Source organism: Mucilaginibacter sp. 3215 (assembly GCF_050433785.1).
Classification (GTDB): Bacteria; Bacteroidota; Bacteroidia; order Sphingobacteriales; family Sphingobacteriaceae; genus Mucilaginibacter.
Window position 1 is genome coordinate 114,780 of sequence record NZ_JBNPWO010000003.1, and the last position, 230,686, is coordinate 345,465.

Annotated in this window: 182 protein-coding genes and 4 tRNA genes (2 of these 186 only partly in view); 81 read left to right on the forward strand and 105 right to left on the reverse strand. The window is 42.7% G+C overall.

The genetic code is table 11. From position 1 onward, the window contains the following. The 6 genes from ABIC84_RS07030 to ABIC84_RS07055 all read right to left on the reverse strand — a co-directional run. A protein-coding gene (locus tag ABIC84_RS07030; protein WP_429263121.1) for a gliding motility-associated C-terminal domain-containing protein crosses the window boundary here: on the reverse strand, positions 1–2,792 show its 5' portion. 1,516 nt of this gene lie to the left of the window's left edge; only the first 2,792 of its 4,308 coding nucleotides appear in the window; its start codon is at positions 2,790–2,792; its stop codon lies beyond the left edge, outside the window. A 295-nt stretch (positions 2,793–3,087) separates the two neighbouring features. Continuing rightward, positions 3,088–3,378 carry an RNA recognition motif domain-containing protein gene (locus tag ABIC84_RS07035; RefSeq protein WP_090523751.1) on the reverse strand — a complete coding sequence of 97 codons (291 nt, stop codon included), beginning with the start codon at positions 3,376–3,378 and terminating at the stop codon, positions 3,088–3,090. A 145-nt stretch (positions 3,379–3,523) separates the two neighbouring features. Next, positions 3,524–4,120, reverse strand: a complete 597-nt coding sequence (locus tag ABIC84_RS07040) for a hypothetical protein (protein ID WP_091163239.1) — start codon at positions 4,118–4,120, stop codon at positions 3,524–3,526. A 275-nt stretch (positions 4,121–4,395) separates the two neighbouring features. After that, on the reverse strand, positions 4,396–5,640 hold the full coding sequence (locus ABIC84_RS07045; RefSeq protein ID WP_426580718.1) for a hypothetical protein: 1,245 nt from the start codon (positions 5,638–5,640) through the stop codon (positions 4,396–4,398). An 84-nt stretch (positions 5,641–5,724) separates the two neighbouring features. Then, a complete protein-coding gene (locus tag ABIC84_RS07050) occupies positions 5,725–6,189 on the reverse strand; it encodes an RES family NAD+ phosphorylase (RefSeq protein WP_426580720.1) in 465 nt (154 codons plus the stop codon). A gap of 93 nt (positions 6,190–6,282) precedes the next feature. Further along, on the reverse strand, positions 6,283–6,786 hold the full coding sequence (locus tag ABIC84_RS07055; protein WP_426580722.1) for an antitoxin Xre/MbcA/ParS toxin-binding domain-containing protein: 504 nt from the start codon (positions 6,784–6,786) through the stop codon (positions 6,283–6,285). A gap of 174 nt (positions 6,787–6,960) precedes the next feature. Between ABIC84_RS07055 and ABIC84_RS07060 the strand changes: the two genes are divergently transcribed. Then, positions 6,961–7,428, forward strand: coding sequence for a terminase small subunit (locus ABIC84_RS07060; RefSeq protein ID WP_429263122.1), 468 nt, complete (start codon positions 6,961–6,963; stop codon positions 7,426–7,428). Between the two features lie 48 nt (positions 7,429–7,476). Then, complete coding sequence (locus ABIC84_RS07065) at positions 7,477–7,821, forward strand: hypothetical protein (RefSeq protein WP_429263123.1); 345 nt, start codon at positions 7,477–7,479, stop codon at positions 7,819–7,821. 69 nt (positions 7,822–7,890) lie between these two features. On the opposite strand, the gene ABIC84_RS07070 is transcribed toward ABIC84_RS07065, so the two are convergent. Next, positions 7,891–7,974, reverse strand: a tRNA-Leu gene (locus ABIC84_RS07070). A gap of 62 nt (positions 7,975–8,036) precedes the next feature. Further along, positions 8,037–8,120 (reverse strand) — tRNA-Leu (locus tag ABIC84_RS07075). A 140-nt stretch (positions 8,121–8,260) separates the two neighbouring features. Between ABIC84_RS07075 and ABIC84_RS07080 the strand changes: the two genes are divergently transcribed. From ABIC84_RS07080 to ABIC84_RS07095, 4 genes are all read left to right on the forward strand, one after another. Continuing rightward, a complete protein-coding gene (locus tag ABIC84_RS07080; protein WP_426580759.1) occupies positions 8,261–9,283 on the forward strand; it encodes a WD40/YVTN/BNR-like repeat-containing protein in 1,023 nt (340 codons plus the stop codon). A gap of 133 nt (positions 9,284–9,416) precedes the next feature. Then, a tRNA-Lys gene (locus ABIC84_RS07085) sits at positions 9,417–9,489 on the forward strand. An 86-nt stretch (positions 9,490–9,575) separates the two neighbouring features. Continuing rightward, positions 9,576–9,648, forward strand: a tRNA-Lys gene (locus tag ABIC84_RS07090). Positions 9,649–9,805: 157 nt separating this feature from the next. Beyond that, the gene (locus ABIC84_RS07095; protein WP_426580761.1) at positions 9,806–10,834 is read left to right on the forward strand and encodes a LacI family DNA-binding transcriptional regulator; all 1,029 of its coding nucleotides are present in this window, start codon (positions 9,806–9,808) and stop codon (positions 10,832–10,834) included. Here the strand turns inward: ABIC84_RS07095 and ABIC84_RS07100 are convergent, their stop codons facing one another. From ABIC84_RS07100 to ABIC84_RS07140, 9 genes are all read right to left on the reverse strand, one after another. After that, the gene (locus ABIC84_RS07100; protein WP_429263124.1) at positions 10,835–13,129 is read right to left on the reverse strand and encodes a GH92 family glycosyl hydrolase; all 2,295 of its coding nucleotides are present in this window, start codon (positions 13,127–13,129) and stop codon (positions 10,835–10,837) included. Positions 13,130–13,239: 110 nt separating this feature from the next. Next, entirely contained in the window at positions 13,240–16,485 is a 3,246-nt protein-coding gene (locus ABIC84_RS07105) for a GH92 family glycosyl hydrolase (protein ID WP_429263125.1), read from the reverse strand. Between the two features lie 120 nt (positions 16,486–16,605). Next, the gene (locus ABIC84_RS07110) at positions 16,606–17,733 is read right to left on the reverse strand and encodes an acyltransferase family protein (RefSeq protein ID WP_429263126.1); all 1,128 of its coding nucleotides are present in this window, start codon (positions 17,731–17,733) and stop codon (positions 16,606–16,608) included. Positions 17,734–17,746: 13 nt separating this feature from the next. Next, the gene (locus tag ABIC84_RS07115; RefSeq protein ID WP_429263127.1) at positions 17,747–20,704 is read right to left on the reverse strand and encodes a beta-galactosidase; all 2,958 of its coding nucleotides are present in this window, start codon (positions 20,702–20,704) and stop codon (positions 17,747–17,749) included. Between the two features lie 143 nt (positions 20,705–20,847). Next, entirely contained in the window at positions 20,848–23,046 is a 2,199-nt protein-coding gene (locus ABIC84_RS07120) for an alpha-N-acetylglucosaminidase (RefSeq protein WP_429263128.1), read from the reverse strand. Between the two features lie 74 nt (positions 23,047–23,120). Beyond that, the gene (locus ABIC84_RS07125) at positions 23,121–24,599 is read right to left on the reverse strand and encodes a RagB/SusD family nutrient uptake outer membrane protein (RefSeq protein WP_426580772.1); all 1,479 of its coding nucleotides are present in this window, start codon (positions 24,597–24,599) and stop codon (positions 23,121–23,123) included. A 4-nt stretch (positions 24,600–24,603) separates the two neighbouring features. After that, positions 24,604–27,972, reverse strand: a complete 3,369-nt coding sequence (locus ABIC84_RS07130) for a TonB-dependent receptor (RefSeq protein WP_429263129.1) — start codon at positions 27,970–27,972, stop codon at positions 24,604–24,606. A 194-nt stretch (positions 27,973–28,166) separates the two neighbouring features. Continuing rightward, a complete protein-coding gene (locus ABIC84_RS07135) occupies positions 28,167–29,234 on the reverse strand; it encodes a FecR family protein (RefSeq protein WP_426580776.1) in 1,068 nt (355 codons plus the stop codon). A gap of 84 nt (positions 29,235–29,318) precedes the next feature. Continuing rightward, on the reverse strand, positions 29,319–29,858 hold the full coding sequence (locus tag ABIC84_RS07140; RefSeq protein WP_429263130.1) for an RNA polymerase sigma-70 factor: 540 nt from the start codon (positions 29,856–29,858) through the stop codon (positions 29,319–29,321). Between the two features lie 393 nt (positions 29,859–30,251). Here ABIC84_RS07140 and ABIC84_RS07145 point away from each other — a divergent pair, with 393 nt between their 5' ends. The 5 genes from ABIC84_RS07145 to ABIC84_RS07165 all read left to right on the forward strand — a co-directional run bounded on the left by ABIC84_RS07145 (position 30,252) and on the right by ABIC84_RS07165 (position 34,358). Continuing rightward, a complete protein-coding gene (locus ABIC84_RS07145; protein ID WP_429263131.1) occupies positions 30,252–31,274 on the forward strand; it encodes a sensor histidine kinase in 1,023 nt (340 codons plus the stop codon). Continuing rightward, a complete protein-coding gene (locus tag ABIC84_RS07150; protein ID WP_373614708.1) occupies positions 31,255–32,016 on the forward strand; it encodes a LytR/AlgR family response regulator transcription factor in 762 nt (253 codons plus the stop codon). The genes ABIC84_RS07145 and ABIC84_RS07150 overlap by 20 nt, the downstream gene beginning before the upstream one ends. Positions 32,017–32,194: 178 nt before the next feature. After that, positions 32,195–32,995, forward strand: a complete 801-nt coding sequence (locus tag ABIC84_RS07155; RefSeq protein ID WP_426580784.1) for a DUF1223 domain-containing protein — start codon at positions 32,195–32,197, stop codon at positions 32,993–32,995. A 232-nt stretch (positions 32,996–33,227) separates the two neighbouring features. Beyond that, positions 33,228–33,650 carry a hypothetical protein gene (locus ABIC84_RS07160; protein WP_426580788.1) on the forward strand — a complete coding sequence of 141 codons (423 nt, stop codon included), beginning with the start codon at positions 33,228–33,230 and terminating at the stop codon, positions 33,648–33,650. Between the two features lie 27 nt (positions 33,651–33,677). Beyond that, positions 33,678–34,358: a metal-dependent hydrolase gene (locus ABIC84_RS07165; RefSeq protein WP_426580790.1), complete on the forward strand. Its 681-nt coding sequence runs from the start codon at positions 33,678–33,680 to the stop codon at positions 34,356–34,358. A 97-nt stretch (positions 34,359–34,455) separates the two neighbouring features. Here the strand turns inward: ABIC84_RS07165 and ABIC84_RS07170 are convergent, their stop codons facing one another. Beyond that, positions 34,456–34,932: an organic hydroperoxide resistance protein gene (locus ABIC84_RS07170; protein ID WP_090523523.1), complete on the reverse strand. Its 477-nt coding sequence runs from the start codon at positions 34,930–34,932 to the stop codon at positions 34,456–34,458. Between the two features lie 279 nt (positions 34,933–35,211). Here ABIC84_RS07170 and ABIC84_RS07175 point away from each other — a divergent pair, with 279 nt between their 5' ends. From ABIC84_RS07175 to ABIC84_RS07200, 6 genes are all read left to right on the forward strand, one after another. Further along, positions 35,212–35,760 (forward strand): hypothetical protein, encoded by a 549-nt coding sequence (locus tag ABIC84_RS07175; RefSeq protein ID WP_429263132.1) that lies wholly within the window; start codon positions 35,212–35,214, stop codon positions 35,758–35,760. A 181-nt stretch (positions 35,761–35,941) separates the two neighbouring features. Beyond that, on the forward strand, positions 35,942–36,508 hold the full coding sequence (locus tag ABIC84_RS07180) for a carboxymuconolactone decarboxylase family protein (RefSeq protein WP_426580794.1): 567 nt from the start codon (positions 35,942–35,944) through the stop codon (positions 36,506–36,508). A gap of 28 nt (positions 36,509–36,536) precedes the next feature. Continuing rightward, a complete protein-coding gene (locus ABIC84_RS07185; RefSeq protein WP_429263133.1) occupies positions 36,537–39,305 on the forward strand; it encodes a TonB-dependent receptor in 2,769 nt (922 codons plus the stop codon). A 6-nt stretch (positions 39,306–39,311) separates the two neighbouring features. Further along, positions 39,312–40,586 carry an MFS transporter gene (locus ABIC84_RS07190; RefSeq protein ID WP_429263134.1) on the forward strand — a complete coding sequence of 425 codons (1,275 nt, stop codon included), beginning with the start codon at positions 39,312–39,314 and terminating at the stop codon, positions 40,584–40,586. 77 nt (positions 40,587–40,663) lie between these two features. After that, the gene (locus ABIC84_RS07195) at positions 40,664–41,209 is read left to right on the forward strand and encodes a carboxymuconolactone decarboxylase family protein (RefSeq protein WP_429263135.1); all 546 of its coding nucleotides are present in this window, start codon (positions 40,664–40,666) and stop codon (positions 41,207–41,209) included. 15 nt (positions 41,210–41,224) lie between these two features. After that, positions 41,225–41,779: a carboxymuconolactone decarboxylase family protein gene (locus ABIC84_RS07200; protein WP_429263136.1), complete on the forward strand. Its 555-nt coding sequence runs from the start codon at positions 41,225–41,227 to the stop codon at positions 41,777–41,779. A 487-nt stretch (positions 41,780–42,266) separates the two neighbouring features. On the opposite strand, the gene ABIC84_RS07205 is transcribed toward ABIC84_RS07200, so the two are convergent. Next, on the reverse strand, positions 42,267–48,743 hold the full coding sequence (locus ABIC84_RS07205; protein ID WP_429263137.1) for an alpha-2-macroglobulin family protein: 6,477 nt from the start codon (positions 48,741–48,743) through the stop codon (positions 42,267–42,269). Between the two features lie 213 nt (positions 48,744–48,956). Between ABIC84_RS07205 and ABIC84_RS07210 the strand changes: the two genes are divergently transcribed. Then, the gene (locus ABIC84_RS07210) at positions 48,957–50,297 is read left to right on the forward strand and encodes a polysaccharide deacetylase family protein (protein WP_429263138.1); all 1,341 of its coding nucleotides are present in this window, start codon (positions 48,957–48,959) and stop codon (positions 50,295–50,297) included. Positions 50,298–50,538: 241 nt separating this feature from the next. On the opposite strand, the gene hmpA is transcribed toward ABIC84_RS07210, so the two are convergent. The 7 genes from hmpA to ABIC84_RS07245 all read right to left on the reverse strand — a co-directional run bounded on the left by hmpA (position 50,539) and on the right by ABIC84_RS07245 (position 56,202). After that, positions 50,539–51,753 (reverse strand): NO-inducible flavohemoprotein, encoded by a 1,215-nt coding sequence (gene hmpA / locus ABIC84_RS07215; protein ID WP_429263139.1) that lies wholly within the window; start codon positions 51,751–51,753, stop codon positions 50,539–50,541. 41 nt (positions 51,754–51,794) lie between these two features. Further along, complete coding sequence (locus tag ABIC84_RS07220; protein WP_426580809.1) at positions 51,795–52,181, reverse strand: group III truncated hemoglobin; 387 nt, start codon at positions 52,179–52,181, stop codon at positions 51,795–51,797. 475 nt (positions 52,182–52,656) lie between these two features. Further along, the gene (locus ABIC84_RS07225) at positions 52,657–53,094 is read right to left on the reverse strand and encodes an RrF2 family transcriptional regulator (protein ID WP_091163129.1); all 438 of its coding nucleotides are present in this window, start codon (positions 53,092–53,094) and stop codon (positions 52,657–52,659) included. Between the two features lie 86 nt (positions 53,095–53,180). Next, entirely contained in the window at positions 53,181–54,299 is a 1,119-nt protein-coding gene (locus ABIC84_RS07230) for a PAS domain-containing sensor histidine kinase (RefSeq protein WP_426580812.1), read from the reverse strand. A gap of 22 nt (positions 54,300–54,321) precedes the next feature. Continuing rightward, entirely contained in the window at positions 54,322–54,654 is a 333-nt protein-coding gene (locus ABIC84_RS07235; RefSeq protein WP_429263140.1) for a hypothetical protein, read from the reverse strand. Between the two features lie 11 nt (positions 54,655–54,665). After that, positions 54,666–55,073, reverse strand: a complete 408-nt coding sequence (locus tag ABIC84_RS07240; protein WP_426580816.1) for a hypothetical protein — start codon at positions 55,071–55,073, stop codon at positions 54,666–54,668. 163 nt (positions 55,074–55,236) lie between these two features. Next, positions 55,237–56,202: a sensor histidine kinase gene (locus tag ABIC84_RS07245; protein WP_429263141.1), complete on the reverse strand. Its 966-nt coding sequence runs from the start codon at positions 56,200–56,202 to the stop codon at positions 55,237–55,239. Between the two features lie 561 nt (positions 56,203–56,763). On the opposite strand from ABIC84_RS07245, the gene ABIC84_RS07250 reads away from it, so the two are divergent. After that, positions 56,764–57,633: an AraC family transcriptional regulator gene (locus ABIC84_RS07250; protein ID WP_429263142.1), complete on the forward strand. Its 870-nt coding sequence runs from the start codon at positions 56,764–56,766 to the stop codon at positions 57,631–57,633. Between the two features lie 36 nt (positions 57,634–57,669). Here the strand turns inward: ABIC84_RS07250 and ABIC84_RS07255 are convergent, their stop codons facing one another. Next, positions 57,670–58,110 carry a DoxX family protein gene (locus ABIC84_RS07255; protein WP_426580822.1) on the reverse strand — a complete coding sequence of 147 codons (441 nt, stop codon included), beginning with the start codon at positions 58,108–58,110 and terminating at the stop codon, positions 57,670–57,672. A gap of 167 nt (positions 58,111–58,277) precedes the next feature. Here ABIC84_RS07255 and ABIC84_RS07260 point away from each other — a divergent pair, with 167 nt between their 5' ends. Continuing rightward, positions 58,278–58,868, forward strand: coding sequence for an HD domain-containing protein (locus ABIC84_RS07260; protein WP_429263143.1), 591 nt, complete (start codon positions 58,278–58,280; stop codon positions 58,866–58,868). On the opposite strand, the gene ABIC84_RS07265 is transcribed toward ABIC84_RS07260, so the two are convergent. From ABIC84_RS07265 to ABIC84_RS07285, 5 genes are all read right to left on the reverse strand, one after another. Beyond that, positions 58,865–59,446 carry a Crp/Fnr family transcriptional regulator gene (locus tag ABIC84_RS07265; RefSeq protein ID WP_429263144.1) on the reverse strand — a complete coding sequence of 194 codons (582 nt, stop codon included), beginning with the start codon at positions 59,444–59,446 and terminating at the stop codon, positions 58,865–58,867. The two genes, ABIC84_RS07260 and ABIC84_RS07265, sit on opposite strands and share 4 nt — an antisense overlap. Before the next feature lie 67 nt (positions 59,447–59,513). Then, a complete protein-coding gene (locus ABIC84_RS07270; protein WP_429263145.1) occupies positions 59,514–60,371 on the reverse strand; it encodes an SDR family oxidoreductase in 858 nt (285 codons plus the stop codon). Between the two features lie 230 nt (positions 60,372–60,601). After that, on the reverse strand, positions 60,602–61,651 hold the full coding sequence (locus tag ABIC84_RS07275) for a glycoside hydrolase family 43 protein (RefSeq protein ID WP_429263146.1): 1,050 nt from the start codon (positions 61,649–61,651) through the stop codon (positions 60,602–60,604). Positions 61,652–61,759: 108 nt separating this feature from the next. Continuing rightward, positions 61,760–62,794 (reverse strand): LacI family DNA-binding transcriptional regulator, encoded by a 1,035-nt coding sequence (locus ABIC84_RS07280; protein ID WP_429263147.1) that lies wholly within the window; start codon positions 62,792–62,794, stop codon positions 61,760–61,762. A gap of 186 nt (positions 62,795–62,980) precedes the next feature. Beyond that, on the reverse strand, positions 62,981–64,078 hold the full coding sequence (locus tag ABIC84_RS07285; protein WP_429263148.1) for a hypothetical protein: 1,098 nt from the start codon (positions 64,076–64,078) through the stop codon (positions 62,981–62,983). Between the two features lie 271 nt (positions 64,079–64,349). Here ABIC84_RS07285 and ABIC84_RS07290 point away from each other — a divergent pair, with 271 nt between their 5' ends. From ABIC84_RS07290 to ABIC84_RS07320, 7 genes are all read left to right on the forward strand, one after another. Then, positions 64,350–67,442, forward strand: coding sequence for a tetratricopeptide repeat protein (locus ABIC84_RS07290; RefSeq protein WP_426580834.1), 3,093 nt, complete (start codon positions 64,350–64,352; stop codon positions 67,440–67,442). A gap of 27 nt (positions 67,443–67,469) precedes the next feature. After that, entirely contained in the window at positions 67,470–69,341 is a 1,872-nt protein-coding gene (locus ABIC84_RS07295; RefSeq protein WP_426580836.1) for a hypothetical protein, read from the forward strand. A 40-nt stretch (positions 69,342–69,381) separates the two neighbouring features. Then, positions 69,382–70,449 (forward strand): SPOR domain-containing protein, encoded by a 1,068-nt coding sequence (locus tag ABIC84_RS07300; protein WP_426580838.1) that lies wholly within the window; start codon positions 69,382–69,384, stop codon positions 70,447–70,449. Continuing rightward, on the forward strand, positions 70,446–71,159 hold the full coding sequence (locus ABIC84_RS07305) for a MotA/TolQ/ExbB proton channel family protein (protein ID WP_090523416.1): 714 nt from the start codon (positions 70,446–70,448) through the stop codon (positions 71,157–71,159). Before ABIC84_RS07300 ends, ABIC84_RS07305 begins: the two co-directional genes overlap by 4 nt. Next, complete coding sequence (locus ABIC84_RS07310; RefSeq protein ID WP_090523411.1) at positions 71,156–71,557, forward strand: ExbD/TolR family protein; 402 nt, start codon at positions 71,156–71,158, stop codon at positions 71,555–71,557. Before ABIC84_RS07305 ends, ABIC84_RS07310 begins: the two co-directional genes overlap by 4 nt. A 250-nt stretch (positions 71,558–71,807) precedes the next feature. Continuing rightward, positions 71,808–72,626 (forward strand): energy transducer TonB, encoded by an 819-nt coding sequence (locus ABIC84_RS07315; RefSeq protein WP_090523406.1) that lies wholly within the window; start codon positions 71,808–71,810, stop codon positions 72,624–72,626. A 133-nt stretch (positions 72,627–72,759) separates the two neighbouring features. Further along, positions 72,760–74,112 (forward strand): bifunctional folylpolyglutamate synthase/dihydrofolate synthase, encoded by a 1,353-nt coding sequence (locus ABIC84_RS07320; RefSeq protein WP_429263149.1) that lies wholly within the window; start codon positions 72,760–72,762, stop codon positions 74,110–74,112. Positions 74,113–74,245: 133 nt separating this feature from the next. On the opposite strand, the gene ABIC84_RS07325 is transcribed toward ABIC84_RS07320, so the two are convergent. After that, positions 74,246–74,737, reverse strand: a complete 492-nt coding sequence (locus ABIC84_RS07325; protein ID WP_429263150.1) for a lipocalin-like domain-containing protein — start codon at positions 74,735–74,737, stop codon at positions 74,246–74,248. A gap of 106 nt (positions 74,738–74,843) precedes the next feature. Here ABIC84_RS07325 and ABIC84_RS07330 point away from each other — a divergent pair, with 106 nt between their 5' ends. The 3 genes from ABIC84_RS07330 (at position 74,844) to ABIC84_RS07340 (ending at position 77,358) form a co-directional block, all read left to right on the forward strand. Continuing rightward, positions 74,844–75,191, forward strand: a complete 348-nt coding sequence (locus ABIC84_RS07330) for a winged helix-turn-helix transcriptional regulator (protein ID WP_429263151.1) — start codon at positions 74,844–74,846, stop codon at positions 75,189–75,191. 80 nt (positions 75,192–75,271) lie between these two features. Continuing rightward, complete coding sequence (mgrA, locus tag ABIC84_RS07335; RefSeq protein WP_429263152.1) at positions 75,272–76,264, forward strand: L-glyceraldehyde 3-phosphate reductase; 993 nt, start codon at positions 75,272–75,274, stop codon at positions 76,262–76,264. Positions 76,265–76,386: 122 nt separating this feature from the next. After that, positions 76,387–77,358 (forward strand): Gfo/Idh/MocA family protein, encoded by a 972-nt coding sequence (locus ABIC84_RS07340; protein ID WP_429263153.1) that lies wholly within the window; start codon positions 76,387–76,389, stop codon positions 77,356–77,358. An 87-nt stretch (positions 77,359–77,445) separates the two neighbouring features. On the opposite strand, the gene ABIC84_RS07345 is transcribed toward ABIC84_RS07340, so the two are convergent. Next, positions 77,446–77,622 (reverse strand): DUF6496 domain-containing protein, encoded by a 177-nt coding sequence (locus ABIC84_RS07345; protein WP_167516215.1) that lies wholly within the window; start codon positions 77,620–77,622, stop codon positions 77,446–77,448. Between the two features lie 326 nt (positions 77,623–77,948). Between ABIC84_RS07345 and ABIC84_RS07350 the strand changes: the two genes are divergently transcribed. The 4 genes from ABIC84_RS07350 (at position 77,949) to ABIC84_RS07365 (ending at position 82,208) form a co-directional block, all read left to right on the forward strand. Then, on the forward strand, positions 77,949–79,043 hold the full coding sequence (locus ABIC84_RS07350; RefSeq protein WP_426580852.1) for an AI-2E family transporter: 1,095 nt from the start codon (positions 77,949–77,951) through the stop codon (positions 79,041–79,043). Positions 79,044–79,392: 349 nt separating this feature from the next. Beyond that, on the forward strand, positions 79,393–80,355 hold the full coding sequence (locus ABIC84_RS07355) for an MBL fold metallo-hydrolase (protein WP_429263154.1): 963 nt from the start codon (positions 79,393–79,395) through the stop codon (positions 80,353–80,355). Positions 80,356–80,373: 18 nt separating this feature from the next. Next, positions 80,374–81,258, forward strand: a complete 885-nt coding sequence (locus ABIC84_RS07360; protein WP_426580856.1) for an alpha/beta hydrolase — start codon at positions 80,374–80,376, stop codon at positions 81,256–81,258. Positions 81,259–81,320: 62 nt separating this feature from the next. Next, a complete protein-coding gene (locus ABIC84_RS07365; RefSeq protein ID WP_429263155.1) occupies positions 81,321–82,208 on the forward strand; it encodes an alpha/beta hydrolase in 888 nt (295 codons plus the stop codon). 303 nt (positions 82,209–82,511) lie between these two features. Here ABIC84_RS07365 and ABIC84_RS07370 read toward each other — a convergent pair whose 3' ends face one another. Together ABIC84_RS07370 and ABIC84_RS07375 are read right to left on the reverse strand one after the other, a co-directional pair. Next, complete coding sequence (locus ABIC84_RS07370; RefSeq protein WP_429263156.1) at positions 82,512–83,045, reverse strand: hypothetical protein; 534 nt, start codon at positions 83,043–83,045, stop codon at positions 82,512–82,514. A 97-nt stretch (positions 83,046–83,142) separates the two neighbouring features. Further along, positions 83,143–83,679, reverse strand: a complete 537-nt coding sequence (locus tag ABIC84_RS07375) for a GNAT family N-acetyltransferase (RefSeq protein WP_429263157.1) — start codon at positions 83,677–83,679, stop codon at positions 83,143–83,145. Positions 83,680–83,883: 204 nt separating this feature from the next. On the opposite strand from ABIC84_RS07375, the gene ABIC84_RS07380 reads away from it, so the two are divergent. Further along, on the forward strand, positions 83,884–84,954 hold the full coding sequence (locus tag ABIC84_RS07380; RefSeq protein ID WP_429263158.1) for an NADH:flavin oxidoreductase/NADH oxidase: 1,071 nt from the start codon (positions 83,884–83,886) through the stop codon (positions 84,952–84,954). A gap of 114 nt (positions 84,955–85,068) precedes the next feature. Next, a complete protein-coding gene (locus ABIC84_RS07385; RefSeq protein WP_354481211.1) occupies positions 85,069–85,488 on the forward strand; it encodes an OsmC family peroxiredoxin in 420 nt (139 codons plus the stop codon). A gap of 151 nt (positions 85,489–85,639) precedes the next feature. Here the strand turns inward: ABIC84_RS07385 and ABIC84_RS07390 are convergent, their stop codons facing one another. From ABIC84_RS07390 to ABIC84_RS07400, 3 genes are all read right to left on the reverse strand, one after another. Beyond that, positions 85,640–86,005, reverse strand: a complete 366-nt coding sequence (locus ABIC84_RS07390) for a hypothetical protein (protein ID WP_426580865.1) — start codon at positions 86,003–86,005, stop codon at positions 85,640–85,642. 205 nt (positions 86,006–86,210) lie between these two features. Continuing rightward, on the reverse strand, positions 86,211–87,797 hold the full coding sequence (locus tag ABIC84_RS07395) for an AGE family epimerase/isomerase (RefSeq protein ID WP_429263159.1): 1,587 nt from the start codon (positions 87,795–87,797) through the stop codon (positions 86,211–86,213). Between the two features lie 4 nt (positions 87,798–87,801). Then, the gene (locus tag ABIC84_RS07400; protein ID WP_429263160.1) at positions 87,802–90,300 is read right to left on the reverse strand and encodes a glycoside hydrolase family 9 protein; all 2,499 of its coding nucleotides are present in this window, start codon (positions 90,298–90,300) and stop codon (positions 87,802–87,804) included. 315 nt (positions 90,301–90,615) lie between these two features. Here ABIC84_RS07400 and ABIC84_RS07405 point away from each other — a divergent pair, with 315 nt between their 5' ends. Continuing rightward, positions 90,616–91,776, forward strand: coding sequence for a hypothetical protein (locus ABIC84_RS07405; RefSeq protein WP_429263161.1), 1,161 nt, complete (start codon positions 90,616–90,618; stop codon positions 91,774–91,776). A 101-nt stretch (positions 91,777–91,877) separates the two neighbouring features. Here ABIC84_RS07405 and ABIC84_RS07410 read toward each other — a convergent pair whose 3' ends face one another. After that, a complete protein-coding gene (locus ABIC84_RS07410; protein ID WP_426580873.1) occupies positions 91,878–92,426 on the reverse strand; it encodes an inclusion body family protein in 549 nt (182 codons plus the stop codon). Between the two features lie 411 nt (positions 92,427–92,837). Here ABIC84_RS07410 and ABIC84_RS07415 point away from each other — a divergent pair, with 411 nt between their 5' ends. The 5 genes from ABIC84_RS07415 to ABIC84_RS07435 all read left to right on the forward strand — a co-directional run bounded on the left by ABIC84_RS07415 (position 92,838) and on the right by ABIC84_RS07435 (position 96,505). After that, positions 92,838–93,386 (forward strand): hypothetical protein, encoded by a 549-nt coding sequence (locus ABIC84_RS07415; RefSeq protein WP_426580875.1) that lies wholly within the window; start codon positions 92,838–92,840, stop codon positions 93,384–93,386. A 23-nt stretch (positions 93,387–93,409) separates the two neighbouring features. Next, positions 93,410–94,075, forward strand: a complete 666-nt coding sequence (locus ABIC84_RS07420; RefSeq protein WP_426580877.1) for a hypothetical protein — start codon at positions 93,410–93,412, stop codon at positions 94,073–94,075. Further along, on the forward strand, positions 94,059–94,865 hold the full coding sequence (locus ABIC84_RS07425) for a sensor histidine kinase (protein WP_091163090.1): 807 nt from the start codon (positions 94,059–94,061) through the stop codon (positions 94,863–94,865). Before ABIC84_RS07420 ends, ABIC84_RS07425 begins: the two co-directional genes overlap by 17 nt. Before the next feature lie 26 nt (positions 94,866–94,891). Further along, the gene (locus ABIC84_RS07430) at positions 94,892–95,539 is read left to right on the forward strand and encodes a response regulator transcription factor (protein WP_090523305.1); all 648 of its coding nucleotides are present in this window, start codon (positions 94,892–94,894) and stop codon (positions 95,537–95,539) included. A gap of 270 nt (positions 95,540–95,809) precedes the next feature. Further along, entirely contained in the window at positions 95,810–96,505 is a 696-nt protein-coding gene (locus ABIC84_RS07435) for a Crp/Fnr family transcriptional regulator (protein ID WP_091163089.1), read from the forward strand. 285 nt (positions 96,506–96,790) lie between these two features. Here ABIC84_RS07435 and ABIC84_RS07440 read toward each other — a convergent pair whose 3' ends face one another. The 6 genes from ABIC84_RS07440 to ABIC84_RS07465 form a co-directional block, all read right to left on the reverse strand. Then, entirely contained in the window at positions 96,791–97,732 is a 942-nt protein-coding gene (locus ABIC84_RS07440) for a helix-turn-helix domain-containing protein (RefSeq protein WP_429263162.1), read from the reverse strand. Positions 97,733–97,979: 247 nt separating this feature from the next. Further along, entirely contained in the window at positions 97,980–99,509 is a 1,530-nt protein-coding gene (locus tag ABIC84_RS07445; protein ID WP_426580883.1) for a RagB/SusD family nutrient uptake outer membrane protein, read from the reverse strand. A 24-nt stretch (positions 99,510–99,533) separates the two neighbouring features. Then, entirely contained in the window at positions 99,534–102,806 is a 3,273-nt protein-coding gene (locus tag ABIC84_RS07450; protein WP_429263163.1) for a SusC/RagA family TonB-linked outer membrane protein, read from the reverse strand. A 378-nt stretch (positions 102,807–103,184) separates the two neighbouring features. Next, a complete protein-coding gene (locus ABIC84_RS07455; protein WP_429263164.1) occupies positions 103,185–103,403 on the reverse strand; it encodes a hypothetical protein in 219 nt (72 codons plus the stop codon). 42 nt (positions 103,404–103,445) lie between these two features. Beyond that, entirely contained in the window at positions 103,446–104,063 is a 618-nt protein-coding gene (locus ABIC84_RS07460) for a hypothetical protein (protein WP_429263165.1), read from the reverse strand. A 64-nt stretch (positions 104,064–104,127) separates the two neighbouring features. After that, on the reverse strand, positions 104,128–105,369 hold the full coding sequence (locus tag ABIC84_RS07465; protein WP_091163084.1) for a YdcF family protein: 1,242 nt from the start codon (positions 105,367–105,369) through the stop codon (positions 104,128–104,130). Between the two features lie 186 nt (positions 105,370–105,555). On the opposite strand from ABIC84_RS07465, the gene ABIC84_RS07470 reads away from it, so the two are divergent. Both ABIC84_RS07470 and ABIC84_RS07475 read left to right on the forward strand, forming a co-directional pair. Beyond that, positions 105,556–106,743: a PAS domain-containing sensor histidine kinase gene (locus ABIC84_RS07470; RefSeq protein ID WP_091163083.1), complete on the forward strand. Its 1,188-nt coding sequence runs from the start codon at positions 105,556–105,558 to the stop codon at positions 106,741–106,743. After that, a complete protein-coding gene (locus ABIC84_RS07475; RefSeq protein WP_429263166.1) occupies positions 106,740–107,783 on the forward strand; it encodes a response regulator in 1,044 nt (347 codons plus the stop codon). Before ABIC84_RS07470 ends, ABIC84_RS07475 begins: the two co-directional genes overlap by 4 nt. An 80-nt stretch (positions 107,784–107,863) precedes the next feature. On the opposite strand, the gene ABIC84_RS07480 is transcribed toward ABIC84_RS07475, so the two are convergent. From ABIC84_RS07480 to ABIC84_RS07490, 3 genes are all read right to left on the reverse strand, one after another. After that, on the reverse strand, positions 107,864–108,259 hold the full coding sequence (locus ABIC84_RS07480) for a hypothetical protein (protein ID WP_429263167.1): 396 nt from the start codon (positions 108,257–108,259) through the stop codon (positions 107,864–107,866). Between the two features lie 101 nt (positions 108,260–108,360). Beyond that, entirely contained in the window at positions 108,361–109,767 is a 1,407-nt protein-coding gene (dacB, locus tag ABIC84_RS07485; protein ID WP_429263168.1) for a D-alanyl-D-alanine carboxypeptidase/D-alanyl-D-alanine endopeptidase, read from the reverse strand. Further along, positions 109,745–111,181: an APC family permease gene (locus ABIC84_RS07490; protein WP_426580899.1), complete on the reverse strand. Its 1,437-nt coding sequence runs from the start codon at positions 111,179–111,181 to the stop codon at positions 109,745–109,747. The genes dacB and ABIC84_RS07490 overlap by 23 nt, the downstream gene beginning before the upstream one ends. Positions 111,182–111,336: 155 nt before the next feature. On the opposite strand from ABIC84_RS07490, the gene ABIC84_RS07495 reads away from it, so the two are divergent. Then, positions 111,337–113,580: a sodium-translocating pyrophosphatase gene (locus ABIC84_RS07495; protein WP_429263169.1), complete on the forward strand. Its 2,244-nt coding sequence runs from the start codon at positions 111,337–111,339 to the stop codon at positions 113,578–113,580. A 124-nt stretch (positions 113,581–113,704) separates the two neighbouring features. On the opposite strand, the gene ABIC84_RS07500 is transcribed toward ABIC84_RS07495, so the two are convergent. Both ABIC84_RS07500 and ABIC84_RS07505 read right to left on the reverse strand, forming a co-directional pair. Beyond that, positions 113,705–113,905, reverse strand: a complete 201-nt coding sequence (locus ABIC84_RS07500) for a helix-turn-helix domain-containing protein (protein ID WP_426580903.1) — start codon at positions 113,903–113,905, stop codon at positions 113,705–113,707. Positions 113,906–113,908: 3 nt separating this feature from the next. Beyond that, a complete protein-coding gene (locus ABIC84_RS07505; RefSeq protein WP_426580905.1) occupies positions 113,909–114,556 on the reverse strand; it encodes a DUF2975 domain-containing protein in 648 nt (215 codons plus the stop codon). Between the two features lie 228 nt (positions 114,557–114,784). Here ABIC84_RS07505 and ABIC84_RS07510 point away from each other — a divergent pair, with 228 nt between their 5' ends. Continuing rightward, a complete protein-coding gene (locus tag ABIC84_RS07510) occupies positions 114,785–115,645 on the forward strand; it encodes a sigma-70 family RNA polymerase sigma factor (protein WP_090466905.1) in 861 nt (286 codons plus the stop codon). Between the two features lie 134 nt (positions 115,646–115,779). Here ABIC84_RS07510 and ABIC84_RS07515 read toward each other — a convergent pair whose 3' ends face one another. From ABIC84_RS07515 to tyrS, 3 genes are all read right to left on the reverse strand, one after another. Next, positions 115,780–116,232: an RES family NAD+ phosphorylase gene (locus ABIC84_RS07515; RefSeq protein WP_426580909.1), complete on the reverse strand. Its 453-nt coding sequence runs from the start codon at positions 116,230–116,232 to the stop codon at positions 115,780–115,782. Continuing rightward, positions 116,232–116,726, reverse strand: coding sequence for a type II RES/Xre toxin-antitoxin system antitoxin (gene parS / locus ABIC84_RS07520; RefSeq protein WP_090532043.1), 495 nt, complete (start codon positions 116,724–116,726; stop codon positions 116,232–116,234). The genes ABIC84_RS07515 and parS overlap by 1 nt, the downstream gene beginning before the upstream one ends. 190 nt (positions 116,727–116,916) lie before the next feature. After that, the gene (gene tyrS / locus ABIC84_RS07525) at positions 116,917–118,200 is read right to left on the reverse strand and encodes a tyrosine--tRNA ligase (protein WP_426580911.1); all 1,284 of its coding nucleotides are present in this window, start codon (positions 118,198–118,200) and stop codon (positions 116,917–116,919) included. 241 nt (positions 118,201–118,441) lie between these two features. Here tyrS and ABIC84_RS07530 point away from each other — a divergent pair, with 241 nt between their 5' ends. The 7 genes from ABIC84_RS07530 (at position 118,442) to ABIC84_RS07560 (ending at position 125,650) form a co-directional block, all read left to right on the forward strand. Next, complete coding sequence (locus ABIC84_RS07530; protein WP_426580913.1) at positions 118,442–119,113, forward strand: ACP phosphodiesterase; 672 nt, start codon at positions 118,442–118,444, stop codon at positions 119,111–119,113. A gap of 202 nt (positions 119,114–119,315) precedes the next feature. Continuing rightward, positions 119,316–121,283 carry a 30S ribosomal protein S1 gene (gene rpsA, locus ABIC84_RS07535; protein WP_129569382.1) on the forward strand — a complete coding sequence of 656 codons (1,968 nt, stop codon included), beginning with the start codon at positions 119,316–119,318 and terminating at the stop codon, positions 121,281–121,283. 161 nt (positions 121,284–121,444) lie between these two features. Beyond that, the gene (locus ABIC84_RS07540) at positions 121,445–121,870 is read left to right on the forward strand and encodes an ACT domain-containing protein (RefSeq protein ID WP_429263170.1); all 426 of its coding nucleotides are present in this window, start codon (positions 121,445–121,447) and stop codon (positions 121,868–121,870) included. Positions 121,871–121,959: 89 nt separating this feature from the next. Continuing rightward, on the forward strand, positions 121,960–122,508 hold the full coding sequence (gene pyrR, locus ABIC84_RS07545) for a bifunctional pyr operon transcriptional regulator/uracil phosphoribosyltransferase PyrR (protein WP_429263171.1): 549 nt from the start codon (positions 121,960–121,962) through the stop codon (positions 122,506–122,508). A gap of 147 nt (positions 122,509–122,655) precedes the next feature. Next, positions 122,656–123,588, forward strand: coding sequence for an aspartate carbamoyltransferase catalytic subunit (locus ABIC84_RS07550; protein ID WP_091163068.1), 933 nt, complete (start codon positions 122,656–122,658; stop codon positions 123,586–123,588). 16 nt (positions 123,589–123,604) lie between these two features. Continuing rightward, positions 123,605–124,144, forward strand: a complete 540-nt coding sequence (locus ABIC84_RS07555) for a hypothetical protein (RefSeq protein ID WP_429263172.1) — start codon at positions 123,605–123,607, stop codon at positions 124,142–124,144. A 75-nt stretch (positions 124,145–124,219) separates the two neighbouring features. Beyond that, positions 124,220–125,650 (forward strand): serine hydrolase domain-containing protein, encoded by a 1,431-nt coding sequence (locus ABIC84_RS07560; protein ID WP_429263173.1) that lies wholly within the window; start codon positions 124,220–124,222, stop codon positions 125,648–125,650. A 193-nt stretch (positions 125,651–125,843) separates the two neighbouring features. On the opposite strand, the gene ABIC84_RS07565 is transcribed toward ABIC84_RS07560, so the two are convergent. Genes ABIC84_RS07565 through ABIC84_RS07575 form a run of 3 tightly spaced genes read right to left on the reverse strand, consistent with a single transcriptional unit; the run spans position 125,844 to position 131,631 of the window. Next, positions 125,844–126,971 carry an efflux RND transporter periplasmic adaptor subunit gene (locus ABIC84_RS07565; RefSeq protein WP_429263174.1) on the reverse strand — a complete coding sequence of 376 codons (1,128 nt, stop codon included), beginning with the start codon at positions 126,969–126,971 and terminating at the stop codon, positions 125,844–125,846. After that, complete coding sequence (locus tag ABIC84_RS07570) at positions 126,964–130,209, reverse strand: efflux RND transporter permease subunit (protein ID WP_429263175.1); 3,246 nt, start codon at positions 130,207–130,209, stop codon at positions 126,964–126,966. Before ABIC84_RS07570 ends, ABIC84_RS07565 begins: the two co-directional genes overlap by 8 nt. A gap of 18 nt (positions 130,210–130,227) precedes the next feature. Then, positions 130,228–131,631, reverse strand: coding sequence for a TolC family protein (locus ABIC84_RS07575; protein ID WP_429263176.1), 1,404 nt, complete (start codon positions 131,629–131,631; stop codon positions 130,228–130,230). A gap of 89 nt (positions 131,632–131,720) precedes the next feature. Between ABIC84_RS07575 and ABIC84_RS07580 the strand changes: the two genes are divergently transcribed. Together ABIC84_RS07580 and ABIC84_RS07585 are read left to right on the forward strand one after the other, a co-directional pair. Further along, the gene (locus tag ABIC84_RS07580; protein ID WP_429263177.1) at positions 131,721–132,671 is read left to right on the forward strand and encodes a LysR family transcriptional regulator; all 951 of its coding nucleotides are present in this window, start codon (positions 131,721–131,723) and stop codon (positions 132,669–132,671) included. Then, on the forward strand, positions 132,625–133,875 hold the full coding sequence (locus ABIC84_RS07585; protein ID WP_429263178.1) for a glycosyl hydrolase family 8: 1,251 nt from the start codon (positions 132,625–132,627) through the stop codon (positions 133,873–133,875). The genes ABIC84_RS07580 and ABIC84_RS07585 overlap by 47 nt, the downstream gene beginning before the upstream one ends. Before the next feature lie 28 nt (positions 133,876–133,903). On the opposite strand, the gene ABIC84_RS07590 is transcribed toward ABIC84_RS07585, so the two are convergent. The 9 genes from ABIC84_RS07590 to bglX form a co-directional block, all read right to left on the reverse strand. Continuing rightward, positions 133,904–135,223, reverse strand: a complete 1,320-nt coding sequence (locus tag ABIC84_RS07590) for a flavin monoamine oxidase family protein (RefSeq protein ID WP_426589730.1) — start codon at positions 135,221–135,223, stop codon at positions 133,904–133,906. Between the two features lie 210 nt (positions 135,224–135,433). Beyond that, positions 135,434–138,223 (reverse strand): glycoside hydrolase family 2 protein, encoded by a 2,790-nt coding sequence (locus ABIC84_RS07595; protein ID WP_429263179.1) that lies wholly within the window; start codon positions 138,221–138,223, stop codon positions 135,434–135,436. A gap of 169 nt (positions 138,224–138,392) precedes the next feature. After that, entirely contained in the window at positions 138,393–139,946 is a 1,554-nt protein-coding gene (locus ABIC84_RS07600) for an FG-GAP repeat domain-containing protein (RefSeq protein WP_429263180.1), read from the reverse strand. Positions 139,947–139,962: 16 nt separating this feature from the next. After that, positions 139,963–141,528, reverse strand: coding sequence for an FG-GAP repeat domain-containing protein (locus ABIC84_RS07605; protein ID WP_429263181.1), 1,566 nt, complete (start codon positions 141,526–141,528; stop codon positions 139,963–139,965). 15 nt (positions 141,529–141,543) lie between these two features. Continuing rightward, positions 141,544–142,866, reverse strand: coding sequence for a vanadium-dependent haloperoxidase (locus ABIC84_RS07610; protein WP_429263182.1), 1,323 nt, complete (start codon positions 142,864–142,866; stop codon positions 141,544–141,546). A 10-nt stretch (positions 142,867–142,876) separates the two neighbouring features. Continuing rightward, positions 142,877–146,491 (reverse strand): VCBS repeat-containing protein, encoded by a 3,615-nt coding sequence (locus ABIC84_RS07615; RefSeq protein ID WP_429263183.1) that lies wholly within the window; start codon positions 146,489–146,491, stop codon positions 142,877–142,879. A gap of 77 nt (positions 146,492–146,568) precedes the next feature. Continuing rightward, positions 146,569–148,338: a RagB/SusD family nutrient uptake outer membrane protein gene (locus ABIC84_RS07620; protein ID WP_426580941.1), complete on the reverse strand. Its 1,770-nt coding sequence runs from the start codon at positions 148,336–148,338 to the stop codon at positions 146,569–146,571. 27 nt (positions 148,339–148,365) lie between these two features. Next, complete coding sequence (locus ABIC84_RS07625) at positions 148,366–151,617, reverse strand: SusC/RagA family TonB-linked outer membrane protein (RefSeq protein ID WP_426580943.1); 3,252 nt, start codon at positions 151,615–151,617, stop codon at positions 148,366–148,368. Positions 151,618–152,551: 934 nt separating this feature from the next. Beyond that, the gene (gene bglX, locus ABIC84_RS07630) at positions 152,552–154,858 is read right to left on the reverse strand and encodes a beta-glucosidase BglX (protein ID WP_426580945.1); all 2,307 of its coding nucleotides are present in this window, start codon (positions 154,856–154,858) and stop codon (positions 152,552–152,554) included. Between the two features lie 189 nt (positions 154,859–155,047). Between bglX and ABIC84_RS07635 the strand changes: the two genes are divergently transcribed. Next, positions 155,048–155,809 carry an NUDIX hydrolase gene (locus ABIC84_RS07635; protein WP_426580947.1) on the forward strand — a complete coding sequence of 254 codons (762 nt, stop codon included), beginning with the start codon at positions 155,048–155,050 and terminating at the stop codon, positions 155,807–155,809. A 22-nt stretch (positions 155,810–155,831) separates the two neighbouring features. Here the strand turns inward: ABIC84_RS07635 and ABIC84_RS07640 are convergent, their stop codons facing one another. The 11 genes from ABIC84_RS07640 to ABIC84_RS07690 form a co-directional block, all read right to left on the reverse strand. Then, the gene (locus ABIC84_RS07640; RefSeq protein WP_429263184.1) at positions 155,832–157,553 is read right to left on the reverse strand and encodes an ATP-binding protein; all 1,722 of its coding nucleotides are present in this window, start codon (positions 157,551–157,553) and stop codon (positions 155,832–155,834) included. Positions 157,554–157,555: 2 nt separating this feature from the next. After that, positions 157,556–158,686, reverse strand: coding sequence for a sensor protein KdpD (locus tag ABIC84_RS07645; protein WP_429263185.1), 1,131 nt, complete (start codon positions 158,684–158,686; stop codon positions 157,556–157,558). 125 nt (positions 158,687–158,811) lie between these two features. Continuing rightward, entirely contained in the window at positions 158,812–159,858 is a 1,047-nt protein-coding gene (locus ABIC84_RS07650) for a porin (protein ID WP_429263186.1), read from the reverse strand. 128 nt (positions 159,859–159,986) lie between these two features. Further along, positions 159,987–160,553 (reverse strand): K(+)-transporting ATPase subunit C, encoded by a 567-nt coding sequence (locus tag ABIC84_RS07655; RefSeq protein WP_429263187.1) that lies wholly within the window; start codon positions 160,551–160,553, stop codon positions 159,987–159,989. 107 nt (positions 160,554–160,660) lie between these two features. Next, positions 160,661–162,691 carry a potassium-transporting ATPase subunit KdpB gene (gene kdpB, locus ABIC84_RS07660; RefSeq protein WP_429263188.1) on the reverse strand — a complete coding sequence of 677 codons (2,031 nt, stop codon included), beginning with the start codon at positions 162,689–162,691 and terminating at the stop codon, positions 160,661–160,663. A 2-nt stretch (positions 162,692–162,693) separates the two neighbouring features. Next, entirely contained in the window at positions 162,694–164,409 is a 1,716-nt protein-coding gene (gene kdpA, locus ABIC84_RS07665) for a potassium-transporting ATPase subunit KdpA (RefSeq protein ID WP_429263189.1), read from the reverse strand. A gap of 9 nt (positions 164,410–164,418) precedes the next feature. Beyond that, complete coding sequence (gene kdpF, locus ABIC84_RS07670) at positions 164,419–164,496, reverse strand: K(+)-transporting ATPase subunit F (RefSeq protein WP_083879072.1); 78 nt, start codon at positions 164,494–164,496, stop codon at positions 164,419–164,421. Positions 164,497–165,188: 692 nt separating this feature from the next. Further along, positions 165,189–166,535: a sigma-54-dependent transcriptional regulator gene (locus ABIC84_RS07675; RefSeq protein ID WP_429263190.1), complete on the reverse strand. Its 1,347-nt coding sequence runs from the start codon at positions 166,533–166,535 to the stop codon at positions 165,189–165,191. Positions 166,536–166,653: 118 nt separating this feature from the next. Beyond that, the gene (locus ABIC84_RS07680) at positions 166,654–166,854 is read right to left on the reverse strand and encodes a YqaE/Pmp3 family membrane protein (RefSeq protein ID WP_090531506.1); all 201 of its coding nucleotides are present in this window, start codon (positions 166,852–166,854) and stop codon (positions 166,654–166,656) included. A 50-nt stretch (positions 166,855–166,904) separates the two neighbouring features. After that, a complete protein-coding gene (locus ABIC84_RS07685) occupies positions 166,905–167,456 on the reverse strand; it encodes an acyl-CoA thioesterase (RefSeq protein ID WP_090532037.1) in 552 nt (183 codons plus the stop codon). Between the two features lie 223 nt (positions 167,457–167,679). Then, positions 167,680–170,097, reverse strand: a complete 2,418-nt coding sequence (locus ABIC84_RS07690) for an ABC transporter permease (RefSeq protein ID WP_429263191.1) — start codon at positions 170,095–170,097, stop codon at positions 167,680–167,682. Between the two features lie 285 nt (positions 170,098–170,382). On the opposite strand from ABIC84_RS07690, the gene ABIC84_RS07695 reads away from it, so the two are divergent. Next, positions 170,383–172,047, forward strand: a complete 1,665-nt coding sequence (locus ABIC84_RS07695) for a M1 family metallopeptidase (RefSeq protein WP_429263192.1) — start codon at positions 170,383–170,385, stop codon at positions 172,045–172,047. A gap of 128 nt (positions 172,048–172,175) precedes the next feature. Here the strand turns inward: ABIC84_RS07695 and ABIC84_RS07700 are convergent, their stop codons facing one another. From ABIC84_RS07700 to ABIC84_RS07740, 9 genes are all read right to left on the reverse strand, one after another. After that, positions 172,176–172,367, reverse strand: coding sequence for a hypothetical protein (locus tag ABIC84_RS07700; RefSeq protein ID WP_429263193.1), 192 nt, complete (start codon positions 172,365–172,367; stop codon positions 172,176–172,178). Between the two features lie 99 nt (positions 172,368–172,466). Beyond that, positions 172,467–174,716: a 1,4-alpha-glucan branching protein GlgB gene (glgB, locus tag ABIC84_RS07705; RefSeq protein WP_429263194.1), complete on the reverse strand. Its 2,250-nt coding sequence runs from the start codon at positions 174,714–174,716 to the stop codon at positions 172,467–172,469. Positions 174,717–175,117: 401 nt separating this feature from the next. Beyond that, positions 175,118–177,592, reverse strand: a complete 2,475-nt coding sequence (locus ABIC84_RS07710) for a TIM-barrel domain-containing protein (protein WP_429263195.1) — start codon at positions 177,590–177,592, stop codon at positions 175,118–175,120. A 110-nt stretch (positions 177,593–177,702) separates the two neighbouring features. After that, entirely contained in the window at positions 177,703–179,073 is a 1,371-nt protein-coding gene (locus tag ABIC84_RS07715) for an MFS transporter (protein ID WP_429263196.1), read from the reverse strand. A gap of 146 nt (positions 179,074–179,219) precedes the next feature. After that, on the reverse strand, positions 179,220–181,034 hold the full coding sequence (locus ABIC84_RS07720; protein ID WP_429263197.1) for an alpha-amylase family glycosyl hydrolase: 1,815 nt from the start codon (positions 181,032–181,034) through the stop codon (positions 179,220–179,222). Further along, positions 181,034–183,343 (reverse strand): glycoside hydrolase family 65 protein, encoded by a 2,310-nt coding sequence (locus ABIC84_RS07725; RefSeq protein WP_429263198.1) that lies wholly within the window; start codon positions 183,341–183,343, stop codon positions 181,034–181,036. Before ABIC84_RS07725 ends, ABIC84_RS07720 begins: the two co-directional genes overlap by 1 nt. Positions 183,344–183,471: 128 nt before the next feature. Then, the gene (gene pgmB, locus ABIC84_RS07730; protein WP_429263199.1) at positions 183,472–184,122 is read right to left on the reverse strand and encodes a beta-phosphoglucomutase; all 651 of its coding nucleotides are present in this window, start codon (positions 184,120–184,122) and stop codon (positions 183,472–183,474) included. A 44-nt stretch (positions 184,123–184,166) separates the two neighbouring features. Next, complete coding sequence (locus tag ABIC84_RS07735) at positions 184,167–186,029, reverse strand: glycoside hydrolase family 13 protein (protein WP_426580976.1); 1,863 nt, start codon at positions 186,027–186,029, stop codon at positions 184,167–184,169. 122 nt (positions 186,030–186,151) lie between these two features. After that, a complete protein-coding gene (locus ABIC84_RS07740; RefSeq protein ID WP_426580978.1) occupies positions 186,152–186,595 on the reverse strand; it encodes a hypothetical protein in 444 nt (147 codons plus the stop codon). A 231-nt stretch (positions 186,596–186,826) separates the two neighbouring features. Here ABIC84_RS07740 and ABIC84_RS07745 point away from each other — a divergent pair, with 231 nt between their 5' ends. After that, positions 186,827–187,186 (forward strand): hypothetical protein, encoded by a 360-nt coding sequence (locus ABIC84_RS07745; protein ID WP_429263200.1) that lies wholly within the window; start codon positions 186,827–186,829, stop codon positions 187,184–187,186. A 130-nt stretch (positions 187,187–187,316) separates the two neighbouring features. Next, the gene (locus ABIC84_RS07750; RefSeq protein WP_429263201.1) at positions 187,317–187,847 is read left to right on the forward strand and encodes a ferritin; all 531 of its coding nucleotides are present in this window, start codon (positions 187,317–187,319) and stop codon (positions 187,845–187,847) included. 230 nt (positions 187,848–188,077) lie between these two features. Here the strand turns inward: ABIC84_RS07750 and ABIC84_RS07755 are convergent, their stop codons facing one another. The 3 genes from ABIC84_RS07755 to ABIC84_RS07765 form a co-directional block, all read right to left on the reverse strand. Further along, a complete protein-coding gene (locus tag ABIC84_RS07755) occupies positions 188,078–188,923 on the reverse strand; it encodes an SDR family NAD(P)-dependent oxidoreductase (protein WP_429263202.1) in 846 nt (281 codons plus the stop codon). A gap of 85 nt (positions 188,924–189,008) precedes the next feature. Further along, positions 189,009–189,953: a helix-turn-helix domain-containing protein gene (locus ABIC84_RS07760; RefSeq protein ID WP_429263203.1), complete on the reverse strand. Its 945-nt coding sequence runs from the start codon at positions 189,951–189,953 to the stop codon at positions 189,009–189,011. 103 nt (positions 189,954–190,056) lie between these two features. Then, complete coding sequence (locus ABIC84_RS07765) at positions 190,057–190,317, reverse strand: (2Fe-2S) ferredoxin domain-containing protein (RefSeq protein WP_091163031.1); 261 nt, start codon at positions 190,315–190,317, stop codon at positions 190,057–190,059. A gap of 250 nt (positions 190,318–190,567) precedes the next feature. Here ABIC84_RS07765 and ABIC84_RS07770 point away from each other — a divergent pair, with 250 nt between their 5' ends. The 3 genes from ABIC84_RS07770 to ABIC84_RS07780 all read left to right on the forward strand — a co-directional run bounded on the left by ABIC84_RS07770 (position 190,568) and on the right by ABIC84_RS07780 (position 194,129). Next, positions 190,568–190,918 (forward strand): VOC family protein, encoded by a 351-nt coding sequence (locus ABIC84_RS07770; RefSeq protein ID WP_429263204.1) that lies wholly within the window; start codon positions 190,568–190,570, stop codon positions 190,916–190,918. 163 nt (positions 190,919–191,081) lie between these two features. Continuing rightward, positions 191,082–191,660 (forward strand): thermonuclease family protein, encoded by a 579-nt coding sequence (locus ABIC84_RS07775; protein WP_429263205.1) that lies wholly within the window; start codon positions 191,082–191,084, stop codon positions 191,658–191,660. 33 nt (positions 191,661–191,693) lie between these two features. Beyond that, a complete protein-coding gene (locus tag ABIC84_RS07780) occupies positions 191,694–194,129 on the forward strand; it encodes a penicillin acylase family protein (RefSeq protein ID WP_429263206.1) in 2,436 nt (811 codons plus the stop codon). Here the strand turns inward: ABIC84_RS07780 and ABIC84_RS07785 are convergent. Continuing rightward, the gene (locus ABIC84_RS07785) at positions 194,115–194,318 is read right to left on the reverse strand and encodes a hypothetical protein (protein ID WP_429263207.1); all 204 of its coding nucleotides are present in this window, start codon (positions 194,316–194,318) and stop codon (positions 194,115–194,117) included. The two genes, ABIC84_RS07780 and ABIC84_RS07785, sit on opposite strands and share 15 nt — an antisense overlap. Before the next feature lie 16 nt (positions 194,319–194,334). Between ABIC84_RS07785 and ABIC84_RS07790 the strand changes: the two genes are divergently transcribed. Beyond that, positions 194,335–194,475 (forward strand): hypothetical protein, encoded by a 141-nt coding sequence (locus ABIC84_RS07790; RefSeq protein WP_167516217.1) that lies wholly within the window; start codon positions 194,335–194,337, stop codon positions 194,473–194,475. 52 nt (positions 194,476–194,527) lie between these two features. On the opposite strand, the gene ABIC84_RS07795 is transcribed toward ABIC84_RS07790, so the two are convergent. Together ABIC84_RS07795 and ABIC84_RS07800 are read right to left on the reverse strand one after the other, a co-directional pair. Then, entirely contained in the window at positions 194,528–195,205 is a 678-nt protein-coding gene (locus ABIC84_RS07795) for a lipid-binding SYLF domain-containing protein (protein WP_429263208.1), read from the reverse strand. A gap of 93 nt (positions 195,206–195,298) precedes the next feature. Then, entirely contained in the window at positions 195,299–195,778 is a 480-nt protein-coding gene (locus ABIC84_RS07800; RefSeq protein ID WP_429263209.1) for a DUF1203 domain-containing protein, read from the reverse strand. 231 nt (positions 195,779–196,009) lie between these two features. On the opposite strand from ABIC84_RS07800, the gene ABIC84_RS07805 reads away from it, so the two are divergent. Further along, positions 196,010–196,996 carry an acyl transferase gene (locus tag ABIC84_RS07805; protein WP_429263210.1) on the forward strand — a complete coding sequence of 329 codons (987 nt, stop codon included), beginning with the start codon at positions 196,010–196,012 and terminating at the stop codon, positions 196,994–196,996. Positions 196,997–197,118: 122 nt separating this feature from the next. Further along, positions 197,119–197,832, forward strand: a complete 714-nt coding sequence (locus ABIC84_RS07810; RefSeq protein ID WP_429263211.1) for a PH domain-containing protein — start codon at positions 197,119–197,121, stop codon at positions 197,830–197,832. 122 nt (positions 197,833–197,954) lie between these two features. Here ABIC84_RS07810 and sucC read toward each other — a convergent pair whose 3' ends face one another. Next, the gene (gene sucC / locus ABIC84_RS07815; protein ID WP_090532025.1) at positions 197,955–199,148 is read right to left on the reverse strand and encodes an ADP-forming succinate--CoA ligase subunit beta; all 1,194 of its coding nucleotides are present in this window, start codon (positions 199,146–199,148) and stop codon (positions 197,955–197,957) included. A gap of 388 nt (positions 199,149–199,536) precedes the next feature. Between sucC and ABIC84_RS07820 the strand changes: the two genes are divergently transcribed. The 4 genes from ABIC84_RS07820 to ABIC84_RS07835 are packed head-to-tail and all read left to right on the forward strand — an operon-like array spanning position 199,537 to position 202,689. After that, entirely contained in the window at positions 199,537–200,196 is a 660-nt protein-coding gene (locus tag ABIC84_RS07820) for an ABC transporter ATP-binding protein (protein ID WP_426580999.1), read from the forward strand. A gap of 4 nt (positions 200,197–200,200) precedes the next feature. Next, positions 200,201–200,500, forward strand: coding sequence for a hypothetical protein (locus tag ABIC84_RS07825; RefSeq protein ID WP_429263212.1), 300 nt, complete (start codon positions 200,201–200,203; stop codon positions 200,498–200,500). Beyond that, positions 200,500–201,108, forward strand: coding sequence for an HAD family hydrolase (locus tag ABIC84_RS07830; protein ID WP_429263213.1), 609 nt, complete (start codon positions 200,500–200,502; stop codon positions 201,106–201,108). The genes ABIC84_RS07825 and ABIC84_RS07830 overlap by 1 nt, the downstream gene beginning before the upstream one ends. Positions 201,109–201,162: 54 nt before the next feature. Continuing rightward, entirely contained in the window at positions 201,163–202,689 is a 1,527-nt protein-coding gene (locus ABIC84_RS07835; RefSeq protein ID WP_429263214.1) for a S41 family peptidase, read from the forward strand. Positions 202,690–202,762: 73 nt separating this feature from the next. Here the strand turns inward: ABIC84_RS07835 and smc are convergent, their stop codons facing one another. From smc to ABIC84_RS07875, 8 genes are all read right to left on the reverse strand, one after another. Next, on the reverse strand, positions 202,763–206,305 hold the full coding sequence (smc, locus tag ABIC84_RS07840; RefSeq protein ID WP_429263215.1) for a chromosome segregation protein SMC: 3,543 nt from the start codon (positions 206,303–206,305) through the stop codon (positions 202,763–202,765). 304 nt (positions 206,306–206,609) lie between these two features. Beyond that, positions 206,610–207,395 carry a PhzF family phenazine biosynthesis protein gene (locus ABIC84_RS07845; protein ID WP_426581009.1) on the reverse strand — a complete coding sequence of 262 codons (786 nt, stop codon included), beginning with the start codon at positions 207,393–207,395 and terminating at the stop codon, positions 206,610–206,612. 241 nt (positions 207,396–207,636) lie between these two features. Next, the gene (locus tag ABIC84_RS07850) at positions 207,637–209,064 is read right to left on the reverse strand and encodes a hypothetical protein (protein ID WP_429263216.1); all 1,428 of its coding nucleotides are present in this window, start codon (positions 209,062–209,064) and stop codon (positions 207,637–207,639) included. Next, a complete protein-coding gene (locus tag ABIC84_RS07855; RefSeq protein ID WP_426581013.1) occupies positions 209,064–210,038 on the reverse strand; it encodes an aspartyl protease family protein in 975 nt (324 codons plus the stop codon). Before ABIC84_RS07855 ends, ABIC84_RS07850 begins: the two co-directional genes overlap by 1 nt. Positions 210,039–210,098: 60 nt before the next feature. Next, positions 210,099–210,764, reverse strand: a complete 666-nt coding sequence (locus tag ABIC84_RS07860) for an ATP-binding cassette domain-containing protein (protein ID WP_426581015.1) — start codon at positions 210,762–210,764, stop codon at positions 210,099–210,101. Continuing rightward, positions 210,746–211,069: a hypothetical protein gene (locus ABIC84_RS07865; RefSeq protein ID WP_426581017.1), complete on the reverse strand. Its 324-nt coding sequence runs from the start codon at positions 211,067–211,069 to the stop codon at positions 210,746–210,748. Before ABIC84_RS07865 ends, ABIC84_RS07860 begins: the two co-directional genes overlap by 19 nt. Positions 211,070–211,357: 288 nt before the next feature. Continuing rightward, on the reverse strand, positions 211,358–212,209 hold the full coding sequence (locus tag ABIC84_RS07870; RefSeq protein ID WP_429263217.1) for a methylated-DNA--[protein]-cysteine S-methyltransferase: 852 nt from the start codon (positions 212,207–212,209) through the stop codon (positions 211,358–211,360). Between the two features lie 99 nt (positions 212,210–212,308). Further along, positions 212,309–212,662 (reverse strand): DUF488 domain-containing protein, encoded by a 354-nt coding sequence (locus ABIC84_RS07875; RefSeq protein WP_429263218.1) that lies wholly within the window; start codon positions 212,660–212,662, stop codon positions 212,309–212,311. A 113-nt stretch (positions 212,663–212,775) separates the two neighbouring features. On the opposite strand from ABIC84_RS07875, the gene ABIC84_RS07880 reads away from it, so the two are divergent. Beyond that, positions 212,776–213,495, forward strand: a complete 720-nt coding sequence (locus ABIC84_RS07880) for a 2OG-Fe(II) oxygenase (protein WP_429263219.1) — start codon at positions 212,776–212,778, stop codon at positions 213,493–213,495. 23 nt (positions 213,496–213,518) lie between these two features. Further along, entirely contained in the window at positions 213,519–214,130 is a 612-nt protein-coding gene (locus tag ABIC84_RS07885) for a hypothetical protein (RefSeq protein ID WP_429263220.1), read from the forward strand. A 19-nt stretch (positions 214,131–214,149) separates the two neighbouring features. On the opposite strand, the gene ABIC84_RS07890 is transcribed toward ABIC84_RS07885, so the two are convergent. Beyond that, entirely contained in the window at positions 214,150–214,815 is a 666-nt protein-coding gene (locus ABIC84_RS07890; protein WP_429263221.1) for a Type 1 glutamine amidotransferase-like domain-containing protein, read from the reverse strand. A 79-nt stretch (positions 214,816–214,894) separates the two neighbouring features. Further along, positions 214,895–215,620 (reverse strand): GNAT family N-acetyltransferase, encoded by a 726-nt coding sequence (locus ABIC84_RS07895; protein WP_429263222.1) that lies wholly within the window; start codon positions 215,618–215,620, stop codon positions 214,895–214,897. A 561-nt stretch (positions 215,621–216,181) separates the two neighbouring features. On the opposite strand from ABIC84_RS07895, the gene ABIC84_RS07900 reads away from it, so the two are divergent. The 10 genes from ABIC84_RS07900 to ABIC84_RS07945 all read left to right on the forward strand — a co-directional run bounded on the left by ABIC84_RS07900 (position 216,182) and on the right by ABIC84_RS07945 (position 226,373). Further along, complete coding sequence (locus tag ABIC84_RS07900; protein ID WP_429263223.1) at positions 216,182–217,375, forward strand: sensor histidine kinase; 1,194 nt, start codon at positions 216,182–216,184, stop codon at positions 217,373–217,375. A gap of 11 nt (positions 217,376–217,386) precedes the next feature. Beyond that, positions 217,387–218,082, forward strand: coding sequence for a LytR/AlgR family response regulator transcription factor (locus ABIC84_RS07905; RefSeq protein WP_176623087.1), 696 nt, complete (start codon positions 217,387–217,389; stop codon positions 218,080–218,082). 102 nt (positions 218,083–218,184) lie between these two features. Beyond that, entirely contained in the window at positions 218,185–218,562 is a 378-nt protein-coding gene (locus tag ABIC84_RS07910; protein ID WP_090531434.1) for a response regulator, read from the forward strand. 72 nt (positions 218,563–218,634) lie between these two features. After that, a complete protein-coding gene (locus ABIC84_RS07915) occupies positions 218,635–218,877 on the forward strand; it encodes a PqqD family protein (RefSeq protein ID WP_429263224.1) in 243 nt (80 codons plus the stop codon). A gap of 2 nt (positions 218,878–218,879) precedes the next feature. Further along, positions 218,880–219,935, forward strand: a complete 1,056-nt coding sequence (locus ABIC84_RS07920; protein ID WP_090531429.1) for an ATP-grasp domain-containing protein — start codon at positions 218,880–218,882, stop codon at positions 219,933–219,935. A gap of 9 nt (positions 219,936–219,944) precedes the next feature. After that, the gene (locus ABIC84_RS07925; RefSeq protein ID WP_429263225.1) at positions 219,945–221,300 is read left to right on the forward strand and encodes a hypothetical protein; all 1,356 of its coding nucleotides are present in this window, start codon (positions 219,945–219,947) and stop codon (positions 221,298–221,300) included. After that, entirely contained in the window at positions 221,297–223,453 is a 2,157-nt protein-coding gene (locus ABIC84_RS07930; protein WP_429263226.1) for an urea transporter, read from the forward strand. Before ABIC84_RS07925 ends, ABIC84_RS07930 begins: the two co-directional genes overlap by 4 nt. Then, positions 223,435–224,613: a tetratricopeptide repeat protein gene (locus tag ABIC84_RS07935; protein WP_090531423.1), complete on the forward strand. Its 1,179-nt coding sequence runs from the start codon at positions 223,435–223,437 to the stop codon at positions 224,611–224,613. The genes ABIC84_RS07930 and ABIC84_RS07935 overlap by 19 nt, the downstream gene beginning before the upstream one ends. Next, the gene (locus ABIC84_RS07940; protein WP_090531421.1) at positions 224,601–225,221 is read left to right on the forward strand and encodes a tetratricopeptide repeat protein; all 621 of its coding nucleotides are present in this window, start codon (positions 224,601–224,603) and stop codon (positions 225,219–225,221) included. Before ABIC84_RS07935 ends, ABIC84_RS07940 begins: the two co-directional genes overlap by 13 nt. A 246-nt stretch (positions 225,222–225,467) precedes the next feature. Then, complete coding sequence (locus ABIC84_RS07945; protein WP_429263227.1) at positions 225,468–226,373, forward strand: PepSY-like domain-containing protein; 906 nt, start codon at positions 225,468–225,470, stop codon at positions 226,371–226,373. Positions 226,374–226,467: 94 nt separating this feature from the next. On the opposite strand, the gene ABIC84_RS07950 is transcribed toward ABIC84_RS07945, so the two are convergent. Beyond that, on the reverse strand, positions 226,468–230,004 hold the full coding sequence (locus tag ABIC84_RS07950; protein WP_429263228.1) for a family 43 glycosylhydrolase: 3,537 nt from the start codon (positions 230,002–230,004) through the stop codon (positions 226,468–226,470). 60 nt (positions 230,005–230,064) lie between these two features. Next, a protein-coding gene (locus ABIC84_RS07955; protein ID WP_426581051.1) for a prolyl oligopeptidase family serine peptidase crosses the window boundary here: on the reverse strand, positions 230,065–230,686 show its 3' portion. 1,676 nt of this gene lie beyond the right edge of the window; 622 of the gene's 2,298 nt are visible here — the last part of the coding sequence; the start codon falls outside the window, past its right edge; the stop codon is at positions 230,065–230,067.

The following is a 230,686-nucleotide window of genomic DNA, read 5'->3' on the forward strand; positions in this document are numbered from 1 at the left end:
TTGGTATTAGCCACAAAAGTTACAGGCTGGCCCGAGCAACCTATGTTGAGCTGTTCCACTGTTACTGTTGGTGTTACTAATGGCTTATATATAGGCGATACCGGAGTTGAAATCGCACTCAAAGGACCGCAATCGCTTGTATTAATCAGCGTAACAGTCACCTTATCGGCAGCCGTTATGGTGGTGGGCGCAGGAAACGTTTTATTGTTATTATGCTGATCGACATTATTAATCTCCCAGCGGTAAACAGAATTAGCGATCTCAGTCCCATGGGTATTTGCCACAAATGTGACCGACCGCCCCTGACAAGCTAAATCTGGCTGTTCTACCGTCACTATTGGGAATGTTAATGGTATATACATGGGCGATGCCGAGGCCGAAGTAACAGATGGCGTGCTTGTACAATCGGTGGTATTGGTGAGCGTAACCGTTATTATATCACTACTGCTAATTTCAGAACTTATAAAATTCACGCTGTTGGCACCCTGAGGACTTCCGTTTACATACCACTGATAATTGGCATGATCACCACCGTTTGTTGATAAGGCCACAAGTATCACCTGTTCGCCGGGACAACTTAAAATCTGTTGATTAATGCTTACCTCCGGCGTTATCTGTGGTTTATATTGAGGAGTCAACGAATTTGACTTTTCCGTTGCTTTAAAAGTACAATCACTGGTATTGGTTAAACTAAAGGTTACAATATCAGATTTGTTTATTGTAGCCGGTGTAAAGCTAAGGCTATTTTCGTCCTGTGCATTTCCATTTACATACCATTGATAAATGGGATTAACACCAGCATCGGTTGGTGTTGCCACAAAAGTAACCGGTTCGCCTGAGCAAACTAAAGCTTGCTGGCTGATATGCACCGCAGGTACTACTTGCCTATATCGCGGAAATAATTTATTGGAGCGCGAATCGGCAATTGTGGCACAGTTATCGGTATTAGTTAATATAAATGTTATTGCATCAGTACTTGTAACTGATGAGGTTGTAAACGTAGTACTATTTACACCCTGATCAACATCATTTACAAACCACCGGTAAATTGGGTTGCCCCCTTGATTTATTGGTGTAGCAACAAATGTTACCGGCTGGCCAGCGCACCCTAAATTCTGTTGAGCAATACTAACAGCCGGTGTAACCGATTCATTTACTACGCCTGTTGCAACTGCAACAGCATCATTAGCGCCAAGCGAATGTATATACAAATTACCCGTCCACACTCCTACTACCGCTTCAGCCGACAAACGTATATAAACCTCAACACCGGCCGTACCCAACGTTGCCTGGTTAACTGTAAAGCTATTGGTATAGCCTCCTGTTGGCGATAACGAAATCTCAAACCCTGCAGCAGGAGCACTTACGCTAATATTGTTAATAAGATTTGTACCAGACAAGGTAAATTTCTGATAACTTGTTGAGGCAGCCCCAAAACAGGTACTCATTGTTCCAGTTACGCGGCCCACTACAATTGCAGGCGCAGCAACCGTGTTTACGCTAATGTTTATCACAAAACTTGCGCTACCGCCAGCATTGAATGCGGTAACTTTATAATCGGTAGCCGGCCAGGTTACCGTAGGAGTTCCGGTTATTACCCCGGTTTTAGGATCAAAAACAAGACCGGGAGGCAAAGGTTTATCAATAATATAACCTGTTGCTATAACCCGCTTTATAGAATTTTTGCCATATTCAGCTACATATAAATTGCCATCCGGTCCTATTGCGATACCGCTTGGGCTGCTAAAATGCACATCGGCACCAACCCCACTTTCGGCTCCTACCGGACCACCTCCAGCTATAGTTTTAACGTCGCCATTAGGTAAAATTCGTCTTATAGTCCCCGTTCCACTATCAGTTACATATAAATTACCCGAGGCATCAATAGTTATCCCCACAGGAGATTGAAAACTGGCCGCTGTCCCATTTCCGTCGTTCGTTCCAAAAACTCCACTGCCCGCAATTGTTGTAACCCGCCCATTAGGAGTAATCTTACGAATCACAAAGCCGCCTTGATCAGCGACATAAACATTCCCGTTTTTATCAACTGTGAGCCCGGCTGGCCTATTAAACTGAGCGGCAGGCCCAATCCCATCTAAAGTACCTGCAGCAGGCTGGCCGGCAAGGGTATATACATAACCCGACGGAGATATTTTACGAATCGCATTATTACCATCAGACACATACAGATTATCATCCCTGTCAATAGCAATACCGTTGGGATTGATAATATTTGCCACATTACCCGGACCATCAGCAGTGCCGCTTTGATTAATTCCTGCAAATACAGTAATTGAGCCCGAAGGCATAATTTTTAATATGTTATGGTTACTGTAATTTGCTACAAATAAATTCCCGCTTTTATCCTTAACTATCCCTCGGGGATTGTTAAGCTTAGGCACATTAAAAGGCGGACCAGGCAAGGCATCCGTACCAATTGATGAAACCTGCCTCAAGGCAGTTATCATGCGGATTCCTCCTCCGCTTTCAGCAATATACATATTGCCGCTGGCATCTATGCTAATACCGTACGGCAATTTAAATTGCGCAGTAGCTGCATCACCATTAACGTTCCCTAATTGGCCTGTTCCAGCTATAACCTTCGTTTCGCCATAAATAGTAGCAGGCACGGGGCCGCGTGAATTAGAAGGAAATAACTCAGGTATTGTTGTACCTACACCATAAACGTTGGGTGTAACATAAGTAAGGTCAGGTGGCTCCTGGCTAAAAGCTGTAAAAGCCGTAAACCATAGCACAGTCGCTGCTATTACCGATTTAAAAAAAGAACCCACCGTAGTTATTTTAAATCTACAATAAGCTCAGGAATTCCCGGGTGCGGACAATGTAAAAAGTAACCATAATTAGCCATAAAACCGCGGTTAAGGTTATTATATGATAATTTATTAAAATTCAGAGGCTTACCAATCACTAATAAACATACTAAATTATTCTTTTTCCCGCAACTCTTGTTCATTCAATTATTTAACACCATTTTAATTATATGATTCAGCGTTGCAGATAAAAACAAAAAAGCCGGACTAAGCCGGCTAATATTTTTGAAATGAAGAATAAATGTTTTAGTGGGTATTAATTACGCCTGAAGCCACCTTTTTGGCCACCGCCGTTAAAGCCAGGACCTTTATCTTCGGCTACGTTAACCGTGATTCTGCGGCCATAATAACTTGCTCCATTCATGCAACGTATCGCTTCTTTCGCTTCATCCTCGTTAACCATCTCCACAAAACCAAAACCCTTACTCTCTTTTGTTTCGCGATCTTTAATGATCCTGAGCGATTTAACCGGCCCAAAATCACCAAAAACAGCTGTTAATTCGGCCTCATCTACTTCTAAAGGAAGACCTGCAATAAATACTTTCATCAATGTTTTTAAAATTTGCGTAAAGGTACAAAAAAAGAGCCGGATTCCTGCCTCGCCCGGCACTAATGATCATCAGGTAATGGCTTTTTTACCTTCATATTACTGAATAAAATTTCCAAACCAATGTTAAAAACAAAACCGGATTTTATTTGAGCTGTAGCTCGAAGCTTCCCTCAACACGGTAAAAAGGAGAGTCAGACTTATCGTCTTTAGCTAAAAAGGTAAAGAAAGTACCTTTAGCAATCATATTTTCGTGATTATACTGGTCCATATCAATCTTGCCAAAATCCTGTTGCCCGGCATATTTGGTAAGGGTATATTGAAGTAAAGGTTTTTTTTCATCAACCTTAAATAAAAACTGGCTTCCTGCTACGTCGCTGCTGGTTTTCACCGAAGCTAATCCTAACGAGCTGATACCAAAACTCATGTTATGCGCTTTATTGATTGCTGTGATGCCAAAGTATTTGTTATCGCCATTATGCACGTTTATGAATGCAATTGAATCCTGGCTGGCATCAAAAGTGTAAGTTGAATCTTCGATGGTAACTTTTAAAGTACCTTTACCTGCAAGAAAATTACCCGGAGTATTGATAATGTTTACTGATGATACGCTGTCCTTACTGCCTGATGTTTTAACCGCGCTGATATCTTTCACTTCCTCGTCTTTTTGGCAGGAAGTTAAGGCCACCGAAATGGATAAACTTAGTAAAACAAACCATTTAGTAAAACTGGTACGTATCATAGGCTTATTGGCGAATAAACATAGCAATAAATAATTACAAATTTCATTAAATATGGTTAAACGAATTAATTTTTTAACTTTTTTTAACCTTTATATAAATATACGTCAATAGTCATGCTAAAGTTGCCGGTTTATGCGCGGTAATGAACTTTTAATAAAAATGCAAAAACAAACAGAGAACAGGCCGTTTTTGGGGATTTCCAACGCCGTAAAATTATAAAAATTAAAATTCAAGCCACCAACAATACACTGTCAATCAAAAGAATACACTTCAACTAAAACACTTCGCCCACATTAATAAACAAGCCTTTTGACCCTTCGCGCCCAAAACCATAATCAATGGCTATGTTGGTTTTGGATACCTTATTCAGTTTAACTCTTAAACCAGCCCCAAAACCGGGCTGCACAGTTTGCAAAGCCGTACCCGGTGCTGCCGAAAACGACTCGCCGTTTACAAAAGCTACCCCTCCAAGTAAACCATTCCGGGTTATTTTAAACCGGTATTCGCTTTCAAGATAAACCATTTGCGCCCCTCTAAACCTACCCTGTATGTATCCGCGCCCGGTAGTAAAGCCCGGGTCATGCCCTGTAGCGGGCAGATCGAGGTATGCCGGCCGGCCATTAATTACCAGCCAATTGTATGACCAAAAGGCCAGCACGTTATCCGAGCTTTCCGGAAATCTGAAGTATTTGCGCACGTCAACAATTAAAGAGCGCCAGGCAGTTGTACTGCCTAAAAAAGTATAATTATCCCGGTACTGTAACGAGGTGTAAAATCCGCGCGATGCATTGATCGAGTTATCGCGACTGTCATAGAGCCCGCTAAACGTTATCCCGGTTGATATAGCGCGGCTAACAGGGCCGTACCTTTCATAGTCGGACGTTTTTCCGTTTAACTGCCCTTTCTCGTACATATTCCACCTGTCATCAAAAATATACCCCAAACCGGCATAAAAATTTCCGGTTATATTGCGCAAAACAGTTTCATGGAAACGAAAAAAACTGTAAACCAGGGGATTTTCATTATCCCTGTCAGAATTACTGCCTAAGCCAAAACTACTTTGCGGATATTTGTAAAACCTGAAATCGCCTATAAAATCATATTTGTTATTTTTCGACCATATGTTTGATTGGATGGGGACGATCACCTGCTTATTTTGAGTGTAGGCAGGGTTTACTGTTATGGTGGAGATCCGGGTATCGGGTGCTAACCTGAAAATCACATTGCCTGATATAGTACCCGCCAACCCTGTTTGTAAAGTGTAACCTATAGCCGGAATAATTGATATTACGGGTTTTGAAGTTACAGAATCAACTTTGCCGGGCTTTTTGCTTTCACCAAAAATGGATCCTATAACGTCAAATATATCTTTTTCAAAAGTAGTGTCGGGATGGGTAACCAGTACTGTATCTTTATATTTAGTGTGCCCTATCGGGATGTATCTTTTATCCTGGGCGTGTACTCTGATACTTATGAGCAAGCCTGCAAAAATTAAAACGCTTGTTTTATTAATACCCATTATAATTATTCGATGCAGGAAAAGTAAAAGGTTTATCCGTGCAATTATAAAATAATTATTTAAGTTATTTGTTTGTACAAGATTTTATTGCGCTTTAAGCCGCGGATCAAAGGTGAACTTGTTTATGCTGCTAATAGTTATTTTGTTATAATCGGGATGGGCCGGATTAAGCAGGTAATTATATTCCAGATCAATAATTGCCGATGGTACTTTTAATACGGCCGTTTCCATTTTACGAAGCCAGGTATCGCCAAGTAATTGAGTAACCGGGTAGTTAATTACCTTGTGCCAGTTGGCATTAAGTTTTTGGAGTTTGTTTACAGTGATCTCAAAAACAGGCAGATTATCCGGTATCTGAAATATAATAACTGAAAAATCACCGGCATATAAAGCAGTGCCAGGCGAATGCGCCAGTTTTTCAAGGCACGAAAGAGCCAGCGAACCGCCTGTATAGATCATATATTGTCCCAATGAATTCCATCGGCCGTCAATTCCTGAGCCTTTGCGGTCATGGGCATATTTGGTTTGACTTATCCGGTAAACGTTCAAAAGATAGATGGAAAGATTAATAACCTATTTAGTGATCATAAATTTGCGAAAAAAATGCAATCATTCACTAAATCATTAATTCAATAATTATTTTTAGGCAAGCACACCGTAATCAATACGGATAAGCTGGCTTATTACAATACTAATGCCTGTTATGGTATCAAGTAAATCAAAAGGGATAGCATCAATGCCCGGATTATAATGTTTTAGCCAGCCTTTAAACTCGTCAAGGGTGCCAAAGGTATCCAGGCCTTTATCAAAAAGCTCAAACAGTTGAATGATGTGCTCACTCAGCCCCTGGTTTAACTCATGTGTGCTTTGCAAATGCTTACGCAAAGTAGGCTCGGTTATATGCAGCCATTTGGCAATATCACTTTGAGTAGCACCGGTTACCTTTAATAAATCAGTGATGGAATTTGAACGCAACCCTTGTTTTATAGCCCCAAGCTTGGCCAAAGGCGATTTAAAATAGGTTTCATAAGGCATCAGCAGATCATTAAAAACCTGTATAGGCGCATCGGTAAATACATAGGGGCGGGATGCAGCCTGCCCTTGCCTGCCTTCAATAGCTGTATTACGTTTAATTGCTTTGCTCATATACAAATGTAAATATTTTCTATTAAAAAAGAAAATATTTACATCTTATTCATTTCACCCTATGCTCATCTGCTATATCTGCTTCAAATAAAAAATTACCAATAAAATTAGTAATTGTAAAAAATATTTCCGACATTTGATTATTCTTTTATGCCAATCGGCATTTAAAACATAATGAAACCCAATATATCTTCCTTTAATAACGCCGCCCAGGTTGAGCGGCTTATTGACAAATATTTCGCCTATATAAAGGGGAAATATCATATTGAACAAAAACCGGTAAAAAACAGTAAAGACAATGCAGAAACTATTGAACAAAAGGTTTGGGACCGTGAACCCGAACCCGCAACGCTATCAGGGCTGGCCCTTGCCCTTGGCTTTAGCAGCCGGCAGGAGTTTTATACTTATGTACAGCACGGCCCGTTTTCACAGGCAGTTAAACAAGGCATTTTACGCGTAGAAGCTTGTTATGAAGCCCATCTGCACCAAAACGCAACCGGGGCAATGTTCGCGCTAAAAAACATGGGGTGGAACGAAAAACATGATCCATCACCAAATACGGAAGCAGGAAAACCTTTAAAAGTGGAGATCTTTAACTCCGGCCCGCCCCCTGCCGGTAGCGAAAAAGAGGTAAAACTATAAGCTGGTACCCGTTGCAAGTTCAGGTATCAGATTTAAAAATCAGCAACAATGACCGATGAAGAAATAATCACCGACATTCCATTTAAAGAACCGGAAGGTTTTCACTGTTCTGTCCTGTTCAAACAAAATTATCTCTCAACCGCGCATGTGGTAATTAACCAGGGAGGTACCAGCAGCGGTAAAACATTTGCCATTGAGCAGGCGCTGTTTTGCCTTGCCTGCGAAAATCCCAAACAGGTGATCACCATAGTTGGACAGGATATCCCTAACCTTAAAGCAGGCGCCCTGCGTGATGCGCTAAATATATATAGCTCTTCGCCGGTATTACAGGCAAAAATTAAAAGCTATAATAAAAGCGACCGGATCTTCGAATTTTTTAACAGTAGTAGTTAATGTATTACAGCAGGAAGTCCGTGGATTAAAAGAGGGAAAGAAATCTTAAAAACAATTGTTTAAGAGGTGTGCCCAGAACGAGATTCGAACTCGTACATCCTTACGAATGCCACCCCCTCAAGATGGTGCGTCTACCAATTTCGCCACCTGGGCTTTTAAAAAATGTGAGAATCTTTCAACTCTCACATTCTAATTTTTCTCACTTAAAAAAGGCGTGCCCGAAGAGAGACTCGAACTCTCAAGAGACAATTCTCAACGGCTTCTGAGACCGCAACGTTTACCAATTTCGCCATCCGGGCTTATCGTTTCATTAACAAGCGTGCAAATATAATCGTTTCCGGCAAATTGCAACTTAATAAATTAAAAAATCAATATTATGTTGTTTAACGGCCTTTGAAAATCTAACTTAGGTTTCATAAAACACTTTATATCAAATATAATGAAGCTAAACCGCATTTTTACTTTAGGAACCTTACTTTGTTCTTTGTGGTTCAGTTCTGTCCTGAAAGCACAAACTATTACCGTTTTACAACAGGATAAGCCAACAAGTATCCGTGGTTTATCAGTAGTTAATGATAATACGGCGTGGATAAGCGGCAGTAAAGGATACATCGCCAAAACTAACAACGGCGGCAAAACCTGGAGCTGGCAACAAATAAAGGGATATGAAAAATACGACTTTCGGGATATCGAAGCATTCAATGATCAGGAAGCCGTGATCATGAGTTCGGGCACGCCATCCCTCATCTTAAAAACGGTCGATGGCGGCCAAACCTGGCAGGAAAAATATCGAAAAACAGATACCACCTATTTTTTAGACGCCATGGATTTTGCCGATAACCTTCATGGTTACATCTTAGGCGACCCGATCAACGGTAAATTCTTATTACTGGAAACCAAAGACGGCGGTGAAACCTGGAATGAGTCAAAAAATGCCCCGGATGCACTGCCCGGAGAGGCATCATTTGCCGCAAGCGGCACATGTCTGAGAGTATCAGGCAAAGAGGCAATATACATCGTTTCAGGAGGCAGCAACGCCAGGCTTATTTCCTTGCAGCCTTATAATAACCAATGGCAGTATTCAAACCTTCCTCTTACACATGGAAAAAGCAGTGAAGGCGCTTTTTCAATATCGATCGGGCAAAATGCCGGTATCATTGTTGGGGGTGATTATGCCAGTGATAAAAAAACAGATTCAGTGGCGACTATCCGGGCGGTTCACCCTGTCCTCACATTTACACCACCACAAACAGGGCCGGCAGGTTTTCAATCAAGTGTTGAGCACATAAAATCCGGGATATTTCTTTCCACAGGCACACCCGGGAGTAATATTACTACTGACGGAGGCAAAACATGGAAACAAATAGACAGCACAAGCTTTAACGTTTGCCGTAAGGCAAAACATGGCAAGCTTGTATTATTAGCCGGAAATGGCGGTAAAATAGCCGTTCTAAAATTGTAGTTTACTGGTTTTTAACAGCTTAAAAAAAGCTTAACATTAATTTAAAAAATAGCTTGCAGGGAATAATTAAGAACCCTATATTTGCACCACTTTAAACGGAAACGGTTAACCGAACCAAGAAGTTGAAAAGTATGATTCCGTAGCTCAGCCGGTAGAGCATAACACTTTTAATGTTGGGGTCCTGGGTTCGAGTCCCAGCGGGATCACAAAGCCTTTGAAAAGAGGCTTTTTTATTTAAAAACAAAAGCTGCCTTTAAACAGCCCTGCTTTAGTAAGCGAAAATTTAAAGAATGATTCCGTAGCTCAGCCGGTAGAGCATAACACTTTTAATGTTGGGGTCCTGGGTTCGAGTCCCAGCGGGATCACGAAAGGCGCAAGAAATTGTGCCTTTTCTCATTTAAATCGTACCCAAGATTGTTTTAGCATATAGACGCCGTTCCTCCGTTCAGGTTGAGTTGCGCCGAACTACTGAACATCTTTTTCGTTATATTGCTCCACAATTAAACACAACCAATACTAAAAATGAGCGGCGGTAACAAGAATGATAAGGTGAATATGAAAACGCTTGCGAAAGAGCTTAACCTTTCAACCGCAACCATATCCAAAGCGCTGCGCGATAGCTATGATATAAGTCCTGAAACCAAACTGAGGGTAATGGAAGCTGCCAGGCGTTTAAATTACGTACCTAACGCTTATGCCAGTAGTCTCCGCAAACAAAGCAGTAATACAATAGCCATCATCATACCCGAAATTGCCGACAGCTTTTTTAGCCAGGCCATTAACGGCATTGAAAGTATTGTCGCCCCAAAAAAATATCATGCGCTCATCTACCTTACTCATGATAGCTATGAACGGGAAGCATCCATGTTTAACGACCTGGCCAGCGGACGCGTTGATGGCCTCATTATGTCGGTAGCCAGCAGCACCCAGGATACCGGACATATTAAAACATTACAGGAAACGGGCATTCCCATAGTTTTTTTTGACAGGGTATGCGAGGATATTACTGCAGATAAAATAGTAACCGACGACTATAATAGCGCCTACAATGCCGCCAGCCATCTGCTGCAAGCGGGATGTAAAAACATCTCACTGGTTACCATCAGCGGATATCCTTCTATTTTAACCGCCCGGGAACAAGGATATCGCAATGCTTTAGTTGATAATGGGTTTGCAGCCAAAGATACAGGAATAGTTACCTGCTCCAATAAATATACAGACGAAAATGTAAATATGATCAAAGCGCATTTGGCAACCGTTAAACCCGATGGTATCATAGCTACGGTTGAACAGCTGGCTACCGCGACTTATTTGGCTTGCGATGAACTGAAACTACAAATCCCACGCGATGTAAAAGTTGTTTGTTTTACCAATCAAATTACCGCAGCCATACTTAACCCTTCGCTTACTACTATTTTACAACCTGCGTATGATATGGGCAAGCAAGCGGCCGAAATACTTTTCGGCCGCTTGTCAGGGCGGATTATTGAACCTAAGCAAGAATTAGTGATGCCTTCACAACTGATTGTGAGGGCATCTACTGCATCTTAATTAATCTTTTTGAGGGATATTGGTCATGGTAAAGGCCAGGGTACCTCCATGACTGATTTGCTCGTGCGATATCATATGGTCTTTTATAGGTACTCCGTTAAATGTAACCAACTTTACATATTTGTTTTGAGCCGATAGACCTGTGGCTTTGATCACCAGTTTATTTCCGTTTTGCAGGTTCATTGCTATGTAAGGGAATTGCGGCGCACCGATACTGTACATGCCCGATGCAGGCGTTACCGGGTAAAAACCCATCGTGCTAAAGATATACCATGCTGATGTTTGACCGCAATCATCATTACCATTTATGCCTATTGGCGCATTTCTGAAATTTTGCCATGACGTATGCTGCCTTACCAGTTCCTGCGCTTTCCATGGCATACCGCAATAGTTAAACAGGTAGATGTAATGGTGTCCAGGTTCATTATCGGCACGGTAATGTCCATCGTTAAAATTGTGGATTAATTTATCAGCAAAAGCTTTTTCGCCGCCCATGAGAGCTATCATTCCGGGTACATCCTGCATAGCGCCAAAAGTATACGTCCACTTGGTGCCTTCGGTAAAGCCACTATCCGGCTGGGTCGACCAACTGCCATCGGCGTTACGTGGAGCCATAAAGCCGGTTGAGCTATTGTATACGTTTTTATAGTTTTTGCTCCAACCCATCAACTGGTTATAATCGCTTGTTTTACCTAAAGCCTTTGCTAATTGGGCAACACAGTAATCATCAATACCATACTCAATGGTACGGGATACCGACTCTTTAGTTTTATCAACAGGGATATACCCTAATGTATGGTAATTGGTTAGCCCTCCCCTTGCCTCAAAGCTGGTCCACAGGTCACGGTCGCCCCATTTTTTTTGAACATCTCCATCGGGGGCGGTAAATGCGTCTTTGTGTAAGGCCTCATAAGCTAAAGCGGCATTATAGCCTCTGAAACCTTTGATGTAGGCATCAGCAATTACAGCATCGGCATGGGTACCTATCATGATATTGGTATAGGTTGGATTAGGCCACATCGGCATCCAGCCACCCTCCTGGTACATTTGCAGCAGCGATTTCACCATATCATTTACGCGCTCGGGCTGGGTAAGGATCAACAAAGGATGTAAAGCCCTGAAGGTATCCCATAATGAATAATCGTTGTAAGAAACGCCGGTATGAATTTTATCATCAAAAGCACTGTAATACCTGCCATATTCCGAAAATTCTCTTGGGAAAAGTAGTGTGTGGAACATTGCCGTATAAAAAATAGTCTTTTGTCCGTCGGTGATATCGGTTACCTGTACTTTTTTCAATTGTTGCTGCCAGTTATCACGGGTACTTTTAACCACTTTCTCAAAATCCCAATCGGGAATTTCACGCTTAAGGTTGTGGCGTGCCTGATCAATGCTGATAAACGAAGTAGCTACAATAACTTTTACCGCCGTATTACCAGTTGCTTTGAACGACACATAAGCGCCCATGCGGGTACCAAATTGCTCTTTACTTTTCTTTTTAACAGTTTGGTTATCCCATGTACCATAGCTGCGGATAGGCTTATCAAACTTGATAATAAAATAACCTTTAAAGTTTTTTAGCTGCGGACCAAGCTGTGCCGATTGTCTGTCGGGGTTGTAGCCGGTTATCTCATTATTTACCGTATCAATATGTACATAGCCTCTTAGCTCCTTCATGCGCACCTTGAAATCATTCGCCCAATCGGTAAGTGCAGGATTTAGGTTGATGCCCTGAATGATGAGATGTGCCTGATCTGCTTTCGGAAATGTAAAGCGGAACATGCCGCAGGTATTAGCACCGGCTATTTCGGCTTTGATGCCTGCGTTGGCGCCGACCTTTAGTTTTACCGAATAGTAATAGGGCCTGGCTACCTCATCTTTATGGTCAAACATCAGCTTACGCTCTTCAGGCAGTACACGAAGGTTACCAATTTGAGGCATTACAGATACATAGCCATAATCACCCATCCAAACAGTTGGCTGGTGCGAGGCCATCAGGCCTATTACGGAGTTATCCTCATAGGTATAACTCATTTTGCTCATTTTATTCTCACCAGTTTGGGCAACAAAATTGGTCATGGCAAACGGCACATTTACACATGGCATAGTACCGCCACCGTCCAAACCTTTGCCAAAACCGGTTGATGCGGTACCAATGAGCGGGTTAACGTAGTCAACCTCGTCCTTTTTAGCTTTATTTGCTTTTTGCTGTGCGTTTACTGCGGTGGTAACCAACGAAAGCAATAGCAACGAATAGATATTCCGTTTTAATTTCGGGCAAATGTTTAAGATCATTTCAGATAGATTTTTTAGGCTTGTTTAAACAGGCCTGGCAAATCTCTTATTTTTCAGATCATATCGGCGAAAAGCGGAAATTTTTTTCTGAAGTTTTTACCGATATCGGGCTATTGTTTTTCCGTCGATACAATAGTTTTAATGTCATCAGCAGATAATGCTGCCTTAAATACCTTTACCTTATTAATATAACCATGAAAGATCCGCTCTGAAGGAAACTCCTCGTTCCGGCCCAACGTCCAATTGTTATTTACCGACAGATCCGTGCTTGCCTCCAATACGGAAGTTCCCGCCAAAACACCATCGATATAAACATACAACGTTTTGCCATTGCATATGCCCGCAATGTGATGCCAGTGCTGTTGCCAGTTGGCAGGGAGGTTTACAGTACAGTCGCCCCTGCCCCACCCGCCGGCAAAGAAGGTGAGGGTTCTGTTATCGGTCATTTGCAACACGTGATTATCGCCTTTGGTAATGATATCAACCAAGCCTTTCTCGTTACCCATCGGGTACACCCATCCCATCATGGTAATGGATTCATCCATATTGTCCAAAGCCGGTGAGTTTGGGACTTCCACATAAGTGCTGTCGCCAAACAACAGCCGGTCTTTATTATTTGCTATTGAACCTGAAATAATCTTCCCGTTGTTATGAAATCCCGAACTATCAGTTACCGCTTTGCCAGGAACGATCGACCTGAAATCAAGCAATAAGGACTCTATACCGCTTTGATAAACTTTATAAATGGTTTTAGCAATATCGACCCTCACGTACTTAAACCCTTTTTGAGTGGCTGTTATATTATGGCTGATAATTTTAGCCTCACCCGCATTTAGTTTGATGTTATCATTAAAAGCAACCGAATCATTTTGGATTACCGGTATGATAAAGGTTTGATTAAGTCCACCGGTATTTTTTATGATGTATCTGATTTGCTGATCTTCCTTTAATCTGATCATCGGCTTTACCTCCAGCCCGGATATTTCGAACGGGCGCTTCTGAGGCTTTCCCGGCAATTTCACCTCAACTATAAACGGAATTGTGTTATCAAGTTTCAGTATTGATTTCCCTACGGGATAAAGGCGAAACACAATAGAGTCCTGAAGGATTTGTCCCGGTTCCACCAAACAATTCCTATAAGCGTAGGGCTTTCCGTTAACCAACAATTTTACTGTTTTGATGCCCTTGCTTCCCGTATTTTTAAGCTTGAAGTTTATTACAAGCGGTTCATCCGGAACTATGCTTTTTTTATTGATCGAATAATTCACTATGCTAAAAGCAGTGTTTTTTTGTGTGGTTGAAAGTTCAATCGGATCTTTATTCGCGGGCCAGCTACCGGGCTCTTTAACCATATTAAAAGTCATCGCGCCCCCGTTCATCAATACCGAATGCGGCAGGATCAACTGCTGCCATGCCTTACCATTTACCTGCAGCGATTGTACATAATTATTTTTTAATGCTGAATTATTACTGCTGATGACAAACTTTTTGCCATTTGACAGATAAAGGGTTGCAGATTTAAACAATGGCGCACCGATGGAATAAAGCGGCCTGCCCGGGCACACAGGATAAATTCCCAATGAGTTGAAAACATACCAGCTGGATGTTGAACCGAGGTCATCATTACCGGGCAAACCGCCGGGAGTAGCACTGAACCTGTTTAGCATAATATCCCTTACCCACTTTTGTGTTAACCGTGGCTTGCCCGCCTGGTTAAACAGATAAGGTAGGTGAAAAACAGTTTCGTTATCAAAGAGGATAACATTATTACGAAGAGCTGAATCCAAATGGGCGGCAAACTGCTCATTGCCGCCGGTCATGTTAATAAGGTCTTTACCATTTTGGGGCACAAAGTAGGAATACACCCATTTGTCGCCTTCTTTATATCCTGATGTACCGGGCTGCAGTTTAAACTCATCACCATTACGCGGAAGCATAAAGAGGTCATCTTTATTTAAAAGATTACGGTAGTTAAAACCTCTGTTTGATAGTAACTGATAAGTCGGCTTATCATTCATCACCTTATCCGCGAATTGCGACAGCGCCCAGTCATCATACGCATACTCAACCGTGCGGGTAACTGACTCGGGCCGGGTAAAGGGTACATAGTCCGTTTTGTGATAAACTTCTATGTCTGACTGAACAAATGGTCCATCAACCAAATCTTTCTTCATCGCCTTATAAGCAAGATCTTTATCAAACTCCACAATCCCTTTCAAATAGGAATCAACAATAATTGGAACAGCATGGTTGCCCGTCATACTTTCGGTAGGCAGGTGACCGCTTTGCTTGTATACATCCAACATAGACAAGATCACATCCTGTTGCTTTTGCGGATATAGCAAAGTGAGCAAAGGATGTAACGACCGGAATGTATCCCAGGGAGAAAAAGCCTCGTACTGGTTTTGCCCTGTTTTTTGATATATTTTACCATCCCTGCCACGATAATTGCCATCAGCATCATTGGCAACCCATGGCAACAGCAGCGAATGATAGAGAGCAGTATAAAACACGGTTTTATTTTGTTCGTTGTTGTCATTTAAATCTACAACGGACAATAGTTTAGCCCATTCACGGCCCGTTTTCGCACATACTTCATCAAAATTTAAATTCCCTGCTTCCTGATCAATATTATGCTGTGCGCTATTACTGCTTACCGATGATTTACTTAACTTTAAAGTGATCACCTTAACGCCTGTTTTAGCTTTTGGGAAGGAGAAAAGCCAGCCTCCCTTAACCTCCTTTTTATCTGTATATCCTTCGCTAAAATTTATAACTACATTGAAGTTTGAAGCATGGATTATTTTATCAGATATAGCTCGGATCTCACCACCGTCACCGACAAAAATTTGCGGATCAGCATCCCCATCGAAAGTAAAACGGAACATACCTGTTCTTGCGGTAGTTGTAGCTTCTGTCGTGATCTGCTGATCATTAAAATAAACTCTATAATAGCCTGGTCGGGCGGTCTCCTTTTTGTGCGAAAACCGCAGACTTGATTTACCGGCCTCAAAATTGGCACCACCTTTCAACGGCATTATGTAAAGGCGCCCCGACGACCCTTCCGGAAAACCACTCATATGCCCCAGACAACTGAAGTAATAAATTGAACTATCAGTATAATTATATCCCCGGGCACCTACAACCCGTGTTTCCGGACTTAATTGCATTGATCCTGACGGAGCAACCGCTCCGGGATAACAGCCGCCATTGTTCCCCCATTTGGTAAGCACATTACTTACAGTAGTGCCAATGAACGGGTCAACATAATGAAGATGGTTTATTTGCTGGGCGTATAGGTTGCTGCCCAATAATAAACTTATCAGAAATGATATAGCGCGAACAAGTTTATTCAAAGCCACTGTATTGTATTTTGTCAAGCTGAAGGCAGAAGGCCTAAAGCTCAAAGCCAATAAATTATTTTATAGAACTTATAAAAAGCTTTCAGCTTTAGGCCTTCTGCTTTCAGCTCCCGCCTATATTTTAATATAGATTTTCTTTTTATCAAGCATGTACGCCACCAGCCAGCAAAGCATCATGTAACAAAGTGCAAATACCAGCGTACCAAAAGCGCCCGGGAATAGCTTTTGATAAAACACCTGGTTGATCCAGTCATAAAAGCTTAGCTGTGGTTTTACCCAAATGGTTTGAAACACCGTAAGCAGCAACTCCGATAGCAAGTATATGGCTAATGAGTTACGTCCGAAGATGAGGAAAAAGCTGGTGCCGCTCTTCATTTTTTTTATTTCAATTGCAAATACCATAAAACCTAAAAGCAGAAGATCGATACCAATGGTAAGCAGCGTGAACGAGCTCGTCCACAGTTTTTTGGCGATGGGAAAAAACTGCGCCCAGAATAAGGAAACAGCGATTAGCAAAACACCGCACATAAATAAACGGGCAACCGACTCGTAGTTTTTACCCTTACGCTGTATAAATGCTCCGGCCAGGTACCCGCCAATTACATTCACAATGGCAGTCATGGTGCTGAGTAAACCTTCCGGGTCAAAAGCTATGGGGCCACCTTTATCATGATATAAATGATCATTGCCCATCAACACGATATCCAATCGGGTGCCAGCGTTGCCAAGCATAGTATACTCTTTGCCCGGTTCGCCGCAAAAGATCAGGAATGCCCAGTAGCCCAATAAAAGCACAGCAGAGATGATGATGGCCATTTTTTGTGAACAATAGTGGACGATCAGCGCGCCAAAAAAGTAACACAAAGCAATCCGTTGTAACACCCCCATAATACGGGTATGACTTAGCGGATTAAATACCCAAACACCCGCTTCCCGATGAAAAAACGGAAACCAATACATGAGGTATCCCAACAAGAAAATGATGACAGTACGCTTAAAGATCTTACCTATAAAAGCGGCATCAGTTTCAAATTTCTTTTTGGAGAAACTAAGCGCATTACCTACTGCGAAAAGGAAAGAAGGAAAAACCAGGTCAGTAGGTGTAAAACCAATCCAGGGTGCATGATCAAGCGGCGACCATACGTTTGCCCCCGAACCGGGGGCATTAACGATGATCATGAAGCAAATGGTCATACCACGGAAAACATCGAGCGCGGTAAATCTTTCGGTTGTTGCAGCCATTTTTGCAATTATATTAATTAACGGGTATTGAAATTTCTTTGATTAACCGGCCTGCAGCTTCTTCGGCCACAATACGGGTTTTATTGATACTATTGCCGTCTTCGTCATAAACCACCACCTGGTTTACACCCGGTTTAAGCCAGCATTCGGGGATATAAAGGCTTTTCATATCCAGTTTTTCAGGGTACCTGCCTAAGTTGTGACCATTAACCCAAACGGAGCCATGTCCTAATCCATCGGGATCAAAACGCCAGATGAATGTACTTCCTGCTGATGATGGCAGACTGAAAATGGTGCGATAAAAGGCTGGTGCATTTTTTACTTGCTTAACTGCTTCAAGCTTCGTCCAGCCCTGAACAGCTTGCGCATCACCCGGACCACCTTTTAATTGCCAGTTGATCACCGCTGTGGCATCACCTATGGCATTGATTTTTACAGATTGATCAATGCCCCCTTCATTTGAGTAATTTTCAATAAAAAGGGTAAGATCAACCGGGTGTTTTAAGATTTCTGCATCAGTAATGTTCACTTCAAATGGCTGGTTCCAGCCGTCATGATGGGCTACTTGTTTACCGTTAATAAATACGGTGGCGTTTTCGTCAACGCTTTTAAACAGCACTGCTAATTTTGAAGTCCCCGCAGGCTGCTGCGGAATAGTTGTGTGAAACCAGGCATAACCCTCTTTCAGGTTAAAAACATCATTGCCTATTTTATATTTTTTGTATATCAATGTATCAAATGCCGATGGTCCTTGCTTTACATCGTCTTTTTTGTTGGCTTTGGCAAAATACCAGTCACCAAGCTCAGAAATGAACGGTCCGCCCTTTTTGATCAAGGCCTTACCAAAAAGCCCCTTGCTATCCACCTCATCTATCGGCCCAAGGTAAGCAGCCAGCTTATCGCGGCCATCGTGTGCAGCAAAAACAGTCAAAATATGCTTTCCTTTCGTAAGGTTAAGCGTTAATTCATTATCGTTCAGCCTCCATCTTGCGGCAGGTTTGCCATCAATAAATGCCTGTCCCCGGCCGCCGCCTTTCACCTGCAGGGTATATTTTCCGTTGGATGGTATATTGGTAGTAGTCCTATACCAGGCATCCGCAGTAACATCAGCATCTGCACCCATCGGCTGTGGATCTTTTGATTTGAGCCAGCTGCTTGTGTTTACATTTGTTGCCGCGTTAACTGCTGCATTTTTATACTGCCAGTTAGCTAAGCTGATAGTTGACTGTTGATCGCCTTTCTGCGCACCGATGCTGAATGGTATTATTTTACTATCAGTATATAATGTAGCTTTCTGAACTGCATTTTGCGTTAAAGATGATTCTGCTGTTAATTTTAACTGGCCATTTTTAACCGATGCCTCGCCAACATAGTTTAATCCGGTGATAATATAGTTTTCACCCTCGCTTTCAGTAACCCACGTTTTATCGGTTAAGGCCCGGTTCATGGCCAACACCCTTATCGTTTGCAGGCCTGACTTAAAAGTATATTCAACGGGCTTTTCGGCAGTAGCAGACATTTGGTCATCAATCAGTACATTATCGTTCTCAACTTTCACTGAAGCTGATACTGACGAAGCTTTCACTTTGGTATTAAAACGAAGCAACACTGGCTCACCGGCTTCAGCATCAACAATAATCGTTGTGGTATTAGCCTGCTTAACAATAGCAAATACGCGGGTAAACGCCCAATCAAGCGTAACCTCATCGTTAAGCTTATAATTGTGTACCAACGGATAAATCTCTTTGGGATGCAGGCTGATCTTTTTTCCCGCAAAGAGGTTCTCGTTACCCTTGATATTTAATGATGAACTTACCTTAGATGTACCCGGATTATCCAGGAATATCAGATCTCCTGCCGGGCTTGTACGGGCAGATATTTTAACCGTTGTGTCAACGGCAATGCCTTTGTATATTTCCGAAGCGTTTGTACTGTTCTCCAGTACATCCGGGAAACTACGACCAAACCAGGCTGCTCGTTTAAAGGTGTAATAAATAGGCCGCAAATCACCTGCCTGGCCTATTGCTGTTCCGTAATCATATGAAGCGGCATCCTCATCATTATTGGTGTAGCCAAAGTTTGAACCACCGTGCGCCATATAGTAGTTATAGCCATTACCGCCATGGGCGATGATTTTCCAGGTGCGCCTGTCGTAAAGCTCAGCATCTCCCGGCTTCGCTCCATATTGTGAATACCAAACAGCCCAGAATTCGGTAGAGAACCATGGGTTTGGCCGCTTATCGTCATCCAGTTTTACATCACCGGCCGGATCGCTGGCGTGATGTAATCCACTGAAGAAATAGGGTACCTGCATACCCATATCCAAAGCTTTTGCCTGCAGGTGTTTAAAGTAACCATCAGGCATTATTGTTCCCCAGCCGTTGGGGTGCTCATTCTCCAACTGAACCAAAATCACAGCACCACCTTTATTGATTTGCCTTTGGAACACCACAGGCAAAAGATGATCAAAAAAGCGGTCGACATATTGTTCAAAGGGTTTGTTATCCTCGCGTACCCTCAGGCCTTTTTTAAATTTAAGCCATATCGGATATCCGCCGTTATCCCACTCGGCGCAATAATATGGCCCAACACGTACAATAGCATATAAGCCCAACTGTTTTACTATATCCAGGAATTTCCCAAGGTCACGGTCGCCAGTGAAATTGAATTTACCTTCCTGCACTTCGTGAAAGTTCCAGATAGTATAGATCTCGATACAATTAAAACCGGACCGTTTGATCCTCAATAACCTGTCGTACCAAAGCTCATGCGGGATGCGGGCGTATTCTAAACCGGCTGATACGATGAATGTACGTTTACCCTGGATAACAAAACCTTTGCTGTCAAAATCAATATAAGGCTTTGCAACAGCTGTGGCTGGAAAAATATGATCATTTGAGCCCTGACTGTATGCTGCGGTAAAAGCCGTTATCTGTAAGATGAATGTTAGTATATAGTAGCGGACCTTCATGTGTATATTGTAATCCTGTATCCTTAATATTTAGCGGTCATTGCGAGGTACGAAGCAATCCCCAATTGGCAGAGCCCCCCTGTATAGTTTGGGGTTGCTTCGTCCATCGCAATGACGATTTTCATTATTCCGATTTATTGAGCTTATCGCGTTCCCAAAATAACTGCATTATACTTCGCAAACAATTGCTTTGATTTTTCAATAGCATCACCTTTAGGCGCATCAGTGTAAGCATTATCATGCTTGTTTACCCATTGCCATTCCCAATCTTTTACTTGTTTATCAAAAGCTTCGGCATTAAAGTCGGTTTTGGTTGATAATGATTTATCTAACTGGTTAAAGTACATTGCCCAGCGTGGTTTGTAATAGCCTTTGATTAAACCAGCCCATTGACGGTTTGAGTATTCGCGCAATCCGCTTTCTTTATCGCCCCAAAGGGTAACCAGGTCGCGGGCATTAAACTCGTACAGGTTTTTCTCTTTGTCCGTAACACCATTAGCCCTTGCTTCGTTGATCCACTTGCCTAACAGGAAATCTTTACGGATGCTTAGTAAAGCATCCATATCATCCATCAATTCCAAAAACTGGCTGCTATATAATTTAAATTGTTGTTGATCTTTATTTTGATAGGCCTGCGCCATTTTTTGCTGCAACGGACTTGCATAGTTAACCAGAACCTGCCGGGTAACATCAACCAGGTCATACTGAAAACCATCACTTTGTTTTAGGCTGTCGGCAGCATTTATGAGTAGCGTCCAGGCTTTAACCAATTGCATAGGGTCATAATCCAGTTTGGTTAATACCCTATCAATATATTTTTTCATTGTCGGCCTTGCCACAATGATCGATTCTGGTCCGCCTTCAGTTAAGCCCCCCGAATACACCGAATTTAACAGGATCTGCCATGCTTCATCTGCCTGATTATTTAGCTGTCCGTAACGACGCTGTGCATAATTCATCACCCATTTATCGGCATCAATCGGGGTATCACGCCAAACATTCTCCAGCATCAGGGCAAACAGTGCAGGATTTTGCTCGATACCTTCAGGCGTAACACCAATACCGCGCATATTTTTTGATTCGGGATCATGCAGAGCTATGGCAGGATCGGCGGCTACGTGGCGCATACGACCAAACAGGCTGATATTACCGCCAAAGTTTTGCAACATACTCCAGATCCACGGTTTGCCGTAATAAGCTTCGGTACGGTTCCAAACCGGGTGGGCATCGCTGTACAAATCAAGCACGATCATCTGTTCGTTTGGCACAGCGTTAAGCAGCGCTTTAATCTGTTGTGGCTGCCAGAATTTGTTATTATAGTGAAACATCCAACCCTGCATTACCCAAATAGCTTTGGGATCGGCAGCAGCCATAGAGTTGAATACTTTCTTACTCATACCATCCAGGTACGTTGAATCGTTTGTTGGCGGCACATTTTCATTAAAAGTATCGGCCGAGTACAGGTGGTCGGTACCAAACTCTTTAGTTTGTGCTTCTATATATTTTTTGCCGATGCTTTCAAACATCGGGTCGTCGGGATCAAGTATAAAAACATCGGGAAACCCGGCATCCCAGTTGGTTCTTTTAACCTTAGCACCGGGGAATTTATCTTTAAATGATGGCGGCACATGGCCGGTAAATGACGACAATACAGGCGTCATCCCAAATGAGCGCTCGCGCTCTAAAATCTTTTTTTGTAATGCTTTATGCGAGTCTATCCAATGCTGCGGCAGCGGACCGCCCCAGGCATCAATGTTACCCATCCAAAACCATGAAAAATAAGCGGGACCACTAAAAAACTCGTCCAGTTGCTTATCGGTAAAGCCCATGTCTTTATAAACGGTTTGCCAGACGGCTTCTTCGCCTGTTATGGCCAGAGGCATGTTAATACCATTCAGGGCCATCAAGTCAATTTCTCTTTGCCAGCGTTCCCAGCCCCACCAGGCCATGGTGTAGTTAAACGTACAGTAGTTTAAATAGTAGCGATATTGATAAGGCGTTGTTTTGTGGATAAGACCTTTAACCACAGGCAAAGTGGCTGGCAAGTTAAGGTTGGTGCCATTCCAACCAATATCGCAAAAACAATAATTTTTGAGATAGTAGTTTAATGCCGACGCTACCGACAGGCCGTTATTACCCCTGAGCACAATTTTACCGTTACGGCTTTCCAGCTCAAATACATCTTTACCGTTCTGTTGCGGGATAGACTCAACAGTAAACAAATTACTCTTGCCGGGGATCACCCTTTCAACAAAATCATAGGAGGCTTTTTGATCAACCTGGGCACCGGCTTTAAGGCCGAATAAAATAATAGCAGCTAAAACAAGTAAACACTTTCTCATCAACAGATAATTAAACGCTGGAAATAAATACCGGCAACAGGAGGCTCTCCCCTATTGCCGGTATAAGGATATAATTATTTAAAATTAGGGTTCTGTACTAACACACCTTTACTCTTATCAATCTCAACCTGGGGGATTGGGAAGTAATAGTTTTTAGGGCGTACAAAGGTTACCGTTTTGTTTTGATCAAGTGGAGCTTTGGAAACAGCAAGGTTATAAATAGCAGCTATATCCACAATTTTAACTTTGTCCCAGCGCATCAGGTCCTGATGGCGTTGATCTTCACCCGCCAGTTCAACTCGACGCTCATGGATCAGCTCTTTCATGCCAGCTCCTGAAACAGGTTTTAACAGTGGAGAAGCCCTATGCCTGATCTGGTTGATCAAAGCGTCACCAGCTCCGGCGCCTTGTGTACGGATCAAGGCTTCGGCAACTAATAAATAAATATCTGCAGAACGCATTAGCGGCACAGCATAACTGTGGTCAACTCCACCACCATCAGCCTCAGTATTGAATACAGCGTACTTTTTAAATGCATAACCAGTAGCAGAAAGATCGGCGGTAAACGTTGTCAAGCCCTTGCCATCACCCAGATCAACCTTGTCGCCAACGCTTAATAAAGTAGCCTGTTTACGTGGATCCCCTGCCTCAAACTCATTGGCAAGTCCCTGTAATGGCTGACTAAAGCCATAACCGTTCCATGATCTTGGAATGTAATAAACTGTAAAGTCATTTTGTACAACGGTTTGTACAGCCTGGATCGAAAAAAGCAACTCGGTGCTGGTTTCGTTAGCACGGGTAAAATTATCGGCGTAGTTAGCAGCCAACGCGTAATGTGAATTGGAAATCACTTTTTGACCGGTTGCAATTGCCTCAGGAAGTTTTTCCCAATACATGTAAAGCTTGGTTAATAAGCCCAATGCAGTTCCTTTGCTTACACGGCCGCGGTCGGCAGAGCCATAGCTTTCAGGCAAAAGATCCACCGCTTTCAACAAGTCCGACTCGATCTGTTTTCGTACTTCTTCAATTGGCGATTTTGGAACATTAAAAGTTTGTTTTGAGTAATCATCTTCGGTAATGATAGGTACATCGCCATGAATGATCATTAAACGCCAGTAGCCAAAGGCACGTAAAAAATAAGCTTCGCCCATACTCCGATTTTTAATATCGGCAGATATTGCGGTGATCTTTGGGATGTTAATGATGCAATTGGTTGCCCGGTTGATGGTTTCATACCTCCATTTCCATGGATATCTGATGGCTGCATTTGAAGCATCATAAGTTAAGTTCTCAATGCCCTCATCCTCGCTATGATCACCTGAACGCCAGTAATCGTCAGATGGAACATCAAATGTAGCCTCCGCGTGGCCAACATAATCCTCTTCTTCCAAAAGGCTATAAATACCGGAAACCGCATTTACAGCATCAACTTCGTTCCTGAAATAATTATCTGAGGTATAAACCCCTTGTTGTTTAAGGTCAAGTGCTTTTTTACAGGCGCTGTTGAGTAACGCCAGCCCTATAACCATATATATTGTAATTTTCGATTTCATGATTTTAAAGTTTAGCAGTTATACCGAATGTAATTGTACGTACCGTAGGGTACTGGGCCACATCAACCCCACGCTGCAGGTTGCCATTAGTATAACCAAGCTCAGGGGTGTATCCTTTATAATTGGTTATAAAAAATATGTTTTGACCTGATGCATATAACCTTACGCTTTTCAGTGTCGCTTTTTTAGCCCAGCTTGCAGGTAAAGTATAACCTAAAGTGGCATTTTTGAGGGCAAAGTAATTCCCGCTTTCGACAAACAGGTCGGATGTGCGATAATTGTCGTTAGCACGATCTAATGACATACGCGGGATCGAGTTGCTTGTGCCCGGCCCTGTCCAGCGGTTCATGTCTTCGGCATAAAGATTAAACGGATAGGTTGGATCAATACCTTGCATCCTATCGGCATTATAAAGGCTTACACCAAATACGTCGGTAAAGTTTGCTGCAAAGTCAAAACCTTTGTATGAAAGACTGCCTTGCAAACCAACTGTAGCATTAGGATTTGGATTGCCCAAATTGGTGCGGTCATTACCATCAATCTGGCCATCGCCATTTAAATCCAGAAAACGCACATCGCCGGGTTTGATATTAGCCTTGCGCGAATCATTTTTAAGCGCCGGATCGTTATCAATTTCTGCCTGGGTTTGGTAAAGGCCATTTGTTTTCCATCCGTAAAAAGAAGCTATCGGCTGACCCTGATATGTTCTTGAGATTTCCTGGCTTGAACGCCCGTAAACTGTCGAACCAATGAAAGTACCTTCTCCATTAAGTTTAGTTACCTTATTTTTGATAAACGAAGCATTGGCACCGAATGAATATTTTAGTTTATCGCCGCCTTGATAGTTAATTTCAACTTCGACACCTTTGTTATTCATTGTACCGATGTTTTGATTTGGAATAGCTACCGAACCCGCTGAACCTACTACCGGCGGTGATATCAGCATATCTTTAGTATTCTTATTGAAATACGTAAGTGTGGTATTTAACTGGTTATTCAGGAAACCAGCATCAAGGGTAATGTTGGTCATAGCAGTACGCTCCCAAGTAATATCCGGATTTGCAATACTTGTAACAGCTGCACCACTTACTCCCGTGCCGCCAAAGGCATAACCACCATTTTCATAAGTACTGCCAATTTTGATCAAGCTTAGATACTGAAAAGGCAGTACATTTTGATTACCCAACTCACCATAACCACCCGTCAATTTCAAGTTATTAATCCAGGTGATATTTTTCATGAATTTTTCACTGGTAATTCTCCAGCCCAAGGAGAATGCAGGAAAGTACCCCCACTGTTTGCCGGGCGCAAATTTGGAAGAACCGTCTGCACGAAAAGTAACGGTTGCCAGGTACCTGCTGTCAAAATCATAAAATAATCTTGCAAAGCCCGACTGTAGTGAAGATGGTTGAGGCAAGATATTTGAATTGAATTGGCCATTGCCCTGGTTAAGCACCCGCTGATCGGGATCGGTATCGTCATAACCAACCCTTTGAGCGTTAAAACCGTAATCTTTAAAGTTTTGATAAGAATAACCACCTGTAAAAGTTACGTGACTTTTGCCAAACACCTTATCATACGTAAGAAAAGATTCAAGCAACTGTGACGATACTTCCTCTTCAGATTGAGTTAAGGTAGAATTTGGATTTGGCCTTGTTTGATTATTATCTGCGATACTAAAATTATAATTGCGGATAAATGTACCGTCAAAGGCATAGTTAACCTTCAATTTCAGCTCCTTTAAAAAGGTAATTTCAGCAAACGCGTTGGCCAAGGCCCTGTACTTTTTAGTGTACCTGTCGGCCATTTGGATAGTAGCATAGGGACTGTTGATATCACCCAACTGATTAGCAAAAGCCTTTGATGTACCGTAAGTACCATCAGGATTTACCAGCGGTATAGCCGGGTTAAAACGTAGAGCCGAAAATATCAAACCCGTTTGCGAATTATTGTTATCAAAGCCATTGTTATTACCATAGGTCAGTTGAACGTTCTCTCCCAGTTTTAACCATGAAGTTATCTTATGCTCGGAATTGATACGTGTACTGTATCGTTTGAAGTTGGTTTTATCAATAATACCATCCTCGTTATAAATAGAGCTTGAAAAGTAATAATTAGAGGCATCGTTACCTCCTTGTATACTAACATCTCCATTGGTTACATGTCCTGTACCCATAATAGCCCGTTGCCAATCTGTTCTTTGAGTAGCATAATAATTATCATCCCATGGAGCATCAATTGCTACGCCGTCATTTGTATAACGTTCCCTTTTTAATTTAAATAAATCTGGAGCCGTTAGCAGATTAAGATATTTAGTTGTGTTGGAAAACCCGCTATAAAAGTTAACAGTGGTTGCCAGCTTTTGATTATAAGTACCTCTTTTCGTAGTTACTAAAACCACACCATTCGCAGCACGTGTACCGTAAATAGCGCTTGAAGAGGCATCTTTCAAAATGTCGACGCTGGCAATATCGTTGGGGTTAATGTCACTTAACGCGTCAGGGTTACTGGTAGGTACACCGTCAATTACAATTAACGGATTGGCATCATTCACTGTACCTGTTCCACGGATCCTGATGCTCGGCGCAGCGCCAGGTGAACCATCGTTACGAACAATACTTACACCACTTGCACGGCCATCTAAAGCCTGGGCCGCTGTACTAACAGGCAAGTTTTGAATATCCGATCCTTTAACGCTTGCTACTGCACCCGTAACATCAACCTTTTTGCTGGTACCATAACCAACAACCACAACTTCGGTCAAGGCAGATGGCAGGGCAACGAGGGTAATATTTAAAGTTTGGCTTCCGGTTATGGTAATTACTTTTTTTTCATACCCGATATAAGATATTTCCAACACACCATTTACCGGTGCATCAATACTGAAATTACCATTTGCATCGGTAGTAGTGCCCTGATTAGTCCCTTGCAGCCGGATATTTACGCCTACAAGCGGCTCGCCTTTGGCATCAACAACTTTTCCTTTTACAACGGCCAAACTTTTGGCATCCTCCGGGTTGGCGATGATCACCACATGATCATCATTCATTTTGTAGGAAAGCTTGTCATCAATAATAACGGCAAGCAATTCATCAATTGTCGCGTCTTTTACATCCAGGTCAACTTTGCCCAGCTTTTTAATACTGGCATAGTTGTAAAAGAAACGGTAATCGCTTTGTTTTTGAATTTTAGTAAGGATACTGCTTACTTCAGCCTGCTTTAGGTTAAGCGTGAATTTCTGCTGTGAATATACTTTTGCAGAAACTTGCACACAGGTAACCATGACCAATAAAAATACTGCTTTCATCAGCAAAATAACTTTGAGACATACGGGCGCGCCACGAAGCGGAAACACCCTTCTTGTTTTTTTCATTACATTTGTTTTGAAAATAAATGGATGGAGTAAGTGCTGTGTTACAATAGCTTACTCCGTTAATAAAATCCTATTTGTTTGCGGGGAGGAGTGGCAGCTCTTCCCTTGTTTGTTTGAGGATGTTTCAGGAATCTGACAGGTAAGTTTTCAATATCATAAGCTGTTGGTTAAGTGGTTAGTTAGTTTATTTTGTTTTATTTATCTTTCTTTGACAGGTACACCGTTTGTCCATCAACCCTAAAATTGAACGGCGTGGTCAGTTCAATAATGCCTAAAGCTTCCTTCAACGTTTCTTTATCAAGTAAACCGCTTATCTGCTCGGTACGGAGTGCCCGATCTTCAAACACAACCTGCACGTTGTATTTGCGTTCAATTTGAGCAGCCACATCTTCAAACATCTCGTTGGTGAACAGGATGCGGTTATCAACCCAGGCTGTTTCTTTCACTTCATCCGGCTTAACATCAGGCAGTTCGGTTACCTGGTATTCAATTTTTCCCTCTTTGGGTTTTACACTTTTTGGTTCCCGGTTATTAATAACAATCAGCTTTTCGTTAGGCAACAGGATAATCTTTTTTTCGGGATTGTTCTTTAATTCAACCTGTACCTTACCTTTTAGCAATGTTGTTTCTACAGTTTTATCGTTATTGTAGGCTTTTACATTAAAAACGGTTCCCAATACCTTTACAACCAATTTGGCAGTATGTACCAGAAAAGGTTTCTTAGCATTCTTTTTTACTTCAAAAAAACCTTCGCCGGTAAGGCTAACATCCCTTGTGTTTTTTTCAAAAGCCTCGGGGTACGAAAAAGTACTGCCTGCATTTAGCGTAACCTGTGTCCCATCGGGCAATTTGAGCTTTTCGGTTTTACCATAAGGCACATGAATTTCATGTAATATATTTTCGGCGGTTAAAGTATCCTGCTGTGCCGCTCTGTTATAAAATAAAACTCCCGTAGTAACAAGCACCAGTACCGCTGCAGCAACCCATTGCCACCTGAACATTGGTTTTATCTTAGTATCATTCGCCGAATTTTCGTTCAAGTTTTTAATTCGGTTCCAGATTTCCTCCAGGTTTCCGTTAATCTCTTCCGGTTTTGTTTCTGTTGCTTCAGTGCCGTTTCCTTTTAAAGCATTGGTAACATTGTACGTTTTTTTATAGTCGGGAAATTGTTCAAGAAACATGTCGAGTTCGGTCAATTCTTCAGCACTGGCAGTTTTGCCCATGCTTTTGGCCATTAACTCAATAAACCTGGATTTGCTCATAGTAATTGGTATTCTGCGTTAAGGACACGGCAGGTTCCGGTTTTTCCTAAAAGAAATTAAAATATTTTTTTGAAGGGGATCAACCTATTTATTCCCAAGCGCCTCATCCAGTTTCTTCAAGGCGATGGCCAGTTGCGCAAAAACCGTTTTGTTAGAGAGACCAAGGATATCGGCTACTTCATTGCAGGAGAGATCATCCTCCTTAACCATTTTAAAAATGAGCTTACAACGAGGCGGTAAACTGTTAACAGCGTTTAAAACTCCGGCCTGCAGCTCTTTGCTGATGAGCAATTGCGCGGGATCAACCGATAAATGAAAATAATAGGTTTCGGCTAATTGGGCGTCGCGATTTCTTTTTGAGGTGTTACTTCGGATATGGTTAAGACAGGCATTTTTTATCGCCACATAAATATATACTTTGGGATTCGCGATCTTGTTAAGTTTGTGGCGGCCTGTCCAGATATTTACAAAAAGGTCATTGATGATCTCCTCGCAAGCTTCCTTGTCGCCCAAAAACGACCAGGCGAACTGATTAAGATTATTGATCAGCAGCTTATACAATTCATTAAAGGCAGATTCATCATTGTTGTAATGAATAGAATCTATAAGTTCTTTAATCTCCAATGTTTAGCGGCTTGCTTTTAACGGGAACAGTTAACTGAAATAATGTACAATTTTAAGTAAAAAATCTTGATCCAAACTATTTTAGGTTGATTTAAGAAGCCCCGATCTGCTCATCGCCTAAAACCGATTGCCTGCAATTATATTGTCGTACTATTCGCGGTTTAAAATGTCTAATTCAGGCGATAAGATGTCCGCTTGTACCATAAACCCATATTTCCATATTGAAACCTGTTATATTTTAGCAGCAAACGGAAATAATTGGGGTGTTTGGTCAAAACAGATTAAAGTTTAACGGTGGTTTTAGTAACACAACAGCTGATTTGGCTTACAGGCCATAATTAACTTTATATTTGTCCGGCAACCATCCATATTTCCGTAAACATATTGCAATAAATGAAAGATACACCGTTTAAAATCTCTCCCGGAATTATATGGAGCAGCTCAATCTTCCTTGGCCTGCTGGCTTCTGTGCCCCAAATAGCCGAACGCCATTTTAAACCTGCCGAAGCTGCAGTAAACTCGGCAGTTACTGCATTGTTTTCGCTGTTTGTATGGTACTATAATATATATACACTACCAAAGCAATCGGGCAATAAACAACTGAATAAAAGCATCTCGTATTCCCGGCTCCTTACCACACTGGTAATAGGTATGGGGGTAATGCTGGCCTTAGCCTACATACAGCAACTGATATTATCGCACCTGAATTTTGGTCCGGTGATGCTGATGATAGAAGTGAGAGGTATTCTCATTAACCTGGTGTTTTATATGCTTATAAACCTGCTGTACCAGAACTATCAAAACCAGCAGGTTAACGTTGAACTGGAACGTATTAAGGCCGATAATCTTGGCGCGCAGTATGAACTGCTTAAACAGCAGATCAATCCGCATTTCCTGTTTAACAGTCTCAATACCCTGAAGGCGATGGTTGAGACAAATGACCAACACTCGGTTGATTTCATCCTGAAACTCTCCAATTTTTATCGTTTTACGCTTGAAAGCCGCAAGTTAGACCTTGTTCATTTATCGGACGAACTGGAAATTGTAGACGCTTACAACTTTTTACTGAAAGCCAGGTTCGAAGATGGTTTTATTTTCAACAACACTATCAACGAACAATACCGCGGCACATTGATCCCCCCGTTCACCCTTCAGTTGTTAATAGAAAACTGCATTAAGCATAATGTGGTATCGCTCGATCATCCGCTGCATATTAAATTGTATGTTGAGGGCGATAACATAGTTATGGAAAACGAGATAAAGCCCAAGCGCTTTGAAGAACCGTCGACAGGTGTGGGACTTAAAAACATTAACCTACGTTATAACCATCTCCTTGATAAACAAATAGAGATTATAGCGGAAGATAAAATATTTAAAGTTAAACTACCATTGATCTATGAACATTATCATCATTGAAGACGAACTAAAGGCCGCACGCTCGCTTGAAACGATCATATTAGAATTAAGGCCACACTCAAAAATTGTTACCAAACTACAGAGCGTTGAAAGCTCAGTTACCTATCTTTCAGAAAACAGGCAGCCCGACCTTATTTTTATGGATATCCAACTGTCGGATGGGTTGTGTTTTGAGATCTTTAAATCGGTAAAGGTGTCCTGCCCTATTATTTTCTGTACCGCGTTTGATGAATATTCGTTAGAGGCATTTAAGGCCAACAGCGTTGATTATGTACTCAAGCCTTTCTCAAAAACAGATATTGCCGATGCCTTTAAAAAGGTAGACGAGTTGCGGAATTTCTTTCAGCAGGGTTCATCTCCTGATATCAGCAGCTTGCTATCGCAGGTTACGCCTCCTGCCGGTAAAAAAAGCTTCCTGGTATTTAAAAATAATAAGTATATCACCATAGCGTCCAATAATATAGCCTTCTTCTACATCCGCAATGAACTTTCGACCATTATGACTTTTGATCAGCAGGAATATGTGGTTAACCAGTCGCTTGATCAGATCAGCGGTCAGCTCTCGCAGGAGCAGTTCTTCAGGCTCAACAGGCAATACATAGTTAACTTCAGTGCGATAAAGGAGGTGGAGCATTATTTTATGCGTAAGCTGTTTGTGAAACTAACAATTCCAACTCCCGAGAAATTACTCATCAATAAAGAAAAAGCGCCGGTATTTTTAAGCTGGCTCGAAAACAGGTAATTCTAAGTTGGAAGTCTTGAGTTCTAAGTCTCAAGTAAAAAGACTTCCGACTTTAGGTTTAAGACTTTCGACTTAACAAATGCCCAACTGAACTATAGATATGTCTGGTTGGGCTTTTTTGTGCTGTTTCTGCGGCCATTCAGGGTATAATTTTGAAGTAAATAAAAAATCGAGAGATATGAAAACCTTAAAAATTTTTAGCTTTTGTGTTGGTGCCGTGGCACTGGCACTTGCTACCGCAGCTTACGCTAATCGTAAAATAAATGCCCCTAAAACTGAAAACAACGTTACTCCTGGTAAAGGTTTTGCTTTGGTAGAATTGTTTACCTCGGAGGGATGCTCAAGCTGCCCTCCTGCCGATGAATTGCTGGCGAGGATCCAAAAAGAGTCACAGGAAAAGCCTGTTTACATATTAGCTTACCACGTTGATTATTGGAATAACCTCGGCTGGAAAGATGTATTCAGCAATGCCATGTTTTCAAAACGCCAAAAAGAATATAGCTACCATTTAAATGCCCAGGTTTATACACCTCAAGTTATAGTTAATGGTAAAACCGAGATGGTTGGCTCGGATGAGCCGGCACTTCGTGAAGCGATTTCGAATGCACTAACAACCGCACAAACCGCTCAGATTTCCTTAAAAGCACAACAAACCGGCGATAAGCTTGCTGTAAATTACGAACTATCGGGCAATACTGATAACCAACAATTGCTGATAGCCATTGTACAAAAAACAGCCATCAGCAAAGTTGCCCGCGGCGAAAACGAAGGCAGAACCTTATTGCACACCCAAATAGTGCGCGACTTAAAAACAGTTGCCCTAAGCGAGGTAAAAACAGGCCAAACCATTATTAGCGTTCCTAAAGAATTTAACCAGCAAGAATGGGAAGTAGTGGGCTTTATACAAAATAAAGATAGCGGTGAGGTTTTAACTGCAACAAAAGCTGTTTTAACCAGCGAAGCCGTAGCCAAAATATAACAACCATAAATTCAAAAATCATGAGCAAGTTGAAACAAGGCCGGTTATTAATGGGATTCTTATCACTGTTCTCTTTATCATTCCTGACAAGGGCACCGTTTGAACGTAACCCGCAGGATTGTGAATTGATCTGCGTTACGGGAAAGAGAAAAAAACCGGCAGAAAATAATTAAATCTAACATAAAAAGGATCGGCCCTTCGCAGGGCCGATCCTTTTTTAAAAAATACCATCATGAAAACATTACTGTTAATTGCCGTAGCAACATTTTTAAGCATTGGGGTTTATGCCCAGGCAAACGAACTAAATTGTACCGAGCAGGCATTTACTTTTAAAATAAACCTGCCGGCGGGTGGACGCAACTATTCATCTGAAATAGGCCGCTTTGACGCTTCGCAATTATCACCGGAGTTCAGGTTGCCGGGTGCTAATACCAGTAAACAAAATCAAGCGGATAGCATTCTGCCTGCCGGCTTTAACAAAAAACCTGATCCATACACAGCTTATTCTTCGGCCGATAATATCCTGCTTAAAAAGATGACATTTCTATATCCTAAAATAAACGCTGTAACAGGTAAATTTACCTACACAGCCTACGATCATTTTAAGCTATTGCCAATGCCTGTCTTAAACGTTTTAACTCCGCTCTTAAACTAATCATCATTAACATAAAAAAGCAAACCAATGAAACTGAACTATTACGGTCACTCATGCTTCTCGGTGGTTGCCGGAGGTAAACACATTTTATTTGATCCCTTTATTACAGGTAACGAATTGGCAAAAGAAATCAACATTGATGAAATTAAAGCTGATTACATTTTTGTATCGCACGGGCATTACGATCATATTTTGGATGTAGAAACTATAGCCAACCGTACAGGCGCTATGGTTGTGGGTATTTATGAGGTGTATGATTACTTCAGCAAAAAGGGCGTTAAAAATGTACATCCTTTAAACCCGGGTGGTAAAGTGACCTTTGATTTCGGCACAGCAAAATCATTCATCGCCCAACATTCGGCCAGCTTTCCGGATGGCAGCTATGCAGGCGTGGCCTGCGGTTATGCTTTAAAGACTGATGATGGCAATCTGTATTACAGCGGCGATACCGGTCTCACCTTAGATATGGAACTGGTGGCCAAATGGGTTGATCTCGATTTCGCGGTTTTCCCTATCGGGGACATGTTAACAATGGGTATTGAAGATGCCATTGAAGCGGCAAAGCTTGTTAAGGCCAATAAGGTTTTGGGGGTTCACTATGATACTTTTGGCTTTATTAAAATAGATAAGGACAAAGCTTTTAAACAATTTGAACAGGCAGGGATAAAATTGTTTTTACCAGCCATTGGCGAAAGTATAGAGATTTAAATCTGTGATTTTCCATACATAAAAAGGCCTGCTCTCTTTAACAGGAGCAGGCCTTTTTATGACTTTTAAAGCACCCCCTTCAGGGGGCGGAGGGGGTTTATACTAAATTGATCTCAACATTGATATTACCGTAAGTCAATTTTGAATAAGGACATGTTTGGTGTGCTTCTTCAATCAATGCTTTGGCTACTTCAACATCCAAACCTGGCAAACTTACATTTAAACGGGCTTGAAGGAAATAAGCGCCGGTAGTGATACCCAAATCCACTTCTGCATCAATAGCCAATTCGGCAGGGAGTGCAATCCTTTTTTTAGCGGCAGCAATACCGATGGCGCCTTCAAAACATGCTGACCAGCCTGCTGCAAATAATTGCTCGGGGTTTGTGCCTGGTTTAGGGGTTCCGGGAGTTGAATGTTTGATATCCAACTGGCCATCGGTACTAACAGATGAACCACCGTCACGACCGCCAACTGTACGAACTTTACCGGTATATAATACTTTGTCGATTTTATTAGCTGAGATAGCGTTGATAACCTTGATCTTACTGATACCTGATTCTTGAATAGTTTCCATTGTGTTATTTTATTTATTAATTTTTGTTTTTTGTATGCTCAAAGATACCCTGATATCGCCCGGTGCCCTATCGCTAACTATGTGAACCGGACAAGCCACGTCGTGAACAAGACATTCTTTAAGCCGAAAGTTCAACCAGTACAAGAGCTATTGAAACTTTTAATCACAACCGGTAAAGAATAAGAAAACCAGCTACACATTACGCGTAATTATTCTAAATAAATTTGGATACTACATTTATAAACAGCAATTTTAAGCAACTCATTGTTCGTAAACCAATTGAAGAAGTTTATTGCCCTAACGCTGCTCAGTTTTCACCTGCTTAATATAGGGGGGCAACTGGCATTGCATCAGTTCATGGTTTACAAAAGCAATAAATACTTTGCCGAACAAACTGCCAAAGGCTTTTATAATGTGAAAGACCTTACCGAGGTAGTAATCCCGGTAAACATGCCTAGCATAACCGACTGGAAAAACTACGAAAATATTCATGGGCAGATCCGGTTTGGCAACAACAGCTACAATTATCAAAAAATGCGCGTAACCAGTCGCGCAATTTATTTGATGTGCATCCCAAACTACGAAACCACCCGGCTGGCCGATAAGAACATCATTAACGCAAAGGATGTAAAAGAAAACCCTGTACCGCAAAAAGAACATGTGCCTTTCGGTAAAATAATAATGCAGGACAACCTCAATTTCGCTTTTGTGCATTTTGAATTTAGTTGCCCGATAAAATACACTCAACAAACCGTTGTTCACCCCGTTCAACAGTTAATTCCTGCTCACCAGGACATTCCAGAGCAACCACCAAAGGTCGTTTGCTAATCTTCTCCGTGTTTTAATTCATTTTCGGGGGGTAGCGATTGCTACCCTGCTGTGTTATTTATTTCTGTCGATAGCTAAATTCGTAGCTCAAACGCTATGACAACAATTATATATCGATAGCATCAATAACCTCCGGACAGGTACGCCCCCCTCACTAAATTCAGCATTCAACCCATTATTTATGCCTTACATTACACTTGAAAGCCATTTGCCGGGCATTACCGGCCTGCTGGAGTATGCCAAAGAAGCGGCACAACCTATCCGTAACCTTACACAGTTTTTATTGCGCGGGCCATCAACCTTGTCTGAAGCCGATCGTGAGCTGATCGCCACTGTGGTATCACACAACAACCAATGCACCTTTTGCACTACCGCTCACACCGCCGCGGCCGACCTACTTGCAGGTGAAGCCGAAACAGCGCAAAAAGTAAAGGAAAACATTGAAACTGCCCCGGTTACCGAAAAAATGAAAGCTTTGCTTACCATTGCAAAGCTAACTGCCCAAAATGGCCGGAATGTAACTACCCAAGCCATCGATCGTGCCAAAGCTGCCGGAGCTACCGATATCGAGATCCATGATACCGTGCTCATAGCTGCCCTGTTTTGCTATTACAACCGCTATGTTGACGGATTGGCCACCGCCTTACCTGCTGATGCCGGCTATTACAACATACTGGCCGAGCGATTAGTAAACCATGGCTATACTCGCCTGCCACAAGGCTATGATCATTTAAAAAAACAACCCTAATCCTCATTTGAAGTAAAACCCAATCACAATGAAAAAACTTTTATTCATCATATTACTGCTCAGCTCAATAAACCTGTTTGCACAGGAAATTAAAATAACGGGCAACATTACCGATGCAGCTACAGGCAAACCTGTATCCGGCGCAAGTATCTCTGTTAAAGGAAAACTTACAGGCACTACTACTGATTCAAAGGGTAACTATACTTTAAATGCCAATAAATTGAAGCTGCCCTTTACTATCATTATATCGGCAGTAGGCTTTGAAGTGCAGGAAAGTCAGGTAACATCTGCCAATAACAATATCAGCGTCAAGCTAATACAAAAGGCAATTGTGCTTAATGAGGTGGTATCATCGGCTACCCGTATCAACCAAAGCATTTTACAATCGCCGGTAAGTATCGAAAAAATGAGCCTTAAGGCTATTAAGGAAAACCCTTCATTCACATTTTACGATGGATTACAGAGCCTGAAAGGCCTCGAAGCCGTTACCAGCAGTTTAACCTACAAACAGATCAACACACGCGGCTTTAACAGCACAGGTAACAGCCGTTTTTTACAACTGGTTGATGGTGTGGATAATCAAACCCCTGGTTTAAACTTTTCGGTAGGTAACCTTTTTGGCGCTTCGGATATCGACATTGAAAGTGTGGAAGTTATCCCCGGCGCGGCTTCGGCATTATATGGCCCGGTTGCTTTTAACGGCTTACTTTCGCTTAAAACCAAAGACCCATTCAAATACCAGGGCTTAACCGTGCAGGTAAAAACAGGCCTTAATCACTTCGGCGAATCGGTTGTTAAACCACAGGGCTTGTATGATTTTGCAGCCCGCTATGCCAAAGCTTTCAACGATAAATTCGCGTTTAAAATCAACGCCTCATACCTTACCGGGCGCGACTGGTATGCCGATAACTATACCGACGTAAGCGCATCAACTCCTGCCGCCCAGCGTGGACCCAACAACCCAGGCCGCGACGCGCTTAACATTTATGGCGATGAGGTTACCAAAACCTTACCCGGCATTGGCCTGGTTTCAAGAACAGGTTATGAAGAAAAAGACCTGATGAACTACAACGTTTACAGCCTTAAACTTAACGGCGCATTACAATACCGTTTCAGCAATAATCTGGAGGCAATCTACCAATACAACTACGGCCGCGGCACTGCAAGCTATACAGGCAGCAGCCGTTTCGACCTGAATAACTTTGTTTTGCAAACGCACAGGATTGAATTAAAAGGCAGCAACTTCTTCGTTCGCGGCTACTCGGTTGAAGAAAACTCGCACGATTCATACAATACCCGCTCCCTAGCCCAATTCATCAACCGCGATTGGGTAAAAGACCTTAATGGCAACACCGTAACACCTGATAAAGCCGATGATACCTGGTTTACCCGCTATGCCGCAGCATTTAACGGTTCGGTAAGTGGCGTTACACCAAACAGCAATTCCGCTGCAAGGACTTTCGCTGACCAGGGTCGCTTTTTACCGGGTACAACAGAATTTAACAATGCTAAGAATGCATCAATTCATAATTATGGATTAAGCGGTGCGGGCGTTTTCAGTAACAGTAAATTTTACCATGCCGAAGGCCAGTATGATTTTACCAGGGCCATAAAAGTGTTTGAGCTTTTGGCAGGCGGCAGTTTCCGCGATTACAGGATGTTTACCAATGGCAGTTTGTTTGATGACAAGGTAAATCGTGTAACCATTAAAGAGTACGGTTCGTTTTTACAGGCTGCTAAAAAGCTGTTTGATGATAATCTGAAACTGACAGCCTCTATCCGTTACGATAAAAACGAAAACTTTAAAGGCAGCTTCACCCCTCGCTTTTCGGCAGTTTATACGGTTGATAAAACCTCAAACTTCAGGGCATCATATCAAACCGGTTTCAGGAACCCAACCCCGGTTGATCAGTTTATCCACCTTAACGTAGGCCCTATCACTATTTTGGGTGGTGCGCCTAATAACAGCAAGGGCTTAAACGTTTATGAAAACTCGTTCACTTCATCATCGGTAAGCGCCTTTGGTGCAGCGTTCGGCAAAGCGGTACAAAGCGGTACGCCATTCCCACAGGCTATCGAACAAAACAAAGGACTGCTCCAAAAAGCAAGCGTAGCCTACATTAAACCAGAGCAGCAAAAAGCATTTGAAGTGGGCTATAAAGGCTTGATGATGGATAAATTACTGATTGACGTAAACTACTATTACAGCAGCTACACCAACTTTATCCTGAATACTGTGGTTATCCAGCCGAGCAACCCAATTCTTGGTTCTGATGGCCAGGTTACTACCGCTTCAGCAACTGATATTCCTAACGGTAAGGTTCACGCCTTCCAGTTGTATACCAACGCACCGGATAAAGTATCGGCCCAGGGAGCAAGCGCCGGTTTAACATACCTGCTTAACGGAGGTTACGCTTTGGGTGGTAACGCAACTTTATCAGTATTTAACCTTCGCAACGCTAATCCTAACAATATTGCGGCTTTCAATACACCAAAATGGAGCACCAATGCAACATTTGGCAACAGCAACGTAATCAATGATTTCGGTTTTAACGCGGCATGGCACTGGCAAACTGCTTACGACTGGTATGGTACATTCAACGGCACCCGTCCGGGCCGTGTAGATGCCTATTCAGTTGTTGACCTGCAGTTCAGCAAAAAACTGCCAAAATTTAAATCAACCGTTAAACTGGGAGGCAGCAATATCTTCAACAACCGCATTTACCAATCGTATGGTTCGCCGGCAATTGGCGCCATTTATTATGTTTCAATAGTATTTGATGACCTTTTAAAATAGAACAACATGAGCACTTTAGCAATTGAAGAACAGCAGCTTGCAAAACCTCAAACAAACCTCAGTGCCGCCTATAGGGTGGTGCTGTTTGTGATCTGTTTTTTTAGTACTGCCCTGGGCGGTTCGGTTTCCACGCTGATGTCGGTTTACCTGCCTGTTGTGGTAAAGGATCTACAGGGTGCCGTTCCGGCCAATGAAATCAACGCCATCAGCGGGTATATCAATGCCATTTTTATATTCGGCTGGGCCTTTGGTGGTTTTACCTGGGGGGTAATCAGCGATAAAATGGGCCGCAAAAAAGCCCTGTTGCTGGCTATTGGCAGTTATGGCATATTCACTATTTTGACCGGGATGATGCCAACCTGGTGGGGCGTGCTGTGTTGCCGCTTCTTGAGCGGTTTTGGCGTTGGCGGCGTTTTGGTAACATCCATAACGCTGGTGAGCGAAGTCTGGCCGGCCAAAAGCAAAGCAGTGATCATAGGCTTTCTTTCCATAGCTTTCCCGGTAGGTATTTTCTCTGCAGGACTAATCAACTTTATTGTATCGTCATGGCGGTCGGGCTTTTTTGTCGGGGCGATCCCTCTTGCACTGGCATTGATAGGCGCTCTGGTTTTGAATGAATCTGAAAATTGGCTCAACTACCGTAACGATATCGCCAACCGCGAAAATCCCTTGAATAAACTGCTCTCTAAAAGCCATCGCCGCGAGCTTATTGTAGGCTCCTTAACCTTTGGCACTATGCTGATAGGTTTATGGGCCATATTTTCATGGCTGCCTACCTGGGTGCAAAGCCTGATTACCGACCATGATGCCGCAAAAGAACGCGGCCTGAGCATGATGTGTATGGGTATGGGTGGGTTAACCGGTGGTTTCTTTTCAGGATGGCTTGTTAATTTACTATCTATAAGGCGCTCCATGGTGATCTGTTTCGCGGTTTGCGCAGGTATGTCATTTATCCTGTTTAAAACCAATACCACGTTCAGTGCAGCAGTTTACATCGAGATCATCATACTGGCGCTATTTTTCGGGGCGAGCCAGGGCGTATTATCAGCCTATATTCCACAATTATTTTCAACCGGCATCAAAGCAACTGCAACTGGCTTTTGCTTCAACATCGGGCGAATATTTACAGCTACTGCGGTTTTATTTGTAGGGGTACTGGTATCAACCCTGGGTGGCTACGGTAACGCTTTATTCATCTTTTCACTGGTATTTATAATTGGCTTACTGGTAGTATTATTTGTACGGGAGAAAGCCGAAGGCGAGGAAAAAGCAAAAAGCTGAAGGCTTAAAGCCGAAAGCTTAGAAGAAAATTAAAAAAATCACTAATTCAATAACTCACTAATTCACTAATTAAAAATATGGCACACATCAATGTACCCGAAGGCGTTCCGGGCATCCGTTCGCTGGTAATGTTCAGGCCCGAAACCGGTCAGTATTTGTATGAACTGGCCGAAGTGTTATTACGCGGAGAATCAACGCTGACTCCGGCCGACCGTGAGCTGATAGCCACTTATGTATCATACCGCAATAATTGCACGTTTTGCTACAGCAGTCATGCCGCTGCCGCCCGTTGCCTTTATGAAGATGACGCCCTTATTGTTGACGAAGTGCTGCGCGATATGACCGAAGCCCCCATCAGCAACAAACTAAAAGCTTTGCTGAATATTGCCGGTAAAGTGCAGATATTAGGAAAAGAAGTAAAACAGGAAGACGTTGACGCCGCACACGCAGAAGGAGCTACCGACCGTGAGATCCACGACGCGGTATTGATAGCAGCTGCGTTCAGTATGTTTAACCGCTATGTTGACGGGCTTGCCAGCCTTACCCCTACCGATCCAGAAGCTTACGTCGAAATGGGAAAACGTATGGCTAAAGGTTACGTATTACCACAACCACAGCATTAATTTAACCTGACAGATATGGCACATATAGAATTAAATAACGATCTGCCCGGCATTCGTGGGTTGATGTTTTATAGTCCGGAAACAGAGGCCCCGTTGAATGCCCTTGCCGAACAACTGCTTCGCGATGACAACAATTCCCTATCGCGCGGAGAACGGGAACTGATAGCAACCTATGTATCCTACCTTAACGATTGTTTCTTTTGCCAGAATGTACACGGCGCCGCAGCCGGGCATTACCTTGGCTGCACTATTGATGAGATAGATGCTATCAAAGCTAATTTTTCTACAGCTGATCTTTCGCCCAAGATCAAAGCGCTGTTGGCTATTGCCGGCAGTGTACAAAAAGGTGGAAAACATGTAACAACTGAACAAATTGAAGCCGCCCGTACGGAAGGTGCGGATGATAAAGAGATCCACGATACGGTATTGATTGCGGCTGCATTTTGTATGTTCAACCGCTATGTTGATGGATTGGGAACCTGGGCACCGCAAGACCGTCAGATCTATATCGACCGGGCACCTGAACGTGCCGAAGTTGGTTATATATCAAGCATTTTTAAAAAAGCTTAATACCTACTGCTTTATCACGCCCACAACCCGGAGTTTTTAACTTCGGGCTGTTTTTTTGTTATTAAACGCTGCTCTATCCTCTGACTTAGAATACATTATGAGGGTGTATCAACAATCAGAATCAGCCTCATTTTTTACTTATTCAGTTAATAAGCGATATATAGTTTAGCTTGTATTTACTAACAAAGGGGGTTAACAGGGTTAACAGAATTCAGGGTTAATACTTATATATATTTAACAATCAGACAATTAATCGTTTTTTATACAAAAAGTGTTACCCCCCTTTTGTATAAATATTATCGGCTAATTTTCAATTCATCCAACTGTTTTTTTCGCGTATCCCTTGTCATCGACCGCAGGAAGAAATTATACACTCTGCTAAGCGGACTTTGCAAAACCGCTCAGCAGAGCGTACAAGGTTTCTCTTTTGCCCCTGTACTCATTCCCCCCAAGCTCTATCGAAATGACAAAAAGCTTAAAAAAATCTCTATTTAAATACCACCCTGCTCCCCTCACTATGCGCATTAAACTCCGGCGCATACATGCATTGAATACTGGTAATACCGGTTGAAAAATTGCCAGGCTGTGCTACCCGCAATTCATATTCAAATACATAGCTGCCTTTGTTTAAATAACTAATGAAAAAGTTGGTTGCTACATCTTTAGATACCTGATAATAGGATAAACGATCCTGGTATTTATATTCCGATAAAGCCGTTACAGGCTCCGTACCTGCCGGGCGAAGATCTTTAAGCTGCACATATTCATAATCACGACCGGCTTTTAAATACACCACCACTTTGAGCAAATCTCCGGTTTTAGGCTGATGAGTTGCATCAACCGCCTGCAATACGGGGCCTGCATCTGTTTGTTTTTTGATGAAGTACTTACGCTCCAAGTGGATATCCGTTTGCGACGGGGTAATCTTATCCATCTGCTCCAGGTACTGCCAGTACATAGCACCATAGCTGATGGATTTTTCGTTATTTTTGATCTCCACCTTGCCCAATGTAGGTTTTACCTGCTCATCTACCCAACTGGTTTTGATGTAGCCAGTACCCGCATCAGCTTTAACATCCGGTTTTAATTCGGCAAGCGGTTTATTATCCAGCTTAATTTCGGATGTGGTACCGCCCTGCAGCCAGTCTTCCTGTTTTAATAGCAGAGCATATACGGCAGCAGCGGTTGCTTTGGTAGTTTTCCAGTTATTGGTTTGTTTGTTGCGCATCAGCCAGATCTTCATTTCCTCAACCGCTTTTGCGTTATTACCAGCTTCAGTGAACAACTCTATCATTAAACTTTGCGTTTCAATTGGCGACTGGTACCAGTAATACCCGACCATGTTTTTTCCCCAGTACATACCCATTTCGTCCGAAGTTTGTGCCGTTTCCATCAACGATTTAATGATGGCCTTTGTAACCAATGGTTTACCGTTACGCAGCATGGTAAGGGCTATCATCCCCTGCTCATAAATGCTTCGCGTTACCCATTGATCTTCGGCTCGTTTCAGATAATTATTGAAGATAGATTTTAACGCCGGTTCCATTTGCTTATCAGTGTAGTAACTCCGCACGTACCACGCATGGGCTTCATCGTAACCAATCTCTCTTTTTTGATAGTCTTTTTGTTTCTTCTCTTCTTTATCCTGTTTTATCATCCCGGCATCCATATACCCAAGCGCTTTGCCGGCAATCTCTTTTAATATTTTATTATCAGCTGTGGCTATCTTCAGGTGATAAAGCTGTCCTATCCCCTCCAAAACATGGCGGGTGATATAATTATCAGCATAAGTACCACCAAACCACGGGAAAGCTCCGCTTGGCAGTTGCTTTTGCTTCAGCTTATCCAAATTGGCTTTCATTTCATAGCTCATTTTATTCAGATCAAAAAGCTGGGCTATCCTTTTCTTGTGTTCCGATTCGCTGAGGGCATCTTGTAACCACGGGGTTTCTTCAAGCAAAGTTGTTTTCAGCTCCTGGTTCTTTTCCAGGTTGGAGAGCAGTTCTTTACTGTCGCCACTTTTCCACTGATCAAATACCTGCTTGATCAGCGGCATTTTACTGATCAAATCTGTCGACAAGCTATTGGCATAATAACGGCTAAACAATTGTTCCGAACACTCATACGGAAACTCCATCATGTAAGGAATGGCCTGGACTGCATTCCAGGCCGGATTTTGACTGTATTCCAGCGTGAGGATTTTACTTTTTAACGTAGTGCTGCTATTGTTAATTAGCTTATCAAAATTGAATGTTTTAGTTTGCCCGACCCTTACCATCATCGGCAAACTTTCGGTAACCAACATACGGTTTGGCAATACCGGGATAGTATTTTCTTCACCGTCGGTGTATTTACCCGCGTCAGCTGTTAAACGATAAGTAAGTGCATCAAGCCCGGGCGGGATTACCAGTTTAAAAGAAATTGATTTAGTTGCCGAAGCGCCGATCTCAAACTTTTGTTGTGCATCATCTTTATTTGTTAATAGTTCTACAGGTTGCATATTAATGCCATTGAAGAGACGTAACTCCACTTGTCCCTTTAATGGTTCTCCTTCGAGATTAGCTAACCGAGCGGAAACGACCACCGTATCACCTTCACGTAAAAAGCGGGGCATATTGGCGGTTATGCTCAATTGCTTTTGTGTAACCACTTCTGCCTCGGTATAGCCAAGCTGTAGCTGTTTATCATGTGCAAAAGCTCTGAACCTCCATTTGGTGAGTGCCTCGGGCATGGTGAACTCAATCAATACCTCTCCTTTTTCATCTGTACGGAGTTGCGGGTAAAAGAAAGCTGTTTCATTAAAGTTTTTGCGGGTGTTGATTGGTTTCGGTGTAAAACGGAGTTCATCATAATTCATAGCGACCGATTTATATTGAACCTCTTGCAATGATACGTTATGGGAATAATTCGTAAAAGATTTGGAGCTATATCCCACTTGTACTCCGCTCGCCGTGCCCCGCAACATTACAGGGATTGAACCCGTAGCTTTCAACTTGTCGGTGTTCCCTACTGACTCATCACTCACGGCGTCATCAACAAGCGCTGAATCCATTGAATTAACATCAGGGCGGGCAACACCGAAATAATCCTTTCCGCTAACCCTTATTCTTTTTCCCTTTTCAAAACTCATCCGTATATAACCGTTTACCGGGTGACTAATGTACTGCGTAGTCAAATATTTCCCGCTAAATATCAGTGTTGCGTTTCGTGGCACCTTAATTTTGTAAAAGCCCAATGAATTGGATGTGGTACTAATATCGGTGCCTCTTATCGTAACCTTAATGCCGGGCACTGGCATATTAAATTCGTTAATAACTCTACCGCTCACTATTGTACCATCTTTTATAAGTGCGGAATTTTTAAGATACCAAGCCTCAATCTGGTTGTCCTTAGCAGAGCCATTTTTGTAGTTTGACACTGATGCGATGTAATCGGCATAGCCATAATTTTGACCGCCCCAATAATTATAACCGAACCAGTTTAGCGTTTCATAGTTAAAGTTTAATATCCCAGCATCACGATAAAAAGCTTCATTAACGGATGAAGTATAAACAGCCCTTAAAAATTCACTGTAGGTTTGCCAGTTGAAATAATTTGGGTTATAGCCATAGGTTGGTAATGGCTGATCCCAGGATTGAAGCATTGCAATATCGTCGAGCGATGCATCATACATACCAGCAAGCAATTCGGACTGTTCTTGCTCTTTACCCCGCGCTGATACCTGTATTTTCCACTGCTCCTTTTCGCCGGGTTGAAGTTTATTTCTAAAAGTAAGAAAACGGATATTTAGGGCCGATGCAGGATCCTTTATTTTGATTGGTTTATAATAGCTGTAGAGCCTGTTATCATTCAACATTAAAAACTGTACAGCGAAATTGTTTTTAGAGGTTGCAGGTATTGCTATTTTTAAGCTTTGCTGATAATCGCCTTTAATGGTCATCCACTCTGACGATACCATTTTAGGTCCTTCATATTTTTCGACCAGAATGTGACTTTCCCTGCTTGTACCTATCCAAAACTCGACGGTTTCTCCGTGGGTATTTACTTCATCATTAATGGTAGTTAGCCAACTGTCCATATCGAGCGCTTTGCCCGGTTCATTATGAACCTTTATATAATAGGTTTGCGATGTGGTATCACCGTCACTATTCCGGGCATCTATAACCAGTTTATAAATACCTGTAGGTTGCTGTTTCAATGCCGACAGATCGAGCTGACTGTTTGAGGTATCGCTTATTTTGATATGATTATCAACAACTGTTTTATTTATTTGCCAAGTGTCACGATCATCGTCGTTTTTATAAGAATAGGCCGGAAAAATTTTTCTAAACTCTTCGGCGCTTATCAAAAATTGATCAGGAGCCCGCCATAACCGCTTTTTAAAAACACCATGCGGTTGCATCAACGAATACACTTTTACATCCAACACGCCGCGTTGCGGTTGGCTATTTATATTATTGAATTTTAGCGGTATTGTAGCTTTATCTTTTGTTGAAAGCTCGTCGGGTACCCTCAATTCCAGGTCAAGTGCGTTGTCACTTACTTTAACCACGGTATTTGCCGATTGCGTTTCGCCACTGCCATCTGTTGCATCGGCAGTTATATTGTAAGCATATATATCCGGCAGTTTAGCTCCCTCTGTTGAAGCTTTAAAGGTAAAATCAAATTCGCCCTTACTATTTGCCTTAATTGTATCAAATTTTACTTCGACAGCCTTCTCGTTATAATAATTGTAATTGTTTTTCCTTGTTCTGATATAATAGATCCTGCGGTCCGGAATCCTTACAATATGATAAACTATCTTAGCTCCGGAAAGGATATAGCCTGAAAACGCAGTAACCTTCCCCTTAATGTGAACCGAGTCGTTAAAATGGTAGGTTTCCGTAACCGACGGGAATGTTATCTGGAATGTAGGTCGCTTATATTCTTCAACACGCAACAATGCAGCGCCACCATTTGCGGTAATGAACATTGCACCGCCAACAATTTGCTGCGGTACAACAAACGAACCTGCAACTGTACCATATTCGTTAGTTTTTAGTTTAAGGCTATCCCGCCTTTGATTATTGCCATCATATAAATTAACAAGAATTTGTGCGTTGGGCACAATTCTGCTTTTGTTATCCAATGTACTTATCTGCAGCCCTTTAAAATAAACTGTTTGTCCCGGCCTATAGATTTGCCTGTCGGTAAACAGCATCATACGCTCAATGGGTGTATCTTTCGGCTGTGAGGTTTCAACATAGCCACCTATATAATCGCTTCGGCCCACAAATTTATCCTTGGCAGTTGATAGATCAACGCTGTAATAGATTAGGCCACGTGTAAAAGTAAATGAGCCACCGGCATCAGTTGTACCATTCGTAACAGGGATTTTTTTTACTTTACCCTCACTATAAGTATTATATACCTCAACCTTCACGCCCTTTAATGGCCTTCCGCTATCACGGTCAAGTACCCGAATCTCTTTCGAACCATCTGGTCTTAACCTTGTTACATATGCTAAACCGCTTACCCTGAAGCGGGCAAGTCCGGTTAAATCAAATTTCTTTGATGAAGTATCAGAAACCATGATCATATAATTGCCGGGGTGTAGCGGAGCTATTTTAAATTCCAGCCGGTGACTTTTGTAATCATGTGGGTCGGGTAACGCAAGGTTAACATCTTCAATTGGTTTCAGTTTACTCACAAAATCATAAACTTCTTTAGTGATCACTAACTCCTGCCCCAGGTCCTGCTTAGCATCTTTTTTAAGCTGATCTATCTGCGCATCGGTTATGCTGTATATAGAAAATTTTGTCTGCTTAAGATTGGTATATTGTAAACTTGCCAGCAAAGGCTTACCAGGTGCATAAACATCTTCCATTTCAGCTATTAAGGACTGTCGTTCTATCTCTTTAATATAAGAAGCTGCGTTTTTGCCACTAATGCTATTAGGAAACGTGCCTTTAGCTTTTTCATAGTAACCGTGTGCAATTACAAGGCTGTCAAGCTGCTGATAGTAAAAACCGGCAAGTACCAAGGCCTCGGCGCTTATAGGCTTGGCAGCAAAATCGGCTGCTATTTGTTTTAGGCCCGATAGGTATAACGAATCTGCATTAATCAAGGTAGATTTATTGTGCAAAAATTTAAGCCGCTGCAATTCAAGATCGGCAATGGCTTCGATATTATTTTCGTGCAGATGAAATGCTGTAATCTGCTGCAACAACTTAATTCCCTGATACCAGGACGAAGCGGTGTCGACACTATTGATGTTCAACTTAACAAATGAACCGGCATCTCCAAAAAAAGCAGGATCATCCACAGAGAACGCCATTTTGGGTTTGATGATTTCCGGTTCGTCAGCCAAAAAGAATTCAAAAGCCCGCTGTACCAGTAAGTCATAAAGTGTGGGCCGCAAATAACGGATGCTTTTATCGCCCTTTAAAACACCATCAAGAGTGCCGATTGGCGTGGCCTGTAACTGTTTTGTATCTGCAAGCGATAGCCGGTATTGTTTTGCTGTTTCTGAAATGATGGTTTGCAGGTCCCACTTGGTGTAATAGTCGCCGGGCGTTTCAAGGCGGCTCCGCTGGCTGTAATTGTAACGATTGTCCTTGTAATAATTCCAATACATTTCGGCCAGCATTGATTGCAGTACCGGCTTTACGGGGAACTTCGCCTTATCAATATCAGCTTTTAAGCGGGCAATAATAGGCACCAGTGCTTCTTCTTCCATGTATGATTGAAAAGTCATCCGGTAAATTACCGCGTGTACCTGCTGCGGCGCATTACTTTCATCGTGGGCCAGCTTGTCGAGTTTATCAACCTCCTTCAATGCTGATTTAGGCAAGCCTACTGCGGCCAATGAATCGATCCGGAAATTGAGCACGTCATATTTAGTTTGTGCCGATATCGGGTTAACCGAAATAATTAAGCTTAGGATAAGCAAGCAGGCAAGGGTTTTGGCAAGTTGTGGTAACATGCTGGATAATGGTTTTGGTTGATGTTTAAACGACGTACCAAGATATAAAATATCCATAGGTTAAAATTTAACGTTTTTTAACGGTTGATCAATCACTCTACCTTTAAGATGCAATTACAAATCTTTTTCCATAAATAGTTTTCAGACCTCATATCCAGCCGATTGAAACAGCAATATTACTTTGTAAATTAATTTAAAAAGTTAATTTTAGTTATGCTTACCACCAATCATAAACCAATTAAAACCCTGCTGCTCACAGCATTTATTGCCTTGCAAGGCTTGCAAAGCAACGCCCAAACCAAACCGGGCACAACCGAAATAACCAAATGGCAATACGGCAAAACCGGGGCTGTTTCCCTTACTTACGATGACGGCTCGATGAACCAGTTCAGAAAAGCCCTGCCTGTGATGGAACGCCTGAAAATGCCGGCAACGTTTTTCATCATTACGGGATCTATACCGGGATCCAAATACCATGGCAAGTTTATTGGCCGACCGGTAAAGGAGATCATTAAAGAATCGGCAACAGTACCTACCAACGATCAGAACTTTTTTGAGCGGTGCTCTGCTGCCGGATATTTGGGATATATGGGTACCATCGCCTCGCATACGCAGGCCGGAAGCTTGTATGATAGCGGCAAAAAAGAAAAAGCTTTTAAGGTACTTGATGATATCTATGCCAAAGCCCGCAATGGCGAGTTGAAACCGGGTTACGAACCTAATGACGAGTTTAAACAATCCATCGGTTCAACCTGGGATGATTTCCGGAAGGATGCCGCCAAAGGTTACGAGTTTGCCAGTCATTCTATAACCCACCCCAGTATGCCCGGACTTGATGAGCCAAACCTGCTTTGGGAACTGGAAAAGAGTAAAGCCGATATCCTGGCCCAGCTTGGCTCTAAACATACCTTTTCGGCCGAGTGCCCCTACGGGTTTGAAAACGACCGGGTGATGAGCTACGCGCTTAAAATTTACCCGGCACTGCGTAATCGCATGCCCGAACCATGGTTAAAGGAAATTGATCGCGCCAGCAAACAAACGCCCGGTTCAACAGATAAAGATTATATTCAATGGCAACGCGGCGCTACCACCAAAACACCACTGCCTATGATGAAACTTTGGGTTGATACCACGCTTAACCATACCAATACCTGGCTGGTGCTGGTTTTCCATGGGATTGATGGTATGGGTTACGAAGCCCTTCCCAGCACCCTGCTCGACGAGTATTTTCAATACATCAAAAGTAAAAACAATAAGCTTTGGATAGCCTCTTTTGGCGATGTAACCCGTTATATACGCGAGCGTGAACATGGCAAAGCCGATGCTTCAATTGTACGGAACACTATCCAAATTAAGGTAACTCACAACCTTGATAGCAAAATGTATTATTTGCCTGTAACTCTCAAAACCTATGTATCATCCAACTGGACAAGCGTAATGGTTACCCAGGGCAAAAAAAGCAAAAAGATCAATACTGCTATAGATGACCAAGGCACTTACGTGTTATACCAGGCTCAGCCAAATGAAGCGGTAGTAACGTTAAAGAAAGGATAATGATATTGGATAGTTAGTTCGTGCTGAAATAGTCAATGTATAAGACAATTTTATTTCAGCACGAATAACCACAACATTTAGAGGCTGTTAAAAAAACAATAGTTTTTGAATGTAGAGAGGCATAATATGCGTCTCCCGCTTGCAATTTACGATGCCTGATAAGCTTTTGAAATTGCTTGTCCTCCTCGAGACGCAATTATGCGTCTCTACAAAATATTTCCTTTTATTTTTAAACAGTGTTTTAATTCAGCTGTAAAGTTTGCGGCCCAAACTCTTCAAAATGGATCAACTGTTTATCGATCCCTTTTTTAACCAGTTCGCGGTAATGCAGTTCAATAAAGCCCGCCGGGCCGCAAATGTAATATTCAGTATTTGGCTCAAATATCTCATCACCCAGTTGGTTCAGGTCAACCCAACCTTCGTAAAAATTATCAGGTGTTCCTTCCTCAATCTCGTTATAAAAAATGTGCTTTTTAACGTCTTCATTTTTACCTTCCCAATGTTCAATAACTTCTTTAAAGGCATGCACATTTTTATCACGGCAGCCGTGAACCCATGTTTTTGGTCGTTTACTGCCGCTTTTAATCAAGCTTTCCATCATGCTCATTAATGGTGTTTGGCCAACGCCGCCGCTAATGAAAACTATTGGGTGGTCACCATCACCATTTAGTACAAAGCCACCTGCCGGTGCCGATACCTCGATGATATCACCTTCATTAACAAAATTATGCAGGCGATTGCTGATCATGCCATCGGCAAGCAATTCAGTTCCGGCTTCGCGTTTTACTGAGATACGGTAATATTCGCCGTTAGGTGCACTTGAGATGCTGTACTGACGGGGCTGCAAAAGGTTAAGCTCAGGCAAAAACAAACGAACGCTTAAAAACTGCCCGGGCGTAAAATCAGGTACCGCACCACCGTTCGCGGGATAAAGGTAAAAGGAAATGATCTCTGCCGATTCTTTTACTTTCTGTTTTACCACAAAGGGTCGCCAGCCGGTCCAGCCACCTTTTTTTGCCACTTGTTTACTATAAAGGTTTTGCTCATGGCCAGTCATAATAGCGGCCAGCTGATTGTAAGCGACGGTCCAGGCTTCCAGCAGTTCGGGTGTAGCGGCATCGCCTAATACTTCGCTAATTGACGTAATCAGGTGACCGCCAACAATAGCATAATGCTCAGGCCTAATATCAAGACTTGTATGTTTTTGACCAATGCCATCAAGTACGGGCATTAACACGCCCGGATTTTCTATATGCTCGGCATAAGCCAGTACAGCCATGGCAAGGGCCGTTTGTTGTTTACTGTTTTGCTGGTTACCCATGTTAAACACATTTTTTAGCTCGGGGTTATGAGTAAACATCCGGTTGTAAAAATGAGTTGTTAACAGTACTCCATGCTCCTTCAATACAGGCACCGTGGCCTTAATCAACTCTTTTTGTTCTTTAGTGATCATCATTTTAACAGTATTATTTATAATTAATTATGCGGCTGCAGGGATTACACAATAGTCCTGCCCGTCCTACCTTTCATATTAGCCAGCTTACTCTGAAACATTACCGCCATCAAGCCTGCCCTGTTCTTGGCATCATCAGCCATTGGCCCGGCAAAGTGCGTATCAACCGTTTGGGTAAACAGCTCCAGCCAACGGTTGAAATGCTCATCATTAATAGGCAACGGCGCATGTTTGGCAAAGGGATTGCCTCTGAAACCAGCAACGCCAAACAATGCAGCATTCCAGAAAGCGTACATTTTATCAAGGTGCGGCTGCCAGTCGTCTTTTATAACTTCGGCAAAAACAGGCCCCAATAAACCATCGAGGCGCACCCTGGTGTAAAATTCATCAACCAGTATTTTAATTGATGTTAGGTCTTCTATATCGTTCATTACTTTATTTTATTACCGGTATGTATCCTGCTATTCAGGAACAGGATAGTCCGGCTGTCTTAACATAAATAACAATCATGTTGAACTTGTTTCAAAAACACACTTGCTAAACAATCATGCCAGGTTAACCACCTGCTTAATTTTAAAAGCCGTCCGATCTTCAAATCGTTACAGCAAAAAATTCAAAATCGACATCCCAATCCAAATTACCCGGACGTTATCTCCGGCCGGGCTATCCGCTCATACTGCACAGGGCATTAACCACCTGGCCGGTATCCTCCCATCCCCTAACGCGATCGCCTTAGCCTGCCCACTTTTTGCAGGTGTGTCTTGAGCTCACTCACATACTAAATTCGACTCTTATATAATATATTAATACCTTTTTATCCTTTAATTAACTACTTCAACATCCTCTTTTATTTAATTCATTAAAATTGGAATGCTTTGACCGCGCCTTGCTCTTCGTGTGGGCGATTTATTTTTTCAGTACTACAATTCCCAGGTTCAGATCTTCATTGAACTGGCTTATGGTAATAGATTCAAGCATGTTTTGCAGACGGTTCCTCACGTCCAAAAAATCATGATGCAAGGGGCAGGGATTTTTTGACGAACATTCCTTTAACCCTAAACCACAATCCCTGAATATGCCGCCGCCATCAACCGCTTCTATCACGTCGGATAACGGGCGGGCCAGGCTTTGTGCATCAAGATAAAAACCTCCGTTGGGCCCTTTTACCGATTGAATGATACCTCTTCTACTTAAATCCTGAAGTATTTTAGCCAGGAAATGCTCGGGCGAATCAATGTTTACGGCTATTTCCTTTATGCCAACCCTACTACCGTCGGCGGTGCGCTGGGCTATAAAAAATACCGCCCTTACCGCATACTCGCATGTTTTTGAAAATATTCCCATTGCTTTATATAGCAAAAGTAATTATTTAAATCAACAATAAAAGATATAAATATCTTTTATTGTTTCGTTTACTTAAACCTGACAGTCTATGCCATTAGTTTTATTGCTTCCGGACCGACGGTGTTAAATTTATTTTGCTGGTTAAGCGGCAAGCTAAAAGAAAATACAGCACCTCCATCCTTTCCGTTTTCGGCTTTTACTGTACCGCCATGTTTTTGGATAATGCTTTTCACAATATATAAACCCAGTCCTTTGCTGTTTTTTTGCCGCACTGATTTTTGATTGCACTGGTAAAACTTCTGGAACAGCGCCTGGCTGTTTTCCTCATTAATCCCTACGCCCTCGTCATGCACCGATACTTCAACATCATTTTCGGTACAGTCTATATTAATGTTAATGTGTGAGCATGGCGGCGAAAATTTGGCAGCGTTAGTTAAATAATTGATCAGCACCTGGATGATCTTGTATTTATCTCCCCTAACCAAAATGCTATCGGCAGTGGGATATTTACAAAAGCGGTGGCCGGGATAAAGGATCCTCATTTCACCAAGTACTGTATCAACAAGGTCGTTAATATCAAACAGGCTGTAATTGAGCTGTGCTGATCTGTCCTCGCCGGTTGATGGTGATAAATATTCATCAATCAGTTTGGTCATCCCGTTAATATGCTGATCAACCATGTTCAGCAACCTCACCGGTTGTTTATTGATGCTGAGTGCAAGATGGTTAATTAAAAACTGGGTATTGAGCTTTATAATAGTTAACGGCGCACGCAGTTCATGATTTACAATAGCCATGCTCAGGCAGTCCTCGTTAACTTTCTGGGTAACATCTTCAATGGTACCAATCATTTGTTCGGCAGTGCCCCATCTGCGTGAGTATAAAACACCGGTAAGCCGGATCCATTTTTCGGTACCGGATGGGGTTACAATTTGCACCTGTTTTTCAAATTTGGTACCATTAAAGGAAGCAACCTTAAACTCATGAATAAGCCCGCTCAACTGCCCGGGTTTAACCAGCCCAAAAAGTGCTTCGATATTTTCATCATACCCCTTTGATAGCTCAAGCATCTTGCGCATCCGCGGGCAAAAGGATACCTTATTTGAGCTGAGCTGAATTTTCCAATTACCTATGTATGCCACTCCGATGGTGTGTTCAGGCATTAGCCCCGCCCGGCTTTCTATATTTCTGATTTCCCTGTTCATTTGGATATGTTTTTCTTAAATTTTATTTTGTTACTGATAGATTTAACCTGATCACATTATTAAATTTTGACCATAAGCGTAATGACATCCCTTTAATATATGCCCTGTAATCACTCATCAATATGCCCTTTATGTCGTGGTTCATTAACCGGATGGCATACACCAAACTACAATCATTATTTTTTCCCGATGATTTGCAGTGATAGGTTTCCAGGATATCAAAATCATCGGGCGAGATCAGCTCGTTGTATTGTAAGCACCTGATATATTCATTCTCAATTACAAAATCGTGATTAAAGCCCCGCTCCTGCAGATCAATAATGAGGTTAATCAATTGTTCATCATAGTGATGCATATTGTCATTCATTAAATAGGTGATGCCATCAATTCATTTTCAATAGTGTTTGCATTGGCCTTATAAAGCCATAAACGGCCTTGCAAAGCCATGTAAAAAAGCAGGAGCAATGCCTGTATTGCAATAAGCGGCACAGGTACGCTTATTGCCAAGCCGGTGACGCTGCCCGATAGCTGTAAAAACATATCGGCCGATATAAAACCTATGCTTATTTGCTTAAGCATAGGTTTGTCCGGCATAAGCATAATAACCAGCAAAGCAAATTTCAATGAACATATACTGTAAAGCACGATTATGAAAAACCTGGCGGGCACCAGCGGTTCCATCAAACCTGTGCTAAGCTTAATAAATAAACCTGCTGCTATAAACATCAACACACTTGTGAAGAAGGCTACCGCCAAACAAACAAACTTTTTCATAGCGTAAGGGCTTTACACATTTATCGTACAATTAATTAATGCTTAATTATTAACTGTTATTTAACAATGTAAAGTTCGGGCCGGAGATACCCGAAATCAATGTACTAATTATGGTTTCAGTAGTACAAATTACATATGGCCCATGATAAATGGGCCTTTAATACTATATAGGATAATATTCATTTTCGATATTCCCGAAATTCTTTTCGGCACGGAAAACCAGCGTTATTGCCACGCCTTCGTTATTTTCCATTTTAAAATTCCCGCCAAGTTGTTTGCTTAGGGCCTTCATCATTTCCATACCTAATGACGAAGCGTCTTTAATATCAAAACCCTGCGGCAGGCCGATGCCATTATCGGCAATACTCAACATGATATTATTATCATCAAGTGTACCAAGCGAGATGTTTATATAGCCACGCCTGTATGGAAAAGCATACTTAATAGCATTGGTAATAGCTTCATTGAGCATAAGGCCAACAGGTACGGCCTGGGCAACGTCTATTTTAACACGTTCAATTTGCTGTTCAAACCTGATTCCCCGTTCATGAGCGTCATAACAATCGGCAAGATAATTAACCAGTTCGCTGATGTAAACAGCAATATCAATAAAGGCCAGGTTTGAGCTGCTGTATAATTTCTGATGGATGAGAGCTATAGCCTGTACCCGATTCTGGCTTTCACGGATGGCGGCAAGCGCTGCGTTATTTTTTAAAAATGCCGATTGGGTGTTAAGCAGGCTCATAACTATTTGCAGGTTATTTTTTACCCGGTGATGCACCTCTTTCAACAGCCAGTCCTTTTCATCAAGCAGGCGGTTTTTATCCGCGGTTAAATGCTGCAGCATTTGATTTTGCTCGCTGATCTCCTTCTCCTTTAGCTGCAACCGTTTACCGTTTATTTGCTTTTGCCAATAACCAACATAAGCACCCCCCAAAACGAAAAGCAACGCCACAATGCCGACAATTATAAGATCCCATCTAATAAAAAACGAACTACTTTTTGCCCACAATACACCCTGAGAGATATGATCGTAACACTGCGCCGGCGAATTTGTGGATATCAAAAGCAAAAAGCCTGCTAATGTCAGCTTGCAATAAAACCGGGATAAGCTTATATTGATATTCACTTGGTATTATTTTTATTACTGGCCTAAACCAAAAATCCTGTTCACAATGCATGCCTACACAAAAATAAACATGTCGTCAAATTCAACTTATAAAAATAATATGCTGGCCATACCTTATCAATGTATTAAATATGGATTTTGATGTATAAGTTATGTATTGTATTACCACCTTATAACAAAAGCAAATATTAATCTATATGATTAATAATCAAATACTAAGCATCAAACTCTCCAGTTTCAAGCTCTTTTATTCGTGAATGTAGGATGACTGAGGCAGAACCAAAATATCGGTATCTCTTCTCCCTGAATAGTAGATGTTTTTTCAATAGCTACATTTAGCTCAAACATATCGGCGCGGCCCTTTTGCCGGTGATAGTACACGGCTTAGGCGGTTAAGGATATATAAGGACGATATTTCGCTTTCCAATCAGGAATATAATGATATTTCGTTAAGAAGCGGCATTCAAAAAAATAACAAGTAGCTGATTATCAATAAAATAAAAACAACGGCACGAAATTGGAGTAGCGGTACATGTACTATAAGCTTTAAACTAAGTAACCATGAAACAAGCCAACGATTTTGCAGCGCTAAACTTTGACAAAGCATCCTGCTGCTTTCCTTTTAGGATCCATACCATTGAGTGGATCAAAGAAAACGGCATCGACCTTCCTAACGATTATTTTATGCTGATTTGGATAACAGCCGGCAACGGTTACTACAGGCTTAATTTGCAAAAAGAAGCTGTTACCACCAATCAGTTACTATTGATTAAGCCTGGCCAGCTGCATAATCTTAAATTTAGCAGCAGTTTACAGGGGTATGTCATATCGTTCACCGATTCGTTTTTAGATATAGAAGATTATGGCAGGGAGCCTGTATACAGCCCCATTTATCAAATGTTTAACCAAACGCAGATCCTCACCATAAGCAGTGAACTGGCCAAGGACATGATTGATATCAGCGAAATAATGCTTAAAGAATACAGCAGGCATAACCTTTACCGATCCGAGATATTGAAGCGCTATTTCAAGATTTTCCTAATTTATCTTTCACGCCAGCTGGATTCGGAGCAGGTGCCAAAACAGTCGCGAAATAATGCCATCCTGCAAAACTTCATGACCTTGCTTGATAAAAACTTCAGAGAGAATAAAATGGTTGCCGACTATGCCAGCAGGTTAGCGGTGACCCCCAACTACCTCAACGAGGTTGTAAAAAAGCTAACAGGCCAGCCGGCCGGTCATCACATCAGGCAAAGGGTTGCCGCCGAGGCAAAACGGCAGGCCATACATCCTGATAGCTGCATGAAAAAAATTGCATATGACCTGGGCTTTTGTGACCTGGCCCATTTCAGTAAATTTTTTAAAAACACTACCGGTATCAGCTTCTCTGATTTTAAGAAAAAGGGCACAATATTACAACCTGTTTTTTAACAGCATATCACAAGCTTATTTTTTTAAAGTTTCGAATTACATTTCGTCGTATTTGAAATCAATACTCCAGCGGTAGGTAGATATACCTGCCAGCATTAAGCTGGCTGCGCTATCGGCCCAAACCGAATAGCTGAAGGGAGCCTTAACCCCTAAAAACAAAGTCATGCACAGGGCAAATGTAAATGTAAGGGCAAAACTTGCATATGCAGCTGCCCTGATCTTAAGACCCACAATAAACATAATAGCTATACAAACCTCACAAACTGTTGCTAAAAAGCCCATTACCCCGGCCATTGAGCGGCTCAGAAAAGGCATTAGCGTGTTGGTATAAACTACAAAATTATCCCAACTGCCCCAGCTTACAGAACGTTGCCCTGCTGGTCCCAGGAAACCTAAACGATCTGCCACGGGTAGCAGGAAGCCTATCCCTAATGCAAAGCGGAAATAAAGCTGTGCTATTTGAAGTGTGTTTTTCATCTATCAACATTTATGCATCTAAAATACAGGTTTAAAATCCCGCTTAAAAACGCAAAATCCATGTTTACACAAATAAGATAAAAGTGTCATCTTTTTGTTCAGAGTTTGGCGGGTTAATATTTATCCAGAATTCCTACAGAATATGAGGGTAGTATCGCAACTATCTTATGCCTGCAATAAGTATAGTAAAAAGGGCTGCTGCCTATGTCACGTCGCTGATGGAAGAAAACCTACCATCAACCATGTACTTTCATAACCTTAAACATACATTGGGCGTTGTTAAGGCAGCAACAGAAATTGCAGCACACTGCAAATTAAAAAAGCAGGAACTAACCATTTTAACAATAGCTGCCTGGTTTCATGATACAGGCTACCTCTATCATTATAACGGCCATGAAGACACCAGCATGATCATTGCCGGTACTTTTTTAATGCAGTACCACTATAATAATGATTTTATACAACAGGTATGGGATTGTATTGAAGCTACAAAAGTACCGCAATCGCCCCAAAACCTTATCCAGCAAATTATTTGCGATGCCGATATGCACCACCTGGCATCTGTAAACTACCTGGATTTTGCCCATGATTTAAAACAGGAATGGGAAGTACATTTAGATAAGCAGTATAGCGACAAAGAATGGCATACCCTTAATTTAAGCCTGTTACAACAGCACCAATATTTTACAGAATACGGTAAAACGGTATTGCAAGCCATGAAAAAGAAAAACATTGAACTGATGAAGTTTCAGGGTTAATGTTTCTTTACAGTTTCTTTTCGTACACGGCTTAAGGTTTCGGGTGTTATGCCTAAGTAAGATGCAATCATCGCTTGTGGCACCCTTAGCGACAGATCGGGATATTTCTGCACAAAATCAAGATATTTTTGCTCGGCAGTAAAAGCAATGGCCGAGTGAATGCGGTTTTGACTGGTGATGAAACTTTTGTTCAGAATGGCATTAACCATATCGTTAAAAGCCGGTATATCACGGCAAAGCCTGTCGAAGTTTGTTTTGGTAATCAGTATCAGTTCTGTATCCTCAATAGCATCAATATTATTTTTAGAAGGCTCGCTGGTAAGCAGGCTGGCCCGGTCGCCGGTCCACCAGTTTTCTTTGGCAAAGCTCACAATGTTTTCGCGGCCATTTTCATCAACGCTGTAAAATCGAACCAAGCCTTTGGTTATAAAAGCGTTATACTTCCAAACATCGCCTTCCTGCAATAAATACTGCTTTTTACGGAGTTTTTTAAAAATACAAACTGCTTCAATTTTAGCATAGTCAGCTTCGGTGAGTGTTGCTTTCTGGCCAATGTACTCTTTAAATTGCTCAAACATATAAAAGCAAATATCTCCTTTATCCGGGGATATTTGCTTTTGTTCGGGTCATATTTTTATAATTAGGTTATGCGGTGTATTTGCTTAACCATTTTGTTTTGATAGCGGCGCGGGCATCAATAAATTCCTGGTCGGTACCCTGCGCTACGGCATCAAGTGGATAACGCAACGGGCGGGTACCCCTTTCCATTTCAACCAGCCTCAAGATACCATCGGCAATAGTTTGCGGGTCCATATTAAACTCAGCCATTTTGCTAAAAAGCGCGGTGCCCATAGCATTAAATTGCTGTGCTGAGGCCTCGCCGTATTCGGCCACAACTTCCGGTTTATCGGCATGGATACCTGTTTTGCTGCCATTGTTCATTTCGGTTGGATATACGCCCGGCTGAATACTAACGCTTTCGATGTTGAACTGCGCAAGCTCATCCTTTAAACCTTCGGTAATGCTTTCTACCCCAAATTTTGATGCAAGATAAGGAATCATGAACGGCAGGGTATGACCACTTGCACCCGATGTAATGTTGATGATAAGGCCATTTTTAGCTTTACGCATCCCCGGCAAAACCGCAAAGATGGTGCGCAGAGTTCCATAAAAATTCACTTCAAACATCTGCCTGATCTGATCGAGTGAGTAAGCTTCCAGTACGCCAAAGCCTGAAACTGCGGCATTGTTCACCAACACATCAATATGGCCGTATTTGGTTAATGTATATTCAAAAGCTGCTTTAACTGAATTATCATCAGTAATATCCACCTCAACTACTTCAACATTTGGCAATGCTGAAAGCTCTTTGGCTACAGTTTCATTTTTGCCATTTATTCCGCGCATACCTGCTATTACGGTATGGCCTGCATTTGCAAGGGTTATAGTGGTTAATTTACCAAATCCTGTACTTGTTCCGGTTATAAAAATTGTTTTTGACATTTTGTATCGTTCTTTTGTTGATACAAATCTACCGCGATGCTATAACCTGTACATTGACATTTGATAAGAAGGAAATTGACATTTGTCAAGAAAATTGTGTGCTTATAACAAGAACGTCATTGCGAGGTACGAAGCAATCGCGAACTATACAGAACGACTCCGCCTATCGGGGATTGCTTCGTTCCTCGCAATGACGATTTTTTTTAACTGTGTCTTAAAGCAGTCTCCCTTTACTTAGTTCCAGACGGCACAGCCAAAGGCTGTCCATCTTTCATTGGCATACCAAAATTTGGCGAACCATCCTTATTCCAGGTAAATTTTTGCGCGCGAGGCGAACGTTTATTACCGCAGCCTTCGTTTGGGTTTGAGTTGGCATGGTACAGGATCCAGTCTTCCCTTCCATCTGGCGATTTAAAGAATGAGTTATGACCGGGCGCGTAAACGCTGTTTTCCGGCGATTGCTTAAATACCGGCTCCTCTGTTTTGATCCATGAGGCAGGGTTCAACAGATCACTATTTTTAGAAGCGGTAAGCATGCCCAATGCATAAAAGTCAGTCCAGCAGCCACTGGCCGAATAGATCAGGAATAACTTATCCTTATGTTTCAAAATTTCCGGTCCTTCATTCACACTTACATGTGCCGGGTTCCCAGCATCATGCAGATCGCCACTGGTTTCCCACTGATAAGCCGGGCTCGATATTTTCACGCGTTCGCTGCCGATGGTCAGGGCGTCTTTCATTTTAGCAATATAAATATTCTGCTGCCCATTATGGTCTCCCTCCCAGCCCGACCAGATCATATACCAACTACCGTTATTTTCAAATACCGAAGCATCAATAGCCCATTTATCGGTGCTATCGGCTATTTTTCCTTTAAACTCCCAGGTACCTTCCGTTGGATCGACCGAGCTATTTTCCAGTACATATATGCGGTGGTTATTGTTATCGCCATTATCCGCGGCAAAATATACATACCATTTGCCTTTTATAAAATGCAGTTCGGGCGCCCATAGGTCTTTAGAATAAGCTGTACCAGGCGGCGGCGCCCAAACAGCTTTCTTAGGTGCAGTACTCAGCTTAGTAATATCTTTTGTTTTCCAGATAACAATATTGCCCCCTGTTGAATTGGTATAATAGTAAAACCCATCTTTACAGATCACCCAGGGATCGGCGCCTGAAGGCAGCAACGGGTTGGTAAAAGTTTTATCGCCGGTATTTTGTGCAATTGCCGCGCTGTAAAATAAAAGCAGCAGCAAACAGGCAGTAAACATTTTTTTCATAGGGCTGAAAGGTTTTAGCGCGGTTTATAAAGCGATAAAAATCTGTAAAAGTTTTCACAAAAGCAACAAATGTTAAGCATACATTTATTGCTAAATCGGCGTTTAATATTACGCTTTTACCGGTTGAGAGGAGCTGCGGATAAAAACCCGGGTAGGCAATACGGTAGTTTCAAACTCTGTAACAGGCCGCTTGCTCTCGATAATGCTGATCAGCATTTCGGTTGCCTTTTTTCCCATTTCAAAACCGGGCTGATAAACAGCACTTAGCGGCGGGTTTAAAACTTCGGCCAGTTGGGTATTGGTGAAGCCGAGCAAAGCGATATCAGCAGGGATCCGGAAGCCTAATTTATGAAGAAGGGACAAGGTAGTAGTCGTGATCCTGTCGGAGGCTGTAAAGATGGCATCGGGTTTACTTTCAGAAAACAATTCACTTAGCGCGTTTTCGATCTCGGCAAGGTCTTTACCACCATGCGGGCAGTACTTGATCAGTTTTTCATCAGGTATTATACCATGTTGTTCAAGTGCGTCTTTGTATCCCCTCAAGCGTTCGGCTGTGATAGATACATTTACCGAACTGGTGATATGCGCTATTTTGCGATATCCCGCATCAATTAACTGGGTTGTAGCATCGTAGGCGCCGGCAAAATTATCGGCTACTACTTTATGCGTCTCAATTTCATCGCTTACCCTATCAAAGAAAACTATCGGTAATCCTTTTTTATGAAGCTCTTTAAGATGATCAATATTGTTGGTTTCGGTTGAGAGGGAGATCAGCAAACCATCAATGGAGCGAAAAGTCAGGTGACGTACATTTTGCATTTCAAGCTCATACGATTCATGGGTTTGTGTAATAAACACATTATATCCCTTACTGTGTGCTACTGATTCGATGCCATTGATCACCTGCGAAAAAAACTGGTTCTCAATAGTTGAAACCACAATGCCAATAGATTTGCTGTTACCCCGTTTAAGGCTTTGAGCGTTAAGATTGGGCTGATAGTTAAGCCTTTTAGCACACTCCAGTACAAGCGCCTTGGTTTTTTCGCCAATTTCATGGCTGTCTTTAAGCGCCTTGGAAACCGCTGACGGTGAGATCCCTAACTCTTTAGCAATATCCTTTATGGTAATTCCGCCAAAATTCATTTCGCCCCCTTGCTTATGATCCTAAAATTAACAATCCAATTATATAAAGGAGAGTAAACATAAGAAAAATAAGTCCTGCACAGCATAAGGATGTATTATGCCATGTAACATTATGCTGACATCCACGAATTTAAATTCATATATATGCTATTATCCCCCGGGCTCGGGCGTGTTGAGTCTCTTGTCTTAATCTCTTAAAAATCCATCTATTTTCATATTCCATTCCTGTTGGTAGTATTGGTTTGTACCGTGACTGGTTTCGTTATCATACTGATCTTGTAGCTGGTTCATTTCACGGTACGAGTCAAGGTATTGTACATTAATATAGCCATCATAGTTATCAACCGGGAGTTTCATAGTCATAAGGGCCTTCTTAAAATGCCGGGCTACTATCGCTACAATATCAAAATGCCGCTGCTCATGATTTAGAGCATAGCCTGTACGTCCTTCCGGTTTTACCCAGGCGGCACTTTTAGGCAAAAACACGCGCATGCTTATCTTCACTACCACTATCGACTTCACTACTTCTACCTGTTCTGTGTAACCAAAACTTGGCTGCACCTCGGCAACATATTTTTCGCCCCGGGCTTTATCCTGAAAGTCATTCCAGGTTAAAGGCCGTTTAGCCGAGTAGTAGATGGTATCGCCTTCCGGCTGTTCCGAATAATCGGTAAAGATTAATTTTACTCCCTTAGCCAGTTTGATATTAGTGCCCGCTTCACGATTCATCCATCTGTTAAAATACACCAGTCCTGCTTCAAGGGCCCGGCTTATCAGCACCCCGGTATCGTACTGTTGCCCCGCGCCGCGATAGTATGTTGTAGCTGCCGGGTAATCGATCAAATGCACATTGTCCTCAGCTTTTTTCAATTCAAACCATAATTGTATCTCCAGCCGGCCTTCTATCCTGCCATCGGCCATTGCCGTTTCAGTAAGCTTTAACTTCTTAATGCGGATGACCACCGGGCGTAACATCTTATTAACAGGGATAGCATAATCAGCAAATTGTTTAACAGCTGTTGCTGTGCCTCCCTGTAAATCAACTTCATGTTTTACTGCCGGCAAATTACCTGTGGCTGATAATAACCAGGCGACGGCACTCCGGTCGGGCCGTTCATCAGTAACATTTGCGATATAAAATTCGTTCGGTTTATCATTTAACTGCCTGTTTGTTAAAACAATTTCGGCATTTGTTTTTTGTGCTTTTGAATTTAACGGACAAAACACCAACATGTACAAAATAACCGGCAACCACACCCCCCCTCTGTTAAGAACGCTATTCATAATGGGTAAAAATAATGGATGGGGCACGCCGCCCCCAGGGTATTATAATGCTCAAAATACAAATAAATTGCACTGTTTAACGTGTAATTATTATTTTTGATTATTCATAGCCGGCACCACGGCAGTACTCAACAATTTTAAAGTTTTCCACATGGATATTATCTTAAGTATTACCTTCGTTAAAAGAAGTGTTATCCACAATTGTTAATTTCTAATGTGAAAAGCCTCTTTTTGGTTTAGCTATTTTCGCACTATCGTTAGTATGCGCTTTATGATCAAAACAAGATACATCACCCTGCTCATTCCCGTATTTTTAGTTACAACAGCACGAGCCCAGCAAAATCCTTCCACTCAAATTTACCGCACTTATCACGCGGCTATTGATTTGATGGACAAAGGAAAATTTGCTTCGGCGGCCGAACAATTTCGCCTGGTTGAAGCTTACAAAATTAAAACAAGCACCCAGCCACAGTTTGAAACTGAGCTATCGCTCACTAAAGAAAACTGCCAGTATTATGAAGCATTCTGCGCCCTTAACCTGGGCAATGATGATGCCGAAAGCATGTTTCTCCGTTTTATAAAAGAACACCCTGAAAATCCGCTTACCAAACAGGCTTTTTTCCAGATTGGTAAATCGTATTTTAAACAAGGTAAATATGAAGACGCTATCCGCTGGTTTAACAAGGTTGAGGCAGGCGAGCTTAACGGCCATGACAATACCGAGTATAAATTCCGTAAGGGGTATGCCTATTTTGAGTTAAAAGACTACAAAAATGCCCAATTGCTTTTTGGCGAGGTTAAAAACAAACGCACCGAGTTTACCGAAGATGCTACTTATTATTTTGCCTACATCGCTTACCTGAACAAGGATTATCATCTTGCCCTGGTAAATTTTGAAAAGCTTAAAAATTCTAAGAAATACGAAAACAGCTATCCTTACTATATCTCGGCAGTTTACTTTTTAGATAAGCGTTATGACGATGTGCTCAACTACGCCGTTCCTATTGTAAACAGCACACATCAGCAAAACGAAACTGAAATGCTGCGCATCATCGCTGCATCATACTTTGCCAAGGCTGATTATGACAACGCGGTTAAGTACTATGGCCGTTTTGAAGACCGGGATCAGGGCCGTACCCAAAACACGCAGGACAGCTACCAGATGGGTTATACCTATTATAAGGTAGGCAACTATGCCAAAGCTGCCAGCGAACTGGAAAAATTGGTTGAACAGCACGATGTTTACAGCCAAAGCGGTAACTATACCCTGGGCGATGTGTTCCTGAAAATGAACAATAAACAGAGTGCCCGTAACGCTTTCCTCAATGCCTCCAAGCTTGATTATGATAAGCAATTACAAGAGGATGCCCTTTATGAGTACGCCAAACTATCATACGAGCTCGACTTTAACCTGCAGGCTTTAGGTGCCACAAGGTTATACCTGGCTACATACCCACGTTCAAAACGTATTGACGAGGTTAAGGTATTATTGGGTGAAGAATTACTAAACTCACGCAGCTATAAAGAAGCTGTGGAGATCCTGGAGCCCATCCCTAATAAAAGCCAGAGTGCACGTTTAGCTTATCAAAAAGTTACTTACTACCGGGGATTGGAATTTTATAACGAGCGTGCATTTGAGAATGCGATTGGTATCTTCCTGCGTTCGCTGAAAGATCCGGTTGATAGCAAAACTGAAGCCTTAACTACTTACTGGATGGCAGAGGCCATGTTCGAGGTTCGTAAATACGGCGAATCGGTAGAGAATTTCGAGAAATTCCTGAGCATGCCCGAGGCTAAGGAAACTGATGTAGCCAATTATGCCAACTATGCTTTGGCTTACGCGGCCTTTGGCGACGAGCAGTACAAAAAAGCAGCCAATTACTTCGAGAAGTTTTTACAAGGCGATGTAAAAGACGCCAACACCCAGAATGATGCCATCACCCGCCTTGCCGATAGCTATTTTGTGATGAAGAGTTACGGCAGTGCGATGACCTACTATAACCGCATCATAGCCATGCACAATCAGGGCGAAGATTATGCGTTGTTTCAACGTGGTATGATCCAGGGTTTACAGGGTTCATTGGATACCAAGATCAGTACATTGAATGATGTACTGAACAAATTCCCTAACTCTGATTATGCAGATGACGCTTCATTCGAGATAGCTTATACCTACTTCCTGAAAACAGACGGTGATAAAGCCAAAGCCGATCTGCAGGCCATGATCCAGAAATATCCGCGCAGCAGCTATGTGCCACGCGCACTGGTTACTATCGGTTTGATTGATTACAACGCGGGCAACGATGACCTTGCTATTGAATCATTCAAAAAAGTAGTACAGGATTACTCGTCAACCGATGAGGCCAAACAATCTTTAAAACAGATCGAAAAGATCTACACTGATAAAGGTGACGCCCAAACATTTATTAACTATGCAGGCACCACCCCTATCGGTAATTATACCACCTCCGATCAGGAAAGCATCATGATCACCGCAGCCAACAACCTTTACCTTAAAGGCGACTGGCAGGGTACTGTGAGCGCGGTGAACGCTTATTTTGATAAGTTCCCGGGCAAACAGATTTACGAAAAACAGGCACGCTTTATCCGCGCGCAAGGCTTAGCAGCCTTGGGCCGCACAGACGAAGCCGTGGTTGATTATAACGTGATCCTGAACGACTGGACCAGCGCCTACAGTGAAAAAGCGTTGATCAGCATGGCTAAATTATACATGCAGCAAAAGAAATATAACGAAGCGGTGGTGTTCCTGAAACGTTTGGAAACCAATTCAGAATATAAAGCTGATTATACCTTCGCCATTACTAACCTGATGTACTGCTATTCGGAAATGCAAATGACCGATGATGCCATCAAATACGCCGAGCTGGTTAAAACAAATGATAAAACATCGCAGGAGGACAAGTTTAAAACCGGTTTATACGAAGGCAAGGCTTATCTTTCAACCGGCGATACTACCCTGGCTGTTAAACAGTTCACCTATACTGCAACAAACACCAAAACCGTTGCCGCGGCAGAAGCCCGTTATAACCTCGCACTTATTGAGTATGAAAAAGGACGATACAAAACAGCGCAAAAAATGTGTTTTGATTTAGCCAAGGAAATGCCAAACTACGATTACTGGGTGGCCAAAACATACATTTTGTTATCAGATACCTATGTGGGCTTAAAAGATACCTTCCAGGCCAAAGCAACCCTGCAAAGTATCATTGATAACTATAAAGCCGATGACGACATATTACCTACTGCTAAAGAGAAGCTGGATAAACTGAGCGGCCGCAAAACCAAAGCCCCTGCCACAGGCACCAAAGAAACTGCCCAGCCCGATACAACTAACAAACAGTAACAAAGAGTAATATAAAAAAGACAAGCAATGAACTCAAGATACACATATACGCTGCTTACCTTAATAATAGCATTATACTTTGTTCCTGCCCAGGCACAAACAAAGAAATCTACCAAAAAAGCAACAGTAAAAACTGCAACTAAAAAGCCTGCCGCCAAACCGGCACCAAAAAAGGCCGCGCCCAAACCTGTAACTAAAAAAGCTACCGACAGCAAAAGCTTGGGCGATGCCGCTGCAAAAACAGCGCAGGATACTACTAAGAAGGGCGGCGGCAATAATCCCAACAACGCTGCCAATGGTGGTAGCTTATCAGAAGAAATTGTAGTGACCACTGCTTATAAACCAGTACTGGCCGATGCAGTAAAGATCCGTCGTAACCCCGATTTAGAAGATAAAGTGCCCTTTAAAGCACCTCTAACCTATGCGCCGCTTGATAAACGCCAGGAGCAAAACTCCGAGATCAGGCAGCTTGACCCAATGAAAAGGCCGGCAGAACAGGATTCTGTTTTAACCAACAACTTTGCTAAAGTTGGTTTCGGCAACCTGAAAACCATTTATGGCGAAGGCTATTTTGCCAACGGTCGGGATGAGGCTTTACAATTTGGCGGTTTCATAAAACATTTGTCGCAATCTGGCTCACTGCAAAAACAAACCCAAAGCCGCGATGACGTTGGTGTTTTCGGTAAAAGTATCATTGGCGATAACAATATCTCAGGCCGCATCAACTACAATCGTTTAGGTACCTATTTTTACGGTTACAACCAGGATGCTCCCGACATCAATTTTGTGCCGACAAAACAGCACTTCAATACAATAAGCGGCGAGGTTGAACTGGCAAAGAATTACAAAGACGTTGAAAACGACTTTACCTATGCTGTAAAGTTAAAAGGATACGCATTTAGCAATGCTTACCAGGCACGTGAAAACAATGTAGTTATTTCAGGCTTTCTAAATCAAACTGTTAAGCAGTTTTATGCAGGCTTAAGCGCTTCGTTAGACCTGGCCAGTCAAAAAGACAGTCTATACAGTCTTGGTAATAACATTGCAAGGGTTAACCCCTACATCAAATTTCAGGGTACTAACTACAAGATAGACGCGGGAATTAACATTGTGAAAGAGTTTGGCGACTTTGGCAAGTTTTACATTTTCCCGGCAGCAAAGCTTGAGGTACAGGTGGTACCTAAATATGTACGGCTGTTTGTGGAAGCCAAAGGTGATGTTAACCGCTCTTCACTGCACGATTTTGCCATGATCAATCCATTCCTTGGCCAAAACATCAACATCAAAAACTCGGTTGATCAGCTGGATATCAGTGCTGGTTTAAAAGGCACGCTTGCTCCGGGCTTAAGCTTCAAAGCTGCCGTGTACCGCAACAGCATTAAAAACATGCCTTTAATGGTGAGTAACTTCAACGCCGAGGGCAACAAATTCGCTGTTATTTATGATGATGGCAAAACACGCGTAAACGGTTTTAACGGCGAGCTGGATTTTAAAGCAACAGACGATTTTAACATTTTCGGTCGCGTTGAAATAAAAGACTATCAAATGGCTAAAGAAAGTGAGCCATGGAATTTGCCCAAATTTTTGTTAACTGCTGGTACAGCTATACATATCGACAGCAAATTGACTGTTACAGGCTCATTACTTATCCGCGGCTCAACAACCGACAGGTTATTGGTATTGGCACCAACATCTACCCCGGGAAGCCCGGTTTACAACCAGATTAAACAGCCTATTAAGGGCTTTGGCGATCTGAGCGGCAGCGTAGAATACAGGATAAACAGCAAGTTTTCGGTATTTGCGCAGGCTAATAATATCCTGAGCAGTTCGTATCAAAATTGGTTATACTACCCTAACTACGGATTTAATATCTTTGGCGGCGTAGGGTACTCGTTTTAAGCCCTGTTTGATGTTTTAAAATTAACCGTATTTTTACCGGATGGATATAGCCAATTATTTAAGCGAACTACTCGGTCGGTACACCGAAATAAGTGTACCTGGCTTGGGCTGCTTTTCGCGCCTGCGTGTAAATGGCTATTATGATGATGTACAGGCAACTTTTTATCCGCCCGGTTATGAACTGCATTTTGACCAGGAGATTAAAGACGATGAGATCCTGACACGCCATATCGCCGAAAAGAAAAAAATCTCGCTGGCATCATCCAAATATTTCACCGAAAAATACATTAACAGCCTTAAGCAGGAACTGGCGCTGCATGAAGTACCTTTTGCCCAATTAGGCTGGTTTTACATGCAGGAAGGCAAAATCGCTTTCAGGCCGCAGGAACAGCCGCCGGGCAGCGATCCTTTGTTTTTTGGCCTTACTCCGGTAACCATTAACAAGGTTAATTATGTGCCCCCTACACCACCGCCGCCGCCCTTGCCTACGGCCATCCCTTTACAGCAAACCTATACACCTCCGCCGACAGCCGCAGTCGTTGTTGAGCAGCCTGAGTATATTGATGATGAACCCGAAGTTAAGCGTGGTATCAGTATTTGGGTTATAATAGTAATTGCAGTGGTTGTACTTGCCGCAGCAGCTTTTGGCGTATATAAATATAACCCCGCACTATTACATCTTAACAATGGCAGCCCTGAAGAACAACCAAAGGTTGAAAAGCCCAAAGCTGCTCCCGTAATTAAGCCGGATAGTATCCAAAAGGATTCCGCTCCAACTGTTGCTGATACGACAAAGACAATTTCTAAACCTGTTGAAGCGTTAAATAAACCGACAGCTAAAACAGATACCGTAGCACAGCCTGAGTTTGCGATATTTTTAGGATCGTTTAAAACCCTAACCAAAAGCAATGAGGCCGTTAAAGATTATAAAAGCAAGGGAATTGACGCCCGCCTGCTGAAAGGACCAGGAACCGGTCCGCGGATCAAGATCATAATTGGAGGGTTTTCCTCATCTGGGGAAGCAGAAGCCGTGAGAAAAAAACTCATATCACAAGGAAAAATAACTAAAGACACATACTCAAAACAAATTACTGATTCCACGAAATGACTTTATTATTAATTCAGCAAATTACAGATACCGCCAAACACCTGGCAGATACCGCAAACCACGCCGTAACAACCGCAGCACTGCCAACTGAAGAACTTCGCTTTGGCGACCTGTTGATCAAGGGTGGCTGGGTAATGATCCCGATAGGTATTTTAGCTGTACTGGGGCTGGTAATATTTTTTGAACGTTACTTTACTATCCGTAAAGCATCTCGTGATGAATCAAACCTGATGGTACAGGTACGTTCAAGTATCCACTCGGGCAATTTGGAATCGGCCATTGCTATTTGCCGTAACAATAACACGCCGCTTGGGCGCATGCTGCAAAAAGGTTTATTGCGCATTGGTCGCCCTATAAAAGATATCGAAGGGGCTATTGAAAACGTTGGTAAACTGGAAGTATCCAAACTGGAAAAAAATATTGGAATTTTAGGTATCGTAGCCGGTATAGCGCCGATGTTTGGTTTCCTGGGTACCATTGCCGGTGTAATCAAAATCTTTTATGATATCTCCAAAACCGATAACATCAGCATGGGTGTAATCTCTGGCGGTTTATATGTAAAAATGGTAACATCAGCCGCAGGTTTGTTTGTAGGTATCGTAGCTTATGTGTGCTACCACATTTTAAATATGATGGTTGATAAGGTGATCCTGAAGCTGGAAACCGATGCCATTGAATTTATTGACCTGTTAGAGGAGCCGAGCAAATGAATTTAAGAAAACGACACAGGGGCGCATCGGCAGAGGTACATACATCGGCAATGAACGATATTATGTTTTTCCTGCTGCTGTTTTTCCTTATAGCCTCAACAGTTACCAACCCTAACGTTATTAAGCTGGTGTTGCCTAAATCATCAACAGGGCAGTCGGTATCTAAAAAAACCATAACCGTTTCAGTAACCAAAGACCTGAAGTACTACGTAGATAAAAAAGAGATCCCGGTGGATGCTTTGCAAACTACGCTGGCGGGTTACAAAACCCTGGCTACCGAACTTACCATAGTTTTATATGTTGATAAAACTGTAGCTATACAGGATGTGGTACAAGTGATGGACGTGGCACAAAAGTTGAACATTAAACTGGTTTTGGCGACAGAACCTAAGGGATAACAGTGGCAGTTGCAGTTTAAAGTTTATAGTAGATTATTGCAGTAAGTTACTGTAATCGTTTAAACAAACTGCCACTCTTTTTAAAAGTAGCAGTTTTAAGTAGCAGTTGCAGTTTCAAGGAAGCAGTTTATCTGCTTGATTTTTTTAACTTTTGCAGCTGGTATTGCTACTGCAAAGTGCCACTGCTACTAAAAACTGCCACTGCAACTAAGAAAATACTGCTAATTAAAAAATTGCACTAATTATAAAAATGGAGTACAGGGAAGAAAATAACTATCCGAAAGCATTTATAGCAACAGGCATTATTATGGCTGTGCTGATAGCGGCATGTTATTTTATTGTATTCAAAAATCCGCCAGTTGAAGAGAACGGAACAGGCGGCATATTGGTAAACTACGGTACGGTTGATGAAGGTATGGGCGATGATTACATGAGCACCGAAGAACCTTCTGTTGCCGAAAAAGCCAATCACACCAAACCGGACAAGGTTACCGAAAGTAAACCCACCGAAGAAAAACCAACGCCCGAAAGCAGCGAAAAAACGGTAGTTACCCAAAATAACGAGGATGCCCCAGAAGTGGCCGCGCCTACTAAAAAACCAAGTCAAAATGTTGCCCCTACTCCACCGGTAAAAACACCGCCGGCAAAACCTACCGTTAACCAAAATGCTTTGTACAAAGGCAAAGCATCAACCGGTACCGGTGAAGGCGATGGCACAGGCAAAACTCCGGGCAATCAGGGTAAAACCACAGGCACAACGCTCACCAATAACTATAACGGAACAGGATCCGGCAATGGCGGTAGCCTGAATATGGCACAGCGTAACTTTGTGAGCCGACCCTCTGTAAGTGACGACAACCGTCAAAGCGGTAAAATTGTAGTTGATATCCGGGTTGACAAAGATGGCAACGTTACGTATGCCCGTGCCGGTGCCCGTGGTACCACCATATCAGATGCCGGCTTGCTTCAAAAATGCGAAGATGCTGTAAAAAACTCCAAACTTAACCCGCTTGATAATGCCCCCGATCAGCAACAGGGTACCGTTGTTTTTGTGTTTAAGGTAAATTGATTTCTTAGTCCATTGTCGATGGATGATAGACCATAGCATTTATCTGTTAACTTACGGTAAATTGGATCGACCATGATTATGCACTATGACGCATAAACCATAAGTTTGCGGTAAAATCCATTGACCATCAACTATGGACTATGGACCATGGACTATGGACTATAATCAAACCCTCCAATACCTCTACACCCAGCTCCCTATGTTTACACGGGACGGGGCTTCCGCATTTAAGAAAGACCTTACCAATACGCTCGAGCTTTGCAGGCGGTTGGATAATCCTCACCATAAATTTAGAAGTGTGCACATAGGCGGCACTAATGGCAAAGGATCAACATCGCACATGCTGGCGGCCATTTTACAAACAGCGGGTTACAAAACAGGGCTTTATACTTCACCCCATCTCAAAGATTTTCGCGAGCGGATCCGCATTAACGGACAAATGATCAGCGAGCAAACCGTAATTGACTTTGTTGAAGCTCATAGGGCCGATTTTGATGAAATAGCCCCCTCCTTTTTTGAGATGACCGTTGCACTTGCCTTTGATGTTTTCGCCAAAGAAAAGGTGGATATCGCCGTTATCGAGGTGGGTTTGGGCGGTCGGCTGGATTCAACCAATGTGATCACCCCATTGCTCTCGGTAATTACAAATATAGGCTGGGATCACATGAACATGCTTGGCAATACCCTGCAACTGATAGCCGGCGAAAAGGCAGGCATCATCAAACCGGGCATCCCGGTAATCATTGGTGAACAACAACCGGAGGTATCAAACGTGTTTATCGATAAAGCTGCGCAAACTAACAGCAACATTCGGTTTGCATCAGGAGAGTGGACGATTTCAAGTCCGGAAGCCGGGAAGTCCGAAAGTCGGAAAGAAAACGAAGGGCTACTTAAAATTAGCGCAAAACGAAACCCATTGGGCCATACCTCTTCCGGACTTTCGGACTTTCGGACTTTCGGACTCGACCTAACAGGTAGCTATCAGCTTAAAAATGTAAAAACCGTTTTATCCGCCGTTGATGAATTACGCGAGCAAGGCTTTGCAATTACCGATGAGCATCTCGAAACAGCCTTAAAGCAAGTCAAAAATCTCACCGGCTTACATGGCCGCTGGGAAACCTTAAGCCATAACCCGCTTACTATTTGCGATACCGGGCATAACCCCGATGGCATTGAGGAAGTGATGAAAAATATTGCATCTGTTAAATACAATCACCTGCATATGGTTATCGGGATGGTAAATGATAAAGACACCGGCAAAGTGTTATCGCTGCTGCCCAAAGATGCTACTTATTATTTCTGCAAACCAGACATTCCACGAGGCCTGGACGCTGAAATCATGAAAGCACAGGCTGGGGCTCATGGTTTAATTGGTGAAGCCTACCTTTCTGTAAAAGAGGCATTGCTATCAGCACAAAAAAATTCAGCTAATGATGATCTTGTTTTTGTGGGCGGCAGCACTTTTGTGGTGGCTGAGGTTGTCTGAATCAGCATTTACAGAATTTTAGGATTTTCGAAATTTTGATGTAGAAATAGGCGAGGTTTCCTGTTACTTCAAACCCTTTAAATCTAGGCTTGAAGTAAAACATCCTGTTAATTCTTAATCCTGTAAATTCTGATTAAGACAGTTTCTTCCAAACCACCTCTCCCATTACCGCTCCTCCGGTAGTTGGCGCAGGTACAGTGTACTTAAAAATATCGCCCGAAATTGTAAAGGGGCGTTTTTGCTGTGTGCCCTCCCAGTTTGGGAACGATGCATGTTCGATATTGAAAATGATATTATTCCCTTCAACTTTATAGGTACCGTAATGAGCATTACATCCTTTTATCGCGGCTCTGTTCTCATCATCGGTACCCTTAGCTTTATCTCCCGATGCAAACTTTAGCCGGTTTTCGCTATAGATCTGTAAAGCGTAATGCCCCATAGCATCAATTACAAGGATCCCCTTCGGCGAATCACCGTAAAGATGGGTTCGGCTGCCGTCGGCAGCAATATTATCAACTGTTACCAATTCATAGGTTCCGGTCAAATTATAAACAGAGGGTTTGTTCTGTGCCGATGCCGTACATATGGTAACCAGCATCAGGATCAAAAGCGATTTATATTTCATGAAGCAAAGTTATATTTGCTATATTCCATTAGCAATAAGGCACAAAAAAGTAGCCTGATTACTAAAAAGTTACCATGCTGTAAATCAGTTATATTATTTTTAATTGATGGATAAAAAATCAAAACACGAAGCCCCAAAATGCGGTATCGACTACGCTTTTCAGCGAATAGGCGGCAAATATAAAGGTCGCATACTGTGGCGTTTACGCAATGGTACCATGCGTTATGGCGAGTTACGGCGCTCTGTAACAGGCGTAACCTCTAAAATGCTTACCCAGGCCCTGCGTGAGCTGGAAGATGATCGCCTCATCCTTCGGCAGGTGCATGTTGAAGTACCTCCAAGGGTTGAATATACTCTTACCGATACAGGCCGGGAATTACTTCCTTTTTTACAATTACTACGCGATTGGGCCAAACATCAGATGCAGGTTAATGATATAGTAGCCATGCCATAATTTAATTTCAGTAAAGTCAAAAATACCTTTATTAATCTGCCTAAAGTTCTATTTTTACGGCCCGATCCTTACCTAAAAATATGACATATATAGCATCTGCCGATAGGTATCAAACAATGCAATATCGCCGCTGTGGTAACAGTGGCATCAAGCTTCCGGCTATTTCATTAGGCCTTTGGCATAATTTCGGTCATGTTGACGTTGCCGATAATTACCGCAAAATATTACATCTCGCTTTCGACAGCGGCATTACCCATTTTGACCTGGCCAACAATTATGGCCCGCCTCCCGGCTCGGCCGAAGAGAATTTTGGAAAGATCCTGAAGGAAGATTTCCGCGATTACCGCGACGAACTTATTATATCAAGTAAAGCCGGTTACACTATGTGGCCGGGCCCATATGGTGACTGGGGCTCGAAGAAATACCTGGTAGCCAGTCTTGATCAAAGCCTTAAACGCATGGGGCTTGATTACGTGGATATTTTTTACCACCATCGCCCCGATCCAAACACGCCGCTTGAGGAAAGCATGGCTGCGTTGGACCTCATTGTTCGCCAGGGAAAAGCTTTGTATGTTGGTGTTTCCAACTATCCGGCAGAGCTGGCCTCGAAAGCTATCAAAATACTCAAAGAGCTTGGCACACCGTGCCTTATTCATCAGCCCAAATATTCCATGTTTGAACGTTGGGTTGAAGGCGGTCTGCTGAATGTTTTAGGTAACGAAGGCGTAGGCTGTATCCCCTTTTCACCACTGGCGCAAGGTTTATTGACGGATAAATACCTTCATGGCGTCCCCGAAGATTCAAGGGCTGCTCGACCAACCGGTTTCCTTCAAAAAAGTCACATCACCGACGAACGCCTGAACCAGATCAGGGATTTAAACAGTTTGGCAATACAACGGGGACAGTCGCTGGCCCAAATGGCACTGGCCTGGATCCTGAAAGATGAGCGCGTAACATCTGTATTGATAGGCGCAAGCAGGCCCGAACAATTATCCGATTCATTAAAAGCTTTGGATAACCTGCGGTTTTCGGCAGAGGAGTTAGCAAGGATAGAAGAAATTTTGGCCCCCTAACCCCCTAAAGGGGGAACTATGGTGGAGCGCCAATTTCTATTCTTTTCGACAAGTAATTTTAATATCTTTCCTTAAATAAAAATTAAAGTCTCCCCTTTAGGGGAGATTTAGAAGGGCTAACAATGATAAACTGGGGTATTATAGGCTGCGGCAACGTAACTGAAAAAAAGAGCGGGCCTGCATTTAAAAAAGTGGTGGGAAGTAACCTTGCGGCAGTTATGCGCCGCGATGCAGAAAAAGCGGCCGATTATGCTGCACGCCATAGTGTAGGCAAATGGTACAGCGATGCCAGTGAATTACTGAACGACCAGGAACTAAACGCGATCTACATAGCCACCCCTCCCGCATCCCATCTTGATTATGCACTTACCGCATTAAAAAAAGGGTTAAACGTTTATGTCGAGAAACCGGTAACGCGCAATTCGGCCGAAGCAAGGGCTATGGCGGAGGCAGTAAATGAAAGCAATTCAAAACTTACAGTTGCCCATTATCGCCGGGCTTTACCTATGTTTTTAAAGGTTAAAGAATTGATTGATAACCAGCTGATTGGCGAAATCCGTACTGTACAGATCAGGATGTGGCAAAGCCGCAAACCAACTTTGATTGCCGATGTGGAAACCAACTGGCGTGTACAGCCCGAATTATCAGGCGGCGGCTACTTCCATGATCTTGCCCCGCATCAGCTCGATTTGATGCTGTATTATTTCGGCGAGCCTGAAATGTATCATGGTTTTTCGCTCAATCAATCAAACTCAACACCTGCCGACGATCATGTTTGCGGGCAGATCCTATTTAAAAATAAAGTAGTAGTTAACGGTTCCTGGTGTTTTAATGTAGCCGAAAGTGAAACCACCGATACCTGTGAGATCATCGGCACAAAAGGAAAAATCACCTTCCCGTTTTTTGGCAATTACATCAATTGGAAAACTGATAGTGAAGAAGACACCATAACTTTCACTCATCCCGAACATATCCAGCAGCCTTTCATAACCAAAATAGTAGCTTACTTTAATGGCGAAGGGCCCAACCCCTGCCCCATTGAAGAAGCTGTGACGCTGATGGATATCATAGACGCGTTTACATTAAAAAAATAAAAGAATCAGGCCAAAACCTGTCGAAGTATGGTGTTTAAATTCATCAGACTTCGACAGGTGCCGAAATTTTTTTCCGGTTATAATATATTAACTTTTCTTCTTCGGCACTTTGGCTCCCTCTTTCCTGGCTTCGGACAGTCCTATAGCTACCGCCTGCTTTTTACTGGTTACTTTTTTGCCGCTGCCGCTTTTCAGCTTGCCTTCCTTCATTTCGTGCATGGTTTTCTCAACCTTCTCTCCGGCTTTTTCTGAATACTTTGCCATAATGTTACTTTTTAAGTAAATAATAATATTACAATGCAAAATATTTGCCAAAACATAAAATCAGTAGTAGTTTTTTAATAGTAGCAGCGACAATTTTAGTAGCAGTTACTGAGCAGCAGTGCAGCATATGGTAGCAGTTTTAACGACTGTAATAGCAAGTACACCAAACCGCTCCTGCTGCTACTTAAAACGCAACTGCTACTCAATCCGGCATGATTTAAACGTTTATTAATTTTCACCCGATCTGTTCCCGATTATTACTTATCTTCAAACTTCTGAAGTAATTACGCGTTAAGCCATCATAAATACCCCTACATTTGCCCCATATGCCAACAAAAAAACTCATCGCTCCATTTTATGAACGCCTTGCTTTAGTACTTATTGGTTTTATGGCCCTTGGCTACCTGATTATTATGGGTAAAGATCTGCTTGATCCCATGATCTTTGGTTTTATATTTGCCATACTGTTGCTTCCCGTTTGTAATTTCCTTGAAAATAAACTCAGGTTGCCCCGCAGCATGGCGTCGCTGGTTTCTATATTATTGTTGGTTGGGGTTGTCGGAGGGATCCTCTACCTGGTAGGGTCACAGATCTCAAACATGGCTAACGACTGGCCGATGCTTCAAAAGCAAGTAAAACAATCAATACAGGACTTGCAGCAATGGGTTCAACATGCTTTTCATGTTAACACTGCCAAGCAAATGGCCTATGTTGATGACACCGCCAAAAAACTCATGGAGTCGGGCACTGATGTACTGGGCACTACTTTCGGGGCCATCTCATCGCTTATGCTGTTTTATGTGTTCATCATGATCTTCACCTTTTTTATACTGTTATACAGGCGTTTACTCATCCGTTTTATGGTATGGGTTTTTAGAGATGAAAACGAGCACGTGGTAATGGATATTGTTGAAAATATTCAAAGTATTTTGAGGCAATATATATTGGGGCTACTGTTAGAAATGGTGATTGTTGCCGGTGTAGCCATTACTGTTTTTTGGATGATAGGTATAAAATATGCCGCTTTGCTGGGTATTATAGTTGGTCTTTTCAATATTATTCCATACCTCGGGATCTTCACTGCCTTGCTTTTAAGTACTGTTATAACTTTTGCTACAGGCAGTATCAGCAACACTGTAGCGGTGGCTGTTAGTGTTATAGGCATTCACGCAGTTGATGCCAATTTTTTGCTGCCCACTATAGTTGGTTCAAAGGTTAGGCTCAATGCCCTCATCTCTTTTATAGGCATTATTTTAGGCGAAATGATCTGGGGCCTTTCGGGCATGTTCCTTTCTATTCCTGTTATTGCCATATTCAAGATCATATTTGACCGCATTGAAACACTTAAACCGTGGGGGTATTTGTTAGGTGGCGATTATGAATATAAAAAACCTGCTGCGAAGGCCATGAAAACAGAATAAATTCTCAAAAAAAGGCAAACCTAAACCTGTAAACTTTCGTTTAAATATACTGAACTTTAATTTTGCAGAAACTATTGCTCCCCCCTAACAATGGAAATTGTAAGAGATACACCACGTGCTATTTACAGGTGTAAAAAATGTAATGAGCCTTTAAAAACCAGGCGTAGGCGTAGCCTTGCATTAAAAATCACCCTGTTTTGGCTTCCTGTTCGCAAATTTTTTTGTGAACGATGCCTTAAAACCCGTTATGTAATGTAACTGTTCATAAAAACAGGCGGCATTTTACTTTAATTATTTATGCATATCCTTAATTTAGTAGCGTAGCATACTAAAGCTAAATCTGCCTAAAATGAACCTCAAGTATAAATTACTGCCATTTTTATATATTTTCCTTTTCCCTGTAATTTTGGCTGCTCAAACTCCAAAGGTTTCGACTTTCAGGCTGGTACCCTTAGGTGTACTGGGGGGTATTGATGAAAGCAACCTATCGGCCTATATGCTTGCACCCAAAGGCAGCAACAACTATATCTGCCTTGATGCAGGCACAATACATTACGGCATTGAAAAAGCTGTAACGTGTAAAAGCTTTAAGGTGCCCGCCAATACTGTGCTCAGGCAATATATTAAAGGCTATTTTATATCCCATTCACATCTTGACCATATCGCCGGGCTCATCATTAACTCACCCGAGGACAGCACCAAAAGCATCTATGCACTTAATGATTGCATTGAAACCATAAAAACGCACTATTTTACCTGGAAAAGCTGGGCCAATTTTGCTGACCAGGGCGAAACACCAGCACTGAAAAAATATCACTATAAAGTACTGGAACCCGGTACCGAAACAGCTATCGAAAATACTGACTTTAAGGTCCGGGCTTTCCCGCTCAGTCATTCCAATTTAACCAGTACTGCTTTTTTGGTGAATAGCAATAACAATTATTTGCTTTATTTAGGTGATACCGGCCCCGATGAGATAGAAAAAAGCAGCAACATGCAAAACCTGTGGCAGGCCGCTGCTCCGCTGGTAAAAAGTAAAAAATTAAAGGCTATTTTAATAGAGGTATCTTTCCCTAATGAGCAGCCAGATAAAACATTGTTCGGTCACCTTACGCCAAAATGGTTAATGGCCGAGATGGATAAACTGGCTTCGTTTACCGGCACAGATGCTATAAAAGGCTTAAACATTGTAATAACTCATTTAAAGCCGCCAATGACCAGCATCAGCAAAATCAAAACTCAGTTAAAAGCTGCCAATAAATTACAGCTAAACCTGATATATCCGCAACAGGGGAAGGCCCTTAATTTTTAAACCTGAAACATCCATACCATGAAAATACTTAAACCTGTTTTTTTATTCCTGTTGCTGGTAAACGGCTTCAATTCATTTGCGCAACAAGGCAAGGTACTTGAAGAGCAAAGCCTCAAAAGCAAAATTTTAAAGCGCAATGTAAATTATGCGGTTTATCTACCTCCGGATTATGAAACGGCTAACCGCACCTACCCTGTAGTTTACCTCCTGCACGGCTATACCGACAACCATACCGGCTGGCTGCAATTTGGCGAGGTTAATCGCTATGCGGATAAAGCTATTAGCGATGGCACTATCCCGCCCATGATCATTGTAATGCCAAATGCCGATTCGAGCTGGTACATCAACTCTTATGACGGTAAGGAAAAATATGAAGACTTTTTCATCAAAGAGTTTATGCCTTATATTGAAAAGGCATTGCGCATCAAGGCCGAAAAAAAATACCGGGGCATTGCAGGCCTTTCAATGGGCGGTTACGGAACGCTGATCTATACACTTAAACACCCCGATCTGTTTGCAGCCGGTGCAGCCTTAAGCGCCGCTGTATTTCCCGACGATCAGCTTGTAAGCACTCCTGATGATACTTATGAAAAAATATTTGCGCAGCTTTATGGCCGGGGTTTAAAGGGAAGAGACAGGGTTAACAATGCATGGCAAAGTAATTCGGTTTTAAACCTGGTGCAAACCAAAACTACCGATGAGCTAAAATCTGTAAGGTACTGGATAGATTGCGGCGACGACGACTTTCTGAGCAAAGGCAACTGCCTGCTGCATATCGCCCTTACCGAAAAAAATGTACCGCATGAATTTCGTATGCGCGATGGTGCCCACACCTGGACCTACTGGCGCACAGGGATCACCAACGCACTGCAATTTATTGGTGATAGTTTCAGGCAAAAGTAGCAGATGCGCTTATTTCAAATATGCGGATGTGCAAATGACGATTTAATTGAATGAATTAGAATATGAGTACTATAAAAAGGGGTTTGCTGGTTTGTTTATTGCTGATTTCGGCAAATGTATTTGCGCAAACTACCGGCAAGGTGATTGAAGAGCAATATATAAAAAGCGATATTTTAAATCATAATGTAAAATACGCAGTATACCTCCCTGCCGACTATGAAACATCAAACCGCACCTACCCTGTAGTATACCTGCTGCATGGTTATGGGGATGACCATACCGGCTGGCTGCAATTTGGTGAAGTTAACCGCTATGCCGATAAAGCTATTGCCGATGGTACCATTCCACCGATGATCATTGTAATGCCTGATGGGGGCACAAGCTTCTTTATCAATGCATACAAGTACAAACTAAACTATGAGGACTTCTTTTTCAAGGAGTTTATACCATCTATCGAAAAAGAATACCGTATAAAAGGTACTAAACAATACCGCGGCGTGGCGGGCTTATCCATGGGAGGCTTTGGTACACTGATATACAGCCTTAAACATCCCGATATGTTCTCGGCAGCAGCGGCTTTGAGTGCTGCGGTACGTAATGATGATGACTTTATGGCGATACCCGACGAGCGCTGGAAGGATGTATATAGCAAGGTATTCGGCCCGGATCTTAAAGGAAAAGAACGCCTTAATGCTACCTGGCAGGCTAACTCCATACTGGGATTGGTACAAAGCAAAACAACCGATGATCTGAAAAATGTGCGCTACTGGATAGATTGCGGTGATGATGACGCACTAAGCAAAGGGAACAGCCTGCTGCATATAGCCCTTACAGAAAAGAAAGTGCCACACGAATTCCGCATCCGCGACGGAGCCCACAACTGGACCTACTGGCGCACCGGCATCACCGATGCATTAGCATTTATTGGTGATAGCTTTAGGCAAAAGTAGGACGTAGGAATATAATAAAATAGCTATTAAATCCTGAGGCTTCTGAAGATTGTTTCGGCCCCCCACAGGTCAGTCAACGCTTTGATCAGCACGCCCGGAGGCATAACGAGTGCGGTGTTGAAGCAAGTTACCCATGGCAACTTAAAAAATGGGTGTCATAATGAGCCCGTCGAAGTATGGCGGGCAAGCCTCTGCACACGAGTCTTCGACAGGCTCAGACTGACAGGCCCTCTTTTGTCGTTTCACCTTCAGAGGCCCCTGGATTTAATCACTCAGCATTACTCTGGATGGAGTAATTTGGCGCTAATCACTCAAAATATCTTCACATTTCTCTTTCAAAACCTTCAAACGGTTATTCAGTTCGGTCAACCCGGCATCATTACCAATGTTCTTATAAAGCGTTTTTATCAGGGCTAAAGTATTGTCGTCAGCATCGCAGGCCTGTGCCTTCTCCAATTGAGGCAGGGCTTTTTTGACAGCCTTAATGTATTCGGCATCTGTAGATGGTGTATTCAAAGGCTTATCCGCATCGGGGATATTTTTGAGATACAAGTATCCCAAAGCCCGGTGGGCCACATAATAATCAGGTTCGGCAGCAACTACGCGCTCATATAAGGGTATCGCATTTACACTTTGATTGTCATCTTCATAAAGCCTGGCCAGTGAATTGAAAAAATTGATCTTAACTTTGGCTGATAGTCTGGCCGTATCCCGCATAATTTGCCGGGATAATTCCATTGCCTTATCCTGTTCACCCTGCAAACGCGCCAAATTAAAGTCGAGGTATTTGTTGTAGGTATCTTCAGCAGTTTGGGCCTGTGTTAAGGTAACAGCCATTAATAAGATTATTACCGTCAGTATTTTCCTGGGCATGATTGCGGGCTTGGTTCTGAGCTATAACGCTGAAAGGGAGTGTTTAATATGAAAACCAAAACTATAAAACCTTAAACATTTTAACCAAAGGCAATACCACCCCATCAGGCATCGGCTGACCTATATTTTCCATGGCTTTGTATCCCATAGCTTCGTAAAGCGGCACACCAGGCAACGTAGCTCCTAATTGCAGGCTCTTAAAGCCGTTGTTTTGTGCAGCAGTTTCGCAAACCTTTATGATATAACTACCTATACCCCTCCGGGCATAGTCCGGATGAACAAAGAAAGCCCTGATCCTGGCAGCATCATGATTGGGATCAAGCAATGGGTCTTCAATTTCTTTATGCTGATCGCCACCGTAAAGTGTATTGCGTTTGCTCCAGCCGCCACAGCCTACGGTAACGCCGTTTATTTCGGCTACATAATAAGTACCATCGGTAACCAATTGGGTATCCACTCCAAAAATGTACTTAATAGCACTTTCAATTTGCTGCTGATTATAATAATTAGTGCTTAATCCACGAACAGAAAGAGCGATTAGCCCCTGCAATTCGGGGATATCATTAAAAGTTGCTAAGCGGGTTGTAATGGCAGACATGGTGGTAAATGTAACGTTTTAGTAAATAGCACAACCTGCACTATTAAAGAATGACCTTATTCTGAAAATTGAATAATTCTGTAATTCTGATTCGGACAATTCCGCCTGGCACAAAACGCTTCTTTCCTCTCACTGCAATATCATTTTACAAAAACAGTACATACACACTGCTTGTTAGTACGCATATTTGCAAAAACAAAAAACATGTCTACACTATTCTCTCCCCTTAAAATAAAAAACATCGAACTAAAAAACCGCATCGTAGTATCGCCTATGTGCGAGTATTCAAGCCAGGATGGTTTTGCCAACGACTGGCACCTGGTACACCTTGGTAGCTTTGCTACAGGCGGTGCGGGATTAATCATTACCGAAGCCGCCGCAGTATCACCCGAAGGCCGCATTACCTTTGCCGACCTGGGTTTGTATAAAGACGAACATGTTGAAAAACTAAAACAGATTACTGATTTTATAAAGGCTCAGGGCGCTGTTCCGGGTACCCAGCTGGCGCATGCAGGACGTAAGTCAAGTCACCAGGAACCATGGAACGGCGGTAAACAGGTCCCTGCCGATCAGCCAAACGGTTGGCAAAGTGTTTCGGCAAGTGCCATTTCTTTTTTTGAAAATGAAGAACCACCCATAGCTTTAGATAAAGCGGGCATTGAAAAAGTAAAAGCCGATTTCAAAGCCGCTGCTAAACGGGCTGTTGATGCCGGCTTTCAAGTGATAGAATTGCATGGTGCACACGGATACCTGATCAATCAATTTCTTTCACCGTTCAGTAACCAACGTACAGACGAATATGGCGGAAGCTTTGAAAACCGCATTCGTTTACTCCTCGAAATAATTGAAAGTGTTAAGGAAGTTTGGCCTGAAGAGAACCTACTGTTTGTACGGATTTCGGCAACCGAATGGGTAGAAGGCGGCTGGACGGCCGGAGATTCCGTTGCATTAGCCAATATTTTAAAAGGAAAAGGTGTTGATTTGATTGACTGTTCAACAGGCGGAAACATACCAAATGTTAAAATCCCGTTAACACCAGGTTATCAAGTTGAATTTGCCGAAAAAGTTAAAAAAGAAAGCGGTATACTTACAGGTACGGTAGGTTTGATCACCAAATCGGAACAGGCTAACGAAATTATAGAAAACGAACGTGCCGATCTTGTGTTTTTTGCAAGGGAAATGCTTCGTGATCCACATTTTGCCCTGCGCGCTGCACATGAGCTTGGCCACGAAATAAAGTGGCCTGTTCAGTATGAACGCGCTAAATGGCATTGATTGGTTAATGGCTAATAGTTCATGGTTCATAGCAGTACCTGAAACTATTTCCTAAACTAATCCAACCATCAACAATGAACCATAAACTATGAATTAATATAAAAACCACACGCTATGAAACGTACAGCAAACGCCCATTGGAACGGTACATTACAGGCAGGCCAGGGAGAGATCACTACCCAAAGCACTGTATTAAACAAAACCCAGTATTCATTTAAAACCCGCTTTGCCGATGGCATCGGCACTAACCCCGAAGAGTTATTAGCTGCTGCTCATGCAGGCTGCTTTACTATGGCTGTTGGCGCTGCTTTAACCCAGGCAGGCTTTACTCCTAATGATTTAACTACCGATGCAATTCTTGACCTTGATATGCAAGCCTTAGAGGTTACAGGCATCCATTTAGAAATAAAAGGATCAGCAATTGATGGTGTTTCTGAACAGCAATTCAAAGAAATTGCCGAAGGCGCCAAAGCTAACTGCATTATTTCAAAAGCGCTGAGCGTACCAATTACTTTGAGTGTTACTTACGCTTAATTACATTTTACAAAATACAAAAGGGGGATTGTGCTGTGCACAATCCCCCTTTTGTTGACTCATCCCTTATCCACTCCTTTTTAAAACAACAAAGCCGCCGGCAAACCGGCGACTTTTCAGCACATATTAAATCAGGGGTCAATAAGCTATATTACAGCATAAATACAAGCAACATGGTAATATGGACCAGAACGCTGAACGCGAAAAAACCAAGCAGTGTACGGATACCGGAGCCGCCCATACCGGCTATGATGTTGGCAAAGAATAACACAAGAGTTACTACCAGTACTACTATCGGAGCATTGTAATAATACAGCAGGAAAGCAGGTACAGGTAAAAAGAGCACACCTTGTGAAACAAGTGAAAACATGAACCAAACTGTTTTATTAGGTGCCTGGCTATCGGCAAAGGCCATTAACTTATTCCAGGTATTGTTGCCGGCTTTAGTATTGGCGGTGTTAACGGTATTGGTATTTGCAGTGGCCCATTCAGGAGCATTTATTTTTAAAGTTGCCATGATTGTTATCTTTTAATGATACAAAGATGGCTGATACAGCTTACCTGTAACATGACCATGGTGTGTTAAAAAGATGATCGTGGTCACTTTCAAAAGCTGAAGGCTGAAAGCAAAAAGCGAAAGTGCATCCTAATAAAAACCGGATCAAGACATTTGAACATCAACCAACTCACAATAACATTGCCATAAGCCATTGATTACTAAATTAAAAAGCTTTATTCAAAGCAGACTGATTACCCGCCAAATCAACCGCTCTCACTGTTAACTTGCCTTTACCCCCCAAACTCCTGTCCACCACAAAATAATTTAACGGCGTAAAACCTATCCGTTTGCCATTATTGTAAATATTATAGCCCAGCACCCGCTTATTATCCTTAGATACCCGCCATTTTATAGTACCGGTAGCTTTAACCAGTTTTACCTGCTTTGGTGCGGTGGGTGGTATTTTATCCGAGTCAAGTTGCATCACGCAGTTCATCAGCGCGCGGAAAGTGTGATAAGTTCCCTTCCAGATCTGGCCTTTGAGAGCGGTTTTGTATTGGGGTTGTTTATCTATACCCCCCTGGTACCAGTCGCCGTGTTCATGGTCAATGAGGTAGGTTTGCGTATATTGCCACAGGGTTTTAAACTTTTCAAAGTACTGGTGCTTATCCTGCGGATACCTGGCGGCCATAATGAGCAGCGTGTTGAGTCCTTCGGCCTGCGCCCACCAGTTCTTGGTATCCTCAGTAATGGTAAGTCCGGGCTTATCTTTAAAGTAATAGCCCTCATCGTAAAAACCGCCCACTTTATTATCCCAGCCATTATCCAACGCATCATCAACCATTTTTTTGCCCACCTGCAAGGTTTTGACATCCCCTTCAATACTTAAAGCAAGTGAAGCTTCGAGCATCAGATAAGCCGTTTCTACATTGTGCCCGTACGAAATATGATCAAGGCTATGATGCTGCTTATAAACGGCAAGGGTAGAATCGTGGTAAGATACCGGTGTCAAATCGGGTTGAAAAAACAGGATAAGATTTCCCTTATCATTAGTGATCTTATCACGCACCAGCATTAACATTTCTTTCAGGCGGGTTTTAAGCAATTCATCCGGCCACACGCTGTATAATTCAGTAAACGCCTCCAGCAGATGGATGGATGAGTTTTGATCTTTATAACCCGTTTCGGCAGTAGATTTTATGGTTGCATCCCTCACAATTGGTGTTCCATCACGCTGCATATGCTGATAGTATCCCTTATAAACCGGATCGTGAGCGTGTTTTTCCAACCACCAAAAACATTGCTTAGCCAAATTTAATGCGCTGGTATCGCCCGAGGCCTGGTAATATGCTGCAAGCGCGTAAATTGCAAAAGAATTACCATAAGCTTCTTTAGGAGCAAAACCACCCTGTTTGGGTTTGCCTTGTCTATCCGTAAAAATGTAAAAACCCCCGTATTGCTTATCCCACAATTTATCCCGCAAAAACTCATAGCCATGGCGGGCCCCCTCTATATAATATTTTTTTGCGGGGAAAAGCTCAGCAGCTTTGCTGTTGCTCCAAACGTGGCGCGCCTGGGTCACTATCATTTTATCCTGGTTACCTGTTGGCTTGAAATCATAGGTGAAAGCACTTAAAAAGCCACCATCGGCAGTATCAATAGCGGCCGGGTACCAGGGCTTAAGCAGTTCATCAACCATGGATATTTGCATTTCATGGGCTATCTTTTGCTTTTCGCTCTGATTATTTTGGGCAAATACAATCGACACGGCGCTGGTTAAAGCCGATAGCAAATTGATCTTCAATTTCATAAGCTTACTTTTTATTTAAAACATGATCGGCCGCTAAAACTAAAAACAGGTAGTCGGTTGTGCCACCGCCCAAAACGTATTCGCCCTGTTGCCATAGGTAAGGCCAGTTAAGCAGTTCGGGAAAATCAGGCCGGATAAGCGCCGTGCCCGAGGTAATACCACCGGGAATATATGAGCGGTCGGCCCTGTTAAAGCCGTACGCAGTTGTCATTGATTTTGAACCTACACCCGATACAAACGAAGCTGTATTAGAACCCGGATGGCAGCCCAGCACAAAATCAATAGCATGCAGCATATAGGTATCACTAAAAACAGACGGAAAACCGGAGTATAAAAAGTATTGTTTATAACCAAAATTCTGGATCCCCCATCCCGCTCCCCAAATATTGGGTTCGTACGGAACTCCATAAGGGGTTTTAGTTCCCTGCTGCTGAATTTGAGCATATAGTTTTTTTACTGCTTCGGTTATTTTATCATGATAATTTGCATCATTGATCAACCCCATGGTGCGGCCAACCAGCCAGCCGGTGTTATCAATACTATTGACTATCGCATCGGTATTGTTTACCAGGTAATTGGTATAGGTTTTATCTTTTGTGGCGATGAGTAATTCTACCGCCAAAGCAACGCGATGGCGCAAAGTATGGTCAGGTGTGTTTTTCCAAACTTCCTGTGCTATTTGCAGGCATTGCGTAGCAAGCGTATCATTATAGCCCTTCATTACACGGCTTGCAGCAGCCAAGGCGGCGGCTGTTTCTAACGAACGGCCAGGGTTTTCCTCGGTAAACACCCAGCGGTCATCAGCCGCCGCGGGCGTTTTCAATACAGGGTTAGTATTTGAAGCATTGGTTACAAAAGGTTTGTTATCGGTGATATTGGCGGCATCACCCAAAATGGTGTACTGCCTGATGGTTGGCTCAATAACTCCACGGTAAAAACGCCCCAAGGCCTGGTAGCCTCCCGTAATGGCTAATAAACCGTGCTCAATCTGTTGCAGCATATCCGGTTTGCCATCGGGCTGATGAATTTCAACGACGTGGTTCTTTTGGTCGATAGTTGTGTTATCATATTTTACGTCGAAAGCCTCATAAGCTAATGTAAGCCCATGTACCGTTTCTGCCTGCGACTCAACCCGCAGGTCAAAATCACCGGCATCGTGCCATGCACCGCGGTCGAGAAATGGTACGTTATCGCCCGGTTTATATTTATTGAGTGTACTATGCCCCTGAATATAGCCGTCGAAATGGTTGGAATCAACCGGCGCCATTCGGGCATCATCCATATGGCATAAGCCGTGCCATACGCGGTATTTTTCGTTAACCCGCATATGGCACATCTGTATAGGCAGGAAATATGAAAGCGTTGGCTGCCATACATCGTTTCTAAATACATCAGTACTGATCTGGAATGGCTCCGTTTGATAATTGCCATATTTCACCAAGTACATACCCGGTGTGGTGATCTTTGTAAAATCAAATTGCAGGTAATGATACCTTAAAAAATCTCCCCAAATGGTGGGTGTGGCTTTCAAAGCGGTTATTAGTCCGCCGTTTTCATTTATCCTCATCAGCGAAACCGGCAATACTCTTTTATCATTTTTATCCAGTTCAATTACCGCAATTTTTTGCTGCGCGGGATGATACCCTACCTGCGATACCTGAACTACCGGTTGCGATTGCCAGCCCTCTACAGCATTTGGGGTTACCAGCCATTCTACAGCATCTTTTGACGCGCCTTTAGCCACTAACGAACGTACCACAAACCAGCCATTGTTATGCTTGGCCCGGCCATCTAACAATTGCAGGCTGCCGCCCGAAAGGTTTTCGATAGTCATGCGCTGCAAATCGGTTTCGGGCGTAATAGTGAGCTTTCTGCCTTCGGCCATGGGCATAACCTGGGTTTCACCTTCTTTGTCGATATAAGTTTGTCCGTCGGCCTGTTGAGGGAATATGCCAAATTGCTTATCCATGTAATAAGATTTGCCAAACAAAATCCCCGGGAATAACTCCAGGTTAAAACCTACTTTACCTATCCAATTATCGGGCAATGGCTTATCCAAATCAACAATGATCCTAAACGCCTTTCCCGCAGGGATCACCCGAATATTATAAGCAAAATTCAGATCCGGATAGATAATAGGGTTGAAACCGTGGCGATTCATATCCGGATTGGGGAACTCCATGCGTACGCTTACTTCGCCGGTAGCTTTATTAACCACACGCTTACCTACTTTGGGTATAGGCGACCATTGACCCGGCGTGGGTTCCAGCCTGATATCACCATTGGTAGCTACACGCTGTCCGTTTTGAATAATGCCTACCCCTCCCTGATGCCCTTCGGGGTAAAAATCATAGGCAAGCATTACGTTTATGCCCTTATATTCAAGATATTCCTGCGCGTTAAGCTTCATTAAGCCAGCAGCAGGCTTAACCTGTGCATACAAAAAACTGGGCAGTAAACAACAGGCAGCAATAATCGCGGTGAAGGTAAATTTAGATCTCATCAGGATAATGGATTAACCGGTAATATGCAACAAGATATTTGCACGGCTAAAAATACCTCTGTGACAAGGGCTCAGTATAATGATATATTAACCTTTTGTTGCCGATTTTATACAATAACGGGTATTTTACATTAAAAATCACTATTAATAAAAAACCAGCCAATAACACCGCAAACAACTTATTACCAATTAATTAAAAATAAAAATACCTGATATTAGGTATTCAATTTGTTCAGTAATTAATTTAAATTTGATTACCAGTAATACCTGTGTGCCGAAAAAGGGATCAAAGAGTAGGCAACAATTATTAAACCGATGGCCTTCCTTTTATGCTTAGCTGTAATAGCTTCACTGCTGTTACTGAACCCCTGTTTAAAAAAACAAGTATTTAAACTATTTACAGCTGTTTTTTTTATTCTTATTTTCTCTGAAGCAGTTCACGCTCAGCCTGCCAACATTGATAGTGTAAAAAATAACGGGGTTAAAAAAGATTCAGTAACTAAAGCCCTTCTTCCCGATTCTATATTAAATATTTACAACCTAAGCGGAAGAAAAGATTCGGCCAGGTTAAATGAGATCATCGCTATCAGACTCAAAACTACACTCCCAATCGATTCGTTCAAAACCCTGTATGTTGACGATATCAAAGTAGGAGAAACTGCTTTTTGGAGTAATAACGATTACGAAAAGATCGTGTATTTCAAAATAGACGAGTCGGTACAGAACCTGGCCGTGCAGTTTTTAGCCAGCAAATCCATCGATAAAGCCCGCATTCCGGTATATTTTTCGGTGGGGTATTCGGGTGGTTACATAACCAAAGGATTAATAAAAACACAACTTGAGGTTAAACAGAAAATAAACCGGGTTTGGGTATGGATAATGGCCGTTATTATGGCCGGCTTCCTGGCTATGGGCTTAAAAAACAATATTTTAAAAGATGACAGCAACTTATACTACAGTCTGAGCCGCACGCAACTTCTTTATTGGACGGTCATTTTCTCGGTCACTTACCTCTATATATGTAATGAAACGGGGGCACTTCCTGACATCCCGGGTTCACTGCTGGCTATCCTGGGCATTAGCGCTGCAACTATGGCTACGGGCAAGGTTATCGAAAATGACCAAAAAACCAAAACGGAGATTGATCCCAAAGCACATAGTGAAGGCTTTTTTCATGATATCCTATCTGACAGGACCAGCATCAATATTCAGCGCCTTCAAAACGTGCTGTTCAATATCCTGTTCGGGCTAATTTTTATACAAAAAACCGTATCATCAAACCTGCTTCCCGATTTCGATAACAATATATTGCTGATGATGGGTATAAGCGCAGGCACCTATGCCGGGTTAAAGGCTACCGAACCAACCAAAGATCAGCCAACAGAGCAACATGATTCAACTACCGTTGGAAATGAAAAACCAACCGACCAACCCGAGGGAGATGACAGTAAAGGAGGTAGTGGTAAAACCAAATAAAAAAGCTTTAAAGCCGTTTAATGCAAATCAGGCACAAGTCCGGTATCATATGATGATTAACCGGGCTTGTGCCTGTTCTTTTAATTCGGGTTTAAGCTGGGTTAGCTTTGCACGGTAACGGTTGGGTCCCAGTAATAGTAACCAAATAATACCGGATTATCAACGCCCCGCTGGCGTACGTAAAGTGCAAACTGCACGTTATATTGCTCGGTACCTTTGCCAATTACAGTAGCCTGGTTAAACCAAAAATTTTGAGTAGAAAAGCCAACCGGAATAGCGGTACTATTAGTTGGCAAAATGCCTGTGCGCGTATATACATTGAAAGTTTCACCATCAAATACTACATCCTGCGCATACCATGCTAACTTGTAAATAACTACAGCCGAATCAAAGTTACCGTACTCTGATACTGCATACCAGCGTATAACATCACCTACATCAGCTTTGATGTTAAGGTCGGCGCCGCCAGATCCGGTCATGGTATTACCGCGGGTAGCAACCATATACATATAGTTATGCGGCAAACCTGTTGGATTGTTAGGATCCTGACTTGGGTTTGGATAATCGGTAGTAATTGCATCGGTATCGATAACTACCTGGATGTTGATGATCTCCTGCGAGGTGGAGACAAATTCACTGTTAATTGCCATGACTAAAAGGGTTATTAGGATAAATAAATGTCCCTACTCTTTAAAGGATTTTCGGGTTAGCTCCTTTGATCAGAGCGAGCAGAACCGAAGCGCTTCTTAACCGGTTTTTCTTATTCGCTTATCACAATACAAACCTCCGCTTATTTAAACAGGCTTATTAGAGAAAAAATACCGAATAAAAAAAATAAGTATTTATACGTATACAAACCATAAAAACACCCTTTCACACTATTTCACACCTACTAACTTTGCGACATAGGAAAATCAGCAGAAAACAAAGCGAACAATAAATAATTAGTGAGAAATTTTTTCACAGTAGTATAAATAATTTCTCACTTATATAATTTATTATTATCAACATAAAATATAAATAATACAACTATATTACCTGCATATTAAACCTATTATATCATGAAAAAACGACCTTTTAACTTATTCAGACCGATCGCTGCAGCGATTACTATTTGCTTGTTTTTTGCCATGACTTCATGCAGGCAGGCTACCAAATTTGCCCAGGTAAAGTACACCGCTACACAGATTAATCACTGGCTCGACTCGACCAAAACTGACAATTTTGTTTTTCAGTTTTACAGCCCTCAGATTGATGACGTTAAAAAGCCATATCAGCTTGTATCATATATTCTGGATACAGCCGGAGGATATCTTAACCCCATGCATCCCGATACACTGGCTATTACAAAAGACACACTGGTTAACTTAACCGGCCCGGTGGTTTTAGGCAATACATATCTCACCAAAAAAGCTATTATGGCGATTATCTCAACCGATAGCGGAAAAAAACGTGATTATGACTTCCTGGTTTTCACCCCTAAGATCATAGCTTCCAACCAGCACCTTGTATACGCCATCAGCCTTATAAAAAACGGTGTACCTATTGATTACCGCGACTCAGACACCGGGGATGTTGATTCAAATCCATCACCTCCGGCAAAAATGTAATAGCGTTACAAAACTGCTGCAAAGTGGAACAGCTAATAAAAGGTATATCTGACTGGTCGGAGGTTTGGGCGTTGCTCATTCCCCTGGCCATTCTTTGTTTGAAGAAAAAACAACCTGCTTTTAACAAACCTGTTGTTATATATTTATGGACGGCGCTGGCAATTAATGTAACTATTGATGCCATATGGAAGCTTAAAACAATTTTACCGCACCCATACAACACCAATAATTATCTGTATAATATACATTCCATAATCAGGGTGTTATTATTCAGCTCTTTTTTTATAAAGTTAAACCAGCAGTTTTTGTCCAAAACAAAAAGGATAGCGCCGTATATTTTTTTAGGGTTTGTACTTATCAATTTCATCTTTTATCAAAACTTTTTTGATTACGGACAATTGAGCAGCAGATTACTATCGTTTGAGGCGGTAATTATGATGTTTTATTGTATGCAGTATTACCTGTTTAAAATAACCGACGATGAAGAACCCAGTAAGAAACAGCCCGACTTTTGGATAGTAACCGGCCTGGGTATTTACTACACTGTAAACTTTTTCATTTTTTTGCTGTACAATGAACTCACGCTGCGTCTGCACAACTTTGCCATAAGCCTGTGGAACATCCACAATTTCACCTATACCATTTTATGTGTATTTATAGCGAAAGGGTTATATGAAACAAACGAATGATGATATCAGGCTCCTGCTCTTTATGGGCATTGCGGTTATGCTTTCCTTATTCGCAAGTATATTGCTCATTTTTATATTTTTTCAGCGTAAGAAATACCAGTATCAGCAAAAAATACAAAGGCTGCATCAAACCCAGCAAAACCAGTTGATAGAGGCAGCTGTGCGCAGTGAAGAAACTGAACGTCATCGTATTGCCGAAGAGCTGCATGATGAAGTGGGCGCCATTTTATCGGCATCAAAGCTGCATTTGCAAGGGGTAAAGATCAACGTTATTGATAAAAACAATGAGCCGAGGTATGAAAAAGGACAGGAGCTGCTTGACATGGCCATTAAACAGGTGCGTGGTATTTCGCACAATTTGCACTCCAGTATTCTGAAAGAGTTCGGGCTAAATGAAGCAATCAGGCATTTTGTTGAGAAAATAACAAATAACGACCTCATATTTATTACCACCGATCTTGATGATTCATATACAACCCAGGCTAATGAAAATGATATTAGCATATACCGCATGGTGCAGGAGTTAATGAACAATATACTTAAACATGCCAGACCTAAAAAAATACATATCACATCAACTTATAACCACGATGCTTTAAACATTAGTATTTTTCATAATGGGAAGGGGCTCAGCCATGCACAATATGAAGAACTGAAGTTTAATAAACAGGGCCTTGGCCTCAAAGCTATCCAAACCCGCATCATTTTGCTGAAAGGCGAGGTATCATTCAATCACAAGCCCGAGGGATACTACATTAATATCAGCATCCCCCGAACAATTACTATTTAACCATTATAACAATCAAAAATAAGGCGATGAAACCTATTAAAATTGCCATAGCCGATGATTATACCATATACAGGGACGGCCTCAAAATTGGACTTACCCAGGATGAGAACCTGGAAGTAATGCTTGAGGCCGGCGATGGTGAAGACCTGATAAAAGGCATTGAAACCAATATGCCCGATGTAATTATCATGGACCTTAAAATGCCTGTTATGGATGGCATGGAAGCTACCAAACACATTAAAAAGAAGTATCCTGATATGAAAATTTTAGTGGTGACGATGTACGATGACGAAAAGTTCGTAATTCATTTAATGGAGATTGGCGCCAACGGGTATCTGCTAAAGAACGCAGAAGCTGAAGAAATCAGGAAAGCGATATATTCGGTACACGAAACAGGCTATTACTTTAACAATATAGTAAGCAACGCACTTTTAAAGAAATTGGTGATAAAAGGTAATATCAAACCATCCTTTAAAGAAGGCGTTGAACTCACCGAACGGGAACAGGATGTACTGAAATTAATTTGTGCCGAAAAAACTGCCAATGAAATGGGCAAACAACTATTCCTTAGTCCGCGCTCGGTTGAAGGGATCAGGCAGCGCCTGATAGATAAGGTGGGCGTACGCAATACCGCAGGGCTGGTAATGTTTGCTGTAAAGAATGGGATAATATGAGGCTTTTTTAAAATTAGCCATCGCATTTTGCACATCCTCTTAAAACAAGATTCCGTTTATTAATAAACACACAAAATAAACGCTTAAAACAAACCTTAAAAAGCATAATTAATCTTTTCGCTTAACAAAAAACATGATTTATCATTGTTAAAATCATATAAGCCAATAATTATAGAAAAATTCATCAATTAAAATTCATTGTTTTGATAAAAAATACAATTTTCATTGATATTTTTACAACAAAACGTTGACTGATTGATCAAGATTTGAATGAAAAGAAATATCCAGTGCGATAATCAAACCTGTCTTTTATGTAAGGGCTGTATAAAAGAGTGGCTGCCTGCAATTGCAGCCAACAAAAAAAACTTTAATGTAAAAAAAGGACAGGTTATTTTCAGTGAAGGCGACCCGGTGAAAGGAATTTACTTTGTTTATGAAGGCAATGTAAAAGTTCATAAAAAATGGGGGCCGGATAAAGAACTTATTATTCGCTTTGCCAATAAGGGTGCCATTTTTGGTCACCGTGTGTTGGGTAAACATGCCACCCACTACCCTATTTCGGCAACAGCGTTGGAAGCAGGTATTATATGCTACATTGATATGGAGTTTTTTGAAGCTACTTTAAAAGTAAACCCTCAGTTTACCTACCAGCTAATGTTATTTTTTGCCGACGAACTGCAGGAGGCTGAACGCAAAATGCGTAATCTCGCGCATATGCCGGTAAAGGGCCGCGTTGCCCAGGCACTCATAAGCCTCAAAAATCAGTTTGGTACAAACCCGGAAGGCCATATTGATGTAGAACTTACCCGGCAGGACCTGGCTTCATACGCCGGCGCCACTTACGAAACCGTTTTCAGGGTAGTTAACGAGTTGTTACAGGAAAAACTGATTAGCACAAATGGCAAAAAGATCAGTATTATCAATCATGATAAACTTTTTCTTTTAACTCAGGATGACGAGTTGTAAATGGGATAATTACTTCGAAATATTATTATCCTTTTGCCTTAAATGGGTTTATTATTTTTAGCTTTTTTGGGATAAAAATCATGAGGCGTAAAGCAGAATATTGGTGTCGATTGCGATATTATTCATAATCATTAGCTTCACCCCTGTCAAACCTATACCCATTATTCAAGGTAAATTCATTTAATCTGTCGCTCAAATGATCAACGATTTTTTATATAGGCTCAGTTTCTCTTTAAATTAACGACAATCATTTTTAACATTTAGATAATTATCGGCAGCCAGCCCTCACCCAACCAAATTCCGTACTTCAACCGGCGATAACGATGTTTGCTTTTTAAAGAAGTTTGAAAAATGCGACAACTGCCCGAAGCCCAGGCTATAGGCTATTTCCGATATATTCCAGTCGGTTTGTTTGAGCAGGATGCGGGCCTCCTGGATGAGCCGGCCGGCTATATGCTCAGTTGTAGTTTTGCCGGTACTCTCTTTTAATACTTTATTAAGATGATTGCTATGAACAGCAAGTCTGTCGGCATAGTCTTTAGCTGTACGCAGACGGATTCTTTGATCGGGTGACGCTATTGGAAACTGCCTCTCCAGCAATTCAATAAATAGGGATGATACCCTTGCAGATGCATTATGACTGTTATTATAATTGGTAAAGGGCTGCAATTTTTGGCCATAATGAATTAGCTCCAGTACATAGTTCCTGATCAGGTCATACTTGTACAGGTAATCGGATGCTATTTCATGCTGCATCTTTTTAAAAATGAGGGTGATCTCATCGGCCTGTTCATCGGTAAGCATAAACACCGGGCACCCTCCGGGACTAAAGATCGGTAAAGCATCTAATACCACACCGCTTTTAGATTGTACCAAAAACTCATCAGTAAAAATGCAGAAATATCCGGATTGATCCATACTCTGTGGTTTCCAGCTATAAGGAATTTTGGGTGTGCCAAACACTAATGCATTCTTTTCAATATTAATAACCTTATCTGCATACTCAGCAATATTCCTGCCCCTCACCAGGTTAATTTTATAATATAGCCTGCGATTGTAAGGTACATGGGTAGGATCCTTCTTTATTTTAGCAATGATGTCGGTAAGGTTGAATACATTAAAATGCCCTATCTGGTTATTGATATCAGCCGGAAGCAGGTCGCCCACCGTGCTATTGGTACGCCCGGCAGCATCTTTGTAAAAATCTTCTACTGTTACTGTTTTCATCTTTTGCTTTAATGAGCTAAACAAACTTAATGATAACTACATCAATATTTGCTTCTGGTAAATCAGTTCTTACAAAACTCAAACAAAAGTTTGCAGTAGATCAACACTTTATATTTTCCGGAGGCAAAACAAACTTAATACATAATAGAAATGTTATTTGAATTTGATAAATACCCATTAACAGATGATAAAAGAAGCCGCCTCATAATTGACTTACGAGGCGGCTTCCTTCTATATAACACCAGTATTAATAACCCGGGTTTTGGTACATCTTAACAGGGTCAAGTTTGTACTCATCAAACGGAATCGGGTAATAACGATCTTTAGCGGTAAAGTTTGCCAATGAAGCCAAACCAAAATCAGTTTGTTTTTTTGCTTTGAAGTAAGCTACCAGATCTGCATCGTTAAAGGTACGCAACAAATCGTACCAGCGGTGATGCTCAAAAGCAAGCTCAACACGGCGCTCATGCAAAATAGCCAGCTTTAATGTTGGGTATTTGGTGGCATAATCACTGTTAGTCATTGATACCGCATAAGTTGGCATACCTGCACGTGTGCGTACCTGGTCAAGGAAGCCGATAGCAGCAGCCTGGTCGCCAAGGTAGTTATTAACTTCGGCCAGGGAAAGGATCACATCAGCATAGCGCATCAGGATCCAGTCGTTACCGCCGTAGCCATTTACGCCGGCGCTGGTGCTCACATCCCTGAATTTAGTAACAAACCAGTCTTTCACAATAGGATCATTGGCATATTTAACAGAGAAAGTCATGCGGGGATCGTTGGTTTCATACTCATTAATCAAATCATGAGTAACATTATAACCAGCACCTGATGATTTTTTTTGCGAGTTGATAGTCTCACCCTTTGCCTGGAAATTAGCCGCAATTGAAGAGCTATAATTAACATCACCCTGAATATTTACTATCTGGAAGATTAACTCCGGACATGTTGTTTTTTTTGCGACATCAAAAACATCAGTATAAGGGATGCTGTTTAGCGTGCCAAAAGTACGCATATTATAAGCATTCATTAGATATGTTTTGGCATTGGTAAGGTTAGTTGTACGGTTAGCCTGATCCTGGGTAGTTGCCATAGTAAGGTACACCTGACCCAACAGGAAATTAGCAGCCGCTTTTGAGGTTCTGCCGGTAGAAGCTTGCAGGTTAGGTAGCGGGCTGTTATTGATAACATCTGTCAGATCGGCCACTATCTGTTGATAAACAACGGCTTGCTTTTCGCGGAAAGTAGCTGTAGGCAATTCAGCATAAGATAATTGCTTAGTAACCAACGGTACATCCCCCCAAAGGCGCACCAATTCAAAATAAGTAAATGCACGTAAAAATTTGGCTTCGGCAATGTATTGCAACTTTACACTATTATCCGGAAACGGCACAGCATCAATATGCGACAACACCACGTTAGCGCGGGTAACAGTACCATAAAGCGATACCCAATGACTTTTAAGATAGGTATTGCTTGGCAGTATCGAAAAATTACCAAACTGAAAAGGTTCGCCTGCGTTTGACTGGTTATCCTGAGTACCGGTGTCATCCGAACGCTGATCTGTCCACAAATCACTGCTTTCGCCTACGTTATTGCCACTGCGTAACGATTGATAAATACCGTTTACAGCCAGTAACACATCATTAGGGGTTTTATAGCTGGCATCAACCGTTATAGCGTTGGGGTCACTCTCATTTAAAAAGTCTTTTTTACAAGACGGGCTTATCGCCACTGCAACTGCAAGGCAGGCAATGGCTACAAATTTTTTATTCATCTCAATATCTCTTTAAAAAATTCATTAAAAAGTAACATTAACACCTAAGTTATAAGATCTAACCAGCGGGTAAGTACCATAATCGATACCCGGGGCCAGATTGGCAGGCTGAGTATTGTTTGAAGCAGCGCCTGAATAGTTATAATCCACATCGGGGTTATAACCTTTATACTTGGTGATGGTAAATGCGTTCACAACGCTGGCAAAAACGCGTGCTTTGCTCAGGCCTAAAGTTTGCTGCAGGAAGGCAGGCAAGGTATAACCTAAAGTAAGGTTGGTACAACGCAGATATGAGCCGCTTTGCAGGTAAAAAGTTGATAAACGGGTACTGTTACTTTGCGTACCGGCACGTGAAGCACGGTAAAATGAACCGTCCCCTGGTTCAGCTTCGTTACGATAACGTTGTGCAACATTAGCATACTGGTTACCGGAACCTTCCCCATTGTACAAATAATAATCCTGCCCGTCAAGTATCTTATTACCATAAGAACCGTTGAATGAAGCACCGAAGTCAAAACGTTTGTAAGTGCTGTTAAGGGCGAAGCCGTAAGTAAATTTAGCATATGGTGAACCGATAATGGTTTTATCAGCATCATTCACAACACCGTCTTTATTGGTATCAACAAACCAAAGGTCGCCAATTTTGGCAGGGTTGGTTTGAGAAGCTGATGGAGCAGTTTTACCATAGTTAGAAGCGTTGATTATACCACCAACCTGGAAACCGTAGAACATACCGATAGGCTGGCCCTGGGTAGTTATACTGGTAAGGTATGAACGCTCGGCACCGTTGATGATGAGGGTATTTTGAGCAGGCAGTTTAACTACTTTGTTGCGGTTTAATGAAATATTACCGCTCGCGCCAAATGTAAAATCCTTTGTATTAATTATCTTACCATCTAACTGCAAGTCAAAACCGGTATTACGGATCCTTGAGTCGTGCAGATTAGTTAAGATAGTAGTACTGCCGGATATTGCCGAAATTGGCTGATTGTACAAAAGGTTATATGAATAACTTAAGTAATAGTTGGCGATAACCTGTAAACGGCCGTTAAATAAACCAATATCGGCACCAAAGTTATATTGTGAGGTTGTTTCCCAGCTTAGCTTAGGATCCTTTAAACCGCCGGCGTATGTAGCAGTAGCAATACCACCGTTTAACACTGCACCAACCGGGCTGGCCAGGGTTTGTGCGATAGCGTAGTTAGGGATATTGAAGTTACCACTTTTACCCCAGCTTGCACGAATCTTAACTGTTGACTGTTCGCCAAGGAAATTGTGATAGAAAGACTCGTCAGAAAGGTTCCAGCCTGTGGCCACAGAAGGGAAATAACCGTATTTATTTGCCGGTCCGAAACGAGAAGAACCATCGGCACGAAACGATGCGGTTAAGAAATATTTACCCGCATAGTTGTAGTTTGCACGACCAAGATATGACAATAACGTATAAGTACTTTTAGAAGCCGAGTTTAAACTAAAGAAGGCTGCATCGGCACCTTTACCTGAAAGTTCTGGTACATAATCACTCTGAAAACCGTTTGCTTTTACACTGATGTAATCGCTGGTTGTTTTTTGCGCAGTGTAACCGGCTAACGCATCAAAGTGGTGTTTACCAAATTGTTTGGTATAATTCAACGTAAACTCAGCCAGCCTGTCAACGTTAACAAGGTTTGATGCCTGTGCATTGGCCGCCAGTATTGACTGCTGAGATCCCGGAGGGAACGCACCACTGCTTATCGTGGTTGGGTAGTAGTAATCGTATTTTTCGGTATAGGTTTGTGTACCAAGGTTAGTTTTAAAATTAAAACCAGGCAAAATATTATAAGTAACGTTTGCATTATAAGTACTACGGTAACCCTTTCTATTAATTTTAATACGCTCGGCAAGTGCTACAGGATTTTCGATGCTCTGATAGCCGTATTGTGATGAACCGGCAGCTTCAACGTTTGTTTGTAAAGTACCATCAGCATTATAAGCAGGCAGGTAAGGCATATAAATCAAGGCGCCAAGGATTGGGCTATGATCAAAGCGGCCTTCTTGTGTTTCCTGGTTGGTGTTTTGAGTATAAGCTATGTTTGCACCAATATGAATACGTTTACTTACATCACCATCAATATTTGTACGAAAGTTAACACGTTGCTGACCTGTTGATTGAATAATACCTGGCTGGTTTTGATACGCACCGCTTACATAATAACGAATACCATTCGATGCTCCTGAAAAAGACAAGGTATGTTTCTGGAAAAACGTGTTGCGGTAAAGCTCGTCCTGCCAATCAGTATGTACTGTCTGTTTAATAGGGGTTTGCGAAGCAAAATCATATAAGCCATTCGGAATACTTACACTACCTGAATTACCAACGTTAGTAACGCGGATTGCGTTGTTATCAGAGTACATGGCATCGTTCCACGTATGGCCTGAGTTTACCCAAAGGTCATGATAAGCATTGTTACGGCCGTCGATAACCAGCAGGGCTGCCTGATCAGCATTAAGTAGCTTCACTTTATGGGCAAGCTGATCAACGCCTGTTTGCACGTCATACTCAAAACGGCCTTTACCTTCTTTACCTTTTTTGGTAGTGACCAATACCACACCGCCCGATGCGCGTGAACCGTAGATTGCAGCAGATGCAGCATCTTTCAAAATGTCGATGCTTTCGATATCATCGGGGTTAATGAAGATATCATTACCGGCCGGGTAACCATCAATTACATATAGGGGATCAGAACTGGCGTTAAATGAGCCAACGCCCCTTACCCTGATTTTAGTGCTTGTATATGGTGCACCGCTGGTTTGAGACACTTGTACACCTGATACCTTACCAGCAAGGGCCTGCCCCAATGAAGGAGCAGAAAGATTAAGATCACTGGCTTTAACGCTGGCAATAGAGCCGGTAACATCACTTTTACGAATAGACTGGTAACCAATGGCTACCACTTCGTTAAGCATGTTTGATTTTGGTTTCATCTTAACGTTAATGGTTGATGAACCTCCAACAGTTATTTCCTGCTGCTCATAACCAATAAAATTAAAAACCAGCACGGCGCCTTCATCGGTCGAAATGGTATATTTACCGTTTGTGTTAGTTGCGGTACCCTTATCAGTCCCTTTGATCCGAACTGATACACCGGGTAACGGAAGATTAGTTTCGTCGGTAACAATACCCGTGATTTGGGTTGCGTTATATACTATATTTTTTACCGAAGCATTTGAGATAAAAGGTTTTAGCAAAACCAGTAAAAACAATACAGGAATTAAAAAAAACCTGCTCAAAAGATTTGGGTTAATCTTTTTATTCATATTTTTAAAATTGATTGTTGAAAGAAATGACTTAAAGCCTTGGACCGCTTTTGAGTTATTTGACAATTATCCCGGACCGGGTGAGTGTTAGCGCATTCACCGGTTCTTAGTTTTATCGCCGGGCCCGATGTTAAGTTGAAGTTATGTTACATAGGCGATATTTTTAAAGACATGAGCCAAAGATTAATAATTTAATAATTATTATTGCGTTATCATTAAATAATATTAATATAAAGTTATTAATATTGTAATAATGACAGCAAAGCTAAACCTGTTATCTTAACCAAAGGATACCTTAGTGTTAAATTTACATTAAACAAAAAATAGAAAAATACTTGCCTATTTGCAGAATTTTTTGCTTTAGCCCGTTTTTTAACACTACCATGAAGTAGTGGTAAAATTCACGTTATTTTTCCGTGATGAGGTTACGGCTATCCCTTTCTCACCACCACCGAGCAGGGAAAAACCTTCCAACTCATCGCCTCTGTCAATACCATCAACCTGGCTTAGCACCACCTGTTTACCGGCCTCTATTGATTTTTTAAGATCAACATAAGTAAACCGCCATTGCCTGCCCTCAAGCTTATTCTGGATCAATACTAAAACGCCTTTATCAGCCTTCCAAAACAGATTTTGTACCTAGGGTGTACACGTAAATTTTTTGTAAAGCACACCAGGTTCCTTCGTGCTTTTGGCTTTGGCCAGCTTTTCAGGGTCGTATAAACGCACTTCGTTGCCGTGATCACCATAATCTGCAGTGGCTACATACCACTTATTATTATACTTTACATATTCCGGACGGGTGCCCTGGATACAGGCATCATCCTCAATGGTATTAATTAAGTTACCATCAAGCGTACCGGTTTTAAGCAAGCCTTTCCAGTTTACATTATAAATAACCGCTCTCCACTGGCTACCCGCCGCATTCAATCGGATAGAGTTGCCTATAAAGGTTGGGCCTCTATCATTGTTATAGGCTATGCCGGTAGGGTGGTTAATAATATCCTGCCCGTTTTGGGTTAGCTTATATTCCTTATGCAGATATACCAGGCTATCATTTTCCAACTTAAACTCCCGGATCATTCCAACTTCCCTGTCGCCATATAAAAATATGCGACCATTTTGGTATGAAATGCCCTGGCAGGCGCCCAACGAGTCGATAGTTATGGCCCGGTTAAGCTTATGATCAATGGTACCGGTGGTGATGCTGCCGATACCTAAAACAGCAGCTACCATAGTTAAAGTAAGTTTTTGCATTAGTTTAATAAAATATTACATGAATGATCAGACCACAGCTTTAAGCTTTGCGCTTTCGGCTTTCTTAACGAGGGTCAAGGGGTTCGTCAGGATCAATTTGTTTGGCTTCTTCTACCGGGTAATATTCAACTTCGGTTTCGGAGTTACGCTTGGCCAGTTTATATGGCACATAGTTCAGTTCCTTTTGGCAGCGGGCATCCATATTCATTATAAAATCGGTTTGTGATTTATCGGTTACCACAATTCCGGGCTTATCGGCAGGGATACCATATTTATAAAGCAGTCTCGCGCTGTTACGCATATTTGTTGTGGTATGACGTGCATGAGGTTCAATGATGATCGCATTTTCAGGAATGTGAAGGGTTTTTACTAAATAAACTTTCATTTCCTCGGCTTCATTATACTTTGTTTTATATGGATGCACATTGCCGCCCGATACAATGATAAACGGCGCTTTGCCTGCCTTATATTCCTGTACCGCCAGTCTGCAGCGCAGCATCCCCTCACCGCTCAATGGCGATGTTAAATTATCCGGACCAGCGCCGGGTACAAGAATATTTGAATAAGGATAATCGGCCCATTTAATGGTTTTGATACGGGTTACGGCAGCCTTATTGCTACCTAACTCCATAGGCTCGTAATTGGCTGGATCCTGCCTTTCGTTGATCTGCAGATAAAGCAGGGCTGCCTGCGTAGCGGGTTCAAAAAACAGCTTTGTTCCTTTAATATCACCCAACAATGTAGCGGAAGCATCATACATCAGGGTATAATATGCCCTCGCTTTAACATTATAGCTAATAGAATCTATTTGCGGATAGTTAGGCTTTTTGCCTTCAGCATAAATGCCAATAGTGTAATTAATACTACCTGCGTCCTGCTCCCATGCTTTTATAAGCAATTGCTCCGGCGATAGTTTTTTATACAAACTATAAAGGCCCGATGGGATCAGTTTCGATTTAACCATCCTGTCAAACGCGTTACCTGTTTTATATAGTGCTGCAAGCCGGTCGCTTACGGTTTTGATGTCCTCATCAGTTAGTTTTACCGCAGTTACTAAGCACGCCGCGTCTTTACAATCAGTAAGAGAAGTGCTAAGGGCGCTTAGCTTTTTCTGAGTGAGCTGTGCCAGTTCAGGATCGTTTTTAAGTAAATTGCTTACTTCGGCATCCTGCTCAAATAAAGTCAGCAGGCCGTAGTTTTTAATCTTTACATAATCTGTCGGGGCATTTTTAACAGGGGCCTGGGTTTGTGCAAAGGCGCTTAAACCACCTAATCCAAGCATAGTTAGTAGCAGGAGTTTTTTCATTGAGCTGTTTTTTAACAAGGCGCAAATAACGCCTAAGCAGATAAACTCAAAGTTAACTACCGGTAACTTTCCTCTTACAAAAAAGGCCTAATTTTAATTTTAATTAAGATATACCATCTTTAGGTGTAAAAAATCCATATCAAATTTGATATTTGCAAAAGCAGATAAATATCTCAAACCTCATCTATGGAAAATGCTGCCTTATTAAAAGCGATTATTGAAAATGCTATCGATGGCATTATTACTATCGATGAACGGGGGATTGTCGAATCTATTAACCCATCGGCCTGCAAGTTATTTCAATATGAACCTCATGAAGTTATCGGAAAAAATGTATCGATGCTGATGCCCCAGCCTTACAGGCAGGAGCATGATCATTACATCAATCGATATCAAACTACCGGTAAACCACATATCATTGGTATAGGTCGTGAAGTAACAGGCTTGCGTAAAGACGGCACCCAATTCCCGTTCAGACTTGGGGTTAGTGACGTAAATTTTTCGGGACGTAAAATATATGCCGGCTTTATACACGACCTTAGCCGTGAGAAGGAAGCTGAAGATAAGCTGAAGGAATACACATCACACCTGGAGGAGGTGGTAGAGGAACGCACCCTCTCCTTGAAACAATTTGTTGTTGAACTGCAAAAAACCAAGGAGGAAGTAAGCCAGTCTCTCGAGAAAGAGAAAGAACTGGGGCAATTGAAAAGCCGTTTTGTATCCATGGCATCGCATGAGTTTCGTACGCCGCTAAGCGCTGTTCAATTATCAGCCTCGCTCATTGATAAATATGCCGAGCCTTTGCACAGCCTGCAGATCAGCAAGCATGTTAATAAAATCAAAAACGCCGTTGGCAACCTCACTACCATTCTGAATGATTTTCTCTCGCTCGAAAAACTGGAAGCCGGGCGTATTGAACCATCATACACCAGGTTTGACCTGGTTAAGCTGGCCGAAGAGCTAACTGAAGAAATGCAGATTATGGCCAAGCAAAACCAAAATATCCTTTATCAGCATACAGGTACAGATAGTATGGTTTACCTCGATATTAATCTGCTCAAAAACTGCATCATCAACCTCATCACAAACGCCATCAAATATTCGGGCGAGGACAGTTTTATTGAATTTAGTACCGAAATAAATGCTTCCGGCTGTTCCATTACTGTAAAAGATAATGGCATAGGCATTCCCGAAAGCGACCAGAAGCATTTATTTGAGGCATTTTTCAGAGCGCACAATACAGGCAATATCGCGGGTACCGGTTTAGGCCTTAATATTGTGGCCCGGTACACTGCCCTTATGAACGGCAGGGTTGATTTTCAAAGTAACGTAAACGAGGGTACTTCATTCACCATTTCATTTCCCGCATCATGAACCAAAAAATCCTTATCATCGAAGATAACAACGATATCCGCGAAAACGTGGTAGAAATACTGGGGCTGGCCGGTTACACGGTATTTGAAGCCGATAATGGTAAAACCGGTATTGAACTGGCCGTTAACAACCTGCCCGATGTAATACTTTGCGATATCATGATGCCCGAACTTGATGGTTATGGCGTTTTATTTATGCTGAATAAAAATCCCGAAACTGCCGCCATACCTTTTATATTTTTAACCGCAAAGGCCGAACGTATTGACCAACGTAAAGGTATGGAAATGGGTGCCGATGATTACTTAACCAAGCCTTTTGATGATATTGAACTGCTGAACGCCATTGAAAGCAGGCTCAGGAAAAAAACTGCCCAGCAAAGCTTTTATAGTCAATCGCTCGAAAACCTAAATTCAATTGTATCGAAGAACAGCGGTCTCGCTGAACTTAAACGTATTATTGGCGAACGCAAGGTACGCCTGTTTAAAAAAGACCAGGTAATTTATTATGATGGTGATAAGGGAAATGGCTTGTACCTGATATTGAAAGGCAGGGTTAAAACCGTTAAACTGGCAAACGATGGCCGTGAGTTGATGACCGCCATCCACTCTGCCGAGGAATACCTTGGCGTAAATGCTCTACTTTCGAACGAGGCTTATATCGACACAGCGACCGCCATGGAGGACAGCCATCTGTGCCTGATTCCTAAAGATCAATTAGACAACTTGCTCAATTTATACCCTGATATTGCGCGCGAGTTTATCAAAATGCTTTCTAATCATATCCGCGACCGGGAAGAACAATTATTGCAGCTTGCGTATAACTCAGTACGGAAAAGGATGGCAGATACCCTGATGCGCCTGCATAAACAGCGGGAAGAGGGCTTCAAAATTTCGCGCGAAGACCTTGCTGCCATGGCCGGGGTGGCAACCGAAACGGTGAGCCGTACCCTTACCGATTTTAAAGATGAAAACCTAATCGATAAAAAAGGAAGCCAGATCACCGTGCTTTCGCCAGAACGGCTGGCTAAAATGAAAAACTGACCGCTGTCATTTTTAGATGATCCTGCTCATTCTCTGACCAATGGCTTGATTACAACAAACCATTTGCACCCCTGTGCAACCTATTTTTGTATCAACACCAACAGCTCCTGTGGCGTTTCATAAGTTGTACCTTTATAGCTGAGGGCTTTAGCGCCAACGCATACGGTATCAACGGCTTTAGTAGTGTGTGTAATATAGATCTTCCCGCGCACGTCTGGTTCCGTACCGTCACTCACCATCCTCATACCGGTTAGCAATTGCATTACACTATCAATGCCGGTTTTTTTGTTAAAGCTTTTTTCTTTCCCTTCGGGGAAGTAATAATCAAACTTATCGCAGGTGATCCTAAACTGCGTTTCGCGGCCAAGCTCGGTGAACTTAAATTTGATGGATTGCACGTCATCATTTGAGCCGGTTTTGCTTTTGCAGGCCGCAAATGACAGCGCTGCAAGGAAAAAAAGTTTATAACTTTTCATTATCGGTTAGATATTACGGTTCCAATAAAGTTAAGGTGTTTACCAATAGAAATAAAAGTTGATATAAAAATCTATAAAAACATCCTCTACGGGGCAGGGACTTACTTCAATTCATCCAACACCCTGAACATTTTTTCCTTTATACCACGGCTCGATCCGCTAAAGTTATTAACCATAATAGAAAAACAAAGCTCTCGGCCGTTTTTTGTTTGATAACCGGCATAGCACAACACATTGTTGATGCTACCGCTTTTCATTTTCATATCATTATAAACCGGCAGACTTGTATAAAAATCAGCAAACCAGCTTTCCTTCTTTGCCGATTGCAGGATGCGGGCCAGCGTTAACGTAGTTACCCTGTCACCGGGCGAAAGGCCGCTGCCGTCGTAAATATTCATGCTGCGCGTATCTATCCCTTTGGCCGCCCAAAACTTTTGTACCTCATCCACACCATTTGCCGTTGTAGGCTTGCGTTCCTGTTTCCAGGCTATTGTTTTGAGTAACTGCTCAGCGTAAAGGTTAATACTTTTCTGGTTGAGCCAGTAAACTATTTTGCTTAAAGTTGGTGATGATATAGTTGCCAGATTTTTAGCAATTATGGGCAATGGCAGGTTTTTAGCGCTCAAAGTAGTGGCTGATTCCGGCTCATTACCGATAATGATACCTAAACTCCTCAGCGTATCATTGAGCCGCAACGCAGCATCATAAGCAGCATCGGGTAAGGCCGCCGAAATACTTTTCTTATCCTGATCAATGGCATAAGTACCGCGCAGATATATTACTTTACTGCCAACCGGTAAAAAAGCATAAGCATTATCGCCTGATCCGGCAGAACCATTTGTCAACTCGCTTTTAAATGCAAGGTATGGCATCAGCGGAACAGTACGCGATATGCCAACTTGGCTACCAACCGCACCCGTACGCAGCTTTATATCAAATTGATTTTCGCGCCAGCAAAGACCCGATGTACCGGCTCCGTAATAGTTACCGATGTCCTGCCAGATCCAGCCTTCGGGGATGGATTGTGTACCGAAGATGCTGTCATCGCCAATGATGCGGCCGTTAACTTTTTTGATCCCGGCCTTTTGCAGGGCATCGGCCATAAGGGCTACTACATGCCCCTCTTTGGTTTGCTCATAACGCCAGCTGCCCAGGGTTGGATCGCCAGCACCTTTAATGATGATATCGCCGGTCAGGGTGCCATCGGCCCCAATCTCGCCGGTATAACCTAATTGCGTTTGATATTGAAAATCGGGACCTAAAATATTAAAAGCCGTAATACTGGTAATGGTTTTAAGCGTTGAAGCGGTAGCCAAACCCATGTTAGGGTTACCGCCAAACACCTGTTCCCCGGTTTTGGCATCAAGTACGGTTAATGATACTGAAGCATAATTGCACTGGCTATCCGCCTGCAACCTCCCAAAAGCATTTGATATTTTTTGCTGAAGCGTTTGCGCCGCAACAGACTCTCCTATAAATAAAAAACTAATTACCAGTAAGCGCCTCATCCTGTTTTTTAACGTACCGTTGCGAAATATAATATATGGGCACACCAATCAATACAATAATTAAGCCCGGCCAGGTAAACTGGGGTTTATAAATTATGAGCAATACACAAAATATCAATCCCATTATAATGTATATGGCAGGCAAAATTGGGTATCCCAGTGCTTTATAAGGACGCTCAGCATTTGGATGTTTTCTCCGCAGGATATATATGCCGAAGATGGTAAGGACATAAAAAATCACCACCACAAAGGATATCATATCCAGCAAATCACCGTAACGGCCACTCAGGCAAAGTATCGAAGCTACTACAGCCTGGATCCACAAACCAAACTCGGGCACGCCAGACTTATTTAATTCACCTGTTTGTTTAAAAAACAACCCGTCCTTTGCCATGGTATAATAAACCCTGGCACCTGAAAGTATCAAACCGTTATTACAACCAAAGGTTGATATCATGATCATAACGGCAATAATATAAGTACCGAGATTACCAAATATGATATGCGATGCAGCTACGGCAACACGGTCTTTATCGGCAGTTGCGATATCATGCATGGATAGCACACCGGTGTAAGCAACGTTAGCTGATACGTAAATGATAGTTACTATCAAAGTCCCTAAACCAAGACTTAAGGCAACATCCCTTTTAGGGTTTTTCATTTCACCTGCTATAAACGTTACGCTGTTCCAGGCATCACTACTGAATATCGAGCCTACCATCGAAGCTGCAATAGCCCCCATGGCTGCGGCAAGGGTAAGACTAACAGTTGTATTATCCGCTTTAAGATTATGAATATCCCAGGCGTTACTCCAGTTGGCATGCCATATTTCAGGCTTTAGCGCTACAAAACCAAATATGATCAAACCAAACAAACTTAAAAGCTTGGTAAGTGTGAACGTGGTTTGGATAAGTTTGCCACTTTTTACCCCTTTGGTATTAATATAAGTAAGTAATACAATGATGAAAATTGACATCAGCTGAGCAGCGCTGATCTTTAAGAAACCGAGTTGAAAAAGAATGTTCTCCTCGCTAAGCGGATGAATCAAATAGGCAGCAAACTTACTAAAGGCCACCCCTACCGCCGCGATAGTGCCCGTTTGGATTACTGCGAAAAAACTCCATCCATATAAAAAAGCGATGAGCTTGTTGTAAGCCTCCTTTAAATATACATATTGGCCACCAGCTTTGGGAAACATACCGCTCAATTCGCCATAACTTAGGGCCGCAGTAAGGGTCATGAAACCGGTGATAACCCAGATAGCTATCAGCCAGCCGGCCGAGCCTACGTTACGGGTAATATCTGCACTAACAATAAAAATACCTGAGCCTATCATGGATCCTGATACGAGCATGGTACCGTCCAGCAAGCTAAGCTCATGTTTCATTTTTGGTTGCGATGAGTTTTTCGCCATATATTGTTTTAGGGTTTAAATCTCTAAACTATTCAAAAAACTTTAATATTAACGATCACTATAGTAAATAAATAAAATTACTATTTTGCAATCACCAATTGTTATTACACACTGTTAAACCAAGCAGTACTACTTTATTAAACCAAATTTGTGATATGGATTTTCTGAACAATTATTTAATTTATTTAATTCCTGTTTTGGGGCTTATCGGGATCCTTGTTATGGCTATTAAGGCCGCCTGGGTTACCAAACAAAACGCCGGTGACGGCGACATGGCCATACTTGCCGGTTACATTGCCGATGGCGCCATGGCCTTTTTACGTGCCGAATGGAAAATATTAGGCGGATTTGTTGTGGTTGCCGGTATTTTGCTGGCATGGTCGGGCACAACGGTTACTACTTCAAGTCCTGTTATTGCCATATCATTTCTGATAGGCGCGTTTCTATCTGCCTTTGCAGGTTACCTGGGGATGCGTATTGCTACCAAAGCTAACGTACGTACCACACAGGCTGCACGTACCAGTTTGGCACAAGCTTTAAAAGTATCGTTTACCGGCGGAACCGTAATGGGCCTGGGTGTGGCCGGTTTGGCTATTATTGGTTTAGGATCGCTTTTTATTGTTTTTTATCAGTTTTATGTTGTTAAAGTAGCTGGCAGCAGTGTTAACGGCGGAGCCATGGCAAAAGCGCTTGACGTTTTAGCCGGTTTTTCATTAGGTGCAGAATCCATAGCGCTGTTTGCCCGTGTTGGCGGTGGCATTTACACCAAAGCGGCCGACGTAGGTGCTGACCTTGTTGGTAAAGTTGAAGCCGGTATCCCCGAGGATGACGTGCGCAACCCGGCCACCATTGCCGATAACGTAGGTGATAACGTAGGCGATGTTGCCGGTATGGGTGCCGACCTTTTTGGCTCATATGTAGCTACTATGCTGGCTACTATGGTGCTGGGCCGTGAAATCGTATCACACGATAAATTCGGTGGTATTGCCCCCGTATTGCTGCCAATGGTAATTGCCGGCCTTGGCTTGATATTTTCAATTGTAGGTGCCGCGATGGTAAAAATTAAATCAGAAACCGACAGTGTGCAAAAAGCATTGAACATAGGTAACTGGGCATCAATTATACTAACTGCTGTAGCTACTTATTTTGTTGTGCAATGGATGTTACCTTCGGACGAATTTCACATGGTACGTGATGAGGTTAACGGGGTGGTAAAAGCTGAGGTAATACCCTTTACTAAAGACGGTGTCTTCGGATCAATATTGGTTGGCCTGGTAGTAGGTACTTTAATGTCGATTATAACCGAGTACTACACCGCCATGGGTAAACGTCCGGTATTGAGCATTATCAGGCAGTCGTCAACCGGTCACGCTACCAATATCATCGGCGGTTTATCTGTTGGTATGGAATCAACCGTACTGCCTATCCTTGTTTTGGCATCGGGTATTTACGGGTCATATTATTTTGCCGGTTTATATGGTGTAGCTATCGCCGCCGCCGGTATGATGGCAACAACGGCCATGCAGCTGGCGATAGATGCTTTTGGGCCAATTGCGGATAATGCCGGCGGTATTGCCGAAATGAGCCGCCTGCCCGAAGAAGTACGCCACCGTACCGATAACCTGGATGCCGTTGGTAACACAACAGCCGCTACAGGCAAAGGTTTTGCTATTGCTTCGGCAGCATTAACTTCATTAGCCTTATTTGCGGCTTTTGTGGGCGTTGCAGGCATTGAACATATTGATATTTATAAAGCCAATGTATTGGCAGGTCTGTTTGTTGGCGGAATGATTCCATTCATTTTTTCTGCCTTGGCGATAGCAGCCGTGGGCAGGGCCGCCATGGCAATGGTAGAAGAAGTTAGGCGCCAGTTCCGCGAAATTCCGGGTATCATGACTTACGAGGGTAAACCAGAATACGAAAAATGCGTGGCTATCTCCACCAAAGCGTCGATCCGCGAAATGGTTGCCCCTGGCTTAATCGCGCTGGTCACCCCTATCATCATCGGTTTTGCCTTTGGCCCCGAAGTGTTAGGCGGCTTGCTGGCCGGTGTTACCGTATCGGGTGTATTGATGGGGATTTTCCAAAGCAATGCAGGTGGTGCATGGGACAATGCTAAAAAATCATTTGAGAAAGGCTGCGAAATCAACGGCGAGATCTTCTACAAAAAATCGGAACCGCACAAAGCATCAGTAACAGGTGATACTGTAGGTGATCCGTTTAAAGATACTTCAGGCCCATCCATGAACATCCTTATTAAGTTAATGTCGATAGTTTCATTGGTTATTGCCCCGCACCTGAACAGCCATCCGGCTGCAACCAGCGCCAGGATCCAAAAAGAAATGAACAAACAGCCTATGAGCATCCATATGGTTGTTAAAGCTGAAAAAAGTGTTTAATAGTTTTTATATTTAAATTAATGGAGAGAGCCGCCTGATGAGGGCGGCTTTTTTGTTGTCTGATTGGATATGAGATTTGAGACGTGAGATTTAAGATAATATCTTTATTTAACGCAATGTCCTTTCACCTGCATTCGAGAATATCCCCCGGCTGGCAGTCAAGCGCCTTACATATGGCTTCGAGTGTTTCAAAACGGATGGCTTTCGCCTTGCCCGTTTTCAGGATAGAAAGGTTTGATATGGTGATCCCTACCCTGTCGCTCAGTTCATTTAATGACATTTTTCGTTTTGCCATCATCACATCAAGATTTACTATTATCGGCATGACTTAAATAGTTAAAGCTTGCTCCTCTTTAAGCCTCGCCCCTTGCTTAAATGCTTCGGCCAGGATAAATATCAAGATAGCAAATACCAGCGTACCAAAATTAAATGCCGATGTATTGATGATTTTTAGCGGCACATGCAATTTAGCTATTAACTCCTGATAGGATACTTGCTGCCCTATATAATCAGTCAATGTAAACAGCAATAACAGCATCCCTGTGCTTTTGATCAGCCTAATACATCGCTGCTCAAATAAAGTACCCTCGACAATATTTACAATAACCTTATTAATAAGATAGGCTATTCTTATTACTATCAGAGTTGTAATAAGTATCAGCCCAGTTTCAATCGCGTTTAATGGCCAGCTTACAGATATATTATCATTATTAACTACTATATCACTGTTTATAATTATATTCTTTAAAGTATAGTTTTCACCTATCTTCATTTCGCCCCCATTTTTTTGCGAAATGAAGCTTCCGTCAATAGTGGCTTGCAATGTTGGCCCGTATCTTTTAGCGCCATCTATTGTACCCATTCCATCATTGTATCCATCCTTAAACCCCTGCCAGAAATCGGCAGCCATATTCTGAAAAACAAACAAACCAAACACTATATAAACAAGTATTTGCAGGGCACGTACCTTTTTCATTACACTACAATATTAATTCAATTCAAATAAAAACAATATTTATTAAATAACAAAATAAATTCATTGTTTTACAATAAATTTTATGCGATATACATAAATTTTAAATTTTGAATATAAAATTTTACACTGGTATTGCTATTTCTGATTTATATGTTTTATTTTAGAAACAAAATATTAGCTTTGCACGTTCTATTCAGAATATAACGAATAGAGAGGTTTATTAAATAGATGAGACAACTCAAAATAACGCAATCCATTACCAATCGCGAGTCGCAATCGCTTGATAAATATCTGCACGAGATTGGTAAGGTAGACCTAATAACCGCCGAAGAAGAAGTAATTTTAGCGCAAAAGATCCGCGAGGGCGACCAGGCGGCATTGGAGCGTTTAACCAAAACTAACCTTCGCTTTGTTGTATCTGTTGCTAAACAATACCAAAACCAGGGCCTCACACTGGGCGATTTAATTAACGAGGGCAACCTCGGCCTGATTAAAGCCGCCAAGCGTTTTGATGAAACCAAAGGCTTTAAATTTATATCATATGCTGTATGGTGGATCCGCCAGTCGATATTGCAGGCTATTGCCGAGCAATCGCGTATTGTGCGTTTACCGCTTAACCAGGTAGGTTCATTAAGTAAGATCAGCAAGGCTTTTTCAAAACTTGAACAGGAGTACGAGCGCGAACCATCGCCTGAAGAACTTGCTGATATATTGGAGACCACTGTTGATAAGATCTCCGATACACTAAGTAACTCTGGTCGCCACGTATCAATGGATGCACCGTTTGTACAGGGCGAAGAGAATACATTGCTTGATGTACTGGAAAACCAGGAACCAAACACCGATTCGATCCTGATCAATGAGTCATTATCTGAAGAGATCAAACGTTCACTATCAACCTTAACTGAGCGCGAGCGCGAGATCATTGTATTGTTCTTTGGCTTAGGCACCAACCATCCGCTTTCATTAGAGGAAATTGGTGAGAAGTTTAATTTAACCCGCGAGCGTGTGCGCCAGATCAAGGACAAAGCCTTGCAACGCTTGCGCCATACTTCAAGGAGCAAGATCCTGAAATCATACTTAGGTTAATCAAAAAATTTAAAGGAGATATTAAAAGCCACCAGTTATGTAACTGGTGGCTTTTTTCTTTAGCATGGTTAGCTGCAATACAACAACTGCCGCCCCTCAACTACTAATGACGATTTATCAAAATGACTTAATGACTAAATAAGCCGCCTGTCAAAACTAAAAGGCTCTCTTTTTAAAAGTTTAATATTAAAGGCATCGGAATGCAAAGGATTAAGCAGATAATTAAACTCGGCAGGTACAATTGATGAGGGTACTTTCATTAATAAGTATTCCTGCTTTTTCAGAAAAGCATCTCCAAGCTCGCGCAAAATTACCGGCCCGGTGATATCCCGCCAATCCGCAGGTAGCTGTTCAACCTCAACAGTAATTATTTTACTATCGGGAACTTCTATTTCAGTAAGACAATAATTTCCCGGAATTATCAGCGGATCTAAATGTACCAACACCTCAAGCACCGCCAATGATCTGGAAGAAGCAAGGTAAAGCATTGGCTTGCCTTCGCTGTTCCAGCGGCCGCCATATAATCGTGCTCCGGTGCCGCTCAGATCGGTAGCGTAATTGCATTTGGTAATACGGAAAAGTATCATCAGGCAAAAATACCGTGTTCAATGCGGCCAAGCTCTTTAAAAACCATGTCGAAACCGGCAGATGTATCCAGAATAGTAACAGGTGCCTCACCTCTGAAAACTACCGACGGCGTTTTGATCCAGATCTTGAATTTATCCATCGATTCAAAAACCTCCTCGCCACGGGTATAAAGCCGTGCAAGTTCAATAGCCTTTTCGGCATACTCGGTTTTGATGATGACATCATCCTCGTAGCGCTGTAAGGTGCGCTCGGAGATATGCAGTATATTGGCAAGCTCCTGGATATTAAGGGAGATTTTTTTTGCCAGAGAAAGCAAGGCGCTTTTAGGGAAGCCCTTACGCGCCAGGCTGATGATATCAAAATCAGAAGAGGCTTTTAACTGTTTTGAGCCATTTAATAAACTATAAAACGAAGGCATAGCTCCCTGAACAACATACGCTGCCATGGGCTCATTAACCTCATTTTTAGTATCTGGTTTTGATTTATACGACATATATACAAATATAATTACCATTTGTCGTATTTACAAATATTAAACCAACAAAAAAAGCGATAGGTTTTAACCTGTCGCTTTTCTATATCGTTTGGTCATTTTGTCATTAAGTCATGGACCTTGCAACGATTTAATGAGACAAGAGTCCAATGACTTAATGACGATTCATCGAATGACTCACTGACCTAACTTATTCTGCTATTATCAAAAAATAGTTCTTCTTACCTTTTTGAGCTACGATGAATTTATCACCAATCAAAGCATTTGCATTATAAACATCATCGGCAGTACCTATTTTAACTTTATTGATTGCAACACCACCGCCTTGTATCATCTTTTTAGCTTCACCTTTTGATGCAAAAACAGCCGTTTTCGCCGCTAACAGATCGGCAGCGTTAATTCCCTGCTCTAATTCGCTTAACGCTATGGTATAGTTAGGCACACCGGCAAACAAACCCAAAACCTCAGCTTCATTCAGTTCGCTCAAAAATTCGATGCCTATATTACCAAACAAAAACTCCGAAGATTTTATTGCTTTTTCGTATTCAGCTTCGCCATGTACGCGAATCGTAATATCTTTAGCCAATGCTTTTTGCAATACACGTGTATGTGGTGCGGCATCATGCTCAACTTCCATCGCTTCAATAACATCACGACCAAGCAGAGTAAAAATGCGGATATATGATTTGGCGTCAACATCGGTAGTATTTAACCAAAACTGGTAAAACTGGTAAGGCGATGTACGCTCGGCATCAAGCCAAACAGCACCGCTTTCGGTTTTTCCAAATTTTGTACCATCTGCTTTTTTGATCAGGTTGGTAGTTAAGGCAAAAGCCTCACCGCTGTCTTTACGACGGATAAGCTCAGTACCGGTAACGATATTTCCCCATTGATCGCTGCCACCCATTTGCAATGAGCAGTTATGATACTTCCACAGGTAGTAAAAATCGTAGCCCTGTACCAACTGATATGTAAATTCGGTGAATGACATACCGGTATCGCCTTCAAGTCGTTTCTTCACCGAATCCTTAGCCATCATATAATTAACCGTAATATGTTTGCCTACATCGCGGATAAAATCAAGAAAAGTAAAGTTTTTGAACCAATCGTAATTGTTCACCATTTCGGCGCTGTTGGCGCCGGTATTAAAATCAAGGAAACGGGTAAGCTGTTTTTTTACGGCTTCCAGGTTATGCTGCAACACATCCTCTGATAATAAATTACGCTCGGCCGATTTACCTGAGGGATCACCCACCATGCCGGTAGCACCGCCAACCAAAGCATAAGGTTTGTGACCTGCACACTGAAAGTGGATCAGGGTCATGATCTGGGTAAGGTGCCCAACGTGCAACGAATCGGCAGTTGGATCAAACCCGATATATCCCGAAGCCATACCTTTATTTAACATATCCTCGGTTCCAGGCATTTCGGTATGCAGCATGCCGCGCCAGCGTAATTCTTCAACAAAGTTCATATCAAGTTCTGTTTCAAAAAGGTGCAAATATAAATTAAATTGACACACTAATTTTTACTAATTAGATCGAATTACACTAATTATAACTCACCCTTCCGAAAAATTCTTGTAATTCGATTTAATTGCCCACTATCCGGAAAGATTCGTGCCTATATAGGTTAACTACAGGTAAAATCTGTTTCAAATAATTACTTATATTTTGTATCTTGAGCAAAACCGGGTATTTTGCAAGGCAAGGCTTATGAATTTTTTATCGCATTATTATTTCGACAGGGATACTACCAACTGTTACCACGTGCTGGGAACGGTGCTACCCGACCTGTTGAAGAATGCCGATAAAAACATTATCCTTCATCCCGAAAAGCTGCACCATACTGATAACGAGGTCAATTCGATCATATCCGGATGGAACAAGCACCTTGATGTCGACCGGTATTTTCACTCATCCTTTTTTTTTACCAGTCGTTCACATGAGCTCAAAAAACTGTTGGCCCCGGCCCTGATAAACTCGCCGGTAAAACCATTTTTTTTAGGGCATATTGCACTTGAGCTGGTTATCGATAACCTGCTGCTTACCACCCGCAAAATCAGCGTTACCGAATTTTACGATCATTTAGCCGATTGCCGGGAAGATAAAATAAGAAGCTTTTTAACCTTTGCCGGGCTTGAGGACACTGCCGTTTTCTTTAAATTTTACGAAGGCTTTAAAAAAAGTCAGTACCTGCATACCTATGCCGAAACTCACCAGATAGCCTACGCACTCAAACGGATCTGTATGCGGGTATGGAAAAATCCATTCACACCAGAACAAGAGGTGATAATGGATGAAATATTAAGCGGCTACCGGGAGGAAATGCTGAATGATTTTATGCAGATTTTTGAAGAAATAGATCACAAATTAACAAGCGTTTAAAACGCCCTCTCACCGATAAAACATGCCTGTAAAACGCTGTTTCATACATTTATATAGGTATAACCCTGAAAAATCTTCGTTTTAAAAAACAAAATGGCTTGAATATAAGCAATTAACATTAAAAAATTTCTTTTTTCAATAAAATATATCCGTACCTTTGCAGTCCCAATTAACAAATTGGGAAAAGGAGAAAAATTATTTAATGGCAAAAAAACAAGAAGCAGAAAAAGAATTAAAAGCGAAAGAAGCTGAACTGGGTACAGTGAACGCGTCTGGCGAAAAGGAAACTATTGAATCAGAAGCTGATTCAATCTCTATCGAAGAGATCAAATCAAAAATTGCGGCTACACCAAGCGAAGATTTCGACTGGGATGCTGACGACAAAAAATTTGGTAACTACAGCGATGACGACCGTGAGAAATTTGAAAAATTGTATGATGGAACATTCAGCTCTATCACCAAAGGCGAAATCATCACCGGTACTGTTGTTAACGTTAACAACAAAGATGTTGTGCTTAACGTAGGTTTCAAATCAGACGGTTTAGTATCAGTATCAGAATTCCGTGACACACCAGATCTTAAGATCGGTGACAAAGTTGACGTTTTTGTTGAATCGCAGGAAGATGCTAACGGTCAGTTGGTACTTTCACGCAAACGTGCAAAAACTCAAAAATCATGGGAACGCATTAATTCAGCCCTTGATAACGATGAAATCATCACCGGTTTTGTGAAGAGCCGTACTAAAGGTGGTTTAATTGTTGACATTATGGGCGTTGAAGCCTTCTTACCTGGCTCACAGATCGATATCAAACCTATCAGGGATTACGATGTGTATGTAGGTAAAACTATGGAATTCAAAGTTGTTAAAATCAACCACGAATTCAAGAACGTTGTGGTATCACACAAAGTGCTTATCGAAGACGATCTGGAAAACCAAAAAACTGAAATTGTTGCACGCCTTGAAAAAGGTCAGGTATTGGAAGGTACCGTTAAAAACATTACCGACTTTGGTGTATTCATCGACCTTGGTGGTGTTGACGGCTTACTGCACATTACAGATATTTCATGGGGCCGTATTGAGCACCCACGCGAAATTTTGGCATTGGATCAAAAAATCAACGTTGTTGTTCTTGACTTTGATGACGAGAAAAAACGTATTGCTCTGGGCTTGAAACAATTAACCCCTCACCCTTGGCAAAGCCTTTCTGAAGAAATTCAGGTTGGTTCAAAAGTTAAAGGTAAAATCGTTACCGTTGCTGATTACGGCGCATTCCTTGAAATCATCCCTGGTGTTGAAGGTTTGATCCACGTATCAGAAATGTCATGGTCACAAAACCTGCGCAACCCTCAGGAATTCCTGAAAGTTGGTGACGAGATCGAAGCTCAAGTATTGACTTTAGACCGCGAAGAGCGCAAAATGTCATTAGGTGTTAAACAATTAACTCCTGATCCATGGCAAAACGCTGCTGAAAGGTACGCAGTTGGTACTCAGCACGTAGCTACAGTTAAAAACATGACCAACTTTGGTGTGTTTGTTGAACTGGAAGACGGCATCGACGGCTTAATCCACATCTCTGACCTTTCTTGGTCTAAAAAAGTTAACCACCCTAACGAATTCACTAAAGTTGGTGAAAAACTGAATGTGGTTGTACTTGAACTTGATGTTGAAAACCGCAAATTGAGCTTAGGCCACAAACAGCTTGAAGAAAATCCTTGGGATACATTTGAAACTATCTTCACTATCGACTCGATCCATGAAGGTACTGTTATCAAAGTAACCGACAAAGGTGCTATCGTAGCTTTACCTTACGGTGTTGAAGGCTTTGCGCCAACCAAACACCTGGTTAAAGAAGACGGTAAGAGCTTAAAAGCTGAAGAAGCTGCTGAATTCAAAATCATTGAATTTAACAAAGAAAACAAACGTATCGTTATTTCACATTCACGTATCTGGGAAGAAGCCCGCGCTGATGCCCGTGTACAGGAATTTGAAAACCGCAAAAAAGAAGCAAAAGCTGCTACTAACGCGGTGAAAAAAGTGAAAGATTCTGTTGAAAAATCAACTTTAGGCGATCTTAGCGTATTAGCTCAATTAAAAGAGCAAATGGAAGGTGCTGAAAACAAAGCCCGCAAGGCTGCACCTGCTGCTAACAGCTCTGAAGAAGAAGCATAATTTTAGCTTAAGTTTATACAAGCCTCTCCGGTTATCCGGGGGGGCTTTTTTGTTTTTTTATTTTATTGCGCTCATTTGCAATGAGCGCAATAAAAATGGCTTGGCGATTGTATCGCCCGTTGCGTTATAAACGCAAACCCATGTTACACACTCGTTAAAACGTGCGCGAGTTAGTTTTATATATTTGTGATATGACCATCGGCGAAACCAACCTCAACATCTTGCTTAAAAACATGACACCCATAATTAATGAAGGTGACTATGTTTATTGCACGACATCATCATTAAGTAACATTAACACCGATGATATCATAGCTTTTTTCAAGGAGCAGGAAGCGATCACTCTTATCCTAAAAAAAGAAACCGCTGATAAGCTAAATCTTGAATACAGCTATATTGCGGCCTGGATTACTTTAACCATCCATTCATCGCTGGAAGCGACTGGTTTAACCGCTGCATTTGCAACTGCGCTGGCGAATGAAAATATCAGCTGCAACGTAGTAGCGGCCTATTATCATGATCATATTTTTGTGGCGAAAAAAGATGCAGAAAGGGCGATGTTGACTTTAAGAAAACTTGCCCAATAACTGAATTTTAAAAAGTCTCCCCTATCGGGGGAGATTTAGAGGGGGCTTTTGAAAACAAATTATTACTTTTGCCCAAATCCACCCATACGATGCAAAATCTAACACTGCTCGACGGACAAAAGTTTCAAATTACCATACAACGTTTATGTCGCCAGTTAATTGAAAATCATAACGACTTTTCAAATACCGTATTAATTGGTATTCAGCCGCGCGGCATTTATTTAGCCAAACGTGTTGCCGAAGAACTTAGAAAAATCCTTCCCGATAAAAACATATTACAGGGCGATCTTGATATTACCTTTTACCGCGACGATTTTCGCCGCCGTGAATCACAACTGGTACCTAATCAAACTAAAATAGATTTTATTATTGAAGGCAAAAAAGTGATCATGATGGACGATGTACTATGGACAGGCCGTACCATCCGCGCCGCTATGGACGCCATGCAGGCATTCGGCAGACCGGGAAAGATAGAGCTATTAGCTTTGGTTGACCGCCGTTACTCGCGCCATATCCCGGTATCTGCAGATTATGTGGGTATCGAGGTTGATTCCATCGCATCGCAAAAAGTAGTGGTAAGCTGGAAGGATACGGATGGTGAGGACAAGATAGTTCTTGTTTCAGAAGTACAGGAATAATAGAATTAATAATATGTCATTGCGAACGATAGCGCGGCAATCGCATACTCTACAGAGCAACCCGCATAGTTCGCGATTGCTTCGTGCCTCGCAATGACATAACTAATAATACAACAAGGAATAAAATATAACAGGAAAATAACTGAGATGGCAGGACTGAGCACACGACACTTATTGGGTATAAAAGATTTGAACCGGGCAGATATTGAACTGATATTTGAAACTGCCGATACTTTTAAATCTGTTTTAAATCGACCGATAAAGAAAGTGCCGTCGTTACGGGATGTTACCATCGCTAATATTTTCTTTGAAAACTCTACCCGTACCCGTTTATCATTTGAACTGGCCGAAAAAAGGCTTTCGGCAGATGTGATCAACTTCGCGGCCTCTTCATCATCAGTAAGCAAAGGCGAAACGCTGATTGATACAGTAAACAACATACTGGCCATGAAGGTTGATATGGTGGTGATGCGCCACCCTTACGCCGGTGCAGGCATCTTCCTGTCAAAACATGTTAAAGCACAAATTGTAAATGCCGGCGACGGTGCGCATGAGCATCCTACCCAGGCTTTGCTTGATGCTTTTTCTATTCGTGAAAAGTATGGCGATGTGGCAGGCAAAAAAGTGGTGATTGTGGGTGATATCCTGCACTCGCGTGTGGCGCTTTCCAACATCCTTTGCCTTAAACAATTGGGCGCTGAAGTAATGGTTTGCGGTCCAACAACACTAATTCCAAAATACATTGGTTCCTTGGGTGTAAAAGTTGAGCACAACCTTATCAAAGCCCTTAACTGGTGCGATGTGGCTAACATGCTCCGCATTCAGCTGGAGCGCCAGGATATTAAGTATTTCCCTTCACTGAGGGAATACACCATGCTCTTCGGCCTTAACAAAACCATTCTGGATTCACTGGATAAAGAGATCACCGTAATGCACCCTGGCCCTATCAACCGCGGCGTGGAGATCACCAGCGATGTGGCCGACAGCAAACAGTCTATCATCCTCGACCAGGTAGAAAACGGTGTTGCCGTGCGCATGGCAGTGCTTTACCTGCTGGCCGGACAAACACCAACCATATAAAAAGCATGTTTCAGGTATGAAGTTCAATTTTAAAACATATCTGAAACATACTTACAAAGGAGAGCTGCTTTATCTTGCGATAATTGCAGTTTTATACTTTTATGACCACAACAATATCATCTTCCTTATATTTTTTCCATTCTCGTTTGTACAGGGGTATTATCGTTATCAGTATAAATTAACCCAGGCCGAAAAGCTTAAAGCCAAAGGGCTCACTGAAGAAGATATTGACAATATCAGCTTTGTAAAAAAGTGGGAACATTCACGCAAGCGCGGCAAGTGGAACTATTCCATTATCGATGGCGGGTTCATTTTTGGATTAGCTATATCCCTTATCACAAGTGTAGCCTGGCTAATTTTCAAAGGCAAAGACATGCACACATTGCTTGCCGAACCCGGCGATATGTTTGCTTTTATTGGTTATAATTATATAATCGGGGCCGGTATTGCCGTTATCATATTTCGCATGAAATGGAAATACAATGAAAAACGTTTTGTGCGCCTAACCGATCCTTTGGCTGATAATTACTTTGCTAAAGATTACCAAGATATTTAAGTCAGTAGTCGTAAGTCTGCTTTTTCCTTCAGACTATAGACTAAACGACATTTAATTAAACACGAATTACTTTTCATGAAACTCAGGTTCTGTTTTATCTTACTTTTATTTATCCCAGGCATAACCTTCGCCCAAAGCCATCAGCAGTTTAAAACTGATTCGGTATTTGTGCTGATGAAAAAATTCTTTAACGCCAAACAGGCCGACTCCATTTATACCTTAACCGGGCCTAATTTCAGGCATGCCGTAAGTGCAGGCCAGTTCCGCAGTCTTACCGAGCAGCAATTGTTTCCCCTAAACGAAATTAAAGGTTCAACGGTAATCAGCTTTGTTAACAACAAGGTAAGTACCTACAAACTGGTATTTCAGTCGGCAACATTGCAACTGCTTATGAGCCTCGATGCAGGGAATAAAATTGAACTCTTCCTGTTTCAGCCCTACAAAGACATTACTGCCGATAAAACTACACAGGTACCTACATCCAACAAGCTGCTCAACCCAATGGATAAACAGGTTGATGAAATTGCCCGCCCCTACATACAAAAAGCAAATACGGTAAGCCTCAGCATAGGCATATTAAAAGACGGGCAGATCAGCACCTATAATTACGGAGAAACCGCCCGTGGCAATAACCAGCTACCAACGGGCAATACAATCTTCGAAATTGGTTCTATTACCAAAACCTTTACCGCTACCCTGCTGGCTTATTACGCCAACGAGGGCAAAGTAAAGCTAACCGATCCCATCACCCAATACCTGCCCGATTCGGTAAAAACCAATGCGGCGTTGAATGATATAACTTTGCAAACATTAAGCAATCATACTTCCGGATTAGCAAGGATCCCGGAAAACCTGCAGTTTGATTCGGCAAGTGCAGCAAATCCTTATAAAAGTTATAATAAACGACAACTGTTCAGTTATCTGAAAACCTGCAAACTCAATAGCAAGCCGGGAGAACAATACGCCTATTCCAATTTAGGAGTGGGTTTATTAGGAACGATATTATCACAGGTAAGCGGCAAAACATTTGATCAGATGGTGCAGGAAGTGATCTGCAGCCCATTGGGGATGAAAAATACTGTACAGCATTTAAGCGCTTTACAACTGACCCATTTTACCAAAGTATACAGTCAATACGGCGATGCAACGGTAGCCTGGGATTTTAATGCCCTTGCCGCCTGCGGAGCCCTGCATTCAACGGTAAATGATTTGCTGATATATGCAAAGGCAAACATGGCAAATGGCACTGATAAGCTATCAAAGACTTTTGAGCTAACCCATCAAATCACTTATAGCAAGGATGCCAAAATAGCGCTTGGCTGGCACATCATTTTGGTCAACGGTGTGGAGTATATTTTCCATAACGGCGGCACTTACGGCAGCAGTAGCTTCCTGGCTTTTAATACGGATAAGAAACTGGCAGTAGTTGTACTATCCAATGCGGCTGAGAATACAGATGCTGTGGGCACGGGCATTATTAAGAAGTTGCAAGCCGATATAAAATAGTGAAATAGCATATACGCAGCGCGGCAATTGCATGCTTTACAGAGCGGATTTGGTTCCGTGCGATTGCTTCGTTGTTCCTCCTCGTAATGACATTTTTTACATAAAAACAGAAACCCGAAAGCTTTCAGCTTTCGGGCTCTTCTATTCCTTCGCACTATCCATGTGGCTGAATCTATTCAGCCAATTCAATTTATTAATATTTCAAGGTCGATCCATTTCTGATCTCATCTGATGCTGCTTTTACCAACTTATCGTCAGGTTTCAGGTCGCCACCGAAGATTTCGATGCTATCGCCATTGCTCAGGCCCTTTTTAACATCCACCCAAACGGCTTTGTGGTCAACAACTTTTATAACAAAAACTTTTTCGGTTGAAGTTGCAACGGCTGTTTTAGGCACCACGTAAGTACTGTCGCCGGCAGGCAGTGGTACACTTACTTCGGCAAACATGTGGGGAAGCAGTTTTTTGTCTTTATTGTAAACGTCCATCTCCAGGCGTTCGGCACGTAATTTTTCATCAAGCGCGCCTGCTATACGTTTTACCTGGGCGGTAAATTTTTGACTTGGTAAAGCCCTTACGGTAAAATTAACCTCGCTTTTATTGCTTAACGCGCCGGTATAAACTTCAGGTACAGATACTACCAAACGTAAACGGCCCTGATCCTGTATGGTAAACAAGGGATCGGTACTTTTACCACCCGGCCCAACATAGGCACCCAGGTTTACATTACGACTGGTGATCACACCATCAAACGGAGCGCGAATCTCCAGGTAAGCTAAATTAGCTGAGACTTCTTTTAAGCCGGATTTAGCGGCATCAATATTAGCTTCATCAGCATTCTTTTTAGCTTCGGCTTGTTCCAGATCGTTTTGTGAAACTGTACCCGGCGTTTTGCTGGTGCTTACCAGCCTGTCATAAGTGGCTTTACTGGCAAAGTAAACCGCTTCAAATTGCTTAATGCGTGATTGTGCAGCGGCCAGTTGCGAATTAATTTCCGGCGCTTCAAGCACAGCTAATAACTGCCCCTGGTGTACTTCCGAACCGATATCAACCAAAAGTTTTTTAACATAGCTGTTGGTTTTGGCATACAGGTCAACCTGTTGATAAGGGATCAGCTCACCAGGTATGGTGATGTTGCTGCTTAACCTGCCTTTTGTTATGGGCACAATTTGTACAGTTGGCGTTTCAACAGCTTCCTGTTGCTCCTGCTCTTCCTGTTGTTCTTTCTTTTCTTTATCATCCGAGTGGCAGGCACTCAATGAGCCTATTGCCATTGCTAAAACGGCAAGCAGCAATATCGATTTATTTTTTAGCTTATTCATGGTGGTGCAAAGGGACATAAAATTTACTTTCTTTATCTTCCGGGTCTAATGAAACAGATTGAGTTGTGGCATTACCTTGTACCCAGGCAAAAACCAATGGTAATATCAGCAGCGCAGCAAAAGTTGAAGCGATAAGCCCACCAATAACAGCCCGACCTAATGGTGATGTTTGATCACCGCCTTCACCTAAGCCCGATGCCATCGGGATCATACCTACAATCATGGCTAAACTGGTCATTAATATAGGGCGAAGACGTAATGCTACTGCTTCGCGGGCCGATTTTAATGCATCGCCGTTATGTTTGCGCAGCTCTTCGGCATTGGTGATCAGTAACACGGCGTTTGAAATAGATACGCCTACCGACATGATCATACCCATGTATGATTGCAGGTTAAGTGTAGCCCCCGTGATCTTAACCAACAGCAACGAACCAAATAATACGGCAGGCACAGTTGATAAAACTACCATCGACATTTTAAACGACTGGAAGTTTGCCGCCAGCATCAAAAAGATCACCAATACCGCTACTAATAAACCGCCTTGCAAACTGTTCAGGGTATCGGTAAGGGTTTGGCTCATACCATGCATTTCAACTGTTAAACCGCGCGGTGGTTTGCCTAATTCGTCAATGGCTTTCTGCACATCATTGGTTGCAGTACCCAAATCCTTTTTGTTGATGTTTGCCGTTACTGATAATGTTGGCACAGCGCCTACGTTATCGTTTTCGCCAAAGGTGGTACCTGTTTTAACATCAGCTACATCACCCAAAACCGGGCGGGCCTGGTTTGCCAGTACAGGGATCTCCTTAACATCATTCAAACTGGCCATCTGGTATTCTGGTACCTGTACCTGCACAAGGTAGCTTAAGTTTGATTTTTCATCAATCCAGTTATTCTTTTCGGTAAACCTTGATGATGAGGTTGAAGCTACCAATGAACGTGATATATCATTTAAACCTACCCCAAGCTGTGCGGCCCGTTGCCTGTCGATATTAATATCGATAGTTGGATAATTAAATGATTGACCTATCTGCACATCGCGCAGGTATTTGATATCTTTAAGTTTATTGATAACCTTAAAGGCATACTCAACATTTTGCTTTTTGTTTTTACCGGTAATAGCTACTTCAATAGGCGTTGGCGAACCCTGGCTCAGGATCTTATCCGTTAACTCAATTGGCTCAAATGATAGTTTAACATCAGGCAACTGTTTGGCCATCTCATGCCTAAATTTTTCCTTCAGGTCATCAAGGTTAACCTTATAATCCTCGGTTAAGCTTACCTGCATAACAGACTCCTGCGGACCAGCCATGAACAGGTAGATTGGGTTGGTTGAGAATGATGAAGGGTGCGAACCAACAAATGTTGAAGTTATAGCTATGTGGTTTTTACCCACGATATCGCCCAATATGTGCTGGGCCTTAACCGCAATTAATTCCGTACGTTCTAAACGCGTACCATCAGCAGCCCGTAAACGTACCTGGAAGGTTCCAGAGTTTACTTTAGGCAACACGTCACGCCCTATGATATTGAACAGCAGGAAAGCAAGGCCAAAAGCAACTACTACATAAACCGTTACCAGTATTTTGCGGTTAGGCAGCATGCGGTCCATCAGGCGCATAAAGCTGTCCCTGAATTTGTCAAAACGGGTAACCTCGCCGCCTGTATGTTCAAGGGCAGCCTTCATGGCTTTTTCTTTCTGCTCCCATGGCTCACCTTCATCTTCCAACGCAAAACCATCTTTATGGCTGTGGTCTTCATGCTTGTTTACCATGATCCAGTTGGCCATGATAGGCACAAAGGTTTGCGCCAGGAAGTAAGATACAATCATCGAGAAACCGATAGCCAGCGCCAACGGGAGGAACAATGCTCCCGGAATCCCGTTCATGGTAAATGCAGGTGCAAACACCGCCAGGATACAGAACAGGATCAGCAATTTAGGGAAAGCGATCTCTTTACAAGCGTCCCAGATAGCCAAAGCTTTCGGCTTGCCCATGTCAAAGTGCTGGTGAATATTCTCAATCGTCACTGTCGACTCATCCACCAAAATACCTATTGCCAGCGAAAGCCCGCTCAGCGTCATGATATTGATGGTTTGGTGTGCCAGCGACAGGAAGAATATAGCCGAGATAATACAGGTGGGAATAGTAAGGATCACGATAAGCGCTCCGCGTTTATCACCCAAAAATAACAATACCATAAGCCCGGTAAGTACCGCCCCTATCGCGCCCTCTTCGGCCAAACTTTTTACCGCGTTAATCACATAAACTGACTGGTCAAACACGAACGACAGCTTCACATCATCGGGTAGCAAGGCCTGGAATTTTGGCAATGCTTTTTTCAGGTTTTGCACTACTTCCCAGGTTGAGGCCGTGGCCGATTTGGTGATTGGGAGGTAAACTGAACGTTTGCCGTTAATGAGGGCGTAACCGTTGGTAATATCGGCACCATCTTCAATAGTAGCCACATCCCTCATAAACACGGTTTGGATCCCATTTTTATAAAGCGGGATATCTCCAAAATCCGGGATTTTCTTTATGGTGGTGTTTGAAGGTGCAAGGTAGTTGTAATCGCCTATACGCACGTTACCTGCAGGGGTGTTCTGGTTATTCTCGCGCAGGGCAGCCACAATTTGGTCGGGCGTTAAATTGTGCGAGCGTAACAGGTTTGGGTCAACCTTGATCAGGATAGTACGCTGGTTACCACCAAAAGGTGCAGGTGCAACAAGTCCCGGGATAGAGGTAAATGACGAACGTACGTAAACCAAAGCATAGTCGAGCAACTCGTTATTGCTTCGGGTAGCGCTGCTCAACACCAACTGACCAACCGGCAGCGTTGAGGCATCAAAGCGCAAAATGAAGGGTGGCTGCGATCCCTGCGGGAACGCGGCCTGCGCCCGGTTGGTGTAACTCGTGACCTCCGCCGCAGCCTGGGCCATATTGGTGCCCTCGTAAAAAGTAACTTTTATTAACGTTAAGCCTTGTATATTTTTTGTTTCGATGCTTTTTACACCCGATACGAAAAGCAGCAGGTTAACGTATTGCTTACCAAAGTAAGCTTCCATTTGGTTTGGGGTGAAACCGCCGTATGGGTGCGATACATATATAACCGGGAGGTTCAGATCGGGAAATATATCGATCTTGATAGTCCGTACCGCATTTATACCGAAGAAGAACAACCCGGCTACTATAACCAATATGGTAATTGGTTTTTGCAGCGCCCCTTTTATCATTCCCATTGTATATGTGTGTAACTGTTAAAAATTATTGATGAAAATCCCGAAATCGCCGGTAGCTGCTGATTTGAACAGCAGCGCCTGCCATACATTGTTCAGGGCTATGTATTTGTCAACCTCGGCCCGGTTAAGGGTATAAAGCGCCTGTGTAAAATCAACTATGTTTGATAGTCCATTTTTATACAGCGTATATTTTTGAATGTAAGCGTTATTAGCGGCCGAAACTTCAACCGGTACTTCGTTTACATTTTTAAGGGCATTGCCTATGCGTGTTTCGGCAAGGGTACGCTGTGCTTCCAGTTGCTTATCAACCAGTTCGTAGTCGTTTTTCAATTGCTCTGATGTGAACTTTTGTGATTGAACCTGGTAGTGGGTCCTGAAAACGCTGGTAAAGTTCCATACCATACCTATTCCAAACAGGTAGTTATAACGGGTTGGGTCAACACCTGCGCCATAGCTGCCGGTGTAGCTATCCTGGTTGGTGCCATAGTCCGGCTTAAAGCCCGATCCCCTGCCCTGGTAAACACCAAAAAGGCTAAAGGTTGGCAAGGCGAAAGTGCGGAGATATTTAGCTTGCTGATCGCTCACGTTTACCCTGTTTTGGTAGAATTTTAAAGTAGGGTGATCTGTAGTGGCAACAGCGCTCAATGCTTCCAGGTTGTTTGGCTGCTTGGTAATAAAAGCGCTGTCCAGCTGAAACTCCTGCGCCGGAATACCCAGATAAATAGAAAGCTGATTACTTTGATCCTGTACCGCTTGCTGCGAATTGGTAAGCGCAATCTTAGCGTTAGATACTTCTGCATTGGCCAGCGAAGAATCCACACCCGGATTTAAACCGTTCTTTACGCGGGCTACTACAACCTTTTGCAGGTCCATTGCACGGTTAAGGTTATCCTGCTGCGCCTTGGCAAGCTGTTGTGCTGCAAGTAGATTTAAATACGTGGCTGCAACGCGTACCTGGTGCTGAAATTGCTCCTGTGCAAGATCAGTTTCGTCGCGCGATACGATGGTTTTTTGTACGCCGATCTTTTGCTTCGATCTGCCGAAGGCGAAAAAGTCCCAGCTAACGTTGGTTAAATACAGAGCGCCAAATGCGGCATTCCAGTTCTGTTTGGCCAAAGCTGGCCCTGATGAGGATACCGACAGACCGCGGTAACCATACGATGGTCCGTTTTGGCCGTTCACTGTTCCGTAGTCCTGCTGCGCGGAAAAATTTACATCCGGCAGATACTCCGTTTTTGTTTCTTTGAGGTATGCCTTAGAGGCGTTAAGCTGGTTTGCCTTCGACTTAATAGAAGCATAGTTAGCAAGAGCCATTTGTTCAGCATCCTTAATGGAAAGGACTTTTTGCTGGGCTTGTACGTGTAAGACATATGAAACACTCAAAAAAAACAGGAGTAATTTTTTTGAATTTGTGTTTAACATGAGGTGTATTTTATACACAGCAAATGTATATCTATATGATTCATGAAAAAAATGAATTAATTTTGTGTAAATCATTAGCAAAACTAATAATGAATATTGCATTACATCATTTCAGGTTAGTTGATACCATTTCAAAAGAGGGTTCGCTGACCAAAGCAGCGAGCGCTTTACACCTAACTCAATCGGCCCTGAGCCACCAGTTAAAAGAGCTGGAAAAGGAACTGGATATAGAGGTGTTCCATCGCCAGGGAAAGAAGCTTCAACTAACCGAAGTGGGATACCGTTTCCTACGAAGTTCGGAAAAAATATTGGCAGAAATACGCACCCTTGAAGAGGATATTAACAACTATAAAAATGGCAAAACCGGCAAGCTTAATATCAGTATGCAATGCTATACGGCGTACCATTGGCTGCCCGGCGTAATCAAGGATTTCAAGAGCCAATGGCCTGATATTAACATAAATATAGTTTCGGATGCCAGTCGCCGACCACTCGAATATCTCATGCGCGGCGACCTTGACCTCGGTATTGTGCGCACCCAAATGGTGAACACACAGATAGTGTATGAACCCATTTTTGAAGACCGCCTGATATGTATTTTACCGGCCGATCATCCACTGGCAAAAAAGGCCGTTATCGACATCTGCGACTTCCAGGATCAGGAGCTGATCCTCGCCCTTTATGACCCCTCATACCAGGAAACTCCAATCATCGAAACCCTCATCCAGGAGCAGCATGTAAAGCCCAAAACATTGAACCGGATCCACTATACCGACGCCACTATTGAGATGGTAAATGCAGGCCTCGGAATAAGCGTTATGGCCGACTGGATTGTGAAGCCGTACCTGCCCGGTAAACACATTGTTACAAAACCACTACACCATAGCATAGCTAAACGCACCTGGTACGCTGCTACCTGTAAGGATACACCGGCAATCCAAAACTTTTTGAGCTGCCTCAAGAACCATTTCTGCAAAACCGAGTTATTGTGCAATGATGCTGAAGAGGTTTCCGCCTACCCCGAGTTGCGTGCGATATAGTCTGCTGCTATTTTTAATATTATTAACGAACGGCCTTCATGCACAAGCTGTATTAAGGCCGTTTCCGCAACATTGCCGGTATACTGCCGGTACAATAAAACCCAATCACATCAATCAGCAACAGCTTGATAGACAGGTAACCTCTTTTTACGATCAATGGAAACACAGGTACATTAAACCCGGCTGCGATAAAAATCAATTTTATGTTTGGTTTGAAAAGCCAGGTAAAGAATGCGTATCCGAAAGACAAGGCTACGGCATGGTGATCACAGCGTTGATGGCCGGATATGATAAACAGGCAAAAAACATTTACGATGGTTTGTATAATTACTACAAATCCCATCCCGCTAAAACATCGCCCTATTTAATGGCCTGGGCCCAGCTAAAGAACTGTAAAAACCACGACCGGGATGCCGCCACCGACGGCGATATGGATATCGCTTACTCCCTCTTATTGGCCGATAAGCAATGGGGAAGCAAAGGCCATATCAATTACCTGCAGGAAGCCAGGATCGCGATGGCGGCAATTATGCACTATGAAATCAATCCTAAAACGTTTTCTGTTTTATTAAGCGATGGCAGCGACGGAGATAGCGAAGATTATTATGATATGCGCGCTTCTGATTTTATGCCTGCCAACTTCAAAGCATTTGAAAGCGCATCAAAAACCGGTAAATGGCAAAAAGCTATTGATAACAACTATCGCTTATTTAACTATCTGCAGAAAACCTATAGCCCAGACGCTGGCCTGGTGCCCGATTTTATTAGACGCATAAATACAAAAGCGCGGCCCGCTCAACCCAACTATATGGAATCAAAGTATGACGGTTATTATAACTACAATGCTTGTAGGGTACCGTGGCGCATAGCTACCGATTATTTATTATATGGCGATAAACGCGCTAAAGGCTTTGTTAGTCCAATAAATCAATGGATCAGGCAAACTACTGATGGCAATCCGGATAATATTTCGGCAGGATATACGCTTGAAGGTAATGATATTAAAGGCAGATACTTCGAAGCTTTAAGTTTTATAGCGCCATTTACGGTATCGGCCATGGTTGACAAAAGTAATCAGCAGTGGCTTAATAAAGTCTGGGATTATCTAATAGCCTTTAAACTGAAGGATTATGATTATTACGATAATACTATCAAAATGTTGGATATGATTATTGTGAGTGGAAATTACTGGAAGGGACAATAGCATCTACAATCATGTCATTGACATTTTTTTATTTATAGTCCAACAACATCTCCGCAGCCCTCAACCCACTCGTCAAAGCCGCCTCAACAGTTCCCATTGCCGTTCCTTCATACAGATACTCGCCTGCAAAAAATAAGGTATCGCCAATAGGATGGCTCAGGATCTTTCGTGCTTCGGCTGTTTCTATGGTATCATAGCTATATGAACCTCTCGAAAACGGATCGACAGTCCAGTTGATTACATTCCAGGTAAGGAGTTTTTCTTTCAGTTTCGCGATATCTATCTTAAAAATATTGGAGATGGAGCCGAGTGCTTCTATCAAAACATCCTCGTCGCTGGTATTTATACGGGCGGCAGCAGGTGGTCCACCAAGCCACCCGGTAAGCAGCGGGCGATGTACCGGCATTTGGGTCCACCAAACGGGGATTGCTTTATTTGAAAATAGAAAGCCCATATCTTCGAGATCGGCACCGGTCATTTGCCGGGTTTCCTCACTGTACCAAAATGCTTCGTCAAACTCAAGCAGCACCTTGATCACCGCGCCAAAACCAAGCGATTTTAATGCCTTAATATAATAATCAACCGGTGGGTCAAAACTTAGTGTTCCTTTCAATCCGGCTTCAGCCTGTAAAATTCCAAGCGGTACAGCAATCAATAATTGCTGGGCCTGATAGGTTATCCCTATATCTGTACTTACCGTAACATGGTGTTTTCCCCAGTCAATATCTTTTGTTACCGCATTTAGGTAGATATGCCCACCTGCCTGTTTAAATTCATTTGCAAGGTAGCTGATCAACATGCAATAACCACCTTCTACACGGTATTGTGCATCCTCATGCTCATTTTGCCACTCTTTACGGATTGAAAAGGCGCTGGCTTTTTTGGGATCGGCGTTATCATATCCCGATACATAGCCCCGCACCGATTCCCGGAGCCCTCCATATCGTTCGCCCGAAAACTCCTGCTGCATGAATGCTTCAATGCTCATATCATGCTTCAGTTTCATGATGCTTTCCATAAATTCGTCCCAATGCTCAATAACGTGCCCTTCGGCTATAAACTTTCCATCCTCATATTTCCACATAGAGGCGGAGGCCGGAGTGTATTTAATGCCGGCTTCATTAAGCAAGCTTTGGGTTATGGGTAAATCGCCATGAATAAATTCGGCGCCCAGTTCTGCCGGCTCCAGGGAGGTGCCATGTTCCAGCGTATGAATGCGGCCGCCAAGCCGGTTGCGTCCTTCAAGCAGCACAACATTTTTACCTGCTTTGGCAAGCGTACGCGCGGCCATCAAACCCGCGGCTCCCCCTCCTATGATAATTACATCTGTATTTTCCATATGTAAAATGCGTTGAGCAAGATAAGCAGATTTTCAAAACAGAACCTGTATGGCAAGTCATTCTTAAACAAAATTTAACTTAAAAAAAGCTAAAAGCTGAATGCACAAAGCTTAAAGCTAACGGTTTTGTTATTAATGTTATAGCAACAAAGGCGCGAAGCCGCTAAGAAAAAACTTTGCGTCTTCGCGCCTTTGCGAGCATATTAAGTTTAAAAAATTTTAGGGCAATGTTATCACCTGCTTATCCAGATTCCAGCCTTCAAGTAATACGGTTGATTTTACCGCGCCTAATTTGGCTACCGGGGCACTTACCAATACTATAATACTTTCATGTGGCGCCAGGCTAAAATAATTACCAGTCCAGTAACTTGGCATTACCTCCTCGCCGTTTTTCATCAATTGCGGGCGAACAAAGAATGCCAGTTGATTGGAGTTATTGGTAAACTTCATAGTCCATTTATTTTCGCTTACCCCTTTTTCGGATTTGATCACTTTTCCCTGCACCTGTGCATGTTTCATATCGTTCAATGACGTAAAGTCATCAGTGGCCGATAGCCAGTAAACATTATGTGATACGGTTTTACCTGCCGCATTAGTCAGGTTCAACACTACAAAACTTACGCCTTTGGTAGCGGCAAGTGCATCTTTGAGCTGAATCACTTCCTTAACGCCAGTTTGCGCCAATCCTAAATTGCCAACCTTTTCTGATTTAATCAGTTTACTGTTGATATCATAAATATCGGCTGTAGCAGTTAAGCTTCCGGTGGCATGGTGTGTACGGTTGATGATTGCTATTGATGAATTATCATAATTATACTGGATGTGGATAGGTTCACAGGCATTTTGCATGGTATAGTAGCCTGCATTGGGTTCCAAATACCAATCGTAAATTTGCCATATAACACTCGGCAACGCTGCGTTCAATTTCCAGAGCATTACGCCACCGGTTTCGTTCAGTTTATGACCATCGGCTTCAAAAATACCCTGGTAACCTACAGCGTTCATGAGCTGCATCTTGTCCGAGAAATTAACAATGCTGCTTGGTTTACCGTACCTTTTAGCCATTTCTTCATAATATTTATCATACTTACCTGCTCCGGTAGCTGCATCATGGTAACCCCATGAATTATTAAGCGGGAATGGCAAATTGGTATCCCAAACTAAATTGGGGATAATTTTTGGCAGGGTTGTATAAGGCGGCTGTGATGGTAAGCCTGTTTCATCTTTAAATACCCAATCCTTAGCATCATCGGCCAGCTTATAATAGTCTTTAGGATCCTTCCACTCGTACGGGCCACCGCTGTAAACACCCGATGGCATCTCATCAGGCCACGAGCCCTTCCAGCCGGCAGGCAGTTTGGCAAAACCCGATGAACTTGGAATGAACGGACGCGTACCATCTAAAGTGATGATATCATTACGCATTACATCATATAGCTCTTTACGGGCATGGCCTTCGTTGCCACCTGTCCATACCAATAAACTCGGATGGTTACGGATGCGATAGATGGTACTTTCTACGTTTTTGATGAATACGTTACCTTCCAGCGGCCAATCAGGCGAACCTTTAAATTCGCCCTGGGTATCGCCGGTGATCCAAAAGTCCGACCATACCATCTGCCCATATTTATCGGCAGCATTCCAGAAAGCATCAGGCTCAGTAACGCCGCCGCCCCAGATCCGTACCAGGTTAACGTTAGCATTGCGGCACAGGTGCATCTCGTAATCGTAACGGGCCGAATCACGGTTCACCATCATATCAGGTACCCAGGCACCACCTACCAAATGCACTTCCTTCCCATTAACATAAAACTTACGGCGCACAAAACCGTTGGCTGTAGTTTCGGCTTTTGAGGCCACCTTGCGGATGCCAAATGCAAAAGTGGTATCGTCACTTACAGTATTCCCTTCAGCGTACTGCATACGGATCCGGTATAAGTTTGCCTTACCATAACCGTTAGGCCACCATAATTTAGGCTGATGGATTATCAGTTGACTAATCTTATCGGCATTTAAGTCGACCGCTTTTTCGGCACCAGCAGGTACAACGACTGGCTGACTAAACTGAACCGGTGCGCCTGCAAAATTTTCGGGCTTTATGCTGACGGTTAGTTTACCGCCATGTGTTGCAGTTGTATTATTGGTTAATGTCAGGTTTAATGAAAGCTTGGCTGTACCGGTATCAGGCAGGCTTGGCAAATCCGTAATCAGCTTTGGCCTGCCGATAGTTACCGCGCCACTTGTGCGTAAAAACACTGGCTGCCAGATCCCCATATTACGGTCGCGCACGGGCGGGATCCAATCCCATCCTGATGAACAAAGCATAGTTACGTTTTTGCCGATATCACCCGTTGGGCCCCCATTTTCATAAAACGGACCGAGGGCTTTCAACTGCTCCTTTGCAGGATATCCCGGATAATCAAGCGGATAAATTTTTACGGCGAGGGCATTTTCAGCACCAGCTTTAACTATATTGCTTACATCAAGGTTATGTTCAGCAAACATACCAGCCATCTGGGTACTGTCGGCAATTTGCTTGCCGTTAAGCCATACAGCTGCCCGGTAGTTGATACCTTTAAAGATCAATTGGAAACGACGGCCTTTATCTGCGGCAGGCACTTTAAAAGTAGTGCGGTACCAGTATGGTTTTTTCCAGGGATTAGGGTCATTGGGTAAATGACTGTATTGTTCCAGGTTATATTCTTTATTAAACTGATCGGAGGCATCAGGGATCAGCATATTATTAAGGCCCTGGTATGGGTCTGGATAAATGTGATTGGCCACCAGTCCGGTGAGTACTGTAGATGGTACTTTTACAGGAAACCAGTATACCGGCGAGTGGTATTGTGTATTGGAAAGTTCAGTGCCTGGTGCACTTACCAAAGCCGATGATTGCAGATCGAAATTGCTTAATTTAACTTGTTTTACAACTCCTGATTGTGCCGAAACAATGGCGGGCAAAACACAGGCTGCCATAACACTTAAAGCAGAGCGGATACTTTTGTTCATTTAGTATATCAATAAATAAGTATGGTAAAACTACTTAACATACAACCAGATACAGCGGTACTTATTTATCAATTTATTGTACAAATGATACGTTTTGGGGCTTTAGTAATCAATTTACCAGTTTCTTATCAAGACAACCTCTGTCCTTGTTAAAACGGTTAATGAAACCCTACTTCTTGATTGTTTTATTCTGCAGTACAATAATTGGCCCGTACATATCCCAGTTGGGTTTATAATCCTTTTGGTTCATCAGGCCCTGCGCCCCTACCGAAAAATTGCCCAAAACCAGATCAGTATCGCCATCGCCATCAATATCACCGGCTTCCATCGAAATCCAACGACCTAATAAATTAACGGGAACCTCGTGTACTTTAAACTTTCCCGGACTAACCTGCTCGTGATAGGTAAAACCTTCGGTAGGATGATATTTATAATCAGGAAAGAAAGCTATTACAGCAAGATCAAGATCTCCATCCTTATCAAAATCGGCGGCTATTGCTTTGGAGCAGCCGTTGATATGGTAAAAGTAGGTTTGTATAAATTTCCAGTTGCCCTGATTGGTAAATATATAAACTCCATGATAGGGCTTAAATATAGGCGAGTAATCATTGTTATCGCCGCAGGTATATACAATGTCGAGTTTGCCGTCATTGTTAACATCCACCAACTGGAAGCTGCTTGACCCATATACAGATGGAAAACGTATGATATTTTGGGTAGTAAATCCTCCCTTTTTATCGTTCAGAAACAGCCAGATCCCTTCATCAGCCTGGGCAAACAGGCAGGCAATATCAGGCCAGCCATCGCCGTTAAAATCGCCGGTATAAACTATTTCAGGACCAGGAACTGCACGGATGATCTTTCTTTTGAATGTATGATTAGTTTGTTGCTGTAATAGGAACAAACCACCCCGGTCGCGGCCAAAACCGCAACTAACATAATCCATCAGGCCATCTTTGTTAAAGTCGGCCGTCCCACTTTTAACCGGGCGTGGCAGACTATCGGCCATTAGGGTGGTATCTTTTGATTTCTTGTCGAGATTAATATGTGTTAAGGTTCCTTTGAGTTGATCATTAGGCGGAAGGATCCCGATGCAGGTAACTACGGCGCTGTTAGGTTCGGTTGCCGATTGATAAAAGGTAGCATCGGTTATAGGCGAATGGAATTTTTTGACCAGGGTAGCTGTAAGATCACTACTCCAGCGGTAAAGCTTATTGCCGGCATCTCCTGTATAAAAGTGCTTATCAACGTCATTAAACTTAACCATGGTGGTCATGGCCTCCCCTGATTTTGTGTCAGCATTAGCAGGTCTTTTCACCGAAAATATAGCCGAATCGAGCAGGGCATCCGGTTTAGGAATTTTTAGTTTTTTGGGCGAGGCGTACCTATAGTAAACAACAATCTTTGTCCAATCGGCAAGAGAGAGCGCGGCCCCTGGACCGGCTATATACTGGTCCATAAAAGGGCGCATGCCAAGTTTTGCTCCCATGGCTGGTAATATGTGCTTGTCCCAGGTGGCACTATCCAGTAAAGAAGCATCGGGCGGTTCATGACAGCTGCCGCAATGTTTGAACGCCGTTTTTTTAGCGTCGGCCAAAAGCTGTTCGTCGCTCGGTTCATTATCGCCGCAACTATTCAATGCGGCAATAACAACAGCTGCGAATATTATAGTCAGCAACAATACGTTTCGTTTTATTATGCTCACCCCTCCTGCTTTCCTCATACAGTTCGGTATCGCTTTACTTTTTGGTGTGATTTTCAAGCATTATCAGTGGCAGGTGCTGATCCCAATTAGGTTTAAAACCATCCTGAAACATAAAACCATCTGCATAATTACCTAATACAATGTCGGGTTTGCCGTCCTTGTTCAGGTCGGTCATTTCCATACACATCCAATGACCAAGGTTACTAATCGGCAAAGCATGAGGTTTAAAATCTAAAGGTTTAGCCTGTTCAAAGTAAACAAACTCTTCGGCAGGCGTGTTTTTCATATCGGCAAAGAAAGCTATCGTAGCAATATCGATATCTCCATCACCGTCAAAATCGGTGGCAATGGCTTTAGTACAACCATTTATAGGGTAAAACCAGCGTTGTTTAAAGTTCCAGTCGCCCGTGTTGGTAAAAATGTATAAGCCGTGGTAAGGTTTCAGGATCCTCGAATCACGGTAGTTGTAGCCGCAGGTCAGTACCAGATCAAGTTTGCCGTCATGATCCATATCAACCAATTCAAAACTGCTTGAACCATAAACCGGCGGAAAATGCAGCAGGTTCCTGAGGGTAAATCCTCCTTTTTGATCATTCAACAACAACCAAAGGCCTTCATCGCCGCTTCCGGTTAACAGCATTACATCTGTCCAGCCATCGTTATTAAAATCGCCGGCTAAAGCTTGTGCAGTACCCGGCTTGTCATAAATGGTTTGTTGCTCATACGTATGATCCTTATTTTGCTTAAGCAGGTAAACACCTCCTTTAAACTTGCCTTGACCGCAAACTACCACATCCCGCAAACCGTCCTTGTTAAAATCGCCTGTTATTGTGCCAACAGGCCGGGGCAAATCAGATGCAATATAAGTTTGTTCGTTGTTAACATGCTGCGCATCAAGGTTTACTTTAACTACTTTACCATTCGGAAAATCAACTGGTGCCATACGCCCAATACAAGCGAAAAAGCCTATATTATTCCCGGCACTATCTTTGTCAAAACTAACCCCAACCGCGGCTGATGGAAATTTGGCGAGTGAGTCCATCTTTAAATTACTATCCCATGTATTCAATTTTTCATCCACCGCATCGGCACTGTACATACGTCCTGTGGCTGCGTTGGTAGCAAGCAGGGTAGTAAAAGCGGTATAACTTACCAGTGCAGGCTTTTTAAGCGTAAAGCCAGCCCAATCATTTATTAATGGAATGGGCTTTTTAGCCGGCAGCAAGGTGTCGGGTGCAGCTTTTTTATAATAATCTAAAATGGCTGTCCATTCGGCAATAGTGGCGCCGGTAGTATCAAGCGGATTATCCTTATAGTATGACGAACCGCCATAAGTTGAAATATGCAGCAGCGGGGCCATATTAACCAGCGTGTGGTTAAGCCAAACATCCTTAGGTAATGCATCAACAGGCACTAACGAGTGGCAGCGGGTACACTTTAATTGTACCAGGTTTTTACCATCAACTATCACATCGCCGGTAAATTTATAAGGTTGATATGCCGGTTTACGCTTGCAGCTATTGATGAGCGTTAAACCGGCTAATATTGCAGAAAATGAAAAAAGGTATGATATGGTTAATAAGCTTTTTTTTAAATTCATAAAATAGCTCAGCCCTTAATTTTTAAGTTTTAATTTTTTCCAAATGTATTCACCTACCTGTTTTCCTTGTACAGCGCCCTGATTAACGCTATTGAGGAAGTGGATACCGCCGTAAAACCTGCTTATTGAAGTTTCGTCGGCAGCTTTCAAAAATGAATCGAAATGACGCTGCATGCCTATGTAACGCAGATCGCTGGTATCCTGATAGGCAAAGTTATCGCCAAATAAATGCGTTAGCACAACTGCCGATGCACCGCTGATATCGCTGTGGCCGCTCGGATACTCAGGAAATGGAGGCGTTTGCAGCATTGGCAGCCAGTCGTGGTCAATTTTATCATTGATAATGGTCACCGGCCTAATGTAATTAGTTTCATATTTAACCTGCCAGCCGCAAATAAAGGCATCAAATAAAGCTATTGAAGTGAGTGCATAGGCCTGGGCCGTTTTTATAACATCAGCATGGGTTTGTTTACAGGCAATTGCGGTTATACCAATCCAATGACCACCCGGGGTGATTTTTTTGTTGGCAAACATCATGTGGCCATTATGCTCAATAACAAAAGGATTATCGTCCCAAAACTTTGCAATAGTTTTTTGCTCGGGTGTAATGTTTTTGCTTTGGTTATACACTTCCATTGTTTGTCTAAAATACTCGCTGTTTTTATCCTCGCTAAAAGCTGGTGGCGGAGGTAAAGGGAACATGGTTGAGGTGTCAACGGCGAAAGTATGCATGGTACCCCAGCAAAACTCCACACCATCCAGGTAATCGGGAGGAGTGGGATGCCAGTTACCGGGATTATCATTGCCTAAAAATCTTGGCTTGCCGCGGGTTTGGGGATAATTATCAACCGCTGCCCTTTTTAAAATGTACTTACCAATTTTTTCGCCAAACGCCATTGAGCGGGCATAGGTCGAGTCATCGAGGTTATCTTTATACATGGCATAAACCTTAGCCTCGTATTTTTTGAGCGAATCGATAGAGAAGGTAACCTTATGAGCTACCGCAAAAAATGCCGATGTAGCCGCAAGGGTGTAATTATATTTTACCCCCTCCTTTGGTTCAGGCGGCTTGCCAAAGCCACGCAGCTGGGCTGTTATTGAATTATAGCCGGGATTTCCATAACGAAGTGCCTCATAGGCTGCCAGTGTAGTATATCCATAAATACGACTCGACACAGGGGGGCTGAATACGTCATAAATAATAACCTGCGTAAGCTGGTAAACATTGTTATGGATAACATCGGCATCCTTAATCAGCGGGATCTTTTTAGGCTTACCTCCGCAACTTAATATAAAGGAACAAACTGCAGCGGCTATAAATATCTTAAAGCATCTCATTTATAATAGTTTAATTAATTGGTATATTACGTTGATGACCATAGCTGTCAGTTACAGTTATCGACGCCATGTTATCATCAATATTAATGAATCTGCCCGACTGCGACAAGAAAGAATTACCATTATAAAACTCCTGTTTAGCAGTTTTACCATTTTTGTATTTTATGGTTGCAAATGCATCAAGCGGCTGCAGATTATAGGTTTTAACTGGCCGTTTCAGTTCAAACAATTTCATACTGTCACGATTTTGAGTAGCTGCCAACAGGTAGTTACCACGGGCTCCTTTAAGCTTCACCAAAGCCTTGCCATCGCCCGGAATATAAATACCGCTTTGCATAATGCTGAGCGGTTTAAAGCCACCTTTGCCATCTCCCTTTAGCAATAAACCATTAAAAGCATCATAACGGCCGGTTGCAACCTCAGTGCCGTAGTCATTGCCGTTCAGTGCAACATCAAGGTTACCATCTCCATCAAAATCATCAACAGTAATGCCACATAATTCAGACATTTGTGCTTCAACCGGCAGCGGAATGGCCGTAAACTTCCCTCCGCCGTCATTACGCAAATAAACCGACTGCAGGTAGTTCACTTTTAAGCGAATGGCCCCCTCACGCATTTTTGGCGTTATCACCGAATCCATTGTGGCCGTAGCAAACGAGCGATAATTTTGGAACCTGGTACGCATACTGATCATTTGCTTCACGATATCGTCGCGGCCAAAAGCCGGGAACTCCTGTAGCTTGCCTTCCTGATCCTTCAGAAAAACGGAGGGGAAGGCGTCAAAGCTGCCATTGTTGTCAAAATCTTTAGCGGTAATATAAATCGGGTATTGATCGGTTGCCTTGTAAAAAGTATTCAAGCCCGTATTGCCCACAATGTAATCCATATCACCGTCGTGGTCAAAATCTCCGGAGGCAATAGTGTTCCACCAGCCAAGCTTATTTTCGACGCTGGTGCTTTGCGTTACATTTTTGTATATGCCATGATCATTTTTAAGGAACGTAATAGGCATCCATTCACCGGTAAGGATCAGGTCGGGCCAGCCATCGTTATTAAAATCGGTAAAGGCGGCATCACAAACCAGGCCTATTTTATTCAATTCTTTGGCTACTGATGCAGATACATCGGTAAATTTTATAACACCATTCTTGCTATCATTACGCAAAATAAAACTTGAAACCGGCTTAGGATAGTTCCAGGGATCCACACGACCGGATATAAACAAGTCCATTTTGCCGTCGCGGTTTACGTCAGCTGCTTTTACACACAGTTTGCTTGTAAAGTTTTTAGGCAGGGCATCGGGCTGTATTTTGAAGTTGCCTTTACCATCGTTAACATAAAGCCTGTCCTGGTAATTTGATGAACCGGGCTCACTTTCATAACCGCCGCTGGCAACGTACAAATCAAGGTCGCCATCGCCGTCGGCATCAAAAAGCAACATGCCTTCGTCTTTCACTCTTACAGGCGATATCATATGTGCCATATCGTTGGGATTTCCAACCGGGATGATAGTTTTAGGTTGAGGCACTAAATCGCGCTGAATAAATTTTCCGCTGGCTTGCTGCAATAATAACTGAGCCGGATATTTTGTAGTGCCGCCTACCACCATATCATCAATGCCGTTACCATCTACATCGCCAACCGCTATGGCCGGCGTATATTCCGACAGTTTATGCGGAAGTAGTTTCTGAACATTAAAATCGATATAATCCTGATCATTATGTTTATAGGTTATACCCGCTGATTGAGTGACCTCTTTGAACAATGCGGTATTATCAACAGAGGGCTGTTTATTGGTATAATCAAGCTTTGCATCGGCAATTTTGACCTGGAGTGTTTGATTAGTTTTAACATGGGTAAGCACCTGTTTTTTACCGTTATCCCATCGGATCACTACCGAATCGAGTTGAGATATGTTACCCAAGCCAAAGTGGGCGATATCCTGTATGGTTGATAAATAGCCACGGTAAGGTGTATTTTCATAATATTGATGTTTGCCGTGATCGTAATAAATATCGGCAAAAGCACCAAGGCCGTTTAGGTTTTTAGGCCCGCCATGAAATTGTATGTGTAAGTAGTTACTACTGTTTATTGCATTTTTACGGGAGGTGTTTTTATAGATAAATGCCTCGTCATTGATATTGTTAATAATCATATCCATGGTGCCGTCGTTGTCCAGATCGGCATAGGCACAGCCATTTGAAAACGAGGGAGCGCTAAGTCCCCAACTTTGGGTTACATCCTCAAATTGCACTCCGTTGGTGTTACGGAAAGCATAGTTAGGTATTTTCACAATCGGGATTTGGTCAAGCACCTGTTGGGTTGACGCTACCGAATAGGCCATTTGCCTGAAAGTTATAAAATCATGATCAGTTACATCGCGCGGATAGCCATTGGTGATCACAATATCGCGGTAGCCATCATTGTCAAAATCGGTTATCATAGGTCCCCAGCTCCAGTCTGTTTGCCCAACGCCGCTTAAAAAAGCCACATCGCTGAATGAAGGATCGCCAATGGAATCATTGCCGCCAATTCGCGGCCCGTTGTTTAATTGTAAAGTATTACGGGTGTACTGGTACTGATATTGATACCTGTCAAAGTTTTGAAAAATCTGGTAATTATTAGGCGGCATGAACATCTTTTTCCGATAGTTATCCTCAGGGTTCATATCAACCTCAAAAACATCCGCAAGTCCATCATTGTTCACATCCTCAATATCCTGCCCCATAGAGCTGAAGGCGGTGTGCTTAAAATACTCCTTCACTTTATCGGTAAAAGTGCCGTCGCCATTATTAATGTATAAAATGTTATCAGTTAAAAAATCGTTGGTTACGTAAATGTCTTTCCAGCCATCGCGGTTAATATCAACAATGGTAGCGGCATGGCCATAGCCTTCAGTGCCTACACCTGCCTGTTTTGATACATTGGTATAAACCGGATGTTTCAGCGCCTGGTCCCAGTCGCAGCGGTAAAGCTGCCCGGTACTGCGGTGACTTCCATTGGTAATTATCGGCCTGAAAGTACTTTGATTATCACCGGCAACAGCCTCATTAACGGTGAGGTACATATCCAGGTCGCCATCGTTATCATAATCAAAAAACGATGCCATAGTTGAGTGAAGTTTTACATTAAGGCCATACGCTTTAGCCATTTCTTTAAAGCGCGGTACGCCGTCCTTACCTATTCCCTGGTTAACATAAAGCAGGTTAGTGCGTTTAACCGAATCATCAAGCAAAGTATAGCACACATAAAGATCCATAAGGCCATCGTTGTTAATATCAACAATAGCCACTCCCCTGCCCCATCCGCCACTGCCCTTTACACCGGCTACGTCGGTAACGTCATCAAATTTCATATCGCCCTTGTTAAGGTATAGCTTATTTGATGTAGTATTGGCAACAAAGTAGATATCCTGCAGGCCATCATTATTAAAATCGCCTATGCCCACACCGCCGCCATTGTATAGATTAAGTTTGGTAAGCGGGTTTATGGCATCATTTTCAACAATTTTATTATTGAAGGTAATACCAGAGTGCGAAGAAGGAACCTGTTCAAAAAGTGTGGCTTTTTTACAGGCACTAAGTAAAACGGCAATCAGGCATATAAGGGGAAGGGTGTACTTCATTATTGGTTAGTAAACTATAAAAAAAGGTGGAGATAATTATCTCCACCTAAAGTTAAATATTTAAAATCAATGGTTAATTAATAACCAGGGTTTTGTTTCAATTTTGAAGCTCCTGTTGAACCAGAAAGGTCGATCTCACTTTGAGGTATAGCGTAATATTCGTTTTTACCTTTAGTAAAGTGAGCACCGTTCAGCTGTGAGTTAACGTTAATATCATATGCGAAGAAAGCGTTGATTTCATCAGCCATGCTACCTGTACCCTGATCCCAGCGTTGTAAATCGAAGAAACGCTGACCTTCCATCGCCAATTCAAGTTTACGCTCAAAATGAATAGCAGTACGGGCGTAATTTTTATCGGCAAATTTACCTGCTGGATATGGTTTAACTAAATAATTATCAGCAGGGGTTGTTTTTGAGGTATACTCAGATTTTGATGGGTCGTAAGTTGAGTTTTTATATACCCACCAGATAGGGTTTGCAGCGCGATTACGAACCATATTAACATACTCCAGTGCTTTATCAGTACTACCTACTTCAACTTCGGCTTCGGCCGCCATTAAAAGTACGTCGCTCCAGCGCATTAAGTTAATGTTGTTTGAGGTAACCTCATTGGCTGCCCAGTAGTTTTCAGTACTTGAATTAGTACCTTTTTCGGCAGATGAATAAACGTTTTTACGTGGATTGAAAACACCATCTGTAGGGTCACGAATCCAGCTTGCCGGAGGATTGCCCCAGTCAAGGTAAGGAATGTTAGGACGACCCATGGTGATATCAATACGAGGATCTAAAGTGCCAGTGTACGGATCAGTTTTACCGCTTACTTTTTTACCCGAATTGAAAGCGGTAAACAATGGTAAGCCGTCACCATCTGTTTTAAATGAGTTACCTAATGATTGTGATGGGTTGAAGAAACCGCAGCAAGCACCAGGCCCACTGTTGTAAGGGAAGTTCAACTCATCGCCGGTGTTACCGTTGTTACCGCCTGAGTTATCATTAACTGATGATTGTGCAGCAAATACCGATTCTACGCTGTTTTTTTGACCAGCCTGAGGGCTAAAGTTCTTCTGCATGTTATCGTTCAATGCAAAGTGGTCGCCGCTTGGTTTGGTACCATTAGGTATCAGGTTATCATATAACGCTTTAGCTTCGGCAAATTTGTGTTGAAACATTTTTGCTTTGGCGAGATATGCCATAGCTATCCATTTGTTCGCGCGGCCTTTTTGTGATTGAAGGGCAGGAATATTGTCAATACCAGCCTGTAAATCGGCTTCAATGTTCGGCCAGATATCCTTATCATTTGGCTGATTAGCATCCGTTTGGGTTTCGTCGATGTAAGGGATCATATTATACATCTTCTTCAACTCCATGTAATAATATCCCCTTAAAAATCGTGCTTCGCCAGTTATGCGTTTCACGTCATCGGCCGAGATATCTTTAGCTAAGGGTAATGTACGCAAAACGTCATTAGCCCGGCTTACGCCGTTAAAACAAAGCTTGTATTTATCTCTGATGTATGGATTCGAGGTAGAATAAGTAAAATTACCTACCGGCAAGATATCGTTACCACCATCCGATGGTTCTGAACCTTTATAAGCATCACCAGCGGTAACACTACCAAACAACCAGTTTGACCCTGCAGCATTTATGCCGCCGCCGTTACCACCCACACCGTCCAACAGTGAATAAGTACCAATAAGCAAGCTCTCAACACCGGTTTTGTTGGCAACGATATTCGGACTTAAGCTTTGCAGGATGGGCCTGTTAAGCATATCCTTGCGGCACGCGTACACCAGGCATACCAACAGCGATGCTATTGGTATGATCAGTTTTATTTGAATTTTTTTCATAACTTTTATATTAAAAATTTCTCAATATTAGAAAGAGGCGTTAACACCAATGTTATATATCTTCTGCCCGGCAGGGTAGTTACCAAAGTCGATACCAAAGCTGGTATTGTTATTTAGGTTTGATGGCTGCAACTCAGGATCTAAACCAGTGTACTTTGTAATAGTGAACAAGTTGTTAGCCAACAAATAAAACCTTAATCTTTTAATACCTAAAGCCTTGATTTGTGAATTTGGAACGGTATAACCTAATGTTAATGATTTCAACCTAACATAGGTACCGCTTTCAATGTACCATGAGTTTGGATCACCTGTGTTATCAGCGTTAGCTGTACGGGTTAATACAGGGATAGTTGCTTGGCTGTTATCAGCACCTGGTTTCCAAACTTTAGGGCCTAATATATCGGCACTTACGTTACCGGTAAATACTTGTGGGAAATAAGTCCAGTATTTAATGTAATTAAAGATCTTGCCACCAAATGAACCATAAAGAAAGGCATTCAGATCGAAGTTTTTGTAACTAACGTTAAGTGTAAAGCCACCTGTAAATTTGGGGTTAGGGTTACCTATAAATGTTTTGTCATCAGAGGAGATCTTTCCATCACCGTTAACGTCGGCATATTTAAATAAACCTGGCCTTGCGTTAACATCGGTTGGCGAAGCAGCTATATCAGCAGCATCACGGTATAAGCCGATAACTTTATATCCGTAAAATTCGCCCACAGGCTGACCTGGCTGTAACCTTACAAAGTTTTGGATACGAGTTGAGCCATCGCTGTTACGATCCTGGTATTTAAGGCCATTCAAATCAGTAACTGTGTTTGAATAATTACTTACGTTTAAGCTCAAATCATACTTCCAGTCACTGCCCGCACTACCATGATAAGTGGCTACAACTTCAAAACCTTTGTTTTTAATGTTGCCACCATTAACAAATGGCAGCCGTTCAACAGCAAGCGGAGCAAGTGCTATTCCGGGAGCGGTTGATTGGAATAATAAACCGGTAACTGATTTCTGGAAATAATCAAAACTAAGGTCAAGTTTATTATTAAGTAAAGTAGCATCAAAACCGATGTTTTTAGTCACGTCAGTTTCCCATGTGGTAGCTAGGTTACCTGTTTGTACACGATATAAACCCGTTAAAGTTGAATTACCGGTACCGGTAATATCATAGTTGGCGTTACCGTTTGACTGCGCATACAAGCTGTACGCATTACTTAAGCGGGTTTCAACACCTGCAAGTGAACCAAGACGACCATAGCTTGCGCGGATTTTCATGTCATTGAGCCAACTAATATCTTTCATAAATGACTCTTTTGAGATCCTCCAACCTGCGGTTATTGCAGGGAAGGTACCCCATTGATGACCTGGTGAAAAATATGAAGAACCATCACGACGCACTGTTGCACCTAAAATATACTTATCGTTGAACTGGTAATCTAATCTTGCGAAATATGAAAGCAGACTGGAATCAAAAAGCTGGTCAACAGCTGTACTTGGAGGGTTAGCTCCGTTGGCTACCGTTACGTAATTAGGATCAAACGAGACATTATAATTACCACCGCCTGCGCGAATCCCCCTTTTATAGGTAGTAACAGCCTCAGAACCAAGCAATAAATTAACACTATGTTTACCGAACTGCTGTTTATAGTTTAAGGTATTAGTCCAGGTGTACTGGCTGTTGTAACCGGCAACTTCGGTAAAGCCGTTGGTTGAGGTGTTACCTTCAGAATTTTCATAAGCCGGCTTTGTGAAGAAATAGTAGTAATAATTATCCACAGAACCACCAAACTGAGTACGCACGGTGAAATGTTTCAGGAAGTCAACTTCAGCAAAAAGGTTACCTGTAATATCCCAGTTGTTATTTCTGTTATCTTTTGAACGTTCCTGAATCGCAACCGGGTTACTTGCGTTACCTAAACTTCCTGACCTTGTACCAGCAAAGTTACCCATGATATCATATACAGGAATAATAGGCGGCTCCCTGTAGATGTGTGATATGGCGTTACCTTCGTTTTGGTTGTTGCTTACGTTAGGATTGCGTTTGTAAAATATATAAGCGTTCTCGCCTACGCGGATGTGTGGGCCTAATACAAAATTAGTATTAATTCTGGCTGCATACCTTTTAAAATAGGTGTCAATTAGTGTACCTTGTTGATTAAGGTAGCTTATTGACATCAAATAGGTAGATTTATCATTGCCACCGCTTGCTGTAATATTATGGCTTTGTATTGGGGCCGGTTTAAACACCTCATGAAACCAATCGGTCCCCTGTTTGTTTGCACGCGTAATTTGATTATCAGGTAAGGTAGCAGGGTGAAGGCTGTAAGTTGAGGGATCTGTATTAGGATCACCTACTTTGGCACCAGCCGGTGTTATATAATCTGGAATTGTCCAGGTGCCGGTTTTGCCGGGGTCGTATTGTGGGTTACCACCAGCCAAGGGGCTGGTACCATCAGGGTTAGGACTGTTTTTGTATGATTGATAAATGGCCTCAACGTAGGTTTTGGTATCGGCGAGTTTAAAACCATCTTTTAATGGCCTTTGTGTACCATAGTAAGCATCATAAGAAATGGTCGCAGCACCGCTTTTCCCTTTTTTGGTTGTTACTACCACAACACCGTTTGAACCACGTACACCGTAAATTGATGCCTGGCCGTCTTTCAATACCTGAATCGACTCGATATCATTAGGGTTGATATCGTTTAATGAGCCCTGAACACCGTCGATCATTATAAGTGGAGCGGTACTAAAAATAGAGCCTACACCACGTACGTTTACTGTAGTATTAGCACCAGGGTTACCTGAGTTTACTACAGTTACACCAGCGGCAGTACCCTGAAGTAAGCTGGCTGTGTTTGACGCAGGTACTGTTTTCATGGTTGCAACGTTAACCACCGATACCGAGCCGGTGATATCTTTTTTACGCTGAGCAGTATAACCGGTTACTACCACCTCATTCAGTGTACTACTACCTGATTGTAGTGTGACCCGAAGGTTTACATCGGTACCTACTTTAACCTCGGTGCTTTGATAACCGATGTAAGATACTACCAGGGTATTGCCCGGGCTTAGGGTTAAGGTGAATTCACCGTTAACATCAGTTACAGTACCGGTACTTGTACCTTTGACGCGTATAGAAGCGCCAACAACAGGTAATTTATCGTCGGAGCCGATAACTTTACCTTTGTACTTTGTTTGTGCTGTAACTACCAATGAAGATACCAGGCAGCATAGCAGCAAACCCAAGTACCTTCCTTTTAGGAGTAAACTTTTAAACATGAGATTGAGATTTAGTTGATTAATATATTTGATTTAAGCTTTTAAGTCGGTAATTGGTGGGTTATGTTTTAAAATGGAAAATTGCACACTTGCGGACAACCGGTTTTAACATGGCAGTTGTGAGATGAGCCCTGTTAAACAGATTAATTGAAGATGAAGTGTTGGAAAGTAAAAAATGTAAAAGTTTTATCATATGAACTTCTCTCGTAATTTTTTTAAACTTTTTTATCCGTGTAGTCACCTTTTTTATGCTTCCGCAACTGAAGCATCATTAAAGTTGAAATGTTATAATAATATTAGATTTTGAACGATTTCTGCCTTAACAGAAATTTATATTGGCTATGGAACTAATGTAATTAGTGTGTACTGTATACACAAGTAAAAAAAGCAGATTTACAAATTAATTATCTATAGGCATATTTATCCGTTAAAATTACAAATTGAGAACTTTTTATTGATACATTATTAACACATGACCTCCTTTTTTAAAAATATCGTATTGTAAAAGTGTTGCTATTATTCTGCAACAAGTCCAAAAACGTTGTTGAAACAATAAATATTAACGCAATCGAGCTGTTATCTTAAATATTTTGCCCCTGGTTTAATATGCCGGGCCTCCTTGTCATAATTTACCAAAGTGTTAAAATATCATCATGTTTTGCATATACTGTCATACCAACATTTATTATTAATTAATCAATAATAAATGTTGAATATACATTTGCACCAGCGATACTTTTTAAACAATAAATGTTTATATAACATTTATTACAATCGATTTCACCTCAAAAAACACAGCATTTTACCCGCTTTTTTCAAAACAAAACAGCACCGGCAAATCTACTTACCGGTGCTGTTAAGATATTTTTGCATATCCAAAAATATCTTTTCTTTTTTAACCAAGTGCTAAAAATGTATTATACCTCAAATGGTTTTATTTAGCCCACCAAACCGATGCATTATGCGTATTGGCCGAGCTTGTTCCTATTTGCACAATAAACTCGCCCGGCTCCCAGTCATACTTAAGCTGACTGTTATAAAATTTCAATTGTTCGGGAGTAATATTAAAAGTCACCTGTTTTGACCCGCCCGCCTGGAGGCTTATTTTTTGATAGCCTTTAAGCTCTTTCACCGAGCGGCTGATGCTTGCCACAGGGTCACTTATATATAACTGAACCACTTCTTCGCCGGCATACTTACCAGTATTGGTTACAGTGACAGTAGCTGTTAAAGTTTCATTGCCTTTTAATTTATTCTTACTTACACTAACAGCACTGTAACTAAAATTGGTATAGCTTAGGCCATAACCAAACGGATAAAGAGGATCGTTCGAAATATCAAGATAATTTGACCTGAATTTTGATGGGCCACCGCCGTATGGCCTGCCAGTGTTTTTGTGGTTATAATATATAGGTATCTGCCCTACGCTACGCGGAAATGTAGCCGTTAATTTACCGGCCGGGTTGTAATCGCCAAACAATACATCGGCAATGGCGTTACCGGCCTCAGTGCCGGGTGCCCAAACGTCAAGTATTGCATTAGCATGCTTATCTTCCCAGGTTAAGGTAAGCGGACGGCCGTTAAACAACACGATCACCATTGGTTTGCCCAATTTTGAAAGTTCTTTCAGCATATTTTTCTGGCTTTCGGGAATATCTATATCCGAACGGCTTGACGATTCACCCGACATACTTTGCGATTCACCAACAACGGCCACAATTACATCCGATTTTTTAGCAGCGTCAACTGCTTCTTTCAATAATTCGTCAGCCGGCTTAGCATCCAAAGAAACCATTCCGGGACCAAAGTTCAGCCTTTTAATAAACAAACTGTCTTCGGTTATATTGGCACCTTTAGCATAGTTAATGGCAACATTGTTACCCACAACATTTTTAATACCTTCCATTACGCTTACCGATTTTTGCCACTCGCCGGCAATAACCCATGTACCCAGCATATCGCGGTGATTATCGGCCAATGGGCCTACCAATGCGATACTACCGCCTTTTTTTAGCGGAAGCGTTTGATTATCATTTTTTAATAATACGAAGGAATGTTTAGTAATCTCTCTTGCAGCTGCGCGGTTCGCAACTGATAGCTCTTCTTTAGCTTCTTTACCGGCATCCATCGATTTGTAAGGGTTATCAAACAAACCTAATTTGTACTTAGCTTCCAATACACGCTGGCAGGCCTGATCAATTTCCTGCTGGGTTATTTTCTTTTGCGTAAGCGATTTCTTCAGGGTTTTCAGAAAACCCTCTCCTACCATATCCATATCTAAACCTGCTTTCAGCGCAAGGGCAGATACCGTTTGCAAATCGCCAAGGCCGTGATCTGTCACTTCGTTTACAGCGGTATAATCAGATACTACGAAACCTTTAAAACCCCATTGTTTTCTTAATAAATCTGTTAACAACCATTGATTAACAGTTGCAGGTACACCATCAACAGTATTGAATGAGCTCATGAAACTGCCTGCACCTGCATCAACCGCTGCTTTATACGGCGGCAGGTAATCCTGGTACATTTTAATGCGGCTCATATCAACTGTATTATATTCACGGCCGGCTTCTGCGCCACCGTAAAGTGCAAAGTGCTTAACGCAGGCCATCACGGCATCAGCATCTTTCATGCTGCTGCCCTGGTAACCCTGCACCATAGCTTTTGCCACCTGCGAACCATACCAGGGATCTTCTCCCGAACCTTCAGAAATACGGCCCCAGCGCGGGTCGCGGGCAATATCAACCATTGGCGAAAACACCCAGTTTAAACCTTCTCCGGTTGCTTCTTTAGCTGCAATTTGTGCCGACTGTTTGATCAAGCCCATATCCCAGGTTGCCGACATGCCCAACGGAATAGGAAAAATAGTGCGGTGGCCATGGATTACATCCAAACCAAAAATAAGCGGAATATGCAGTCTTGAGTTTTTAACGGCTATATCCTGGATCTGGCGGGTTTGTGCTGTACCCCAAACACCAAACACTCCACCAATTGATCCATTTTTTATATTTTCTTCAACCCCTTTATTTACTACCGATCCTGTTGTTGCCGCTCCGATGGTTACCAGGTTTAACTGCCCAATTTTTTCATCGAGTGTCATTTTACTCATCAGGCCTTTAACATAGGCATTCATTTTTGCATCTTCGGTTTTGCTTTGGGCCAATACCTTATTATAAGGCATCAACGCCAGGCAAAGTGGCGTAATGGCTATAACAAGCCGACTTGAAAAATACTTTTTCATTTTTTAATTTATGTGGATAGTAAATAATTGGTTAACAAATATGACTAATAATCAGAGCATTTCATTGCGCCTTTAAATATTTTTGACAATTTTAAAAACAGGATGCTACGGCATTTATCATAGTGTATTAAGTACACAATTGTAAATATTATAATTAAAAAATCAAACTTTATTTGTACAATAGCACAAATGTTAAGTAAACAGCAACTTATTGAGTACAGCGAGGATGCCCGCAAAAATTACGTAAACCACATTTCTATTGATTGTGTTGTATTTGGATTTCATGAGGGGCAAATGAAAGTGCTGCTATTAAAAACCCATGACGAAGAGAAGTGGTATTTGCCCGGCGGTTTTGTACTTAAGGAAGAACCGATAGACAATGCCGCTGTAAGGATACTACAGGAACGTACCAGTTTAGATAAAATATTTTTACAGCAGTTTCGTGTATTTGGTGATCCCGACCGTTCAAAGGTCCATAACGATATGTATGCCGATATGCTGCCAAAAGAACAAAACTGGTTTTCTGGCCGGTTTATATCTATTGGCTATTACGCGCTGGTCGACTTTTTTGGCGTTATACCCCACCCCGATCAGTTTTCGGAGCTTTGTGCCTGGCGCGACCTGGATGACATGCCCGAGATGCAGCTTGACCATGAAAATATTTATAAAAGCGCTTTGGATGCCTTGCGACTGCAGCTTAACTATCAACCCATAGGTTACAACCTGATGCCGAGAGAATTTACCATGCCCGAGCTGCAAAAATTGTATGAAGCAATTTTAGGTAAAAAGTTGGACAGGCGTAACTTTCAACGCCGGATTTTAGCTTTTGGCATCCTTAACCGATCTGAAGAGCCGCGTAAAGGCGGTGCGCATAAGGCGCCGTACCTGTATTCGTTCGATATAAAAAATTACCAACACGCCTTAACCGAAGGATTTAAAGGCGGTTGGTAATTGCCGCTAAAAGGGCTATGGCTTACGCCGCAGCTATCGCCCTTTTTAGTGTAAAGTAAAATGTACTGCCCGAACCTATTTCACTGTCCACGCTAATTTTACCTGCTTGTGCCTCAATAAAATCCTTGGCGATGGCAAGGCCTAAACCCGTTCCGCTTTGCTCGGATGTAGCATTAGGCACCTTAAAATAGCGCTCAAACAAACGGGGCAGATATTGCTGTTCTATCCCCTTGCCATGATCAGTTACCGAAAACTCTATCTCATCGTTCTTATGTTTTTTAACTACCAGTTCAACTGTCGATTTTTCGTGGCTATATTTTATAGCATTCGAGAGCAGATTGATGAGTACCCAGGTGGTTTTATCCAAATCGGCGTGTACTTTGGGGAGGCTTTGATCGCATTTCACCTTAATTTCTACATGCTTTTGATCGGCTATAAACTTAATAGCTTTTACGGCATAATCCACAATATTTTGAGGGTGCGTACTGCCGAAGTTAAGCTGTAATTTACCTGTTTCAACCTGAGCCATATCCAGTAGCTCGCCGGTGATGAGCAACAGGCGGCGGGTATCGTCTTCTATATTGCCTATCAGCTGGCGTTGCTCGGCATTTACTTCGCCTATGCGTTCGTCTTCCAATAATTTCAGGCTCATTTTTATGGATGAGATCGGGGTTTTCAACTCGTGCGATATGGTAGCGATGAAATTGGTTTTGGCCTCATCCAGTTGCTGATATTCGGTAATATTTTTCAGGATGATCACCTTGCCTATCACTTTATCCCTGCTGCTTACCGATAAGGATTCGCGCGAGTAAAAACCTTCGCGCTCATCAGCAAAGATCCGAAGCTTTGCCTGGTCATTAACAAGCAACTTGCGCATCAGATCATTTTCGATAGCAATATCTGGCGCGTATTTGCCATTGAGTTGATCGGGCTTCATACCGATCAGGTTGCAGGCTACCTGGTTGGCAAAAATGATAACACCTTTTTCGTCAAGACCAATAATGGCATCATGCATGGAATTGATGATGGTTTCAATTCGTTTTTTCTCAAACAGGATACTGGCCAGGTTACTGTTTTCAAACTCATCAAGCTTGCGGGTCATGTTATTAAAAGCCTGGCCCAGTTCGCCAAACTCATCGTCCGACTCAAAATGAATCTGCTGATGGTAGTTTTTGTTTGATACCTCTTTAATACGGGCGGTAAGCTCCTTAATCGGGTTGGCGATGTATCCCGGGAAATTAACTGCGAAACTGAATGCTACTAAAAACAAAAACGCACCTAAAAATGCCACCAGCAACGACCCTCGTTTTGAAGTTGTGTTAGCTATATCATTCTTTCGTGCGATAGCATCCATGTTAAGCTTCATTATTCCATATACCTGCTTGTGCAGGCGATTGCGTAAGTCGCTTTCGGTTATTTTATTATCACTCCCTTGCTTTAAGCTCTCAAAAACAGCCCGCAAAGAATCTGTAAGCTGCAGCTCGCCTACCTCGGTGATATTATGTTCCTGCAATACCAAATTGTCATTTATCGTTTTTTGTTGGTCGGCCGATAGTTTGTCGGTGCGCGAATCAATAGCCGTAAGTATATTTTGCATATACTTTACTGTTTTATAGTTATCCTTTAATACGGCCCCTGCGTCGACAGATAGCCGGTTTAGGAAATATATAGACATTCCGCAGCAAATTATTGCCAGTACAAACAGGAAACCTATTCCTGCCCGGAGTTTATTTTTAATAGTCATGGCTATGAAAGTATTACAAGGTCAATATCAGTTTTCGACATTTTATTTAGTAGCTGTGTAAACACAGCTGTTTTCATGATAAGCTGGTAAAATTTAAACCGCGGCTTGCCAATGCAAATCGTGGTGATGTCATATTTTTCGGCCGTTTCCCAAATGGTGCGGGCTATATTATCGTCTTTTACCTTCAACACTTCGCCCCCCAGTTGCGTGGCCAGCTTCATATTGTTAATAAGGTGCCTTTGCGCGGCTAAGTTAATCTTATCACTGCTCTCCCGCGATGTTTGCACATACAACAAATACCATTTGGAGCGATAGTATGACGATAACCGCGCCGTTTTACGGATAATAACCTTGGCTGACTCATCATTAGTACTGATACAAGCCAAAAACAGCTCGGGCCTTAGCTTAATTGTTTTGGGCACCTCAATATCAATTTTCCGCTCCACCTGGTGGGCCACCTCACGCAGGGCCAGCTCCCGCAGCTGCAAGATCCGCTCCGCCTGGAAAAAGTTACTTAGCGCTGTCGGGATCTTTTTCTCATCATAAATTTTGCCTTCTTTAAGTCGTTCAATCAACTCATCGGCGGTAAGGTCGATGTTTACCACCTCGTCGGCCAGTTGCAGAACCTTATCGGGTACACGCTCGTGGATGGTTGCACCGGTTATCCGTTCCACTTCCTCATTAAGGCTTTCCATGTGCTGAATGTTCACCGCGCTGATCACATTAATGCCCGCGTTCAAAATCTCCAGCACATCCTGCCAGCGCTTTTCATTGCTGCTACCCTCAATATTGGTATGCGCCAGCTCATCAACAATCACCACCTCCGGGCGCAGGCTTATTACAGCTTTCAGGTCCATCTCCTCCAGTTCCTTTCCCTTGTAAAACAGTTTACGGCGGGGTATTACAGGCAAACCTTCCAGCAAGGCATGGGTTTCTTTACGGTTATGGGTTTCGATGTAGCCAATTTTCACGTCGATACCATTGCGCAGCAAGGTTTGGGCCTCCTGCAGCATCCGGTAGGTTTTCCCAACACCGGCGCTCATGCCTATATATACCTTGAACTTTCCGCGGCGCGATTTTTTGATCAGCTCCAGGAAATGCTCTACAGATTGCTCTTTAGTGTCCTCATTCATAAGTCGCCTTTGAATCTTCCTTTAGTTTTTATGGTGTTCCATGCCGGTCAGGCTTTCCGCTCACTTTGCACATGCTTTAGTCACGATGCCTGGATTTGCTGTAATAGTTAAGCATTTAATTGCTGCTAAAACCCATAAACGGCTGCCAGCACAAACTGTGATGCAGACTTTGTCAGATTACCATTGTGTGCTTTAAACTGCTCCACCGATCCGTGATCCAATCTCACCTCGGGTATTAATGTTAACGGGCCTGCTTTAACGTTAGCAGTAAGCGTTGCCGCTGTAACCGATTTACCATTTGCCGGCCCTGCAATTGCGGTATAAGTACCCGTTTTATGCTTAAAATATTCGCCCCTTAAACCAAGTGTAACATATTTTGAAACTGCCAGTTGCGGATACAAAGCTACGCCCGAAAAACCGCCGGTAACACCTTTGTTTGCCGAAAAGTCGGCCGCGTTCAGGCCAAGCTTAAACGCGTTTGTTATTTGATAGGCAGTTGTTAAATCAAGCTCGGTGCCTACAATCCCTCCGGTAATTACGTTTAAGTAGGCGGTCCAGCCCTTAACCGGGTTTAATATTAGCTGAGCGCCAAAACTGTTTACTTGATTTGACGACCGGTAATAATTCCAATTATCATTAAACACACCGGCCATCACGTTCACTTTATCCGAAAACGAATATGCGGCTTTAAAACCCGCGTTTTGAAACGGGCCATTGGTAAACAGGTAAGAGGTTGAGTAGTTAAAATTGCCAACCGGGCTCACAACTTCATAACCTATAAAGGTAGCCATATATCCGGCAGTAAGTACAAATTTATCTGTTACATCATAAGCCACATACAAGTTTTGAATATGATACGAATCGCCATCAGATCCGTTTGGTATCGACTGGCTTTGTCCTCTCGGACCAAATGATAACTCGCCTACAAAAGCGGCCCTGCCAACCTTTTTCTTTAAACCCAGATCTATCATCCCGATAGAAATTGAATTGTGATCCGTTGCAAAACTCGTCGGGATCTGCGATCCCCTGTTCGCGAAATCATACTTAAAATAGGTATCAACCGAGCCATAAACCACCAAAGGCGCATCGGATGTGGTTTTGACCGTATCCTGAGCCTTAACTATAAAAGCACAGGTTAACATCGAAAATATCAATAGCAGGAAAAATTTCATTTAAGTAGGTATTAAAATTTCCGGGTTCCTTATTGGTAACCCAAATTGTGTTTGTATCCTCGCCGTTGCTAATTATTGCTAACCCCGGCGAGGATTTGAGCTGCGCTAAAACCGCGGCAGCCTGGTTTTTACTTCTTCAATCCATCCAAAGCTACATTCAGCTTTAATACATTCACTTTAGCAGGACCAAACAAACCTAACAAAGGCTGCTCAGTATGCTCATCAACCAGTTTGTTTACGGCATCAACTGATAAACCGCGAACTTTAGCTACACGGGCAACCTGTACTTTTGCTCCGGCTGGTGAAAGATCAGGGTCCAAACCGCTGCCTGACGCTGTAACCAGTTCGGCAGGAATTTGTGAGCGTGTTACGCCAGGGTTATGTTTCAGGAAATCCTCAATCCTGCCTTCAACCTGTTTCAGGTAATCAGGATTTGACGGGCCTTTGTTTGAGCCTCCTGAACCGGCAGCATTATAATCAACTGCTGACGGACGGCCCCAGAAATACTCGTCTTTAGTAAACTTTTGACCAATGTTGGCGTAGCCAACTACACGGCCTTTGTATGTAATGGTTTCACCATCGCCTTTACCCGGGGTAAATTTACCTATACCGGCTATAGCTAAAGGATAAATGCCTGCTGTTAATACTATCAGTATTAGGGTAAGCTTGATGGATGGCAACAAATATGTTTTCATTTTATTTAATTTTTAAAGATGAGTTTGGGAACGTGGGGTTTGTGACGGTAGTTAAAGCTTATCTGTCGCCCTAAAACCATACCCCACGTCCCCGGCTCATTTAGTTTTTATATGAATAATGAAACAGCTAAATCAATTAATTTAATGCCTATAAAAGGTATAATAATACCGCCTAAGCCATAAATGAGCAGGTTACGGCGTAACAACGCACTTGCGCCTATCGGTTTATATTCAACACCACGCAAAGCCAGCGGAATCAACAACGGAATAATAATAGCGTTAAATATCACTGCCGAAAGTATAGCCGATTGCGGGCTGTGCAGGTCCATAATGTTCAGCGCTTTTAAGGCGGGCATTGATACCATAAACAAAGCCGGAACAATGGCGAAGTATTTAGCCACGTCGTTTGCTATACTGAAAGTTGTTAAAGTACCACGAGTCATCAACAGCTGTTTACCTATTTCCACAATCTCAATCAGTTTGGTTGGATCGTTATCCAGATCAACCATGTTACCGGCTTCTTTGGCGGCTTGGGTACCGCTGTTCATCGCCACGCCAACATCAGCCTGGGCAAGTGCAGGGGCATCGTTTGTTCCGTCGCCCATCATGGCTACCAGTTTACCGCCCTGCTGTTCCTTTTTAATGTAGTTCATTTTATCCTCGGGCTTTGCCTCGGCAATAAAATCATCTACACCGGCTTTTTCGGCGATGAATTTGGCTGTAAGCGGGTTATCGCCCGTAACCATCACTGTTTTAACCCCCATTTTACGCAAGCGCTCAAAACGTTCGGCGATACCGGTTTTAATGATATCCTGCAGCTCGATCACACCCATGATCTTTTCATTTTGCGATACTACCAATGGGGTACCACCATTTGATGAGATCTTTTTAACGTTATCCTCAACATCCGACGGAAACGGATTGCCCGCTTTTAAGGCAATATTACGGATAGAATCAAAAGCCCCTTTACGGATCCGCAAACCATCCGGGGTATCCAAACCACTTGAGCGGGTTTCGGCAGTAAATTTAATAAACACCGAATCGGCCGGAGCGTAGATTTTCAATTTGTACGGGCCTTGCTCGGCCAGCTCAACAATCGACTTACCTTCGGGAGTCTCGTCGGCCAGCGAGCTTAGTACACAAGCCGTTACGAAGTCCTGCTCATTTACACCTCCGGTTGGGTAAAAGCTCGTTGCTTTACGGTTACCAATGGTTATGGTACCAGTTTTGTCCAGTAATAAAGTGTCTAAGTCGCCTGCTGTTTCAACAGCTTTACCACTTTTGGTGATCACGTTGGCGCGTAAAGCCCTGTCCATCCCGGCAATACCGATGGCCGATAAAAGGCCACCGATAGTGGTAGGGATCAAACAAACAAACAACGATATAAAAGCGGCTATAGTGATGGGCGTATTTGAATAATCGCCGAAAGGCTTCAGGGTAACACACACGATAACGAAGATCAGCGTAAAACCAGCTAATAAAATAGTTAAAGCAATTTCGTTAGGGGTTTTCTGGCGGGAAGCACCTTCAACCAAAGCGATCATTTTATCCAGAAAGCTTTCGCCCGGCTGGGTAGTAACCAATACTTTTATCCTGTCGGATAATACTTTGGTACCACCCGTAACAGATGATTTATCACCACCTGCCTCACGGATCACCGGGGCCGATTCACCTGTAATGGCAGATTCATCAATGGTAGCGATACCTTCAATAATTTCACCGTCGGTAGGGATATTATCTCCTGTTTCGCAAATGAAAACATCACCTTTTTTTAGTTGTGACGACATCACCTTTTCTTCCTTACCGTTAACCAGTAAGCGGGCAGGCGTCTCTTCGCGGGTTTTGCGGAGGCTTTCGGCCTGGGCTTTACCACGTGCTTCCGCAATGGCCTCGGCAAAGTTGGCAAACAGCACAGTTAACAATAATATAATGAATACCGTAAAGTTGTAGGCAAAGCTACCCTGGCCTTTATTGGTCAGCGAAAATATGCTCACAATGAGCATTACAACAGTACCGATCTCCACAGTAAACATTACCGGGTTGCGGAACAGCACACGAGGGTTTAACTTGATAAAGGATTGTTTAAAAGCATCCCTCATCTGATCGCCCTGAAACAATGTATTTTGAGTTGAGTTCATGATTATTTTAATGAAAAATGTTCAGCAATTGGGCCTAAAGCCAGTGAAGGGAAGAATGACAACGCTGCAATGATCACGATCACCGCGAAGATCATCAACCCAAAGGTTGAAGTATCACTCTTCAATGTACCGGCCGATTCAGGTATATATTTTTTGTTAGCCAACAATCCGGCAATAGCCAGCGGACCAATTATTGGCAGGAACCTGCCCAATATCATCACGATACCGGTGGTATAGTTCCAGAAGATATTACCGTCGCCCAGGCCTTCAAAACCCGAACCGTTGTTGGCTGCGGCTGAAGTATACTCGTACAACATTTCGGAGAAACCATGCGTACCGGGGTTATTTAACCAGGCCGAAGGTTTAACAGCCCAATCGGCACCGGCTACGTTAACCACATAATATGATGATATGGCCAAGCCTACAAGGATAATGAACGGGTGAAGCAAAGCGATCAGCGAAGCTATTTTCATCTCCCTCGCCTCTATCTTACGGCCTAAAAACTCAGGCGTACGGCCAACCATCAGTCCTGAAATAAATACTGCTACTATGATAAATATGTAGAAGTTGAGGATACCAACGCCGCAGCCACCATAAAAACAATTAACCATCATACCCAGCAGCATCATAGTACCTGATACCGGCATAGCACTGTCATGCATGGAGTTTACCGAACCTGTAGAGATAATAGTAGTCACGATGCTCCAGTAAGCCGAGTTAGCCGGACCAAATCTTACTTCCTTACCTTCCATAGCACCGGTTGGCTGGCTGATACCCATTTTTGCGATGGCAGGGTTTCCGTTCAGTTCGGCATTCATAGTCGGGATCAACAGCATGAGCATACCCAGCGTCATTACGCCGAAGATCACATAAGCGAATTTCTTTTTATTGAGATAAAAACCCAATGCAAACACCAACGCGATCGGGATAGCAACCTGTGCTACCAGCTCGACAGTATTGGTTAAATAGTTAGGGTTCTCGATAGGGTGGGCGGAGTTTGCGCCAAACCAGCCGCCGCCGTTGGTACCTAAGTGCTTAATAGCAACCAGAGGTGCAACCGGTCCGCGGGATACGTGAACGGTGTCGCCCTGCATACTGATGAAAGTATCTTTACCTGCATAGCTGGTAGTCATGCCGTTAAATGCGAAGATCACAGCTATCACAAATGAGATAGGTAATAATATACGGGTGATGGTTTTTACAAAGTATTCCCAAAAGTTGCCCAGCTTATCAGTAACCTTATCTTTCATGGCCCTGAACACAACTACCAGCGCGGCAATACCTGTAGCAGCTGATACAAAGTGCAGGAACATGAACACAAAATGCTGTGTAAAATAGGTAGCACCGCTTTCGCCCGAGTAATGCTGCAGGTTACAGTTTACCAAAAAGCTGATAGCGGTATTGAAAGCAGTATCAGGCGATTGACCGGAGTTACCATCCGGGTTAAGCGGCAAATGACCTTGTGCCATTAAACAAACAAAAGCATATATCAGCCAAACGCTGTTAATGGTAAGCAGGGCCAGCAAGTGCTGTTTCCAGTTCATTTCGCGTTTGGTGTCAATACCGCTGAAGCGGAAAATAAAACGATCAAGCGGGGCGAGGAAATCGAGCCAGGTTTTTTCGCCCTTAAATACCTTAGCTATGTAACGGCCAAGGGGAATGGCGATGGCTAAGGTGAGCAGGTAGGTGAAAATTACACCCGTTAGTTCAGTGTTCATAGTTTAATTTTAAAATTTTTCGGGTTTAAGAAGTACGTATACCATGTAAATGAACACGGCTATTGCTACGATGAATAATGCTGCCATGATTTTAGATTTTTTCGAAGTACGTTACAGATTTAAAAAAGATCCAGAACACCACTACAAATGTGGCCAGGTAAGCGATTGTGAGTAAAGCATCCATTTTTATGTGTTTTTGCAAAGGGCTTTGCCAAGCGGATGCCAAGAAAATCAAAAACTATATAAATGATTGACTATCAATAATCTATACATATATCAAATTAAGGTTTTATTTATTTAGGGAGAATTGACCTATCATTTTGATAGGGGATTATCAAAGTGGGATTTAAAACCACTCGCCGCCGCTCGCGTCTGGCGAGTGGCAACTATTTCCAGGCCTCTGGCCTGCGTAAGGCGCCCAAAGGCCGCTTGATAATGGACACCCGGCTGAAGTTGGGTGTAAGCGTGGGGTTATAAACTAATGTGTAATTTATGTCTGCTCCTGGTCGAAGTTTAACGATAGCGTGACTTCGTCCCCAAAATAGCTTAAGCCTTCAGTTTAACTAAGGGCCTTAATAAATACCAGCTAAAGTATCAGCCCAGCTTCGGAAGCAGAATGCTTCCATTGTTTAAGGTCGAAGTTGCGCTATCGCTAAACTTCAACCAGTATTAACTATTAAACCTATATTCGGCGGCCAGAGGCCGTTTAATAGTCGACACCCGGCAGGAGCCGTGCGTCAGCGGAGTTTTTAGAAAAATCGGAATTCCGAAATCCGAAATTACTCCAGGTTATATTCCTTCAGCTTTCTGTACAACGTAGCTACGCCAATATTTAGCAGATGCGCTGCTTCTGCACGGTTGCCGTGGGTGTGGTTTAACACCCTCTGAATATGTAATTTCTCTACAGAGGAAAGATCAAATGCCGAAATAGGTGCACCGCTTTTCACCTGTTGCTGCTGAACTTCATAAGGCAATAGGCTTTCATCAAGCACATTACTATCGGTCAGAATCACCGCACGTTCTACAATATTCTTCAGCTCGCGGATATTACCGGGCCATGGATAGGCTTCCAGTTTTTCTATGAACTCATCGCTGAGGGTATTTACCTGCTTTTTTACTTTAAGGGCAAAATGCTGCATAAAGTATTCGGCAAGTAGTTTGATATCTTTTTTACGCTCGCGCAGGGCAGGCAGCGTGATCTGGAAAACTGAAAGACGATAAAATAAATCAGACCGAAAATGACCGTCATTGATTTCGTTGAGCAAATTACGGTTGGTAGCTGCCAGGATCCGCACGTTAACCTGGGTGGGTTTGGTATCACCTATTTTAATGAATTGCTGCGATTCAAGCACGCGAAGCAGCTTAGCTTGCAGGTCATGATCAAGCTCCCCTATCTCATCCAAAAATATGGTACCACCATTAGCTTCCTCAAACAGGCCTTTTTTATCTTTAACCGCCCCTGTGAATGAACCGGCTTTATGACCGAACAATTCGCTCTCCAATAACTCTTTGGTAAAAGCGCTGCAGTTTACAGCTACAAATGATTTAGCGCTGCGATTGCTGGCCTGGTGAATAGCCTCGGCAAAAATTTCTTTACCGGTACCTGTTTCGCCTAATAATAATACTGTAGTATCGGTAAGGGCAACCTTTTGGGCAAGCTTAATTACATCGCTGATAGCCGTTGACCGGCCAATAAGCCTGTCGAAGCCGAACTTATCATTCAGCTTGCTTTGCAATTCGGCAACCTTTTGCTGTAGCAGGGCTTTATCCATGGCCTTGCTTACCAGCGGGATGATCTTTTCGTTATCATCGCCCTTGGTGATATAGTCAAACGCACCGGCTTTTATGGCTTTCACGCCATCATTAATAGTGCCGTATGCGGTCAAAACAATGATTTCGGTATTTGGGTAGTTTTTTTTGATGGTTTCAGAAAGGGTAATACCATCAATATCAGGCAGCTTAACATCGCTTAATACCACCTGTATGCTTTCGAGTTGGAGTTTTTTAAGCCCCTCTTTGGCTGTAGCCGCAGTAATTACCTCATGGCCTTCCAGCTGTAAAATACGCGCAAGCAGGTTGCGGAGGCGTTCCTCGTCGTCAATTATTAATAGCTTACCTTTCTGCATCGTGGCAAATATGATAATTTTGAACCATGATTTTTAGGATTTGAGGATTTCTTGATAGAATAGTCCTAAACAGCCTCAATCAAAACATCCGGGAATCCTATAATCAAGCGAATCAAGGTTACCAACGGTAACGCCTTGTCGCCCGCATCAGTTGCCGGTGACGTTTTGCTTCATAATAATCGCTGGTTACCAGGATGGAATGGATCACGCCCGGGATCCAGAAGAAAAGTGTTAAAAATATATTCAATATAAATGCACCTATCCTGCCGGTGGTGAGGATGGCAAGCGGTGGCAGTAAAAAGCATAGAAAATATCGCATGGCAGTAGTTTTAATGTTTAAACCATTTAGACAATGCGCCGGGAAATTTGTTACTGCTTTATTTCTTCACCAAGATTAGGTGGCAACTGGTCGCCAAAAAAAAGCGCTTTCAATTCAGTAGCATCATTCGGGTTCATTTTTCCGCCTAATATTAACCTTAATTGGCGACGGCGAAGCGCCCCCTCATACAATGCGCGCTCTTTATCCGTTTCAGGTACCAGCTCGGGCACAGTCGTCTTTTGGCCATCTTTATCCAAAGCAACAAAGGTATAATAGGCCTCATTACTTTTTACTTTAGTGCCCGATGGAATGTTTTGCGCCCATACATCCATCCTTACCTCAACCGAAGTAGTGAACGCGCGGGTAACCTTTGCTTCAATGCTGATCACATCACCCAGCTTTATCGGCGACTGGAACGATACGTTATCTACCGACGCGGTCACCACTATTCTATTACAGTGCTTTTGTGCCGAAATAGCAGCGGCAATATCCATCCAATGCAGCAGGCGACCACCCATCAGGTTATTTAAAGTGTTGGTATCATTGGGTAATACCAGTTCGTTCATGATGGTGTATGATTCCTGAGGCGATTTTCCGGTCATATTCAGTCTGCTTTTAGGGCAAAGATAGGAAAAAACCTCAGCCAACCCTCTCTTTTGGGGATTGGCTGAACGTACCTTGTAAATGTTTGCCCCTGCCGAAATCCCCTTGCCCTGAATAAAAACATGTCATTATAAGAAGAACGACGAAGCAATCGCACGCAATACAGTGCGACCGTGCTTTCGTACGATTGCTTCGTACCTTATAATGACGTGTTTTTGTTTACTACTCCGTCTTCAAACTCTTTACCGGGTTCATCAGCGCTGCTTTCATGCTCAAAAACGAGACCGTTGAAAAGGCAACCAGCAATACCAGGAAGAATGGAATAACGAACAGGAAGAGGTTAATATCCATCCTGAAAGCATATGTTTGCAGCCATTGATGAATAGCGTACCAGCCTATTGGTGCCGAAATTACAAACGACACTACTACCAACAGGGCAAAATCTTTATACAACAATTTTAAAATACTGTTTACCGAAGCTCCCAGTACCTTGCGGATGCCGATTTCCTTGGTGCGCTGTACAATGGTGTATGACACGAGGCCAAATAATCCCAAACAGGCCACAAAAATGGCGATGCCGGTAAATACGCCAAATACCTGCCCAAAGCGTTGATCGGTTTTGTATTGCTCGTTAAAATGCTGGTCTAAAAAGAAATAATCAAACTGGTCGCCGGGGAAAAAGCTCGCCCAGGTTTTCTTTAATTCCGCAATGGTTTGGGGTAAATTGGTGGTGCTTATCTTTACAGATACGGGCCCGCGTACATCAGGGATACAACGGAAGATCATCGCATCATAAGCATCATGTAACGATTGCTGATGGAAATTATCGGCCACGCCTATTATCTCATAAACATCTCCCCAAAAATCAATGCGTTTGCCCAGGGCATCGGCAGGTTTGGTAAAACCTAATTGCTCAACCGCCTTTTTGTTAAATACTACCTTGTGCGGCTCGTCGCCAAACCCCTTTGAAAACTTACGACCGGCTATCAGCTTAATATCGTAGGCATTAAGGTAATCATAATCGGCACCAACGATGCGGTATTGCTTGCTTGTGCTTTGATCGGATCCCACCAATTTAATTCCGCCTGCATTCCAGTGTACAGGTTCGCCTGGAATTGAGGTTGATACAGTTACGCTTTTAACGGCGGATTGTGCCAGGCATTCGTGTTTAAATGAGCTCATGCTGCGATAAAATGAATCTACCTTCACCAAGGGAGCCTTAATGACCAGGGTTTGGTCTATTTTTACCCCTAACTTTTGGCTCTGCATGTATTTAAGTTGTTTGAAAACCGTAAGCGACCCTATCAATAAAAATATCGAGGCAGCAAACTGGAATACCACCATTGCCTTACGTAATATCACTCCCCCTGGCGATGCTAAGATCTTGCCTTTCATCACTTCAACCGGCCTGAACGCCGATAAGACTATAGCCGGGTAAAAGCCGCTGAAGAATGAGCCCAACACAAAAATTCCCAAAACAGCCAGCCAAAAAGTTGCTTTAGTAAATAAGGTAAAGCCCATCTGCATGCCGGAAATATTGGCGAATACAGGCAAGCAAGCCATAATGATAAGTAATGCAAGGCCAATAGCCATGGCGTTAAGCATCATAGCTTCCAGCATAAACTGGGCAATGAGTTGCGCTTTTGCCGAGCCGAGGGTTTTACGTACGCCAACCTCTTTAGCCCTGCCAATGCCACGGGCCGTAGCCAGGTTGATATAATTGATCCAGGCGATAATGATCACGAAAATAGCAATGCCCAAAAGCAGGTAAACCGATTTGCCATCGCCATTAGGCTGAAACTCAAGCATTCTGTTGGAGTACAGATGGATATCCTTAACGGGCTGCAGTGTATAAACGCCGCCTTCGCCCGACCCGGGATACTTATCATAAGCTTTCTTTACTATCGGGATAAACTTAGCCTCCAATTTACGCGGATCAACACCGGGTTTTAACAGCAAATAGGTTGTACAACCGTCGTTAAGCCAAGCGTTATCAATGTCATCCTCTTTATTTGGAGGGTTTTCTTTCTGAAATGTTGCGTACGATTGCATGATATCGAAATTCATGTGCGTGTTGCCAGGCATATTTTCTATTATACCGGTAATTTTAAGCGGCTTATCTGTATTGATATACAAGGTTTGGCCAACAGGGTTTACGCCATGAAAAAGCTTGTCGGCAATTTGCCGTGTAATTACTGCCGTGTTAGGTTCTTTAAGAGCCGTGTTAGGATCGCCGTTTATCAACGGGAAAGTAAATATTTTAAAAAAGGCATCGCTTACATAGTAAACATTCTGGATCACCATTTTCTGATCCTTATAGTTAGCGATGGTTTGGCCCGCTCTTACTATCTTTATGTACTCCTCAATTTCGGGGAGCTCAGTTTTAAAAGCTGTACCAGGTGCAAAAGCCCCGCCAGCCCATTGGGTGCTCAGCTTGCCGTTATTATACCTGTCCTGATTGATGCGGAATACGCGATCTTTTTTGACGTGAAAATCATCGAAACTAAGCTCAAAGCTAACGTATTGCAAAATGAGCAGGCATGCTGCCATGCCAATAGCCAGCCCTATTATATTAATGGCGGAGAAAGCTTTGTTTTTTGAAAGGTTTCTAAAAGCAACCAGCAGGTAATTTTTAAGCATAATTGTAATAGTTTATATATGAATTTCAGCCAATCACATGCCTTGTTTTTAATTTATTGAATATCAATTAATTAAATAAAAATACAATCTACGAAACTGTTCGTTTTCGAACAGTGATTGTGCGGTTGTGGATTGGTCTGGAAATTCGTGATTAAAAATTGAAGGTGGGGATTTATAAGTCGTTGGGACGTTTAATAAAAGCTCCTGCAAGTGAAATTTCACTATTTTAGTGGCTCACGGTTGGCAATAACCAACGATACATCACGCCCTACAAGATACTTATCTATGACTAAAAAAACATTTACGTTTATAATCCTAAGCTTGTTAACCTGCAAATTAATTGCACAACAAAACGATAGGCCAATCAAACCAACGCACCAGGATACTTTAAAAGGGTCGATAACGCCAGAAAGGGCTTGGTGGGATGTGCTGCGCTATGATCTGACCATAAAACCAGATTACATTAATCAAACGATCTGCGGTAGCAATATTATTCAATATAAGATTGTTAAAAATAAACACACCGGGCTCATGCAAGTAGATCTGCAATCGCCTCTAAAAATAGATAGTATCAAAATGGGGAACGCAAAGTTATCTTTTATACAAAACGGCGATGCATGGTTTGTAAAGCCCCTACAACGGTCAAAAAATAACATTCAAAACATTACGATTTACTATTCGGGCAAACCAAAACAATCAGTTAACCCTCCATGGGATGGTGGTTTGGTATGGCAAAAGGACTCTGTAGGCAGACCATGGATGGCTGTAGCCTGTCAATTGCCGGGCGCGAGTGCATGGTTTCCATGTAAGGTTTACATTGGCGATAAACCCGATAAAGGCGCTTCGGTTACTATAATTACCCCAGATACATTAGTCGCGGTTTCAAATGGAAGGCTTCAGCGGCAACTTAAAAATACAGACGGCACCTCAAGCTACACCTGGGCCGTGAACAACCCTATAAATAATTATGGGCTTACCTTTTATATAGGAAAATATGAACATATAAGTGACAAATTTAAGGGCGAACGCGGTAACCTTGATCTGGATTTTTGGGTACTGGATTATAACCAGGAAAAGGTAAAAGGTTACATGGTTGCCGAAGTTCGAAAAACTTTAACATCATTTGAGCACTGGTTTGGCCCATACCCATTTTACAGCGACGGCTTTAAGATGGTTGAAGCACCGTATATAGGAATGGAACATCAAAGCGCTATCGGCTATGGAAACAAGTTTAGATTGGGTCGCTTTGGCCTTAATCCCAAACGGCTAACTTATTGGGATCAAAAAACCGACCGGATGATAGTTCATGAAACAGCGCACGAATGGTTTGGCAACAACATAACAGCATATGATCCTGCCTACGGCTGGTTACAGGAAGGCTTTGCCGGCTATGCAGAGGAATTGGTTATCGCCGATCTTTATGGGCCAAAAGCGTCCCATGATTTCTTTTTAAGCAGAACCAACAATCGGATAGGCAACAAGGCTCCTGTAATTTCTCCCGACAATATTTTTAAAGACGGAGGCGAAGACGCCTATCTGAAGGGTTGGGTTTTAATCCACATGTTACAGGCTATTATCAATAATGACGATAAATTCAGGGAAGTGTTACGAGGACTTAACAGAAGCTTTCATCACCAATCGGTAAATTCGGCACAGATAGAAAACTATATCAGTAAGGTCAGCAAAAAAGATCTCAGCAAGATATTTGACCAATACTTAAGAACCACGCAGATCCCTGTATTGGAATATAAAATTGATGAAAAAAGCTTCGAATACAGATTTACAAATTGTATAGACGGTTTTACCATGCCAGTTAAAATCAAATTGATTGATCAACGTTGGATTACCCCCACAACGAACTGGCAGTCACTGAAATTGGAATATCCCCCCGCTGTCGACTCATTAGCTATTGATCCTGACTTTTACATCAAGGCAAAAATCGTTAAATAACTTAATTATCAACCAGGTACCTGGTCCGCCTCACAGGTTATTGGGCAAAAAAAACAAAAGAGAGATTATTATAGGCAATGCGCGGTATTGCAGGAGGATAGAATCGCCTTCTAATCTCTAAGTTTATCTCACATCAGCTCATTGTCTTTTTTAACATGATAAGCCTTGTACGATAAGTAAAACAAGGCCAAAGCTGGCAGAGCGCCAAGGATTACCCCAACTGTATTAGGCTTTGGATAGGTAGCCACAATTTGCACAATAAACAATATCGTGGCAACTACACCACCTATAAGATAAAGATATTTGAATTTGGGGTTCATAGGCTATTTACATAATAACAACAGCGGCATCCTGAACTTGTTTACCTAAAAATCAAGACTTACGAAGTATTTAGAACTTCGTAAGTCTTTCAAAGCTGCTTACCGTTTCAATTCATATTTAGCAGGCACATCAGGTGCCAGTTTAAATACCGCAGCTGCAAGCGGCGGTATAGTAATTTTGATAGATTGGCTTTTGCCATGCCAGCTTACCTGGTCGCTGTTTACAGGCTCATAATTGATGATGCCGCTGCCCCAGTATTTTTCATTATCCGAATTAAAGATCTCTTTCCACTTACCGGCAGCGGGTACGCCTATGCGATAATCCCGACGTACAACAGGCGTCATGTTCAGGACGATCATCAGATCGTTTTTACTGTCGTGTCCCATCCGGCGGTAAACCAGTATGGAATCGTTGGCATTGCCGCCGTCAACCCACTCAAAACCCTGGTGCGAAAAAGCCTTTTCATACAGCGCAGACTCTGTACGATATAAATGGTTCAACGCCTTAACTGTTTCGCTAATACCCTGGTGATTTGGATACTGCAACACATGCCACTGTAACGATTTGCTGAAATCCCATTCATCGCCCTGCCCAAATTCGCCGCCCATAAAGAGTAGTTTTGAGCCGGGGTGTGTGAACATATATCCGTACATCAGTCTCAGGTTAGCAAACTGCCTCCACTCATCACCGGGCATTTTGCGTAGCATGCTGCCTTTGCCATAAACAACCTCATCATGCGAGAAAGGCAGCATAAAGTTTTCGGTAAAGGCATATATAGTACTAAAAGTTATCTCGTTATGATGGTATTTACGGTGAATAGGGTCTTCATGAAAATAATCGATAGTGTCATGCATCCAGCCCATCATCCATTTCATCCCAAAGCCCAGGCCGCCTAAATAAACCGGGCGACTAACGCCTGTAAATGACGTAGATTCTTCAGCTATGGTTTGTACCGATGGAAAATGGCTGTAAACTGCTTCGTTAAATTCTTTGAGAAATGATATAGCTTCGAGGTTTTCGTTACCACCATACCTGTTAGCTTCCCATTCGCCATGCTTGCGCGAATAATCAAGGTATAGCATTGAGGCCACCGCGTCAACGCGTAAACCATCGGCATGATACCTTTCCAGCCAAAACAGCGCGTTGCTGATCAGAAAAGCCCTTACCTCGTTGCGGCCGTAGTTAAAAATGTATGATTTCCAGTCGGGGTGAAAGCCTTTGCGGGCATCGGCATGCTCATAAAGGTGTGTACCGTCAAATTTATATAGCGCATGGATATCTCCCGGAAAGTGCGAAGGCACCCAATCCAGGATTACGCCAATGCCGGCTTTGTGAAATTCTTCTATCAGGTACATCAGTTGTTGCGGCGTACCATAGCGCGATGCTGCAGCAAAATAGCCGCTTACCTGGTAGCCCCAGCTTGGATAGTACGGGTGTTCCATAATGGGCATGAACTCCACGTGCGTAAAGCCCATTTCCTTTACATAAGGCACCATCTTTTCGGCAAGCTGAGTGTAAGTTAAAAACTCGTCTGGACTTTCGGGATTACGCGCCCATGAACCCAAATGCACTTCGTAAACCGAATATGGCCTGTCGAGTGCGTTATGTTCATGACGGTTCTGCATCCAATCCTGATCCTTCCACTCATAAAAAGTATCGGCAACTATAGAGGCAGTACGCGGCGGCAGTTCCCAGCGTAAAGCAAAGGGATCGCTTTTTTCCAGGTCTTCGCCGGTTGATGATTTGATATAGTATTTATACGTTTCGCCATTGCCAACATTTGGAATAAAACCTTCCCAAATACCCGATGAATCCCAGCGGGCATTCAAGCTATGCGAACCGCGGTCCCAGCCGTTAAAGTTGCCTATTACCGCTACGTATTGTGCATTTGGAGCCCAAACGGCAAAATAAGTCCCAATAACACCCAGGTATTCCACTACATGCGAGCCCAGTTTTTCATACAGCTTATAATGTTTGCCCGACTTAAATAAACTGATATCAAAATCCGTAAAACGGCTGTATGGTTCAACGGCTTTAAGCGTTACAGGTTGCGGGGTAATTTCTGTCGGGTTATTGGCATTCACCGCTTTCGACTTAGCCAATGCTGCTTTTTTAACGGCTGAAGGCTTTTCAGCAGCAATCGATTTTGTTTTAACCGGTGCAGCTTTTTCTACAACAACGACAGGCTTTTCGGCAGCCGCTGTTTTCATTTTAACTGCTTTTTTAGGTTCCGGGGCTCCTGTTTCAGGCGTTACTTTATCGGCTTTGACCTTAGTGACGGCTTTTTTTTCCTTTACAGGCTTTGTATCCGGTAAGGGGTTCTCGGTTTTAGTTGTTTTTTTGGCCATGATATAGATAACCTGTTAGGGTGTTAGTAGATAACCCAAATCACAGGAATGAGTTTGGTTTATATGTAATCAAATATAACAGGATTAATATATTATGCAGGGTTTTGGAGATTTATTTTTGGAGGGAAGATTGTCTGAATCAGAATTTACTGAATTAGATGAATTAACAGAATAATCGTCTGAACTCGAATTCATCGAATTAAGAGAATTTATTTAATTTGCTAAGCATTCTGTCCATTCATCTAATTCAATAAATTCGAGTTTCAGAAAAAAAACGCCATTGCCGTAGCAATGGCGTTGTAATTATATTACCTTAACATGAGCAGAGCTATGAAGGTTTTGTTTCTTGATTTACAAGGCTGCAACTACCTTTTGCCTTGCAGCTTAGCCTCTTCTAAATACTACCTGTTTATTTCAATATGTTTAAAGTTTTTACTGTATTTAAACTCTACCGTTTTATCATCATTTAGTTGAAATTCTTTTACCTCCTTACCATCTACTTTTATTTTTGATGGCGTAAACGGCAAACCTATCAGGTTAAAATGATAGCCGTCATAGCGTGGGGTATACAAACCTTCCAGGCTCTGATCAATGGTTAAATTTTTGCTACTGCCATTTACCACAAACTTTTTCTCCAGGTAAATATCCTGCTCGTACGCAAATGTTTCGCCGTAATCTTCAAACAGGAATGAATTTACTTCATAATCGGTATAGTAAATATTCAGCTTCACTTCTTCAATCTCTTTATGGCCAACGTATTGCATTACCGGGTATTCAGGTATCACCGAACCGGCTTTTATAAATACCGGCATAGTCTCAAGCGGGGTATCTACTGATACTTCCTGGCCACCGTCAACAAGCTCATAAGTCCAGAAGTTGTACCATTTACCTTTAGGCAGGTATACATTGCGTTTGATCTGGCCTGGCTCCATTACCGGGCAAACCAATATTTTATCACCATATGTAAACTCATCCTGGCGGAAGTGGTTTAGCTGTGTATCCTGCTCGTGCATCACTATCGGCCTTAAAATAGGGAAACCATAGCGGTGATGCTCCCAGAAAGTGGAGTATAGGTAGGGGATCAAACGGTAACGCAGTTCGATAAACTTACGGTTGATTGCTGTGAAAGGCTCGCCAAAACTCCACGGTTCACGCTCTTTTGTATCACCTGCCGAGTGCGCACGCATAAACGGCGAAAAGGTGCCCATCTGGATCCAGCGGGTAAACAGTTCGCCATCGGGCTCTCCGCTAAAACCGCCAATGTCGGTACCGCAAAATGGTATGCCCGATATCGACAAACGCTGACACTGGATATTACCCAGCTTAAGGTGTTCCCATGAGGCCACGTTGTCACCAGTCCACACCGATGAAAAGCGTTGTACGCCTGAATAACCTGCCCTTGTAATGGTAAAAGGGCGTTTGTTTTTCATGATCTTACGCAAACCCTCGTAGGTTGAGCGTACCATCTGCATGCCATAAATATTATGTGCCTTGCGGTGTGATCCGCGGTAACCATCATACTGGTGACGCACATCATCGGGGAACGTACCTGCACCAAATACGGCGGGCTCGTTCATATCGTTCCATACACCGGCAACGCCCATTTGTACCAGTTCGTCAAACAAACCGCCCCACCATTCGCGTACTTCAGGATTGGTAAAATCTGGGAACTGGCAACGGCCCGGCCATACGTGGCCTTCCATAAAATAATCATCGCTTCGGCGGCAGAAATATCGCTTCTCCTTACCCTCCCTGAATACCTCGTAGTTGTCATCCACACGGATCCCCGGATCAATAATTACCACGGTTTTAAAGCCATCAGCCGCAAGCTCGCTGATCATTTTTTTAGGATCGGGGAAATACTTACGGTTCCAGGTAAAGCAGCGGTAACCATCCATATAATCGATATCCAGGTAGATACCATCGCATGGGATTTGGTTTTCACGGAAACCTTTGGCTATCTTCCTAACCTTAGCTTCAGGATAATAGCTCCAGCGGCATTGGTGATAACCCAGCGCCCAAAGCGGCGGCATAGGGTGCGTACCCGTTAGGGTATGATAGCTTTTTACCACGTCCATCATGTGCGGCCCGTGGATATAGTAATATTGCAATTCCCCACCATCTGCCCAAAAACTTGTTTTAGTCCTGTCTTCGGCGCCAAAGTCAAATTGCGCTTTAAATGTATTATCAAAGAAGATACCGTGTGCTATACCCTCGTTTACGCTGATGTAAAAAGGGATACTGCGGTACAAAGGGTCCTGGTTCCACTGAAATGAGTAGGCATCAGTGTTCCAGTTTTTTAGCCTTTTGCCGCGCAGGTTAAATTCGGTTGGTTTATCGCCTAAGCCAAAGAAGCTTTCGTCGGGTGCGCAGGTTTTGGTGCAAAACACATAATAACCGCCAGCCTGCACGTTCTCTTCCCAATGCATTGGCACAGCATCGATGCTGGTTACATGGTTACTGCTATCTGAAAAAAAGATAAAGAAATCCTTTTTGCGGATATGGCAATTCACTTTATAAGTAGATACCCGAAATTCATTATCATCTTCATGCAGGGTAAAACCTGCCGCCTTGGTGGGCAGCTTAGGTACCCCGTATGAAAAATCATCTAAAAAAACGCTATGCGGCGCAAGCCTTACACGGATAATCTCGTCGGTAACAACTATAACTTCAACTTTAGCATCGCCATCAGTAAAGTAGAACTTATTCCCCACCTGATCGGCATGATTGGGTACACCGAGATATTTTTTTACAACCGGCTTAATACCATCGGCAGGGTTATTAAGGTGGTGAAATTCCTCTTCTTCTTCAAGTAAGTTTTCTGCTTCAATTAACTTACTGGTTATCAACTCCGGATTTGGGGTATTACTTTCCATTCAAACAAATTAGTGGCTTCTGCAAAGATGTATAAAGTGTACTTACTACGCAATATACAATAATTGAATTAACGAAAAACCATTAACCGTGCCAAATCCTTAATTTTTATTCAATTTGCAGCTTCAATTATTTGAATTTTCTTACCATCCTGAACAAAAAGAACGGCTATCGCCCCCAGGAACATAAAAATACCGGCCATTACCAAAGCATAAATGGCATGCCCGCTGTATGCATACTTCACTATCGGACCACCAATAATGCCATTAACTATTTGCGGAAAAGTAATAAAGAAATTAAAAATGCCCATGTACACGCCTATCTTTTTGGCTGGTATTGAGCTTGATAGAATAGCATAAGGCATAGCAAGGATACTCCCCCAAGCCAAACCGACACCAATCATTGACAAGATCAGCAGACGGGGATCAGGAATAAAGAATACGGAGATTAACCCTAAACCGCCCATAGTTAATGAAAACGCATGCGCTTTTTTTCGGCTCAGTTTTTTAACTATGCGAGGCAATAACAAAGCATACACTGCCGATACTAAATTATATACACCAAACAATACATTTACCCAGTTGGCGGCATCATTATAGGCTGCCGAAGAAGTATCCCCTGCCGGGATGTGGTAAACATGATCAACAACTGCCGGGGTTGTAAATACCCACATAGAGAAAAGTGCAAACCAGGAGAAAAACTGTACCAACCCTAATTGCTTCATAGTTTTGGGCATGTTGACCAGGTCGGAGAAGATCTCCAACAAGCCGCCCTTATGCCCAGATACCGTTTCGTCCTTTTCATGAAAGGTTGCATAAACTTCGGGGGGGTACTCTTTAGTGCCGACCACAGTCCACAAAATAGCACCTATTAAAACCGCGGCACCAATGTAAAAGGAATACAGCACATTATTAGGCACAATGCCCTGATTGGCTGTTTTGGTTATTCCAAACCATTCGGCAAAAACATAAGGTAACCACGAACCAATTACAGCGCCTACACCTATCAAACAGGTTTGCATGGAAAAGCCGGTTGTATGCTGACTATCGGGCAGGTTATCGGCTACCAAAGCTCTGAAAGGTTCCATAGCTACGTTGAATGAAGCATCCATAATCATGAGCATGCCAGCGCCTACTACTATCGGCGGGATCAGCGCTGCCAACATAGATGAGTTGGGCATAAAAAACAATGCCAAACCCGATAAAATAGCGCCTGTTAAAAAGTAAGGGCGGCGGCGACCAAGACGGTTCCAGGTCCTGTCGCTGTAATGACCTATGATAGGCTGAACAACCATGCCTGTTATAGGCGCGGCCAACCAAAACCACGACAAATGCTCCACATCGGCACCAAAGGTTTGGAGGATGCGGCTTGCGTTACCTGTTTGTAAGGCAAAACCAAACTGGATGCCCAAAAAGCCGAAACTCATGTTAAAGATCTGCCAAAAGCTTAACCGTGGCTTTTGCGCGATGGTTGGTTTACTCATAATTGGTTTATTAGTTTGTGTCTTTTTCGTCATTGCGAGGAACGAAGCAATCCCAAACATTACAGGGCGAACGTGCAAAGTTGCTCTGCATATTGGGGATTGCTTCGTTCCTCGCAATGACGGCGCGAGAAGAGCATTGGTATAATTTAAAACTCCAGCAACAATCCACTCATGGCTGGCAGGCTTACTTCAACACCATTACGTATATCATCGGTATTGAACTTAGCGCCGCTTAGCAGATCGGTGAATTGTTTATGGCCGCTTTGATTTAATTTTGTTAACAGGTCTTCCGGAAGCTTTACGGTTAGTTTACGCTCACTCCGGTTAAAATTGGTTATTACTAATATACGTTGATTGTTGGTATAGCGGGCGTAGATATACAAACGGGTATCAAAGCCCGGCTGATGTTCATTAGCTATCATCAGCTCATAAAAAGCACCCGATTTAAGAGCTTCACTATTGCGCACTGCGTTAAGCAGGTTATGATAAAAGCCGCGAAGCTTTTGCTGATCGGCAGATAGTTGCGCGCCATCGTACTCGTGATTATTCACCCATTTTTGATACTCGGGCACTCCCCAGTAATCAAAGATGGAAGTGCGGCCGTCATTACCGCTAAAGCCTTCGTTGCCTATAGCAGGTTCGCCTACTTCCTGGCCAAAGTAAACCATTACGGGGCCGGTATTTAAAGTGGCTGTTACGATCATGCCCGGAACGGCCAGCCAGGGGTTACCTGCAAAATCATTAGAGGCGATGCGCTGCTCATCGTGGTTTTCCATGAAACGGAGCATGTGCTCATCGATACCTTTACTATCGTGGTTCCAAACGGCATTGATCTCCCAGGTTGATGAATTGTGTTCATCACGGGTAAGGCGTTTAATGGCATCGTACAAACCTACCTTATCATACAGATAATCAAACTTGCCTTTAAAAATATAGTCATTGTATTTGCCTTTGTCGTAAGCCTCACCGATGAATACCAAACCCAGATGCTCGGCTTTTAGTTTGGGGATCACCCATCCCCAAAACTCAATCGGCACCATTTCCACCATATCGCAGCGGAAACCGTCGACACCTTTTTCGCTCCAGTAATGCAGGATATCATAAACCTTATTCCAAAGCGAGGGGATGGGGTCGAAATGACCGCGGCGATGATCCATGTAGTCAACACCGTAGTTCAGCTTCATGGTCTCGAACCAATCATTGATAGATGGTGCAGCGCTGAAAACATCGTTACCGGTTGCTTTGGCTGGGTTTTCATCAAAATGCCCATCCTTCATCAGACTTTTGAATTCATCACCTCCGGGATTATAGCCCGACGGCACAACAAAAGGCTGGCCAGGCATATAGTAAAAATCATTGGTTGGGCTAAAAGCTTTGCTCTTATCATCATCCTGGCCAAAATCCCGTACACCGGCAGGTTTAACGTCCGAACCATAGGTACGGGCTACGTGGTTTGGAACCAAATCCATCAATACTTTTAAACCATTGTTGTGGCTGCGTTTGATAAGTGCTTCGTACTCGCCGATACGGTTTTTAACATCAACTGCCAGGTCGGGATCGATATCGTAATAATCCTTAATTGCATAAGGCGAACCCGCCCTTCCCTTTACTATATCCGGATCATCGGCCTTAATACCAAATTGCGAATAATCGGTCATGGTCGCATGCTCAATTACTCCAGTGTACCAAACGTAAGTAAAGCCCATTTTTTTGAGCTCCTGCAGGGCTTTATCGTTGATATCGTTCAGCTTGCCTACACCGTTTTCCTCAATAGATCCATTGGTTTTATTCAACGTTTTGGTATTGCCAAACAGGCGGGGCAGTAACTGGTATATAATGAGCTTATGGTTGGTAGTTTGTTCCATGCGTTTTTTTGTATGATGTGGTTTCACCTGTGCCAACGTAATAACAGGCAACATTGTTGCAGCAATAAAACAAGTAAATAGTTTATTGCTTTTCATTACGCCTCAACCAGTAATTCATCATTGGCTTTTACCAACTGCTCTTTACCATAAACCAGCACCGTAGTTTCAACATCCGAGGCATTTTTGATCTGCACACCTTCCTTACTCACCTTAATATTCAGCAATGCACCGCGGAAACCAATATGGAACGAAAACGACGACCATTTTTCTGGAATGAACGGCTGGAACGAAAGCTTGCCATCCCTTACACGCATACCGCCAAAACCTTCCACAACCGCCATCCAGGTACCGGCCATGGAAGTAATATGGCAGCCATCTTCGGTATCGTTGTTGTAATCGTCGAGGTCTAAACGGGCAGTGCGCAGGTAAAACTCATAAGCACGCGCCTCATCGCCAAGTTTGGCAGCCAAAATAGCGTGCACACATGGCGATAACGATGATTCATGCACCGTACGCGGCTCGTAAAAATCAAAGTTGCGGCGAATAGTATCTATATCGTACTGATCTTCAAAAAAATAAATCCCCTGCAGTACGTCAGCCTGTTTAATGTAGCATGAACGCAAGATCCTGTCCCAGCTCCATTTTTGATTGATAGGACGCTCTGACGCGGGCAGATCTTTTACCAGGATCTGCTCTTTATCCAGGTAACCATCCTGTTGTAAAAACACCTGGCTTTTCTCGTCGTATGGGTAATACATCTTTTGGATGATATCCCTGAAACGGCCAAATTCGGTTTCCTCATTCAGGCTTACCTTGCTCACCAATGCGGCGTATTTTTCCGGATCAGCTGCTTTTATTTTATCAGCAACATCAACAGTATATTGCATACACCAGGTCGCAATGGTGCTGGTATACCAGTTATTGTTTACGTTGTTCTCATACTCGTTTGGCCCGGTTACGCCCAGCATTACATATTGCTGCCTATCCTCCGACCAGTTAACCCTTTGCGACCAGAACCTGGCTATACCCAGCAATACTTCAAAACCGTAATCACCTAAATAAGCTTCATCGCCGGTATAACGCACATAGTTGTAAATAGCAAATGCAATAGCCCCGTTCCGGTGGATCTCCTCAAAAGTGATCTCCCATTCGTTATGGCATTCGGTACCATCCATAGTAACCATAGGGTATAAAGCCGCGCCGTTTTTAAAACCAAGCAGTTGCGCGTTCTCAATAGCTTTACCTAATTGCTTATAGCGATAAAGCAGCAAATTACGGGTAACCTTTTGTGGTGCAGTTGAGAGATAAAAAGGGACGCAATAGGCCTCGGTATCCCAGTAGGTAGAGCCTCCGTACTTTTCGCCGGTGAAACCTTTGGGACCGATATTCAGTCGGTCATCTTCGCCGGTATAGGTTTGGTTAAGCTGGTAAATATTGAAGCGGATGGCCTGTTGTGCAGAAACATCGCCATCAATAATAATATCGTTATGCTTCCATTTTTCGGCCCAGGCAGCAGCTTGTTCGGCCAGCATGGTATCAAAACCTTTGATGCTGATACGGTTAAGCGTGTCACATAACTGCTCAATCAGTTCTTCGGGTTTATAGTTTTGCGATGAAAGGTTGGCGGCGTATTTAACCATCGTGATGCTTTCACCCTGTTTTGCCTGCACATCAACTTTAGCAGCTACATATTTTTCTTTTTCAATAGCTTGAACAATGGGTTCGGTAGCGCCATGGTTTTGTAAGACACTGAATCGCATACCTGTAGCCACCTCAAAACCCGTTTTTTTGGTGCGCATTAAGATGTAACCACCATCGCTTTGTGACGCCTTGCTTACTTCGTCCCAAAACTTTTCATCATAGTTGGAATCTTCGTTCACCACATCGCCATCAATTGAAGGCGTTAAGGTGATAGCCCCACTGAAGTTTAACGGCGTAAGGGTGTATTTGATAGCACCTGTTTCATCGTCGGCCATGCTGCAAAAGCGGATAGCCTCTACTTTTACTTCTTTACCCGATGCTGTTTTAGCGCTAAAATCGCGCTTCAGGTAACCTTCTTTCATGTTCAGTTCCCGGCGAAAACTGAATACTTCGCATTTAGCAAGGTCAAGTTGCTCGCCATCAATTACCACATCAATACCAATCCAGTTGGCGGCGTTAAGCACTTTGGCAAAATATTCAGGATAACCATTCTTCCACCAGCCTACACGGGTTTTATCGGGATAGTACACCCCGGCTACGTAGTTGCCCAACAGGGTATCGCCGCTGTAAGCTTCTTCAAAATTGGCGCGCTGGCCCATGCGGCCATTACCTAAGCTGAAGATACTTTCAGAAATTTTATTGTAATGAGGATCGAAGCCTTCTTCAATTATCTTCCACTCATCAGCTTTTATGTAGTTTTTCATTGAGTCACTTTATTTAACCGTCATTGCGAGGTACGAAGCAATCGCGAACTGTACAGGGCGTGCATAAAAAGCCGCTCTGCCTATCGGGGATTGCTTCGTTCCTCGCAATGACGATTCATTTAATATCATTACAACTTATACAATTTATCCAGTGTCATTTCATCCAAACCCTTAATAACCAGGTTGGCGCCTTTCAATACATCGGACGAGCCAATGCCTACCACTTTCATATCCCCGGCAATGGCTGCCTCAACACCAGCAATGGCATCTTCAAATACCACACATTCTTCGGGCTGAACGCCCAGGGCCTGCGCTCCTGCCAAAAACACTTCAGGATCAGGCTTAGCTTTGCTTACCTTGTTGCCATCAATTACTGCATCAAACATATCGGTGATACCAATTTTCTCTAATATGGTCATTGAGTTTTTACTGGCGGAACCCAGCGCCGTTTTAAGACCTACCGCACGGCAGGTTGTTAAAAACTCTTTGGCCCCAGGCAGGATCTCTTCGGGTTTCATCTGGTTTACCATTTCCATATACCAGGTGTTTTTTTGAGTAGCCAACTGCTCCTGCTCGGCTTCTGTTTTGGTAACGCCGCCCCAGCTCAGGATCAATTGCAGCGAACGTACCCGGCTTACGCCCTTCAGCTGTTCGTTCTGATGTTCAGTAAAATCAAAGCCAAGCGAATTGGCCAGCCTTTTCCAGGCTTTATAATGGTAAACGGCAGTATCGACTATCACACCGTCAAGGTCAAAAATACAGGCTTTTATTGTATTCATTTTTTTGGGTAAAACACAGGGAATTAGTCCCCTAAGATATTATTTTAATGGGTAACACCGGGTATTAATTCTAACACTAAAGTTGTCTTGCCTGGTATAGTGACTTTATCCAGACCAATCATTTCATCTGTTAGTACATTCTTCGCTTTTTTAGCATCGCCGATACGCTCAAAATACCGTGCGGTAGTAGTTTCCTGTTCCTTATCGCTGCTGTTGAACATGACCATCACCGTTTTTTGGGCATCATATCTAAAATAAACATAAATACCTTTTTCGGGTACAAATTGCATCATTTTACCGGTTTGCAGGGCAGTAGTGCCTTTGCGATAATTAGCCAGCTTGCTCACATAATTAAAAGCGTCATTTTCTTTTTTACTGCGGCCTTCGGCGGTAAATTTATTTTCCTTATCGCCGGCCCAGCCGCCCGGGAAGTCCTCGCGTACCAAACCATCAGGGTTCGAGTAGTTTTTCATCAGAATCTCATCGCCATAATACATTTGCGGCACGCCCCTCATGGTCAGCAGCATAGCCATAGCCGATTTGTATTTAGTAACATCCTCCCCTACCATTGATAATAAACGGCTCATATCGTGGTTATCCATAAATATGGTATTGCGGGTAGCATCCTGGTATAGAAAGTCCTGAGCTACTACTGAATACAAGCGACCAACACCGTCTGTCCAGCCATCGTTACCATTAATAGCTTCATAAATGGCATCTTTTAAAACAGCATCGGTTACGCCCGGTAGCTGGGTATCAAAACCCCGGTTAACCGTATTGCCCTGCGTAAAAAATGCCTGGTTAGCGGCCGACCATACCAGCGTTTCGCCAAATATGGAAAGCTTCGGAAATTCGGCTTTTACTCCTTTTGCCCATTTGGCCATATAAACAGGTTCATTATAAGGATAGGTATCCAGCCTGAAACCGTCGATACCCGCATACTCCACCCACCAAATGTGGTTTTGGGTAAGGTAGTTTTGCACGTAAACATTATTTTGGTTTAAATCGGCCATGCGGTGGTCAAACCAGCCGTCCTGCATCAGTTTGCGGTCCATTGGCGAGGCGTGCGGATCCATCACCGCAGCATCCCTGAAGTTTGATTTGGTGTATGCTGGCCACTGGTGTACCCAACTTTTCATTGGCATATCCTGTATAAGGTAACCTTCGGTACCGGCGTGGTTATGTACAAGATCTTTAATAACCTTAAGCCCCATGCTGTGGCATTTTTCCACAAACTTTTTGTAAAGGTCATTAGTGCCGTACCGTGGATCTATCTTATAATAATCGGTAACGGCATACCCGTGATACGAAGCGCTTGGCTCGTCATTCTCAATTTCGGGTGTAAGCCAGATTGCAGTTACTCCTAAACTTTTCAGGTAATCCAAATGGTTCATGATTCCCTGAAGGTCCCCCCCATGGCGGCTGAACATCGAATCGCGGTGGATGCCCCGCTCACGCAGGTTATCAAATGAGTCGTTGGCAGCATCGCCATTGCTAAACCTGTCGGGCATAATGAGATAGATCAGGTCTTTACTGGTAACGCCCTGCACCCTGCCGGCAGATCTGTCGCGTTTGTTAAGTGTATAACTATACGTAAGGTCTTTTTCGCCTGCCTTCTTAAATTTTATCGGGAACGTTCCCGGAATAGCTGATGAAAAAATTTGCAGATCGACAAACAAATAATTCGGATTTTCAACTTTATGAACTGCTTTAAGCTTAACACCGGGGTAAGTAAGCACTACATTACGGGCGGCAATATTGCGGCCATGCACAACCAGCTGGAGGTTAGGATTGCTCATGCCAACCCACCAGGACATGGGCTCAACACGCTCAAGTGCAGGCGTTTGTGCCTTTACACCCAAAGCAGCCAGCAAGCAGCATAAGGCGGATAGTAAGGTTTTTCTCATATAAAAAATGATAAAAGGATAATTGGTTAGGTTACAGACAAGCCCATAACCACGCTCCAAATTTATAATAAAATTAATTGCTTGTATGAAAAAGTTACAGATAAGTGAATTGCTGTTGTATCCTATTGGCAGATAACAAATTTTATGGTTTTATAACTTACATCGTCGCCCTCTTGGCCGGGCGGGGCCCAGTCACTTTTTCCTTGATGAAAAAGTAACCAAAAAATCAAGACAAAAAAATGCTTCCACCCACAGGCCATACTCCCCGGCTCGCTTTTTTGTCGCGCCGGCGCACTTTTGTTTTGGAGATTATAACAGCCTTTTCCCTTATTAAGTTCTTCTCTTTTGTCTTTCTTCCTGACTCTCATTGTCTTATTTCTTGACTCTTGCTGTCTTGTATCTCTCTCAAACCCGTCGGCAGGTAAGCTTCGGGTGAAAGCCGGCAGAACAATGGTGGCCTGTGCGGCTGCAGGAGCATAGCAAGTTTTTGCAGACGTTGAGGTGCGCGCGGCCTGGGCAAAATAATTGCAGCCCGTGATCTGACCGATTTGCAGGGCAAAGGCCAAGGAGAGGAAGGCGGATTGGTCAGTACGGCGAAGAAGCCTGTCTGCCGACTTGACTTCCTGGTTACTTTTGTGTCAAGACAAAAGCAACAGCCACCCCGCGGCGATTGAGCGGGTCAATGTTTGTCAAATACAACCAAAGCTCTTACTACCCCAAACCTCCGCAAATTTGTTAATATTTTTCTTGTGTTTATTTGGATTGATTACAAATAATACCAATATTTGTATCGTTATATGATTGCGACCACCGAACTAACTTTATGGACCGACGTTTTCAGTACCAAGACAGGTGCCGTTTACCAATGCGATACAGAGCGTTGCTGGTATGTCGATTTCGCCAGTAAGGTTGCCCGGTTTGATCATCGCAATTTCTTAAAATTACGCAAAGCCGTTTATGCCATCGACATTGAGCAAAAACTGCTGAACACTACTACTGATCCTGATGTAGAGATTATTTTCATCTGCGCCTGCGATCATTGTTATGTACTTTCACTGGCTCAGATCATCAGCCTGAAAGATCTTTTAGAAGGTACTTTTGTAATGCTGGAACTCAACCACATTATCCATGACCGCCTTTACAGCAACTCACTGTAATTAGACTAATTATCAACACAATTTAGATTAATTTCATATTGTCTTTAAATTAAACTAATATGCCTTTACAGCATTATTATTGTATATAATTATCCTGCGATAAGACATATAACATTAATTTATCAAGACCATGAAAGACCTACTCCGCATAAAAAGCCTGATATCATCAGATATCGAAGCGCTTTTAAATCAGCAAGTTAAAAAAGAAGCATTTTCCTCGTCAGCATATTTAGCCATGGCATCATGGTGCAATCGAAACGGTTATGATTTTTCGTCAGAATATTTTTTTAAACAAGCCGAAGAAGAACGTCAACACCAGCTAAAATTTTATAAATATATCCTTGATATGGGCGGCAATGCTGTATCACCTGAGGTAAACGGCATTAAACAGGAATATAATTCATTCCGCGAAGTGTTTGAAGACGCCCTCGACCAGGAAATTAGCGTTACCAACGCTATCAAAAACATATATGCGCGCTGCATGAAAGAACAGGATTTTGTTACTATGGAGTTCCTGAACTGGTTCCTGAAAGAACAACGCGAAGAAGAATACAAAGCCCGCCGCGCCCTTGAACTATTTGAAGTTATCGGCGAAGAGGGTACCGGCAGATGGCAAATTGACAAGCACGTTGGTCAGATAAAATATGATAGTGAGGCTTAAGCCCCACCCTGTCCTCTCCAGAGGGAGAGGTTTCCACACGAAATGCCTTTCGATAAACGAAAGGCATTTGTTTTAACATCTTATTTTAAGGAGGCTGTATCGTAAATCAAATGATGCGGTCTTTTTTGTTTTGGTGGCTCTTTCCTTTTCATATGATACCTTCGGCATTACCCTGCAAACACAAAAAAGCCGGCGATTGCTGGCCGGTTTTTTGTAAGAGCAGAAAAAGCTTATTTTCTGAAATCGGTCGATTTGCTGATACTCTCGAAAGCAGCCAGGTCTTTCTGAACCGCTTCGATCTTGTTTTGCGCCATAGCGAATGAATCTGAACCCAGGAATAAGTGCAGCGGGCGCTCTCCCATTTCAGCCACCTTGATGAAGGCTAAAGCCGCATTTTCGGGGTCGCCGGGTTGGTTGCCGATGACTTGTTCGTTGTGGATCACTTCCAGGTCGCGGGCTTCCTTATAGTCAGTGATCGGGTTTGCTGCGGTGCGCAATGAGCCTTGCAGCAGGAAATTGGTCTTGAAATAGCCGGGATAAACGATGGTAGCAGTTACGCCCAGTGATTTTGCTTCAGCCGAAAGCGCTTCGGTAAAGCCGGCAACCGCAAATTTGGTGGCGTTGTATATACCCCATCCTGGGAAAGTGCCCAGGAAACCGGCTATTGAAGAGATATTAAAGAATGCACCTGATTTCCTGACGCGGAATATCGGCATTACGTTACGGATCACATTTAGCGAACCGAATACGTTCACGTCGAAGTTTTTACGAGCTTCGTCGTCGGTTAGTTCCTCCAATGTGCCAAGCTGCCCGTAACCGGCGTTATTCACAACTACGTCGATTGTGCCGAATTTGGCAATTATCGCGGTAATCGCTTCAGCTACACTGTTATTGTCGGTCAGGTTCACCTGCAGCGGAAGAAAATCATCGCCACTGTAGCCCACCTCGGTACTTAAGGCTTCTGCCTCTCTTGAAGTAGCCGCTACCTTGTAGCCTTCAGTTAACAACCGTTTTACTAAACTTAAACCTAATCCTTTTGAGGCTCCTGTAACGAACCATACTTTCTGTGTTTTCATTTTCTTGATCATTAATTGTATGGTACAAAATTGCGCAGGAAGGCCCTGAAGGCACTTATTCGAATCACAGGAAAATTTGTGAGTTTCAAATATGAGTGGAAACAGCCGCATTTCTGCGGAATTCTGAAGGGGAAACAAGGGCCTTTTTCTTGAATAGGGAGGTAAAGGCGGCCTGGCCGGAGAAGCCCAGCCCATCGCTGATCTCATTGATACCCCAGTCGGTTTGCACGAGTAAGGATTTGGCCTCATGGATCAGACGATCCTGTATATGTTCCCGCAGGGTTTTTCCTGTCTGATTGCGAACAAGGGAATTCAGATAATTGGGGTGCACATGCAGTTGGTCTGCAAATTCAGCCGCCGTTTTAAGCTTAACGTAGGAGTCGCGTTCCTGTATCTGAAAGGATGATTCCAGTAAGGATAAGAAACGGTAGATATAGCTATAACCTTCCGAAGCCTTCGTGCGCATCAGGTTCTTGCCAGCGCGCCGGCTTTCGAGCAACAGCATCTGCAACTGTAATAAAATCGCCTGCTTTTTATCGTCGCTGTTACCGCGGTCTTCCCGGTGCATGGTTTCGAAATAACCGTTAATCGTAGCCGACTGTTCGTCGGTCAGTTGGATCACCGCCTTATCAGTCTCAAAGTTCGGGAACTGCCGGAACAACTGAAGCACATGGTCGGCTTCGAGCCCGAAGTAGTTAGGATGGATCAGGCAGAAATGTCCGCCAGTCTCTGCTGAGGTGGTTTGCCAGGACATGATCTCGTCGGGGTGGAGAAAAGCGATCTCATTCCGCCCCATTTCGTAGCGGTGAAGGCCGATGGTCAAAACTCCGGTACCCCGGGTCATATGGAAGATCTTGTAAAATTTACGACGGTGCGGTGATATATAATCCTTAATCGGGTAAGTGTCCCGGTTTTGAATGACAAAGTGTTGCGAATCAACCGGGTAATGCTCTACATTGAGTAATGGCTGCTGGTAGTTGTCCGCCGCGAACGTTTCCAATGGCATACGGGGAATCGTTGAATTTTCCATGGCCCGGTAATGTAATTTGATTCGGCGCAAAGTTAGTGAATTTTAATAGCGCCGTCCAAGCCCTACAAAGCAGGGGCTTATGATACGGCATCTTTGGAAGAGGTCACTCAATCAGATCCATCAACTTCAACACCTCTTTAGGGTGATATTCTTTCAACCAGGTGTTGCCGGGCTGGATACTGCACACAGGGGCATATTTACACCTGTCGGTGCATTCGGTTTCAATTACCTCCAACTCTTCGGGGCCGTGATGATGTTTAATGTACGATTTTGCGATCTTGTACATGTCCTTACCGCCTCGTTTTCCGCATTTGCTGCCTACGCATACGTACAACACTTTATCAGGTATGGTAAATTTGCTCATAATGGCAATTATTAAGACTATGTTAACAATCAGCAAAGTTAATGCTTTAATGTTCCAATTTTATCTGAACCGGGATTTAATTGGGTTTACAAGATTGAAAGGGCTTTATTATAATGCCGCTGTCCGATTCGATACGCATACATCGACATGGTGCCGATGCTAATTTTTTTTAATTGTATATTTTAAAAGATAAATTTGAAATTCAATGCGGGGTTAAGCCAACCCATTAGCATTAAACAAAGCTAAGTATATGAAAGCAATTGAAATTATCTCCATCCCTGTAACCGACCAACAAGCAGCCAAAGCGTTTTACCTAAAAATCGGTTTTGAAATATTGGTTGAAGCTAACTTTGAAAAACAAACCTGGATCCAGATGGCATTTCCCGGCTCGCCTGTTTCCATTACCCTGGTAAACTGGTTCCCTGAAATGCCTGCAGGTAGTGTACGCGGCCTTGTAATTAAAACCGACAACCTGGATAAAGATATAGCAGACCTTAAAGCCAAAGGCCTTGAAGTGGGCGATGTTGACACAACCCCATGGGGTCGCTTTGCCACTGTTAAGGATCCCGACGGAAACGCGTTGAGCCTGCATGCGAAATAGAACCGAGATTTGAGGAGATTTCGGATTCCGGGATTTTTGCCGGTCAAATCCTTTAATGCTTTTCATTTAATCCGGGTTAATCTTCTTACTGTCAAATCCGATAAACCCTTTAATCCCGTTTCAGATACCCATATTTGCATATCCAAAATCTGCACATTAATATATGATATTTAAAAAGTACTCTGCCCTCCTCGTCCTCGTATTACTTATAATTGCCGGTTGTAATCCCAATAATACCAAACAACCCGATGCCAGTGTTTATAAAGTTGTGAAGATAAAAGATGGTGATACTTTGGGTTTGCTTACCGGCGATAACCAGCAGGTTACCGTAAGGCTTGCCGAAATTGACTGCCCTGAAAAATCGCAGGCGTTTGGACAAGCAGCTAAAAAATTCACTTCCGATCTGTGTTTTGGTAAAGAGGTAAAATTAATTGGTAACGAACATGACCGCTATGGCCGTACAGTTGCGCAGGTGGTACTTATTGATGGCACTAATATAAACTATGAGCTGGTAAAAAACGGCTACGCCTGGCAGTATAAAGCCTATTCCAAAAACACCGAACTGGCTGCTCTGGAACAACAGGCCCGCGAAGATAAACTTGGTTTATGGCAGGATGCCAATCCTACCCCGCCCTGGGATTTTCGCCGGGAAAAGAAACAACCTAAGACAGACTCACTTCAAACTCCTAAACCTAAAAAACATTACCGCAAGCGTAAGCCAAGACTTGAATATGCAGCCTAAATGGTTAACTTTAGGGGCATCATCATCCAAGCAATGAAGTTTACCAAAGCATTCATATCCATCTTTTTCACACTACTGCTCATCTGGGCACTGCAAACTAAAATAAGCGTCGTTCCACCATTAGGAAAATTCCTGAGCCCTGCTGATGGTTTTTGGCAAAATGCCGAAAGCAAGCACATTTTGCCAACGCTCGACCTGAAACTTAAAGGCTTACAGGGTAAGGTGACCATTAAATTTGATGAGAATCATATCCCGCACATTTTCGCACAGAACGAGCACGACCTGTACTTTGCCCAGGGATACATGACCGCAACCGACCGCCTTTGGCAAATGGATATCCAAACCCGGCAGGCAGCAGGCAGGCTGGCTGAAGTTATCGGCCCCAAAGTGCTGGATATTGACCGCTATCACCGCCGCATGGGAATGGTTTACGGCGCTGAAAAAACAATAAAGGCAATGATGACCGATCCCGTGGTGCGCAACATGATCCTGGCGTATGCCGATGGCATCAACAGTTATATCCATCAGCTAAGCCCGAGAAGTTACCCCATAGAGTTTAAACTCCTGAACTATGCCCCCGAAGACTGGAAACCTATCAACTGCGCCTTTTTGCTTAAGCTGATGTCGGAAACATTGGCCGGCGGCTCAAACGAATTTGCCATGACCAATATCCTGCGCAAATTTGGCCCGGCCGTTACAAATGATCTTTTTCCCGATTATCCTATGCACGAAGATCCCATCATCCCTACAGGGACAAAATGGGATTATTTTAAAACATTGCCCATTCCCAAACCATCCGCTAATTTTTTAGCCGGAATGGCAGATAGTACAAATACTAAACCCCGTGTTGAGGGTATCGGCAGCAATAACTGGGCGGTAGCGGGCAGTAAAACAGCAAGCGGGTATCCTATTTTAGCTAATGACCCGCATCTTAACCTCACACTACCTTCTATCTGGTACCAGGTACAGCTTTCGGCGCCGGGTATGAATGTTTATGGTGTATCATTACCAGGTGCGCCCTGTGTTATTTTAGGTTTTAACAATAACATTAGCTGGGGTATTACCAATGTTGATGCCGACGTATTGGACTGGTACCAGGAAAAATTCAGGGATACCAAAATGGAGGAATACTGGTACAACAACAAATGGAATAAAACTACCCGCCGTGTTGAAAAAATTGAAGTACTTGGTCAGAAACCGGTTTATGATACAGTAGTTTATACTCACCACGGCCCGGTTGTGTATCAAAACAATACTCAAAAAGCCGATGGCCCTGATTTTGTTCCGGTTGGGCATTCTTTAAGGTGGATAGCGCACGAACAATCCAATGAACTCATGGCTATGTACCTGCTTAATACAGGCAAAAACTATGACGATTACCGCAAGGCGCTTACCTTTTTCAGCGCTCCTGCTTCAAATTTTGTTTTTGCCAGTAAAGATGATATCGCCATAACGCCAAACGGTAAATATCCGCTTAAATACAAAGACCAGGGGAAATATATTTTAGATGGAACCGACCCGGCCGACGACTGGCATGGCTGGGTACCATTTGGGCAGGCCCCCACCATTAAAAATCCGGCTCGTGGGTTTGTAAGCTCGGCCAATCAATCATCAACAGATCCGTCTTATCCTTATTATATCAACTGGTCATTTGCACCCTATGAACGCGGTAAACGCATTAATGACAGACTTTCCGTTATGACCAATGCCACCGTTGATAGCATGCGCATCCTCCAAACAGATGTATACAGTATCCGGGCACAGGACATTTTACCAACCCTGCTTAAATATATCGACCCAACCAAACTTAATGCTGCACAACTTAGTGCTTACGATCAAATCAATAAGTGGGACAAAAATTTTACGCCGAATTCAATAGGTGCCACTGTATTTTCCAACTGGTGGTCGCAATTGTACAATGCTGTGTGGGGGGATGATTTTGCAGATAAAACCCTGCAAAACAATTTTCCTTCTGTAGATCGTACGGAAAAACTGTTACTTAAAGAGCCAACTTCCAAATGGTTTGATGACCTCCGCACCCCGGCAAAGGAAACCGCGGCAGATATCGTTAATAAAGCTTTTGCAGCTGCGGTAAAGGAAATTACCGACAGATGTGGTAAACCCGGAGCAAACTGGCAATGGGGTAAATTTAAAAAAATGGAGATAGCCAGCCTATCACGCCAGCCGGCTTTTGGTTCAGGCAATTTTGAATCAGGCGGCACAGCATCAACAGTTAATGCCCTTCACGACGGGCATGGCCCTTCGTGGCGTATGGTGGTGCAAATGGGCCCCAAAGTAAAAGGTTACGGTATTTTTCCCGGCGGCGAATCAGGTAATCCCGGCAGTTTTTTCTATAATGACATGTTCAAAACCTGGAACGAGGGAAAGTTAAAAGAACTGCTTTTCATGCAATCAATAAATGAACAGTCACCACGCATTAAATCAACTTATACATTAACCGGTAAATAATAGCACCATGTTGTTCTTCATCATACTTATACTTTCATTTGCCAGCGGATATTTTTTACCCTGGTGGATAGTTGCCATCATATCTTTTTTAACGGCCCTTTTTATTGGCACAACAGCAAAAAGTTCTTTCTGGCAAGCCTTTACAGCGGTTTTGGTGGTGTGGATTGTACTGGCTCTCTTTAAAAGCATACCCAATGACCATATCATGGCTACAAGGATAGCCCATTTATTTCATCTGCCTGGCTGGGGCTATATATTAGCTGTAACCGGCATTTTAGGAGGCTTAGTGGGCGGCATGTCAGCACTTTCGGGACTACTGCTTAAACGGGCATTTCAAAAGCATTAAAACAAAAATACCCGGAACTTAGCCGGGTATTTTGTTTATCAGCTCATTGTTTTTAAAACGCGGCCAATGTTTCTTTTAATGTTTTAACCGCCTCTGTATTGCTGCTTGCCTGCGCAAAAATATCCTGCGAGGTGGCTTTGGCTCCATAATAAGCAGCATTTGAATCCTTATCAATGCCCAGGTTTGAGCCATTGATAGTTATCCCGGCAAACAAACCACGGCTGCGTGAGTATGAGTAAACTTCGGCCTGCAGCTTATAATCGGTACTTGCAGTCGAACTGCGGCCAACAGGACCGGCTGCTGCAGAAATATCTCCGCCGATAGTAAAATCACCATTCTTAACTTTGGTTAAAACACCTTTATGGCGGAACACCAGCACCAGATCAACGGATTGTACGCCGATTTGCAAGCCAAAGCTACCGCCTGTTAAGGTAACAAACACCGGATCACTCCATTTGCCATTACCCAGTTTCACCATGGCTACGCCTTTACCACGTTTACCGCCAATGCCAAATCCGGCATTGATGAGTTTGGGGATAATAACAATGCCTTCGTATTCTTCCAATAACTGATGCGGGATGCTCTCCTTCATCTTGGCAAACTCTTTTAACACATTTGACGAATTATGGATGCGTTCTGTCTGTTTGCTGTCGTCGGCTGGTTTTGCCGATATCATTACAAAAAAGAGACCTAACAAAATCGGGAGTCTCAAGAATTTCAATGTTTTCATGGGGATGGATGATTAATATTATTAATTATATATTCAATACTTAACTAACCCCCAAAACACGTACTTGTTTTTTTATTTTATGTAATAGGAAAGTCAAACACGCTCAATTTTGCATATAAAACAACATGCCTGGGCATTTCTGGCATGCAGATATTCAACATTATCATTTTCAGCAAATATTCCGCTGATCAGTTCATCAACATCGGCATCACCAACAAGCCGGGTTAAAACCATTTGCTGCGCTTTGCTGTAACCTATAAGCGACAGCGGGAAACTCTTTTTATTAGCCTTAATCTCCGGCGGGAAACGATAAATGTCGCTGTATTCCTCCACATCTTCAGCGTGAATAAAAATAGGTCCGGGCTGGTTATAGGCATTTTCGATTTCAAAAGGCGAATGTTTTAGCAACAGGCGTTTATCCACGTTACGTTCAAAGGGTTTAAGTGAAACCCGGCATGGCCCAAGCCCGGTAGCCAGTTGTTCAACCACTTCGCCTCCAAAATCGTCGGTCATGGTTGTCCTTATTTTTTTGGCGAATGATTTTGATAGCGGTACAATTTTAAATATGTTCATGATTATTGTTTTTTAGATAGATCAAAGGTCGCGCGATAAACAAAGCGTTTCAACCCGAAACTTGCGGAGTTTATTTGAACGAACGTTGATTTATAGGATTGAAGGATTCACCGGATGCCAATAAATAGTTTGAAAGCAAATCCGTTAATCCCAACATCAGTTTAATCCCGGTTCAGATAATCTGCACATCTGAAATCCGCACATCTGCATATTTACTTTATCTTTGCCTCAATGGACAAGCCCGGAAAACAACAGGTATTTTCTATCGATACTGATGAACGATTTGATGAAACAGCCTTGCAGGTTTTCAATTACCAGGCACAGCATAACCCGGTTTACAGGCAGTTTATTGAGGGATTAAAAATTGATCCATCATCAATTACATCTTACAGCCAGATCCCATTTTTACCTATCGAATTTTTTAAGTCACATACCATATTAAGTACCGGTGAGCCTTTTGAAGTAACCTTTACCAGTTCAGGTACTACCGGGATGATCACCAGCAGTCACTGGGTTACCGATATAACCTGGTATGAGGAAAGCTTTCGGCGTGCCTTCAATATTTTTTATAGTGATATCAGGGATTTTACCGTACTGGCTCTGCTCCCGTCATATCTGGAGCGTGAAGGTTCATCGCTCATTTACATGGTTGATGACCTCATTAAACAATCAAATCACCCGGATAGCGGTTTTTTTTTGTACAATCATGACGAGCTGTTTCATCAACTTAAAAAACAGCAGGATGCCAGGAAACCTACGCTTTTAATAGGTGTTACTTTCGGTCTGCTCGATTTTATTGAAAACTACCAGGTTAACTTTCCTGAGCTTATTGTAATGGAAACAGGCGGCATGAAAGGCCGTCGTAAGGAAATGATTCGCGAGGAGTTACACGCCATTTTGGGCAAAGGCTTTGGTGTAGAACAGATTCATTCGGAATATGGAATGACGGAGCTGCTGTCACAAGCTTACTCCAAAGGCGACGGCATTTTCAATTGCCCGCCATGGATGAAGATCATCATCCGGGATACTAACGATCCGCTCAGTACGTTACAAACTGGTAAAACAGGCGGCATCAGCGTTATTGACCTGGCCAATATCAATTCCTGCGCGTTTATTGCTACGCAGGATTTGGGCAGGATTTACCCTGATGGCTCTTTTGAAGTATTGGGCCGGTTTGACCAGTCAGACATCCGCGGATGTAATTTGTTGATTGCTTAATACCATTTGAGAATCAAGACGTCAGGAATCGCGTTTCAGGAAAACTTGATTCTTAACATTTGATTCTTGACTCTTTAACAGGTATAATTGTTATTTTTGCGCGCATCATAAATGCTAAAAATATGATTGAGAAATTTTTAAACGAGGAACAGGACCCTAAAACAGTTGAAAAGGTTTATTCACGCCTTGTTGACCTGCTTTCTTCAGGCGAAGAGGTTATCTACATTGCCGTTCAGAAAAAGCCGCTGGTAAACCTTTTTCCTGATTGTATAGCTATTACCAACAAACGTGTATTGTTTTTTACCCCTGCCAACCTGGGGCTATCTATCAAGTTTGTTGATTTTGTTTGGAAAGATATCGTTGACGTATATACCAAGGAAGAAATTATCGGTTCCATTTTCAGCGTAAAAACCACCGGTGGCGCCGAAATGGCTGTTGACTACCTGCCTAAAGTTCAGGGCCGTAAATTATACCAGTACGCCCAGGAACGTAAGGAAGTTGAGCGTGAAGCCCGCCGTCAGCGCGACCTGGAGCAAAAACGTGCCGAATCAGGTGCTATCCAGCTGGAAAACTCGCCTGCCCGCGCTTTTGTAGCACCGGCATCGCCTCAGCCGTTTTCTCAACCAAATGGCTATACAGCACCTGCTGTACCGGTAACGCCACCCGCACCAGTCGCGGCCCCTGCTCCTGTTGTACAGGAAACACCTCCGCCTGCCGCACCAAAGCCTGATGAGCTTACCGAAAAACTAAAAAAACTAAAAACCCTGTTTGATAACGGTCTTATCTCGCAGGAAGAATATAATGCAAAAAAACTTGACCTCCTGAGTGACTTATAGTCTTTTGGGGGCATGGTATCCTTATAAAAAAGGAGGCTGTATCAATGTGTGATATAGCCTCCTTTTTTATCTATAGGCTGGCAACTAATCTCTAATCACCAGCCTCTAATCTCTAAAAAGAATTAAAGCGCTAAAACCTCTTTAACACGGTCTGCAGCTTCTTTCAGCAATATTGCCGAGTAAACTTTCAAACCTGAGTTATCAATCAGTTCTTTTGCTTCGGCAGCGTTTGTGCCCTGTAAACGAACAATAATTGGCACCGGGATATTACCGATCTCTTTGTAAGCATCAATTACACCTTGCGCAACACGGTCGCAACGAACGATACCACCGAAGATGTTGATCAGGATGGCTTTTACGTTAGGATCTGAAAGGATGATATTGAAACCAGCTTTTACAGTTTGCGCGTTGGCCGTACCGCCTACGTCAAGGAAGTTGGCAGGCTCGCCCCCGGCAATTTTAATGATGTCCATAGTAGCCATAGCTAAGCCGGCGCCATTAACCATACAGCCTACGTTACCATCAAGCTTAACATAGTTAAGGTTTGATTTGCTGGCTTCAACCTCGGTTGGATCTTCCTCATCGGTATCACGCATTGCAGCGTAATCCGGATGACGGTAAAGCGCGTTATCGTCAAGGTTTACCTTAGCGTCAACAGCTAAAATTTTATTATCAGAGGTTTTTAAAACCGGGTTAATTTCAAATTGCGATGAGTCGGTACCTTCATAGGCTTTATATAAAGCAGCAATGAATTTGGTCATGTCTTTAAATGCTTCGCCTTCAAGGCCAAGATTAAAGGCTATTTTACGGGTCTGGAAGCCCTGTAAACCAACTTTAGGATCAATCTCTTCTTTAAATATAAGCTCAGGGGTTGAGTGTGCAACTTCCTCAATATCCATACCACCTTCGGTACTGTACATGATGATGTTGCGGCCACGGGCGCGGTCAAGCAATACGCTCATGTAAAACTCTTTGGTTTCACTTTCGCCCGGATAGTAAACATCCTGTGCAACTAAAACTTTCTTAACTTTTTTACCTTCAGGACCAGTTTGTGGGGTTACCAATTGCATACCTAAAATATTGCCGGTATGTTCTTTTACCTGGTCGATGTTTTTGGCAAGCTTAACACCGCCGCCTTTACCACGGCCACCTGCGTGAATCTGTGCTTTGATCACTACCCAGCTTGAGCCCAGGTCTTCTTTCAATTTTTGGGCAGCCTCAACAGCCTGCTCAACAGTATCGGCTACAATGCCTTCCTGAACTCTAACGCCATAGCTTTTTAATATAGCTTTACCCTGATATTCGTGAATATTCATGTTTTGAAGAATTTGCGGTAAAGCTACAATTTTGTTTGAAACGGTAAACACCTTGTTTCAGTTTATTTGCCCTTATCCGGGTAAATAACATTGTATTTACAAAGTACAAGAAACATGGGGAATCGAATATTAAGCAAACTAAGGCGCAACACAGCAAAGGAAAAATGGTACAATTTGTTTTCAGTTGAGAGCCTGCTTAAATCATCTCATACAGCTCTTTGCCAGAATCAGGATTTACAGGATTTTAAGATTAATAGAATGTTCGTCAAATCAGAAAAATCGGGTGTCGGCATAATCAAGAATCATCAACGGTAAAAATCGGTGAAATCATAAATCAATCGGTGTAATCCCAACAAAATAAATCCAGCTAATCCGTTAACTTTGCCAAATGCTTAAAGCCAGATCTATCCATAAATCATACGGACAGTTACAAATATTAAAGGGCGTTGACCTTGAGGTACAAAAGGGCGAAATAGTGACTATCGTTGGTGCTTCAGGTGCCGGAAAAAGCTCGTTACTTAACATATTAGGTACCCTTGACCGGCCGGATTCGGGCACTTTAACCATTAATGATATTGAACTAAACAAACTAAACAACAAACAACTAAGCGATTTCCGGAACCGGCAGATTGGCTTTATATTCCAGTTTCACCATCTACTGGCCGAGTTCAGCGCTCTTGAAAATGTTTGCATCCCGGCCTTTATAGCAGGAAAATCAAAATCTGAAGCAGAAAAAAAAGCGGCAGAGCTGCTTGACCTGCTGGGTTTGAAAGAAAGGGTACACCACAAACCTAACCAGCTATCGGGCGGTGAGCAACAACGGGTAGCTGTGGCACGTGCGTTAATCAACAATCCGGCACTTATTTTTGCCGATGAACCTTCAGGCAACCTTGATTCGGTAAACGCGCTCGAGCTTCATGAATTATTTATTAAGTTGAAGAATGATTTCAGGCAAACCTTTGTAATTGTTACTCATAATGAAGATCTTGCAAACCTGTCAGACCGTACAGTTACAATGAGAGATGGTTTAATTGTTAACGGTCAGTAGCTATATGAGCATTTTAATTACCGCCGCCACGTCGGCACAAGCCTACCAGCTCAAAAACAAACTTGAAGGAAAAAATATTATTTTGGGTGATCATATGGACTTGCCCGATTTTATGGTAAAAACGGGCAAAATGATAATGTTGCCCAATCCAGCTTCGGCAAGTTATACGCATGAAATGCTAACGCTTTGCCTGGATAAGAGCATCGATTCGGTTTATTTATTAAGGCCTGATGAAACAACACTCTTACTAAACGCCGAAACCCTTTTTAATGAATACGATATAAACCTACACGTAATTGCTTAATGGACTATAAGGATATTGATAAACGTAAAACAGCTTTTATTTTTGAGTTAGATGATGTGCTTTATCCGGCAAAGGATTACTACTTTCAGGCTTATTACCTGTTTGCAAATATGCTTGAATATATTGAGCTGACAGATGCAAAAGCGGCAACCAAAGTATTAACGGATACGTATATAGCCGAAGGGAAGGATACTGCGTTTAACCGTTTGACGGAGCAGTTCCCGGTGGCTGAACAATACCGCGATAAATTTGAGAATCTGCTTTTAACTGCCAAATTACCGCTAAAACTGCTTTTATATCAAAATATACTTACCTTGATGCAGGATATTGTGGTCGACCGCAAAAAACTGTTTATTGTAACTAACGGCAATGTTAAGGAACAGGTAAATAAAATTAAACAAACCGAATGGCACGGATTGGAAAAATATCTCCGCTGCTATTTTACGGAAGAAACCGTACCAAAACCCGAACCCGATGTGATTAACCTGCTTATTCAGGAACATGGAATCCAGCGTAAAGAAATAGTGATGATTGAAAACTCGGAAACCGACAGGCTGTGCGCCGAAGCAAGCGGCATTGACAGCATCAATGTAAAAGATTTTTTATAGCATTGGCTATAACATACTTACTAACAAGGCGTTTAAATACTTAAACTCAAACTGATGAGAAAAATATTTTACTTTTTAATCCTTATCTCCATTGCTTCATTATCAGCCTGTAAAAAAAACAAACCGCTGGATAATGGCGATGATGACACCTCGGGACCGTCAAGCACCGGCACCGCGCTTGATCGTATAAGAGATTCTGTTTTTTTATATCCACAGGAAACCTATTTGTGGTACAACCAGCTTCCAACCTATAAAAACTTTCAGCCCCGTAACTATGTCAGTACTGATACTATTACCGGGTTAAGCAGCGAGGTTGACCATTTATCGCAATATGCCATAAATCCGGCAAGCTCTCAACCGTACGAATATTATGATAATACCGGCACGGCCAAATATTCGTTTATTGATGATGGATCGGTATCAAATGAATTGAGCGGTAATGGCGGCGACTTCGGTTTTTCGGTATTCTACCCTACGCGTTCGGATCTGAGGATCAAATATGTATACCCTGGTTCACCTGCTGATAAAGTAGGTATTAAACGCGGGTATCAGATCACCAAAATAAATGGGCGTACCGACCTTGCTTACGATGACGGAGGTTCGACTACCCAATTTGTAATACAGGCCTATGCATACAGCAAAACTATCAGCATGACATTGGCCGGACCGGATAATACTACCGTTGATGTAACGCTTAATACTGCTAACTATACCATAAACCCTGTTATTACTTATAAAACACTGGACGCCGGCTCGGGCAAAACCGCCGGTTATATGGTTTTCAATTCATTCACAGATCTGGCCAATGCCAAACCCAAAATATTAGAGGCCTTAAATAGCTTCACAGGTATTTCCGATCTAATCATTGATTTAAGATATAACGGCGGTGGATCAGTGGAGACTGCCGAATATTTTGATAACCTTTTGGTGCCTTCTGCAAAAAACGGCAGTAAAATGTATACCGCTTATTTCAATGACAAGCTCACCAGCGATAACTATACCTTGCTAAAAAACCTCTATGACATCCCTAAGGGCTTTTTCTCGGTGAGCAACCAAACTGTGAATTTTCAAAAACAGGGTTCGCTCAATTTAAGCCGCATCTTCTTTATTGTTGGCAGCGGTACTGCCTCGGCAAGCGAGTTAACCATTAATAACCTTATCCCTGAGCTTGAGGTTCAGTTAATAGGAGCAACAACATACGGTAAACCAGTTGGTTTTTATGGCATTGACATCAATAAATACCAGTTGTATATGCCAATGTTCTCTACCAGGAACTCGGCGAATAATGGCGACTACTATACCGGTATGACGCCAGGGAAGGATCCTTATAAAGGTATCGGCGCTACCGACGACCTGACCAAAGATTTCGGCGACCCTACAGAAGGGTTATTAGCACAGGCTTTAAGTTATATCACAACCGGCAAGTATAAAACCGGTTCAGTAACCACGCAAAGCTTAGCTACCTCATCAAAAAACGTACTTTCGGCCGATCAGAAACGCACGATGGAGCAGAGATTTAGCCGCAGTAAAGTAAAAGGCCTGATGCTTAAAACGCCATCGGTGTTTAAAAAGAAGAAATAAAATTTTTCGGTATCAAAGGCGAAGGGCTGAAAAGCTTTTCGCCTTTTTTATTAATAGCCTTAGGCTTTAAGCTCTAATCAGCCAGTTCCCTTAAATCAACAGGGACAACGCGGGAAATCCCCTGCTCAACCATGGTTACGCCGTAAATAACATCTGTACTGGCAATAGTGCGTTTGTTGTGAGATACAATGATGAATTGAGAGTCTTTGGAGAAGGTGCGGATAATGTTATTGAACTTATCGATATTGGTATCATCAAGCGGCGCGTCAACCTCATCAAAAATACAGAAGGGTGCAGGCTTTAGTAGGTACAGCGAAAACAGTATAGCCGTTGCCGTAAGGGTTTTTTCCCCTCCTGATAGTTGGTTGATAGATAATGGTCGTTTACCTTTTGGCTTCGCAATGATATCAATATCCGATTCGAGCGGATGATCAGGATCGGTTAGGATCAGATCGCATGAGTCCTCTTCATTAAACAGTGAGCGGAATACTTTGATAAAGTTTTCGCGCACCATAATAAACGCGGTCATGAACTTATCTTTCGCGGTGTCGTCAATCTCCTGAATAGTAGCTAATAATGAGGCTTTGGCTTCGCTCAGGTCTTTCTTTTGCGCCTGGATAAAAGTATAACGTTCGTTCATTTCGTTATAGGCCTCTACCGCCATTGGGTTTATGGCCCCAAAATCATCCAGTTGTTTTTTCAGCTTTTCAGCTTTTTCCCGAAGGTCCTGTTCGCTTTCACCCTCGGGCACTTCGCTTTCGGGCAGGTCTTCAATATCTATATTAAATTCAACCGAAAGACGCTCTTTCAGCGCATTCAGGTCTATCTTTAAATTATTTCGTTCGTCGCGCAGCTCGTTCTCAATAACTTCGCTGTTTTCTTTTTTACGCCTTAATGAGCTTACCTGGTTCTCATTTTCGGTTATCAGGCCGCGCCATTGATAGTATTCCTGTTCGGCTTGCTGTGTAGCCTTTTCCAGGTTTTCCTTCTGCTCATACATTTCGAGCAGGTTATCGTCGGAGTTATCGGCCAGCTTCAGGTTTTCCTGTATAGCAACTTTTACTTTTTCAAGCTCGCTGCTATTTTGGCGGATACGTGTTTCAAGGCTTTCCTGCTGGGTATCACGATAGTCAAGGTCTTTCATTAAACCCGATACCTTATTTTGCTGCTGATGAAAACGGATGTTTTCCTGGTTGTAGGCGTTTGACTGTACGGATACGTATTCGTTCAGTTCATTAAAAGCCATCTGCTTATCGGCCAATAAATCACTTTGAATCTGCCGCTGGGTTTTCAGCTCGGCCAGTTGCGGCTGCAGGGCAGCCATTTCATCTTTGATCCCTGCAATTTTGCGGGCGATATCTTCCTTGCGGTTAAGGCTGTTCTCAATAAAGGTCTGATACTGCTCCTGGCGGGTTTTAACAGTAATAAGTTCATTATTTAACCTGTTCAGGATCTGTTGCTGCTCATTGATCTCAGCTGCCTTGGTTGACGAACGTAAAGCAGCAAGTTTGTTCTGCAATTCATCAGATTTTGCACGGAACGTCCCTATCTGGTTCTCTATCCCGCGAATCTCTTTGGCTAAATTTTCCAGGTTTTTTGCACGGCCGATCCTTTTACCCTCAAACAAACCCACCGACCCACCGGCCATGGTATGTTTTGATTTATTGAATTTACCGCTTTTACCTATCAGCACTACCCCCTGCGGTAAAACTTCACTGTTGATCTGGCCCTCCTTATCGTCATCAACAAGGTAAACACCCCTAAGCAGGTAATTACAAAGTGGCAGGTAATGTTTATCAACCTCAATAACACTCAGCGCAGGGATAGCGCCTTCCTTTTCGAAGCTGATTTGTGCGGGCGCTTCATCAGCGTAGTTGTTCAGCACAAAGAAGTTTGCGCGCCCTTTAGCCGAATTACTGAGCAGGTTGATGGCCTTCACCGCGTCGTCATAGCTTTCAACTACGTAATAGTTCATGAGCGGTTCAAGATAGTTTTCGATGGCTACACGAAACTCCTCCTTACAAAAAAGCACATCGCTAAACAGCGGTGCATTTTTGGCCCAATCGGTATTCTTTTTCAGGAACCTTATTGACTCCGGGAAACCTTCCAAACTATCAACCATGCTTTTGGTAAGGTTGTATTCGTTTTGCTTGGCATCAAGGCGGCGGCTCTCTTTTATAATGGTATCCTTAACCGAATTCAACTCGACATCGGTTTCGGCAATTTGTTCTTTTAACTTATTTTCAAACTCGACAGCCTGCTGAAACTCATCATCAAGCGTTTCCTTGCGGTATTGCAGCTCGGCAACCACCTGGTTAAAGTGCGAAAGCTCCACCTCTTTATTGGTGGTATCTTCCATATTCCGCTGGCTTTCCTGTTCTAAAGCCTGTTGCTGGATCTGTAAGATGTCCAGATCCTTTTCGGCTTTGTAAGCCTGGTTTTGCAGGCGGGTGTTGACATTGTTAAGCTCGTTTAGCTCGTTACGTGCTTCGGTTTGCTGTGCCCGTAATTCGTCAACAGCCTCCTTTAAATCAGTTACCCTGCTTTGAATAGTTTGCAGGGTTTCGTCCTCAGTAGTCTTTTCCTCGCTTAAACGCTTGATATTGTATAATACGTGGTTCAGCTGGTTTTTGTCCCGTTCTAACTCTTCAGTCAGACGCGATTCTTTATCCTGCTGAAACTTCAACTGTTCATTCTTGATCTTCTTTTCGCTTTCGTAAGCCCGGATCTTTGAAACAAATTCGTTAGTAGTTTTTTGCTGAACAGAGAGGTTCTTTTCTTTGGTGATACTATCCAGCTTCTGCTGTTGCAGCGTTGCTTCCAAAGTATCAATCTGGGCTACGATATCACCTTTCTCGGCTTTGTGCTTTAGCTCCTGCTCCTCTATCTTTTTCAATGATTCGCTGAAAGCCACGATCCTGAACGAAGCCAGCATAATGCTCAATGTTTTATACTGCTCTTTGAGGCGATAGTATCGTTCAGTTTTCTTCGCCTGGTTCTCCAGCGATTTGAGGTTCTTCTCAATCTCAAATAGCAGGTCATCCACACGGGCCAGATCAGCCTCTGTCTCTTTCAGCTTGCTGAAAGTTTGCTTTTTACGAAGCTTGTATTTGGAGATGCCCGATGCTTCTTCAAACAGGTTACGGCGTGAGCCCTCCTTGTTGGTAATGATCTCATCGATCATCCGGAGCTCGATAATAGAATAGGAATCGGAGCCGATACCCGTATCCAAAAAAAGATCGGTAATATCCTTTAAACGGCACTGTACATCGTTAAGTCGGTATTCGCTTTCGCCTGTGCGATAAAGTTTACGGGTAAGCGTTACCTGCGAATAATCGGTAGGTAGTACGTTTTTGGTATTATCAAAAGTGAGGGAAACCTCGGCAAGGTTAGCTGATTTACGGCTTTTGGTACCGTTAAAAATAACGTTATCCATTTTTTCCGAACGGAGCATCCGGGTGCTTTGCTCACCCAAAACCCAACGGATAGAATCAACAACATTTGACTTACCGCAACCGTTAGGGCCTACAATAGCGGTAACACCCTCATTAAAATTGATGGTTATTTTATCGCCGAAACTCTTGAAGCCCTTGATTTCTAAACGGGTAAGCTGCATTTAATTTATTAAGTACCTTGCAAAGTCCAAACCTCCAAAGTAATTATAAATAATTAAGTTTTTAAATATATTTTGAGGTTAAAGGTAAAAGGATAAAGGCAAAAGGTTACTGGCAGGGTTTGTATAACGTCATTGCTTTGTTCCTACCGATGACAACTCAAAAAGGGTGTCATACTGAGTTCCTCGAAGGATGGTGGGCAGGCCTCTGCACTCAACCGTTCGGTAACTCAGGGTGACAACTCCTTTTTTGCCATTTATCTTTAGCGAGCCGGACTTTTACATATTCGTAATGACAATTTATAATTTAAACCCTTATCTCCCCCTTCAAATAAGTAACCGCTTTGCCACTCATCAACACGCGGTCGCCTTTAAGCTCGCACCAAAGTTCGCCGCGGCGGGCTGAGAGCTGATAGGCATGAAGCGTATCTTTACCCAGGCGTTTTGCCCAGTACGGGATCAGGTTACAATGTGCAGATCCGGTAACCGGATCTTCAGGAATACCTGCGCCGGGCGCAAAAAAGCGGGAAACAAAATCAGAGTTTTCGCCAGGTGCGGTAGCTATGATACCCACAGTATCCATTTTTGACATGGCAAAGAAATCGGGCGTAAGCTCCCTGATATCCTGTTCAGTTTCATAAACAATAAAGTAATCGCGCGAGCGCAAAAAGGCTATAGGCTGCTTTTCGCCAAGCGCTTCGGCCAGTCCGTTCGGCGCCTCAATGGGGATTGGTGGGCGCGACGGAAAATCCATCGTATATTTATCGCCATCACGCTTTACGGCGAGCGTTCCGGCTTTTACAGTTTCAAAATGAATGGTATCACCCTCATAGCCCAGTTCCGAAAACAGGATATGTGCCGATGCCAGCGTAGCATGCCCGCAAAGGTCAATCTCATACTCCGGTGTAAACCAGCGCAATTTGTAGCCATCCCCGTTTTTCACAAAAAAAGCGGTTTCGGCAAGGTTATTTTCAATGGCTATCATTTGCATGGTAACATCGGGCAGCCATTCATTAAGCGGGCAAATAGCCGCCGGGTTACCGCCAAAAAGCTTATCGGTAAACGCGTCGGCCTGGTATATGGGGATGGTCATAAAAATATTGTATTTTAGCTAATATAGCGAGGTGCGCGTCAAAATGCAAGAATATGAGAATCAAGATGCGAGAATACGAGAATCATGATGCAAGACTATGAGAATCAAGATACGATACTGTAAGAATCAAGATCTTTATCACTCAGGATCTGTAATTATATTTTTCCCGCTTCTTAATTCTTTTCTCTTGATTCTTACCTCTTGGTTCTTATTTCTTGGTTCTTATCTCTTGATCCTTTTCTCACTCGATCCATAAAACGGAATTACCTGAATTATATTGGTTAGGTTCGTAAAGTTTATTGCCCGGGTCTATCATCCATTTATCATCCACAATAAACTTGTACAGTTGCTTGCCTGGTTTCAGGTAAACACTTACCGTCCACTCTTTACCGTTAAAAGCAAGTGTGTAACCAAAATCATCAAAGTTATTAAAACTGCCCGCTAAATGAACGCTCTTAGCATTATTAAATCCGCTTAGCTTAAACGTATAATTTGGCTTCACCGAAATATATGAATTAACAACGCCGCCCTCCATCATATTACGAGGGTTTTTGGAGTCGGTGATCCAGTTATCATCCACAACAAACTTATAGCCATAATTGCCCGGCGGAATAATTAAGGCCGATGCCCAGCCCGTTTTGGTTTTGGTAAGCGGGATCAAGCCAAGCTCCCAATTATTGAAGCTTCCGCCTACGTACACTTTTTTTGCGCTGGTATAACCATCAAGCTTAAACACAACCGTTTCGCCAAGGTTCAGTATTGAGTTTGTATATCCATCAGCGGCCTGGATCTTATTGGGATTAGCCGGGTCGGTGATCCATTTGCCATCAACCAGGAAACGATATGCCTGTGTACCTTCGTGCAGGTAAAGCTGTTTTTGCCAGCCTTTGGGACTTTTCTCGAGGACGATATTGTTAGGGTCCCAATCATTAAAGCTCGCCGCCAGTGTTATTTTACGGGCATTGACGTATCCGTTCAGCTTAAAAGTGTAGTTATAACGAAAGTATATCGAATTATCGTCATTGTCGCTCACCAGGTTATTATAACGGTCGCTGATCCAATGGCCATCCACAATAAATTTATATTCATATTTGCCGGGTTTCAGCTTTATGTCGGCAATCCAACCGCTGTCGGTTTTGGCCATGATACCTTTAAGGGTGCTCCAGTTATTGAAGTTGCCTGATAGCAGTACCCTTTTACTTTGGGCGTAGCCGGGCAAAAAGAAACGGGTTAAACCAGATGCTAATTCATGAACAGTGACTTTAGCAAAGTTATTGATACCGAAATTAACATCAGCCGGATACCCCGGCGACTCATTATCATTGTTATCTATTTTAGTAGTTATCAGGTAAGGAGTAACTTGTGGGTTCAGGTTAAGGGCCTCAAGCGGCCTGTCGAACTCTATTACATTTCCCTGTTTTTCGGCCATTGTCCAGCCGTCTTTTTTCAGGGCGGTAAAATCGCCCTTCAAAATAGCAGCGGCATTTGCACCTTTTAACCCGGCTTTTTTGAGCAAGCTATCTACCTCCGCTTTAGTCGACCGCATATCAATGAGCAGCCTCAGGTTATCGCCGCCCATAACCAGCTTACCGCGTTTTTGCGCGCTTGCAGACAAAGCCATGCAAACCATCGCAAAAAAAACAATAACTATATAGGCCCCTCTTTTCATTACTGATTATTGTAAATGTACATTTCAAATTCTTTTTTAACAAAGTTGATAGTGAATATGCCCCTTACAAAGAAATCGTAACCCAATACACCATCTATTGTGTAACCATAAGCGTTCCCCATTTTTTCGAGATTGGTGATCAGGATCCGGTTTTTCATATACTTGCGGTCGCCCACAACCAGGTTATCAAAACGGGTATAGATCACCTCGATAGAAGTACCGCCAATCCCCATAATTTTTGAGCGGCTAACTACCTCCATATCGGGCATTAGCTTTTTTGATCTCCTGTAATCGAGCAAGCTGGTTTCTGCGGCGCTGTCAAAAGCGAACCAAAGCGAATTATCGTTAACAGTACCCTTCATTAAAATAACATCATTAAGTATGCGGAAAGGGCTTACCATAAACCGGTCATGAAATACTTTCTCAGCCGGAGGGATATTGCCGTTTTCGTCAAGCTTTTGAATATATAGTGTATTACGGAACAGATCGATTGTAATGGCAAAATCTGAAAATAACCGGGTACCCAGCAATCCCAATATTTTGATCCCTTTGCTGTTTTCGATAGAAGACAGATCGGTAACATCGGCCCTGAGCCTTGGATAATGTAGGTCAAGGATGTTAAAATTACGGATATAAGTAGTAAAAGAACTGCCGGCAACGCCGTTGATTCCTGCAGATTCCTGCTCAGCTACGTGTGGCAGATCCCTAAAATAGGTTTCATTTAAAACCAGGTACGGCGCGCCGGTATCCAGCACAAAATTACCTTCAAGGGTATCGATCTGGGCTTCAATAACAATCAGGTTACCAGCTCTTTTTATGGGGATGACCAAGGTTTTAAAATCGCCGGTTGGTGAAGGATCCGGGTTTGGTTGTACGTTTTTAAAGGTGATGCCATTAATGGTCGTTTTCCCGCTTCCCGCTGCACCCAAACAGCAGAAAGTTAAAAAAGCGAACAATAAGTAAACCCTGAACATGGTATGAAGTATATACCTGTCAGACCCTCGTTTTACACTTTAAGTTACACCTCCCGGCATTTAAATAATGTGATTAATATAGCCGTGCCTGATCAGATCATCAGGGCTGTTGATGGCTTTGGTGCTCCCGTCGGTAATTAGTACTATTCTATCGGCCACGTCAAGGATATTATAATACTGATGATCGGTAACAATGATACCTTTTACCTTAGCGCATTTACGAATGATACCCTTAAACATTTCCGCCTGCACCGGCGAAACATGAGTAAATGGCTCATCGAGCAATATAAAATCTGCCCGGCTGTAAATACACATCAGGGTTTCCAATTGCCTGAGTTCTCCGCCGGATAGCTGGCCGGGCTTTTTGTGATGATGATCCTGGTAAATTGACAATGAGGTAAATTCATCAGTAAATTGAGGGTCGATAATGGTACCAGCAAGGCTTTGGATCTTTATATTTTGCGGCAGATAATTGTGCTGGGGCAAATAAGCTACCCGACCATCGTCATAACCTTTATAAATGTGTTTATCGTCGATGCTGACGTGCTTGTAAGTTGGCTTCAGGCTACCGAAAATAACCCGCAGCAGCGATGACTTGCCACAGCCGTTGCGGCCAAGCAAGCCTACCACCTCGCCCTGGCGGCAATCGAGATAAATATCCTGTAAAATTTTGCGTCCATCAAACTCGAGGTGAACGCTGTCGGTTTTTAAAATATACTGACCCAATATTTTACCAGTTTTAAGAGTGATAGCAGTATTCCGTAGGCCATGGCATCGCACGTAAGGGCGTACAGGTATAACTTGTCGATCCCGTAACCTGCATTACGGAAGTAGAAGAAGGTTTTAGTTGAGTTGTAATTATAATACCGGAACCCGATGATTAAACCATAACTCATTATTTTAAAAATGTATGATTCTACAATATTAACCTCTCCGCGAAGCAAATAGTAGATGCAGATCATGTTGATGGTCATGCACCATAACGACATCGATTTATAAAAATACCAGGTAATTTTTATGGTGTTACGCATTCAGCTAATCATGACAGGTGAGCTAAAATAACGCAGGTTATGGCTTAAAATTTTCCCCGTAGATATTTCTATTTTATTCACCTGCAGATTCTCCTGGCGGATGGGTTCAGCGATGCAGCAACTGCAGACACAGTTTTTGATGAGCCAGCACTTACTCCATACTGATGTGTTGTTCCACCTGCAAAACGGGAAATGCTCATTTTCATGTTTACGTCCACGCTTATTTTAGCGTTGCTATGTGAGCGCGGATGCTTGAAGGGAATTGCATATTCCCCTTGCTCACAAACCTTATTCAACCCGATCCTTTAGCGCTGCTTCCCAGCCTATTATTGCGTTTTTACGAGTACTGCCCCAATGATATTGACCGATTTCGCCGGTTGATTTGATTACCCGGTGGCAAGGGATCAGGAACGCTACGGGGTTATTACCTACCGCTGTGCCGACTGCGCGATAAGCATTTTCGCTACCTGCTTTTCTGGCAAGTGAGGCATAAGTGGTCAATCCGCCGGGAGGTACTTTCAATAACGTCTCCCACACCTTGATCTGGAAATCGGTTCCTTTTAAATGCAGCTTGATCTCATCCAAACGACTCCAATCCTGGGTAAAAATAAACAAGGCGTTCTGCTGGATCCTGTCAACTAACTGGTTGAATACCGCGTTAGGAAAACTTATCTTCAGTTGCTCCAATGCCTTCTCTTCGCACTCATCAACAAAAGCCATATGGCAAATCCCCTTAGCGGTCGATGCTACAATCACCTTACCAAATGGTGTATCAGCAAACGAATAGTTGATGTGCAGCATGGCTCCGCCGTTGCGGTATTCGCCAGGGGTCATACCTTCTACCTTAATAAAAAGGTCATGCAGCCGGCCACCTCCCGAAAAACCTGTCTCCAGCGCGGTATTAAAAACATTCGCGTCTTCATGTTTCAAGATTCCCTTGGCGTGCTCCACACTCAAATATTGCAGAAATTGTTTTGGGGTTACCCCTGCCCAATCTTTAAACATCCGCTGAAAATGGAAGGGACTTAAATTAACATGTTCCGCAACTTCATCCAGTTTAGGCTGTGCCTTAAAATTCTCCCTGAAAAAGCCAATTGCGTCGGCTATGCGGGTATAATCTATCTCTTGTTGAGTTTTCATAAAGCCTTTTTTTAAATAAATTCAATTGTGTTTTTTACTATTTATAACACAAAGGTACCGGCCTCGCCCATGCTCAACAATCCGATTCTTGCGGAGTTTTCAGGCGATATGCTCTTCGATTATCTTGCTTAAAACTACCGCATTATTCAATTTCGGCTCTTTTGAAGAAAACACCAGCGTCACTGTTTTATGCTGCCTGATATAATCTACCAATTCATCCAAAACCTTTGCACCCTCAATTTCGGCGCGGTACTTTTGGTTAAAGGCTTCAAATTTTTCAGGATCATGGTTATACCATTTTCTTAGTTCGTTAGATGGTGCTACATCTTTAAACCACTTGTCAATCCGTTGGTCTTCCTTTTTTATCCCCCGCGGCCAAAGGCGGTCCACCAAAACCCTAACGCCATCTGCCTCGGCATCCGGCTCGTAAACCCGTTTAAGTTTAATCTCCATGATATGTATTTAATAATTTCTCTTCGATGGAACTGGCAGTATAAATTCCGCAAGAATCGGATTGCCCGCCAATCTTCCTAACGATAGTTTTGATCCTATTCAAAATAACAAAAATGACACCGGAACAAACACTTAAAGATCGTATCAAAAATCTTGATTGGGATCAAATTAATAAAACATTACATGACAACGGTTTTGCAATTGTTAAACAGGTTTTAGGTGAACGCTACTGCGATACATTAATCAGCGATTATGACGCGGATGCTTACCGCAAAACCGTCAACATGGAGCGCTACAGATTTGGATACGGCGAATACAAATATTATAAATACCCGCTGCCTGCAATTATAACCGATTTAAGGGAGAGTGTTTATCCGTACATCGTACCTGTCGCCAATAAATGGATGAATGAACTTGGTTTTGACAAACGATTCCCCGGCACCCATGAAGAAATGAAACAGTTAAGCCATGAAGCCGGGCAAACCAAACCCACAGCCCTGATATTGCAATACACAGAAGGCGGATTTAACACCCTGCACCAGGACCTTTACGGCGAAGTATATTTCCCCATCCAAATGGTTTTCATGCTCGACCAACATAACAGAGACTATACCGGCGGCGAATTTGTAATCACCGAGCAAATTCCGCGGGCACAATCAAAAGTTAATGTACTTACTCCTGACATGGGTGATATGGTTTTATTTACCACTAACTTTAGGCCGGTAAAAGGCAGCAAAGGTTATTACAGGGTAAATATGAAACATGGAGTAAGCCCGGTTCACAGCGGTAAGCGCCATAGCCTGGGCATTATATTTCATGATCCACTTTCTTAAACACATTGATGTAATTTTAACCGATGCTGCAGAACCGCGTAAATCCATTTGGCCAACTCATTAAAACTCCCGAACGTGGCGCCTGGCTCGGTAACCGCGGCGTAATACATAATGAGTGCAAGGAGATAGTACGCCCCTTTAAAATCAAAGCATGGATAACCTGCGTTTTGGAGTTCAGGGGCCGCCATCGGGAAATCATGCAGCCCAACCGGTGGACGGAACTATTCTTCCTTGACGAAGCTACCGCATTTTCGGCCGGGCACCGCCCTTGCTTTCAATGCCGGTATAAAGACCATCAAAAGTTCAAACAGTTTTGGCTAAAAGGAAACCCGCAATATGGTTTCGATATGAAAACACCAGTATCCAAAATAGATGACATTTTACAGGCCGAGCGAATTACCGCCGATAAGTCAAAAGTTACTTATGACGAAAATATAAGGGCATTGCCAAACGGAACTTTTGTGATTCATGAGGGGCGGCCATATTTGCTTAAAGATGACGAGTTGCACTTGTGGAGCGCCGTGGGATATGAAGAAGGAATAGCATTACCCCATGTGGATAAACTGCAGGTGTTAACTCCCCGTTCTTTTGTGAATATGTTTAAAGCAGGATATGCACCGCAAATGAGTATTTAACTTATAATGCTAACAAATATCAGGGATTAAATAATTTCCAATGTCCTTCGGTAACAACCTCAATTACTCCATCGACAACTTTAATGGCGGTTTGATCGTCAATAGCGTATGATGGTACAGGTATGGAAGCAGCCAGTTTCTCAATATTTGCCAGTGAATTCTCAGGGAACCATTCGTAGTCTAAATGAGGGTGAATAGCAAAATCAACAACATTCAGCGACTTATCACTGTTAGCCGGTAACACATGGTTGCCATAGGTTGTGCCAAACCGGGTCATGATCATACTGCCGGCACTTAAACCTACGTATACCATTTTATGCAATAACGATGGCAACAGCTCTGCCAGGCCGGATTGCTGCATCCAATAGGTCAGATATTGGCAGTCGCCTCCACCTACCAACAAGGCATCAGTTTCATTGAGCATATTAACCCAAAGTTCTTGTTTGATGCTTGGCAGCGCCGTTAGCTCCAGCAACCCCAGCGATTTCCAGCCTAATTCGCAAAAAGGATCGCCTAACGATCCTCGAATTACTCTTCGTACTATGTCGCCGCCATTAGGAATGGCATATATCGCCGTAGGGACAAAAAGGGCATTCGATTCAGCAATTGGCTTGCCCAATAGTTCAATGAGCGCATTTTGAATGCTCATATTGCTTATACCGGCAGAAGTGAGAAGCAGCTTCATATTTGTTTATATCGTGATTGTGCGCAATAAGCTTAAGGTTAACAATGTAATTCAAAAAGTAACCGGGCTTATAAATAATTCATTTGATTATTTCACCCATTATAATGTAGCCGCACACCCGCATGCCGGCTTTCAGAAGAAGTGCCTTAGAAGCGTGATTATTGACGTTGCACCGGGCTGCAGGAACCCTATTTAACCGGTAGGCTTCCTTTTTCAACTCCTGCATAAGGAAAACGCCATATCCTTGTCTTCTTAAATCTTCCTTTACTTCATAGTAAATATCGATATAAGGGAAATTATAATTCCAGATAAAACCACCTGTAGCAATAACTTCACCATCTTTTTGTATACTGTAAGCATTCCATTCGTCTGCATTTTTACTTTTTACAAACTGCGCATCATCTATTGCAAATGCCGTTTCAAAAGCCGTTTCGAACAGAATAGCCTCGGCATTGATGTTTTTTGTTAGTTCAAACGCCATACCCGCAAGTAAGATATCATTGGTTTGGCATTCTACAAAACTGGCACCCGAGGCTTTTATAAATTGCTGAAAGATCTGCCTGGCATGCTTTCTGAAAGGTTTATCTAAAAAGAACTCACATATAGTATCCCTTTCCTCGCGTTTATCTTTTCCCCATACCGAACCATAACCAATGGGGATGTCGTTATCCTTAAAAAGATAAGTGTCTACCCAGCCTGCACCATGACATTTGTTATACACAAATTGAAATTTTGCTTCTGCAAGAAATAACCGGCGATGCGATTCAATATCTATCTCCTGTACTTTTACAACGTCAAATTTCATTTGCACATTAAAATTAAACTACTAAGCATAAATATACCAAATAACAAGAATTAGTAGTATCGAAGCCGGTAAGGAATTCATGTTCTAAACCATATTTCGATATCAAACTAACAGTGTTTTCAGATACAAAAAGCTTGCAAAGCCTCTTCCATCCATTCAATCCCGCAATTCGTCGGTACAAAATTTCAAATTAAGGCCGCGCGACTACCTTTACACCGTCAAATAATAATTTGATCAGTGATAAGGTTTAGGTGACAGCCCCCAAGCAGCGAGTGCAAGGGGGCTTTCTTGTATAATCCACTCATTCTTATTTTTTGGTAAAACGCGCCGCTTCCCTCCGTTTATCTATACAATTTCCCAATTCACCGACACATGGTTGTTAAAACTCCCGCTCATCTTCACCTTTGATTTATAATTCAGAAGCAGGGACACTGAATTATAGTTTTTTTCGTATAAGATGAAGCACCTGTGCAATGTACAGGTGCTTTTTTTAAATTAGATGCTGAAATATGTGCCAGCCAGTAGCTTCGGCATTGATGAATAAAAGAATCTTAAAATAAAATGATCCGCTCAAAAGCAACCACTTTTTTCATTCATGCTGCAGGCTGGCTTGTGTTTTTAGGGTTCCCGCTATTATTCATGAACCGCACACAGCAAAGCAGCGCCGGCACCTATGCCGTCCTGTTTTCACCTTACTACTGGCTGTTTTGTCTCACCTATATTTTTATGTTTTACCTGAACGCCTGGTACCTGGTGCCTAAGTTCGTGTTCCGTAAAAGATATGTCTGGTATGGGCTTATTGTGCTATTACTTTCAGGCTGTGTTTACTTTTTGCAGCCTTTTGATAACCTGCTTCTTCACAATCTCATTAAAGGGAATAAACCTGTAGCAACAACAGCCCCCAATCCGCAGCCTATAGGACCGCAAATTACACCAACGGGGATTGACAGCTCAGCACCTGATCAGCAAAATATGCCTTTCGGCCCGTTGCCGCACGAAGATCTGCGGATGCAGGATCCCAGCCTTAAACCCACCAACCGAATTATTTTCATTCATCAATCCGGTAATATTGATATGGTAGGCTTATTTATTTTTATCATTGTGATGGGGCTGAGCGTTGCCATTGCCACGGTTCAAAAATGGCAGCTTACCGAGCAGATGGTTACCCGTGCCGAGGCCGAAAAAGCCCATGCCGAACTCTCTTTTCTTAAAGCCCAGATCAATCCTCATTTTTTATTCAATACGCTGAATAATATTTATGCCTTATCGGTCACCAATAGCGAGCATACTTCCGAGAGCATCATGAAACTCTCTAACATCATGCGCTATGTAACCGATGAGGTAACGGAGGATTTTGTTTTGCTGCAAAACGAAATTGATTGTATCAATGATTATATCGATCTGCAACGCCTGCGCCTCGGCAAAAAAACAAAGCTTGATTTTGAAGTTTCGGGCAAGATTGACAATCAAAAAATTCCGCCCCTGATACTAATGACCTTTATTGAAAACGTTTTTAAATATGGCGTAAGTAAACACCAGCCATCAGTTATTAATATTTGCTTAAGGGTAAACGGCAACCAAATGCTGTTCATCTGCAAAAATACCATTTTCGAAAAACGACCTGACACCGAACGGAAAGGGATTGGCATTGCCAATAACCGTCAGCGCCTGCAACATATTTACCCTAACAAACACCGGCTTGACATCAGCTCGGCCGATGGCAATTTCACTGTCGAACTGGAGATTAACGCTTAAAACTATCTATTATGCAGTTAAAATGTGTAGCTATTGATGATGAGCCACTGGCCCTTCAGATAATTGAAAAATATGTAGCTGGCTATCCCGCGTTAACATTGGTCAATACTTTTGAGGATGCTATATCGGGCGGGGAATACCTGAAAATGAACAAGGTAGATGTGCTGTTCATAGATATTAACATGCCTGATATTACAGGTATCGACCTGGTAAAATCATTGACTGATAAACCAATGATCATTTTTACCACTGCCTACAAAAATTATGCATATGAAGGTTACGAACTGGAGGCGGTTGATTACCTGCTGAAACCGATCAATAACCTGCGCTTTGACACAGCGGTTCAAAAGGCAATTGGCTATTACCAGTACAAACATACCGATACCCCGAATGAAAGCGATTTCCTGTATGTGCATTCAGAATACAGACTGATCAAGATCAACATTAAAGACATTGAATATATTGAAAGCATGCAGGATTACATCAAGATCCATATGCTGGGCGTAGCCAAACCCATACTAACGCTTATGCCCCTGAAAAGTGCAATTGAAAAACTGCCTGCATCAAAGTTTATCCGTATTCACCGCAGCTTCGTGGTAGCGCGCGATCTGATCAGGTCTATCCACAACCGCAAGGTAAAACTAACCGACGTAGAGCTTCCTGTAGGTACAAACTATACCGATTTTATCAAAAACTGGCACAAATAATCAATTCATCGGCACATTAAAGGCGTTGAACGACACATTATTTTATAGCCCCTTAAATAGCCTCAACTTTATATTATTAAAATTGGCACTAATCCTTAAGTCATGAAAACAGCAGGCGATAAAAAAACCATCTTAGTACTTGATAAAAACAGCCGGATGTTATCGGTAATTGATGACATTATGTACTATGGTGATTTTAATGTGCATTTAACTTTTGACCCTAATGCTATATATGATAAAGCTAAAATGATTAATCCGGATTTGATCATTTTGGATTATTTGTTGGTAGATAACGATTGTGAACTGGTTTGCCGGGACTTTAAGGACGATAAGCAACTATGCAATGTACCTATCATTATTGTAACCGCTTTTAAAACAAAAAAAGCACAGGCCGACTCTTATAAATGCGATGCCTTGTTTGTAAAACCGCTGGATATGGAAGTGCTTGCATCAAGGATAGAATACCTGATGGCATCCTAAAGCTGGTTTTGTAAACTCATATAAACCTGCTAAGTTTAGCTTTTATTAATTAAACAACTCTGCACTTATAAAATGAAACTCAAGAGCAACATAGCCACCAGCGAAAACGGGGTTATTTTTAACCCTGCCACCGGCGATTCATTTTCCGGTAACGGTATGGCGGCAAAACTGCTTGAGGCTATGAAAAGCGGCAAAACCGAAGATGATATCAAGCAGGATATTCTGAGCAGATATGAAGTGAGCGAAAGCCAGCTTAACAGGGATTGGGATAATTGGATGCTGCAGCTAAAAGAAGCAAACCTGCTCGAAATTTAAGGATGATGCCAAACAAGTACGCTGATTTATGTATTGCTGTTACCGGGCTTAATGCCAATGACAATCCGGGTCCTGGGATGGCGGTCATCCGTTCTTTAAAAGAGTGTTTTGGAGATAATTTGCGCATAATTGGACTGTCGTATGAGTCGCTGGAGCCCGGGATTTATCTGCGGGGGTGGGTAAATAAAACTTACCAGATCCCCTATCCAACCGAAGGTACGACAGCCCTTGTTGAACGTTTGGCATATATAAACGGACAGGACAAACTTGATCTCATTATCCCCAACTTTGATTCGGAGCTGTTCAATTTTATAAAGATAGCGCCGCAATTGCAGCAAATGAGCATAGCAACTTATCTCCCAACACATCAGCAACTGGCGTTAAGAGATAAGCTGAACCTAAAAAATTTCGGCACAAAAAATGGCTTTTATGTGCCTGCCGATCATAAGCTTTACACTACCGACGATATTAAAAAAGCGGCTGATGAGTTCAACTTTCCTATGGTAATAAAAGGCAAGTTTTATGAGGCTTATGTTGTATACACGATGGATCAGGCATTGAAAGCCTTTCATCAATTGTATGCAGCCTGGGGCGTGCCGGTAATAGCCCAGCAATACATCAAGGGCAACGAAATCAACATAGCGGCACTTGGCGATGGTAATGGCAACAACATCAGCTTGGTGGCTATGCGCAAGCTTTATATTACCGATAAAGGGAAGGCCTGGGCGGGCGTTACCATTAAAGATGATAAGCTTACCCAACTGGCCGACAACTTTGCCCGCGCAAGCAACTGGAAAGGGGGCTACGAAATGGAGGTCATGAGCGATGCAGAAGGGCATTTATACATATTGGAAATTAACCCCCGGTTTCCGGCATGGGTTTATTTAACTGCCGCCGCAGGCCAAAACCAGCCTGCGGCATTGGCTAAAATAGCGATGGGTGAAACCGTTGAACCCTATGCCGATTACCAGGCCGGAAAACTGTTTGTCCGGTATTCGTGGGACCATATCGCCGACATCGCCGATTTTCAGCAGATTTCGGCGTTTGGCGAATTATAATTTATAACGATGGAAAAGCTGCCATACGAGAAACCATATATAAAAAAACTACAGGCCGGTGCCCTTAACAAATTCGGCTCCCGCACCGGGGTGCAGCCCGTTAAAAGCATCGATGGCGTTTCTGTAAAAAGCCTTATCGAAAACTACGGTTCGCCGGTGTTCGTATTGTCCGAAAAACAGATCCGCAAAAACTACCGGGCTGCATACCGCGCTTTTAGTACCCGCTACCCAAAAGTACAATTTGCATGGAGCTATAAAACCAATTACCTCAACGCCGTTTGTCAGATTTTTCACCAGGAAGGCAGTTGGGCCGAGGTAGTTTCAGGCTTTGAATATCGTAAAGCTTTAGGTAATGGCGTACCGGGCAACAAGATCATTTTTAACGGACCGGGCAAGTCCATCAATGATTTACAGCTGGCCATCGAACATGATTCGCTAATTCATATTGATCATTTTGATGAGCTTAACCAATTACTTACTTTAGGTAAAAACATGGTCAATAAACCGCGTGTGGCCATCCGTATAAATATGGATACCGGCGTTTACCCACTTTGGGACCGCTTTGGTTTTAACTATGAAAATGGAGAAGCCTGGTCGGCAGTTACGAAGATCACAGGCTCGGGAAGTCTGCAATTGGTGGGCCTGCATTGCCATATCGGTACCTATATGCTCTCTGCCGATGCTTATGGTATAGCAGCTAATAAACTGGCCGAACTGGCTGTTCGCTGCCAGACCGAGCTTAATCATAAAATAGAATATCTTGATCTGGGAGGCGGTTTCCCCTCAACCAATACATTGAAAGGTGCTTACCTGCCGGGAAATGATACCGTGCCGACGATTGATGACTTTGCTGAAGTCATAACTTCAGCTTTGCTCAATTTTGGCTTTGCCAATGATGACCTACCACTGCTGATACTGGAAAGCGGACGCGTTTTGATAGATGACGCCGGTTACCTGTTGGGCACTGTTATCGCCAACAAACGTTTAGCCAATGGCAAAGGCACCACCATTGTTGATTTTGGGGTCAATATCCTGTTCACATCTTTTTGGTATGAACACCAGGTAAGCCCTGCTCAGGATTTTGCTGCACATACCGAAAACATGGTGATATATGGGCCGCTTTGCATGAACATTGATGTGATCAGGGAAAGCATTAACCTGCCCCTACTAAATCCCGGCGACCAAGTAGTAGTGCACAAGGTTGGCGCTTACAACATGACCCAATGGATGCAATTCATCACTTTAAGGCCTGCTGTTGTGTTGATAGATGAGAAGTTGCGTACGCATCTCATCCGCAAAAACGAAACATTGGAATATACTGCCGAACCAGAGTTAGTACCCGCTCATTTAAATAACAACAAGTGAAGCAAATTCCAGCATTCATAAAAACCATTATCAATTCTTATTCAGTGCTGTTTTTTTCGCAAAACCGGGTATTGGGGATTATTTTGCTGCTGGTATCATTTTTCAATCCGGTATCCGGCTTTGCAGGGTTGAGTTGCGTCATTTTCTCTTTGCTGATAACAAAATTGTTAAACCAGGATAACGAAGATTACCGGGTAGGAATTTACAGCTTTAACAGTTTATTATCAGGGATAGCATTTGGCGCTTTTTTCCAGGTTAACGCCATGTTTGTGACCTGGCTAGTGGTTGCCTGTTGCCTGGTAGTGCTTGCTACCATCATTATGTCAAAGCGCATGAGTAAACCGGGTTTACCTATACTTTCACTGCCATTTATCCTGGTTTTCTGGCTTGTACTGCTGGCATCCAACAGCATCTTCAACACTGGATTATCACAAAAAAGCAGCTCCCTGCTCGAAGAAATTTACACTGGCCCGGGTAACCTGGCCGGCGCCGAAGGTTATCTTGCCACAACGTTACCAAAACTGATGAGCTTATTTTTCCGTTCATTGAGCGCAATTCTATTTCAGCATAATATCATAACCGGAATGCTTATTGCTATAGGGATACTTGTGCATTCGCGCATTGCATTCAGCCTGCTTATCATTAGCTTTTTAACGGCCTGCGGGTTTAACAACATCACAAATACCTACCCAGAGGGTATCAGCTATTACCACCTTGGTGCCAATTTAATGATGGCTTCAATGGCCATCAGCAGCTTTTTCACCATCCCATCGTTACGCTCTTACCTGCTGGCAATTCTTTGCATCCCCTTGGGTTTCATACTCATTAATGCCCTTACTACACTCATGGCCTTGCATGCGCTGCCTGTTTTTTCATTACCGTTTTGCGTGCTTAATATCAGCCTGCTTTATTTTTTAAAGTTAACCGGCCATCACCCCAAATTGCAGTTAACCATAGCACAGCATTACTCGCCCGAAAAAAATCTTTACCATGTTTTAAACCTGCAAAACAGGCTGAACGATCTGAAATACATGAGGCTCAATTTGCCGTTTATGGGCTATTGGACGGTTTCGCAGGGTTATAATGGTAGCATTACCCACAAAGGCGAATGGGGCCAGGCGCTTGATTTTGTGATTACGGATGATGAACAAAAAACATTTCAGCATCCCGGTACCCTTCCTGAACATTTTTATTGTTTCAATAAGCCGGTACTGGCCTGCGGCGACGGCATTGTAGAACAGGTTGTAAACCATATAGAAGATAACGACATAGGCGAGGAAAACCTGAAGGAAAACTGGGGGAACACCGTAGTGATACGCCACGCCGAAGGGCTTTATTCCAAACTCTCGCACCTCAAAAAAAACTCTGTAAAAGTTAAACCCGGCGATACCGTAAAACAAGGTGATCTGCTGGGTTTCTGCGGTAATTCGGGTCGGTCGCCCGAGCCGCATTTGCATTTCCAGTTGCAGGCTACGCCTTATATAGGATCTAAAACACTGCCTTATCCGCTCGCCTATTATTTTACCAAAAAAGCTGATCAAACCATCTTTGTAAGCTACAATATCCCAAATGAAAACGAATTAATAAGCAACCCCGAAATCAATACGCCACTCAAAAAAGCATTCGACCTGCAACCGGGCTTCGTATCTAAATTAGTTAACGGAAACGGCTCAACCGAAGAATGGGAAGTTTTTAAAGATGAATTAGGACAGTCATACATCTACTGCAAAACAACAGGTGCCGTTGCTTATTTTATTAACAATGGAACTATGTTTTACTTCACCAGCTTTTATGGCGATAAAACGTCGCTCCTCCACTATTTTTACCTTGCCGCATATAAAGTTATTTTTAACGATGCCGGGTATAGCCCGGCTAATGATGAGTTCCCGGTACCGCTTACCCATAACAAAACATTGCTTTGGCTGCAGGATTTTATTGCGCCTTTTTACCGGTTCATCAGCATAAAATATAAAAGCGGGATACAGTTAAAAAAAACAGGGTTAAACATTGTATCCAAACAATACCAGGAAATTGCAGGTAGAACATTGTCCCTTACAGAGGCAACCATTTTTGTAGATCATAGCAGCCTGCAAGCCCTCATTATAAATACAAACGGTCAGCATATTGAAGCACAATGGAGTACAGAAAATTAACCATACTTTTTGCCTTGCTATTTGCTGCTCTTGTAACCCGTGCACAAGATAATAAACTTGCCACGGCCGATAGTACCGCCGAACAATTGTACAATGCCGGCAACTGGAAACAACTTATCAGGTTTGTAAATCAATCGGTTGCTAAAAGTGTAGACTCTCCTACCTTGCGCTTTAAGGCCGGGTATGCTTATATGCTTACCGGTAATTATAAAGCGGCCATCTATCAGTTTAACCGGGTTTTACTTAAAGAGCCCCAAAATGTCACTGCATATTTGTATGCTTACTACTGCAACACCTATATCAACAACAATAACACCGCGTTTTACAATGCATCGCATTTAGACACAGCAACCCTGCGTGCTATCAAGTTATCACCCTTTGGTTTAACTGATGCGGTTTTAGAAAGCGGCATAAAATTGCCGAATAACCACGAACGCGACAACGGCTTTTTTGAACGCGCGGGTATCGGTTTAAGATTATCGTGGCGTTTGCAGTTGGATCAATCATTTATGTTTTTCAAACAGAATATATTCAGATCGGGCTATATTGATTACATTAACCAAACAGGCAAAACCGACCGCCAGTTTGAATATTATGCTAAAGCGAAATATTCTTTGACTAAAAACATCAATTTACTTGGCGCGTACCATTATTTACACACCAGCTACCGGAGCAATATTTACCAAAGTAACCTTGGGCTGTTAGGAATAAAATATGATACCCGCTACATTGATTTGCAGGGCGATGTTAATTTGGGCAAACTCATTAATAAAACCTTAAAACAATATGATGCCAAAGTGGATTTTTATCCACTGGGAAACTTGAATTTATACACCACAAGCAGGGCATCGGTACTGAATTTAAGCGGAGTAACGCATTTCATTTATAGCCAGTCGGTGGGATTTAAAGTGTTAAACAAAACGTGGCTGGAAACAGCCGCTACTTTTGGCAACCAGGATGATTACCTGGATGCAGACGGGCTTTATGTGTATAACGCCATCGATCCTACAAAATTTAAATGCGGTGAAAGCGTTTTTTATCAGTTAGGTAACCATGCCTTATTGAATTTAAATTACTTTTATGAAAAGAAAACAGACATTTACCGTGCTGTTAACTATAACCAAAACTCTGTTACGTTAGGTATAACATGGAAATTTTAAAGAAGACCTTTATTCCCATTTTTTTATTTGTATTTGCAGCACAATTGCAGGCACAGACAAATGTGGTGCTTCAAAAAGCTTTTCACAACAGTTATACCAATGAATTAAACAAAAACTACGTTGCTGCCATTGCCGATATTTACCCCTACTATTCGGAAAATAATTATGAGATAGCCATCAGGCTGGGTTGGCTTCATTACCTCAATAAAAACTACACTGCTTCGCAAACCTATTATCAAAAAGCAGTTAACCTGAAGCCCGGCGCTATTGAGGCTAAGTTTGGCTATATAAAGCCGCTCTCCTTTTTGCAAAACTGGGATAAAGTGCTGGAACAATATCTTGCTATCCTGAAAATAGACCCTCAAAACACACAGGCCAATTATTGGGCCGGCGTAATTTATTATAACCGTAAGCAATACGAACCCGCTATTAAGCTTTTCAGGGTAGTAGTAACGCTTTATCCTTTTGATTATGACGGCAACCATATGCTGGCCTGGTCGATGCTTATGGCTGGAAAAAAATCGGAAGCAAAACCTTTTTTTGAAAAAGCGCTGATCATCAAACCTGCTGATGCTTCCAGCACCGATGGCTTAGCCAGATGTAATTAGCCCGGTTTAAATTTTTCGTAGAGACGCATCACATGCGTCTCCGACAGCAAATTTGCGCATTAAATACCTTCATGCGCAAGACGCATGTGATGCGTCTCTACAACAAAAAACATATTCTTCATACGTCGATTTAAATCACTCATTTGTCGACACATTTCCCGACGGCCCGATTTTCCAAATTAATTTTAATTAAACCTGTCCGAAAAAAGGCAGCGCTAATTATCAATTTAAATTAATTCTATGAAAATGAAATCATTTTACGCCTCACTATTGATGGTCGGCACAATAATCGGCCTGGCATCATGTAAAAAGGAAAACGCTTCAAAATCAGCTTCGGCCGGCAGCGTTTCGTCATCAGCCGTCACATCAACCGGCGCCATCGCTATTAGCCTTGCATCGTCCGGAACTACTACCGACAGCGTTTATATGGTTGGCTGCTATGGCAAGCATGATACCAAAGACTCCGTTGCTTTTAGCACATTACCTACAGCTATCGGCACTTACCTTACAGCTAATTACAGCGGTTATACATTCAAAAAAGCATACTCCATTACTGATAGTACTAAAACAGTTATCAACTACATTGTAGTTATCAAATACAACAGCGCTTTGGTTGGCCTCAAATTCACTGCTGCTAGTACGTTTGTAAGCATCCTTGAGCAACGCGAAGGTGTTGACCTTAAAGGACCAGGATGGCACTTAGGCGGATTCTTTGATAATCGTGACAGTAAACACCGCGATACTATTGCTATTTCGGCCCTTCCTGCTGCTGTAAGCAGCTATTTTTCAACAACCTATCCAACAGATACTTTGTTGCATGCCTCTATCGCACCTGATAACGTATACATTTTGATAAGCCAGAACGGGGTACTTTACTCAACAACGGTAACCGCGGCAGGCAAACTTGTAAAACGTATTCAGATAGAAAAACACGATTTAAAACATGCTGTAGTAGCTGAAGCTAACTTACCGGCTGCTATTACCACTTATCTTACTGCTACTTATCCGGGCTACGTATTTGATAAAGCATTTTCTGAAAGCCCCGGCGGAACCCTGCAAGGTTACGTTGTGTTGATTACATCAAACAATACCAAATACGCTTTAATTTTTAATGCGTCTGGTACATTTGTCAGAGTCCTGCCTATCCACTAAACAATCAAGATTATAGCGCTGTTGGTAAGCCATGTTTTTAATTAAACATGGCTTACTTGCTTAGTTTCAGAGCTCCAAACAGTGGATCACATATTTATTTCCTGCTGATGAGCTTAAAATTAGAGAATTTAACATATGAACGGTATGGCCCGTAGGTGCTATGGTAAAGGCCGATTTGCAGATCAGCACCGTTTAAATCAGGCCTTAATACCGGACTTCCGGGCAGATCAGTCCAATGTATGCCGTCACTACTGCTCCTGATGTAAAACACATCACCCGATTTTTGGATCTGCAGGTAGCGGTTATAATTCCAGCCGGTTTGGGTATTGGTTTGCATCCGGTCGCCGGTTTTAAAATTGGTGAGCATATTGCCGCAATTCCAGGCCGGGAAAATGCTGTTCTGGATCAGGTTTTCGCTCCCTTCCGTACCGTGTTGTTTCGCTTTGCGTACCATCAGGCCCATATCACTGTTGCCTGCTACCTTTTTTTCTTTAAGGCCACTGACGTCAGTTACCTCGACCTCTGCTACGAAATCATCTGAAACATTACTGTATAAAAATGGCCCGTAAGGCAGGTTGCCATCCCAGTTCGAACCTTTTGATTCCAGAGTTAGCACGCCGTCTCCTATAAATACCTTATCATCCGGCTTATCTCCACCGCTAATTAAACTATTCCATATAGTGCCGGCTGTGCCATCGGTTACGAAATTCCGTTTAGTTGCAAACCCATCCGCAATAACATTAAATAAGGACGAAGTCGTATTTACAGGCAATGCCGCGGTTTTTGGGCTTACATTACCATAATTGTCTTTAACTTTAAAAGAGTAGCTATAATTTTTACCGGCTGCAAGCCCATAACTCACATAATGCGGATCGGCCTGCCAACCGCTTGATTTGCTGCTGTCTGCCTCGTTAATAAAATCATACTGAAGATTTGATTTTATTAACGAGGCATATTCCGGCGCCTCCATTTCAACCATACCGGGCGTCACAGCCTTCGGAATAGTTTTGAACGCAAACGAACCTGCTACGGGCGAATGATAGTTTTGTTTCCAACCAAGGCTTAACTGTTTAATTTCCGTCGATGATAAACGATGTTTAAAGAATACAAGATTGGCTATTGCACCATTAAAACCATCGCCCAGCAAAAGCTCGCCAATAAGCTTATCTGCATTTGACATTGTTGAAACCAGGACGCCATCCACATATAATTTAGCGGCATTGCCGCTAACAGTTTTTATGACGTAATACCAATTTCCTCCGCTTAAATATTTACCGGCATTAACTAAAGGTTCTGCGGATGATTTTGATTTTAGTATTGCCCCATTTTGGGAAGATGTGCTTTGATAAACACTTAAAGCTATGCTATAACCATCTTTGCTATTGACCGAATGATCGTTCTTGAATACGAGTGAGCTTTTATCATTAAAATTAACGGCTATTTTCCCTTTAATATCAGTTACTACCGCGGCTTGTCCGGTAGCGGATAGGAAAGCACCGCCCGCATCGCCATTATTTGCCCATTTTTGAAGCGGCCCGTAACTTAGTTTGGAAGCATCGAGGTAAACGGAGATATCTGACTTTGCAGGATGTAAAGCCCATTGTTTAATAACGCTATCGGCCACCGGCTTGTTATAAACTTTAACTGATGAAATAGCACCTGAAAAATATGCTGAACGGTTTGTTTTTGCCCCGATAATGAATTTATCTGCAAGCTGTAAGAAAAGCATTTTGTTTTCTGTATTGTTAAGTTCACCGTCAACAAACACCTTTTCGAACGAACCATCAAAAGTAACCACTACCTGGTGCCATTTCCCGGCGGCAGGCATGCTTTTGTATTGAAAGTCAGAAACGCCAAAATGTTGTACGGCACCGGCTGTTTTATTGCTTCCGTAGCCAAAAGTAGCGGTGCGATGATCCGATTCGCCGTTTGTCCAGCTTAATACCGGGTTTTCGTCTTCGATCTGGTCGGTGTAAACCTCATATGCTACTGTATAACTGTTATTACCCGCAAGTGAACGGGGTACTGACACCGTTGATTCGAGCGATTGCGTACCGTTAAACAACAATGCCTTTTTACCTGCAATGATATCGATAACCGGAGGTTTACCTGATGCTGTAAAACTACCGCTCAAGGCACCTTTGTTTGCCCATTGACTTACCGCTTCGCCGGCCTGAAAATTATCAGCGTTTAGGTTTACCAATAAACCCTCTTTCTCGTTTGAAACTGCAGCCTTTGATATTTCTTTTTTATCGGCCGGATCAACGTTTTCGGTTACCACGCGCTCGCCGTAAACTTTTACGTTCCATATCGCTTTGTATAAACCCGGATATTCTGTGCCGGTAATTGTTAAGCGGATAAACCGGCCCTGCACATTTCCTGAATCTACCATCGGCGAGCCATGTTGCTTATTCTTTGTTCTATCAGCAAAAGGCTTCCAGGTTTTACCATCTACCGATGATTCTACCAGGTATTGATAGTACCAGGTTGCGTATTCAAATTGCGTTAACACTTGCTGCACCGTTTTTACCGAACCTAAATCGATGGTGATCCAGGCCGGGCTACGACCGTTATCAGCCGGTTTCCATAGCGTGCCGTTATTGTTATCAATCGCAAATGACGGTTTATAATTTTCGTTATAGTAAGATGAAGCGGTTACCCTTTTCTGATAAGCCTCATCAGGAACATTAATGGTATTTTTTCCTAATAACCCGACGCCAAGATGGGTAGGAACAATCTTTTCAATATTACCATCTGCATCAAACACGATCTTATCCGCACAAACCTGCCTGTGGTAGCCGCCATTAGAGTGCGGGTTATTATGCCTGTGATATACCATATAAAAATCATCCCCAACCTGCACTACCGACTCATGGCCCGGTCCGTGGATAGTTCCGTCATGATTAGTACTTAGCACCGGGTTGTTTTTGCCGAACTCAAATGGCCCCATTGGTCCGGTTTTGCTGATGGCGTATTGTACCCGATAAGTAGAATCCTCACAAAGACCGGATGAATAGGTAAAGTAGTAGATGCTCTTACGTTTAAACATAAAAGGCGCTTCAAAAAAATCTTTAGCAATAGTATTGGGAATCTTGACCGTTTTGGCAAAAGTGTGCATATCTGCGTTTAACAAACCCACACCACAACCATGATCGGGGTAAATGCCCCAGGTACCCCAAAACATATAGATCTTGCCGTCGTCATCTTTAAAGGTTTGACCATCGAGGGTAATCACCCCTGGGATAAAATAATTGGGGATCATTGATTTGCCATCGGGCAGTAAGGGCGTCCACGGCCCTGTAGGGCTTGTTGACGAAGCTCCATAAATATCAACCGGCTGGCAGTAATACATGTAATACTTGCCGTCGTTTCCATTAATTACATCGGGAGCCCAATAGTAATTGGAGGTTGGCCAGTTCATATCATGCATGGTCCAGTTCACAAAATCTTTGGATGTCCAAACCTGCGATGGCCCGTGCCCTCCACCGTTGCCATCGGTGGTAGCATAAATGTAGTAGGTATCGCCAAACTTGCGTACAGTTGGGTCGGCAAAGTAGCCGGGAATAATAGGATTACCATTACCCGGCTCTGTTGCTGATTGTTGCTGTGCAGAACTGTTTAAAACAGCCATACACAAGGAAAAGAAAACTATTAACTGAAATTTTCGCATTGTGTTACCTACCCAACAAAATTAATTATGTGCTAACTCATCGGTGTTTCTTGCAGGCGGCTCTGCATTAAGCAGGTGCTTTACAAAAAAGTCGCGTTTCTTTTTACGACCATACGGGCCGCCATCGCTATGCCCCATACCGGGTACCACCAGCAGATCAAACATTTTATTGTTTTTGATCAATGCATCTGCAAAACGGAAAGTTGATTCGGGCGGAACATTGTTATCGGCCTCACCTACTATTAGCATCAAATCGCCCTGTAATTTACCGGCGTTGGTTATGTTTGATTGCTGCTCGTAATGCGGACCAACCGGATAGCCCATCCACTGTTCGTTCCACCATTGTTTATCAATGCGGTTATCGTGACAGCCACAGGCAGATACCGCAGCTTTATAAAATTCCGGATGAAACAACAAGGCTCCCGCCGAATTTTGCCCACCTGCTGAAGTGCCATAAACACCTATCCTGCTGATATCAACCTGCGGATACTTTGCCGCAAGCGCCTGCATCCATAAAATACGGTCGGCGAAACCGGCATCAGCAAGGTTGTGCCAGCATACATCATGAAAAGCTTTTGAACGGTTGGCCGTACCCATGCCATCCATTTGTACCACAATAAAACCCAGCTGGGCTATACTTTGC

Bases quoted from the DNA above. Each gene is read 5' to 3' on its own strand.
- ABIC84_RS07270 (WP_429263145.1), bottom strand. From the start codon at position 60,371: ATGTCAAAAACAATTTTTATAACCGGAACAAGTACAGGATTTGGTAAA.
- ABIC84_RS07255 (WP_426580822.1), bottom strand. From the start codon at position 58,110: ATGAAAAACACACTTCAAATAGCACAGCTTTATTTCCGCTTTGCATTA.
- ABIC84_RS07045 (WP_426580718.1), bottom strand. From the start codon at position 5,640: ATGGGTATTAATAAAACAAGCGTTTTAATTTTTGCAGGCTTGCTCATA.
- ABIC84_RS07265 (WP_429263144.1), bottom strand. From the start codon at position 59,446: ATGTTTGAGCAATTTAAAGAGTACATTGGCCAGAAAGCAACACTCACC.
- ABIC84_RS07065 (WP_429263123.1), top strand. From the start codon at position 7,477: ATGACCGATGAAGAAATAATCACCGACATTCCATTTAAAGAACCGGAA.
- ABIC84_RS07550 (WP_091163068.1), top strand. From the start codon at position 122,656: ATGGCAGGACTGAGCACACGACACTTATTGGGTATAAAAGATTTGAAC.
- ABIC84_RS07645 (WP_429263185.1), bottom strand. From the start codon at position 158,686: ATGAATGAGGACACTAAAGAGCAATCTGTAGAGCATTTCCTGGAGCTG.
- kdpB (WP_429263188.1), bottom strand. From the start codon at position 162,691: ATGAACTCAACTCAAAATACATTGTTTCAGGGCGATCAGATGAGGGAT.
- ABIC84_RS07370 (WP_429263156.1), bottom strand. From the start codon at position 83,045: ATGGCTGTTACCTTAACACAGGCCCAAACTGCTGAAGATACCTACAAC.
- ABIC84_RS07770 (WP_429263204.1), top strand. From the start codon at position 190,568: ATGAAAGCAATTGAAATTATCTCCATCCCTGTAACCGACCAACAAGCA.
- ABIC84_RS07820 (WP_426580999.1), top strand. From the start codon at position 199,537: ATGCTTAAAGCCAGATCTATCCATAAATCATACGGACAGTTACAAATA.
- ABIC84_RS07135 (WP_426580776.1), bottom strand. From the start codon at position 29,234: ATGAGCAAATCCAGGTTTATTGAGTTAATGGCCAAAAGCATGGGCAAA.
- ABIC84_RS07195 (WP_429263135.1), top strand. From the start codon at position 40,664: ATGGCACACATCAATGTACCCGAAGGCGTTCCGGGCATCCGTTCGCTG.
- rpsA (WP_129569382.1), top strand. From the start codon at position 119,316: ATGGCAAAAAAACAAGAAGCAGAAAAAGAATTAAAAGCGAAAGAAGCT.
- ABIC84_RS07115 (WP_429263127.1), bottom strand. From the start codon at position 20,704: ATGAAGGTCCGCTACTATATACTAACATTCATCTTACAGATAACGGCT.
- ABIC84_RS07655 (WP_429263187.1), bottom strand. From the start codon at position 160,553: ATGAAAACATATTTGTTGCCATCCATCAAGCTTACCCTAATACTGATA.
- ABIC84_RS07900 (WP_429263223.1), top strand. From the start codon at position 216,182: ATGATCCGCTCAAAAGCAACCACTTTTTTCATTCATGCTGCAGGCTGG.
- ABIC84_RS07465 (WP_091163084.1), bottom strand. From the start codon at position 105,369: ATGAAAAAACTCCTGCTACTAACTATGCTTGGATTAGGTGGTTTAAGC.
- ABIC84_RS07925 (WP_429263225.1), top strand. From the start codon at position 219,945: ATGGAAAAGCTGCCATACGAGAAACCATATATAAAAAAACTACAGGCC.
- ABIC84_RS07500 (WP_426580903.1), bottom strand. From the start codon at position 113,905: ATGCCGATAATAGTAAATCTTGATGTGATGATGGCAAAACGAAAAATG.
- ABIC84_RS07170 (WP_090523523.1), bottom strand. From the start codon at position 34,932: ATGGAAACTATTCAAGAATCAGGTATCAGTAAGATCAAGGTTATCAAC.
- ABIC84_RS07785 (WP_429263207.1), bottom strand. From the start codon at position 194,318: ATGCTTTTAAAGAGAGCCAGTACAATCCACACCACCAAAACCGCTGTA.
- ABIC84_RS07060 (WP_429263122.1), top strand. From the start codon at position 6,961: ATGAAACCCAATATATCTTCCTTTAATAACGCCGCCCAGGTTGAGCGG.
- ABIC84_RS07470 (WP_091163083.1), top strand. From the start codon at position 105,556: ATGGAAAATGCTGCCTTATTAAAAGCGATTATTGAAAATGCTATCGAT.
- ABIC84_RS07605 (WP_429263181.1), bottom strand. From the start codon at position 141,528: ATGAATTTAAAAAAAAGCTTATTAACCATATCATACCTTTTTTCATTT.
- ABIC84_RS07495 (WP_429263169.1), top strand. From the start codon at position 111,337: ATGGATTTTCTGAACAATTATTTAATTTATTTAATTCCTGTTTTGGGG.
- ABIC84_RS07855 (WP_426581013.1), bottom strand. From the start codon at position 210,038: ATGTTCAGGGTTTACTTATTGTTCGCTTTTTTAACTTTCTGCTGTTTG.
- ABIC84_RS07405 (WP_429263161.1), top strand. From the start codon at position 90,616: ATGGCCTTCCTTTTATGCTTAGCTGTAATAGCTTCACTGCTGTTACTG.
- kdpA (WP_429263189.1), bottom strand. From the start codon at position 164,409: ATGAACACTGAACTAACGGGTGTAATTTTCACCTACCTGCTCACCTTA.
- ABIC84_RS07565 (WP_429263174.1), bottom strand. From the start codon at position 126,971: ATGAATAAGCTAAAAAATAAATCGATATTGCTGCTTGCCGTTTTAGCA.
- dacB (WP_429263168.1), bottom strand. From the start codon at position 109,767: ATGAGGCGCTTACTGGTAATTAGTTTTTTATTTATAGGAGAGTCTGTT.
- ABIC84_RS07950 (WP_429263228.1), bottom strand. From the start codon at position 230,004: ATGGCTGTTTTAAACAGTTCTGCACAGCAACAATCAGCAACAGAGCCG.
- ABIC84_RS07710 (WP_429263195.1), bottom strand. From the start codon at position 177,592: ATGGAAAGTAATACCCCAAATCCGGAGTTGATAACCAGTAAGTTAATT.
- ABIC84_RS07280 (WP_429263147.1), bottom strand. From the start codon at position 62,794: ATGAATTTTGGCGGAATTACCATAAAGGATATTGCTAAAGAGTTAGGG.
- ABIC84_RS07395 (WP_429263159.1), bottom strand. From the start codon at position 87,797: ATGAAATTGAAGATCAATTTGCTATCGGCTTTAACCAGCGCCGTGTCG.
- ABIC84_RS07620 (WP_426580941.1), bottom strand. From the start codon at position 148,338: ATGAAAAAAATTCAAATAAAACTGATCATACCAATAGCATCGCTGTTG.
- ABIC84_RS07315 (WP_090523406.1), top strand. From the start codon at position 71,808: ATGGAGTACAGGGAAGAAAATAACTATCCGAAAGCATTTATAGCAACA.
- ABIC84_RS07505 (WP_426580905.1), bottom strand. From the start codon at position 114,556: ATGAAAAAGGTACGTGCCCTGCAAATACTTGTTTATATAGTGTTTGGT.
- ABIC84_RS07345 (WP_167516215.1), bottom strand. From the start codon at position 77,622: ATGGCAAAGTATTCAGAAAAAGCCGGAGAGAAGGTTGAGAAAACCATG.
- ABIC84_RS07285 (WP_429263148.1), bottom strand. From the start codon at position 64,078: ATGAATAGCGTTCTTAACAGAGGGGGGGTGTGGTTGCCGGTTATTTTG.
- ABIC84_RS07340 (WP_429263153.1), top strand. From the start codon at position 76,387: ATGATAAACTGGGGTATTATAGGCTGCGGCAACGTAACTGAAAAAAAG.
- kdpF (WP_083879072.1), bottom strand. From the start codon at position 164,496: ATGGCAGCATTATTCATCGTAGCAATAGCCGTGTTCATTTACATGGTA.
- ABIC84_RS07510 (WP_090466905.1), top strand. From the start codon at position 114,785: ATGAGACAACTCAAAATAACGCAATCCATTACCAATCGCGAGTCGCAA.
- ABIC84_RS07595 (WP_429263179.1), bottom strand. From the start codon at position 138,223: ATGAACAAAAGTATCCGCTCTGCTTTAAGTGTTATGGCAGCCTGTGTT.
- ABIC84_RS07355 (WP_429263154.1), top strand. From the start codon at position 79,393: ATGAACCTCAAGTATAAATTACTGCCATTTTTATATATTTTCCTTTTC.
- hmpA (WP_429263139.1), bottom strand. From the start codon at position 51,753: ATGATGATCACTAAAGAACAAAAAGAGTTGATTAAGGCCACGGTGCCT.
- ABIC84_RS07400 (WP_429263160.1), bottom strand. From the start codon at position 90,300: ATGAGATCTAAATTTACCTTCACCGCGATTATTGCTGCCTGTTGTTTA.
- ABIC84_RS07125 (WP_426580772.1), bottom strand. From the start codon at position 24,599: ATGAAATCGAAAATTACAATATATATGGTTATAGGGCTGGCGTTACTC.
- ABIC84_RS07650 (WP_429263186.1), bottom strand. From the start codon at position 159,858: ATGAAATTTTTCCTGCTATTGATATTTTCGATGTTAACCTGTGCTTTT.
- ABIC84_RS07425 (WP_091163090.1), top strand. From the start codon at position 94,059: ATGAAACAAACGAATGATGATATCAGGCTCCTGCTCTTTATGGGCATT.
- ABIC84_RS07780 (WP_429263206.1), top strand. From the start codon at position 191,694: ATGAAGTTTACCAAAGCATTCATATCCATCTTTTTCACACTACTGCTC.
- ABIC84_RS07390 (WP_426580865.1), bottom strand. From the start codon at position 86,005: ATGGCAACTTTAAAAATAAATGCTCCTGAATGGGCCACTGCAAATACC.
- ABIC84_RS07720 (WP_429263197.1), bottom strand. From the start codon at position 181,034: ATGAAAAGCAATAAACTATTTACTTGTTTTATTGCTGCAACAATGTTG.
- ABIC84_RS07685 (WP_090532037.1), bottom strand. From the start codon at position 167,456: ATGACCGGAAAATCGCCTCAGGAATCATACACCATCATGAACGAACTG.
- ABIC84_RS07835 (WP_429263214.1), top strand. From the start codon at position 201,163: ATGAGAAAAATATTTTACTTTTTAATCCTTATCTCCATTGCTTCATTA.
- ABIC84_RS07165 (WP_426580790.1), top strand. From the start codon at position 33,678: ATGAAACTGAACTATTACGGTCACTCATGCTTCTCGGTGGTTGCCGGA.
- glgB (WP_429263194.1), bottom strand. From the start codon at position 174,716: ATGGCCAAAAAAACAACTAAAACCGAGAACCCCTTACCGGATACAAAG.
- sucC (WP_090532025.1), bottom strand. From the start codon at position 199,148: ATGAATATTCACGAATATCAGGGTAAAGCTATATTAAAAAGCTATGGC.
- ABIC84_RS07080 (WP_426580759.1), top strand. From the start codon at position 8,261: ATGAAGCTAAACCGCATTTTTACTTTAGGAACCTTACTTTGTTCTTTG.
- ABIC84_RS07845 (WP_426581009.1), bottom strand. From the start codon at position 207,395: ATGACCATCCCCATATACCAGGCCGACGCGTTTACCGATAAGCTTTTT.
- parS (WP_090532043.1), bottom strand. From the start codon at position 116,726: ATGTCGTATAAATCAAAACCAGATACTAAAAATGAGGTTAATGAGCCC.
- ABIC84_RS07695 (WP_429263192.1), top strand. From the start codon at position 170,383: ATGACTAAAAAAACATTTACGTTTATAATCCTAAGCTTGTTAACCTGC.
- ABIC84_RS07615 (WP_429263183.1), bottom strand. From the start codon at position 146,491: ATGAAGTACACCCTTCCCCTTATATGCCTGATTGCCGTTTTACTTAGT.
- bglX (WP_426580945.1), bottom strand. From the start codon at position 154,858: ATGAAAAAGTATTTTTCAAGTCGGCTTGTTATAGCCATTACGCCACTT.
- ABIC84_RS07230 (WP_426580812.1), bottom strand. From the start codon at position 54,299: ATGAACAGGGAAATCAGAAATATAGAAAGCCGGGCGGGGCTAATGCCT.
- ABIC84_RS07480 (WP_429263167.1), bottom strand. From the start codon at position 108,259: ATGAAAAGTTATAAACTTTTTTTCCTTGCAGCGCTGTCATTTGCGGCC.
- ABIC84_RS07200 (WP_429263136.1), top strand. From the start codon at position 41,225: ATGGCACATATAGAATTAAATAACGATCTGCCCGGCATTCGTGGGTTG.
- ABIC84_RS07515 (WP_426580909.1), bottom strand. From the start codon at position 116,232: ATGATACTTTTCCGTATTACCAAATGCAATTACGCTACCGATCTGAGC.
- ABIC84_RS07330 (WP_429263151.1), top strand. From the start codon at position 74,844: ATGGATAAAAAATCAAAACACGAAGCCCCAAAATGCGGTATCGACTAC.
- ABIC84_RS07675 (WP_429263190.1), bottom strand. From the start codon at position 166,535: ATGCAGAAAGGTAAGCTATTAATAATTGACGACGAGGAACGCCTCCGC.
- ABIC84_RS07445 (WP_426580883.1), bottom strand. From the start codon at position 99,509: ATGAATAAAAAATTTGTAGCCATTGCCTGCCTTGCAGTTGCAGTGGCG.
- ABIC84_RS07735 (WP_426580976.1), bottom strand. From the start codon at position 186,029: ATGAGAAAAACCTTACTATCCGCCTTATGCTGCTTGCTGGCTGCTTTG.
- ABIC84_RS07430 (WP_090523305.1), top strand. From the start codon at position 94,892: ATGAAACCTATTAAAATTGCCATAGCCGATGATTATACCATATACAGG.
- ABIC84_RS07220 (WP_426580809.1), bottom strand. From the start codon at position 52,181: ATGAACGATATAGAAGACCTAACATCAATTAAAATACTGGTTGATGAA.
- ABIC84_RS07610 (WP_429263182.1), bottom strand. From the start codon at position 142,866: ATGAGATGCTTTAAGATATTTATAGCCGCTGCAGTTTGTTCCTTTATA.
- ABIC84_RS07920 (WP_090531429.1), top strand. From the start codon at position 218,880: ATGATGCCAAACAAGTACGCTGATTTATGTATTGCTGTTACCGGGCTT.
- ABIC84_RS07275 (WP_429263146.1), bottom strand. From the start codon at position 61,651: ATGAAAAAAATGTTTACTGCCTGTTTGCTGCTGCTTTTATTTTACAGC.
- ABIC84_RS07440 (WP_429263162.1), bottom strand. From the start codon at position 97,732: ATGAAAACAGTAACAGTAGAAGATTTTTACAAAGATGCTGCCGGGCGT.
- ABIC84_RS07240 (WP_426580816.1), bottom strand. From the start codon at position 55,073: ATGAAAAAGTTTGTTTGTTTGGCGGTAGCCTTCTTCACAAGTGTGTTG.
- ABIC84_RS07905 (WP_176623087.1), top strand. From the start codon at position 217,387: ATGCAGTTAAAATGTGTAGCTATTGATGATGAGCCACTGGCCCTTCAG.
- ABIC84_RS07490 (WP_426580899.1), bottom strand. From the start codon at position 111,181: ATGGCGAAAAACTCATCGCAACCAAAAATGAAACATGAGCTTAGCTTG.
- ABIC84_RS07825 (WP_429263212.1), top strand. From the start codon at position 200,201: ATGAGCATTTTAATTACCGCCGCCACGTCGGCACAAGCCTACCAGCTC.
- ABIC84_RS07415 (WP_426580875.1), top strand. From the start codon at position 92,838: ATGAAAAAACGACCTTTTAACTTATTCAGACCGATCGCTGCAGCGATT.
- ABIC84_RS07755 (WP_429263202.1), bottom strand. From the start codon at position 188,923: ATGAAAACACAGAAAGTATGGTTCGTTACAGGAGCCTCAAAAGGATTA.
- ABIC84_RS07745 (WP_429263200.1), top strand. From the start codon at position 186,827: ATGATTGCGACCACCGAACTAACTTTATGGACCGACGTTTTCAGTACC.
- ABIC84_RS07830 (WP_429263213.1), top strand. From the start codon at position 200,500: ATGGACTATAAGGATATTGATAAACGTAAAACAGCTTTTATTTTTGAG.
- pgmB (WP_429263199.1), bottom strand. From the start codon at position 184,122: ATGAATACAATAAAAGCCTGTATTTTTGACCTTGACGGTGTGATAGTC.
- ABIC84_RS07145 (WP_429263131.1), top strand. From the start codon at position 30,252: ATGAAAGATACACCGTTTAAAATCTCTCCCGGAATTATATGGAGCAGC.
- ABIC84_RS07150 (WP_373614708.1), top strand. From the start codon at position 31,255: ATGAACATTATCATCATTGAAGACGAACTAAAGGCCGCACGCTCGCTT.
- ABIC84_RS07805 (WP_429263210.1), top strand. From the start codon at position 196,010: ATGGACAAGCCCGGAAAACAACAGGTATTTTCTATCGATACTGATGAA.
- ABIC84_RS07865 (WP_426581017.1), bottom strand. From the start codon at position 211,069: ATGCGTAACACCATAAAAATTACCTGGTATTTTTATAAATCGATGTCG.
- ABIC84_RS07575 (WP_429263176.1), bottom strand. From the start codon at position 131,631: ATGTTAAACACAAATTCAAAAAAATTACTCCTGTTTTTTTTGAGTGTT.
- ABIC84_RS07225 (WP_091163129.1), bottom strand. From the start codon at position 53,094: ATGGGAATATTTTCAAAAACATGCGAGTATGCGGTAAGGGCGGTATTT.
- ABIC84_RS07875 (WP_429263218.1), bottom strand. From the start codon at position 212,662: ATGGAGATTAAACTTAAACGGGTTTACGAGCCGGATGCCGAGGCAGAT.
- ABIC84_RS07600 (WP_429263180.1), bottom strand. From the start codon at position 139,946: ATGAGGAAAGCAGGAGGGGTGAGCATAATAAAACGAAACGTATTGTTG.
- pyrR (WP_429263171.1), top strand. From the start codon at position 121,960: ATGCAAAATCTAACACTGCTCGACGGACAAAAGTTTCAAATTACCATA.
- ABIC84_RS07305 (WP_090523416.1), top strand. From the start codon at position 70,446: ATGACTTTATTATTAATTCAGCAAATTACAGATACCGCCAAACACCTG.
- ABIC84_RS07360 (WP_426580856.1), top strand. From the start codon at position 80,374: ATGAAAATACTTAAACCTGTTTTTTTATTCCTGTTGCTGGTAAACGGC.
- ABIC84_RS07530 (WP_426580913.1), top strand. From the start codon at position 118,442: ATGAATTTTTTATCGCATTATTATTTCGACAGGGATACTACCAACTGT.
- mgrA (WP_429263152.1), top strand. From the start codon at position 75,272: ATGACATATATAGCATCTGCCGATAGGTATCAAACAATGCAATATCGC.
- ABIC84_RS07410 (WP_426580873.1), bottom strand. From the start codon at position 92,426: ATGGCAATTAACAGTGAATTTGTCTCCACCTCGCAGGAGATCATCAAC.
- ABIC84_RS07570 (WP_429263175.1), bottom strand. From the start codon at position 130,209: ATGGGAATGATAAAAGGGGCGCTGCAAAAACCAATTACCATATTGGTT.
- ABIC84_RS07295 (WP_426580836.1), top strand. From the start codon at position 67,470: ATGAACTCAAGATACACATATACGCTGCTTACCTTAATAATAGCATTA.
- smc (WP_429263215.1), bottom strand. From the start codon at position 206,305: ATGCAGCTTACCCGTTTAGAAATCAAGGGCTTCAAGAGTTTCGGCGAT.
- ABIC84_RS07205 (WP_429263137.1), bottom strand. From the start codon at position 48,743: ATGTTACCACAACTTGCCAAAACCCTTGCCTGCTTGCTTATCCTAAGC.
- ABIC84_RS07320 (WP_429263149.1), top strand. From the start codon at position 72,760: ATGGACTATGGACCATGGACTATGGACTATAATCAAACCCTCCAATAC.
- ABIC84_RS07725 (WP_429263198.1), bottom strand. From the start codon at position 183,343: ATGAAAAACTACATAAAAGCTGATGAGTGGAAGATAATTGAAGAAGGC.
- ABIC84_RS07795 (WP_429263208.1), bottom strand. From the start codon at position 195,205: ATGAAAACATTGAAATTCTTGAGACTCCCGATTTTGTTAGGTCTCTTT.
- ABIC84_RS07235 (WP_429263140.1), bottom strand. From the start codon at position 54,654: ATGCATCACTATGATGAACAATTGATTAACCTCATTATTGATCTGCAG.
- ABIC84_RS07210 (WP_429263138.1), top strand. From the start codon at position 48,957: ATGCTTACCACCAATCATAAACCAATTAAAACCCTGCTGCTCACAGCA.
- ABIC84_RS07690 (WP_429263191.1), bottom strand. From the start codon at position 170,097: ATGCTTAAAAATTACCTGCTGGTTGCTTTTAGAAACCTTTCAAAAAAC.
- ABIC84_RS07850 (WP_429263216.1), bottom strand. From the start codon at position 209,064: ATGAAAAGAGGGGCCTATATAGTTATTGTTTTTTTTGCGATGGTTTGC.
- ABIC84_RS07700 (WP_429263193.1), bottom strand. From the start codon at position 172,367: ATGAACCCCAAATTCAAATATCTTTATCTTATAGGTGGTGTAGTTGCC.
- ABIC84_RS07910 (WP_090531434.1), top strand. From the start codon at position 218,185: ATGAAAACAGCAGGCGATAAAAAAACCATCTTAGTACTTGATAAAAAC.
- ABIC84_RS07640 (WP_429263184.1), bottom strand. From the start codon at position 157,553: ATGACTATTAAAAATAAACTCCGGGCAGGAATAGGTTTCCTGTTTGTA.
- ABIC84_RS07890 (WP_429263221.1), bottom strand. From the start codon at position 214,815: ATGAAGCTGCTTCTCACTTCTGCCGGTATAAGCAATATGAGCATTCAA.
- ABIC84_RS07715 (WP_429263196.1), bottom strand. From the start codon at position 179,073: ATGAGTAAACCAACCATCGCGCAAAAGCCACGGTTAAGCTTTTGGCAG.
- ABIC84_RS07760 (WP_429263203.1), bottom strand. From the start codon at position 189,953: ATGGAAAATTCAACGATTCCCCGTATGCCATTGGAAACGTTCGCGGCG.
- ABIC84_RS07325 (WP_429263150.1), bottom strand. From the start codon at position 74,737: ATGAAATATAAATCGCTTTTGATCCTGATGCTGGTTACCATATGTACG.
- ABIC84_RS07380 (WP_429263158.1), top strand. From the start codon at position 83,884: ATGTCTACACTATTCTCTCCCCTTAAAATAAAAAACATCGAACTAAAA.
- ABIC84_RS07450 (WP_429263163.1), bottom strand. From the start codon at position 102,806: ATGAATAAAAAGATTAACCCAAATCTTTTGAGCAGGTTTTTTTTAATT.
- ABIC84_RS07035 (WP_090523751.1), bottom strand. From the start codon at position 3,378: ATGAAAGTATTTATTGCAGGTCTTCCTTTAGAAGTAGATGAGGCCGAA.
- ABIC84_RS07555 (WP_429263172.1), top strand. From the start codon at position 123,605: ATGAAGTTCAATTTTAAAACATATCTGAAACATACTTACAAAGGAGAG.
- ABIC84_RS07250 (WP_429263142.1), top strand. From the start codon at position 56,764: ATGAAACAAGCCAACGATTTTGCAGCGCTAAACTTTGACAAAGCATCC.
- ABIC84_RS07310 (WP_090523411.1), top strand. From the start codon at position 71,156: ATGAATTTAAGAAAACGACACAGGGGCGCATCGGCAGAGGTACATACA.
- ABIC84_RS07260 (WP_429263143.1), top strand. From the start codon at position 58,278: ATGCCTGCAATAAGTATAGTAAAAAGGGCTGCTGCCTATGTCACGTCG.
- ABIC84_RS07790 (WP_167516217.1), top strand. From the start codon at position 194,335: ATGGCTACAAGGATAGCCCATTTATTTCATCTGCCTGGCTGGGGCTAT.
- ABIC84_RS07460 (WP_429263165.1), bottom strand. From the start codon at position 104,063: ATGCAAAAACTTACTTTAACTATGGTAGCTGCTGTTTTAGGTATCGGC.
- ABIC84_RS07935 (WP_090531423.1), top strand. From the start codon at position 223,435: ATGGAGTACAGAAAATTAACCATACTTTTTGCCTTGCTATTTGCTGCT.
- ABIC84_RS07435 (WP_091163089.1), top strand. From the start codon at position 95,810: ATGAAAAGAAATATCCAGTGCGATAATCAAACCTGTCTTTTATGTAAG.
- ABIC84_RS07110 (WP_429263126.1), bottom strand. From the start codon at position 17,733: ATGGCTGCAACAACCGAAAGATTTACCGCGCTCGATGTTTTCCGTGGT.
- ABIC84_RS07800 (WP_429263209.1), bottom strand. From the start codon at position 195,778: ATGAACATATTTAAAATTGTACCGCTATCAAAATCATTCGCCAAAAAA.
- ABIC84_RS07190 (WP_429263134.1), top strand. From the start codon at position 39,312: ATGAGCACTTTAGCAATTGAAGAACAGCAGCTTGCAAAACCTCAAACA.
- ABIC84_RS07580 (WP_429263177.1), top strand. From the start codon at position 131,721: ATGAATATTGCATTACATCATTTCAGGTTAGTTGATACCATTTCAAAA.
- ABIC84_RS07055 (WP_426580722.1), bottom strand. From the start codon at position 6,786: ATGAGCAAAGCAATTAAACGTAATACAGCTATTGAAGGCAGGCAAGGG.
- ABIC84_RS07750 (WP_429263201.1), top strand. From the start codon at position 187,317: ATGAAAGACCTACTCCGCATAAAAAGCCTGATATCATCAGATATCGAA.
- ABIC84_RS07585 (WP_429263178.1), top strand. From the start codon at position 132,625: ATGATGCTGAAGAGGTTTCCGCCTACCCCGAGTTGCGTGCGATATAGT.
- ABIC84_RS07300 (WP_426580838.1), top strand. From the start codon at position 69,382: ATGGATATAGCCAATTATTTAAGCGAACTACTCGGTCGGTACACCGAA.
- tyrS (WP_426580911.1), bottom strand. From the start codon at position 118,200: ATGAACTTTGTTGAAGAATTACGCTGGCGCGGCATGCTGCATACCGAA.
- ABIC84_RS07160 (WP_426580788.1), top strand. From the start codon at position 33,228: ATGAAAACATTACTGTTAATTGCCGTAGCAACATTTTTAAGCATTGGG.
- ABIC84_RS07895 (WP_429263222.1), bottom strand. From the start codon at position 215,620: ATGAAATTTGACGTTGTAAAAGTACAGGAGATAGATATTGAATCGCAT.
- ABIC84_RS07120 (WP_429263128.1), bottom strand. From the start codon at position 23,046: ATGAGAAAGTGTTTACTTGTTTTAGCTGCTATTATTTTATTCGGCCTT.
- ABIC84_RS07180 (WP_426580794.1), top strand. From the start codon at position 35,942: ATGCCTTACATTACACTTGAAAGCCATTTGCCGGGCATTACCGGCCTG.
- ABIC84_RS07885 (WP_429263220.1), top strand. From the start codon at position 213,519: ATGCTGCAGAACCGCGTAAATCCATTTGGCCAACTCATTAAAACTCCC.
- ABIC84_RS07385 (WP_354481211.1), top strand. From the start codon at position 85,069: ATGAAACGTACAGCAAACGCCCATTGGAACGGTACATTACAGGCAGGC.
- ABIC84_RS07625 (WP_426580943.1), bottom strand. From the start codon at position 151,617: ATGTTTAAAAGTTTACTCCTAAAAGGAAGGTACTTGGGTTTGCTGCTA.
- ABIC84_RS07870 (WP_429263217.1), bottom strand. From the start codon at position 212,209: ATGAAAACTCAACAAGAGATAGATTATACCCGCATAGCCGACGCAATT.
- ABIC84_RS07040 (WP_091163239.1), bottom strand. From the start codon at position 4,120: ATGATACGTACCAGTTTTACTAAATGGTTTGTTTTACTAAGTTTATCC.
- ABIC84_RS07775 (WP_429263205.1), top strand. From the start codon at position 191,082: ATGATATTTAAAAAGTACTCTGCCCTCCTCGTCCTCGTATTACTTATA.
- ABIC84_RS07365 (WP_429263155.1), top strand. From the start codon at position 81,321: ATGAGTACTATAAAAAGGGGTTTGCTGGTTTGTTTATTGCTGATTTCG.
- ABIC84_RS07810 (WP_429263211.1), top strand. From the start codon at position 197,119: ATGATTGAGAAATTTTTAAACGAGGAACAGGACCCTAAAACAGTTGAA.
- ABIC84_RS07130 (WP_429263129.1), bottom strand. From the start codon at position 27,972: ATGAAAAAAACAAGAAGGGTGTTTCCGCTTCGTGGCGCGCCCGTATGT.
- ABIC84_RS07765 (WP_091163031.1), bottom strand. From the start codon at position 190,317: ATGAGCAAATTTACCATACCTGATAAAGTGTTGTACGTATGCGTAGGC.
- ABIC84_RS07945 (WP_429263227.1), top strand. From the start codon at position 225,468: ATGAAATCATTTTACGCCTCACTATTGATGGTCGGCACAATAATCGGC.
- ABIC84_RS07880 (WP_429263219.1), top strand. From the start codon at position 212,776: ATGACACCGGAACAAACACTTAAAGATCGTATCAAAAATCTTGATTGG.
- ABIC84_RS07375 (WP_429263157.1), bottom strand. From the start codon at position 83,679: ATGTCTGCCATTACAACCCGCTTAGCAACTTTTAATGATATCCCCGAA.
- ABIC84_RS07940 (WP_090531421.1), top strand. From the start codon at position 224,601: ATGGAAATTTTAAAGAAGACCTTTATTCCCATTTTTTTATTTGTATTT.
- ABIC84_RS07560 (WP_429263173.1), top strand. From the start codon at position 124,220: ATGAAACTCAGGTTCTGTTTTATCTTACTTTTATTTATCCCAGGCATA.
- ABIC84_RS07680 (WP_090531506.1), bottom strand. From the start codon at position 166,854: ATGCGATATTTTCTATGCTTTTTACTGCCACCGCTTGCCATCCTCACC.
- ABIC84_RS07350 (WP_426580852.1), top strand. From the start codon at position 77,949: ATGCCAACAAAAAAACTCATCGCTCCATTTTATGAACGCCTTGCTTTA.
- ABIC84_RS07095 (WP_426580761.1), top strand. From the start codon at position 9,806: ATGAGCGGCGGTAACAAGAATGATAAGGTGAATATGAAAACGCTTGCG.
- ABIC84_RS07290 (WP_426580834.1), top strand. From the start codon at position 64,350: ATGATCAAAACAAGATACATCACCCTGCTCATTCCCGTATTTTTAGTT.
- ABIC84_RS07185 (WP_429263133.1), top strand. From the start codon at position 36,537: ATGAAAAAACTTTTATTCATCATATTACTGCTCAGCTCAATAAACCTG.
- ABIC84_RS07635 (WP_426580947.1), top strand. From the start codon at position 155,048: ATGTTAAGTAAACAGCAACTTATTGAGTACAGCGAGGATGCCCGCAAA.
- ABIC84_RS07915 (WP_429263224.1), top strand. From the start codon at position 218,635: ATGAAACTCAAGAGCAACATAGCCACCAGCGAAAACGGGGTTATTTTT.
- ABIC84_RS07100 (WP_429263124.1), bottom strand. From the start codon at position 13,129: ATGATCTTAAACATTTGCCCGAAATTAAAACGGAATATCTATTCGTTG.
- ABIC84_RS07475 (WP_429263166.1), top strand. From the start codon at position 106,740: ATGAACCAAAAAATCCTTATCATCGAAGATAACAACGATATCCGCGAA.
- ABIC84_RS07155 (WP_426580784.1), top strand. From the start codon at position 32,195: ATGAAAACCTTAAAAATTTTTAGCTTTTGTGTTGGTGCCGTGGCACTG.